Below are 229,385 nucleotides of genomic sequence, written 5' to 3' on the forward strand. Positions count from 1 at the left end.
ATCCGCGGGCGGCGGCCGCGATGATCGCCTACCGGATCAATCGCCTGCCGGCAGCGCGGCAGCGGGCACGTGCGGAGGGCCGTCGCGGCGCCCGGTTCCCGTGGGAATCCGCGGCGGACGGTGGCGATGTCACGCCCCGCGCCGGATACCTCGGCGGCACCGCCGTGCCTATTCGGACCGGTGCGCAGGAAGAGCACATCACCGCCGACATCGCTTGGGCCGTCGATCGTTACGCCGAGTGGACCGGAAACGCGGTGTTCCGCAGCACATCCGGCCGTGCACTGCTCACCGAGACCGCTCGATACTGGGCGTCGAGGGTGCGGCTGGACGCGGGCGGGCGGGCCCACATCGACGATGTCATCGGCCCGGACGAGTACCACGAAGGCGTGGACGACAATGCGTTCACCAATGTCATGGCCCGCTGGAATTTGCGCCTCGCCTCCCGTCTCGCGCCCGAAAACCCGGATGAGACAGTCGAATTCGCGTTATGGCGGAGCTTGGCGGACCGGGTCGTGGACCAGTCGCGCGCCGACGGCCGCTACGAGCAGTTCACCGGATACTTCGACCTCGAGCCGCTGACGGTGGGCGGCATCGCGAGCCCGCCGGTCGCCGCCGATATCCTGCTCGGCCGTGCCCGGGTCGCCGGTTCGCAGTTGATCAAACAGCCCGATGTGCTGATGTTGCACCATCTCGTCCCGGACGAGGTGCTGCCCGGCTCGCTGCCGGTGAACCTGGACTTCTACGGGCCGCGCACCACCCACGGGTCGTCGCTGTCGCCCGCGATCACGGCCGGTCTGCTGGCGCGTGCCGGTCGTCCCGAGGACGCGCTGCGCATGCTCGACATCGCTCTGCGGCTCGATCTCGACGACCGCACGGCCACCACGGCGTCCGGGCTGCACATGGCCACCCTCGGCGGTGTCTGGCAGGCGATCCTCACCGGATTCGCGGGAGTCGTGGTGCGCGACGGAGTGCTGTCGGTGCGTCCCGTCCTGCCCGCCCGGTGGCGCCGGTTGCGGCTGGCGTTCCGGTGCCTGGGCCGGCGAATCCGCCTCGACGTCACCCCCGGCCGCATCGCGGTCGAGGCGGACGGGCCCGTCGTGTGCGCGGTCGACGGCCGGGCGCCGACCGTGATACCGGGCGGTTCCCGCTGGTCCACGACGGAAAGGGGCAGCTCATGAAAGGGATCCTCGTGCGCCCCTCGGAGACGGCGCTCCAGGTGGCGCACGCGATGTCCGCAGTGCTCCGGGCGGAGGTCCGCGCAGTGCCACATAACGTCTCCGACGACGACTTCCTGCGCGCGCTCGCCGGTGCGGACGTCACCGCGGGCGTCGTCGAACTCGACGGGGGCGGCTGGCGAATTCTGCAACGGGCGACAACGCCTGTCGTCCTGGTACCGGCGCGGGTTCGGCCGGGCCCGATCACCAGGGTGCTGGTGCCGCTGGACGGCAGCGACGAGGCGGTCCACGCGGTCGCGGAAACCGTGCGGCTGTTCCGCGCGGCCGGGGTGGTGATCATCGTGCTGCACGTCTTCGACCGCGGCACCGTCCCGGCCTATTGGGACCAGGCCGCCCACGCGCGGGAGGCGTGGGAGGACGAGTTCCTGGCCAGGTATTGCAGCCCGCACTTCCCGGGCCCGGCGCCGGCCGTGACCCTGCGCAGCGGCCACCCGGGCGAGAACGTCGTGGACGTCGCCGCCGAACAAGCAGACCTTATCATTCTGGGCTGGTCGCGGAATCTGTTGCCCGGCCGCGCGGAGACGGTGCGAAGGACGGTCGCCGACGCCACGGTTCCGGTGTTGCTCATACCGGACTGAGGCAAGCAACTCGCACGAATCGCCTACGGCTGTATGCCTTCGGGCACTTCGAGTATCTCGGCGAGGGGCAGCCTCGGCGTGGGCTCCGTTCGGTCGTCGGACGCGCGCGCCGCGCCCACTCGAATCAGGACCTGCGGCAACGTTTTTCGGCCGACGATTCCCGCGACGACGGCGCGGGCCCGGGGTACCTCGGTGAGGTGGGTCAGCGGGCAGGTCGCGTACCCCGCGAGGGTGCACTCGAGCAGGACCGCGGACAGCACCTCGCCGCAGGACAGCAGGCACCCGGCCGAATCGTCGTCGGTGGACAGCAGCAGGATCGTCGACCGGTCGGTCTCCGGCTCGTCCGGGGAGGGCGCGGCGGTGCCGGACGGAAGTCTGCGTGCCACCGGAACCCGGTTACGCCGCTCGGAGGGGACGAGCGCCTCCCGGGGGACCCCGGCTCGCCCGACGACATGTCCTGTCCACCACTGCAATTCGGCGTGATACCCGGAGTCGTAGCGGCGCAGTGCCGCGGTGAGTTCGGAGGCGTGCGCGAGTGCGGGGCGGTAGTCGTCGGAAATCGTATCGAGGGTGGCGTCGGCGGGATCGAACGTGGTGCGCAGGATCGTCTCGAAGGTGTCCCAGCCGGGCGGCGCGGCGAACGGCGCGCGGTCGGTGTGCCGCCGGACGATCGCGTCGGCGCGGTCACGGTCGCCGTCGGTGACGACGCGAGCCCGGGCGAACCGGACGGTGGCAAGGTGTTCGTGGTCGTTCGGGTTCGGAAACCGGTCCACGATCGTGCGCCAGCCCGCGGCGGCCATGGCGGCGCGCAGATGCCCCAGCGCGATACCGCAGCCGAGGATCATCTGGCGCCCCGACGCGTCCGTCACCGTGAGCATGCGCTCGCGGACCGTGTGCAGGTGCAGCTCCGTGCCGTCGAACACCCACCGCCACGGCTGGCTGTTGTGCAGCGACGGTGCTCGTCCGGCGAGCAGGACGGCCTTCTCGATCACGTCGCTGGCAGGGGCGTTGGTCATGGACCCACCGTAGGAACGGCGGGCGCGCGGCGAAGCGGCCGTTGGTCCCGACCTCGAGCGACACAGGGCCACCATCGGGCCCCCGAACGGGGACTTGCGGCACTTGCCGCCGTGGCCACGCGACGGCCACCGTGGTGGGCGTGTACGACGTGGAACCGGCGGGACCGGTGCTGGATTCGCGCCGCTACGACGCGGTCGTCTTCGATATGGACGGGGTGGTGACCGACAGTGCCGCGATCCATGCGGCCGCCTGGACCGAGCTGTTCGACGCCTTCCTGGCCGGCCGCGCGCCGTCCCCCGGAGCGGACCTCGGACCGTTCACCGCGACCGACTACGAACGCTACGTCGACGGCAAGCCGCGGTACGACGGAGTCGCGGACTTCCTTGCCGCACGGGGGATTTCCCTGCCACGAGGGAATCCGTCCGACCCAGAGAGCGCGCCGACCGTCTGCGGGCTGGGCAATCGCAAGGACCACCTCTTCCTGACGCGCCTCGCCCGTGACGGCGTCCCGGCCTTCGCCTCCACCGTGTCGCTGGTGCGGGAGCTGCGCGGGGCGGGTATCGCGAGCGGGATCTTCTCCGCCAGCCGCAATTGCGCCCAGGTACTCGAGGCCGCCGGAATCGGGGATCTGTTCGGTGTCCGGGTCGACGGCCTCGTCGCCGAATCCCTCTCTCTACCAGGTAAACCCGATCCGGCGATGCTGATCGAGACCGCTCGCCGCCTGCGGGCCGACCCGGGCCGCACCGTGGTCGTGGAGGACGCGGAGGCGGGCGTGGCCGCCGGCCGCCGTGGCGGGTTCGGTCTGGTCGTAGGCGTGGACCGGGTGGGTCACGCCGACCGCCTGCGGTCCCGGGGCGCCGACGTCGTGGTCACCGATCTGGCCGAGGTCGGCGTGCGTGCCGGATTCCGGCGCATGTCGGAGCTGCCGGACGCCTCCGGTTCGTGGTCGCGGATCGCGGATCTTCTCGATACCGAGGAGGCCGTCGTTCTCCTGGACTTCGACGGAACGCTCGCCGATATCGTCGCCGATCCGGCGGCGGCGGCGCTGGTCGACGGCGCGGGGGAGACGCTGGCGGCGCTCGCCGGGCAGTGCCCCGTCGCGGTCGTCAGCGGCCGCGATCTCGATGATCTGCACAAGCGGGTAGCGGTCCCCGGCCTCTGGTACGCGGGCAGTCACGGGTTCGAACTCCTCGCCCCCGACGGCAGCCTGCACGTTCACGACGCCGGTGCGGCCGCTGTCGAGGCGTTGGACCACGCCGCCGCCGAGGCCGCGGACCGGCTGCCCGGCGTCGTGGGGGTGCGAGTGGAGCACAAGCGTTTCGCGGTCGCGGTCCACTACCGTGCCGTCGCCGCCGAGTCCGTCCCGCACGTGGTGGCCACTGTCCACGACATCGGCCGCCGACTCGGGTTGCGCGTGACCGACGGCCGGAAGGTCACCGAGCTGAGGCCCGACGTCGACTGGGACAAAGGCCGTGCGCTGGAATGGATTCTGGATCGTCTCGGCGCGCCGGCGCTGCCGATCTACATCGGCGACGACGTGACCGACGAGGACGCCTTCGACGCCGTCGCCGCCGAGGGTATCCCGATCGTCGTGCGCCACACCGAGAACGGTGACCGCCGCACCGCGGCACATTTCGCCCTCGACGCGCCCGTTCGCGTCCGGGAGTTTCTGGCGCGACTCACCGACGTGCTGGCCGGGGAGGACGAGACGGCCGGTTCGGCGGCATGGCTGCTGACCTATGCGGGCTACGACCCGGCGGCGGAGAAACTACGCGAGGCGCTGTGCACGGTCGGCAACGGCTATCTCGCTACTCGCGGCGCCGCACCCGAAGCCGCTGCCGGTGCGCATCATTATCCGGGGACGTACGCCGCCGGAATCTACAACCGGGTGACCGACGAGATCGCCGGCCGCGCGGTCGACAACGAAAGCCTGGTCAACCTGCCGAACTGGCTACCGGTGACGTGGCGGATCGACGACGGCGAATGGTTCGACGTCGACGCCGCCGAATTACTGGACTACCGGCAGGAATTCGACCTGCGCCGCGCGGTGCTCACCCGCAGGCTGCGCGCACGGGATCCGTCCGGGCGCATCACCGCCGTGACCCAGCGGCGGTTCGCGGCCATGCACTCGCCGCACCTGTGCGCGCTGGAGACGACGATCGTCGCGGAGAACTGGACCGGCCGCCTGACCGTCCGCTCCGTCATCGACGCGGCGGTCCGCAATACGCTCGTCGACCGCTACCGGCTGCTGTCCGGCGACCACCTCGACGTGCTGTCGGCGACGGCCGTCGGCGCGGACACCGTGCTGGTCCGCACGCGGACCCGGCAGTCCGGAGTACTGCTGGCGACGGCCACACGGACTGTGGCGTGGAAGGATGACGAGCCTTGCACTGCACTATCATTCGAGTCCACCCCGACTGGATCCGGGCATGATTTCCCGGTAGATATGACTCCGGGTGACAGGCTTACGGTGGTGAAGACTGCGGCCGTGTACACCGGCCGCGATCCGGGCATCTCGGCGCCCGAAGACCAAGCCCTCCGCCTGCTTGCCGACACCGGGTCCTTCGCCGACCTGCTCGCGGAGCACACGGCGGCGTGGGAGCACCTGTGGGCGCGGCTGCGCATCGACGCCGACGGCAGCGCAGACCTGGCGCGGGTGACTCGACTGCATCTGCTGCACCTGACGCAGACCCTGTCCCCGCACACCGCCGACCTCGACGCCGGCGTACCCGCTCGCGGGTTGCACGGCGAGGCCTACCGCGGCCACGTCTTCTGGGACGAACTGTTCGTCCTTCCCGTGCTCACACTGCGTTTCCCGGCCCTCGCCCGCTCCCTGCTGCGCTACCGCTCCCGGCGGCTGCCCGAAGCCCGCCGCGCCGCCCGTGCCCTCGGCCGCCGCGGCGCGTTGTTCCCGTGGCAGTCGGGCAGCGACGGCTGCGAACAGAGCCAGACGCTGCATCTCAATCCGCGATCGGGTCGCTGGACACCCGACGCGAGTCACCGTGCCCACCATGTCGGTTCGGCGATCGCCTACAACATCTGGCACTACTACCAGGCCACCGGCGACCGTGAGTTCCTCACCGATCACGGCGCGGGGCTGCTGGTCGAGATCGCTCGATTCTGGGCGAGCAGCGCCGTCTACGACCCGGCCGACGACCGTTACCACCTGTGCGGGGTGATCGGGCCCGACGAATTCCACTCCGGCTACCGGCACGCTCCCTACGACGGCGTCGACGACAACGCCTATACGAACATCATGGCGGCCTGGACCATTCGGCGCGCGCTGGACGCGCTCGATCTGCTCGCGCCCCGCGACCGCGCCGAACTTCTGGAGACGCTCGGCGTCACCGCCGCCGAGCCCGCGCGCTGGGCCGAGATCGCCACCCGCTTGTTCGTGCCCTTCCACGACGGCATGCTCAGCCAATTCGCCGGTTACCACGACCTGGCCGAACTGGACTGGGAGACCTATCGCCGCCGCTACGGCGACATCCGGCGCTTGGACCGAATACTCGAGTCGGAAGGCGACGACGTCACCCGCTACCGTGCCGCCAAACAGGCCGACGTCCTCATGCTGTTCTACCTACTCTCCGCCGACGAACTCCGAGAACTACTGGCGGACATGGGGTATCGGCTGGAACCCGAGACGATCCCGCTGACGGTCGACTACTACCTCGCCCGCACCACCCACGGCTCCACACTGAGCGCCGTCGTCCACGCCTGGGTTCTGGCCCGCGCCAACCGCGACCGCGCCCTGGACTTCCTGAACGACGTCCTCGAATCCGATATCACCGACATTCAGGGCGGTACCACCGCCGAAGGAATCCACCTCGCCGCCATGGCAGGCAGCATCGACCTTCTCCAGCGGTGCTTCACCGGCCTCGAAATCCGTGACGACCGCCTGATCTTCGAACCGGACTGGCCCCCCGCGCTCGCACCGCTGACCTTCCCGATCCTCTACCGAGGCCACCGCCTGACAATCCACATCGACAGCCGAACCCTCGAAATCCACTCCGACCGAAACGATCTCCCGCCGATCGACATCGAATGCCGCGGCCGTGCGGTCCGGGTCGCCGCTGGAGGAAGCACTCGGCTCTCCACAGAGAGGCAGCGATAGCTGGCGTACTCGCATTCTGCGTGGGATCAGTTGTGACGCCGCAGCTAGGGGTTCCTACCGAGGAGCGAGTCGTCGGCACAGGACGGCCGGGTGGGCGTGCTACAGGTGTCCGGGCGATTTCGTTCTCAGCGACGGCAAGCTGTCGGCGGCATCGGCGACCGCCTCACGTTCGATTGCGATGCGTTCACGCTCATCGTCCACTGCTTCACGGCGGCCGGTGAGGTTGCTGCGCGTTTCCGCGCAGTGCGCAAGGCGCTGCACGCCCTCGGCCAGCGTCTCTCTTCTCCTGTGCCAGCTGCCCGCATGCGTAAACACCGAAACTCGCGCTGCTCCAGGGCCGATCGTCCTGGACGCGACCGCACTCCCGCGTGGGGATGGTACGGGCGGGATCGCGCACCTCCCCTTATCCAGGGCGGCAACGCGGTCGTGGTCCGGCGGAGATGAAGAACAGCAGACCCGCTGCCTGCACCACGCCGCACCGAGAGGTCGGTACGGGACGCCACCTGCTCGGTGGCGGCGGGTCGCGGAGGTGGGCGCGGCGAGCACGGTAGCGACGCTGATCGGGTCAGCAGCGCCGACTTCTGCACGCCGCGATAATTCACCGCCGTCACCGCGACCACCGCGCGGGTGGAGACCTTGGGCGAACATCCACAAGCTAACGGCAGAATCGGCTACGCCACAGCCGATCTGGCGTTCCCTGGCGCGGCGGCAGCGGTCTCGGTGCAGCCCCGCCTCGTCGGCGCCGTGGACGGTGCGCCACTCCTGGATCGCTTGTCCGCCGAGGCTACATCCTGGGCGTGGCCTGCGTGGCCCACAACGGTTTACGGTGCCGACCGTGTACTGCTGCGCGATGGGTGGCAGTGATCAGGCGGTGTGCGCGGCTGCCGGGTCGTCCGGTCTCCGAGTAGGGCTGCGAGCTAGACCGTCGTGGTGGGTATCGCGGACGCGTGAACAAATGGCCCGAGGCAGCTACTGGCATGTTGTCCGCAGCTAACTCCATACCGGTTGACCTGGTAAAAGCGAAATCTAGCTGGCTGTTAGCAGCATATTTGCGGTGACCAGGCCCGCCCTGGTTCCGCAGTCGGCTGCGTTCTGGCCCGCGTTCGCGTGGCTGGACCTCTCGGCGGCCGTGAGTCGACCCCTGTCCTGGCTACCTGGCACGGGGATTCTCGACCGTTCGGCTCTTCGACTAGTCCTAGGTCGAACACTTCTCTTCAAGCCGACAGAGAGCGTAGAGGGGCGGATATCGCTTGGGTGCGCACACCCGAGCTGGTCGGCACCGCGCCGTCCCCGCATCTGCTGATCATGGTCACGCCCACCTGCAGCACGCGCCGCTAGGAGCGGTCGACTTCACCGCGGTCTCCTGCCGCGTGTGGTGGCTGGGATGGGAGGTCCTGCTCGTCGCGGTCCGGGCTGGGCAGACCCGGGAGAGCGTCGGTGGGAATCGCGCGCCTCGACGGTGGCGCCTGGCCGGAGTGTGTGACGGTAGGCCGGGGTGGGCGCGGTGCGGGTGGTCGGGCGGTGTTCGAAGCGTCGGTGTGCGGTGTGAAGGTGCTGGCGATCTCGCGGGCGCGGTGTGCGGCGGCCCGGGCCTTTCTGGCGATTTCTCGAGATTCGTGTGCTTTGGCGGGTCGTTGAACGGCGAGCCGCTCGTGTGTCCGGGCGATTTCGTCCTCAGCGACGGCAAGCCTGTTGGCGGCGTCGGCGAACTGCTGTCGTAGGTCTGTCAGCCGTCCGAGTGCCAGGGCTATGTCGGTATGTCCGGTAGCTGATGTCGAGATTTGGTGTATGGGCTGGGCGGGCGGTGGCGGGGTTGGGTCTGCAGGTTCGTCGGGTGAAGGCCCGGTGTGGTCCGGGTCGTCGGTCGATGGTGTTGACTGGTGGTTCAGTGCTCGCTGGCTGGTGGCGACGGCGCGCTCGATTGCGTGTTGCTGGCGGTGGTTTTGTGCTCTGGTGCGGGTGAGCGCTGCTTCGCTGCGATCCAGTTGTGCTGCGCTCGCTGCCAGTCGGGCGCGGCCTCGGGCGATCGTCTCCTGGGCGCGTTGCACGGTCGATGTCGTGGCCAGGCTGGTGCGGTGGGCGCGTTCGTCCAGTTGCTGTTCCAGCGTGTTGAGCTGTTCCTCGCGGTTGTCGCTGGCTCGCTCTCGGAGATCGGCGTCCTTTTCACGCTCGTCGCTGGCGTGTTCGCGTTGGTCGGCGACTTCCTCGCGCTGGTCGGCGGCGGTTTCGCGGAGGTCGGCTACACGGTCCCGTTCATCGGCGGCCCGTTCCCGGCGGGTGACCGCATCCTCGCGTCGTTGGACCAGATCTTCGCGCTGAATGAGTTGGGCCTTGAACTCCACCTCGTTCCGCTCGGGTTCCGGCAGGCTGTCGTTGGGCTGGTCGTGTTGTCGGGCCGACATACTCCCAGAGTGGCTCCGTGACGGCAGGTCGGCCAGGGACAAATGTCACAGTCCCGGTGTGATTGTCGTTGCCGCGAGACGTATTTCGTCAATGCAACACATTCCGAGCCGACATATCGGGTGAGTCCGGCACGAGTTGAGCCGTCCCGACTACAGACCTACCGTAGGTCGCGGCGGCGACGGAGCTGCCCGGAGCTGCCGGAAGGGCCCGGGACTTCGGATTGATCAACCACCGTTTTTCGTGTCGTCGGTGGCTCGTTGTCGTTCGGTCTCCGCCGCTAGTCTTGCCTGTTCGCGCCTGCTTGCCTCCAGTTCCCTCTTGACTGCGGCCTCTTCGCGAAGGTCGGCTTCCTGCTGGCGTCGGCGTTGTTGTCTCGCTCGTTCCTCGTGGTTGTGGGGGTCGATATCTGGGGGGCTTCTCAGTTCCTGTTCGCGGTTGTCCGCGGCGGTCTCCCGTTCGTCCGCGAACTGCTCCCGTTCATCGGCGAGGGCCTCGCGGTCGTTTGCGATGCGTTCACGCTCATCGGCTACTGTTTCACGGCGATCGGTGAGGTGGCTGCGCATTTCCACGCGGTACGCCAGTCGCTGCAGGCCCTCGGCCAGGGTCTCTCTTTTCTCTGCCAGCCGCTCACGTGTGTGTGCGAGCTGCTCGCGCTCGACTGCGAGGTGTTCGCGCTCGGCCGCGATGCCTTCGCGCTCCTCGGCGATTCGTTCCCGCTCGGCCGCCACGCTCTCGCGTTCCCCGTCCGGGGTAAGGATCGGCTCGAGAACCATCTCAGCCCTCCTTCTTCGTCGCACAGCGATGCCCCACACCGCGCACCTTCAACAGGTAGACACCGAGGCTGGCGCAGTCTAGAGCCGATGGTCCTGAACGCGGACGCACTCCCACGCGCGATGGTGCGGGCGGGGAACGCGCGCCTCCTGATCCGGGGCGGTGATGCGGTCGTATCCGGCGGAGATGAACAACAGCAGATCAGCTGCCTGCACCACGTCGCACCGAGAGGCCGGTGCCGACCGCCAGATGCCCGGCGTCCGACACGGGCTGTCAAGGGCTTTCACCGGGGTGTGCGCGTTGCCGATGCGATTGCGCACCGACCGGATCGGTGTCCTCAACCTGTTCACCGCGCGACCGTACGCGCTCGCCGCCGACGATCTGCACGTCGAGCAGACGCTCGCCGATGTCGCGACCATCGGCATTGTGCATGCCCGGATTCTCGCGGACTCGCTGGCGGTCAACGAGCAGCTTCATCGTGCGCTCGACAGCCGAGTGGTGATCGGGCAGGCCAAAGGAATGCTCGCCGAACGCGGGAAACCTCGATATGGCCGTCGCCTTCCGGACGTTCCACACGTACGCCCGCGACACCAACCACCGGCTGGCCGAACTCGCGAACGCCGTCGTCGAGCGCGCCGTCGACATGGGCACGATCCTCGGCGGCACCGGCGAAGGCAACCCGACCGGCCGCTAACGACCGGTACGACCGGCACCGAGTGCCGATGAGTCGTCTCCGGGGTGAACCCGCGATGGCACGACTTCCGGTGGCGTACGATGTTTTTCACTGCCGCTGCTCTGGACCTTGGTAGTAGTACGAAGGCGTATGAGGTGTAACACCGCCGACTTTGCAGCAGCGTATCGATCTCTCACAATTTCGCCGGTACGGCTGGGCCGTACCGGACGCCTCATGCCGGACGCGTCGGTGCCGTCCGGTGAACGGTTGAGCCGACGCCGTCCGCGGTGGAGCACTCTCACAGCGAGGACACCATGACCGAGACCGCGTTTCACATCGGGTCCGACGGAGTGCGGATCCCGCGGCGAGCCCCGTGCGATTGTGACGAGAGTAGCTGTATAACCGCACGTTTCGTGACGGCCAGTGACCGGCTGGTGCATGACATGCACGGGCTCGGACTGCAACTGACGGTGCTGCGCGCGCTGTTCGACACCGGCGAGGTGGCAGGTCCCGACCCTCGAGGGGTCCGTGCCGCCATCGCCGCCGCACTCGTGGACCTGGACCTGCTGATCCACAGAACCGACACAGCCGTGCTCGCCCTAACCGAGCAGGCGCCGCCATCGACGTGACGGGTGCGCGTGGATCAATATGTTGCGCTCCCGAGCGGTTGTAGGCGGGTGAGTACCAGGTGGGCGTGTCATCCGGGGCGCGGCGCAGAGTGTGCGTGCCGGGCTCGGGGAACGGACGGTCAGTGTCCGGGTCGTGCCGGTCGGAGTCCGGCCGGCGGGTGGAACTGGAGTATGCCGTTGCGGGAGTCGATGTATCCGACGCCGGTGACGATGTCGGGCTCTATCCGCATCAGGTGCCCACGAGGGCCAGGGAGTACCTGGGCGGGCAGCCGGTGGTCGACGAGACCGCCGGGATCGGTGATTCCGGCGGCGGCGCCGGTGACGATGACACACCAGCCGGTGTGGCTGATGTGGTCGATGGTGTCGGCTTCGTAGGCCACGACCTGCCGGTCGCAGGTCAACGTGGGGGCGAGTCCGGTGGCGATGACGATGGTGCCGTCGGTGACGATGTGGTTGACCGGGCGGATGGTGGGCAGCGCGTAGCGTGAGTACACCACCCGCCCGAAGTGGACGGACCCGAGCAGGGCCAGCGCCTCCACGGTGGTGAGGTGTCTTGTCGCGATCGCATCGGTCATATCCGCTCTCCGAAACCTTGTACACGCCAATCGATTCGGCGAGCATCCCAGCGTCGGAAGCTGGGGTATCGCGAAATCGATGCGCTCAACGCTGATCTTCTTCTGGTCCGGCGCGGCCGCACTGCGACGCCGGTGGAACTTCGGGCACTTGCGTGACCCGGCGGATTCCTTATTCTTCATTCTTCTCCCCGCTTCCGCTCCGCGACAGCGTTCGGGGTAGACGATTTCTGTCCAGCGCGGCCGACCAAACCTTCGACTCGCGAACAGCCGGTTCCGGCTGTCCTCGCTGTGCTTGCGGTCGATATTTCCGATCGCAGGGCTGTCGCACGGGCGAAGCGCTGAGACCGCACACCGTGCCGAGTTACGATGTACCGAAACATGTTCCGTTGACAGACGTAGCGTCCCGACGTCTCGGTGTGCGGCGTTCCGATCTCGTTCGCGGTTCGGGCCGCGCTCGCGACAGCGGTGCTGCCCAGCCGTGACGCCGGGGACACGGTGCGCCACATCTGTTCCCGCATGGTCTCCTTGGGCGTGGTGACTTTCGGCCCTGCCAGGCCATGCGGCGTCGTTCCTACACTGAGGCGTAGACGGGTAAAGCCTTTCGTCCGGCGGCGCCTCACGAAATCCGACATCGAGGTGGCCACAATGACGTCACACATCTCCCCGGCCGCCGCGGCGTTCACCGCGTCCACTACCGACCCTTTCGCTGCCACGCAGGACTTCGCGTCGATCGATCCCGTGTTCGCCTCGCTCAGCGATCGTCTGGTGCGCCACCTGTTCGACACCGGACTGCGACTGGACGCCCAACGCCGAGACGGCACAGACTCCGCGACCACGGCGGTACTCGACAGCCTCGACACGCTCATCCGCGACACCAGCCTTGCCATGCTCGACCTCGCACGGCAGACACTGGCGGCCGAACACTCTCCCCGGTCGTCGGCCTACCGCCCCGTGTCATACCTCCCGGCGTAGCAACCAAAGGATGCCCCGTTGCCCGACAAATCTCGGCGTACCACGATGGCCAAAAAGCAAGGGAAATCGATCAAAGAGAAACGAGCCGAGAAGAAGGCCAAATCAGCCGACGCTCAATCCGGCCTTGAAACCTTGGACAACAGGGACAGGAAGCGCAAGTAGGCATACTCCTGTCCGGCACCGGTGTTCAGCCCTCGCGGGGCCCAGTCCCGCGCAGGGCGTGCGGGGGCGATTACTCGAGACAGACAGGCAACCGGCGATCCGGCGGAGGTCCGAGGCGTCTTCGTGAATCCGACGGTACCGATGACGGTTTCCGGCGATCGCCTGGCGGACCGCGCGGCATGGCGCTGTTCGGCTGTCCCGCCTCGGATCGGGTGAAATGCACGTGTTTCTCGATATCGGCGAACCGGAGTTCCGCGGCCACGAGTGTGAGACGCTGTGCAGATCCCACGATATTCCGATTCGCCCGACTCCTGGTCACACCACGCGGCTGTGGTGATGCCCCGTGCCGGCGTTCCGGTCGGGGGGTTCGCCATGTGGTTCCATCCGGGCTGCGGCGCGCGTGGCGGAGTGAACACCGACATCGACCATGTCGCGGCCCTGTCGACCGGCCTCTACGGTGACGGCGAGTCTTACGGTATGACCCTCACCATCGTCGGTCCGGGCTCGGCCCGCGCCTCGGCGAAAATCGTCGACAGATCTTCCCGTTGCCACGACTACAACCTGCTTCTCAGCCCCGCGGTATTCCAATCGCTAGGACTCTCCCTGTCCTGGACCCGCGTCCGCGTGACCTGGACCGTGGTGTAACACCGACCAGGTCGGGACAGCCACCATCCAGCGCACCGAGATTCCTGCCACACTCCTTGCGTCACAATACGATCCGCACACGGCAACCGCTCGAACCACCGGCAAAGGAGGGTGGGCAGATCCGCGCGCACACGGCACGGGTTCGCCGCGATCAGTTCGGATCGCCACAGCGTTCGGGCGAGTCTGGCACTCTGAGAAGCAGCCAATAGCGTTGGTTGTTATCGCGCGGTCGGTTGGCCGAGGAGGCGGCAATGCCAGACCACTGGGTGGTGTGGTTTCAGGACGACGGCCACAGCCACGAAGTGGTCTATCGAGGCTCGGTGATGGAGTGCCTTGCCTACATGGCCGGCGTCGACACCGAAGCACGGCGACACGGCGTCGCCCTCGAACGAGACGGATCGGAAATACGAGCATCCGGCACCGACGGTGCCGCCCTGTCCTGGGTGATCGCACCCGAGCACACCCCGGGAAGCGGCTTGCCGCCCGAGTTCCCGGATCTCACCGACACGCACACGTTCCGGCCCCACCCGCCGAATCCGTAACGAGCCGCCCGCCAACGTCAATCGAGGCCCCCACTCGACATCCACCACCGGACTTGCGACACGATCACCCGGATCTTTCATCGGCTGATCGAGGAGCACGGGATGACCGACGTGTCCTACCGCGGGTCCGCTCCAGTGTGAGTGAACGGCAAGCTCAGATCCGTGCCGAGGCCGGGCGCGGACCGGCGGCCGGTGTTCGTGCCGCAGCTGCACCGGCCCGGGATGGACGCCGAGGTCGACTGCGGTGAGGTGATGGTCCGGCTGCGCCCGCGAGGTGGTGCGCTGCTACCTGTTTGCATTGCGGATGTCGTTCTCCGGCAAGGCTGTTCACCGCATGTCGATGCCGGGCGGTCAGGAGGCGTTCTTCGAGGGCCATGACCCATGCGCTCACGCGAGCGTCGGCCCGCGCGCCGTTTCGGCGGGCGGCGGCGAGCGAACCGACACCAGAAACGGTGCACGGCGTCTCGCCGCCAGGCCCGACACATGGAACTCGACGAACGCGGCGCCGAGCTAGTGTTCCAGGTCCTCGCCGAACGGGAGGAGAAGAACAGCGCCGCGATCGCCTCCAACGACAGTGTCGGCAAAGCGCACATGTTCGAGCGAACCTGAGCGCAGGCGCTGCCGAAATTTCACGTGTTCGATTCGTGTGCCGGCTGAACGTCAGTGCGGCGTCAGTCCGTCCCTGCTTGGTCGGGATCGCTGTCGTCAGCTGCTTCCAGCAGTCGGACAATTTCGTCCGAGCTCAATCCCGTGGCCTCAACGATCTGGCCGTCGTCGCCGAACTTGACCTTCTTGACATTGTTTCGGTCGAAATACGCCTTGAAAATCGCGGCGATGCCCTTTGCCCCGCCGAACGCTCCAAACGCGAGGGCCGCGTCTTGGGCCAGTTCTGGGATCGGCCCTCCCGAACCAGGAAACCCGCCGGCTCCGAATCGCCCTGGCTCCGGCTTGCCGAACAGCCGCTTCACTTCTGGGCTGGCATTCTCGAGAGCCAGGTCCAGTTTCTGGTGTTCCTCGGCTGAAGGGACCTGGCCTTCCAGCAGCTCGACGACCCGGCGAACGTCGAGCTGCAGGTGCCCGGCGAACTTGGTCCAGGTTGTGATCTTCATTGCGTACTTCAGGCGAGAGATACTTTCCTCGTTCCAAGCGGCGTTGCCTGTCATCACTTCTTCCCCTCCGCGTTTCGCCTGGTCACTGCTCGCCCGGCCAGTGACCGTGCTGTTGAGATGGTAATGCCTTGTGGTGTGTGGTTTTGACGGTTGGCCGGGCCGGTAGTCGGCTGGGGTCGACGTGGTCGACGAGGTAGATCATGGTGGCTTCGGGGGTCATGCCGAACGCGGCGGCCACGAGCTTTGGGTCCATGGTGTTGACCAGGTCGATCAGGCGGGTGCTGCGGATCATCCGCGGCCCGAACCCGCAATCGTCGAGGACATGGCTCAGATACGCGACCGACGCGGGTGACCTCCCAGCCTTGGTCCCTTTGGTGACGATGACGTGCGGGTTGGTGGTGCGCCAGGAGGCGCGATGGGCCAGACAGCGCTGCACGATCACCCAGCTGGCCGGATCCATCGGGACCGGATGCGGTCGATCGCCGAGCCGCACGGTCTGCAGTTGCGGGCGATGCTGGCCGGTGCCGCCGAGCCGGTGACCGCGCCGATGCCGGAACTGGATTCGGTGTTCGCGCGGATTGCGCGGGAATCGGTCGGCATCCAGGACCTCGACGCCCGGATGCACCCGGAAATCGGTGAAGCCTGGTGAGCCCGCGAGCCCGCCGTGCGGCGCTTCCTCCGGCCGGTCATGCCCGCCCGGAGTATGTGACCGGCGGCGGAGTCGTGGTGCACCACTACAACCGGCAGGGGCGGGCCCGGGACTACGACTTCGGTGTGTTGCGCCTGGTCGCGTTCGCGCGCTTCGTATCCGACCAGAAGCACCCGCCACGGGACCTGACCGACCTGACCGCCGCACTGGTCCGGCAATGGCGCGACCATACGCTGCGGACCAGCGGGCACAGCTCGGCGGCGGTGGTGATCAGTTTGCTGCGCGACGACCCGCGACTGCGGTCGGGGTCGGTCGCCGACGAATTGTGTCGACGGATGAAGCAACCCGACAGCACGGTGCAGTCCTACACTGCTGCCGAGTTCGACCGGATCATCCGCGAGGCGCGCGGCACGTTCCGGGCTGCGCTGCGCCGGATCGACTGCCACGCAGCGCATTTGCAGCGGTGGCGTGACGGTTCCCTGGCCGAGGGCAGCGTGGAATGGACCGTCGGCGAGGCGCTCGACGCTTAGACGGCCTGGAAATCTCTGTCTAATCCCAGAAAGCTAGAATTATGGCAAAGTGTTTAAGCTAAACATTGCTCAGACAAGGTTCTGAACTGTGTGTTTATGTCATTTGCATGGTGATTGACAGTTTGACTGGTGAATCCGAATCATGCGGCGATCCACAAGGACCGCATATGGATGCCTGAACTTCGAGCTGCCTCTGCCGCAGCTGGTCGACCATGATCTGCGGTTTCGGGGTGTTGCCGAGCGTCGGTTGGGTTTCGTCGGCACCTGTCTCTGGATTGCCGGGCGCCGCAGCGGATCCGCTGACCTCTCCTACACTATTCCGGCAGTATTCCGGGTGGCAGGCGCTGGTCGTGCTAGATCTGTAGTGTCGTGCTGCAGGTCAGGGCGTGGGCGTAGTGGTCCATTCCCCCTCCGGACACAAACACTAGGTCCACGGGTAGTCGAGGTTGGGTTTCAGATCTCCAATTTCTCGCTGGGTTCGGCGCGTTTGAGTACCGTGATCATGCCGCCGAGCGTGTCGACGAGCTGCTGGATCTGGTGGCAGTCCATCCGCTGGTATGTACGGTCGGCCGCTTGTAGCGAGTCGATCCGGGTAGCTACGAGCTCGCGTTCGCGCTGGACCTCGGCCGTCCACTCGGCAATCGGAGTGGGATCGGTTCCGGCTTCGTGCGGCGCCGCTTCGGTGCCGTCGCGGCGGTGGTGTGTTCGTTGGTATGGCGTTCGATGCGTTCGATGTAGGCGCGGCGGCTGTCGGTGTCGATGCCGGTCAGCGCCCGGCGGTCGTCGACGAGTCGGCGGACACGGTTTTCGATGAAGCTGGGCACCAGGGCTTGCACTGCCGACCAGCCCGGTGCCAACCACCCTGGGACCGATACGGTTTCGGGGCGACGCCGGACGCTGTCGACGACGGCGCGGGCGACGTCCTCGGGGTCGACGGTCGGCAGGCCTTTGCCCAGGGTCGCTCCGGAGGACAGTTCGGTGCGCACCGCCGAGGGCAGCACTGCGGTGACGGTGACGCCGGTGCCGGCGTATTCGCGGCGCGCGGCCAGCGACAGACCGAGGGCGGCGAATTTCGAACCGTTGTAGGTCACCATGCCCGGGATCGGGATCATCCCGGCCATGGAGGCGACATTGACGATGTGGCCGCGACGGGCATCGACCATGCCGGGCAGTACCGCGCGCATACCGTTGATCACCCCGCGCACGTTGACATCGAGGATCAGGTCGGTGGTGGCCTCGGTTTCCTCGGTGAAGCTGCCCAGTGGCATGACTCCGGCATTGTTGACCAGGACATCGAGACGTCCTTCGGCACCGATGACCTCGGTGAGGAATTCACGCCACGACTCCGCGCTGGTGACGTCCAAGCGCGCGCGCTTGCGCAGTGCGGGATCGACGCGGCGGTGGCCGTGGCGACATCGGTGTCGACGTCGCCGATCCACACCCGGGCGCCTTCGGCGCTGAACGCTCGGGCGGTCGCGGCACCGATGCCGCGGCCGCCGCCGGTGATCACGACGACAGCGCCGTGCAGGTCGATTCGGGACTTGCCAGACATCATCGTCCTTGCTTCTCGAGTTTCAGAGGGTGATCGTTGCCGCCGCCGCGGTGTTGTCCGCGGTCGAGGTGATCAGGAAGTCGCGGTCGTCGGGTTCGGTGAGCATGCCGGTCATCGTCTTGCGGTCGAACGGCCACAGGTCGATGGTGTTGCGGTCGGTGAAGTACCAGGAGTTGCAGCCGGTGTTCCATACCGTCGGGCCCATCGCCTCGGCGACGGCGTCGTTGAACCGGGCCGTCGCCGCCTCGGTGACTTCGACGGTGTCGAGTTCGCCGGTGGCGAACCGGTGCAGCCAGCGGGTGATGTATCGGGCGGTCAGCTCAGCGGAGTACTGCAGCGAGATCGATCCGGTCGGCGAGTTCGGTCCGAGCACGGTGAACAGGTTCGGGAACCCGGGGACCGCTGTCATCCGGTAGGCGCGTGGGCCTTTCGCCCAGGCCTGGTCGATGGTGACGCCGTCGCGGCCGCGCAGGTTCATCGGCCGCATGTAGTTGTGCGGGTGGAAACCCGTGGCGAAGACGATGACATCGACGGCACGTTCGCGCCCGTCGGCGGTGCGGATGCCGGTCGGGGTGATCTCGGTGATCTTCTCGGTGACCAGCTCGGCGTTGTCGGCCTGGATGGCCCGGTAGTAGGTACCGGAGATCACCTGCCGTTTGCACAGTGGCTCATAGTCCGGCGTCAGCGCCGCCCGCAGGTCCTTGTCGCGAACCTGGGCACGCAGCGACAACCGAGCGAGCCCTTGCAGGGCGCGCCGCCGCCAGGTCGGGCGCAACACCACGTCGGCGAGGATTCCCGACGCCCACAACGACGCCGAGTACACCCGATCATGCAACGCGGGTGATGCCGCGAGCAGCTGTGTCACCAGCCGGGATTGGGCCAAGCCCATCGGCGCCCACAGCACCCATTGCGGAGTGCGAGTGAACTGGAGCAGCGTCGCCGCGCCCGGCTGTAGGGCCGAAACCACCTGCACGCCGGTCGAACCCGAGCCGATCACCGCGATCCGCCTGCCCTCGGTGACGATCGCCTCGTCCCAGCGGGCGGTGTGCACGACAGAGCCTTCGAAACCGTCGAGCCCCGGCAGGTCCGGAGTGTACGGGTGATGCAGGACCCCGGTCGCGGCGATCACGAAGTCGGCCCGCAACTCCGTACCGTCGGCCACGGTGACAGTCCAGCGTCGACCGTCGAAGACCGCGTCGGTGACCTCGCTGTTCAGGCGCAGGTGCTCGCGCAACCCGAAGCGGTCCACGACCTCGGCGTGGTAACGCTGAATCTCCGGGCCGGTCGCCCACACCCGGCTCCAATCCGGTTTGGGGGCGAACCCGAACTGGTAGAGCTGCGAGGGCACATCACAGGTCAACCCCGGGTAGCGGTTCCAGAACCACACCCCGCCGACATCGGCACCCTTCTCCAGGATCACGACATCGTCGAACCCTGCCTTCTTGAAGGTCGCCGCGGCCGAGATCCCAGCCACGCCGGCGCCGATGATGATGATCTTCGGCACGCGAATCGGCTTGCTTGCCATCAGTTTTCGCCTTTCGAACGTCGCCGGTGTTCAGGAACCGGCCATCGCGTGCAGTTTCGCCCGCAGGACCTTGCCGCTGGCGTTGCGTGGAATCTCGTCGAGGACGACGAACCGTTTGGGCACCTTGTAGCGCTCGAGACCTTCGCGCACATGCTGTTTGAGCGCGTCCTGGCTTGGCGCGAGAGCACCCGGTGCCAGCACGACGAACGCGTTGAGGACTTGCCCGAACTCGGTATCGGGGACACCGATCACGACCGCGTCGGTGATATCGGGGTGGGCCGCGAGGCGGTCTTCGACCTCGCCGGGGAAGATATTCTCCCCACCGGAGACGATCATGTCGTCGGCGCGGCCGTCGATGAACAACCTGCGCTCAACGTCGAAATGCCCCATGTCGCCGGTGGAGACATGTCCGTCGATGACCTCCTTGGCGGACATCTTCCCCGCGGGGTCGGGGGTGTAGCCGGTGTATTCCAGACCGCTACGCACGAAGATCTCCCCGGTCTCGCCCGGCGCGGCCTCGGTGCGGTCGGTGCGCAGGATTCGCACCGATACGCCCAGTGAGGTCCGGCCGGCCGTGTCGGGGGCGGCGACGAGATCGGCGGGAGTCGCGATCGTGACCAGACCGGCTTCGGTCGAGCCGTACCCGTTGACCAGGATCGGGCCGAATGCCTCGATCAGCTTCGAGATCGTGGCCGGTGAGATCGGTGCCGCTCCGGTCACGATGACCCGCAGCGCCGAACGTGCCGTGCGGTGGTCGGTCAGTCCGGGCGCGGCGAGCAGTCGTTGCAGCATGACCGGTACCGCCATCACCACGGTGACCTGGTGGCGGGCGATGTCGTCGAGCGCGGTGGCGGCGTCGAAGCGGCGACGGCACACCGCTGTGCCGCCCAAGGCCAGCGGACCCAGCAGCGACAACAGCCCGAAGCCGTGGAACATCGGCGGCGCGACCAACACCCGGTCGGTGGACCGCAGGCGCAGGATCGCCATCGCCGTGAGCGTCAGCAGCACGATCGCGCGCGGCTTGACCGCGCGCGGGACACCTTTGGCCAGGCCGGTGGTGCCCGAGGTCAGCAAAGTCAGTTTGACCGGGTGGCGCACCCGTGGCGGTGCGGGATGGCTGCGTGCGGCCAGATCATCCAACGTCGGCAGGCCGGTGAGCTCGGCAGGCCGATCACACCACGCCAGCACCCGCAGCCCCGTGAAGTTCGCCTCCTCGACGGTCACGGCGTATTCGTCGTCGTAGATCAGCACATCCGGGTTGTGCCGGGCCAGGATCGCCTGCAACTGCGCGGCGGGCAGTTCGGTGTTGATGAAGATCAGCTCCGCGCCCAGCTGTGCCCCCGCGGCCATCGCCTCGGCGAACCCGCGATGGTTGCGGCAGATGATGCCCACCGATCGCGGCGGCGTCGCGCACGCGGCATACAGGGCTGCGGCGATGGCTTCGGCTCGTTGTTGCAAGTGCCGGTAGGTCAGCTCGCCGGAGTCGTCGATGATCGCGACCTTGTCCGGATGGCGAATCGCGGTGGCGGCCAACAGCGTCGCCGGTGTTGGACCGTACCGGTGGAAGCTACGCGCCAACGCGGCGGCCTTGCGTGGGCCGACCGGGGCAAGCATGCCCGACGACAGGACCGCCGGGATCGCCGAACCCCACTGACGCACACTGTGACTCAGGTCAGCCGACATCCGTGCGCACCTGCCCGTTGTTTACCGAGGTGGTGACCGACGCCGGCGGTGCACCGGCCCCGGCCGAGGCCGCCGCAGCGGGCGGGCGCAACCGTGACAGCGAGGCCTCGGTGTCACCGAGGTGGCGGAAAATCCACTCGACGAGCCGCTCCAGCGGCCACCGGAACACCGTGGCGCTGATCGCCGACGGGAACCCATAGGCCGGGGTCATTGTGCGCGGCTTTCGCACCACCGCCTTGGCCAGTATCTTCGCCGCATCATCCGGGGTCTGACCGGGCAAGACGCGCATCCACCGGCTCGGGGCGCTCATCCTGGTGTGCAGCAAACCGCCGTAGAACGTGGTCAAGGTGACCCCGTCGGCCCGGGCCTCCATGGCCACCGCGCGCATCCACCAGTCGAAGGCCAGTTTCGACGACAGGTAGAACCCCCATTTGGGCACACTGGGGAACATGATCCCCACGGTCGACACATTGACGATGTGCCCGCGACCGCGTGCCCGCATCCCCGGCAGCAACGCCAGCGTGAGCCGCATCGGGCCGAGGTAATTCGCGCCGGTGGTGGCGGTGAGGTCCTTGGGACGGTCGTAGGACAGATGGATCGACCGGCGCAACGACTTGCCCGCGTTGTGGATCAACACGTCGACCTCACCCAGGTCGTAACGCACCGACGCCGCGAACTCCGCCACCGACTGCTCGTCGGTGAGGTCGAGACGGTAGGGATAGGCCTGCCCACCCGCGGCCTCGATCTCCTCGGCCACCTCGAGCAGCCGATCCATCGACCGAGCCGCGACCACGACCCGGGCACCGGCGGCGGCGAACCAGCGCGCGGTCGCCGCACCGACGCCGAACGAGGCCCCCGTGATCACGACCACCTTGCCCTCGACCTCACGGCGCAGCGCCGCCTGGCCGCGCAACCCGCGCGGACCGATGACCCACGCGACCGCTCGCGCCAACGGTGTCTCGGCGATCCGTGCGGGACCGGCGGGCAGAACATCAGACATCAGTGATCACTCCGTGGTCTTCGACATGGCGGACAGCGGGCCGAGGAAGGCCGCGATCTGCGGATCCGACAGCGTGGCATCGATCGCCCGCTGGGCCAGCTCGATACTCGGGTCGGAGCGCAGCGCGGCCAGGACCGTGCCGAACAGGTTGCCGACAACCAGCTCTTTGACCTGCTCACGACTGATCTCGCGGGTGCGCATCCAATGCAGCACCAACCCCTCGATGAACGACACGAATCCGCTCAATCCGGCACGCAGCACCGGCGAGGAATCCGCCCCGGTCACCTCCACCATCAGTGCCTCGGTCAGCTGCGCCTTGCGACGGTCCCGGATCTCGCGGACCTCGGCGTCGGCGACATCGGCGAACAGCGCCTCGAACGCGCGTGGCTGATGCTCGGCCTCATCCAGCAGCCGATCGACTCCGCGGTTCAACCGATCCAGTGCCGGCCCGCGCAACGCCAGCAGATCGCCCCAGAACTCCTCGGCGGCGTGTTCGAGAACCGCGAGGTAGAAGCCTCGTTTCCCGCCGAAGTGATAGCTGATCGAGCCTGCCGCCACCCCCAGGGAACGCGCCAGGTCCACGATCGAGACCTCCTCGTAGCGCTGACTGCTGAACGCGGACTTCCCCGCTCTCAGCAGCGCGGCCCGAGACGCGTCGCCACGCCGATTGCCGACCACCACACCCTCCAGGATTTGAATCGAATTCAGTAAGTCGATGCTAGAGGTGCATCGAGCGCGCGGTCAAGATCTTGAATTGCATTCAAGTTATTGCTTTCAGTGGTCGATGTGACCGTTGACACAGTCGTGATCGTCTGTGATTCTGAATCGCATTCAAATTGAATTCGATTCAAATGGGGTGTCGGATGATAGGGAAGTCCAGGTCGCAGCGTCGTCGAGCCGGTATCGAGCGGCTACGGTTGCGGTGGGGTCGCCGTCTACGCGGCGCGCGGCGCGGGACCGTTGCCGTGGTAGCGGTGCTGGTCGCGGCTGCCGCGGTGACCAGCGTGCCGCCGGCCGTCGCCGCACCCGACACGGGGTCGGCGTCCGGCTCCTCTCGGCCACAGGACTTCTACCTTCCGCCCAGCCCGCTGCCCGCGGCCGCGCCGGGCGCCGTCCTGCGCAGTCAGCGCTTCGACCTGGCACTGTCGCTGCCCGGCCAGGACGGTCGTCCGGTTCCCGCCGAAGCGACTCGGATCATGTACCTCAGCGCCGATACCCACGACCAGCCCGCCGCGGTGACCGGCATGTACCTGGAACCGACGCTGCCGTGGAACGGGCCCGGACCGCGACCGCTGGTAGCGGTCGCACCCGGAACCCAGGGGCAGGGCGATCAGTGCGCGCCGTCGAAGGGTTTCGCGGAGCTGATGCACTACAACTTCCCGCTCGACCTGTGGGCCAGCTACGAAATCATCACCGCTTACGCGCTTGTGGCCCGTGGCATGGCCGTGGTGATGACCGACTACTACGGCATGGGCACACCCGCCGTGCACGACTACATCAACCGGGTCTCCGAAGCGCACGCCGTCCTCGATTCCGTGCGTGCGGCACGGTCACTCACCGGGATCGACCGACCGGCGGCGATCTTCGGGTACTCCCAGGGCGGGGGAGCCGCGGCGGCCGCTGCCGAACTGCAGGGTGACTACGCCCCCGAACTCGACATCGTCGGCACCTACACCGGCGCCCCACCCGCCGACCCGCGTGCGACGCTCGGTGGAAGCGAGGTGATCAACGGCATCGTGCCAGGCGTAATCGGCGGCGCCGCACCGGGTTTGGTCGGTTACGTGCTCAACGGCATGGTCGCCGACTATCCGGAGATCAGGCCGGTGGTCGATCGGAACATCAGCCCGGCAGGGCGCACCATGCTGAACGAACTCGCCACTACCTGCGTCGCCGAAGCGGGCTTCCGCACCCTGTTCAGGCCCCTGAGCTGGTACACCGACGGCGGCCGTCCGATCGACCGAATCCTCGACGAGTCGCCGGAGGCGAAAAGGATCGTCGACGAACAACGCATCGGCGGACTGGAACCGACAGCGCCCGTCCTGATCGCCGGCGGCACCAATGACGACACCATCCCGTACCCGCAGGTGCGCCAACTGGCCGTGGACTGGTGCCGGCAGGGTGCCACGGTCCAACTCGACACCACGGCTTGGCTTCCGCCTCTGCTGCCGAGTCTGGCCGTCGGGCACCTCCTCGAGTACCTGCCCGCAGTGGTCGCTGCCCACGACTGGATCACCCAACGCTTCGCCGGCGCCCCAGCACCCAGCAACTGCAACACGCTGCCGTGACCGATACCACGCCGGAGCCTGCTCTGAAGCCATGCGCGACCCGCCGCGGGGACAGTCAGGTCATCGCGGCGGACCTCGCGTCGCTCTGAGCATCCGCGAGTGAGGACCTGACGGTAGACCATGGGCTTCCCAGCCACGGAGCCGAGGGCTCGGCGACGCGCCCGCTTGCGTAGTGCAGAGAAGCAACCGCCAGCAGTCCGATGCGCTGCCGCCGGCCGCCGACGATCGCGGCCCACGCTCCGCTGCCGGTGGCGGCGGCGAGCAGCCCGATCAGTATCCCGGCGCTGCCGCGGCAGCCCACCACGCTCCCGTGAGCCAGCCCGCCGCCGGGCAGCAGGGCACCGATCCCGCCCGGCAACACGATCCCGTCGACGAGCGGAACACCGGTCTCGCCCACGTCGGCCTGCTGGTCGCTGGGCGCCGCCGCGCCCCGGGCGATACCGCGCGACGGGTGTCGCTTTCGCGCGGTCGGCGGCTCGGTGGCCATGGCGGTGGCGGCGCCGACTTTGCCGCCGACTGCGGCGATGGAGTCGCGCAACGCGGTAAGGCGGTCGTGTCTGGAGAGCGCCGCCAACTCCGCGGGATCGAGTCGTAGGGACTTGCTCACAGTCAATGTCTTGCGTCAAGGTCCTGGCAGGATCTGGTTGGTCACGCGGTTATGCCACGGCCTGTCGAAGATCACGTGAGAACGCGCGGTAATGCCGATTATGTGGTGGTTCGCCTGCACGACACGAATCGTCGGCGCGCGCCGATGACAGGGTATTTGTGGCATGTAGCGAACTCGGACTGATCAGCTGCCCGCGGTGAGCCCGGCGCCGAACGTAGATACTGGCCGACGTGGAAGACGTCGAAATCGTTGTCACCCATCACGAACGCGCGACCGTGCGGGTCGGTGAGGTGTTTCTGAAGATCGACGGTGATCCGGCGCGCATCGATGCCGAGGTCGAGGCGATGCTGTCGGCACCGATCCCGACCGCAAAGATCCTGTGGCGCAAGCCGTCCGTGCTTGCCCTCGCCGCACTTCCTGGAACCGCGCTCGGTCGGCTCGGCGAGCCGTCATCCGCATCCGCGACGGCGTGGGCCGCGGCGGGGGCAGCCCTGCGAATGCTGCACGACGCACCGTTGCCACCGCGGCGTGGTCGCACCCCGGAGCGGCTCGCCGCGGAACTCGGTGCCGAATGCGCGTGGCTGGTCACGAACAGCGTCCTCCCTGCTGACATTGTCGCGCGCAACCGCCGGATCGCTGAGGTCGCGCTGCGGCCGTACCCACCGGTGTTCACCCACGGTGACCTCCAGCTCACGCATGTATTCGTCGACGGAGACGAGATCACCGGGGTGCTCGATTGGTCCGAGGCGGCGCGTGGGGACGCCATGTACGACCTCGCCACATTGACCCTCGGGCATCCGGAACGCCTGACTGATGTGGTGTCGGGCTATGGCACAGGTGTGGACCTCGAAGTGATACGGGCTTGGTGGTCGTTACGAAGTCTGCGCGGCGTGCGCTGGCTGATCGGTCACGGCTTCGATCCCACCTCGCCAGGATGCGAAATCGATGTGCTCAGAGCCCAGGTACGGCGAGATCGATCGTGAGGAGCTGTATCCGCTTGTGCCGCATCGCGCGCTGACCGAACCCGCCGCAGCGGCGGGTCTGTGCTGCTGGTGATGGTTGATGGTTTCAGGTCGGCAGGTCGAGGGTGTCGAAGCGGTGTGTGGTCCAGATGCGGCGTGAAGGCCGGTGCGGGTACGGCTGATCGGTGGTCGTGGTGTCGTAGACGCGGGTGGTGCGGGAGCGTGGATCGTGGGCGCCCAGCCCGGTGTGCCGTCGGCTGCGAAGGTTGTCCAGTCGGTGCGCATCCGATGGCCGACGCGGGGTAGTTCGTGGGCCGCGTGGGGATGGGCGTGCGGCGGCTTCGGTGGGGCTGAGGGTGCCGAAGACGAGCAGGAAGTCCAAGCAGTGGGAAGCGCCTTGGCGGGAGTTGAAACTCCACGCCAGTTCGTAGATCCACACGCGTCCACCACCGGCGTGCGCGGCGTCGGCCAGGTGCAGGCTCGGCATCCGGAACAACCAATCGCTGGTGAGTATTTCAAACAGTTGAGTGGGGTCGGCTGCGGGGTGGGCGGCGCGGTAGCACTGTTGGCCGTGGGGCGGTGCGAGATGGTCGAACGCCGTGGCGATCTGCGATGCGGTCGGTTGGTGGCCGGGCTGGCTTGTGTAGAGCCGGAATTCGTCACGGGTGTGGCCGACGAGCAACTCGACGTCGCGGGCAGCGCTGTCGGCGAGCCCGCGCCAGGGCGCGCACGGCAGGATCTCGCCGTCGACGACCGGCGAGAACGGTGTAGGTGTCAGGGCCACCGGACCCCAGACATCGACGAACTCCAGCATCCTCGCGATCACCGCGGCCGTCGCGTCGATCAAGGCCCGTGGTGTCACCCGGACGAGGTCCTCGATGGTGGCCGGGACTCCGAGGGGTTCGGTCATGGCCTGTGTTATCGCGGTGGCCAGGCGCGGGGTGAAGTAGGTGCCGGGCATGCTCTGGCAGATCGCCCGCCGGAACAGGCCTTTCGCTGCTGGCATGACCAGCAGTGCGGCGATGCAGGCACCGCCGGCGGATTGACCGAAGACCGTGACATTGGCCGGGTCGCCCCCGAACGCGGCGACGTTGTCACGGACCCAGCCCAAGGCGGGTGATCTGGTCGAGGATGCCGCGGTTGTCCGGAGCTCCCGCTATACTCGCGAAGCCATCAGCGCCGACGCGATAATTGATGCTGACCGCCACCACACCCGCCGCGGCGAGCAGGGCAGCGTCGTAATGCGGGTTGGCAGTGTGGTTCGCCAGGTAGGTGCCGCCTTGGATCCACACCATCACCGGCAACCCGGCGCGGCCGGGATCCGGGGTCCAGACGTTGAGGGTCAGACAGTCTTCGGACCCGTCGCCGGTGTGACCGGTCAGCGATGACATCACCGAGCCGGTGTGCCCAGGCTGAGGAACGCAAGGACCGAACTGCGACGCGTCACGGATACCGTCCCAGCCACGCACCGGGACCGGCGCCCCGAAGCGCAGAGAGCCGACCGGTGGTTCCGCATAGGGGATCCCCCGAAACACCGCGACAGTGCCGGCCCAACAACCCCGCACCGCCCCAGCCTGGGCACGGACCTCGACCCGTCCCTCCCGCGAAACAGCGCCACCCTCAGACACTTTCGGCATTCGACCATCATCAGCACCAGCGGCGGTCGTGCACCACCGATTTCAAGGCCGCTACGCACGCGCAAAGACACTCACCTGCCGCTGTGCGAGTGCTGCCGCTTCCGGAGCCGTTGAGCAGCAGACGATCTCGCGCGGCATGTGCCCGACTGTCTCTTCGGTGCACCTGCGCTTCATCGGTCCAGTGGATTCGTCGAGGATCGCCTCCGGGTGCCCATTCCGCGATCAGTTCTGCGTCATGGCCCGTGGCCGCCGTAGTGTGCGTCGCATGGTGCGTACCACCCCGCCACGGCAGATCGATGTCGAGGAGCTGTTTCCCGAAGTTGTTCCCTATGGCCGCGTGGCAGTGCGGTTGCATCCCCGTGCCGGGCGCCCCGGCGTCAGTGATAGTTCATTGGGCGGGCCGGTGCTCTGGCCGGTGTGGGAGCCGTGGCCGTATTGTTTCGACCCGCATACGGTTTCGAGGGATATGTTCCGGCCGGGCCGATGGCAGACGTCGAAGGACGGCCTGCCCTTCGTGCCGGTCCTGCAACTGTTCGCAACCGACGTTCCTGAATTGCCGTTCCCGCCGGAGACTGATCTGCTGCAAGTGCTGTGGTGCCCGTTCGACCATGTGAATTGGTGGTGCCCGCGACCACAACTGTACTGGCGCAACAGTTCCCGATGCGGATCTGAACATCCGGAACCTCCCCGACCGGCAGGAGCGCCCGACCACTATCTCCCTCAGCCCTGCGTGTTACATCCCGAACGGATCATCGACTACCCGAGTCGCGACCTCCCCGACGAGGTATGGGACGCGCTGGAACACCGCTTCGACCATCTCGAAGAGGAGACCGGCTGGTCCTACGAGTACGAGTTGTCGGTATCCACCGGGGTCAAGGTCGGAGGCTACCCGACCTGGACCCAGTCACCGGACTGGCCCGATTGCCCGCGGTGCGGCCATCGAATGGAACACCTGCTCACCATCAACAGCATGGAGTTCGACGGCAGCGAACGTGCATGGCTCCCGATCGAAGACCGGCCCGCAACCGGGGCAGTGCGTGACCTCCCGCAGGACGAACTCGCGAAAGTCACGAACCCGCACGGACTCTCGCTGGGTGATGGCGGCGGGCTCTACCTCTTCGACTGCCGACGATGCCCCTACAACCCGTACACATTCCGCTACGACTGCTCGTAGTCAGCAGCCTTGGAGCGCCGTCCAGCGTGCCAGGGGGCTCTGATCGCCTGTCCCGCAGCACATCCGATCACGAACCTGACCGCGCTGTATTGCCGATGACAGACTGTCGGTACCGACTCGTAAGGCGGCCTGACCGAGCCGTAGGGGTGGATATTCGTGGCCAAGACCATTACAGGGTTGACGGAAGTGAGTTATCGCGGCAGGAGGACCGCGCGTTGTACGGCATCGCCTTCGGGCGCAGCCGGGATGTTTTCGACCCTCACGTGCCTGGCAACCGCCATCCGTATCGGAAGCGTGGTGTTGACCGGTCGACGACTTACCGTACGTCCTCGACCGATCAGCGATCCATGTTGCAGTCAGTAGGCCCCAGCAGCGATCCGATACACCGCTGAGGGGTCCTGGCTGGTCCTCCCGGTCAGGTACATATCACCGGAATTGGCAACTGCGACATCGGAAAGTATCAATCCGTTTGTGGGGATCACGGAACCGGTAGTCGAGCCTGCGGAAAACCGCATGAGCGCTGTATCGATGAAGTCGCCGCCTGGACCGTGGCGCGACACGATAGCGAAGAGATCTCCATTGCTTGCTGTCGTGCATTTCTGCGCGATTTCGTTGCTGAACAGCGGGATCACTGTAACGGTGGCTCCGTTGTCGAGTCGCAGAATGCCGTGGTCAGCGATCCCGCCGGTTTCTCCGTCGTAGTTGCCGCCAGCGTAGATGACACCGTCTGGCGACGCCGCGAGGCAGCCCGATCCGGCTGCTACCTCGGTGCGTCCAGGATAGTTCGGCTGCAGAAACGGCAGAACCGTCGATGTGTTCGTCCCTGCCTCGATCTTCTCTACTCGATTGCGAGCGTGACTCTCGGGTGCTGTCGGATCCTTTCCCAGCACGTACGTATTGAATTGACCGTCCACGGCCACGTCGTCGAGGCGCTGCACCTGCGTGTACGGCACTGTGACCGCCGAGGCTGCTCCCGGGCCCAGCTTTTGCACGAGATGTCCGCTGGCGGGCCCACCTGGGGTGTCGGCTACGTACACCGCCCCTGCCGTGTCGGTGGCGATTCCGACGACGTAGTACAGCTGAGCGAAGGGCAGTTCAATGGGAGTCGTCGAACCGGGGGCGTACTTGACGACTTTGGCTCCCTGCGTCTGGCTTCCGAGGTAGAGGTCACCGTTCGGGCCGATCGCGAGCTGGCTCGGGTTTGCGAAACCGGTCAGCGGGACCTGTTCCAACGCACCGGATCCGTCGGTAGAACTCCGGGTGATGGTCAGACGCGCGGGGCCGCTGATCGTGGCAACCAGTCCACGTGCCTGCCCGTCAAATCTGGCGAACAACTCCGTCACGCTGTGCGCGAGCGCCAAGACATTGCTGCCTTTTTCGGTGAGCGCGCCGGTCTGTTCGGCATAGCTCACCAAGCACTGCGTCACGATCTGCGCAGAGGACAACACGTCATCGACATTGCTCGGGTTCTTCCCGGCCAGATCCATGGCTTGGCGCACGCACTCGCCGGCCGGTTTGATCTGGGTGAGAGGCTGTCCCCGTGTCAAGCGATCGGTGACGAGCTTCATAGTGGTGACCAGAATTTGGAAGGTGGTCAGCCCAGCGTTCGGCGTCAAAGTCGCGGAGCTCGGCGGGAGGCTCGCTTCGAACGACGCCGATCCGCCGGTCAAGATTTGGGTCGCGTCTCCGTCCAGTCCGGCACCGATTTCACCTGCCATCCAGTTGAAGACATCATCGACGGTGCCAATCGTGTCGGTGTTGATCACTCCGTCGATAGGTGGGTCGGTGGTTGCGTCCCATACCAAGCTGGTGTTCGAATGCAGTGTCAGGCGGGCTGCACCGGATGATCCACGATCCAGACACGGCCAGACCACATCGTCTGTGCCGGGAACTGCGCCGACACCAGGCGAATTGACTCGTGACAGTGAGTATTTCGTCGCGCCGTCGACGTAGTCGGTGAACGCACACCCGGGCTTAGGATACCGGGTGCCGGTCAGCTCGCCCCACTTCTGTCCGAGCCACGTGCTGGTTTGGTCCCAGTTGATCTCGAATGGAAAAATGGTGCTGAGTTGTCCCAGGCGCGCGGTGAGCACTTTGGTACCCGGATCCCATGTCGCATCGGTCCATGTCGCGGTTTGGTCGCCCTCGTGCTGAGAAAGCAGTTGCGGCACCGAACGGTGCATCGTGCCGCCAAGACGATCCACGGCCAGCCCGGACAGGTTGTACCGCAGGGTAATCGGTGTAGCGGGCTGCATGTTGCCATCGCCGAGCCGGATAGAGACCGGTGTAGCGATCACATCAGCGAGTTCGGCCTGCGACGCGTTGAGCTGGGTGGAAACCATTGCCACAGTGACGGCGGTGCCGACCGGCGCCACACCCGAGTCGCCAGTGACTTCCACAGCACCAACCACGGCAGTGAATCCCCCCGGCCCGACCGTGGTGGTCACCGGCGGCGGTGTCGGGGGCTCATTTCCGCTCCCGGAACTTCCGCTGCCTGTATCGGGCAGTGGAGCCGCTTCTGCGACAGATGCATACATCGGACCGGTTAGGACCGTCACCGTCAATACGGCGACGGCAGTTCGCCACCGCGCCTCGGCGCACGCAGATAGAAACCTACCGACCACTTGTATTCCTTTCCAGCAAAATCGAATTCACAGCTGCGAGTCAGTCGAACAGGGTTATCGAATAGCTGGACTCGACTGAGCGGTTCCGTGCTCGTTGACCGATTTCCGCGTGCAGTTCCGGGCAATTTGGACCCCGAATTCCGACCAGTATTCCCGCGAAAGCAACGACCAGGCTCACGATCTCAGCGCTCACGGCATAGGATTATCCTGTATGCCTGAGCCATCGGTTCCGAAATGACATGTCCCCGTCATGCCGCATTCCGGATGTACACAGGAACGACGGGCTGCGGCCCAACGTACCGCTTCTGCCGAGTTCCGAACGTTCAATGCGAGGGTCGGCGGTTGCAAACGAGGGCTCGGCTGTCCCATCCTCTAACCCGAGGCGAACCGGGAACCCCGGCGGCAGTGCTCAGTGATGACTCGGGGTTACTAGCCAGCTGCACACGATGACCCCGGATCCATCTGGTTGGCTCTGAATATCGCCATCGAGCGTGTGATGGTCCGCCAGTTGCTGGCGATGGTTCCCTCGCGCGCGACCGTTGAGGACGCATCCATTAATCTCGTGATCGAGGAGTCCATACATTGGCGATAGTCGTTGGGGGTGGACCCGTCGGCTGGAGGGAATAGACCGCTGACCGCCTGCATCATTCCCACGGTCGGCGAGCCCGCCCGCGCTCGTGTCAGTATGTGGCCCGGACAGGACGACGCGAGGCGGTGGACGGGCCGGGTGCTGTCGTCGGCGTTTCGGGAGGGATCGGCGCATGTCAATCGAAAGGCCGGTCGAGAGCGCGCGGCCCGGCGGAGGCGGTCGTCGCTTGACGGTGCTGGGCGCCGCGGCGATCGTTCTGATGGCGGGGACGGTCGCCTTCCTGTTCGTCAGCGCGGTCATCGACTGGGTCCGGCTCGCGGACTTCGAGCGCTCTTGGGCACACCCGCGAGGGACGCGCAGGGAATGGCAGTCCGATACGTGGGCCGGGACCGTCGCGTCGTTCTTGCTGCTCGGTGCGGCGGTCGCCGTCGTCGCGTGGTTCTGGTACGCGCGCCGCGGCGCCGAGAGGCGGTGCGCCGCACGGCATCGGCTGCACGCGGGCTGGGTGATCGGTGGCTGGTTCTGCCCGGTGGTCAACCTCTGGTTCCCGTATACGGTGCTCGCGGACGTGGTGCGCGCGAGCGATCCGCGCACGCCGGTGGACGCGCCGGACTTGCGTGGGCGTCCCGCCGGAGTGCTGGTCGTCCTGTGGTGGTTGTCCTTCCTGGGCAGCTGGATGCTGACGCTCTTGGTCGTGCGGTTGAGCGCCCCCGAACCGAGATCGAAAACGACCGATGAGTACCTCATGTACGGCGTCGCCCCGGTCGGCGGCTGGGGGCTGATCGCGGCGGAGCTGGCCCAGGCTGCAGGTCTCGCAATCGCGGCAATCTGCCTGGCGGCCATCATCATTCGAGTCCAGCGCTGGCAGGAGCCCAGCGCTGGACGGCCCGTAACACCGACCGGCGTAGCGGCTGCGCCTACGCCGGTCACCGCCGCGGCCACCCCGTGGGCGGTGCGGGGGAACGCTGGTGCGGTACCGGTCTCGGCGAGTACGGAGGCAGCCGAGTCCGGGACGCCGCTCGTCGTGCCGTCCGTGCGTTCCGGCCCGCACACGCTGCCGATGCGGGACACCGACCCGTCGGCCATCGGCCCGTACACACTCGTGGGCCGGTTCGGTTCGGACGCCCTCGGCGACATCTACCTGGGCCGAGCCACCGACGGCGCCGAGGCCGTCGTCCGCGTCGTGCACGCCCACCGCGCCAGCGACCGCGCCGAACTCGCTCGCCTGTTCGCCGCGGCCCGCACCGTGCACAGCGCTGTCGTACCCGCGGTGCTCGCCGATGATGCCGACGCACCGCGTCCGTGGACAGCGACCGAGTACGTCGACGGGCCCACCTTGCACGAGGTTGTCGCCGAACGCGGGCCGTTGTCACCACCGGCGGCCGCGCAGATCGCCCGGGGTGTCGCGCACGCCCTGTCCGCGCTGCACGACGCCGGCCTGGTGCACGGTGCGCTCACTCCGGCGTCGGTGCTCATCACCGAAACCGGGCCTCGCGTGGTCGGTTTCGGCCTCGCCCGGCAGGCCGAGCCGTCGGCGTTCGCGGCGCCGGAGCCACTCGCCGGCGGACAGGGTGACCGCGCATCGGACGTGTTCGCTCTCGGCGGCGTGCTGAGCTACGCGCTGACCGGACGAGCGCCCTTCGGCGACACGAGCAGTGCAACGCTGTTGCACCGCATGACCACCCAGGCGCCGAACCTCACGGGCGTCCCCGACACCGGGCCGCTGCGCTTCGTCATCACCGGATGCCTTGCGCGGCAACCCGACGCCAGGCTCACCACGGCCCAGATCCTCGTACACCTGGAACCCGCTCCGCCGGGCCCGTCCACACCGCCGCCCGCAGTGCCCGAAAGCCGCAGGCCCGCACCGAACAACGCCGCTGTCTTCGCCACCGGCGTGGTGATCGCGGTGGTGGTGGTCGTGGCGGTGATCGGGATCGGAATCGCGTCGGTGGGCCGCCCTTCCGACGGGTTTGCCGGGTCCGGTGCGCCCGCGACGACATCGACCGCCGCCGTGTCACCCTGGGGCCCGACGCAGTGGGTAGCCGACATGTTCCCGCGGTTGCTCCCCGACAAGCCCATGGCGCATGCCGGCCAAGGAATCCCCGAGGCGGGGCAGGCCGGATACAACCGCCTCACGTGCGAAGCGGATGCCAGCACCGACTCGAGGGTCGAGTGCGCGGGCGATCCGCGGGCCAATCGGAATCCCTTCGTGGGTATCGACTGCTTCCGGGGCTCTCCAGGCAATGGCGTGGTCGAAAGTTATCCACTCGTGGAGATGTGGCCCCGCCGGTCCGGGACCGTCAGTGTCTGGCGCGCGCCTCGCGACGGGCGGGACGCGATCTGGCTCACCTTCGACGATCTGCCCCGCAGCCAATGCTCGATCTATTCGACCTGGAGCGACCACCGTATGGACGAACTGCTGGCGTGGTGGCGCTCAACACCGCTGTGACAGCTCTGAGGGGGTGTCAATGCCGTCGGCCCGTGGTCAACCGGCTGTCGCCGGTTCGGTGATCGTCCAGTGCAGGTCGTGGTCGGACAGGGTGCGCAGGAAGTCGGCCGGGTCGAAAGCCTGTGCGGCGGTGAGCACTCCGGGTGCGGTGTCGTGGGCGGCCAGTCGGGTGGCGGCTTCGGCGGCGATGACGGCGGTGGTGCCGTAGGTGTCTGTGCCCCGGACGATTCCGCGGATGTGGTTGCCGTGGCGATCGAGGGCGTCGTAGAGGTAGGTGAACCGTTGCCCGGCTCGGTCGTGGTCGGTCGGCCCCTCCGGCAGGCTGTCGATCAGTTCGGCGGTGACGGGCATGGCGAGCCGGTCCTTGAGCGCCGCCTCGACGAGACTTTCGACGTGCTCGACTCGGATGTGACGGGGGATGGTGACCACCTCGCACAACGGCAGGGCCGCTACCGCGGCGGCTTCGCCGTCAGGCAGAGTGATCGTGGCGTGGCGTGCGGGTATACCGGTGTGCCAAGTGCCGTCGTCGTAGGTGAGCCCGCCGCGGGTCATCGCGTCGAGGGTGGCGAGCGCGGAGCGCAGCGACCCCCGCGACGGGCCGCCGCCACCGGTGATGAGGTGGGTGACGGTGATTTCGGCCAGGGGGCCGGACCGCTCGGCGATCAGGTGGGCGAGCAGATCTCCGGGCAGGCAGCCGTCGTTGGTCGCGGGGACCACCGTGACCCGGGCTCGTTCGGCTTCCTGGGAGAAGGTGTCGAACACGCGCTGCACATACAGCTGCTCACCGGCGGTGTCGACGTAGCCGGTCCCGGCATCGATGGCGGCGCGCACCACGGCCGCTCCGGACAGGGTGAACGGGCCCGCGCAGTTGATGACGGCGTCGGTACCGGCGAACGCGGCCGTCAAGGCGGCATGGTCGGCCACTTCGGCCACCCGGCGGTCGGCGTCCGTCATGCCCGCGGCCGCGGCGGCGGCGTCGAGTCGTTGCCGGTCGCGGCCGATCAGCCGGACTTCGATTGCGCGGCGCGCCAACTCGTTGAGGACGAGCTTGGCTTGGTAGCCGTTCGCGCCGTAGACGGCGATGACCATGGGGACTCCTGGATCGTTGGGCGAGATATGACCTTTCGAACCTAAAGACGTCTGAATGAGATGATCAATGCGCCAAAGTCCACTATCTATACGAATTCGTCTCGAGAAGATCGAGAGTGATAGTTTCGGAATTGTGGACCCTCTCTCGGACGTGGTGACGGCGATGCGGATCGGCGAACCGCATTCGGCGCGCGTGACGCACCGGCCGCCGTTCGGCTGGCAGCTGCCCGCGGTCGAGGCCGCGGGATTTCACGTGGTCCTGGCGGGGACGTGCTGGCTGCTACCACCGTCCGGAGGCCCGATCGCATTGCGGCCCGGCGACATCGTCTTTCTCCCGAACGGCTGCACCCACGCCCTCGCGGACGATCCGGGCACGCCGCTGCGCCCCGCGCGGACGTCGTTACGCGAGGTGAGCCCCGGGCACACCGAGCCGTCGGTGTCCTCGGCGTCGCGGCCGGAGACCGTGCTGCTCTGTGGCGCCTATCGGCTCGACCGCGGCCGGTCCCACCCGATGCTGACCGGTCTGCCCGACGTCGTCCACCTGCCCGCTCCGGCCACGCGCCACACCCCGGCCGGCGCGGTTGTCGATCTCCTCGACAGTGAACTGGCCGGTCGCCGCCCGGGCAGTGACGCCATGCTGCGAGCACTGCTGGACGCATTGCTGCTGCATATCCTGCGTGCATGGCTCGACCGGCAGGCCGCGACCGGCGCTGCGACCGGATGGTCGGCCGCGCTGCACGATCCGGCTGTCACGGCGGCGCTGTCGGCGATTCACGGCGCACCGGGGCACGGCTGGACGGTAGCCGAACTGGCCGCGTGCGCGGGCTGTCCCGAGCGGGTTTCGCACGCCGGTTCACCGGCCTTGTCGGCCGCCCGCCCATCGAGTACCTCACCTGGTGGCGAATGACGCTGGCGGCACGGCAGCTACGCGACACCGATTCGCCGATGCCCGTCATCGCGCGGCGTTCGGGCTACGCCTCCGAATTCGCTTTCGCCCACGCCTTCAAGAATGAATTCGGTTGCCCGCCAGGGCAATTCCGTAAGCGCTCGGCCCTCGCCGGGCCTCCGCCCGGAAAGCCGGGGTGACCGGCGAGTTCGCGAGCGAGGGCATCGTGACTTACGTCACATCAGCGCCGTGATTTGCTCATTTCGAGATCCCGTTCGAGTCCGTCTATCGGGGGCTTGATGGATCGAGGGATGGAATGATTCTTATTACCGGAGCTACCGGCAACAACGGCATGGCGGTAGTTCATCAGTTCGCTCGACACGGTGTGCCGGTGCGCGCTCTGGTCCGTGACAAGGCTCGGGCCGGCGCTTTGCTCGAACTCTCCGGCGTCGAAGTCGCCGAAGGGGATCTGCTGCGACCGCAGACTGTGGGACCGGCTCTCGAAGGCATCGACCGGGCGCTGATGATCTCCACGGCCGATAGCACGCTTGTCGAGGCTCAGTGCACCTTCATCGATGCGGCGGTCGCGGCCGGCGTGAAACACATCGTCAAGTTCTCGGGTTTCGAGTCGGGTAAGGGATTCGATCAGGGAAAGTTTCGCTACACACGAAATCATCAGCAGATCGAGAGATATCTCGAGGCCAGTGGTGTGGCCTGGACGCATCTGCGTCCGGGCCAGTTCATGCAGGTTTATCTCCGGGAAGCTCGGTCGATCGTCGACCGCGGAATTCTGGCACTCCCGGCCGGTGACATTCGGCTCGCACCGGTAGATATCGAGGATATCGCTGCGGTCACATTCCACATACTCACCACGGAGGGGCATGAAGGCTCTGTATTTCATATGACCGGGCCCGAGGCGTTGACCATGTCCGAAGTCGCCGCCCTGATTTCGGACACGATCGGCAAACCCGTCGAGTACGTAGCGATCACGCCCGAGGAACGACGTGAGCACATGATCACCGCGGGTATCCCGACGGATTTCGTCGAAGCCACTTACCAGCAGGCGCGCGAGCGATTGAACTGCCCGGAACCCGAGGTCCAGCTCGACAGCCATCGCCGTTTCGGTATCCGGCCGACGACGTTCGCGGAGTTCCTGGGACGACACCGGCACGTTTTCGACGAGCCGGCCATCCGTCCGTGAACCCGAGTCGCCCTCGGTGCTCAGCCGGACAACGTTTGTTCGTGGCGGTAGGCACCGGGGGTGACGCCTTGTTCGCGGCGGAATGCGCGCGTGAGGGTGATCGTCGAGCTGTAGCCGGTTACCCGGGCAATCTGCGTGATGGGCCGGTCGGTCTCACGGAGGAGTTTGGCGGCCTCGGCCAGGCGCACGGAGGTGAGGTACGCCAGTGGCGGCTGCCCTATCGCGGTGGTGAAACGGTGGGCGAACGCAGCTCGGGAGAGTCCGGCCACGGCGGCCAATTCGGCTACCGTCCACGGGTATTCGATGTGCGCGTGCATCGATCGCAGCGCGCGGGCGACGACGTCGTCGGTATGGGGCGAGGATGCGTCGTGGGCATGGTGACGGTGCCAAGTGCGCAGGACGTACGTCAATGAGGCCTCGACGAGGGCGGGTGTCAGATCGGGTAGCTGCTCGGAGTCCGCGAGTTCCAGCCGCAGGAACCGCAGCAGACTCTCGAATTCGATGGGGCATGCGCCGCGCACCGGAATGTAGGTGATATTCGCCAGATCCCGGAGTAGGGGATGCGGCTGTCGGCGGTCTTGCAGATATCCGCAATACAGGCTTTCCGCCGTATTGCCCGTCTGATCCGCGAGGCCCGCCGCGGTAAGAGTATGGCCGACGTTCGGTCCGAACAGGGCCATATCACCGGGACCCAGGACGAGTTCCGGGAACGAGTGCTCGGAGCCGGGATCCGGTGTAATCCGGCACGTTCCGCTCAACACGACGCGAAACGAAACGGAGGCAATTCGACGACTTGATCGAGGCGGCAACGGGGCGTCGCCAGACCGCGTGTACTCGGCGAATGGCTCGCCGGCTCGAAGCGCGGCGTATACGTCGGTGATCGTCTCCACTGTGAGAGTTTAGCTCGTTTCTGGAGGACGGCTCGTGAACCGCTTGGCGGATATGTGCTGCCGGTCGAGACGATCGGTTCATTGATCAAGCTTTTCGATCATTACGCGTGCAGGTGACAAGTCCTAGCCTGAATGCCGAACGTGGACGACTGGACAGGAGATATCGATGGAGATTCTGGTGACCGGCGGGACCGGCAAGGCTGGGCGGCGGATGGTGGAGGCGTTGGCGGCCGCGGGGGTCGACGTCAGGGTCGGTAGTCGGCATCCGGGCGCACCGGCCGGGCGCCTGACGCCAGTGTACTTCGATTGGTACGACAAGTCGACGTGGGCGGGTGCGCTCGGGGACGCCGAGGGTTTGGTGGTCAAAGGGCTCGATCTGGATCAGTACGCTGCCGAGTCCGTGAGCATGCTCCTGGCGGCCGCGCCGCGCGTGCGACACGTCGTATTCCTGTCCAATATGGGTGTGGAGTACACACCCGACGATCATCCACGCCGGGCTATCGAATTGGTAGTGGAGAACTCCGGCAAGGCGTGGACAATTCTTCGCGCCAATTGGTACATGCAGAACTTCGACGAGGATGAGGCGGTTTTCGCGGAGGCCATTCGCACGCGAGGTGAGGTGCATGCCCCGGCGGGGGACGCGAAGGTGAGCTTTGTCGATACCCGCGACCTGGCGGCGGCGACGGCTGCGGTCTTCACGACGGCCGGGCACGACGGCCGGGCCTATGCGATCAGTGGGCCGGAGGCGATCTCGTTCGGAGACGTCGCGGCGGCGATCGGGGCAGCGAGCGGTACGACGGTTCGCCATATCGACGGGACACCGGCCGAACATCGTGAATATATGCGGGCCGCGGACCGGCCCGCGGCGTATGTGAATCACATCAACCATCTGTATATCCCCACCAAGGCCGGGGCGTGCGCACAGGTCAGCGGCGATGTGGAATTGCTGACGGGGCGCCCGGCTCGGACGTTCGGGGCATACGTCGAGGAGACCTGGGCGGCATCGGAGTCGGGGCTGCCGCGGCCGGTCGCTCTCCGCGAGCAGATGTATTCGACGTTCCAGTAGCCGTGCGCCTCGGGCCCTCTTGTCCTGCACGCCGTCGTCATCCGGAATACCGCTGCGAATGTGCTGGTTGGTCAACACGTCTGGTTGCGCAGGAAGGGCCCACAGTGACCGCACTCGAGCCGTCTGTCCCCACGCTGGACGCCGAATCCCTGCAGGAGCACCGAACCGAGTTGACGGGGTACTGCTATCGGATGCTGGGCTCGGCATTCGACGCGGAGGACGCGGTACAGGAATCGCTCGAACGCGCCTGGCGGTCGCGTGCACAGTTTCGTGGGGAGTCGTCCGCCAGGAGCTGGCTCTACCGGATAGCGACGAATGTCTGCCTCGACCACCTGCGCGCCCGTGGACGCCGGGCATTGCCGATGGGCATCGGAGGGCCGGCGACCAGCGATGGCGTGCTGGGGGAACCTCTGCCGGAGAGCGTATGGGTTCAGCCGATTCCCGATGCTTGGGTTCTGACCGAAACCATCGATCCGGCGGAACTCGCCGTGCGCGAGGAAACGATCCGGCTCGCATTCGTTTCAGCGCTTCAGCACCTGTCTCCCCGTGAGCGGTCGGTTCTGATTCTCCGGGATGTGCTGGCGTTCCGCGCGACCGAAGTGGCGGATCTGCTCGACGCCACTGTCCCCTCCGTGAACGGGTCCCTCCGCCGTGCCCGCGCCGCACTGGTTGCCGCAAAGCGACTCGACGGCGATCCTTCCCCGACCATCCGTGAATCCGACCAGCAGACGAAAGAGCTGTTGGATCGCTATGTGGAAGCGTTCCAGCGTCAGGATTTCGATAGCCTGATGGACATTCTGCACCAGGAAGCCCGGCTGTCGATGCCACCGTTCACTCTGTGGATCCAGGGGGTCCACCCTGTTCTCAGCTGGTTCGACCGGCACAGCTCCGCATGCGCGGACTCGCGTCTGATTCCCGTGCGCGCCAACGGATCACCGGCCTACGCGCATTACCGGCGAAACGACCACGGTGTGTTCACCGCCTTCGCGATTCAAGTCCTCGACATCACTGACGGCCGCATCATCGCGATCGAGCAATTCCTCGCGCCGAAATTGTTCGATATGTTCGGGCTGCCCGCCAGTATCGGGAACGCCCGATAGTCGTGGCACCGAACGGAGCACCGAAAGTCAGTCGGGGTTGTACCGGGCGGGCAGCCGCTCGCGATGATGCTGGGCCTGGTGGGCCGCGGGGAGGCCGATCCTGGCGACCGCGTCCTCCAGTGCGAGGCCTGTGGGGAGCGCCAGGAGATGGTCGCGCCACCACGCCCGGTCCCGAAGCCACGCGTCCACGTAGGCGATGCAGAACGCCGGGGTGATCTCGGCACTGGTCGCCCGGGCCGCCTCGAGGGCCGCGACGATCTTCGCACGGTCGCCCTCGAGGTCGCGGCGCTCGCGATGGGCGCGCACGAGCTGCCGTAGGGATCGATGTCGTTGTGCGACATGGTCGCGCCAGAGGTCGACGTCGCGCATCGCGGTTCCCGTTGTCGCACAGACGTGCAGGCCCGCCGCGATCACTTCGCCGAATTCCTGCGACGCGGCGGTGTCCGGGCGGTCGAACGGGGACCCCTCGTCGTGTACCGCCCGGCCGGTGAGAGCGAGCGGGGGATAGGAGTCGCCGTCGAGGAGGTACAGCCAGTCGTCGTTGTAGACCTCCGGGAAGAACGAGATCCGGGTTCCGGGAGCGGTCATCAACGCGCCGCCGGCCAGGGAGGTCCCGGGCGTGCCGCCGAGCAGCCGCCAGGCGTGGACGGTGACGGAGGAATCGGGAAATCCGTGCACGGTCAACCCGGTGACGGCGTAGTCGTCGAGCAGGTCCGCCGCGGTGCGGACATCGTCGGGACGCTCGATCAGCACGTCGTCGTCGAGTAAGAATACGCGGTTCCAGCCGGCGTAGCGGGACAGCAGCAGCGCGGTGTTCCGCTTCAGGCTCACCTCGGTCTGTTGCCGGAACGGCGTGTCCTCCAGCAGTTTCGAGGTGGCGAAGGGCTCGTGGCCCGGCGGGCGCGCGGCCCAGCCGACATCCATGGCGATGATGTCGGCACGCGACCGCAACCCGGCTGCGGCGACTGTGGCGGCGGTGATCTCCTGGCTGCAGAGCACCACCAGCGTGCATTCCAGCGACTCGGCCAATCTTATGATGTCGTGGAGTCGTCGGCCGGGGCGCGCGGCCGGAACCACGATCGCGTCGACGCGGGGTGCCATGAGTCCGGCGATCAGGCGCGCTCGACGGTCTCTGCGGCCGTTTTCCCGACGTTCGAATACGTGCGGGCGGGAATCGTGTCTGCCGGAGGCAGGACCGAATACCTCCCGGCCACGATGATCGTTGTGCCCGAGGAGCTTTCGTGCGTTACGGCATCGGCGAGGGTCGGCGAACCCGCTTGCGCGCCCGCCACCACGAGTCCGGCGGCAGCCAGAAGCTTTCGTACCCTTACCATCTCGTCTCTTTCGATCGAGCCGGACTTCGCTGCGTAACGCGCTGTTGCGTTTCACACCACCGGCGGGATGCCGCGGCCAGTATGGCATCGTCCACGCCGGGGCCGCGCCGAAGGCATTCCCAGTCCTGGACGAGCCCGATGCCCTATTTGCGCGCCGTGATCACCAGCGTCTGTTTGGTCAGGCGGAGGTGCGGAATCGCCGCGCACGCCGCCGTCATCTCGGCGTCGGAGACCTTGCCTTCCGCGGTTTCCTCGTACAGCAGTGTCGAACGGTAGTAACGGAGAAATTCCTCCTGGTTGGGGAACGTGACGTAGGAGCCCAGCAGCTCGTCGGAGCATTCCGCGAACAATTCCCGCACCAACGGCAGGAATTCGGTGACGAGGCGTCCGGCGCGCACGGCGGTGCGATCGTCGATGCGCTGCCCGGTCAGTCGCTCGTTGTACACGTAGAGTTCCCGCGCGTTGTCGGCCGTGGGACCGATCAGCAGCAGGTGGCCGCCCGGTGTGAGAACGCGATGCAATTCACGCAGCGTCCTGTCCGCATCGGCGGCGTTGTAGACCGCGAACACCGAGTTGACGAGGTCGAAGGACTCACCGGGGAACGGCAGCGGATCGTCCATCGACCCGGCTACGAGTTCGAGTCCGCGCGCACCGGCATACCGCTGCGCCGCCGCGGCGAGCAAGGCGGAATCGCGATCGAGCCCCACCACCCGGCGGTCATCGCTGTCCGCCGCGGCCGCCAGATAGAGGCCGAGATGATTGCCGTTGCCGCATCCGAGGTCGAGCAGCGCGCGCCAGCGCCGAGCGCTCACGTAACCGCCCAGCCACGCGCTCAGGTCGAAATCCGCGAACAACTTGTTCGCCCGGATCCGGTCCGCGAGCCGATCGTCCTTCTCCTGAAAGCTCAATTCCATACCCAGCCACCAGATTTCGACAGGCATCACCGACCGTGCGCCGTCACCGGCGCCTCGCGAGCGTAGGTGGGGCCGAGTTCGCCGGCATCGGTAATTCGTAGGTGATGGCGTCCGGCGGTCGCCGCGCCACCCTCGAAGTGTCCGACATAGGTGAGGGGTTGGACCGTTGCCTTTTCGGCGGTGCTCCACGAGATCGTCGTATCGGCGCAGAAACCACTCGTCACCAGGGGCGATACCGTCGATCGCCGTCGGGCCGGTGATATCGAGAAGGGAAGTGCCGATTGCCGCACGGGGAGGGCGGACGCAGCGAAGGCCCGGGTGTCTTCGTCGGCCGCGAGCGCGAATTGGACCGTCTCGCAACGTTGTTGGTGAAGTCGGCGCCCTTGATCACCGTGGTGGGCGCGGGCGGGATCGGTAAGACACGGCTGGTCACCGATGCTGTTCGGCGGTACCGGCGGGCGCGGCTTCCGGGACGGTCGTCGACGAGATGGTGCGTTCGATCGTGGACGCCGATCATTCGTTCAGTTTGGCAGCGCTGCGGCAAACGTTGTGTGCCGCAGCACAGTTCAGGTTCCATGCCGACGTTGGGGGAAGCAGCTGCGCGGAGACTCTGGATCTCTTCGTGTTGCGCTGCGGCGGTTTGAGGTTGGCCGGAATCTCGCAGAAAATTTGAGGGCGGCGGTCCTCCCGGCCTTGTCCGCCTCCTGTGCCGGCCTGCGTCTCGGACGGCTCCAACTGTCCTGCGCTCTCGCCTGCCACCGCCAACGCAGGCGGTCGATAGAAGGGCGTCGAGTCTCGAGGCCGGCCGATCATGTCCCTGAGGTGCGCGGGACTAGCGGGTTGTCGTGCGGTCCGCGCCGACCGAGACAGCGACGAGTGTGCAGGGCTCGGTGCCGTAATTGCGCCACACGTGCCGGGTGCCGTTCTGGACGACCACGTCACCTGCCCGCAACACGGCTCGCTCGCCGCCGTCGAGTTCGAGCGTGGCCTCGCCTTGCACGACCATCAGGTAGTCCATCGTGTCGGTGGTGTGCATCCCTGAGCCGTCGGGCTCCATCGAGGCCATCATGCCGGGCATCTGCCGCTCCAACTCGGCAGCAGCCGCGGCTGCGTCCAGGTCCGGCGGTGGGGTCGCTCCCTCCGGGGGATGCGTAATGATCACGAAGCGCGATCCATCCCGCGGCGGGAAGTACGTCTCGACACGGCTGGGCGACCCGTCGTCCGGGAACGCGGGCGGCTCGTCGCGTCCCCACAGCCGGTAAGCGGCGAAGCCGGGCGTCAGCGCAGAGGTGATCGGCTCCACGTTCCGGTCGTCGACCACCCGCGACCTGCCCTCGCTGTCGTGCCCGGTGACGACCCGCCGAACAGTCATGCTGTGCTCTCCTCGAATGCGTTCGAACAAGACCCAGTGATGAGTCGAAGTCTCGTCACCGTACGCGGTGACGAGACCGAGTCGCAACGCACCGCTATAGTGAGGTCATGGCCCGCTGGCAACCGGACGCACAGTCACGGCTGGAGGACGCCGCCCTCGAGCTGTTCGCCGAGCGCGGATTCGAGGCGGTGTCGGCCGCCGAGATCGCCGGCCGTGCCGGACTGAGCAAGGCGACGTTCTTTCGCCACTTCCCCGACAAGCCCGAGGTGCTGTTCTGGGGCCAAGACCTGCTCGCCAACACCTTCCGTCAGGCCATCGCGGACGGTCCGGCAGGTGCCTCGCCGCTCCGGCTCGTGCGTGCCGCGGTCCTCGCCGTCGACCCCGTTTTCGACGCCGACCGGCACCGCCATGCCGCGACGCGGCAACGCCTGATAGCTTCCTCGGCGACCTTGCACGAGCGCGCCGTGCTCAAGCGCGCCGCGCTTGCCGAGGCGATCACCGAAGCGCTGCAGGCTCGGGGCGTCGCCGCCGGGACGGCCGAGCTGGCCGGGCTGGGCGGCACCGCGGCGTTCGGCGCGGCATACGAGCGCTGGGCCGCAAGCCCGACCTATCGCGGGTTCGCCGGCTTCGCCCGCCGCGAACTCGACCGGACCGTCCGCGCCGCAGCCAGCCTAAGTTAGCCGCCGAGTGTGCGAGTTCTCATCGAAGTGGCGTGTGGAGTCAGACGTAGGAGCCTTACCTGATCGAGTACAGCAGCCAATCGATGACCACGTTTTGTGGTGCGCCGAACATGAACTGGGCGATGGCGTTGCTGATCCCGTGGAAGAACTGCATAAGCGACCTTTCGGGCTGAGAAGTGTGTTCTTGTGGCTGTGCGTCGACGATCGGTTTGGTGCAGCGTGCGGCCGCTTCGCCCGCACACAGATTGAACCGCTGTGTTGTTCGCTGTCGTTCGAATAACACTGGTCGCGCTAGATCCGTAGTGTGATGCTGGAGGTCAGAGGGTGGGCGTAGTGGTCCATTTCCCTCCGGACACGACCACTACGCACACGGACGGTTCGGGGGGCAGGTTTTACCCGGACCGTCCGTTTCAGTGGTCGTAGGTCAGCGTGCGTCCGGGCTGTTCATTATGCTGCGGTGTTATTCAGCCAGTTGAGGTAGCGGGAGAAGTGTTCCACGTAGGACGCCGGGGTCGGTGCGGTGGCCATGGCCTTGGCGTGCCGGCGCACCTGCCGATATCGGATGATGCGGTCGGTTCGGTAGCTGTCCAGTGCCGGTGCGGTATCGGCTTGGCTGAGTCGGTCGGCAAGCACATGCGCGCCCTCGATGCCGAGTGAAGCACTGGATCCGATGTGTGGAGACATGGCGTATGCGGCGTCCCCGGCGAGCACGACACGGTTGCTCTTCCAGCGTGGGATCTCCGGTACTACGGCGACCTGGTTGCCGATCACCGAATCTTCGGGGGTGGCCAGGACGACCTCGCGCAGCAAGAATCGGGAAGGCGCTCGCCCTGTCCACGATGCGCTGGCGGGGTCTCTCCTCTCGCTACGTCGAGGAGATCCTCGTCAAGGGCCGGGCCGAGGGGGCGGTCCTGCCGAACATACTCGAGCACAACCAGCACATCTTCTCGGCCGACGCCCAGACCGACCCGCTTTTCGGGTCCGCGACCGATCTCGTCGTCTCCGAAGGCTTCCACAGCTGGATGGGGTATGCCGGTGTCGAGCGGGGACACGCTGCGCGGCACCATCTGCCTGTACTGGGACAGTGTCATCACCTATCGCGAAGATCTGGTCCGCCAAGTCCAGCAACTGGCCGACACGCTCGGCAAGCACCTTCCGCGCTTCTCGCCCAGGTCAGCGGACGCAGCGCCGGCGCCGGCCTGAGCGACAGTCGCCGTCCCTGGCCGACGCGGGATCTGGTCGACGGAATTCCCTTGGAGCAGTTGTCACATCGTGTCGGTGGGTGTGCTGCCTCCACCTGATTCGACGCGACCACGGCAGCGCAGTGGCCAACCAGGTCGCCCGCGCTTCGGCGATGCTCCGGCGTCGAAGTGGCGGTGTGGCGGACCCGCTCTGCCGGTGCCGCCCACTGTGGCCGTGCGTTGGGGGGAGTGGGAACAAGCCCGGCGGTCGGGTATGGATCAGTGCGGAAGGTGGTCCGCATCGCGATGCCATCGCCACTGGGCGGTCTTCGGCGAGGTCTTGCATGTTCGATCAGGCGCTCGTATCGGGACTTTTCTTTCGGTCCGGCCACGCCGTCACCGTTGGGGTCTGGGTCGTCCTGGGGCTGGTGGAGCCGTCGGTATCGGGAGACTGGGCTCTCCGCCGCGCAGAACACGCCCACCTACGAACCCAAATCCTTCATCGCCCCGAGGAGCCCGACCCGGGCGCCTGATCCGGCGGACGTCTCCGGGGTTCACCAAAGATGAGAATGGACGTGCTCGACGGTACCGTCGGCCGCGTGACCGAGTCTTCCGGGCAGATGCCGACCGCGATCGAAGGGCTGCTCGACGACGCGGCGCTGTTGTCGTACGAGCATCAGGAATATCTGCAGACGGTGCTGGGCCTACCCGCCTGGGAAGTCAGCTACGACCCGCCACGATTCGCATTCAGCGGCGAGCGGGATCTGGTGTGCACCCGATTCCATGTACTCGGAACCGCCGCGCCGGGCCCGCAGTCATGGCTGTGGAGTTGGGCGAATCCGGATTGGTATCCGGACGAGGTGACGGAGCTGGCGTTGTCGGTGCGCGAATACGGCCTGCGGCATGGCATTTCATTATTGTCCGAACCGGAGGTACCCTTCGGCGAGTTCCCCGGGTCGCCGACCGAACCGGCGCGCGTCACCTGGCTCGCCGGCGAATTGGCGAAGGCGGTCTCGAGGCGCTGGACCTGGTACAGCGCCCCTGTCGGCGGCGGCACCCGCATGGCGGTCCTGGTCGAGCACCCCGACCTGGAACTCCCCGCCCCGGACGCGATGCGCGTGTCCCGGGTGATGCACGCCGCGGACCGGCTCGGCTTACCTAATCATCGACGGGCGCTGCGCAGTTACGCCGTACGACGCGGACTGCTCGCGGAATTCGACGAGACCGAATCCACCCTGCACGTCGAGGGCCCACGACTCGACGTCGTCGTGGCATTTACCGAACACGGCCTCATCAAGGCCATCTCGGCAGGCACCACCGACAACTCCTGAATCTGTTCCCGGCGCTCTCCTCGGTGAGCGGAGGTACGGCGCGCAGCGCGAGGTGTGGCGGCCATCCTCCTTCGGTAAGGAGTGGTGATCTTGCACAATGGTGGCTGAGAGGCTTTCGGGGCCCAGTGTCCGTGCCTCGGACCGTCACGACCGTCGAGCCGCATCGCGCCCGGGGGCGTGTTCTGCACCCGGAACTCCCACGCGGCCGGCAGGCGTTAGTCGACCACTGCCGTCAGCCGAACCGGTAGGCCAGCGTCACAGTCGCGGTGGCGACGGTCAAGGCCAGGGACACCGAGACCGGACCCAGCGCATAGTCACCGACCCGCAGGTGCGCGACCACGGCACCGATGAAGTACAGCACCAGGCAGATAGCCGCGGCGATACCCAGGGCCGGCACGGCGAATCCGGCGAGCAATCCGAGCGCGCCGGCACCGAGCAGGGTGCCCAGCACGGGAATCCAGGACTGTGGCACCCGGACAACCTTCGCCGCCGCAACGGGAATGGGGTGGCGGGCATAGTTCAGCCAGCATCCGGCGCCGGCGGCCGTTGCGGTCAATAGTGTCAAGGCGACGTACGCAGCGAACATCGGACACTCCTCGAAAATCGAATCTCGTTCATCTGTCACCCCTACGACGGATCCCAGTGAAGAAAGGTGACGCGTGCACCAGCAGGACATCTTGGCGCGGAACTTCGAGTCGCAGCGCGACCGGCTGCGGGCCGTCGCCTTCCGTATTCTCGGCAACAGCGACGACGCCGACGACGCCATCCAGGAGACCTGGTTCCGACTGGCGCGCAACGACTCCGGCGAGATCGACAACCTCACCGCCTGGCTCACCACGGTCGTTTCCCGCATCTGCCTGGACATGCTGCGCACCCGGACCACGCGCCGGGAGGATCCGATCGACCGGCTCGGCGAACTCGGCGACTCCGCATACGACAGCGACCCTGAACACGAGGCCGTCCTCATCGACTCGGTCGGCCGCGCACTGCTTGTCGTCCTGGATACGCTGAACGCCGACCAGCGCGTCGCCTTCGTCCTGCACGACCTGTTCGCGATCCCCTTCGACCGGATCGCCCCGATCCTCGGCCGCACCACGGCCACTACCAAGAAGCTCGCCAGCCGGGCACGCCTGCGCGTCCGTGGCGGCGATGCCCTGCCCACTGCCGAGATCGCCGCGCAGCGCCATGTGGTCGACGCATTCCTCATCGCCGCCCGGCAGGGCGACCTGCGGCGGCTGTTGGAGATTCTGGCACCCGACGTGGAACGCACCGCCGACCCAGCGGCCCTGCCCGCCGGCACGGCCCCGGTCGTGCGCGGCGCGGCGACGGTGGCCAGGGAAACGGTCGTCCTGCGCCGCCGCTCTCGCGTCGCCGCCCTGGCCATGGTCGACGGCACGGTCGGCATCGTGGTCGCACCGCGCGGCCACCTCCTGCTCGCCCTGCGAGTCACGGTCGCAGACGGTCGCGTCGCCGCCTACGAGGTCATCGCCGACCCCGCCCGGCTGCGCCGCCTCGACCTCGCGGTCCTCCCCGGTACGGACTGAGCCACCTCATCGCAATACCTGAAACCGAAGTGGTGACTGTGCTTCCGCACCTCGGCGTTCGCCCTATTCATCGCCGCGCGAACGCATTCGGTGTGGGCACTCGTGTACGGCGCGCTGCGCTGCCAGTTCGTCGTCGCGCTATGGCGCCGCCGCTACCGGCTTCGGCTCGGCGACCAGGCCCTGGGCGATCAGAACGGCGGACTCACGGTTCAGAATGTCGTCTCGATAGTTTATCGAGACATGCACACATCCGCCGGCTTCGATGATATTGACGCCGATGAAGTCGGGCCCCGGTGGCGGCAGGAACATCAGTATGCGCGGCGGGCCTTCCTGCGGGGAGGCCGGCGGGTCGAGCCATTTGCTGCCGTACGACATCATCAAACATACGGCCGCCGATTCGGGGGTACCGAAGTGTCGGGCCGAGCTGGCCTCAGGATGTTCCGTCCGGGAGTACACCGCACGGCAGCATATTAACAGCGGGAGTCCGGATTCGAGCACCTTCGATATTCGCCCGGCCAGTTCTCTCGGGGCATTCGAGGGCGGCGTGGGGATCGATTTCGACCAACTGAAATTTCCGTCGACGGCCATTCCCGCGGGTAGATAGCGACGCATATCGACCATCATCACCATCCACGGGGCGACCACGATGCCCTGCGACCGGCACAAAGCCATTGCACGGACCGAAAGAATCGACATGATCGACGCCGCCGGATAGCGACGATCGCGCTCCGCACGCATCCTGTTCAGAAACCCGGCATTACTGGTAGCCGCCGCGACCTCGAAGCGGTGGCCGTCGCCGCCGGCCGATAACGAAGAGTCACCGACAGTGGCAGGACGCACCGGCCGAGCAAGCTCCCGCTGCATCCGGATGGCTCTCGCGATGCGAAACGGCGAGCGCCCGAACGAGTTCAGCAGCGCGCGCGGCATCGGTGCGGACGCTGACCGATCGCCTGCCGGGAACGGCGCAGGCCCGGAATCGAGGAGGAATCCGATGAAATCCCAGGTCGATACCGCATCCCCGAGCGCGTGTGAATAGCGGATTTCCGCCCAGTCGTGTCCGAGCGTCAATATGAACGGGAGCCCGTCGAGCCGATCGTTCTCTCGACCCGCAAATATCGACGGCGATACGGCCGCCGAAGAGACCACCAGCGCACGAAAGAACTCGTCCGCACGATCGGCGGACGGACGGCCACTGACTGCCCGGTCGACATCGAGCAGCCGCCATCTGATGTCACCCCCGTGCCGGTGCGCGCATTGCTTCAACCGCGTGCGGACCACTTCGACATCCGGTGTCCGAATCGACCTCACCACCTTGATGACCGGCACGTTCCGCCATACACGGTCGCGGCGCCGCAGCGGGCGAATGTCGACCGCGGTCCACCCGGCGATACTTCCTACCCGACCGTCTCGATCCAGCATCGTGAAATCCTGTCCGTCAGATCGTTGTCCACAATGGCCGTGCGGCCTGTCAACCCGGCGTGGGCTCCGTATACTGAACCGCGATAATCGCTATTCTGGATAGGGCTGTAATGCTCTATTCTCGCGCCACATCGGTCAGCTGCGCGGACAGCGGTGTCCGCTCCACCGCGGCTCTCGCCGACCCCTTCGCCGCCAGGCAGGACTGCGCGTCGATCGATCCCTCGACACACCACGCCAGATCGACCAGCGCACAGGCATTCCTGCCGCACTCCTTGCATCACAACACGATCCGCGCCCGGCAACCGCTCGAACAACCGGTGAAGCGGGGTGGGCGGATTCGCTCGGCCCGCCGAATCTGTCACGAGCCGCCGCCGACGTCGATCGCATCGATGACGCGCCGACTCTACGCGCCGCACCGGCGCCGGCGGTGAACCAACTGGCCAGGAGATCGAGGAGGGAGCCGAAGATGAACAGGCACACAGCGATCCAGCGGAGCGGGTACGCAAATCGTTCGCGGTTCATCACCCAGACGATCGATCGGGTTATCGGAACCGGGAGCCGGCACACGACTGCCCAGAGCCAAGCCAGGATCGCCCCGGCGCGGCGGCGCTGATCGGGGTTGGTGGTCAGGTACGCCGGTATCACGAGTGTCATAACCGCGACCGTGACCGTCGCGGTGAGTCCCGGTGGCTCCCATCCTTGTCTGCGTCCGACGAGGATCAGAATGTCCAGGGTCAGGCTCCCGAGGACGAGGGCGCACATCAGGATCACGCCGATTCGCTCGACCCGCCGGTCGACGGATTCGGCGCTACGCCAAGCCCTTCGCTCGCGATCGGACAGTTCGCGGACGAACGCCGTTTCGACTCGGCCCTCGAAGATTTCGCGTCCGTGCGGGCATTCGAACTTGTACATCGGGGCGTCCGTGGGGACGGGAACCGGGATTTCGTCACCGGACAGGAACGGGGGAGCGTGGTATTTGCACACTGCGCAGGTGATTTCGCGGTCGAACGCGTCGAGGATGGAAGGCAGCAGTGACTCGTGCTCCGGGGTGCCGTGTCCTCGCCGGTCGTTCGTAAGGTCTGCCTTCACCCGAGACTCCAGCGAAAGGGCAACGTGGGGCGCGGTTGGCGGTGTTGCATCTTCCTCGACATGGGTTGTCTCGCCTGTCTGGAGCACAGCGCCAGCCCGCCCGGAGGGCCGCCTGCCGAAGCGCTGCACTCCTGATCGAGGTGTCAGGCGGTCTCGCAATGGGATTTGAGAGAGTCTGCCTCCGTATCGACCATGGCTTGGACCTTCCGTCGAGCGAGGAGGGATACGACGGGAGCTGTTGGGCCTGTTATTCCGAATTCCAGGACGACCTCGGTGCCGTCGTGTGACGGGTGGACGGTGTGTTCGGCGTAGAAGCCGAATGCCTTCCCGTGTGTTTCCCAGGTGAATGAGGAGCCGTTCTCGAGCTCGGTGACAACCCAGACCCGGCGCGGCTGGTTCGGCTGGCGGATCTCGGCCTTACTGCCGAGGCGGAGTTCACCCGGCTCGAGCCGCCTGATCTCTGACATGGTCGGTGTCCATTCCGGCCAGTGCTCGACATCTGAAATTACCTTCCATACCTGGTGCGAGGGCGCAGCGATCGATCGGGTGACTCGATATCTCATAAAAGTAGGATGACATTTCGTTGGAGGGCTCACGAGTGCTCTCCAAGTGATCTGACAAAACGCGCAGCTATGGCCGATCGACGTCAGGGCCATTCTCCGGGGCAGTATCGCAGCCGGGTGTCGCAGAGTGCACCGAGGTCGAGGGGTAGCAGCTGCGGCCAGTCGGTCAGGAGACGCAGCGCGTCGGCGGCCGCTGCGGTCGCCCGATCGGTCGGTGTGCTCGATGCCGCCGGTCGGCGAACACTGGCCGAACTCACCGCCTCCTATCGCCAGCAACTCGGCAACGATATCGAGAACCTGGATCGCGAGTACCGGCAGATACTGATTCTGTGCCGCGATGAGCCGCAATCGATCGCGGAAATCGCGTGCTGCGGACTGCTGGTCGCCGCGGCGAAGGTCCTCGCGGGTGATCTGATCACCGGGGGATACGTCACCTTCCGGTCGCCGCATCCGGATGTGGGCCACGACGCGGTTTTTCTGCGGGCGGTCCTGGCGGGATTGCGGAAATTGTGACGGCATTGTGCCGGCGGCGTGCGCGGACCCGACGAGACCGAGTTATCTCCTGGTCGACGGCAACCGGTCCCTCGAATCTCGGTGTGCCGAAGCAAGTGCCGCCGAACGGCTTCCGAGTGCCGTCGGCGTATCCCGGTGGCGGTTCCGTCCGCTCATGTCGGTGCCCGCTGGGATACTTCCGGCATGGGGTATGAGAGTGTACGGGGGACCGGTCGGCGGGATCGACGACCGGGCGGGCATTCGGTCCGTGGGTACGGTCGTGTCACCGACCGCCGTGCGCCCCGGCCGGGGCGTAATCGGTCCCCGTATTTCCACGGCTACCGCAGCACGTCGCCCATGCCCATACTGTGGGTCGGCGCCCTGGTCATCGGTGGCGTGGCCATCCTGCTGGTCGTGCTGACCCTCACCCACATGAAGTCTCCCGACCAGCCCGCCCACGGCAACATCGTGGCGCCGTCGACCGCTGCACCGGCCCCGGCGCGACCGACCCCCGTTGCGCCGCCGTGCTACCCCCTCCAGCCGTGCTGACTCGCTGCGGCAGTCGACGTTCCGCGCTGGCCTGTCATTCGGCACCGAGCGCGAGCAACGCCTGATCGACCTCTGACAGCTCGGCGTCCGCCTCCGCCAGGGTACGTTCGAGAGCGGCCAGTTCTGTTGCCAGACAGTCGATTGCGCGGGCCTGATGCGCCGCACTGGCGGCCGCGCCGACGTAAGAGGCTGGGTGTGCGGGCTCGGCCCGCCCGGTGAGAGCACCAACCGTCGAGACCTGGCGAAGTCGTTCCTGTCGTAAGGGGGGCGAAATACTATGCCAGTCAATGCTGTTGCCGAACTCCCATCCATGCGAACCTTGCCGCTTGGTAGGCTTTCGCCGATTCTGTAGAGAAGGGGGCTCCGGATGGTTCAACCTGGTTGGTACGCAGACCCTTCCGGGAGTGGGGGACACCGATGGTGGGACGGTTATGCGTGGACGCATGCCGTGCAACCGGCAGCGCCGCCACTTCCCATGGCTCCCAGCGGATCCGCACCGGCCGCACCTACACCGGGCAATCCGCCGGGCCGAATCGTTCAGGGCCGATTGCGGAACGGATTCACCAAGCAAGACGTTTACGCCGACGCACACGGCGTCACGTACGGCAACGACAGCATGCGCTGGGCGGACGTGGAGTGGTTCGGATACTCGCTGACTCGCGAGTTTTTCGAGCATCGGCTCTACGGACTGATCAAAGCGCATACCTCCGAGGTAGGAAGTTCCTTCACATTCGTTGTCGGGCGGGGGGCATACCGGAAGGCGCGCGGCGTCCCGAAAGGGCCGGATATCCCCTTCCTCTTCTTCAACGACGACCACCGAGAGGTCGACGAGATGTGGCGCGGCCTGGTCGATTTGGCGCAGCAGCACCTGCAGCCCCGACTTCTCGGGCAGATGCTCGACGCGATCCGCGCCGGACAGCAGGTGACCGTCGCGAACGAATACACCGTGGACGCACGGGGATTGAGCTACCCCCGCCTGAAGCGGGCATACGCGTGGTCCGACATCGAGGTCTCCGTACACGGCGGCTCGGTGTGGCTACAGCCGGTCGGCCGGCCGAAACGGGAAGGACTGGAAATGGTCGCCGGCTTTCCCAACGCAACCTTGATTCCACATCTCTACGCCGAACTGACAACGCGCCGTTGACCGTCAGCGCCACACCTCAGAGCTTGCTGCCGAGTAGTTCCGGTGCGGGCCACTAGGGTCCCGGCGCAACGGCGATGGCGGCTGAACGTATCTTGCGGGCGCGTCTCGGCGGGCGGGGAAAGTACGTTCGTTTCGCGAGGTAGAGGCCTAGCGCGGGGGCGAGGAGGCTCAGCAGGAGGTCGTAGACGACGTCGAATCGGTTCTGGTAGCCGGGATGTCCCCACAGCGGCCCGATCGCGACCTCGACGACGTCGCCGCGGTCCGGGAGTTCGCCGACCCAGGTGGCCGAGGTCTCGCGGCGGGCGCCGCCCCACTCGTAGGTGCCCCGCACCCGGGCGCGATCGGTGGTACACGAGAGGCCGCCGGTGGTGCTGGTGCAGTGGCGGGTGCCACCGGCGGCGGCTTCGGTGACGGTCAGCTGCACGTGCGGAGCCAGACCGGTCAGTGTCGCCGCGGCGTTGACCACGGGCACCACACCGACGGCCAGCAGGGCGACGATGATCAGCGATCGCGCGGTCAGCGACACCGGCGTCACGGGCTGCCGGTCCGCGGCCTCGCGGCGGCGGTTCACCACCGAGCGCACGCCACCGCCGCTCCCGGACCATGCGTCGTAGCTCGTGTCGGAAGCGGCGGCGGCCGTGGCGAATTCGGCGTCGCCGCCCCACACCTCCCAGACGCGGGCGGGGACGGCCGCGGCCAGCATCGCGAGCCGGCGGCCGTTGCCGAACAGGCGGTCCTCCGTGAGCCCGCCCGTGTCGGTCGTCCAGAGCGCGTCGCGGTGAAAAGCGATGTCGTGCACGCGGAACCACAGATCGTTCATGATCAGCTCGCGAACCTCACCGGTCAGCAGCGCGGCGGCGAATTCCGGATCCGACGTGGATACCGAGAAGCGCCGGTCGAATTCCGGGTCGACCGCCACGGTGTCCATAGCCGAATCCGGCCGCAGCCAGCCGAAGGCGTTGCGAGTGATCCGCGCATCCTCCAGCGGAGTGAAGAAATCGGGTTCGAACGCTTTGGTCTTCGGCGAGATGGCTAACGCCGGCACGTCCGGGATACGCAATTCGACGATCGCGTTGACCGAGTCGATCTCGTCGGCCACCGCGCCGAGCGACGCGAACGCCTCGCCCGCGCGCGGCGGCGTGGTCGAGTACTCGATTCCGAGCAGCCGGTGACCCCGATGCTCGATATCGACCGTCGCGCGGCGTGGCCAGGGGTCGGGATGGCCCGGACCCACGGCCACCCCGCGGTGCGGAAGGACTCCGAAGGTCGGCTCCGTCGATGCGGAAAGCCGTGTGATCCAGTTCCGTTGGCGCCGGCCGCGCCACATGATCAGCGCCGTGACGACCAGCGGAACAGCGCACCACAACAGCAGTGGCACGCCGCTGTCGGTGCCGACGGACAACCAGTACAGTGTCGTCCCCGAGACGCTGATCCCGCAGATCGCGTAGCTCGCCGTCGACACGGCCGGACTGCGGGATTCCAGCCACCCGCCGACCCAGAGCGCGACGAATGCGAGCGCGTACCCGCCCACGATGAACCAGGGGCCGAGCAGATCATCCATATCGCAATCTTCTCCCGTTCACCGGGTGCGGCGGCGGCTCGCCCCATCTATCCCGAGCAGGGAGTCTGTCCTTCGCCCCAGCATTCCGGACGATAGCTGCCCGTGTTCGCGACTGCGGAATCGCCGATGAACTGGTGCAAGAACTTCTCCGGAGCCGCCGTGGCGCTGACGGCGGGGTTGCCCTGCGGTTGTTCGGGCTCGCCGGCGAAGGACGGTCCCGCGCAGACGAGGACCACCGCGACTGCGGCCATACCCGAGGTCAGGGCTCGTGCCCCGAATACTTGCATGTCGACCTCCCGATTCCGAAACGACCGGCCGTCCCTCGGCCGGCGGCAGTCAGTATCGCCTCGGCCCGAATCGCCTGCATCGGTACGAGGTACCTAAGACTGGAACCCCCTCGTACGTGACAGCCGTTGGAAGCTCAGGGTGGTTCGGGCTGTCGAGGGCCGGCCAGTGCACGGTCGAGACCGGGTCGGGTGGACTGCCCATCGCCGGGTTCGCCGAGTCGCAACGATGGCGTGGAAGGCTATCGGCCGGTCACGAAGCGGGTTCGGTCGCGTGGCGAGTTGTTGAACGACCGTCCACTACGGCAATTGTTGAGCTACCGTCTGGGTGTGGACGTCGACCTTGCGTCATTGCTGGCTGGGCCGCGTCAGCGGTCCGGCGTGATTCTCGAGATCTCGGCCGTGGGGATCACGGCTCCCGCGATCTTCGGTGTTCCCTACGTCCGTGCCGTCGACGGCACCGTGTACCGGTTACCGGAAGCGTTGAGCCGGTGGGCGATTCGCTTGATCGCCGTGCACAGCTATTACCTGATTACCCGGGAGCTGTCGATCTTTCCCTGCCACATCGGATTCGGAGGCCGGGACGGGGCCGTCTACGCCGAACTGCTGTCCGACGCGGTCACCGCCGGACCCCGGCATGAGCAGGGGTGTTCGTCGCTGGTGCTCTAGCTGCTGTTGGCGTCGCCGCTGGTTCGGTGAGCGTCCCGTCGGCGGTGAGTTGTGTCGACCAGCTCTTACGGCGGTGTGCTGTTCTGCTCATCTTCTCTGCGGTCCTACTCGTCATCGGGGCGGGATCGATCGTGTCGGGGTGGCGGCTGTGAGGTGCCCGTTTCCCGGCCCTTACATCGAGATCAGGTCGAGGGACGCGAGGATCAGGAAGATGGCGAATCCACCGAAGAAGAGGAAGACGAACCCGTAGTTGATGATCCGACCGACCACGGAACCGCCGTTGACTGTCTCGCTCGCCTTCGGATCGTCGGGGTCGTACATGATCTCGACGATGTCGCCGACCTTCGGTTTCGCCAGATGCCCGACCTCGCCGGTGTGCTGAATGTCGGCGGTGTCGCGGTACTCGTAGCGCGCGTGGATGGATGTCTCCGTCGAGGACGTCCCTGTTGCTGAGGACTGATTCTTCTTCTTCCACACGTGGCGGACGGTCGCCTCCGTCCGCGACCAGGCGGCCAAGCGTCGCTGACGGCGCACCAGATGAATCGTCAGCCAAGCCGGGAGGATCAGCATCGCGATGCCGATCAGCAGCGTGACGACAGCACCAGAACTCATGATTACTCCACTTACCCGAGGTCGAGGGCCTCGACCCTAGTCTGCGGTGACCGCGAGGACGACCGGTGGACTCGTCGAGTTCGACCGCCGGCGGGTTGGTGACCGCCGCTACGGCGTCAGGAAATACAGACGCCACAGCTGGGGCTCCCACGGGTCGCTCACGTTGTCGCAGGAGTACTGCACGGCCTGGTGATGCTCGATCTTGTATTCACCGGCTGTGTCGCACTGCGCGTAGGTGCCGAAGTCTGCGGTGTACCAGGTGCCTGCGTGGGCCGGCGCGGCCGCCAGTACACCGCTCATACCGAATGCGGCAGTCGTCGTGGCCGCGACGGCGATAGCTTTGAGGTTCATGCCCGTTGCTCCTTGATCTGGGCCGCACCCGAATGATGCGGACTGGAAGCAGGATTATCGGCGCCCCTTGGCATCGCCTTTCAGAGACCTTAACCGCGGTCTCTTCGCCGAGTCTCCCGCTCGCACGAATACGAACGACCACGCCGGCGCCCGATCCCGTCCACAGGCCCGGAGCGGCTACTCGCCGGGATCCGCCGAGCCGCGCGGACCGCCTTTCGCGTTGGACGTCGTGATCGGATCACGTCAGAATCGGCGGCATGAGCAAGGTGACCTGTGACCTTTCGATCTCTCTCGACGGCTACGCGGCCGGGATCGGCCAGAGCGGGGACCGTCCGTTCGGTGATGACGGTGGCGACGGTTGGGGCAGCGTTCTGCACGCGTGGATGGAGGATGCCGACGAGCGGAAGTGGCAGATGGATCGCCTGGCCGAGACCAAGGCATTCGTCATGGGACGCAATATGTTCGGTCCCATCACCCACGCGAACCACAACCGATGGAGGGCGGTACCACGTTCCACTTCGTCACCGAGGGAATCGCGGCCGCGTTCGACCTCGCCCGTGAGGCAGCCGGCGACGGCAACATCTCGATCCACGGTGGAGCGTGCACGGTCAACCAGTACCTGGCCGCCGGCCTGATCGACGAGCTGCGGCTGCGGATCGTGCCGATCACACTCGGCGCCGGGACCCGACTGTTCGACGGCGTGCCCGGGCTGACACTGCGGCAACTGACGACTCGGACAGGTCCGGCCTTCACGCATGTGACGTACAGGGTCGTGCGCTGACCGCCGGCGAAGCTCAGCAGGGCGGAGGTAGCTGACCCGGGTGCGGCGTCGTGTGGGCGTGTCAGTGGTGACGCGCCGCTTGATCCTTCTACCGGCCGTTGACACCGGCATCGATCGAGGGCGATCCTTGCCGAAGTCGAGTGGTGTCGAGATTCGCGTTCACGAACATCGGAGACCGTTGGGCGGTGTCAGGATTTGTGCTCCGGTGGTGTCGACTTCGGGAATGGTTGGGGTAGTAGAGCTTTCAGCTCGTCGGCGGTGATGGCGCCCGGCTGCCGGCGCTGGCGGGCGAATTGGGCGACGGTGCGTTGCAGCATGGTGTTGACCGGTGTTGGCACACCGTGCAGGCGGCCCAGCAGGACGATCTCGCCGTTGAGGTAGTCGACCTCGGATGTTCCCGACTCGCGGGCAAGGCTCTGCCAGGTCGAGCTGCCGCCGGACACACCCACGATCGGCTGCACCCGCATCCGGTCGCCTTCCACCGCGCGGCGTTCGGTGTCGGTGGTGTAGGCGATCGCGGCGGCGTCGAGCACCGCCCGGCCCTCCGCCTGGCATGCCCGGACCAGCTCGTCGGCGGCGGAGGAACTGGCCTGCTCACCGAGCAGTGCCTGCACCGCGTTGCCGAGATTGACGACGAGCTTGCCGTACTTCCAACGCATCACGTCGGAGACGATCGGAGCATCGAAATCGCTGCGCGACAGGTCCGCAGCGATCCGCTCGGCCACGGTATCGATTCCGTGCGGGTAACGGGAGATGGTCAGTATCCCGCTCAACGGCGCCGCGCGTGAGACCACCACACCGGGTTCGAGATGCAGGGCCGGCAACCAGACACACAGCCCGTACACCCGCTGGAACAGCTGCAGCGCGGTGCGCTCGTTGGTTACGCCGTTCTGCGCGCACACGATCGGCAGTGTCTCGGCGGCGGTGGTGTTCCCCGCGACGGAGGCGCCGGCCCACTGTTCGACCACGGCCGCGGTGTCGTGTGATTTGACCGCGCACACGATCACATCGTCACGCTGCAATTCCCCCAGCGCGGCGGGAGTGTCGACCGCGGGAACCCGCACTGTGCGGGAGCCGCTCGCGGTGACCAGCCGCAGGCCCTCGCGTTGCAGAACTTCTAGATGTCGGCCACGAGCAACCAGGACCACGTCGGCGCCGTGCTGGGCCAGCCGCGCGCCGATCGTGCCTCCGACGGCCCCCGCACCCACCACGATGTACCGCACCCGATCGAGAATAACCGGGCCGTCGGTAAGTGGTGATGCGGTCGATTACCGGGTCCAGCCGTCCGCAGGCGATTTCGCCGGTCTCGATGTCGCTGCCCGCTGGCTAGTTCTGTAGGCCGGCGACGACGACACCTCGTCACGGCTGCGTGACACGATGCAGGCCTACTTGGACACTCGCGGTAGTCTCGGCGACGCCGCAGCGCGGCTGCACGTCCACAAGAACACCGTGCACTATCGCATCCGCAAGGCCGAGGACGTCCTCGGCCACTCGCTGGCCGTCAACCGTGTCGAGACCGAAGTCGCGCTACGGATCTGTGAGCAGCTCGGGCTGGAACGACTGTGACCGCACGTTCGGGCGTGAGCGCGAAAATGAACACTGTCGTGCGTTCGGGGTGCCTATGCGTTGCCGATGGTTCGGCGGTACCTATTCGGTAAGGCTGATCACGAGCTTGTCGGTCTCCCAGGGATATGGGGAGTCGCGTGGGTTCGCAGCAGCAAGTGTCCACATCTCAGGAGGTTGCAGTGTCCGCATCGGTGCTCGACATGTCGATGTCGCTCGACGGGTACATCGCCGATCCCGACGATTTCCTCGGCGGTGAGGACGGCGAGCGGCTGCACCGATGGGCCGGTTCCGGCGGTGAGTCGGGGCCGGTCCGAGAGTTCGAGGACGAATGGAACGCCGCCGGCGCAGTGCTGTCCGGGCGGCGGACGGCCGAACTCATGGATCACTGGGGCGGCTCCCACAACGGGCTGCCGATCTTCGTGCCCAGTCACCGCCCGCCGAGCCCGGCCGCACGGTGGGGCTATCCGTTGGTGACGTACGTGAACGACGGAATCGAGAGCGCGATGGCGCAGGCGAAGGCCGCCGCGGGCGAGCGCGATGTCCAGGTGCGTGGCGCGTACACGGCGCAGCGCGCGATCGAGGCCGGTGTCCTGGACGAGGTGCAGATCCACCTGATCCCGGTGCTCCTCGGTCGCGGCCACAGGATGTTCGACGTGTTGCCGGCGGAGACCGAGTTGGAGATCGTGCGGGTGATCGACACACCGCAGGCAACCCACATCCGCTACCGCGTCCGGCGCTGAGGCGGTCGGCAAGGACCACACCGGAATCTGAACCATCCGGGGAGGTATCGGCTAGAGGCGTCTTGCGGTGCGGACGAGGTCGGCGACGGCTGTGGATCTGCTGTGCGGTGGCCAGGCGATGACGGTGGTGACTGCCGGCGCGTCCGGTACCGGCACGATGGAGTGCTTGTCGCGCAAGTGGGTTCGGACGGACTCGGGCATGACCGCACAGGTCCGGCCGAGCGCGATCAGTTGGGTCAGCTGGGTATGGTCGCGAACCTGCGGGCCGGGGCCGTCCGGATAGCTCCCATCCTGTCGAGGCCAGCGCGGCAAGGGCAGGTCTGTCAAGGCGGAGACCTCGGCCGAAGACATACGGGCCCGGTTGGCGAGGGGGTGGCCCGCGGGCAGGACCAGGACCTGCTGTTCGGTGTACAGGTCCTCGGTGTCGAATCCGGCCGTCGTGTCGAAGGGGCGGTGGAGCAGGGCAACGTCGGCGCGACCGTCACGCAGGAGTCTCTCCTGTTCGCCGGGCCCGCACAGCAGCACCTCGACGGCGACGGCGCCCGGGTCGGCGGCGTAGGCGTCGAGCAGCTTCGACAACAGTTCGCTGGACGCTCCGGCCTTCGTCGCCAGCACTACGCCCGGTCGATCGGCAGCAGCGCGGCGAGTGCGGCGTTCGGCGGCGTCGACCGCGTCGAGGGCGAGCCGGGCCTCCCGCAGCAGCACCGATCCGGCCTCGGTCAAAGTGATTGCGCGAGAGGCGCGGTGCAGCAGAACGACTCCGAGTCGCCGTTCCAGCTGCTGGATCGCCCGCGACAGCGGTGGTTGCGCCATCGTGAGCCGTTGCGCCGCCCGCCCGAAGTGCAACTCCTCGGCGACGGCGACGAAGTATCGCAACTCCCGCGTCTCCACCACGTCATCGTATCCGGCGCTCACCACGACCGATACCCGTGCGGTATCACCGAGCACCCGGTCGGTCTTGGACGCGCTACTCGAGGCGGGGCCAGGATCGACGGTATGAGTGCACAGAAGATCGCGCTGGTGACCGGCGCTAACAAAGGCATCGGATACGAGATCGCGGCCGGCCTCGGCTCCCTCGGCTGGCGAATCGGTGTGGGCGCGCGGGATTCGCAACGCCGCGACACCGCGGTCGAGAAGTTACGCGCGAGCGGAACCGATGCGTTCGGCGTACCGATGGACGTCACCGACGACGCGAGTGTGGCCGCCGCGGCCGATCTCATCGCCGACCGCGCCGGAGGTCTCGACGTCCTCGTCAACAACGCCGCGATCACCGGCGGTATGCCACAGACCCCCACCACGGTCGATCCCGCGATCGTGCGAGCCGCCGTGGAAACCAACGTGATTGGCGTCATCCGCGTCACCAACGCGATGCTGCCCATGCTGCGCGCCTCCGCGTCACCGCGAATTGTGAACATGTCCAGCAGCGTCGGCTCGCTCACCCTGCAGACCACGCCCGGCACCGAGACCGGTCCGATTTCCGCCGCGTACTCGGCGTCGAAGACCTTCCTCAACGCCGTCACCGTCCAATACGCAAAAGAACTGAGCGACACCGACATCCTGATCAACTGCGGCTGCCCCGGTTTCACCGCTACCGACCTCAACGGCTTCCGCGGCCACCGCACCCCCGAACAGGGCGCGGCAATCGCGATTCACCTCGCGACCCTCCCCGACGACGGGCCGACCGGCGGATTCTTCGACGACGCCGGAACGGTGCCCTGGTAAAGGCTCATTGGCAAACGGGCACAGCCTGTTTCGGCAGGAGCGTGCATTCGCGCGCGCGAATTCCGGCCCCACCACACGCGGTGGTGGGGCCGGCCGTCACAGCGCGTCCAGTGCCCGGCGGCCGATACGTGGATCGGCCAAGGGACGCAGGGCGATTCGCAGCAACGCGAGCGCATTGTCGTCTCCGGCAATGCGATTCAGTTTCAATGCCCCGCACTTCAGGCACTGGTGGACCAGTGCCCATTCGCCGCCGTGGCGCACGGTCGAACTGACCGCGAGCATGCGGCCGCGGCATGGGTTCGCGCGGTCACCAGGGATGCGCCCGTCGACGTGGCGGCTGGTCAGACAGTGTGGGCAGTGATTGCGGTGCGAAGTACCCGGTACGGTGGTCGGCACATCCAGACGACAACCGATACACCGGAAACTCGCACCGGATGCCCCACCGGGACCGTGCAATACGGTCTTGCCGCGTTGCGGGGGTGCGGACAGGGTCTTGTTCCTTCGAGGCATCGCGACCGCCTAGAGGTCGCCGAAGACTTCGAGCGGGAACGGCGGCTCCGCCAGCGGGCGTACCGCGAGTCGCATGAGAATCAGCTGGTTGTCGTCCTCGCTGATCGCATGTAGCGCCAACTCGTAGCAGCGCGCGCACCGATGCACGAGGGCCCATTCGCCGCCGCGGCGCACCGCGATCGACAGCGGAGCCATGCGTCCGCGGCACTCGGATACGCCGCCCTCGACGTGGTCGAGGGTGTGACACGAGTGCAGGCAACTCGGGCAGTGATTGCGCCTGCTGTTTCCGGGCGTGAGCGCGGAAACGGTGAGCCCGCAGCGGAGGCAGGTGAAAGTACCGGTCTTCGCGGCCGGACTGGGTTCGTTCTGAGCGGAAATATGGTGGGACAACCCGGATCACTCCTTGGCGGAAAGCTGATGTGCACACAGCAGGAGTAGGCCGAGCGCGCCTCGACGACGCGGAAAGTCGGTTCAGTGCGTGGGGCCGGCGGAGAGGCTGGCCGAGTACGCACCCTGAGGCGCTCTCGGCGCGGGCTGGGGCATAAATCAGTCCTTCCGCCAGTCGAATCGCATGCGCGTCGTCCGCACCCGAGCACCGTAGCAACGGCCGCCCGCACTCCGCCATCGAATTGTCCGGTCCGATGGCCGGACCTGAACCAACCTCGCCCCTGGTCAGCCGAGCCCTTGGGCGAACCCCCCATCGACGATCAATTCGGTGCCTCGGTCAGTTCCGCGACACCCATGCTCGGTGTGAGGATGAAGCCGGGAGCCACCGCATCGACACGGATGTTGCGTGGCAGCATTTCGGCGGCAAGTACTTTCGAGAACGCGCGTACGGCCTCCTTCGCCGCGGAGTAGGCGCTGAGCCTGGGGAAGATCCGATCGTTGGACACCGTCGTGAAGACGATGCTCGCGTCGCCGAGGGTTGTGAACTCGGCGACACCATATGCGCCGCGGCCGGATCCAGTTCCGCGGCCGGCGTGCCGACCCGGGTGATCGCCGAGGACCTACGTACCGGACTCGAACGGATGAACCGCGACATCGCCGAACGAGAGGCCGCTCGCTCGATCTTGCAATCGATCCTCGCGAGCGACCCGCGCTCGCAGGCCGCCCGGTCGAGTGGCATCGTTCCTAGGTCTTGGCGGGAGCCGTCGTGAGCTGCGCTACCAGGGTCTCGGCGAGGGGGCGCGACGATGCGGGGTTTTGGCCGGTGTAGAGGTTGCCGTCCTTGGTGATGTGTTCGGTCCACGGCGTGCCGCTCTGCTCGAAGGCGCCGCCGGCATCGACGAGCCGGTTCTCGAGCAGCCAGGCCGCCTTGTCGGCGAAACCGACCTGTGCTTCTTCGGCGTTGCTGAAACCGGTGACTTTGCGCCCGGTGAACAGCCAGGAGCCGTCGGCGGTGCGGGCCGGTAGCAGCGCTGCCGGTCCGTGGCACACGGCAGCGACGGGTTTGCTCGCGGCGGTGAAGTCGGAAAGCAGGGCACCGAACCGATCCGACACGGCCAGATCTTCCATCGGCCCGTGGCCGCCGGGAACGAAGACCAGGTCGTAGTCCTCGGCACGGACGGTATTCAGGTCGGCCGGGGACGCCAGCGTGTCGGCGATGCTGTCGAGGTAGGCACGGAAGCGCTCGCCTGGTTCGGTTGCGCCGCCGTTCATTTCGGGTGTGAATCCCGCCTCGTCGGCGACCGGACGTACCCCGCCCGGGGTCGCGACAGTGATGTCGAATCCGGCGGCGGTGAAGACCTCGTGCGGTACGGCGAGCTCCTCGGGCCAGTAGCCACACGGATGCTTCGTGCCGTCGGCGAGTGTCCAATGATCCGATCCGGAAACTGCGAAAAGTACGCGTGTCATGTGCTGGCTCTCCGTTGGGTGAATGCCGAAAATGGTGGCGCTCCCCAGGCTAGGTCGGCTGATCGCACTGGTGGAGAGACCGAGTTCGTTTGCGACACAAATCCGTTGGATCGCGATATCGCACACCGAACTGGCGCGGAATGGGCACAGGTTGAGCAGGAACGCGGTACCGCGGGGGTGTCCGGCGCGGTTTGCTGTGATCCGAACAGTAACCGAGGTCACACTGCGATCCCGAGAGTAACCGAGGTCACATTTCCACCCGCAACGCAGCAGGAGGTAGCCGATGACCACAATCGCCTATCTGGTCTCGAGCGCCGGCACGATCACGATGGCTGACGGCTCCACACACCCGACCGGATACTTCGCCGAGGAGGCGCTGAAGCCGTACAAGGCATTCCGTGCCGCCGGCTTCGATGTCACGGTCGTCACCCCGGACGGCAACGCGCCGACTGCGGACCCGTACGGCCTGCAGTGGTTTTTCCATTACCCGGAGGAGGACAAGGACTACCTCAGTTCCGTGGTCCGGACATTTGCCCATGACGTGGACGACATCCGATTCACGTTGCACCACAACACAGAACTCGGTCTCGCCGCGGCCCGGCGAATCGCTCTCCTGCTGGAAGCCGAGGGCTACAGTTTCGCCGACGCGCACGAACTGGTCAGCAAGGCAGCCAAGGTTGCCTGGCGTCAGGACCGCCGGCTCGCCGACGTCATGGTCGAGGACGGAATCGACGGCGGGCTCACGAGCGCCGCGATCCATCAGGCGACAGCCGACCAACGTGCGGCCAGCGAATCCCTCGCGCGTGAACGCAAGTCCGAGCTGGAGGCCATCGAGGGCTTCAACCACCCGGTGGATCTTCGGTCGCTGAGCGAGGACGCCATGGCCACGTTCGACGCCGTGTTTGCGCCGGGAGGACATGGCCCGATGGTGGATCTTGCCGGAAATCCCGATGTCGGACGACTCCTGGTGGCGTTGCACAGCAAGGCCGCACCCATCGCCTCGCTGTGTCACGGCCCAGCGCTGATGCTGTCCGCTCCGGAACGTGCGGACGGCCAGTGGCTGTTCGACGGCTACCGCATGACGTGCTTCACCGACGAGGAAGAGGTCCAAACCGAGCCCGGCAGGCTCGGGCTGCCCTGGTTCGTCGACACCGCGCTCAAGAACGCCGGCGCGGTCTTCGACGACGGCCCGGCCGCATGGGTGAGCCATGTGGTCGTCGACCGCCATGTCATCACCGGGCAGAACCCCGGATCGACCGAAGCCGTCGCGGCCGCGGTTGTCACCGCCTTGCACAAGCGGTCCGTCCGAGAGGCGGCCTGAGCGTTGTGTCGTTGCTACGCCGAAACAGGAGAACACCCGTGATCAACAGCAGCCCACAGGACGTCGTACTCGGCTTCCTCATCGCGTTCGCGGGCAGGGATCCCGACCGCGCTGTCGCGCACGTCGCCGACGGTGCGGCGGTGAATGTGTACGCCCTGGGCGTGCACGATTCGGGCGCGACGGTGATACGCACGGTTGTCGAGGATCTGCTGCGCGCATTTCCCGACTTGATTGTCACCGTCAAGAAGGTTGTCACCACCGGAAACGTCGTGACGGCGGAAATCAAAATTCAGGGCACCCAGGCGAATTCGTACGCCGGTGCCATCAATCAGGAGAAGCACCTCGATCTGGACGAGGTCTGGCGATTCGCTGTCGAGGGTGACCGGATCACACGGATCGACGCGTACTGGTGCCAGCAGCAGCTGTACCGACGCCTCGGCGTCAAGCGGTTCGACCACGTCGCGCTCGTATAAAAGGAGACCGAAGATGACCCGATCATCGACCCTCGGCGCGCCGCGAACCGCGTCTCGGAATGCCGCTGTCGTCGCGGAGTTCTTCGAACGCTACCGCGCACACGATGTCGACGGGATGACCGACCTCTGCTCGGTCAATGCCGACTTCTCGTACCCGCCGTTCGAAATGTGGGGAAAGCAGCGCGTTCTGCGCGGCGACGGCAAGGTCGGCACTGTCGGCAAGGCCATCTGGACGGGACTGATCGCCGCCTTTCCCGACCTGACCAACACCGTCCACACCATCGAGGCCAACGAGGACGGCGACGTCGTGGCGCAAGTGGATATCGGTGGCACGCAACAGTATCCGTGGGGATATGTACTCCCGGCGGGCAAGGCGTACACCGAACCGCACCTGTTCGTGTTCAAGGTCTCGGGCGACGGTCTCATCGACTCCATCACCGGTTACTGGAACAACGCCGGCCTCAGCCGGCAACTCGGCCACATGGAAGTCGACTAAGGAGAAATGTCAATGCTGTTGAAGCGAGAAGAGTGGCAGGGGTTCGTCCGCGATGTCGACTGGACGCTCACCTATGTCGACGACGAGGCCGTCTATCCGGAATGGCATTCCGGCACAGGCAAGGTGCCTCGTGAGGCGTGGTCCGGGTGGGAGGAATCCTACAAGGTCACCTACCCGGAATACGTTGCGACCCAACGCGAGAAGGAAGCGTCGGCGTACGCGGTGAAGGCGGCGCTGCAGCGGTCGAGCACGTTCGAGAATCTGGACGAGGGCTGGAAGTCGGCAACGAAGATGCATTTCGGCGGTGTCGCACTCGTCGAGTACGCCGCGGTGCTCGGCGAGTTGAAGATGGCGCGATTCGGTCTCAACGGCGCGTGGCGGAACATGGCGACGTTCGGACAGCTCGACGAGCTCCGGCACGCGCAGATCACGACGTTCTTCGGGCACGAGTTCATCGCCAAGGACCCCCAGTACGACTGGACTCAGAAAACGTTCCACACCAACGACTGGGTGCCGGTCGCGCTGCGAAACCTGTTCGACGGCATGATCACCGCACCCAATGTGGTCGATCTCGCGATCGAGCTGCCGTTCACCTTCGAAACCGGCTTCACCAACCTGCAGTTCATCGCGCTGTCCGCCGACGCCCTCGAGTCCGGCGACGTGAACTTCGCGAACATGATCTCCTCCATTCAGACCGACGAGGCCCGGCACTCACAGCAGGGCGGGCCGACGATGGAGATCCTCGTCGAACACGATCCGGTGCGCGCGCAATGGGTTATCGACAAGAGCTTCTGGGGCTCCGCCCGCGCCTTCGCCGCCCTGACCGGACCGGCGATGGACTACTACACGCCGCTCGAGCACCGCAAGCAGTCCTATCGAGAGTTCATGGAGGAATGGATCATCGATCAGTTCGTCCACACGATCGAGGACTACGGCCTGAAGAAGCCGTGGTACTGGGACGAATTCATCCGCGGTCTCGACACCTGGCATCACGGACTGCACATGGGCTTGTGGTATTGGCGTCCCACGTTGTGGTGGCGGCCGAAGGCCGGGGTCAGCAAGGACGAACGTGCGTGGCTGGCGGCCAAATACCCCACGTGGGAACTGCTGTACGGCGACAAGTGGGACGTCATGATCGACCAGGTCAACGCCGACAACATCGAGGCGACCCTGCCCGAGACGCTGCCGTGGCTGTGCAGTACCTGCCATCTGCCCTGCTGCAATGCCACGCCGTCGCGTGACGGGAAGTGGCGGGTGCGCAACTGGGAGCTGGACTACGACGGCCGCAAGTACCACTTCTGCACCAACGCGTGCCGGCAGATCTTCTGGAAGGACCGCGACAACGTCAACCACGAAACCCTGATCGACCGGTTCCTGGACGGACAGATCCAGCCGATGGACGTCGGCGGAATCCTGAACTACATGGGACTGACACCCGATGTCATGGGCGACGACCCGGATTACGCCGCCTGGACGCGTGACTACATCGGACGTGCCGCTGCCGGTCTCGCCGGTGCTCCCACGGAGGTGGCAACCAAATGACTCGAGCAACCCCTGTTGCACTCGGTCCCGAGGATCGCGCCCCCGAGCTGGTGCCGTTGAACGCGATCTTCGCCACCGATTTCGTGCAGATCTTGGTGCCCGTCACGACCGCGGCCACCATGGCCGAAGTCGCGGCGGCGGTAGCGCACCACGTCGAGGGCAAGCGCGTTCGGGCGCTGCCCTACCACAAGGTGGTCCTCCACAACGGTCGCGCTCTACCCGACGACATGACCGTCGCGGAGGCGGGAATCGCTCCGCTCGACCACATCGCAGTGGAATACGTTGTCCCGGAGGTCACGTCATGAGCGTCGTCGGTCCCATCCTGCGTATGGGAGATCACGTCGAAGAAGTCATCGCGGCGATCCGCGACGACAATCCCACCCAAGACATCGCGGTCGTGGATCGCGGCTCCTACATTCGCGTGCAGGGACACGATCGGATAAGGCTCACCGAGAACACGCTTCGCGCCTATCTCGGGGCCGACTACGAGATTCGCTCGTTCGGAACGATGATGTCCTCCTTCGTCGGACGCGTCATCACCAACAGCGACGAAATCGTCTGGGAAAGCATCAAGCGCCCCACGTCCGAAGGAGCACTCGCACCATGACCGCCGACGCGCGCAAACCCCGTCCCCGGCGCACATTCAGTGCGTTCGGTGACGTTCGGAAAATGCCGAGTGAGTACGAGATCGTCACGCACGGTCAGAACTGGACGACCCGTCCGAACCGCAATTCCGTCTTCGAGCAGAACCCGTCGTCGGCGCCGAACCTGTGGTTCCAGACCTACCGTGACAACACGGCTTTGCAGGCGGACGACTGGGAGAGGTTTCGCGACCCGGACCAGTACACGTACCGGATGTATGTGAACGCCCAGGCGGAAGCCGAGTCGCGGGTGCACGGCATTCTCGAGCAGTACGCGGCCCTGGGCGCAGATTCCACCTTGGCGCCGGGGTGGGTGGAGACGCTGGCCACGGTCTACACGCCGTCGCGCTACCCGGTGCACGGCTTCCAGCAGATCGAGGCCTACATCGGCTACCTCGCTCCGACGTCGTACGTGACCAACACAGCCGGGCTGTCGACAGCGGACTTCCTGCGCCGCGTCACCACGATCGCTTACCGAACCCGGGGACTACAACAAGCTCAACCGAATTCGGGAATCGGTACCGATCGCGAGCGGCAACTGTGGGAAACCCATACCGACTGGCAGCCCACGCGGAAGGCCGTCGAGACCGCGTTGGCCACCTACGACTGGGGGGAGGCGTTCACCGCGCTGAACCTTGTCCTGCTTCCGACCCTCGACGATGTGCTCACTCGTCAGTTCGGGGAGATCGCCCGCGACAATGGTGACGAACTCGCGTGGCTGCTCCAGGGTTTCCTCGACCATGACAACCAGCGCCGCAACCGCTGGAGCAAGGCCCTGGCGGCTTTCGCGATCGGGCAGCGTCCCGCCACCGCGAAGGCGATCGCGAAATGGGTCGCGAAATGGTCGCCGATCGCGGACGCCGCCGCGCACGGCATCGCGACGATGCTCGCCGCGACCCCCGAGCACCCACGCGATGCCGACGACGTCTCGGCGGCGGCCCGGCGCACTCGCGAGGCGTTCGTCGACGAACTGCTCGAGCCGGCCGAGGGGGCGAGCGTGCCATGACCGAGAACGGCACCGAGACACGGAATTGGCAAGAAACGCAGCACATCGACGATCTGTGGGAAGACGAGATGGTCGGCGTCGAAGTCGACGGCAAGAAGGTCCTCCTGGTCAACGCCGGGGGAGAGGTTCGTGCCTACGAGAACCGATGCCCCCATCAGGCCTGGCCGCTCGACGAGGGCGACCTCGACGGAGGGCAGCTCACCTGCGTGAACCACATGTGGACCTTCGACGCGCTGACCGGTGCCGGCATCAACCCGTGTGATCACGCGTTGAAGGCGTTCCCCTGTCGCGTAGACGTCGACGGGATGATCGAGGTCGATCTCGGATGAGTGCGCGTCACGTGGTAGTCGGCGGCGGCGTGGCGGCGGCGTCGGCCGTCGCCGGCCTGCGCGCGGGCGGCTTCGAGGGAGCGATCGTGCTCGTCAGCGACGACGAGTCGCTGCCGTACGAACGTCCACCGTTGTCGAAGTCCTTTCTCGATGCCGACAGCGAACCGGAACCGACGTTCGTCCACGACGAGGCGTGGTACGCCGAGCAGCAGATCGACGCCCTGCTCGGCGTGCGCGCTCAGCGGATCCACCCACGCGAGCATCGTGTCGACCTTTCCACCGGCGAATCGCTCGACTACGGCGGACTGATCCTGGCCACAGGCGTGCGCCCACGGCCCGGACCGGGCACCGCCGAGCGCGTCGTCCTGCTGCGATCACTCGCACACGGCCGCGAAATACGCGCCCGGCTGGCGAACGCGGAACACGTTGCCGTACTGGGTGGAGGCTTCATCGGCTGCGAGGTCGCCGCGACGGCGACCGCACTGGGGAAACGGGCAACGATCATCGAGCGCGCCGGCGTTCTGATGAAGAACGCGCTCGGGCCCGCACTCGGCGAGGTGTTCACCGACATCCATCGCGCGAAGGGTGTCGAAACCCTGCTCAACCGTGTGGTTCTCGCCGTCGAGGAGCGGCGCGATTCGGTTGTCGTGCGGACCGATCACGGCACCGTCGAAGCCGATCTGGTGGTCGTCGGCGCCGGCTGTGTCCCCAACGTCGAACTGGCCGCGGAGGCAGGTATCACGGCGGCCGACGGAATCGTCACCGACGAGTTCTGCCGGACGAATGTGCCCGACATCTACGCCGCCGGTGACGTCGCCTCGGTGTATCACCCGTTCTACGACCGCCACCTGCGCGTGGAACACCATGACACGGCGATGCACCAGGGCGCAGCCGCGGCACGCAACCTCCTCGGCTACCGCGAACCATTCCTGGATGCCCACTGGTTCTGGTCCGACCAGTACGAACACAAACTGCAGCGGGTCGGGCGCCCCGCGCCGAGCGACGAGGTCGTCATCCGCGGCTCCGTCGACGAACTCGACTTCTCGGCATTCTCGCTGCACGACAACCGCATTCGTAGCGTCACGTCGCTCAACCGCGGCCGCGACGCACTGGCGGTTCGGCGACTCCTGTTCGCCGACCACAGCGCGACCGCCGAGCAACTTCGCGACGAATCGGTCCAACTCAAGCGATTGGCCGCTCGGCCGTCGATTCGAGCATCGCGGCTGGAGGCATCATGACGACGTTCACCGCACTGAAGGTCGAGGAACCACAGGTGCGCGTCCCGCACGCGGACGCGGCGCGAGCCGCTGCCGCCGTCTCCGGCATGACCCTGCCGGACGCGTTGCGGCAGTTGCGGTTCGCTCCGGGTCGCGCCTGCGAGCCGGTTGCCCGAATCGTCGAGAAGGCGATCGCCGACGCTCGAGCATCCGGACTGGAGCCGGGCCACCTCGTCGTCACCGAGGCTGTCGCGAGTCCGGGTGAGGATATCGTCCGCGTTCGGCGCAAGGCGCACGGCAAAGCGGACTGGATCTCGAGCGTCACCAGCGACATCGTCCTGCACCTCGCGCCGCGCGGGCTCGTCGACAGTGAGACGGCCGATCCGCCGCAGTCGTCCGCGCCGGAACCTGACGAAACCGCTTCTCGCCCAGCGAGCGCGGTGACAGCGGACGCGATCGGGGAGGCCGTCCGCGAACGGCTCTACGACGTGATCGACCCCGACCTGGGTGTCAATATCGTCGATCTCGGATTCGTCCGCGCGGTCGAGGTCGACGCCGGGGTTGCGTGTATCACGATGACCTTGACGTCACCGGCCTGCCCGTTGACGGGCGTCATGACCGACCAGATCAGAACAGAACTACTGGGGTCGGGCGAGGCAGCACCGGTCTCGGACTTCCACATCGACTGGGTGTGGGTTCCGCCATGGAAGCCCGCCGACATCTCCGACGACGGCCGCGAACAGCTGCGCGCCATCGGATTCACCTTCTGACGTACACCGTTCATACCCCGAGGGAGCTGCTGTCATGGGACACGTCGTCGTCGCCACGTGGGTTGCCAAACCCGGCGAAGCAGATTACGTCCGAACGATTCTGGAGAAGATGACTCCCGGTAACCGTGCCGAGGAGAAAATGGTCCACTTCCAGGCTCAGGTCAGTACCGAAGATCCGAACGTCTTCATCGTCTACGAGCACTACACCGACGCAAGCGGATACGAGGAGCATCGCGCATCCGAAGCTTTTCAGAATCTCGTTCTCGGCGATGTGATCCACCGACTGGAAAGCCGTGCGGTGCGTACCTACACGACAATCGGTCCTCGAGCGTGATGGATCTCCCGCTCGCCGAACTGGACCCCGATCTGGCGGCCATGATTCACGGCGAAATCCGGCGCCAGCAAACGACATTGGAGATGATCGCCTCGGAGAATTTCGTTCCACGCGCCGTCCTCGAGGCGCAGGGCTCGGTCCTGACCAACAAGTACGCCGAGGGATATCCGGGCCGCCGCTACTACGGGGGCTGCGAATTCGCCGATCAGATCGAACAACTCGCGATCGATCGCGTGCAGGAATTGTTCGGCGCCGAGCACGCCAACGTCCAACCCCATGCCGGGGCGCAAGCGAGCGCGGCCGCATTGAGCGCATTCGCCGAGCCGGGCGACACCATCCTCGGTCTCGACCTGGCACACGGCGGACATCTCACCCACGGAATGTCGCTGAACTTTTCGGGCAAGCTCTATCGCGCGGTGACGTACGGGGTCGACCCCGCGACATCGCTCATCGACATGAATGCCGTGCGCGATATCGCCGTGCGTGAGCGCCCGCGCATTCTCATCGCCGGCTGGTCGGCCTACCCACGTCAACTCGACTTCCCCGCCTTCCGGTCGATCGCCGACGAGGTCGGCGCCTTCCTCTGGGTCGATATGGCGCACTTCGCCGGACTGGTCGCGGCGGGCCTGCACCCGTCGCCCATCCCGTGGGCCGACGTCGTCACCACGACCGTGCACAAAACGCTCGGTGGCCCGCGGTCGGCGGTCATCCTGACTCGCGCGGAACACGCGCGGCTCATCGACCGCGCCGTGTTTCCCGGCCACCAGGGCGGGCCGCTGATGCACGCGATCGCCGCGAAGGCGGCCGCGTTCAAAATCGCAGCGACCGAGGAGTTCCGGCGTCGTCAGCAGCGATCCGTCACAGGCGCGGGCCTGCTGGCCGACCGGCTCGGCAGCGCGGATGTGCGAAACACCGGGGTCGGGGTTCTCACCGGCGGAACCGACGTACATCTGGTGATGGTCGACCTGCGACGTTCGGCTCGGACGGGCCGCGACGCCGAACAGGCCCTGCACGAGGTCGGAATCACGGTCAACCGCAACGCCGTACCGTTCGACACGCGCCCGCCGATGGTCACATCCGGCCTTCGCATCGGAACCTCCGCCCTGGCGACGCGAGGATTCGGCGCCGGCGAATTCGCCGAAGCAGCGGACATCATCGCGGAGAGCTTGACGGGCAGCACTGCCACCGGCCGGCTTCGGGACCGAGCCGCCGCCCTCGCCGACCTCCATCCGCTCTACCCACATCTGGTGCCGGCGACCGACAGGAGCAATCCGTGACCACTGCCACGAGAACCCGCATCGACGCCGTAATCGACACGCTTCCCACCCGATTGTCGATCGGCGGGCACGAGGTCGACTCCGCCGACGGCCGGACATTCGCGGTGCACGACCCCTCCACCGGAGACCGGTTCATCGAGGTAGCCGACGCCGGTCCGGCGGATTGCCTCGCCGCACTCGACGCCGCCACCGCCACGCAACCGGGCTGGGCGCGTACTCCCGCGCGGCGGAGGGCGGAAATACTCTCTCGGGCTTACGATCTCGTCATCGAGCGCGGTGCGGAACTCGCGTTGCTGATGAGCCTCGAAATGGGCAAGGCGATCGGGGAAAGCCGTGCGGAGGTGGCATACGGCGCCGAATTCCTGCGGTGGTTCAGCGAGGAAGCCCCGCGCATCCAGGGCCGGTACACCCACGCACCGGCGGGCGGCGGTCGCATCCTCGTCACCAAGGAGCCGATCGGGCCCGTTCTCGCGATCACTCCCTGGAACTTCCCGCTGGCCATGGGAACTCGCAAGATCGGGCCGGCACTGGCCGCCGGATGCACCATGATCGTCAAACCCGCCGAAGACACGCCGCTGACACTCATGGTTCTCGCGCGCATTTTCGCCGACGCCGGCCTGCCGCCGGGTGTGCTGTCGGTGCTGCCGACCACCCGGGCACCGGAACTCAGCCACACCTTGACCGCGGACCCGCGCCTGCGAAAGATCACCTTCACCGGGTCCACCGCCGTCGGCAAGCGGCTGATCGCGCAGGCTGCCGACCAAGTCCTCGGGACGTCGATGGAACTCGGCGGCAACGCCCCCTTCCTCGTGTTCGACGACGCGAACGTCGACGACGCCGTCGACGGGGCCCTCGCCGCGAAGATGCGCAACGGCGGCGAGGCATGCACGGCGGCCAACCGATTCCTCGTGGCCGACAGCATCCGCGACGAATTCACCGCCGCACTGGCGCAACGAGTCTCGGCTCTGCGGGTCGGCGCCGGATACGACGAGGACACCCAGCTCGGCCCGCTGGTGAACCAACGACAACTCGACCGGGTCCATGGTCTGGTTCGAGACGCCGTCGCCCGCGGCGCGACGACACTCACCGGTGGCCGGCAGCTCGAACAACCGGGCCACTTTTACGCACCCACCGTCCTCACCGACATACCCGCCGACGCCCGGGTGCTCCACGAGGAGATATTCGGGCCCGTCGCCACCGTGACCGGATTCGACGACGAAAGCGACGCGATCGCGGCAGCCAACGCGACCGAGTACGGTCTCGCCGCGTACGTCTACACGAACGACCTGAACAGAGCCCTGAGAGTCGCCGAAGCGCTCGACGCGGGCATGGTCGGCATCAACCGGGGCGCCATATCGGACGCCGCCGCGCCATTCGGTGGAGTCAAACAGTCCGGACTCGGCCGCGAAGGCGGATCGGAAGGAATCGAAGAATATCTCGAAACGAAATACATTGCTATTTAGGGGCCATGTCGAGTATAATTTCGAAAATGTCGGCTATGTCCACCGCGAGCCAGATCGAGCATCATTTGACCTCAGGCGATCTCATCGCCGAGCTGGCTGCGCGTGCGCCGCACATCGGCGCCAACGAGGGTGGGTGGCCCGGTCTCACCATCTACCGGTTCACCGAGCCGACAGAACCGCAGTGGGAGGAAATTCAGTCGCTCTCGCTCGGAATTGTCGCGCAGGGACGCAAGGCAGTGACCGCGGACGGCAAGCGATATGTGTACGACCAGTTCAACTACCTGGTATTGAGCAGCAATCTTCATTTCCAGGCCCAAATTCTGGAAGCGTCACCCCGTAAGCCGTTCTTCTCGTTCGTATTGCAGATCGATCCAGCACTCGTTCGCAAGGTCTCGACCGACATGCTCGGACGGCGTGCGGCGCCCTTCCCGCCGATCCGCGCCGACGACGATTTCGACAAATGCGTCGTCTCCGCGCTCGATCACGAATTGATGAGCAGTGTCCTGCGGTTTCTGCGGTCGCTGGCGGTCGGCGCGGATCGTCGCGTTCTGGCGCCGCTGTATATGCAGGAGATGGTGTACCGGGTGCTGCAGCGCGAGCAGTTCGCGCGGATGCTCCACATCGCCGCACAGCAGGCATCCGGAAATCCCGTAGCCGCCGCACTCGTGTACATCCGCGAGCATCTCGCCGAGCCGCTGGCGGTGCCGGACCTGGCCGAGCAGGTCAGCCTCAGCCCCTCGGCATTCTCACACCTGTTCCGAGAGGTCACCGGACGGTCGCCCTACCAGTTCGTCAAAGAGGTCCGTCTGGATCGCGCTCGTGAACTCCTGGTAGAGGGGCGCCTCTGCGTGGCCGACGTGGCCCGGGCCGTGGGATATTCGAGCGTCTCCCACTTCATCAAGGAATTCCGAGGCCGTTTCGGCACGACGCCCAGAGACTATGCCAACGCGGGGTCGCTCGGCCAAGAACTCCGGACCGCCCGTTCCGACGTCGGCTGACGCGTTAGGCCCATTCCTTGCGGTAACACAAGGGCATTCCCGAGAGGCCGGATGCCGGCGTGCGTACCGCCAGGATCTGGTTCACCCCGATGTAGTTGCGCTCGAATGCCAACGCGGACGCTGCCATATAGAGGCGCCACACCCGCGTGACGCCGGGGGAGGTGTGCCGGACGGCCTCGTCCCAGTTCGATTCCAGGTTGGACACCCAGTTCCGTAACGTGAGCGCGTAGTGCTCTCGGAGGCTCTCCACGTCGCGGACCTCGAAGCCCGCCTCCTCGAGTTGCGTCACGGTCCGGCCGATCGGCGCCAACTCGCCGTGGGGGAACACGTAGCGATCGATGAATATGTCGCTCCGATGGGCGTCCTCGCCCGGCGATGCGCGGCGCGCGATCTGGTGGTTCAGCAGCCGCCCGCCCGTCCGCAGCAGCCGGTGCAGGTTCGTGGCGTAGTCCGCGTATCTGGTCCGTCCGACATGTTCGGCCATCCCGATCGAGGAGATCGCATCGAACGGACCGTCGGAGATCTCCCGGTAGTCCTGGACCCGAATCTCGACCCGGTTCGTCAGTCCGGCCTCGGCCACCCGTTGGCGCGCATACGCCGCCTGTTCACCGGACAGCGTGATGCCGACCGCCGAGACGCCGTACTCCCGCGCGGCGTGCAACGCCATCGATCCCCATCCGCACCCCACGTCCAGCAGTCGCCGGCCCGGCCGCAGCGCCAATTTCCGGCACACCAGGTCGACCTTCGCCCATTGCGCTTGCTCCAAGGTCTCGTTCGGCCGGTGCCAGCAGGCGCACGAGTAGACCATCGACGGGCCCAGCACCAGCTCGTAGAAACGGTTGCCCACGTCGTAGTGATGCCGGACGGCGGTCCGGTCCCGCCGCAGCGTGTGCGGCCCCCAGCGGTGGCGCCGGAACTCCTCCGGCGGAGCCGGTGGCGGTAAGCCGACGCCACTCAGCCTGGCCAATTCGATTGCCGCCGAGCGAATCCGCCGATCACCCACCGACCGCGCCGCCGCGGCAAGCCGCGGCCGCCGGTGTCCCGTCCCGTCGTGCGACACCGACCCGGCCAACAGCGTCAGCCCCTCGTACAGGTCCCCTTGCAGGTCGATGTCGCACGCCGTCCACGCGCGCGCCAGTCCCAGTTCGCCTGGCCGCCACAGCATTCTCCGGAGGGCGCGCCGGTTCCGGATGACGAGTGTCGGCGTCGCCGGTGGTCCGTATTCGCTTCCGTCCCAAGCGCGAATCCGTATCGGGAGTGGACCGCCCAGCACCTGCTCCACCAGCGTGGCGATGCGATGAGCTGTACTGGCCATGTCGCACACCTCCGTGCCGAGAACTCAGTGCGGGCCGGGCGCACCTCTCGGAGTCGGGCGATAGGTGGCCACCACCCCCGTGACGAAATGCCGGCCGAACGCCGTGAGCAGGCGCGCGTCGGCGGTGCGGAAGCCGGCGAGCTGGCGCGCGAAGCCGAACGGGCTGATGCGGAGCCGGCCCGCGCCGACGACGGTGTCGCCGTCGAGGAGCCGGAAGTTCATCGTGGTCAGGTCGGGCCATATCCGATGGAGGGCGCCCGCGCGCATATCCTTCCAGCCGTCGAGCAGCAGTGCACGACCGTCGTCCGCACGAAAAGGCAGCCGGTACCGTATCATTCGACTGCCGTTCGTCGCGTCGCGGGCGAGCAGGTGCAGCGTCCCGTCGGGCACCGGCCGACGGCCCCCGAGGGCCACGCAGTCGAGCCACCCGTGCACCCGAGCGGGCGCGTCGAGAAGGGTTCTCGCGTCGGTGATCGTGACGGTCAGCCGCAGTGTGCAGGGGTGGTCCCCGCTGTGGGCCACGCCCGGGGCCGTCGTGCCGGGCGCGTAATGTCCGGTCATCTGTTCACTGAACGTCAGCGGGTTGCCGACGGCCGGGGCGGGCTTCGCGGGCGGGCACACGGATATGACGGTCGGGCCCTCTTCTAGGAGGCGGGTGCACATCCGGTCGGACATCGCCGCGATCGTGAGCGCGGGATTCACCCCGACCGGACCCGGCATGGCCGCTCCGTCCGCGACATAGAGCCCCGCCGGCCCGAAAACCTGGCCGTACGAATCGCATACGCCTTCCCCGTGATGGTGACCCATGGGAGCACCGCCCAGCGGATGGACGGTGATCGGGACATTGCCGGGGCCCGGGTGGGCGCCCCACAGCCGTGCGCCCATCGCGTCCGCGACGCGGCTCATCACAGCGCGAGTCGCGGTGAAATGTGCTGCGCTGTCGGCCGTCTTCCACTCGACCCGGAGATCGTCCCCGCGCAGGGTCATCACACCCGTGGGACGGTCCTCGCCGAGACCGAGCACACACGACGCATGAGCGGACCGCTCCGACGATCCGATGAGTTCGGCGAGGTCGCGACCGAGGTCACCCGGCGGCCGGTCGACGAATCGACCGGCGACCTGAGCCGCGAGAAACCGTGCGGCACGCGTCATGACGTCACCCAGGGCGTAATGCTCGCCGACCCAGTCGACGAAGCCGGGGTAGCCGCCGTCCTGCAGCACGGCGTTGCGGCCGGGGATCCGCAGCGAGGTGGTGATCACCGGTGCACGACTCGGGTGCAAGGGTTCCCGCGCACGCCAGAGCACTCCGACCATATCTCCGTTGCCGCTGAACCGGGTGCCGAGTGCGCTGCCGAGCCAGGGCATGGCGTGGCGACTGTGCAACAGGAGCCGGGTGGTGCCGAAGGTTCCCGCGGCCAGGACGAGCCGGTCGCAGGTGATGGTGCCGTGGGCGCCGTCCTCGTGACAGACGAAGTCGACCTCGTACCCCGGCCGGATCGCGATGACCTCGTGCAGCGTCCGCAGCTGTGCGCCATGCCGGTGGGCGGCGGACAGATAGGTGTGATCGAGAGTGTTCTTGGCCCCGTCGTTGCACCCGAGATCGCACTCGCCGCACAGCCGGCACGTGCTGCGGGGCATCCCGTGCAGGTTGCCGTACGCCGACTCCGCCACAGGGACTCCGGGGCGCGGCGATTCCCCGGGCTTCGCCGCGAAACTGACTGCCAGCGGCGGTAATTCCCACTCCAAGCCGACCCGGTCCGCGGCACGCCGCATTTCCGTCGCCCGTCCCACGGCGTACCCCGGCTCGGCCAGGGGGTAGGGGGCCGGGGTGAGCATCCGCTCGACAGCGTCGTAGTGCGGTTCGAGATCCGCCCGCGTGACCGGCCAGCACTGAAAGCCGCCGCCCGGCAACGGCTCCCGGACGAACTCGTGCTCGCGACGGGCCAGCACGTTGGCGTAGATCAGCGATCCGCCGCCCAGACCCGCGGCGGTCAAGGCGGTGAAATCGGTGAACTTGCGCACGTCGAACAGCCCGTAGCGATTCGACGGTGGATGCCAGAACGACCGCGCCAGTTCCGCGGGCAGGCGCGGGAACGAGCCGGGTGGGTACCGCGCCCCGCGCTCCAGCACGACCACCTCCAAGCCCGCCTCGGCGAGGCGGTACGCGGCCACCGCTCCGCCGAAACCCGATCCGACGATCACGACGTCGACGTGCTCGTTCATCGCGACATCCGCTTCAGGAAGTCCGCGATGCGCGGATAGACGTCCACGTGTGCGTAACGTCCTGCCAGGCTGTCCATGTGGCCGTAGCCGACGATGGTCTCCAGCTCCTGCAAGCCGGGCCGCAGCTCCTCCAGGCGCCGGAACCAGATCGGGTTGGAGCCGGGAAAGGTTCTGTTGAGTTCGGATTCCAGCATCAGCACCGGGGTCGCGACGGCGGCCGCGCCCGCGAGATAGTCATCCGGCAGTCGCGCGTAGGTGGGATCGTCCGGGTGGTATTTCACGGCGCGGCCGGCCTCGATCATCCGATAGACGTGGCGGAAGTAGCTCAAGCCGGTCGGACCGAAGAGTTCGGTGATCCGGGCATGGGTCGCCGGGTGCAGGTTGGCGTGTTCGTACAGCACCGGGTTACCCGATCCACACAGGAAACTGACCATGTGGCAGGCCGGTTCGTCGCACTCGCGGTGGCCCCACGAGACCAGCCGGGAGAACAGCCGAGCCCGAGATAGCGGGCGCGCCGACGCGTATCGGGGGTCCAGGGTCGTGAAACCCAGCAGTTCTCCCAGCAGGGGAGGTCCGAGCAAGCCTTTGACCCTGGCCCACAACGGAACTCGCGGGGTGAGGCCGACGCTGTTGCAGACCAGACTGGTGACGTCGCGGACCGTTCCGCCGAACACACTCATCGCGAACGACATCGAGCCGAGACAGTGCGCCACCACGTGCACGCGGCGATCGCCGATGTGCCGGCGCAGTTCTCGCATCGCCGCCGGGTGGTCGAACAACGCGATGTCATCGAGGGTGTCGTCGCGGGTCTCGCCGTTGTACGGCAGCCGTTTGCTCATCCGGAAGTCCAGCGCCCACACATCGGTGAAGCCGTTGTCCAGCAGAAACGTCGTCAGGTTGCGGTCCTGCTCCGGCAGGATGAACATGTCGCTCGACATCATGTGGCCGTGCACCAGCAATACGACGTCGTCGCAGTCGGCGCGCCGAAACCTCGTCAGCCGCAACAGAAGTCCGTCGTCGGTCCCGAACTCGTACACCGTACCCGCGAGTGTCATCACGCCCACCACACATCGGTCCAGCTGTGATCTGCCCAGATTCTAGTTCAGCCTTCGCCGGAATCGCGACCCTCCCGGGACTACGATGGTGCCCGTGAGCGGGTATCCGCGCGGGCCGTGGTTGCCCAGGTGGATTCAGACGATGTTGTACGCGCGGTGGCGGGGACCTTTCCTGGGGGCCTTGGAACGGCGGTACGGCGATGTGTTCACGCTACGGTTGGTGCCGCCGTTCGCCGAGCACCTCGTGGTCTTCTCACGGCCGGACCACATCCGCGAGATCTTTGCCGCCGATGCGACGGATCTCCATGCGGGCGAAGGGAACCGGCTCCTGTGTTCGGTGATGGGCGAGCGTTCGATCATGCTGGTCGACGACGCCGATCACGCCCGCATCCGTGGACTGCTCGCGCCGGCGTTCAGCGGTTCCACGGTGCGTGCGTATCGCACGTCCATCGAGGCGATCGTGAAGTCCCACCTCGACCGATGGGTCGCCGGATCGACCGTGCACACGCTGGATCGGATGAACGATCTGACGGCCGACGTGATCACGCAGGTCGTCTTCGGGCTGACGGACGAACGGCGGCGGAATCGGCTGGCGCCCCGGTTGCGCCGCATCGTCACCATCAATCCGATCGTGTTCTTCGGTTGGAAGTGGCCGTGGCTCGAGCGCTTCGGCCCGTGGAAACGGTTCCGCGACAACCTGAGCGAGATCGACGCCCTGATCTATTCCGAGATCGCCAGGCGGCGTGCCGATCCGGAGCGGCAGGGCCGGCCGGATGTGCTGTCTCGTTTGCTCGCGGCCGGTTCCGATGACAACCCGGCCGACGCACCACTGACGGACGTGGAACTGCGCGACCAGCTGGTCACGGTGCTGCTCGCCGGCCACGAAACCAGCGCGTCCGCTCTGGCGTGGGCGTTCCACGAACTCGCTGCCGCGACCGACGTGCAGGCCGAGGCCTGCCGAGCTGCCCGTGCGGGTGACGACAGGTACCTGGAGGCGGTGGTGAAGGAGGCGATGCGACGACGCACGGTGATCGGAGGAGCCTTCCGCAGGCTGGCCAGGGATGCGACGATCTGCGGCATGCGCCTGCCGAAGGGCACCGGCATCACCGCGTCGAGTCTGCTGGCGCATGGACGCCGCGACAGCTTCCCCGACGCCACCCGCTTCCGGCCGGGCCGCTTCCTCGACGGCAGCGTTGCCCCCAACACCTGGGTGCCGTTCGGCGGAGGCGCCCGCCGCTGCCTCGGCGCCGGATTCGCGCTGATGGAGGGAACGGTCGTCCTGCGGGAGGCATTGACCAGGTACACGCTGACCTTGCCACCCGGCGCGACCGCCGAGCGCGGCCGAATCCGCAATGTCACCTGTGTGCCCACCGGCGGGGCGCGAATCGTGCCGATCGCCGTGGCGCCTGCGTCGTCTCCGGCGCCCCACCAGGACACGGAGTACGGGGATGGATCCCTCGGTGAGCGCTGACCAGGGGCCGCAGGGGCAATCGTTGCCGCAGGAACCGGCCGTGGTCCGGATTCTCGTCGGAGTAGCCGGCCGCAGCGTCACGCTGATGGTGGGGATGGCCGTGGGTGCGGTGGAGGGTCTCGCGGCCCGGCGAACCCGGATGGGCGGGCAACCGCTCCCCCCGATGCGACCCGTCGCCGTGGGCGTGAGCGGCGGCGCTATCGCGGCCGCGGCGATAGCGCTGGGCATGGCCCGGGGCGAGGCGCGGCAGCTCGCGATCGACCATCCCGAGGGGAATGTGCTGGGCCCGAGGAGTTTTCGGGCTCTGCTGACACGACGCGTACTGTATCCCGAGGCACGGATCCGTGAACTCGCCTACGCCGTCGTCGGTGATCGCACCTTCGCCGACTTCGGCCTGGACTCGGCATCGCCCGGACAGCAGCCGCACCACCGGCCGTCGTCGCTGCTCATCCCGGTCTACTCGGTCAAATACGGCACCCTGCTGCTACCACGAGACCTGCCGCGGCTCGGACGGTCCGACCTGCCCGTCGTCGATGCGCTGGTCGCGGCCACTCGTATACCGGGGGCACTGCCCGCGGCGCCGGGACTGGAGGACATCTTCGACGGCGGCTGCCAGTATCGCGTTCCCCACCACCTCTTCGCGCCGCATCCTGCCCTGGTCCTGGACCTCTATGGGCCGCAACCGTACGACAGCCGAGGCGGGCTGATCTTCCCCCTCCTGCATCCCTCGATGCCCACCATCCCGAGTCGCCCACGACCGTTTCGCGACCAGACCCTGTGCGAGTCGACCATCTTCGCCCACGAGCCTTACGGCGCGGCGCTCAAACCCCCCGCACGATCATCCGGCGAACTGTTCGACACCGGCTACGACATTGCCACGACCTGGATCCGTTCCCGGACCGACCGGCAACTCCTCACTGTCGTCGACCCCCATATTCTCGGATTGCCGGACACACCCGACGTTCCTCCCGATATCCACTTCCCCCGCGCGGCAACATCTTTCGTCGGGCCGGCCGACGCGCACCACGCCGACCGTGGTCTTCCCCGATTCCGAAGGCCCCACCGAGGCCGTCGCGGTGCTCAGCCGCCCGGGTCATTGTTCTGCGTCGCGGACCAACAGCGCGATCTGTACCCGGTTGTCGACGCCGAGCTTGGTGAACAGATTGCCGGTGTGCGCCTTGACGGTGGCGACGGTGACCTGTAACCGCGCGGCGATCTGCGGGTTGGCCAGCCCGTCCGCGATGGCTCGCGCGGTGTCGCGTTCGCGTTCGGACAGCGCAGCCAGACGTTTCCGCGCGGCGTCGCGGGAGGCGCTGCGGGCTTCGGCGGAACCCGGTCCGGTGGCCGCGGCGATCACCCGCGCCGTGACCGTGGGGGACAGCACGGGGTCGCCGACCGCGACCGCGCGCACCGCGTCGGCGATCCGGGCGGGCGGGGTGTCCTTGAGAACGAAGCCGAGTGCCCCGGCGCGGAGGGCGCCGAGTACCAGCTCGTCGGAGTCGAAGGTGGTCAGCATGAGTACCGCCGGCGCGGCCGGTGCGGTGCGGAGGTAGCGGGTGGTGTCGACGCCGTCGCGGCCGGGCATCCGCACATCCATCAGCACGACGTCCGGCCGCTGTTCCTCCACCACCGTGATCGCGGAGTCCCCGTCGGCGGCCTCCCCGACGACGGTCAGGTCCGGCTCGCCGTCGATGACGAGTCGCAGCGCCACCCGCACGAGGTGGTCGTCGTCGACGATGACGACGCGCACCGGCTCCTGTTCGCTGTGCACTCAGACTCTTTTCTCGTGGTCGTGTTCGGGCCAGGGAAGGTGCGCGGTGAGAACGTACCCGTTGTCGGATGTGGGATGGTGGTCGAGTGTTCCGCCGGCGAGGGTGATCCGTTCGGCCAGGCCGAGGAGACCGAAGCCCGAGGCCGGTGGCCGGGTGACGGCGGTGGCGGCCGCCGAATTGCGGACGCTGACGTGCAGTTCGCTGCCGGGCGTCCCGGCTACGGTGATGTGAACCGCCGCGGCCGGGGCATGTTTCGCGGCGTTGGTCAGCCCTTCCTGCACTACCCGATAGCCGGTCCGTCCCAGGATCTCCGGCGGGGTAGCGGTCACCGTGGTGGCGAGTGTGACGTCCAGGCCCGAGGACCGGGCGTCGGCTACCAGTTCCGAGATCCGGTCCAGGGTGGGTTGCGGTGGTTCGGGGCGGTCGGGGTCGGCGCGAAGGACGCCGAGGACGTCGCGGAGTTCTTCCAGCGCTTGGCGGGAGCCCTCGGCGATCCCGCGGATCAGCGGGCGCTTCTCCTCGGCCGAGAGGTCGTCACGGTGATCCAGGACGCCGGCTTGCATCGCGACCAGCGAGATCCGGTGCGCGAGCACATCGTGCATTTCGCGGGCGATGCGGTTGCGTTCGGTGGCCTGTGCCTGCGCCGCCCGGGCGGCCTGCTCGCGTTCCGCGCTGTCGGCGCGCTCCCGCAGCGACCGCACCTCGGCGCGACGGGCGTCGATGGCCACACCGGTCGCCACCGCGATCCCCGCGCTCGATAACGGCAGCGCGAGTTGCAGCCAGATCGGGGCGGGCAGCGTGCCGATCGGGTAGAGGTCTTCGCTGAACTGTGCCGCGGTCACATACGCGACGACGACCACCGCGATCTCGGCCGGACGGCGGCGAGTGGACAGCGAACACAGTGCCAGCAGCGCGGCACCGGTGGCGAGCGCCGATGCGGCCGAGGCGATCACGACGGTCAGGGCGACGGTGAACGGGAACCGCCGCCGCCACAGCAGCACCGTCAGGCAGCCGAGTGCGATCAGCGGATCACCGGTGACGAACCAGGAACACGTATCGGCCGCGCAGCCCACCGGCAGCGCCGTGGCGACGGAGAACCAGAAGGCTACGCCGAGTGCCGCGGCCGCCGTCAGCCGCCAGGTCTGCTGCCATGCCCCGAGTCGTGCGGCGCCGTCGGTGTCCACCCGGCCATTATCGCGACACCGGCCGGCCGCAAGCAGCAGCCCAGCGGCTGAGGGTGTGCTCGACCCGGGTCGAATCGCCGCCTCGACTTTCGTCGAACACGGTTGCCGCCGCGGGAGCGATGTGCCGGCGGGTCGGGCTCGACAGACTCGTTCGTGTACCAGCCGGACACGAGCGTCAGCGGACGGTTTGCTCGTGTCGGCGTCATTTCGTCGGGGAGTAGCAGCGTATGAATCGTCAACGGAGCCTTAGCTTGCTGGCCGTGCTCGGTCTCACCGGAGCGCTGGTCGGGGCGCCCCTCGTGGCCGCGGAGCCGGCCGAAGGCCCCGCAGTGCGGTGGGGCGCGTGTCCGGAAGGGGTCGAAGACCCCGCGGCCGGGCCCGCCCAGTTGCAGTGCGCCACCGTGCCGGTGCCCTTGAATTACAGCGAGCCCGAGGGCGCGCGGATCGAGATCATGATCTCCCGGCTGGCGAGTAAGAACCCGGACAAGCGTCGCGGAGTGTTGTTGCTCAACCCCGGTGGTCCGGGTGGCGCGGGGCTGGACCAGCCCAAGTTCCTCGCTGCTCACGGGCTGCCCGCCGATGTGCTGGACAGCTATGACGTGATCGGTATGGATACGCGCGGGGTAGGGCATTCGGCGCCGGTGAGTTGCGGGTTCACCGATGATCAGGCGTACTTCGGCAATATCCCGCCGTATGCGGTGGACGATGCGGCGGTCACCGCGCAGGCTACGGTCGCCCGGGGGGTCGCCGAGCAGTGCGCGGCCAACGACCACCAGGGCCGGTTGCGGTACGTGTCGACGGCGAATATGGCCCGTGACCTGGACCGGATCCGGGCGGCGCTGGGTGAGGACAAGGCCAGCTTCCTCGGTTATTCCTACGGCACCGCGCTGGGCGCGGCCTACGCCTCGATGTTCCCGCAGCGGGCCGACCGCATCGTGCTCGACAGCAATATCGGCGACACCTATCTCGACCACGACGGGATGCGCCTGTACGGCCTCGGCATGGAACAGACTTTCTCCGACTTCGCTGAATGGGCCGCCGCTCGCCACGACACCTACGGTCTGGGCCGCACACCGGACGAGGTGCGGCGGACGTACTTCACCCTCGCCGAACGACTCGACACGAATCCGGTGGACGGTATGGACGGCAGCCTCTTCCGGTTCGGCGCCTTCTTCACGCTCTATCGCCCGGCGTTGTACGCGCAGGCGGCCGAAAGCTGGAAATCGCTACTCGACACCGGGCGTCCCGGGCCTGCGGGTGGCCGACCGCCGGGTACCGGCGCGCCTGCGCCGAACGATAACGCCTGGTCGGTCTTTCTGGCCGTGACCTGCAACGATGTCGAATGGCCCGAGGACATCGGGACCTACCACCGTGCCGTCGCCGAGGATCGGGAACGGTACCCGCTCTACGGCGCGGCCGCCGCGAACGTCATGCCCTGCGCCTTCTGGAAGCTCGGGCCGTCCGAGCCGCCGGTGCGGATCGACAACACCGGCCCGGCCGATGTGCTGATCGTGCAGAACCAGCGCGACCCGGTCACCCCGCTGCGCGGTGGCGAGCTGCTCGACGAGAAGTTCGGTCAGCGGTCCCGGTTGGTCACCGTCGACGGGAGTGGGCACGGGGCTTATGTTCTCGGCGCCAACCCCTGCGCGTCTGACGTCGTCACCAGCTACCTGGTGGACGGCGCCATGCCCGAACCCGGCACGACCTGTCGGGCGGGCTCGAAGTAGGAACCGCCGTCCATGGCGTCTGTCGGTAGGTTCGTCCGGCGTTTCTAGGTATTACGTAGCGCCTACCGATGCGGACGGTGTTGGGCGGCAGGCAATATCGGCTGCCGCCGGCCGAAACACCGGTCAGCCGTTTCGAAATCGGGATGCCACTTCGTGCAGCAAGGACGGTCCATGACTCAACAGCGCTGGATTCTGGCCTTCGACGCCTCGTGCGGCACCTGTCGAAATGTGTCCGCCGTGGTGGGCGAGGCCTGCCAGGACAGGATCGAGGTACTGTCGCTCGCCGACGCCGACGTGACTCGATGGCGGGAGCGCGCATTCGGGGCGGACCCCGCATGGGCGCCCGCACTGCTGCGCGTCGACGGCGTGGGCGCGGACGAGCAGGTGCGGGCCTGGACCGGCAGCGCGATCGCCATCCCGCTCTCCCGCCGGCTCGGGCCGGTTGCGACCGTCCGCGTCGTGCACGCGCTGGGCAGTCTGCGCCGCCGCGCCGACGGCGCGGCAAGCGAACTCCCCGGCGCCCCGGGCGGGGCAGCCGCGGTCGGCCGTGCGCAGTTCCTGCGGCTCGCCGGTGGCGCGGGCGTGGCGGCCGGTCTGATCCTCACCGGCAACGTGCCCGCGTTCGCCGCCAGAGAGCACGAATCCGCGCGGTCCTGGGTGAACGCGCACCGCGACAGCCTCCCTCGCGCCTACGAGCAGGTCGTCGAATATCCCCTCTCGTACCGACGGCAGATCTTCGACGCGCACACCCCCGAGGTGCGCAGCACGCTGTGGACCGCTCATATCGATCACTTCCGCAGTCAGCACACCGATCTCACTGCCGCGCAGCGCGAGGTCCTCGACTGCGCCGCAGACCTTTTCGGTAAGGTATCGACCTTCGACGGGCACGACCGCGCCACGGTCGGAGACCAGCTCGGGAACCTGAAGAAGGCCGCGATCGATGCCTTCGGCCCCGCCCGCGCCTACGCCGCCATCGGCATGCTCGGCCCTTCCACACGCACCGAGATGACGGCCAAAGCCGCGGCGGCGACCTGCCCCTGCGCGACCACCGACGGCTGGTGCGGTGACCAGCACTGCTACCCTGCCTCCGACTGCGAGAGCACCCGGAGTGGCTGCGGCACCGCATGGGTCGAACCGTGCGACGGCAGCTGCAGCTGACGGGTCGACCACGCCCGACCGTTGACACCCATCGCCCGGACCGTACTTGTCGGCGGCGATTCCTGATTCTCTACGAGGTGAAGAGTTCGTCGAGATGCTGATCGATTGCGGCGAGGGCCGCCCCGGGGCCGATGACCTCCAGGTCGAGAAGGGGTGTCAGGCCGGTCAACGCGAGGATGCGATCGGTCTCGGTGTTCGCGTCACGATCGCGAGCGATCTCTCCATCGGTGATCGCTTGCGCGATAAGCACTTTGACATCGTCCCGTCCCCGGCATAACCCCTCGCGCGTACGATCGCGAATCGTGTTGTCGTGCAGTGCTTCGAGAACGTAGGCGGCGTTCATGCGGCTCGTCACGCGCGCATCCTCGTGTAGCGGCAGCATTTCGACGAGTGTCAACCGCAGGACGTCTCGAGGGTGCGGCGCCGCGCCGAGCGCCTGCAGACCCCGTGCCACTCGCTGGGCGGTCTGTTCGGCAGCGAAGTCCATCGCGAAGGTAAGCAACTCCTGACGACTCGCGAAGTAGTGCTGGAGCTGGCCGTGTGACATCCCGGCCTCCGCCGCCACCTCCCGCAGACTCAGCCGCAGCACCCCGCGCTGATCCACCACACGCCACAGCGCCCGCGCGATCTCTTCGCGACGCTCCCGATGATCGACCTGTTTCGGCACCACTACCCTCCCACCGTTCCAATGCACATGTAATAATACATGTGGCTGGTCACCGTCGAGGCACGACGCATCGAACACGTGAGATACCAACCTCACCACGAGGCAAGATCGGGTTTGTAGAGGTACCGGAGGGAGATGTGATGTGCGCGGGCTATGCAGCACCCGGCACGTCACCGCCACGGGAATCCCGTACGCGGCAAGCTCTTTCGCGAGCGGGCAGGGCGTCTGGGCGAGGCGATGTGAGACTTCTTCTCGTACGAACGAGCCGCAATTACTGTGTGTCGATGCGCTGTTCGTGTGCCGGCGTATGCGTGCTCAGCGTCCGGTGCCGGTTGACGTGCCGGAGCCGTTGCTGGCTGTGGGGCGCGAGGCTGTGACGAGGTAGCGGCGGCCCGCGACCCGGGCCGGGCGGTAGCGCACGACCGGGTCGGTCACGACGACCCATTCCTGGCGGCTGCCCGCGAGAATTCGGATTGCACTGGAAATCAACATGTCTGTGTCCTATTCACCCAGCGGCACGATCGCGCCGAATTGGTGCTCGTAGTTGCTCATGCTGTCGTTCAGGGTCTGCATGAGGCGGAAGATCATGGACGGCGGGAACTTCACGCGGGTGACCACTTGAACCGGCTGGCGCAGTACCGGTTTGCCGTCCTCGTCGTGACCGGGATCGGCCGGCAGGTGCACGAGAAAATCCAGAGTGAAATCGGTGCGGTTGTACCAGCAGGTGAAGCCATTGGCATAGACGCCGATACTCATCGCCTCGGGCACGAGTACTTCGACGCTCACAGGAGGTGGACTGGTTTCGCTCATCGGCGCACCTGACGGCGATGACGCCGAGTGGGTCGCCCGCGCAGAGTGACCCACTCGGTGACGTCCCCTATCGGGTTTGTTGCATCCGGGTCTGCTGGCGGAGCTGGTGGAGTTGCATCTCCCAGCGGCTGGCGCGGTCCTGGTTGCGGTTGGCCTGGTCGTCGGCCTGCTGGGCCAGCTGGTTGGCCTGGTCGGCCTGGTCCTGCGCGGTCTGGGCGCGTTGCTGGGACTGGTTGGCCTCGCCCTGAGCCTGCTGGGCCTGCTGCTGGGCGCGGTCGGCGTCGTTCTGTGCCTGCTGTGCCTGGTTCTGCGCCTGGACGGCCTGCTGGCGGGCCTGCTGTGCCTGCTGGTTGGCCTGGTTGGCCTCGTTCTGCGCGATATTCGCCTGCTGCTGGACCTGACGGGCCTGCTGCTGGGCCTGCCGGGCCAGGTTCTGGGCCTGCTGGGCCTGCTGGCGCGCGTTCTGAGCCTCGTGCCGAGCGTCGTCGACCTGTCCGCGGAGCTCCTCGATATCCCGAATGGTGAGTTCGCTCCGCTGCTCGCTGGTCTCCTGTGCCATCTCGAAACCTCCTGTGTCGCTGTTTGTTTCAGGCCCCTGCGGCGTTGGAGTGGGTTGTAGGAATTATGTACTCCGGGCAGCGCGCGAAAAACAATGAATACGAAATATCGCGGTAACAAATAGGGGGTTTGTCCAGGACCCTCGACTCCGTGACGGTATGCGGCGTATTTCCGGCGTGGCCGATTCGGGCCGCGTAGACGCGCAAGGCAATATCGAAATGCGCGGACGGCGAACGCGTGGATATCCGCAAGTTGGTCCGCGGCGAACCCTGCCCCCGCGAAGTCTCGGTTCCTCGTGCTACTGGGTGCTCTCAGCACGTGTACCCAGCAACGCTTTCGCTATCAGTCACGGGGGCGGCGCATTCGGCATCCCGGTGCCGCCGCGGCAGTCGTTGTCCGGAGTGTCCGATCCCGAACCGGCGCGCAGTGCGACGTGCCGCCGGATTGTCGAAAAGTGTTGGTGCGTGGCTATCATGACGTGTCGTGTCGTAAGACTGGGGGCGTCGGGCGGTCGAGCGGGATCGCCGTATTCGGCGAGAGCGGTTCGTGGGACGGCGGTTGCCGGCAATCCGAAAACGGAGAGGATTCGAGTAGTGCAGCAAGGGGCAGCAAATCTGGTGGCAACGATCGAGGCCCGATACGGCTCGCTGGACGCGTTCTGCGCGCGCCTCCACGCCAGCGTGGACAATCCGACCGACGAACTGCGCCGCTACACCGGCGACTGGACCAAGACCACGGCGGCAACGGGCGGCGGGCACCGCAGATTACCGTGAGTAGCAGTGCGCAGCCGCGGGGCATGATGCCGTCGCCGTAGATGCGGTGGATTTCGTCGACGGTGGTCTTGTCGAAGTCGGTTGTGGCGTAGCTGTTTTCGAGGCTCGTGGGCTCAGATTTCGAAGTGCTCGGCGATGTGCTTGAGCCGATGGCGGGCCAGCGCCAGGTTGCCGCGGTCACGGTCGAGAACGAGGTACAGGAACAAGCCCTTGCTCTGGGGTCCGTTGGCGGGGCGGAGCAGATGGTGGTGCCGGGTCAGGGTGATGAGCACGTCCTCGATCTCCTGATCGAGCCCGAGGTGCTCCATGGTGCGCATCTTCGCGCGGATCAGCTCGGTGCTGCCTGCCGCGGCGGGCTCGATGTCCATGATCTGGGAATTGCTGCGTATTCCCAGCGGCATGCCGCTGTCGTAGTCGACGACGGCGGCGCCGATCGCGCCGTCCAGCAGCATCATGTCCTTCAACGCAACGTCCATGTGCGCCATGGCATCTCCTCTTCTCGTGGGATGTCTGCCGCCGCAGACGCTACCGGCGCGCCCTGACGATGTCCGGCATATGATGAAGAATTCTGTAAGGTATGCAATTTACAAGTTAAGCAATCAGCGATGCGAGGGGACGGTGCCGCGCGCGTAGGCGATGGCGTCCGGGGTGTGCTCGAATGGGAGCCCGAAGCGCGGGTCTCTACTCCGACCAGCGCGGCAGCAGCGCGAGCGCGTTCACAGGGCCTTCGCCAGCCGCAACTTCAGCGCCGCCAGTTGCTCGCGGAGCTGCCCGGGCAGCCGGTCGCCGCCGAGGGTGGCGTACCAGGCGTCGATTGCCGCGGTCTCCGCGATCCACTCGTCGGTGTCCACCACCAACGCCTGCGCAGCCAGCCCCCGAGTCTTCTCGTCGAGGCCGGTCAGATCCAGCGCGTCGGCGGTGGGCACGTACCCGATCGGGGTCTCGACCGCGTCCGCGGTGCCGTCCAGGCGTTCGAGGGCCCACTTCAGGACGCGGATGTTGTCGCCGAACCCGGGCCACAGGAACGTGCCTTCGGGGCTGCGGCGGAACCAGTTGACCTGGAAGATCTTCGGCAGCCGGGCACCGTCACGCTGCGCCGTCGACAGCCAGTGCGCCAAGTAGTCGCCGACGTGGGTAGCCGAGGAACGGCAGCATCGCCATGGGGTCGCGCCGCACGACGCCGACCTGGCCGGTGGCGGCGGCGGTGGTCTCCGAGGACAGCACCGACGCGGTGAACACCCCGTGTGCCCAATCGAAGGATTCGGCGACGAGGGGGATGGTGGTGGCGCGGCGGCCGCCGAAGAAGATCGCCGAGATCGGCACACCGGCCGGGTCGTTCCATTCCGGCGCCACCGACGGGCATTGCTCGATCGGCGTGCAGTACCGCGAATTCGGATGCGCGGCCGGTGTTTCCGACGCGGGTGTCCAATCCCGGGCGTGCCAGTCGATCAGGTGGGCGGGTGTGTCGTCGGTCAGTCCCTCCCACCAGACATCGCCGTCATCGGTCTGGGCGGTGTTGGTGAAGATCGAATTGCCGGCCGCGAGGGTGGCGATCGCGTTCGGATTCGTTCTCGCGCCGGTTCCGGGTGCGACGCCGAAGAACCCGGCCTCCGGATTCACCGCGTACAACCGCCCGTCGGCGCCGAACCGCATCCAGGCGATGTCGTCGCCGATGGTCTCGGCTCGCCAGCCGGGCAGCGTGGGTTCGAGCATCGCGAGGTTGGTCTTGCCGCACGACGACGGGAACGCCGCCGCCACATAGTGCGTCTTACCGTGCGGGGAGGTGAGTTTCAGGATGAGCATGTGCTCGGCCAGCCAGCCCTCGTCCCTGCCGATCACCGACGCGATCCGCAGCGCGAAGCACTTCTTGCCCAGCAGCGCGTTACCGCCGTACCCGGAGCCGTAGCTCCAGATCTCGCGGCGCTCCGGGAAGTGGGAGATGTACTTGGTCGTGTCGCACGGCCACGGCACGTCCGCCTGACCGCCCGCCAGCGGCGCGCCGACCGAGTGCAGGCACTTCACGAATTCCGTTGTGCCGGTAAGCTTGTCCCACACCGGCGCACCGGAGCGGGTCATGATCCGCATCGACACCGCCACATACGCCGAATCGGTGATCTGCACACCGTATTTCGGATCCTCCGCATCCAGCGGGCCCATGCAGAACGCGATCACATACATCGTCCGCCCCGCCATCGCATTGCGGTAGTGCTCGGTCATCACCGTCCGCATGTCGACCGGATCCACCCAGTTGTTCGTCGGTCCCGCGTCCTCCGGGTCCTCGGAACAGAGGAAGGTGCGGTCCTCCACTCGCGCCACATCATCCGGATCCGAGACACACCAGAAGGAGTTCGGTTTCGCCGTCAGCCGCACGAACGTGCCCCTCGCGACGAGGTCCCCGGTCAGCCGATCCCACTCGGCACGGGAACCGTCGCAGTAGACGACGCGGTCCGGCGCCGTCAGCTCGGCCACCTCGGACACCCAGCTCAGGACCCCCTCGTGGCCGGTGGGAACCTGCACGGTGATGGCGGTATCGGGATGAACGGTCACAGCGAGTTGTCTCCTTAACGAACATGCAAGGTATTCAGTTGAGAAAATATGCAATCAGTGACGGTGCGTGCTCCCGCCGACCTTCGTCGGCGAGACATCAGCACTCTTGATTGCAGAGTTTAGCAAACAGGAAAGAGGTCGTTCGGGGGCCGACGCGGCTCACCTTCTCGTCGCCGACACGCTCGCCGGATCCGGTTACTTCCCGAGTGTGGATCGCGGGGGAGTTGCGGGGTCGATAGACTTTCGCGCGGTATCAACTCGAAGTGCGGGACCGCGTGCTGTGCGGCAGCGTCGACCGGGGAAAGTGAAGTATTCGGAGTGAGTAGAGATCGCCGATCCTCGCGCAGAAGCCGCCGAGGTGGCCTGCTCTTCGGGAATTTGCTGACGGCGGCGGTGGAGTCCGCGGCCGAGGCCGTCGCCGTCCGGTTCAGCCCGACGGGGGACCCGGGCGATGATCGGCAGCTGACCTACCGCGAACTCGACGAACTGTCCTCGCGGCTGGCGCGCGAACTCATCGATCGCGGTGTGGGCGCGGGTGACACGGTGGCGATCGGCATCGCGCGCAGCATCGAATCGGTGCTCGCGGTGTGGGCGGTGGCGAAGACGGGCGCGGCGTATGTGCCGGTCGATCCCGCGTATCCGGCCGAGCGGATCGCGCATATCCTCACCGATTCCGGTGTCGCGCTGGGTCTGACGACCACGGCGCATCGGGAGGCGTTCGGTGCGGGCGTCGACTGGATCGAGCTGGACGAGCCCGCGCAGGCCGAGGGGATCGCGCGGCGGCCGGGGCACCCGATCTCCTACGCCGACCGTGTGCGCCCGGTCGATCCGCGGCACCCCGCGTACGTCATCTACACCTCGGGGTCGACGGGGCGGCCGAAGGGCGTGGTGGTCACCCACGAGGGTCTCGCCGCGATGGCCGCGCTCGGCACGGAGTACGCGGTCTCGGGTGACTCCCGGGTCCTGCATGTCATCTCGCCGAGTTTCGACTTCTCGCTCGAGGAACTGCTCTTCGCGTTCACGGCCGGTGCGACCCTGGTGGTGTCGCCGCCGACGGTCTTCGCCGGTGAGGAACTGCGCGAGCTGTTGCGCCGCGAGCGGATCACGCACCTGATCATCACCCCGGGCGCGCTGGAGACCGTCGATCCGGACGGCCTCGACGATCTGAGCGTCGTGGTGTTCGGGGCCGACCGGCTCGGGCCGGAACTGATCCGCCGCTGGTCGCGGCCGGGCCGTACGGTGTTCAACTCCTACGGTCCCACCGAGGCCACCGTCGTGGTCACCAGCACCGAGACGGCCGTGGACGAACCGGTGACGATCGGCAAGCCGATCCCGGGAATCGGTGCGTTCGTCCTGAATTCGAACCTGAGACCGATACCCGCGGGCGCCGTGGGGGAGCTGTATCTCGCCGGATCGGCGCTGGCCCGGGGCTACCTCGGGAAGCCGGGCCTGACGGCGGAACGGTTCGTGGCCAACCCGTTCGGCGCGGACGGCGGCGCGCCGGGCACGCGGCTCTACCGGACCGGCGACCTGGTGCGGCGTACCGCCGACGGCGCGCTCGAATTCCTGGGCCGCTCCGATTTCCAGGTGAAGATCCGCGGCTTCCGGATCGAGCCGGGGGAGATCGACGCGGCGCTGACCGAACATTCCGGCGTCGACTTCGCCGTAACCCTCGGCAGGACGCTGCCGTCCGGCGCGCAGGCGCTGGTGTCGTACGTGCTGCCGCGCGCCGGCGCGGCCGTGGACACCGAGGAACTCGCGGGCTTCGCGGCGCGGCGGCTGCCGGAGCACATGGTGCCCGCGGCGATCGTGGTACTCGACGAGGTCCCGCTCACGCCCGCGGGCAAGGTGGATCGGGATGCCCTGCCGCACCCCGTCTTCGGTTCGCGCGAATTCCACGCGCCCGTCGGCGCGGACGAGACGACCATCGCCGAGGTGTTCGCGGGGGTGCTCGGTGTCGAGCGGGTCGGACGCGACGAGTCGTTCTTCGCGCTGGGCGGCGATTCGATCCTGTCGATCCAGCTGGTGGCGCGGGCCAAGGCCCGGGGCCTGGCCTTCAGCGCGCAGGACGTGTTCCAGCAGCGCACCGTCGCGGGACTGGCCGAGATCGCCACTCCCGCAGGCGAATCCGAACGTCGGCTGCTGGCGGAGCTGCCGGGCGGCGGAGTCGGTGAGATCCCGCTGACCCCGATCATGGCGGCGACTCTGCGGCGCAGCGCGTCGTATCGGCGGTTCGCGCAGGCGATGTCGCTGCGGCTGCCCGCCGGCATCGACCGGGAGACCCTGGTCGCGACCCTCGCCGGGGTCCTCGACCACCACGACGCGCTGCGAACCCGATTGCGCGGCACCGCGGTCGACGGCTGGACGTTCGAGGCGCTGGAACCCGGAGCGGTCGACGCGGGCACGTTGCTGCATCGGGTCGAACTGGCCGCCGATATCGGCGACGCCGAGCTGTCGCGCCGGGCGAGCGCCGAATACGACGCGGCGCTGGGCCGCCTCGATCCGGCCGCCGCCTCGATGGCGCAGTTCGTGTGGTTCGCGTTCGGCACGGCGGAACCTGATGTCACCGCGGACGCCGCCCCGAGTCGTCGCGACGTGCTGCTGATCGTGGCCCACCACTTCGCGATCGACGGCGTGTCCTGGCGCATCCTGATCCCGGATCTGGCGGTGGCGTGGATGCAGCGGGCGGCGGGGCAGCCGGTGGCGCTTCCCGCCGTCGGAACCTCGGTGCGGCGTTGGGCGCACGCGCTCGCCGAGGAATCCCGGAATCCCGCGCGGATGGCGGAACTGCCGTTCTGGCAAGAGATTTCACGGACCTCGGACCCGCTGATCGCCGACCGCGACCTCGATCCCGCCGTCGACACGTTCGCCACCCTGGACCAGGTGCGGGTGACGGTCCCGGCCGAGGTGACCGAGGCCGTCCTGACCGCGATCCCGGCGAAGTACCGCGGCGGCGTCAACGACGGCCTGCTGTCGGCGCTCGCGCTGGCGGTGAGCCGATGGCGCGGTGACACCGCGGGCGGCGCCGCGCTGGTGACACTCGAGGGACACGGGCGCGAGGAGACCGTCGTCCCCGGCGCGGACCTGTCGCGCACGGTCGGCTGGTTCACCAGCGCCTACCCCCTGCGGCTCGATCTGCTGGGCGCGGATCTGGACGACGCGTTCGACGGTGGCGCGACGCTCGGCGACGTGGTGAAGGCGGTGAAAGAGCAACTGCTCGCCGTGCCGGACAAGGGCATCGGCTACGGCTTGCTGCGCCACCTGAACCCCGAGACCGCCGGGCAGCTGACCGACGCGGGCCGGATCGGCTTCAACTATCTGGGCCGGGTCGCGACCGGCGACGCGGGCGATCTCGCCGAGGCCGACTGGGCGCCGGTCGACGATCTGGGGGCGCTCGAGGCGCAGCTGGATCCGGAGATGCCCGCCCACCACGCGATCGACATCAACGCGATCGTCACCGACGGAGCGGACGGGCCGCGGCTGGGGGCATCGTTCGCATTCCCCACCGGGCTGCTGTCCCGAGATCGGGTGCGGGAACTCGCCGAGCTGTGGGTCGCGGCGCTGACCGCGCTGGCACGGCACGCGCGGCGGCCGGAGGCGGGCGGCCGCACCCCCTCGGACCTGCCGCTGGTGCGGACCACGCAGGCCGATATCGAGGCATGGGAGCGCGACTATCCGGCGCTGTCGGATGTGTGGCCGCTGTCGCCGCTGCAGTCCGGCCTGTTGTTCCACGCGCTGATGACCCAGACGACGGTCGACGTCTACACCACACAGGCCCGTGTGGACCTGGCCGGAACGCTGGACGCGGCTCGTCTGCGGGCCGCGGCGCAGGCCGTCGTCGACCGCTACCCGAATCTGCGGACCGCCTTCGTCACCGACGCCGACGGTCAGGCCGTGCAGGTGGTCGTGGACCGGATCGAGGCGCCGTGGCGCGAGGTGGATCTGACGGATCTGCCGGAGCGGGACGAGGAACTGGAACGGCTGGTGGCGGCCGACCGCACCACCCACTTCGACATGGCCGCGGCGCCGCTGCTGCGGTTCACCCTGTACCGCACCGGAAACGACGGCGCGAGCGCGCGGTGGCAGCTGGTGATCACCACCCATCACATCCTGCTCGACGGCTGGTCCATGCCGCTGCTCATGCGAGACCTGCTGGTGCTGTACGCCACCGGTGGCGACGCGTCGGCGCTGCCGCGGGTCGAGTCGTACCGCACCTTCTTGAACTGGCTGTCGCACCGTGATCGGGACGCGTCGCTGGGCGTGTGGGGACGGGCGCTGGCGGGGGTGGCGGAGCCGACTCTCCTTGCGCCGCAACCTCGGACGGCGGAGGACTACGACAGCGGCAGGCTGGCCGTCGAGATCGACGCCGACCGCACCGCGCGGATCACGGCGCGGGCCGCCGAGCTGGGAATCACCGTCAACACGCTGGTCCAGGCGGCCTGGGGGCTCGTGCTCGGGCGGCTGACCGGGCGCTCCGATGTGGTATTCGGGGCGACCGTGTCCGGGCGGCCGGCGGATCTGCCGGGCGTCGAGTCGATGGTGGGCCTGTTCATCAGTACGCTGCCGGTGCGCGTCGCCATCGACGACCGGGCGACGGCCGGTGAGTTGCTGCGGCGGTTGCAGGCCGAGCAGGTGGAACTGCTCGATCACCACTATGTGGGTCTCACCGATATTCAGCGGATCGCCGGTGCCGGTGCGGTTTTCGACACGCTGCTGGTGTTCGAGTCGTATCCGATCGACAAGGCGGCGATCGGCGCGGCGAGCGCCATCGACGGCGTGACCGTGACCGGTGTCGGCGTGCGGGACGATTCGCACTACCCGCTGACGCTGCTGGCCACCGCGGAGTCGACGATCGAGCTGACGCTGAAGTACCTGCGCAGCCGGTTCGCCGCCGACGAGGTGGAAACCCTTGCCGCCCGGCTGATCCGGGCGATCGAAGCGCTGGCCGGGGACTCCGAATCGCTCGTCGGCGATATCGACATCATGCTGGATGACGCCGAGCGGGATCGAATCCTGTGGGACTGGAACGACACCGGTCACGAGGTGGAGTCCGAACTGCTGCTCGACGGCTACCGGCGTGCGGTGGCGGCGCATCCCGATCGGGTCGCGGTGATCTACGAGGGCGCGGAGCTGACCTACGGGGAACTCGACGAGCGCGTCAACCGCCTTGCCCGCCTGTTGATTTCGCAGGGTGTCGGCGCGGAATCACTGGTCGGCCTGGCGATCCGGCGCTCGCTGGATCTGGTGGTCGGAATGTACGCGGTGCTGACCGCGGGCGGCGCGTACGTGCCCGTGGACCCCGATCACCCGGCCGAACGCGTCGAGCACGTGCTGACCGCCGCGCACCCGGTGTGCGTGCTCACCACGACCGCCGACGTTGTCGCGGCGCCGGACGGAATTCCGGTGCTGCCCATCGACACCGTCGATCTGGACGGATTCGCCGGAACCCCGCTCGCGCCCGCGGACCTGCCGCGTCCGGTGCGCGCGGACAGCCTGGCGTACGTGTTGTTCACCTCCGGTTCGACCGGGCGGCCCAAGGGCGTCGCGGTCTCGCACCGCGCGATCGGCAACCACCTGGCGTGGATGCAGTCCCGGTACCCGCTGCACGCCGACGATGTGTACCTGCAGAAGGCCGCCTTCACCTTCGACGCCTCGATGTGGGGGTATTTCATCCCGCTGCGCGTCGGCGCCACGCTGCTGATGGCCACGCCGGACGGGCATCGGGACGTCGCCTATATCGCGGAAACCATTGCGGCGCAGGGTGTTACGGTCACCGACTTCGTTCCGTCGATGCTCGCGGTCTTCGCCGCGCATACGCCCCCAGGGGCGATACCGACGCTGCGGCACGTCATTGTCGGTGGTGAGTTGCTGCCCGCGGAGACCGTGGCCGCGGTGCGGTCGATCTGCGACGCGTCGGTGCTCAATGTGTACGGGCCGACCGAGACCGCGGTGGCCGTCACTACCTGGTTGGCGACCGGTGACGAGCGGGGTGGCCTGCCGATCGGCTCGCCGGTGTGGAACAGCCGCTTGTATGTGCTGGATTCGCGCCTGCGGCCGGTTCCGGCTGGGGTGACCGGTGAGTTGTATCTCGCCGGTGATCAGCTGGCGCGCAGCTATCTGGGCCGTCCCGATCTGACGTCGGAGCGATTTGTCGCCAATCCGTTCGGCAAGAGCGAGCGGATGTACCGGACCGGTGACCTGGTCGCCTGGAGCGCTCCGGGTGTGCTGAAGTACTTGGGCCGCACCGATTTCCAGGTGAAGTTGCGTGGTCAGCGCATCGAACTGGGGGAGATCGAGGCGGCGCTGCTGGCGCAGCCGTCGGTGAATCAGGCGGCGGTGCTGGTGGTTCCGACGGAACTCGGCGATCAGCTGGTGGCTTATGCGGTGCCCGCCCCCGGCGCGCGGCTCGAGGCGGATCCGCTGCGTGCGGCGGTGGCGAGTGTCGTGCCCGCGTACATGGTTCCCGCCACGATCGTGGAGTTGGCGGAGTTCCCGCTCAACACCGCGGGCAAGCTGGATCGGAAGGCCCTGCCGCGGCCTGCTCTGTCCGCTCGTGAGTTCCGGGCACCGTCGACTCCGGTCGAGGAGATCGTGGCGGGTGTGTTCGCCGAGGTGCTCGGTGTGGAGCGGGTGGGGGCCGACGACGACTTCTTCGATCTCGGCGGTAACTCGCTCGTCGCCACACAATTAGTCGCGCGGCTGACCGCGGCTCTGGATGCGCGCGTGTCGGTGCGGGCACTGTTCGACACTCCTCGGGTCGCGGATCTGGCGGCGGGGATCGTGCCGGGCTCCGGGGATTCCGCACGTGCGCCGTTGGTGCGGGCAGTGCGGCCGGAGATCGTGCCGTTGTCGCTGGCGCAGCAGCGGATGTGGGTGCTCAATCAGATCGACCCCGAATCCGCTTCCTACAACTTGCCGTTCGCGATCCGGCTGACCGGCACGCTGGACGTGCCCGCGTTGCAGCAGGCCGTGCTGGATGTGCTGGAGCGGCACGAGTCGCTGCGTACCCGGTTCCCGACCCAGGGCCCCGACGGTGACCCGTATCAGGAGATCTTGCCGGTGGCCGAGGCGTTGCCGGACGGGTTGGTGGTGGAGGCCGCGACGGTCGAGGATCGCGAGCGGGTTGCCGGGTTGATGTCGGAGGGTTTCGACGTCACTTCGCAGGCGCCGGTGCGGGCGCGGTTGTTCTCGGACGCCGGTGCGGGCGAGCATTTGCTTGTGGTTGTGGTGCACCATATTTCGGCCGATGGCACGTCTTTGGCTCCGCTGGCGCGTGATCTGGTGACGGCGTATGTGGCGCGGCAGGCGGGTGTCGCGCCGGGCTGGGCTCCGTTGGCGGTGCAGTACGCCGATTTCGCGTTGTGGCAGCGGGAGGTGATCGGTGTCGACAGCGACGAGACCTCGGTCGCGGCGCAGCAGTTGGCGTTCTGGCGTGCTCAGTTGGCGGGGATCTCCGGGGCGGCGCGGTTGCCGCTGGATCGGCCGCGTCCTGCGCGTCGGTCCGGGCGTGGCGGGCTGGTGAGTACGGTGTTGCCGGGGGAGGTGCATGCCGGGCTGGCTGCTGTGGCGCGGGAACATAATTCGTCGTTGTTCATGGTGGTGCATGCTGCGTTGGCGGCGTTGCTGGCGCGGCAGTCGGGTGGGTCGGATATCGCGATCGGTACGCCGATCGCGGGCCGGGGCGCGGCGGCGCTGGATGATCTGGTGGGTATGTTCGTGAACACGTTGACCCTGCGGGTGGAGGTCGATCGGGGTGCGTCGTTCGCGGCGCTGGTGGAGCGGGCGCGGGAGACGGATCTGTCGGCGTTCGCGCACGCGGATCTGCCGTTCGAGCGGGTGGTGGAGGCGACCCAGCCGAGTGTGGCGGGTGATGCGTTGTTCCAGGTGGTGCTGGCGTTGCAGAACATGGAGCAGGCGGAGCTGGAGCTGCCGGGGTTGACGGTGGCGGCGCTGGACACCGGTGAGACGGTCGCGAAGTTCGATCTGCTGGTCACCGTCGAGCCGCGTTACGGTGAGGACGGCGCGCCGGGGGAGTTGGTCGCCGGATTCACGTACGCGACGGATGTTTTCGATGCCGCGACGGTGGAGGCGCTGGCGGACGGGTTCGGCCGCTTCCTTGCCGCGGCTGCCGCCGATCCGGGTGCCACGGTCGGCGATATCGATGTGGTCGATGCCGAAGAACGGGATCGAGCGCTGACGGCCCCCGCCCGAGTCGAGCCGGAGCCGGTCGAGCAGGATGAAGTGGTGCTGCTGCCGCAGCTGCTGGCCGATGCCGTGGACGAGAATCCCGATGGTGTCGCGGTGGTCCTGGCGGATGCCTCCGAGCGGCTGGACGAGGTGGAGTATGTCGACCTCGACGAGCGCTCGAATCGGTTGGCGCGGTTGCTGATCGAGCGCGGTATCGGCCCGGACCACCTTGTGGCGGTCGGTATTCCGCGGTCGGTCGAGTCGGTGCTCGCGGTGTGGGCGGTCGCCAAGACCGGCGCGGGATTCGTGCCCGTGGATCCGCGGTATCCGGCCGAGCGGGTGGCCCATATTCTCGCGGATTCGCATGCGGCGCTGGGGCTCACGATTTCCGGCGTCGCCGCCGACCTGCCGGGCGACGTGCCGTGGGTGACCGTCGATGCCGAGGATTTCGACGGCTACTCGGCCGATCCGGTGACCGACTCCGATCGCCTGCGACCATTGCGCCCCACGCACGCCGCGTATGTCATCTACACGCCCGGTGAGCCCAAGGGCGTGGTCGTCACCCAGGCGGGGTTGGCGAGTTTCTGTGCCGAGCAGCGTGAGCGGTATCGGGTGACGAGCAGTTCCCGCGCCCTGCATTTCGCGTCGCCGTCGTTCGACGCCTCGGTCCTGGAGCTGCTGCTGGCGATCGGTGGTGCCGGCACTCTGGTGGTGGCCGCGCCGACCGTCTACGGCGGTGCGGAACTGGCGGCGTTGCTGCGGCGGGAGCGGGTGACGCACGCGTTCATCACCCCGTCCGCGCTGGCGTCGGTGGATCCCGAGGGTTTGGACAAGCTGCGGGTGGTGATCGCCGGTGGCGAGGCGTGCCCGCCGGATCTGGTGCAGCGGTGGGTGATTCCCATCGCCGGGCGTCGTACCCGCGAGCTGTACACCGGGTACGGGCCCACGGGACGCAACGACGTCGAGGAAGAAGCCCGCGACTCTTAGCTCGGATGCGCATGGTGTCGCACGTCTGCGCCTCACGTCGGCGATGCGCTACCTACGCATTACCGATGTTTCGAACAGGGGTCTCCGGCCACACTGCTCGCAGCACTTGTCGGCGGCGTCGGACAGAAGTCGACAATTCTCGTCAATTCCGGTCTCGCACTGGTCAGAACACGAGGGGATAGCGGCGTCCAGGTGGCGACCACAACGGAACACGATCAGGCGACCTTCACGACCAATGGCCGATGGCGACGTCGGCTCGGCCATACCGGTTGGATCATGGGTCTGGCGACCGCGGTGACGCTCGGCCTCGAGCGATTCGGATTCAACCCCACCGACCAAGGCTTCGTGGTCGCTCAGTCGTGGCGTCTGCTGCACGGCGAGATACCGCACCGCGACTTGATTTCGGCTCGGCCGCTGGGGTCGGGGTACCTGCACATCATCGACTTCGCGCTTCCCGCACCGCTATTACTGTCCTCGACCTTCGTGCCGTGCCTGCAGCTGATCATCGCGACGGTCGTGCTGGCGGCGTGGACATCCGGTGTCGGAGTCCTGCGGTGGGGGCCGGTGCGCACCGCGGTTGTGGCGTCGGCCGCTGTGATAAACATCCACCTCTTCGGGATGACCTCGTGGCACACTATCGACGGCATATTCCTGATCGCCGTGGGCTGGTACGCGTTCGACACGGGTGAGCAACGCGATCGGGTATGGCTGGTGCGGGCGGGTCTTTTCGCCATCGGATTCGCGGCGGTCACCAAACAATCGTTCGTCCCGGCGGTCCTCGTCACCCTTGCCGTGCTGCTTGTTCGACGGCGGCACCCCGTGTCGCGGCTGCTCCTCGACCTCACCGCTCTGATCGGTCCGTCCGCCATTTACCTGCTGATCGTCACCGCGGGTGGCGGATTCGGGGCAATGGTCGAACAACTCGGCGGCGGGCGCGCCACTGCCGGTCAGCGCCTGCTGAGTATCGGTGTGATCCCCTGGGCGATACCGATTCTCGTCGTGTACGCCGTCGCGGTGCTCGCATCGACGACAGGGCGACCGCTGCTGCGTGGTATCGCCTCGGCTGCCGCGTGCCTGATTCTCGGAGCGGTCATTGTCGACGGACAGCTCGAGCGGGCGGGCGGCTGGGGGATTGTCCTCTGGTGGGCAGCCACTCTGACCATCGGCATATATGCCGTTGCACGACAAAGTATTCCGTGGCGCGCGGCAGGAATGGTGCTGCTCGGATACATGGCGTCGCTGTCGTGGGGATACGCCTCGCCCACTCTGCTGGGCGGCAGTCTGGCGCTGCTGGCTATCGAACTGATGGTGCGGGACATGCGGATTCCGGCCGGCCGGGTCCGCATCGCCGGTGGCGTCGCCGCGGTTGTCTTGCTGGTAGCGACGCTGGGATGGATGGGTGAACTCCGGCTGCGGGCCCCTTACCGTGATCTGCCGGCCGGTGAGCTGACCGCCGACCTCGGAGAGTCGACACCCGCAATGCGTGGTATCCGGACGAATCCGGCAACGGCGGCCTACGTCGGGCAGATCGTGAACTGCCTCGACCGGTATCCCGCGTCCCGCACCGCCGTGCTGCCCGACAATCCGTTCCTCTATCCGGCGTTGCGTGTCAGAAATCCGTTTCCCCTCGATTGGCCACTGTCGGCAGAACTCGTCGCCGACAGCCGTGCGCGCCTCGACACGGCGGCCGAAAGGCTCGAGCGGGAGGGCGACTACCTGGTCTTGTTCCAGACCGTCACCACCCGTTCCCTCGCGTCGGCAACACCGGTCCCGGCCACCGTGCCGGCCGACGCTCCGGTGGTGGATCCGGCCGGAATAGCGAACGGCATACGCGCGCGGCTCCACGGCCGACCCGTGACCTGCGGCTCCTTCACCGGTGTCTGGCAACCACCGCGGAGTTCCTGAAGGGTCAGTCGAAGACGCGTGCGGTGGCCAGTGTGGTCAGGCGGTTGTCGTTGCCGGTGTCGCGTACCTCCACCCGGGCCACGCCCGAGTGCAGCCGCGCGTCGGCGGATACCGGGCCGACCCGTGCGCCGAGGAGGTAGCGGAGACCCAGGAAGCACAGTGTGGATCCGGGGGTGAGTGAGAGGACCGATTCCTCGGCGGCCAGGGCGATCAGGCCGCCGTTGACGGTGCCGGAGGCGTTGAGCCCCTCCACGGTTCGGGGGAGTAGGACCGATCCCGGGGCGATCCGCGTGCAGGCGGCGCGCTCGGCCAGCGGCGCCGGCAATCGGTCGGCCGTGCGCGGGAGGTCGACGCTGAACTGCCGGGGGAATCGGATATCGGGATCGGGGGCCACCATGAAGGACGCGGCGCTGAACCCGATCGGCTCGTCATCGACGGTGAATTCGCATTCGGCCACGAACACCGAGCGGCCCGCCTTCACCGTCCGCCCGACGGCCTTCACCTCGCCCGCGGCGGGCGCCGGGCGATACAGATGGACGTCGAGTTCGAGCGTGACGGGCACACGCGGACCCATCACCAGCGAGGCGAGCAGTCCGGACACGGTGTCGGCCCAGGTCGCCAGCACCGAGATGCGTAGCGCGGTGGTGCCGGGAACATGCAATTCGGGCGTGATCTCGGCGGAACCGTGCAACTGGTCACCCACCCGCTGCGTGGCGAATCCCAGCTCGCGCAAGATCCGCCCGCGATCCTCCAGGCTGCTCGGTACGGTCGTCACGGTCTTCCCTCCGCAGTCGCACGGATACCGAGCGCACGGCACCCCATATCGAGACTATTCATTCTCTATTCCGAGAATGACACTTTCAAAGGTAGCGCCCTCGGGTCGGCCGCCGGCCTCGCACGCCCGGTGATAACGGCCACAGCGAGCACCGACCCCGCCACGACGCGGCCAGCGGAAATCAACCAACCGGTTAGTTATGATGAAGTCATGGAGCCGGTCGTACACGTCCTCGCCGATCTCACCTGCCGTCCGGAAGACGCCGGCCGGATGAGCGAGGTGATCGAGAGATTCGCGCAGGCCTGCAGGCGCGAGCCGGGATGCCTTTCCTACGACGTCTTTCGGTCGGTCGAGCAACCCGAGCGCTTCCTGAGCGTCGAACAATATGCCGATCGGGAAGCCTTTGCGGCGCACAGGAATTCGGATCACTTCCGCGAGATCGGTCAGGGTGAACTGCTGGCGGTGGCTGTCACGCGCACCGTGCGGACGTTCACCGGCGCGGAGCCGGTCCCGCCGAAGGCGTAACTCACGAGCGAGGTCCGAGTTCACCGATGCGAGCCCAGGTTGGCGCGGTGGTGGAGGGTGAGCAGGATGTGATCGAACGTGGCCACGGTCGCCGCGTCCGGGGACGGGAGGTCGGACAGTTCGGCGAGCAGCTGTTCGGCCAGGGCGCGCAGTTTGGTGTTGGTCTCCTGTGAGCGCCAGGCGAGGACCTTGAAGGCCTGTCCGGCGTTGATCCCGTACATCCCCATGAGGATGCCCTTGGCCTGTTCGATCACCGCGCGGGATTCGATGATTTCGGGCAGCCGCTGCTCGACCACGTCCCGCTCGGCGTCGGCCAGGGTGTCGGACAGGTCGATGTAGAACCCCGCCGTGCCGACCGGGCGATCGTTGTCGTCGAGGATGCGGTCGGCGACGACCATGACCGCGTGTTCCCGGCCGTGGGTGTCGATGAACCGGTGCCTGCTGGAGAACGGTTCGCCCTGGTCCACGGAGCGCGCGATGGCGTCGGCGACGTGGTCGCGGTCGTCGGGATGTTTGTGGGCGAGTAGCAGTTCGGTGGTCGGCTCGACCTCGCCGGGTTGATACCCGTGCATCCGGTAGAGCTCCGTCGACCATTCCCAGCGGCAGCTGGTGAACCAGAACCGGAAGCTTCCGGCCGCGGTCGACGGGTAGGCCGGGTCGGCCGGCGGGTACGGCACCGGACCGGTGGAGGGATCGGCGGAGGTGGTCACCGCCCGAGTATCGACCGGTTCGCCGGTGACATTCGGGACTCGCGGTGAATATCGCCGGATGGACAGCGCCGTTCGCTTTTCGTATATCGGTCGCGCCGAACACGGGGCCGGGATTCGGCGAATCGTGACGGATCGGGCAGAATATCCAGGACGGGTTCAGCCACGTGCCCTCACGGTCGATCGTGCCGCCGCGCACGACGCAGCAGTGAGAGGAGTGCCCGTTCATGGCCGCAGTGGAATTCGACAGCGACAGCTTGGGAGCGACCGAGCAGTTCCTGAACCAGCACTACACGACGATGCGGATCGGGAACGGCGTCGAAACCACACCGGTGCGCAGCCATATCGTCCGCGAGTCCTTCGGCACCGTCGATCTGGACCGGCTGGATCTCGGATTCGACATGGTCTACAACGCCGATCCGCTCGCCAAGATCTGCCTGTGCGGCGTGGAGACCGGGTGGGTCGAGGAACACTACCTCGACGAGGGCACCGACACGTTCGGCCCGGGGGAGATCGGTGTCCTGACGCCGCCGGACCTGCCCTATTCCGGAGTGATCCACCAGTCCCGTTACACCATCACCATGTTCGCGCCCGCCGAACTCGGCCGCATCGCGTCGACGGGCCCGGACGCCGGTGACCTGCCGGTGGAGATCATCGGTCATCGGCCCGTCTCCGCGGCCGCGGGTCGCACGCTGACGGACGCCATCACCCATCTGCGGGAGATGACCGCCGGCTACCCCGACGGCGTGCCGCCGCTGATCGCCGGGGCCGCGACGCAGTACCTCGCGGCCAGTGTCCTGCAGGCGTTCCCGACCACCGCGGTCGTCGACCCCACCGCCGCCGACCGCCGCGACGCCCATCCCGACTGCGTGCGACGCGCCCTGTCCTATATGGAATCCCATGTCCAGGAGGACATCTCGGTCGCCGACATCGCCGCGGCCGCCTACGTCACCGTCCGAGCCCTGCAGCTGGCGTTCCGGCGGCATCTCGACACCACCCCGATGGCGTATCTGAAACGGATGCGGTTGCGCGGTGCGCACGAGCAGCTCGCCGCCGCCACCGTCGACGACCGTGCCACGGTCGCCGGCATCGCCGCCACCTGGGGTTTCGCGCATCCCGGCCGCTTCGCGGCGCTCTACCGCGAACACTACGGCCGGGCCCCGGGCGTCACGCTCGGCGCCGACTCACGGTAATCCCGCCGGGCTCCGGTGGCGGATGATGTGACAACGAAGGAGGGCGCGCATGATGCGCGAATTCGATTCTCCCGGGCCGATTTCCGTCGTGATCGAGGCGTACGTGGGCCACATCCGTGTCGTCGCGGCAGACCGGACGACCGCGGTTGTCGACGTGCGTGCCGACGATCGGAACCGGCGTTTCGACGTGGAGGCCGTCGAGCGGACGCGAGTGGAGTACTCGGAGGGCCGTTTGCGGGTGAGCGCACCGGGTCCGCCGTGGGGCGGGGAGGCGGTCGGCCGCGCCCACGGTTCGATCGAGATCGTGGTCGAAGTGCCGATCGGGTCACAGGTGCGGGCCGACACGGGGATGGGGACGATCCGCACCGAGGGGCGGCTCGGTGATTGCCGACTGACGAGTTCGCTCGGCGACATCTCCGTCGGCGCCGCGGAATCGGCCGTTACCGCCACGACCACGACAGGGTCCATCCACGTCGACCTGATCACCCAGGGGAGGATCCGCTTGGAGACCACCATGGGCGAACTCGACATCGGCGTGCGTCCCGGCACCGCGGCCGTGCTCGACCTGCACACGGATTTCGGCTGGGTACGCAACGATCTCGAGACCGCCGGGGATCCGGGCGCCTCGGGCAGGACCGCCGAGGTGCGGGCGCGCGTCACCACCGGCAACATCGTTGTCCGCCGGGTGGCCTGATCACCGCGGTGCCCACGGAATTGCGGGCTCGCTCCGGGGCGGCGAGTACGACAGTCTCGGTGCGATCCCGGCGTAGCGTCACGGCTGAACGAGGGGGATGCGATCGGCACGGACGTGCCGGAGAAGGAGTGGCGGACTATGAGCTGGACCCGTACTGTCGTCAGCCTGTCGGCGCTGGCGGCGAGTGGCGCCGCCGCGGTGATCGCGGCCTCCGGGCAGGCGGCCGCCGAGCCGCGGGACTGCACGCTCGACCGCACGCCGAGCAGCGCCGCCGCGCAATGCGGCGGCGATGGTAGCTACATCCTGGAAGTGGATTGCTTCGGGCTGAACCTGGCCGGCGGCAGCCCGATATTCGGTCCGTACAACAAGTCGGTGACCGGGTACGGCGGTCCGGGTTCCCATCCGGCACGGGACTGTGTGATGCCCCTGACCCTCGGCCAGATCGGAATAGCGACGGACGCGCGGATCACGCCGTTCCCGACCCGCCCCGGCCTGCCGCCCAACGCCTGGGAGTACGACCCCGGCCGCCGATAGTCATACCGTCGCCGCACCGGGCACGCCGTCTTCCCCCGGGCGGTGAGTCGAGGACCGGGCGAACGTCCGGATCGGACGGTATCGTGCCGCGGTAATACTGTGAACGGGGTGAGGGCAACTGTCCCGCAACGGGTTTGGTTGCGGCGGGGTAGCTCATAACTGGATTCGGGGAGGGCAGGGTTCGTTGAGCGTCGCCGAGGACGCGGGCTTCGCGGGCTATCGCATCGAGCGCACGCTCGGTTCGGGTGGCATGGGTACGGTTTATCTGGCCCAGCATCCACGATTGCCGCGCAAGGACGCCGTGAAGGTGCTGGCCGAGGCACACGCGGACGATGACGGGTTCCGGGCGCGGTTCCTGCGGGAGGCCGAGGTCGCGGCCCGGCTGCAGCACCCGAACCTGGTGGCCATCCACGACCGTGGCGAGCACGCCGGGCGATTGTGGATCGCCATGCAGTACGTCGAGGACGGCGACCTGTCCGCGCTGATCCGCCGCGGCCCCGCGGTGCTGGACGTGCCACGGGTGATACACATTCTGTCCGAGGCGGCGGCGGGCTTGGACGAGATCCACCGGGCCGGTCTGCTGCACCGCGACGTGAAGCCCGCCAATATTCTGATCGCCGAACGGCCCGGCGGCGAGGACCGGGTTCTGGTCACCGACTTCGGAATCGCCCGTCCCGCCGACGATTCGACGACGCTGGCCGGCCCCGGCGGCCTGTCGGCCACACTGGCCTACGCGGCGCCCGAGCAGATCAGCGGAGAGCCGGTGGACCAGCGCGCCGACGTCTACGCGCTGGGTTGCACGCTGTATCAGATGCTGGCCGGCTCGGTGCCGTTCCCGCGCAACAGCGCCGGGGCGGTGATGTACGCGCACCTGCACGAGCCACCGCCGCGCCCGTCGCGGCACAATCCGCGGGTTCCGGCGGCGTTGGACGCCGTCGTCGCGACAGCGATGGCCAAGAAGCCGGGCGAGCGGTTCGCCACCTGCAGCGAACTCGCCGCCGCGGCACGCGCGGCGGTGACCGGGCACGGTTCGGCACGGCGGCGGCCCGTCCGGATCGGCGTCCTCGCCGCGGTGCTGTCGGTCGTTCTGATTCTGGGGGCCGCGGTGGCGTACGGTCTCGTCACGTCCGAATCCGGCGGATCGCCGAGCGCGAGCCGTCGGCCGATCACCGGAACGATCGAACCGACCGCCTGGGGCGCCTATGCATTCGTCCCGCAGACGTTCCCGGATCTGCTTCCACCGATGCCGTTCGGGGTGGGGTATCAGGAATTGACGGGCTGCGTACCACTCGGCGAGAACTGGGAGTCTGCGGACCTGGACGTCGTGCCGCGAGTGGCGCATCTGCTGTGTCTCGGAAATATGTACCCGGCTCTCGAGGTGGATGTGTACTGCAACGCCGATCGGTCGCCGATCGCGCCGAAGGTTTCGTACGTGTCGGTGGAGGGCGACGAGAACTGGACGCGGCCCTCGGGAAGCGGACATCTGTTCTGGGGCACCGACAATTTCAGCGGCGTCCAGGAGGCGCGGCTGAACAAGCCCGCCCTGGGCGTGCTCGACGTGTACTTCAACGAGCCCGACCGAAACTTCTGCCGGTTGCAGGTCACCGGCACCGTGGCGTCCGGCGTCGAATTGCGGCGCTCCTGGTGGACGGAGGCGCCACTGTGAGGGCGATCGACGCCGGCCGCGCCGCCGCCGTGCTCGGCGCGATCGCGCTGCTGCTCGTCGCGGGCTGCTCGACCGAGGGGAACCCGCGGCCGGAGTACCCGGATCCGGGGTCGCTCGACGCCGGCGCCTACGGGGTGGAGCCCCTCGACGCGCCGGCCGACGGTAACGAACGCTACGGTCGCGTGCTGGAGTCGACGCGGATGATCGAAGCGCTGATCGATCCCGTCGAAGCCGATCCGGCGCTGACACATTTCGCGAGCCCGGGCCATGTGATCCCGCTGCCCACGCCGGCCACCGCGGCCGTATTCCTCGCCGAGCCGGTGCGCCCGGTCCTCGAGCGCAACGGGATGCTGGCCGGCGCGGAGGTCGACGGCAGCGATGTCGAGGCTCCGGCCCACGGGCCGGTGATCGGCAGCGCACGGCTGCTGACCACGATCGTGCTGCGATTCCCCGATGCCGCGGCCGCGGAGCGCGCGGCGCGGGACATCGATGCCGTCGACACCGCGGTGAGCCCGGAGAACGTCGCGGTGCCGATCCCGGGTCAGCCTGCGGCGCATGCCCATTGGCGGCCCACCGTGCCCACCCTTGCCGCCACCCTCGCCACGGGCGACTACGTGGTGAGCCTGCTGGCCGGCCATACCGCACCGGACCTGACCGCCCTGACCACCTTGGCGGACAGGGCTTTCGCCGCGCAGCTCCCGCGGTTGCGCGAGTTCGCGGCGACGCCGGCGGATCGGCTGGCCACGCTGCCGCTGGACCCCGACGGCATGATCCGGCGGCTGGTGCCCGACGCTCCGGGACGCTGGTCGTACCCCGCGGTCACCATCACGAGCAAGGACGTGAACGCCGGGTGGAACGCCACCGTCCAGGGGCATGGCGTGGTGTACGGCCCGCGCGCATCGAGACTGGCGGGCGGCGACCGCGAGACCGATCATCCGGTCGAACTCAGGGCCGTGAACGGGCTCAACGTCATGTACCGGTACGCCGACGCCGCGACCGCGCGGCGCGCCTTCGAGGCGTCCTCGGGCCGTTACCGCGCGAACAGTGGCCTGCGACCGGCGTCGCCTCCCGGTGCCGTTCCGGACGCGCGGTGCTGGGAGTCGCTCCAATCGGATGCCTTGCGCTCGACGAGATTCCTCTGCGCGCTGGTGCACGGACGGTACGTCGCGGCGATCCTCACGCGGGAGCTGAAGACGGGGCAGCAGAAGATGGCGGCGCAGTACGGCCTGCTGGTGAACGGCGAGTAGCGGTGACCGATATCTTCGCGCCGGGCGTGGTTTTCGCCGGATACCGGATCGAACGGGTGCTGGGTTCCGGCGGGATGGGGACTGTGTATCTGGCCGCGCATCCGCGACTGCCCCGTTTCGACGCGGTGAAGGTGCTGCCGGAGGCGCTCGGCGCCGACCCGGAGTACCGTGCCCGTTTCGTGCGCGAGGCGGAACTGGCCGCGCGACTGGATCATCCGAATATCGTCGCGGTGCGCGATCGCGGCGTCGAACGCGGTTTCCTGTGGATCGCCATGCAGTTCGTCGACGGGACGGACGCCGCCGGCGCGCTGCGGCGCAGTCCCGGCGGGCTCGACTCGAGGCTGTCGGCCTACATCGTCGGCGAGGCGGCGCGCGGCTTGGACGAGGCACATCGCGCGGGCCTGCTGCACCGCGACGTGAAACCGGCCAACCTGCTGCTGGAATCCCGTGGCGCGAACCACCCGCCCCGGGTGTACGTCTCGGATTTCGGTATCGCCCGCGGCGCCACCGATACCGCCGGGCTGACGGAAACCGGCTCGCTGCTGGCGACCGTGGCCTACGCCGCGCCCGAGCAGATCATGGCCACGGCCATCGACCACCGGGCCGACGTCTACGCCCTGGGCTGCACGCTGTACGAGCTGCTGACCGGAGCGAAACCGTTTCCCCGGCCCACCCCGGCCGCGGTGATGCACGCCCACCTCACCGATCCACCGCCGCGGCCGACCGCACAGGTCCCCGGACTACCGCCCGCGTTCGACGCGATCATCGCACGGGCACTGGCCAAGAATCCGGACGACCGCTACCCCAGCTGCGGTGCGCTGGCGGCCGATGCGGTCGCGGCCGCCGGTAGCCCGGCCGCGCCCGGTCCGCCGATCCCGAAGCCTCCGCCGCTCCGTCCACCCCGCCGGGGTGTTCGCCGGATGGTGGCGGCGGTGGCTGTGACTCTCGTGGTGGTCGCGGGCGTCGTCGCGGTCGTGGCCGCGCGCGACAAACCGGCCGCCCCGCCGCCGGCCGCGGCGAGCGCCACCACCACCCCCGCCGCGCCGGCCTCGACCGCGAGCAGCCCGTTCACCTGGGGCAGATATCAATACGTGGTCGAACCCTTTCCCCGTCTCCTGCCCGCCGAGCCACTGTCGAGTGGTTACAAGGGAATTCGCTGCGTCATGATCGACAGCCGGGATGTGAAGCAGATCGCGCTCGACGCAGGTCCCCGTGCGGGTGTTCCCGAAATGTCGTGCCAGGGCGACCGGAATCCGGTCGACCACCTGTCGGTCCTGTGCAACGCCAATCGCACGCCCAGCACCGTGCCACGGTTCGCGGAGGTCACCATCGTCGGCGACCAGCCGTGGGAGCGTGCGTCGGGCCGGGGCCGACTCGTGTGGGGTGACACCGTCGACGACCGGGGGCCGCGCGGGATCCTGGGAATCCAATTCGACGATCCCGCCCGGAATCACTGCCTGATCACGCTCTTCGGCGGAGCCGACGGGCAAGAACTGGTCGATCGGTGGTGGCACGATGCGCCGTTGTGACCGCGGGAGGGAGACGCATGACCGTCGGTGAGGGCACGGTCCTGGGCGGATACCGGCTCGAACGCAGGCTCGACAACGCCACCGCGACAGCGGTATTCGTCGCGCGGCATCCCACGATGGACCGATCCGACGAGGTGACGGTCCGATCCGGTGGCGGGGACGAGGGCTTCCGGGCGCATTTCCTGCGCACGGCCGAACTCGCCGCGCGGCTGCGGCATCCGAATCTGGCGACGGTCGTGGACGCGGGCGAGCAGGACGGCCGCTTGTGGCTCGCCAGCACGCACGTCGACGGTGTCGATGCGGGGCAGATGGCCGAGCGCGGCGGCGTGGACGCCGCTCGGGCGGTGCGGATCGTGGCCGCGGCGGCGCGCGGACTCGACGAGGTCCATCGCGCCGGCCTGCGCCACGGGGACGTGAAACCCGCCGACATCAGGGTCGCCGAACGGCCCGGCGCGACCGAACACGTCGTCCTCACCGGCTACGGGATCGCCCGCGCCGCAACGGATCCGGTGACGTTCCCCGCACCGGAACAGACGGCCGGTGGCCCGGTCGACCACCGGGCCGACGTATACGCGCTGGGGTGCACGCTCTATCAGATGCTCACCGGTGTGGCGCCCGTTCGCGGTGCGCCCGTCCCGCCGCCGTCGCAATCCAACCCCTGGGTCCCTGCCGCACTGGACGCGGTGGTGGCGCGGGCGACCGCACCGCACCCGCACGACCGCTTTCCCGACTGCGCCGCGCTGGCCGCGGCCGTCGAAGCCACCGGAGGAGCGAGCGCCGCGCCGCCGGTGCGGTCGCGCCGCCGGGCGACAGTCGCCGGCCTCGCGCTGGCGCTGGTGCTGGTGATCGGGGTGGCCGTATCGATCTGGGCGGTGGCCGGTGGTGAGGACCGGCCCGCCCCCGACCCCGCGCCGGCCGCCGGGACCCGCTCGCCGGAACTGCAGGCCGCGCTGTGGGGTTCGTATGCCTATGTCGCGGAGGCGTTTCCGAATCTGCTGCCGGTCTCGGTCGCCGGTATCGGCCATGCCGAGCTGACCCCCTGCACGGCCGTCGACGCGAACCTGCAGGCGGTGTCGCTGGACGTACCCGAACGGATCGGGCGCGTGATGTGCCTCGGGAACGGCGAACCCATCATCAGTGTCGTCGTCGAATGCGCGGCCGACCGGACCCGGACGAGCCCCCAGCAGGCGAGCTGGGTGGTCGGTGGCGGCGAACGGTGGTCGCGGCCGACCGGATCGGGACAGCTGCGCTGGGGCGAGTTCCGGAATACGGCGGGAGCGTCCGTCGGCCGGCTCGAGGTGTTCTTCGACGACGCGCCGCGAAACTTCTGCCGGGTTCAGGTCAACGGCCGGACGTCCGGCGCCGAACTGCGTGCCCGCTGGTGGCCGGGAGCGCCGCTGTGATCGGGACGATCGTGATCCCGGAGAAGGGAGAACCGGTGCGCCGCCGTCGCCCGAGACTGCCCCTGATCGCCGCCGCGCTGGCACTGCTCCTGGTGCCCGGCTGCACCGTCGCGGGCAGTCCCGTCCGGAGCGGGCCGGACCCGGCGGCGGTGGATATCGGTCCGTACCGCGCCGAACTGCTCGCACCGCCGCGGGACGGCACCGACGCGGAAGGGCGGGTGCTGGAGTCGGTCCGGATGGGTGAGGCGGTCATCGATCCGCTGGAGGCCGACCCGGCACTGAAATTCGGACTGGGCGCGGTCGCTTCGGTGCCGGTCCCCACGCCCGCGAAGGCGGCGTTCCTGGCGCGGCCGGTGCAGGCGGTGCTGGAACGGCACGGCATGCTGGCCGGGTTCTCCGTCGGCGGGATGGACACGGAGATCGCGGCCGATCTGGCCGTGGGCCGCGCGCGGTTGCTGACCGTACTGCTGCTGCGGTTCCCCGACCCCGCCGCCGCCCGGTCGGCGGCCGCGGAGATCGACGCCGTCGACGCGGCCGTCAGCCCGGAGAACGTCCCGGCACAGATTCCGGGCCACCCCGGCGCGCACGCGCATTGGCGGCCGAGCACACCGACGCTGGCCGCCACGACAGCCGAGGACTCCTACGTGATCAGCGTGCTCGCCGGTGAACGGACCACGGACCTCGACGGCCTCGGCCGACTGGCCGCCGCGGCGTTCACGGCGCAGACCGCGCGGCTGCGGGATTTCCGGCCCACTCCGCCGGACCGGTTCGGCACGCTACCGCTCGACACCGACGGCATGCTGGCCCGCCTGCTGCCGGAGGCGCCCGGCGTCTGGCCGCGGCCACAGGTGGTCGTCTCGCGCTCGGATGCCAACGCGGGCTGGCAACCCCGGTACGTGGTGACCGGCGTCGTGTACGGTCCGCGGGCCTCGCACCGGTACGGAAGTTGGGAGAAGTCCGCGGAGCCGGGCAACATGGTGATCGCACTCAACGGGCTGAGTACTCTCGTGCGCCTTCCGGACGCGGCCGCCGCGCGCAGGGAGTACGACGAGTCGGTCGGTGAACTGACCGAACCGGGACAGCGTGAGGTGGCGGCGCCCGCCGGAATTCCGGATTCCCGATGCATGGAATCGCTGTCCGGGTTCGTGTCCGTCCCGCGGTTCGCCTGCCGGGTGCTGTACGGCGCGCACGAGGGACTGGCGTTCGCCCGCACCCTGGACGACGCCCACCACAAGATCGCGGCCCAGTATCTGCTGCTGGCCCGGAGCGAATAGGCATGCGGGACAAGCTCCTTCCTGGCACGGTCTTCGCCGGCTACGTGATCGAACGAGTCCTCGGCGCCGGTGGCATGGGCACGGTGTACGTGGCGCGGCACCCGCGCCTGCCGCGCCGCGACGCGCTGAAGGTGCTGTCGGCCGACCACAGCGCCGACGCCGAGTACGGGGCCCGGTTCATCCGGGAAGCCGATCTGGCCGCGCGGCTCAACCACCCGAATATCGTCGCCGTCCACGACCGGGGCGTCGAGGACGGGCGGCTGTGGATCGCCATGCAGTACGTGGACGGCAGCGACGTCGCCCACCTCGTGCGCGACGGTGGCGTGCCCGATCCGCGGCAGGCGGCGTGGATCGTGGAGCAGGCGGCTCGCGGCCTGGACGAGGCGCATCGCGCCGGTCTGGTGCACCGCGACGTCAAACCGGGCAACATCCTGCTCACCGCGGGGCAGCCGGGCCGGGTGTTGGTGACGGACTTCGGAATCGGCCGGTCGGTCGCCGATCCCACGGTGCTCACCGCGGCGGGCACGGTCGTGGCGACCGTCGCCTACGCCGCGCCGGAACAGCTGATGGCACAGCGCGTGGATCACCGGGCGGACATCTACGCGCTCGGCTGCACCCTGTACGAACTGCTCACGGGGCAGAAGCCGTTTCCGCGCGCCACGGCCGCCATGGTGCTGCACGCGCACCTCGAGGATCCGCCGCCGCGACCCACGGCGATCCGGCCGGGCCTGCCGCCGGCGATCGACGCGGTGATCGCCCGCGCGCTGGCGAAACATCCGGACCATCGATATCCCACGTGCGGCGCGCTGGCAGCCGCGGCGTCGGCCGCGTTCGGAATGCGCCCGGTCGCGCCGCCCGCGTCGCGGCCACCGATGCCGGCGGCTCCGCGGCCGCCGCGGTCGCGGCGCCGTCGGATGATCGTGATCGCCGCGCTGCTGTCGGTGTGTGCGGTCGCCGCCGCCGGTATCGTTGCGCTGAGCCGGGATTCGGGGCGGGATGCGTCGCCGGTCGCGCCGCCGACCGCCACGCCGGTCGCTCGCCCGACGAGCACGACCTCGGCGGCGCGAAGCACCTGGGGCAGTTACTCGTATATGGCGAAGACATTCCCCGGCCTGCTGCCCACCGCCCCCGACGTGGCCGGATACCAGGGCATCCGATGTGTGGCGCTGACCGAGGACGGGCATCCGGCCGACCTCACCGTACCCGCCGCCGGAGTCTCCCGGATGAACTGCAACGGCGACAAGGAACCACTGGAACTTCTGGTGGTGCAGTGTAATGCCGACGGTTCGCTGCGAACCGGGATCGACTCCCAGCGCAATGCGACGATCGTGGCCGACGAACGCTGGCAACGACTTTCGGGCACCGGCCGGGTGGTGTGGGGCGACGTCCCCAATCCTCGGAAGGAGCCGGCCGGCATCGTCACCGTCATCTTCGACGGCGTTTCCCGAAACTCCTGCCAGCTGGTGGCATTCGGCGGCCACTCCGGCCGCGACATGCTCGATCGCTGGTGGGCGAACGCGCCGCTCTAACGGGCGGTCGGTGCGTGATGGTGGGGTGGCTCGCTCGGTCGCCACCGGCGAGAGCGACACCGCGCGCGTGATCTCTTCTCGGCACGGGCCCGCGTCAGCCTGCCGCGCTGCCGTTTCGGCCGCCGGGGTGGAAGCCGCGGTTGGCTATGCCGACCGTGACCGTGGTGCCGACTGGCCCGTGTTTGTCGAGGAGGGTGGCCGAACCTGTGGCGATGCCCGCCTGGCTGTAGTGGGTGAGGCCCGCCACGCCGATCGAGGGGCCGTCGGGCAGGCGCGACAGCGTGACGGTGTAGTCCGCGTTGATGAAGTGGAGTCCGGCCGTGCCGTAGTGCACGACGGCGCTGGCGGAGTCGGCGACCATGACCGCGCGCGTCAGCGGCGTCAGTTCCGTCCCGGTGACGAGGGGCACGGTGTAGGTGAGCCAGATGAACTTCTGGCTCCCGGTCTCCCAGGTGCTCAGGTCCGCGCCCGGGGCGCCGGGATCGTCGGCGTTGTAGATCGCGCCGTGGCTGGTGGCTCCGGCGGCCGGAACGGTCGGAATGTCGTGCAGCGGAGGCATATCGACGGGGGTGGTCCACACGTCGTTGGGTGGTTGTTCGCTGGGCCGCAGGAAGACGGCGCGGGCGTGCGCGACCGCCCGGGACCCCTGGGTCATCTCCGCGTCGACGAGTGCGATGCGCGTGCCTTCTCGCAGGACGGTCGTCGTGACGGTCACCGGCTCCAGCGCGGCACGCCCCGACAGGTCGATCGTCACGCGGGCCGGATGCAGCCCGGCGCCGGCGACGCGGCGCTCGATCGCGGTGCTGAGCAGACCACCGACGTACTGGCCGCTGACGAAGTCGCCCCACGGACCGCGCGCGAGGGCGGTGGGGACGTAGGTATCGCCGTCGGCGACGTACACACCGGCCGGAGAGTCCTCGGTGACCTCTCCCGCGGGCGGTTCTGTTCGTAGTGTCATGACTTCGGGGATGCTCCGTGGTAGGTCCGGCCGGTGGTCGGCGAATTCGCTGTTTACCTCCGGCGCTTCTGCTATCTTCCGGACAGCTGTCCGGCTTAGTGTCCATTATTGCCGACCGGCGGTGAATACGCCGCCCGCGAATCCGGCGGATGCGCCGACCACTGTCCGATATACTGTCCGGACAGGTGTGCAAGTACTGTTGTGATCGGTCGGCTGTGGTGCCGCCGAAGGAGTTGTCGCATGGAAATCACCGCCGCGGTGGCGCGAGGTCCGGATGTGCCGTTCACGCTCGAGCGTCTGACGCTGGCGGCGCCGGGTGCGGGTGAGGTGGTCGTGCGGATGGCGGCCTCGGGGATCTGCCATTCGGATCTGACCGCGAAGCGGAACTTTCCGGCGGGGGTGCCGATCGTGCTCGGACACGAGGGCGCCGGTGTCGTCGAGGAAGTCGGGCCGGAGGTCGAGGGCGTCCGCGTCGGCGATCACGTGCTGGTGACCTATGCCAGCTGCGGCGGCTGCACCCGGTGCCGCACCGGCACGCCCGGTTACTGCGATCAGTGGGCGACGCTCAACGCGGGCCGATTCGGTGCGGAGTCGCCGTTGGCGCAGGACGGGCAGCCGGTGGTGGGCGCGTTCTTCGGCCAATCCAGTTTCGCCACGCATATCGTCACCACGCCGCGCAATCTGATCGTCGTCGGCGACGATGTCGACCTCGCCATGACCGCGGCGTTCGGCTGCGGCATCCAGACCGGCGCCGGCGCCGTGGCAAATGTGCTTCGGCCCGAACCGGATTCGTCGGTGGTGATCTTCGGGGTCGGCGGGGTCGGCATGGCGGCGGTGATGGCCGCGCGGGCACTGGGGGTGGGCCGGCTGATCGCCGTCGATCTGTCCGCGGCGCGCCTGGAGGTCGCCGGGGAACTGGGCGCGGACGTGCTGGTCGACGGGGCCGCCGACGAGGTGGCCGCGCAGGTCGTGTCGGCGACCGGCGGCGGGGCGACACATGCCCTGGATACCACCGGGATCGCCGGTGTCGTCGCGAGCGCAGTCGACGCGCTGGCCCCGCTCGGCGTGCTGGCACTGGTCGCGCTGGGCGAGGCCACCCTGCCGATCGAGGTCGCCAAATTGATCGGGCAGGGCAAGACGCTGCGCGGTTCGATCGAGGGCGACGGCGACCCGCAACGGTTCGTCCCCCGCCTCGTCGACTGGTACCGCCGCGGCGAGTTCCCGATGGAGAAGATCGTGATGACCTACCCGTTCGGCGCCATCAACGACGCGGTCGCCGCCGCGCACAGCGGAGCCGTCGTCAAGCCCGTCCTCACCTTCCCGTTCGTCGAATGACCGGCAGCGCTACGGGCGGACTCCGCCTCGGATCGTGGTCGTGGCGCGAGTGGCGCGAATGCCGACCACGACGATGGTGACGAGGGTGGCCAGATAGGGAGCCGCGTCGCCGAATTGCATGGGCAGGCCGACGGTTTGCAGGCGGAAGCCCAGCGCCTGGGTGTAGGCGTAGACGAGCAGCGTGCCCAGCATCGGGCGCAGCCGCCCGCCGGTCAGCAGCAGTATCAGGACGATGATCCAGCCCCGCCCCGCCGACATGTTCTCCGTGAACAGGGCCACCGATCCGAGCGACAGTTCCGCGCCCGCCAGCCCGCCGAGCGCGCCCGAGGCCAGCAGCGCGGCGAACCGGAAGCGGTCCGGCCGGACGCCCAGCGACTGCGCGGCCTCGGCGTGAATGCCGATGCCGCGCAACCGCATTCCGGCGACCGTGTGGTAGAGGAAGATCGCTGTCGCCGGGACCGCCAAGAGCGCGAGCAGCCCCAGCGGGCTCACGGCGGCCAGCGCCGGCCCGATCCAGGGCACGGTGTGCTCGGCGGCGGCGAACCAGTGCGGCAGCCGGGCCAGATCCGGCCGATGATAGGTGCCCCGCACATGGAACAGCGCTTGCAGGGCGAACGGCGTGATCCCGGCGGCCAGGACATTGACAGCGGTGCCGAGTATCAGCGGATTGCCCTGGCGCGCAATGCTTCCGACGGCGAGCAGGAAGGCGGTCGCGGTCGCGGCGACGAGGGCCGTGACCACGCCGACGGTCGCGCTGCCGGACCACGCGCTGCCCGCGACGGCGGCGAAACAGCCGATCAGCAGCAGCCCTTCGAGCGCGACGTTGAACACCCCGGCGCGATGGCAGATCAGGCCGCCCAGGCCGAGCAGCAGCAACGGTATCCCGCTGCGCAGGGTGGCGGCGAGGATGTCGGCGGACAGGAACAGATCGAGCGGGTTCATCGGCGCGCTCCCCAGCGTCGGGCCAGGAAGCGCGGCGTCGGTTTGATGGTGACGAGGAAGACCACCAGCGCCTGCACGACCGTCGACACGTAGGCCGACAGCCCGAATTCGCGTTCGATCTCCTGGCCGCCGACACCCAGTGCGGTGAAGAGGAATCCGATCAGCAGCACCGGTCCCGGGCGGCTGCGGGCCAGCAGCGCGACCAGCAGGGCGGTGATCGGGTAGCCGCTGCCGTCGAGGGCGCCGTCGATGAGCCGGTAGTGCGAGCCGAGGACGACCAGCGCGCCCATGAGTCCGGCGATGGCCCCGCCCGTGGCCATGTTGAGCACGACGGCGCGGGAGGTGCGGACGCCGACGGCCTCGGCGAGGTGCGGATTGAGCCCGAGCAGCTTGGTCTCGTAGCCGATCGGGAGCCGGGTGTTGACGAAGACGCATCCGGCGAAGACCGCGGCGACCACGAGCAGCGACCAGTTCACCCCCGCACCGAGCAGGGTGAGCAGATGGTTGCGGCCGAACCGGTCGTCGAGGATCCGTCCGGCGGGGGAATCGGCCGCGGCGATCGCGGGTATCCGGCGGTCGCGTGGAATCAGCCGGGAGGCGTCTCGTGAGGTCGCCGGGTCCCGCAACACCGCTTTGATCAGATACGAGGTGATCGAGACGACCGGGTAGTTCAGCAACAGCGAGGTCGCGAAAACCGGTGCGGCCAAGCGCGTATACAGCACCGCCGAGGCGCTCGACAGCAGCGCGCCCGCCAGCGCGGCCGCCGCGAGCGCGGCGATCACGGCGAGGAGACCGGGACCGGGCGCCGCCGGCGCGACGACCGCGCCCGCCAGCCCGCCGCCGACGAACTGCCCGGCGCCGCCGAGATTGAACTGTCCCGCCCGGAACGAGAACGACAGCGCCAAGGCCAGCCCGATCACCGGAATCGCCTGCTGCACGGTCGTCACCAGGCCCGCACCGGCGAACGCGCCGCGCAGCATGGTCCGGTAGACCAGCAGTGGGTCGTGGCCGACAGCGGCGAACAGCACCGTCGTCGCCACCGCGGTGAGCGCGACGGCGGCAACGAGATCGGCCACCCGCAGCCGGTCGATGCGGCCGATCCGAAGACGATCCGAGAACCTGCGTGTTTCGGCCGGCGTCGCCGGTCGTGGTTCGCTCATGCGGCGCTCGGCGCCGGTGTGCGCGGGGCGCCGGACATGAGGGCTCCGATCCGTTCGGCATCGGCGTCCGCGCCGGCGAATTCGCCGACCGAGCGCCCGTTCGCCAGGACCAGGATCCGGTCGGCGAGGGTGAGCAGTTCGGTCAGCTCGGTGGAGATCAGCAGGATCGCTCCGCCCTCGGCGCGGTACTCGTCGAGACGCTCGTAGATGAATTCGATCGCGCCCAGATCGACCCCGCGGGTCGGCTGTTCGGCGAGCAGGAACGGTGCTCGGTGCGCGAGTTCGCGTGCGACGACGAGCTTTTGGGTGTTTCCGCCGGACAGTGTCCGCACCGGGGCGGAGATATCCGGCACCCGGATGCCGAAGCGATCGATCAGCCGTCGCGCGTGGTCGCGCATGGCCCGCGGCCGGAGGATGCCGCGCACGGCGAGCGGGCGGGCGCGATGGAATCCGGCGGCGAGGGTGGTGACCGCGTCCGCGTCGGCGGCGACGCCGCGGCGATTGCGGTCCTCCGGGATGTGGGCGAGCCCGCGGGCGCGGCGCTCGGTATGCCCGGCCGCCGTGACATCCGTGCCGGCCAGAGTGATCGTGCCGGTGGCGGCGTGGCGCCCGGCGACCACGGCGGCCAGGGTTTCCTGCCCGTTGCCCGCGATCGCGGCGATGCCGACGATCTCCCCGGCGCGGACGGTCAGCGAGATGTCGCGCAGCGGGCTGTGCCGGTCCCCGGTGCTCACCCGGTCGAGGGTCAGTACCGGGGCGCCCGCGGGCCGGGTGGCCCGGCGGGGCCGCAGGTCGACGTGCCGTCCGGTCAGATGCCGGGCGAGATCGGTGGTCGTGGTGTCCGCGACGGCGGACGCGAAGACGCGCCGCCCGTCGCGCAGGACGACGACCCGGTCGGCGAGCGCGGTCACCTCCTCCAGTTTGTGCGTGATGAGGATGACCGCGTGGCCGTCGTCGGCGAACGCGCGCAGGACGCGGAACAGGTCGCGGGCCTCGCCCGGGGTCAGGACGCCGGTCGGTTCGTCGAGGATGAGCAGTTCGGCGCCGCGATACAGCGCCTTGAGGATCTCGACGCGTTGCAGCACTCCGACCGGCAGATCGGCCACCGTGGCCTCGACCGGCACGTCGAGGCCGTACGCCGCGGCGAGTTCGGTCACCCGCCGGACCGCCGCACGCCGGTCGAGCAGGCCCCAGCGGCGCGGTTCGGCACCGTACACGATGTTCTCGACGGCCGACAGTTGATCGAACAGCTGGAAGTGCTGGAACACCATGCCGAGTCCGTGCGCGATGGCGGCGGCGGGCGAGGCGAATTCGACCGGGCGCCCATCGATCAGGATGCGCCCGGAATCGGGGCCGAGCATGCCGTAGAGGATCGACATCAGTGTGGATTTACCCGCCCCGTTCTCACCGACCAAGGCGAGGATCTCGTTCCGGCGCACGGTCAGCGAGATGGCGTCGTTGGCGATCACGCCGCCGAAACGCTTGGTGATCGCGTCCAGTTCGAGCGTCCGCACCGGCCGGCCCTACTTGTCGGAGTGCGGGATGGTGACGTGCCCGCCGATGATCTGCTCGCGCGCCTCCCGCACGCGCTGCACCACCTCGGGGTGCCGGAGGACGGCGCAGTCGCCGGCGGCCGCGTCGTCGGTCAGGCTGGTCACCGTCGAACCGTCCTGGGCGAGGCCGAATTCGGTGGCCGTCCCGCCCGGCTCGTGCCCTCGCACCCTGGTCAGCAGGTCGAGGATCACCTTGTCGATGCGTTTGACGGCATTGTCGACGATGACCCCGGGTGCTTGCGGGCACTGGTCGACGTCGACGCCGTAGGCGAGCACGTCGCGGTTCTGCGCGGCGGCCTCGAACACACCGCCGTTGCCGCCGCCGGTCACCGCGTAGACCTGGTCGGCCCCGGCGTGCACGGCGGTGAGCGCCAGCTCTTTCGATCGGGCCGGATCGCCCACCGCGTTCTCGCCGCCGACGAACAGTTGCGCATCGGTCACCTGCGGGTTCACGCTGCGCGCACCGAGTGCGAACGCGTCCGACCACCGATGGAAGAAGGGGGAGTCCTTGGCGGCCACGGTGGCGATGCGGCCGGACTTCGTGAGCAGGCCCGCCTCCACGCCGAGCAGATAGGACGCTTCGTACTCCTTGAACGTGCCGCACCGCAGGTTCCGCGGCGGCCGGGGCGGGCAGGAGTCCACGAGGACGAACTGCTGGTCCGGATTGCGTTCGGCCGCTTCGGCCGCCAGGTCGTTGAATTCGTACGTGATCAGCACGATCGCCTCGGGCCGGCGGGCGATCGCGGCCTCCAGATTCGCCCGCCGGGACTGCTCGTCGGTGCTCTCGTAGGTGCGGGCGGTCGCGCCGAGCGCCGCGGCCGCCTGTTCGGTTCCGGTCTTACCGAGTTCCAGGAACTGGTTCTGCCCGATCGGCGCGTTCGTGACGTAGATGATCTCCGCGGCGTCACTCCCGGCGGAAACACCTCCGCCGCAAGCGGTTACGGCGGTCGAGGCGAGCGTCGCGACGATCGCGGCGAGGGTCCGGACCGCGCGCCCGGTGCGGGGGAGAGTGCCGACTGCGGCCATGGATACCTCGCTGGTCGTCCCGTCCGGCCGGTGGGCGCCCACGCCCGGCCCGTGCCGAATTGCTGGCAAAATTAAGCTCGGACAACGCTTTCGGCGGAAGACATTCGCTCACGCTGGTCACAACGGTGGGCCGGGCGGGCGGTCGCCCGCACAATGCCCGGGACCGGATTGCCAACCGACGCGAAGGAGATGACGGCGCCGATGTCCCAGGGACCGATCGAGAGTACGTACGCCGCGGCCGGGGACCGCTACGAGCGGGTGCCGTACCGCCGCAGTGGTCGTTCCGGTCTGGATCTTCCGGCCTTCTCGTTCGGGTTGTGGCAGAAGTTCGGGACCGACTACCCGTTCGCGACGCAGCGGGAGATCATCCTGCACGCCTTCGATCTGGGCATCACGCATTTCGACAACGCCGACCGCTACGGGCCGCCACACCGCGCCGCCCAGCGGAATTTCGGGGCGGTGCTCGGCGGGGACCTCGCCCCCTACCGTGACGAGTTGATCCTGTCCACGAAGGCGGGCAACCCGATCGGTGCGAGTCCCTACCTGCGGGGCGGTTCCCGCAAATCGCTGCTCACCTCGCTCGAGCACAGCCTGCGCGATCTCGGCACCGACTACGTCGACATCTTCTACCACCACAGCCCGGACCTGGACACGCCGCTGGAGGAGTCGGTCGGCGCCCTGGTCAGCGCGGTGCGGCAGGGCAAGGCGCTGTATGTCGGCATCTCCAACTATCTGCCCGATCGCGCGCACGCCGCGGCCGAGCTGCTCCGCCGGGAGGGCGTGCCGCTGCTCGTCCACCAGACTCGCTACTCGATCTACGATCGGAGCCCGGAACGCAACGGGCTGTTCGATCTCGCGCAGCGGGACGGTTTCGGCGCGATCGTGTATTCGCCTCTCGCGCAGGGCCTGCTGACCGACAAGTACCTGGAGTCGGTGCCGGCGGGCGCCCGCGCGGAGAACAGCGCCTTCCTGTCACCGGACGTGATCGACGAGACCTACCGCCGGCGCACCACCGAACTCGGCAAGATCGCCGCCTCCCGGGGCCAGTCGCTGGCCCAGCTGGCGCTGCAATGGGCACTCCGGCGGCCGGCGGTCACCTCGGCCCTGATCGGCGCGAGTTCCACCGCCCAGCTCGACCACAACATCGCCGCCCTGGACTTCCCGCCGCTCACCGACGAGGAACTCGCCCTCGTCGACGAGCACGGGATACACGGCACCGGCCTCGGGCTCTGAAGGTGTCGTCCGGCTCAGGCTCCGAGCGGGGCTGCGGCCGGGCCGAACCGGCTCTCCACCGGGCCGAGTCCGTAGTGCCCGCGCAGGGTGGTGGCGGTGTACTCGGTGCGGAACAGGTTGCGCTCCTGCAGGATCGGCACCACGCGGTCGACGAAATCGGTGAGACCACCCGGCAGGTAGGGCGGCATGATGTTGAATCCGTCGGCGGCGCCGGATTCGAACCAGATCTGAAGTTCGTCGGCGATCTGCTCGGGCGTGCCCGCGAACGTCCGGTGCCCGCGCCCGCCGCCGAGTTTGCCGATGAGCTGGCGCACGGTGAGACGCTCGCGTTCGGCGAGCTCCTTCACCAGGGTGAACCGGCTCTTACCGCCCTCGATGGCGCTCTCCGGCGGCAGCGGCGGCAACGGCGCGTCGAGCGCGTACTCGGTGAGATCGACACCCAGTTGCGACGACAGCTGGCGCAGCGCGTAATCCGGGGAGATGAGGTCGGTGAACTCCTGCTCGAGCGCGACCGCCGCCGCGGTGGTGTCGGCGATGAAGGGCACGAGCCCGGGGAGCACCAGCAGGTCGTCCGCCGAGCGCCCGTACTTCGGCAGCCGCGATTTCAGATCGTGAGCGAACCGCCGCCCCTCCTCGAGCGTGCGCTGCGCGGTGAACACCGCCTCGGCGTAGCGGGCGGCGAATTCCTTTCCGCTCTCCGACGATCCGGCCTGCACCAGCAGCGGCCGGCCCTGCGGGCTGCGCGGCGAATTCAGCGGGCCGCGCACCCGGAACCGTTCCCCGGCATGGTCGATGGTGTGCACCTTGTCCGGGTCGGCGAAGACTCCGGTCGCGGGATCGAGCACGATCGCCGACGGCTCCCAGCTGTCCCACAGCCGCAGCGTGACGTCGACGAATTCCTGTGCCCGTTCGTAGCGGCGGGCGTGGTCGGGAATGGCGTCGTAGCCGAAGTTGAAGGCCTCCTCCTCGTTACCGGAGGTGACGATGTTCCAGCCCGCGCGGCCGCCGCTGATGTGATCCAGCGAGGTGAACTTGCGCGCCAGATTGAACGGTTCGTTGTAGCTGGTGGACGCGGTGGCGATCAGCCCGACATGCGTTGTGGCCGTGGCGATGGCGCTGAGCAGCGTGATCGGTTCGAACACCGCCAGGGCGTTTCGCTGGATCCGCGGCCCGATCGCCAATCCGTCGGCGAAGAACACCGAATCGAGCTTGCCGCGCTCGGCGATTCGCCCCAGCTCCTGGAAATGCCGGACGTCGAGCACCCGGTGCTGTTCGGTGCGCGGATGCCGCCACGCCGCCTCGTGGTGTCCCACACCCATGAGGAACGCGTTGAGATGAAATGTCTTACGAGACATCGGGGATTCCTTCCGGACGATCGTCGTCGATCGGAATGGTGCTGTCGTCTCGGCCGGTGCGGCAACAGTCTTTTCACAGCGTGGAAATAGCCGGAATTCGGTGCACCGTCAAGAAATCGTTCGATGATCGTGTAGGTAATCTTGCCGATCGCAATCGGTGGAAATCCGGATCGTTCTCCGTACCGTGACCGCAGTATCTTCGCGGCGAGGAATCGGGACGGTCACCATGACGACGACGAACGACACGTGGCAGACGGCGACCGATGTGCTGGTGATCGGTGGCGGCCCGGCCGCCTGCTGGGCGGCGATCCACGCCCGGGCGGCGGGCGCCGAGGTGATCCTGGTCGACAAGGGCTACTGCGGGACCAGCGGCGCGACGGCGCCGGCGGGCACCGGAGTCTGGTACGTCGCCCCCGATCCGGCCGCCCGCGCACGGGCGAAGGCGGGCCGGGAGGCGTTGGGCGGGTATCTGGCCGACCACGACTGGATGGACCGGGTCCTCGAGCAGACCTACGTGAATATGCATCGCCTGGCGACCGAGGGACGATATCCGTTCCCGGTCGACCCCGATACCGGGCAGCAGATCCGCACCGGTGTGCAGGGACCGGAGTACATGCGCCGCATGCGTGCGTGGGTGCGCCGGTCGGGCGTGCGGATCCTCGATCACTCGCCCGCGCTGGAGTTGCTGGTCGACGCCGAGGGCGTGGTCCGCGGCGCGGCCGGTTATCAGCGCCGGGACGATCGCGACTACCGGATCGCCGCGGGTGCGGTCGTACTCGCCAGCGGCGGCTGCGCCTTCCTGTCGCGGGCGCTGGGCACCAATGTCGACACCGGCGACGGCGCCCTGATGGCCGCCGAGGTGGGCGCGAACTTCTCGGGCATGGAATTCTCCAACGCGTACGCGATCGTGCCGAAGGGCGCCACCGTGACCAAGACCGCCTACTACGGGTACGCCACCTTCTTCCACGAGGACGGCCGGGTGCTGGAGGGCGCGGGGTCGACGAAGGGACGCTCGGTCATCGCGCGAACCCTGCTGTCGGAGAAGGTGTTCGCCCAGCTGGACCGCGCCGATGCCGCCGTGCGGGCGCAGATGCGGCTGGGGCAGCCGAACTTCTTCCTCCCGTTCGACCGCCGCGGCATCGACCCGTTCACCGACCGGTTCGAGGTCGACCTGCTGGCCGAGGGCACCGTGCGCGGGACCGGCGGCATCGACGTCGTGGACGACGACTGCGCCACCACGGTTCCCGGCCTCTACGCCGCGGGCGACGCGGCGACCCGGGAGCGCATCTGCGGCGGGTTCACCGGTGGGGGCAGCCACAATTCGGCGTGGGCCATGTCGTCGGGGACCTGGGCGGGTGGCGGCGCCGCCCGGTTCGCCCTGCGGTCCGGCCGTCCCGCGCCCCTCGGCCTGCGCGGCGCGGGGCGCGCCGGACTGCGCCCGGCCGCCGCGGCATCGGTACCCGCCGCCGACGTGCTGGCGGCCGCGCGGAGTGAACTGATTCCGTTCGAGAAGAACTATCTGCGTCACGGCGACCGGATCCGGCCGGCGCTCGCCGCGCTGGATACGGTGTGGCGCGAGGCGACCGCGGGTCTGCGCGGTGTGACCGGTGACGAACGGGTGCGCGCGCGGCAGGCGGCGGCGATCACCGCGGTCGGGCGTCTCATGTACCGATCCGCGTTGCGGCGCACCGAAACTCGCGGGATGAACAAGCGGGCCGACTATCCCGGCCTGGACCCGGCGCAGCATCACCACATCCTGTCCGGCGGTCTCGACGACGTGTGGACGGCGACCGCTCCCGTGACGGGCAGCGGCCTGGCGGTGGCGTCGTGATCGAGATCCTGCGCGCCGCCGACTGCATCGCCTGCGACAAGTGCGTCGACGTGTGCCCCACCGACGTCTTCGACCGCGCCCCCGGCGGCATCCCGGTCATCGCACGGCAATCCGATTGCCAGACCTGCTTCATGTGCGAGGCCTACTGTCCCGTGGACGCGCTGTACGTCGCCCCGGACGCGACCCCGCTACCGGACCCGGCCGCCGTTCCGGAGGAACACATCGGCCGCTATCGCGAGAAACTCGGCTGGGGCCGCGGCCGCACACCGGGCAGCCTGACCGCCCTCGGCCCGCCGCTGCCGCACGGCTCGCCCCCGCCCCGTCTGACCGAAGGACGGTAATCGGATCGGTGTGACCGCAACCCTGTTGCCGCACAGCAGGTCCTGCGAACCTGGCAGAAACGGGCGCCGGGATCCTGGCACTGCGGGAAGAAGGCGGAAGGACTGTCGCATGACCGTCGGGCTGTCGGGGGCCGGAGTCTTCGATTCGGTCGCCGAGGCGATCGGCAACACGCCGCTGGTGCGGTTGAACCGGGTGACCGACGGGACCGCCGCGGCCGTCTACGTGAAGCTGGAGTACGTCAATCCGCTGGGGAGCGTGAAGGATCGGGCGGCGCGCACGATGATCGAAGCCGCCGAGGCGGCCGGTGAGCTGGGTCCCGGCGGCACCGTGGTCGAAGCCACCTCCGGCAACACCGGCATCGCGCTGGCGGCGCTGGCGGTCGCGCGCGGCTATCGCACCGTCGTGGTGGTGCCGGACAAGTCGAGCGCGGAGAAGGTCGCCCTGCTGCGCGCCTACGGCGTCGAGGTACACGTGACGCCCGGCGGACGGCCCGCGGAACACCCGGAGTACCCGCGGAACGTGGCCGCGCGGCTGGCCGGGGAGATCCCGGGCGCGTGGTTCGCCGGTCAATACGACAACCCCGCGAATCCGGACGCGCACCGGCGGACGACGGGCCCGGAGGTGTGGGCGCAGACCGGCGGCCGGGTCACGCATTTCGTGGCGGGTATCGGCACCGGCGGAACCATCACGGGCGCCGGCGAATTCCTGAAGCGGGCGTCCGGCGGAGCGGTGCGGATCGTCGGCGCCGACCCGGAGAATTCGGTGTACGGCGGCGGCGACGGGCGGGCCTGGTACGTCGAATCCGTGGGGCACTATCTGCATCCGGAGACCGGTGAGGATCGCTGGCCGCTGTCCTACGACCCCGCGGTGGTGGATCGGATCGAACGGATTCCCGATGTGGAGGCCCTGGTGCTGCTGCGCAGGCTGGCGCGGGAGGAGGGACTGCTGCTCGGCGGGTCGTCGGGCACCGCGATCGCCGCGGCGCTGCGGGTGGCGCGCTCGCTGGGCCCGCGCGATGTCGTGGTCGTCCTCGCGCCGGACTCCGGCCGGTCGTACCTGTCGAAATACTTCGACGACGAGTGGCTGGGGCGCCTGGGCTTCCCGTTGTCCCGCGCCGCCGACGGTCCGACCGTCGGGGAGCTGGTCATCGTGCCGGTCGGCGGCGGGGCGCGGGCGGTGCCGTCCCGCGCGACCGTCGGTCAGGCCCGGCTGCTGCTGGGTGTGTCGCCCGCATTGCCGGTCCGGTTGCAGCGCAACGGGTCCGGTGCGCCCCCGGTCGCCGAGATCCTCGGTTCGGTCACGGCCGCTACGCTCGCGGGCGCCCCCGCCACCGACCCCGTGACCGCCCACCTGGGCCCGCCCCTTCCGGTCGTGGGTACCACGCAGCCCCTCGACGCGGCGGCCGAGCGAATCTCCGGCCACGCGGGCCCGGTACTGGTGGCGCACGAGGGATGCGCGGTCGCGCTGATCGATGCCACCGATGTCGCCGCGGCCCGGAAAGCCGTTGCGGCGCGGTAGCGGCCCGATATCAGGTCCCGGCCTCGAGGCGGCGGAGATTGTCGCGGATCTTGGTCGACAGCGCGATCAGGGTGTCGACCTCCTCGGGAGCGAGGGCATCGAGCAGGGCTTCCCGGATGTGCCGGGCGCGGTGCGTCTGTGCTCGCCGGAAGCAGGCCAGGCCCTCCGCGGTGAGGACGACGACGGTCCCGCGACCGTCCTCGGGGGACGGATTCTGTTCCAGGAGACCGCGTCCGGCCATGCGCCCGGCGTGCTGATGAAGGCGGCTCTTGCTGAAACTGATGCGTCCGGCGAGTTCGAAGGCGCGCAGCGAATGGCCCGGTGTGTTGCCGAGGGCGTCGAGCACCTGCCAGTCGGCCTCCGAGAGGCCGGTGTCGTCGCGCAGGCGGCGGCCGAGCCACTGCCACAGTTCGCCTTCCATCGGGAAGAACGACGTCCACAGCGCCCACTCCCGCGGCGAGGCGAGTGGCGCCCGATCGTCCGGGCCGTCCGGTCGCCTGGTCATGCGGTGATCGGCAGACCGCGGTCGCCGGGCCGCGGGTCCCAGAGCGTGGTGGGAACCTCGGCGCGCAGGACCGGCGCGACCTCGCCGAAGAACCGCTCCAGGTAGCCCTTGGTCGTGGCGAGATCGGTGGTGTAGGTGGAGAAGAACCCCTCGACCCCGATCCCGAAAACCTGATTGCCGAACCGCGCCTGCGTGCGCAGCAGCTTCTCGATGATCTGGTCGGCGGTGCCGACGAGCGCCGAACCGTTCTCGACGAAATCCTCGAGCGAGTCGAACGGGAACCTGCTCCGGTCGGGAAAGTGTTCGCGCACAGACGCTTCGAAGAGGGGGCGCGCAACGGCCAGGGCATCCTGCGACCGGTCGGTGATGATCGGGGAGTGGACGCCGACGGCGACGAGCGCCGCGTCCGCGTCGTGCCCGTGGTGCGCCAGGCGTTCGCGGTAGTGCCGGACCAGATCGACGTAGGCGTCGGTGCGGTCCAGCCCGTTCGCCGAATAGAGCGGATCGCCCCAGCGGGCGGCAAGTTCCGTGGAGCGGCGGCTGGTGGCCGAGCCGTGCCACACTCTGGGCGCCGGCTGCTGGAGGGGGCGCGGCTCGATGGTCGCGCCGGACAGCGGCGGCCGGAACCGCCCCTGCCAGCTGACCCCGTCTTCGCGCCACAGCCGCCGCACCAGCTCGTAGGATTCCTCCAGGCGATCCCACAGTTCGGATTCCGGCACCTGGAAGACGGTGGGCGCGACGCGGTCACCGCCTTTGCCGATGATCAGATCGAGGCGCCCGTCGCTGAGATTGTCCAGCGTCGCGTAGTCCTCCGCCGCGCGCACGGGATCGGTCAGCGACAATACCGCGACCGTGGTCACCAGCCGGATCCGGCGGGTCCGCGCGGCGATGTGAGCCAGGATGACCGCCGGCGAGGACGACAGCAGGGCCGGGTTGTGCCGCTCGCCGACACCGAACGCGTCGTAGCCGACGCCCTCGGCCCAGAGCGCCAGATCCACGAGTTCCCGGAACCGTTCGCGCCTGCTCAGGGCCTCGCGAGCCAGTCCGGTGCTGTGCTTGGGAACCAAGGTGCTCGCAAGGAATTTCATCGCTGTCTCACTCGCCCGCGCAGGATCTGGTAAACATATTTACTACGTTAGAAGCCGCCGGACCGCCCGTCAATGCCGTGTGCGCTCGGTGTCCGTCCGAGTGGTGGCGTCGACGGTCGCGAAAGCCGCCCAGAGCAGGGGCGAGTCGGCGACAGCGCCGGTCTCGCGCCAGGCCGACAGCCGCTCGCGCTGCCAGTTCGCCAGGGCGGCAACCGGATCCGGCTGTTCGTGTGCGGCGTCGACCGCGCAGATGACGTCTTGCAGCGGGGTCGCTTCGGTGGCCCCGGCGAGCCGTTGGAAGGCCAGGTCGGTGGGGAGTGGCCAGCGGGTCACGGTGACGAGTTCGGCGCCGCCGTTGATCGTCGCGGCGATCAGGCCCAGGGCTTCGGTGCAGCGCAGATCGCCGCCGCTCTCGCAGGCGATGAGCGCGACGCGGCTCGGCATCGGCCAGAGCCGCGGGCCCGCAACGGGTTCGGCGTCCAGTGTGTGCGTGCCGAGCAGCAGGTCCTTCGCCGAGAGTGGGCGGTGGGTGCGCACCGGCCGGGCGAAGCCGGTGCTGTCGGCGGTGCACGCCAAGTGCAGTTCGGCGCTCTCGCTGCGGCCGGATTCCGGTGGTTCGGCGGTGACGTGCCCGACGTAGACGAGGCGAGCGGCCCCCTCCCGCAGCGTCGCGCCGAGCCACGCGCGATCGAGGTCGGTGCGGCGGAAGGCGTCCAGGGGGTCGTCGACGCCCGGCCGAAGCCGCTGTCCCGCGGCGTAGGTGGCGACACGTTCGGCCAGCGGCGCGTCGGCGCTCATCCGGCCGAGTACCGAGCCGAGCGCCGAATCGGCCCGGAATCCCGGCACCCGGGGGTCGAGTACCGCCACCACCGGCAGGTCGCGGTCGGTGGCCCAGGTGCGGGCTGCGCGGCCGGGCGCGTGCACGACGCTCGCGGGGGCGAGCAGGCTGACGTCGGCGATATCGATCAGCCGCAGGCTCGGATCCGGGGCGATGATCTCCCAGGGCACCTGCGCGACCCGCGGCGACGGTTGCAGCCGGATGTGCGGGCGGATACCGCGCACGAGGAGTTCGTGCAGCTGGACGGCGAGCCCGTGCGGCAGGAGCGCGCGGCTGAGCGCCTGTGCCACTGCGTATTCCGCGTCACGGTCGGCGAACGGGCCGGTGGTGAGGGCGCGTTCCAGGCCGCCGGGAGTCGCGGGGTCGGGGAGCGCGGCGGTCAGGCGGCGCACGGCCTCGTCGACGTCCGCGCCGGGCAGCATGCTCACCCCGCGGTGGGGGGTGCCGCCCGTCCAGTGCCAGGACATGTACAGGTCGCCCGCGTCGGCCATCCGTACGATCACCGTCGGTTGCCCGGCCGTCGTCTCGCTCATGTCGGCACCACCCGATCCTCGCGCACCGCGCGGCCGTAACGCTGTTCGGCGGCGGTGATGTAGGCGTTCAACGCGATATGACCGTCCGGCGGCACCGAAAGTCGCGGTGGCGGGGCGACCGGCAGCCCGGCGGCCGCCGCCACCTGCGCCAGCGCCGAACCCAGGTGCAGGGGACCCGTTCCGTCCGCGGCATCGGCGGGCGTCGGCACGGGATCGAACGGCAGGGTCGCGGGCGCTGCGGGCGCGATGGCGTCGCGGTCGAGAGTGGTTCCCGCGCAGCGGGTCTCGATCAGGTCCGCGAGCAGCTGCCCGTCTCCGCACCGGGTGGCGAAGTGGAAGGCCAGCCGGAGCGCGGGCGCGGCCATCTCGCGGTTCCACTGCTCGCGCTGGGCGCCGTTCGGGAAGCTGTAGCGCACCGCGTCGATGGCGATGGCGGAGGTGACGGCCAGATCGCGGGCCAGTGCGAGCACCTCCGGCGGCGGCGGGGTGACCGTATCGTTGATCACGACCTCCCACAGCGCCGCGTGCCAGAAATCGACCCGCGCGCACTGCAAGCCGAGGCCGCGCGCGGCGTAGATGTCGTAGGCGGCCGCGAGGTGCGCCTGGCCGTCCTCGATTTCGACCCGCGCGAAATACACGGTGGCCAAACGTATCCGGACGCCCGCCGCCTCCAGGACGGCGCCGGATCCCTCGAAATATTCGAGCGCCCGCCGATAGGTGCGCTCGACGTGGTCGAGGTCGCCGTGCCGTTCGGCGAGAAACCCCATCAGCTGCAACCCGAGACCGGCCCGGTAGCCGAGCCCGGCCTGCTCGAAATGTTCCTGCCCGGCCCGCAGATGTGGTTCGGCCTCGTCGTATCGGCCGAGGCGGGCGTACATCATCGCGAGCGTCTGCCGTGCTTCGGCGGTCCCGTTCACATCGCCCGCCGCCTCGAACGCGGCCGCGGCCTGATGCGCGAAATCGAGGCCGAGTTCGCCGCGGCCCGACTCGAAGTGGGCGGCCGCGAGATTGCTCAACGGGTGCCCCCGCAGCTGTGGCGCGAATCGGTCTGTGACGCTCAGTGATTCGGTGGCCAGCTCGATCGCCCGGGCCCACCGGCCGCGATGCACCGTGACGGCGGTGAGCGAAACCAGGCAGGAGACGTGCAGCGTCGCGAATTCGTGGTGTCCCGCCACCAGTTCGCGCGCCCGTTCCAGGGCGTCCTGCGCGGCGTCGAGTTCGCCGGTGTGCTGCAATGCCTGCGAGTAGTTGATCAGGGTGGATGCCCGCTTCTCCACGGCGTCGTCCGGGATCTCGGTGAGCGCCGCGCGGAATCCGGCGAGCGCGCCGGCGTGGTCGCCGAGTTCGTCGCGCATACTCGCCGCATTGATCAGGGCGCTCACCCGCACGCCGCCGCTGGTGGTGGCGACGGCGTGCTCGAAGAGGCGCAGCGCCTCGGTGGCCTCGCCGCGGCCGTAGGCGGCGGCGCCCTCGTGGAGCAGGTCGAGTCCGGGTGGCGGGGTGTCCTCGGTGGTCATCAGAAGTCGTCGTCCGCTGCGGCGGCGGCGATCTCGGCCAGTAGCGGCGCTCCTGGGGAGTCCGTTCTGTCCCGGGCCGACCGGAGTCGGCTCGTGGCGAAATCTCTGATCCGCTGTCGCGCTTCGGGCCCGTCGCCCGCCGGACTGCCCGACCGTACCGGAGCGGGACCTACTCCGGGAACGTAGACGTCGACGCTCGCGATGCCGTCCGCGGCTATGACGGTGGTGCCGCTCCAGGCGTCACCGGCCAGGGTCAGCGTGAGATCCACCGTGGCGGAGCCGGTGACGACGCGGGCGTGCGGATGGAGATGCGCGGGGACGGCGCGGCCGATTCGCGGGGCGGCCACTGCGCGGACACCGAGGACAGTACGGCCGGAGTCCCTGGTGAGCTGCCAGGACACGGCATGTTCGGAGGCATCGAGTACGCCTGCCGGACAACGACGCCAATCCCACCCGGCCGTCCCTGTCGCGAGGAGTAATCCGGGTGCGCCCGCCGTCGCGGGTCCGGCGGCCAGGGCGTAATCCTGCTGGACCGTCGCCGCGCGTTGCGAAATGCCTTGGGGCGGTATCGCATCGGGACCGTCGACGATCATCTCGCAGGAGTCGGTGAGGGCGGCGATATCCTGATCGAGAAGGTGCGGGTCGAGGGCCGGTATGCCGTCGATGGCCGAGGCGGGCCACCACTGCGCCGCCCAGTGCGCGTAGCCCAGCCGCCACGCGTCGTCGGCCGATCCCGGAAGTGCCGGGGCCACCGGGATTTCACCGGAGACACCGCCGTCGACGGCCAGCGCGACTTGTTCGCCGTAGAGTGCCCAGAGCCAGTCCTGCGCCGGCGCCGGGTCGTGCAGTACCGCGACCGGAATCCGCTCCCCGTCGAGGAGGCTCCACGACAGCTGCCCCCCGACCACCTCGAGGACCGACGTGCCGAGCACCGCCGTCGACTCCCTGACGGCCCGCGCACCGGTAGGGGAGAGGGTGATCACGCCGTCCGTGTCCCTGTGCAGGAATACCGTCCCGGGCATCAGCTGGCCCTCGATTCCGGCGAAGTATCCCTATCGGCAACGGAATTCGCGCTCAACGCCTTCTTCACTCTGGTCCGATGATCGAGGATCACCGACCGGGCCACCCCGTCCAGCAGATCCCAGAGTTCCCGGGCCTCCAGCACCGGCGCCTCGCGGACGTCGCGGCCGTGCAGGCGAACCCACAGCCGTCGCAGGTACGGCCGCCAGGGGCGGCGCAGGTCGGCCACGATCACGGCGAGCGGGCCGGTGCGCTCGCCGGTGTCGTGTACGGCGAGCCGGCGGGCGTGCAGGACGTACGCCTCCCGCCGCCACCTGCCGTTGATCATCCGATGCGCCGTGGTCGTGCCCGCTGAAAGACGCTGCGGCACTGGGGCAGGCATCGTCCCGATACTCGCGACCACCGTGACCGGGGCCGCGGCGGCGGTCGATTCGGTGAGGGGCGCGAGGCCGAGCGCCAGTTCCACCCCCGCGGCCGCCGTGACGCGCAGCGACTCGTGGAGCAGCGCCCACGGCGCGCAACTACGGGCGATTTCGGCGGTGACGAGGTCCGGAATGGTCGGCAGATCCGCCCGCTCGGTCGATGCCTGCAACACCGTGAAGACCCGCTCGTAGATCGTGCGATCGAACGGGAGGCCCATGGTCGCGGTGGAGGCGGAGACGCCGAGCGCGGGCGCGGCGGGCAAGGGATGGACGGTGAGCCCGAGTTCTCGCGCCGAGGTCCCGGAGTCGTTGTGCCACAGATGAATACCCGACCCCGTACCCGCGTGTGCGGCGATCAGCGAGCGTAAGGCACGGGCGGCCACCTCACTCGTCGGCCGCGCGTCGGCGCACCCGTCGAGCAGCGTGGCCAAGGCGGCAGTGTGGTCTGCGTCGGGGCCGCTCGATGGCCGCCGCCGCCACGCCGTCTCGATCAGCGCCGCGAGGCCGGTGCTCGTGGCGTCGTCGGTGAGATGCGCCTGTAGGGCCTGCGTGGTCCGGCCCGCCGCGACGTGGTGGATCTCGCGCAGCGCCGCCGCGGCAACGTCGCCGTCGCGCGCCGGATCGGGGTGTCCCGACACCGTCGCGAGTTCGAAACACCGCTGGAAGTACAGATCCTGCGGATTGCCCTCGGTAATGCGCAGCGCGCGGCGAGCCTGCTTGAGGAGGGTGAACCACGCCGCGGTGGCCCGCAGGACGTCGGCCGCGGCATGCAGGCGGGCCGCGAGCAGGACCGCGCCGTCGGCGGTCACCATCGGGCCGGCGCAGGAGGGGTGCTGGACGGGCCGGATCACCAGCGGATCCAGGATCAGTTTGACGGTGCGGCGCAGGGGCCCGCCCTGGGCGCCGCTGAGGGCCGCCACGCCCTCGATTCCGCGCCACGCCTCGTCGAGCACCATGGCGCGCGGTCGTCGCATTCGGCCAGGTTAGCCGACTGTGACGGCCGGCGGAGAGCCGGAAACCTGGGATCGGTAGGCGGCCCGGCGTTCCTACGTTCTGTTCATCGGCCCGAACGCGGAGCCGGAAACGAGAGAGTGAAGGAACGACAACCATGAGCACCAAGCAGATTCGCGTCACCGCCGCCGTCCTCGCGGCCGGGCTCGCCCTGTTCACCGGCGCGTGCGGTGACGATTCGAGCGGTTCCACGCCGTCGCCGCAGACCTCCGCCGGTGCCCCGGGCCCTGCCGCCTCCGGCACATCCGTGGCGCTGGTCGACGGGAAGGCGTTGGACGGGAAGTTCGACACCACCTGCGCCAAGCAGGGCGGTGTGCTCGCCCTGGCGCTGACCGACCTCGACAACGCCGTCTACGGCCGGCTCAGCGTCAGCGCCACCCTCTCCGACGACAAGACCGTGCAGGCCGTCGGCATCGCGGGAAGTAAGGGCGGGTCGTCGGGCATGCCGTACGCCGTCGGCTACGGCAACGGCCAGCCCGGCGGCTCGGCCACCGTGGTCAAGGACGGCGACACGTACAAGGTCACCGGCGAGGGCGTGGCCGCGCCCGATATGTCGAACCCGACGGCCGCACCGGCCGCCGTGACGTTCGACCTCACCTTCGCCTGCACGACCGTCGTCAACGGCTGACCCGGGAAGGAGCCCAGCATGCGCACCACAGCACGGTTCGGAGCCGTCGCCTTCGCCGTCCTCGCGGTCGGCTTCTACCTCTGGCACGGCCTCACCTACACCGGCGGTCCGTACGAGCCGGGCGTCACCGCCTGGCTGAACGGCTTTCTCGCACTGCCGATCATCGCCCTCACCGGCGTCGCGATGACCTTCGCGTTCAGCGGCAACGGCGTGCTGTCGGCGCTCACCGGCCGCAACAGCGCCGAGTTCCGGGACGGGCTGCTCGGCATCGGGACCGTCACGTCCTTCCGGCAGACCGGGCTCACCGTCAACGATCAGCCGCAGCTGCGTATCGAATTCAGCGTCGAGGGCGCCGAGGGCGAGGTCTTCGACTCCGTCGCGAAGGCGATCATCCCGCTCACCGAACTCGGCCTGCTGCGGCCCGGTGTCGTGCTGCCGGTGCGCTACCTACCCGGACGCACCGACAAGGTGGAACTCGATCTGTCCGGTGACAGTGCGCAGGCCCAGCGGGCGATGAACGAGGCCATGATCCGCAAGGGCTTCACCACCGCGGCCAAGATCGATATCGCCGGGCGCGGCGTCGCGGCGCAGGCGGTGGTGCAGTCGCTGTCGGTCCCCGGGGAGATCCGCGACGGGTACGCGCGAATCGAACTCGGGCTCGCCGTCACCCGGCCCGACGGCAGCACCTTCACCACCCGCGCCGAGAAGTTCCTCCCGCCCTCGAGCGTCGCGAACGTTCAGGTCGGCCGGGTGGTGCAGGTGCACTATCTGCCGGACGACGAGCAGGAGGTGGTGATCGCCATCCCGCTCAACGCGTGAGGCCGGCCGAATCCCCCGGAGCCATTGCGATTCCGGGGGATTCACGGTGCGCGCTCCGGTCCGGGACCTAGGATTCGTCCGATGACGATGTCCAGCAAACGGTCGGCGCACGCTCCGCACGGCTCCCCGATCGATCTCGAAGGCCCGCGAATTCCGTTGTACGCGAAGGAGTTCGCCAAGGACCCGCACAGCGCCTATCGCGCGATGCGGGAACGGTACGGGTCCCTGGTTCCGGTGGAGCTGGTGCCGGGTGTGCCCGCTACGCTGGTGATCGGCTACTACACTGCGGTGCGGATCTTCAACGATCCGGAGCGGTTCCCGGCCGACCCGCGCATCTGGCAGCAGAGCATCCCCGCCGGGTGCCCGGTGCTCCCGCTCATGCAGTGGCGGCCGAACGCCCGGCGCAACGACGGCGCCGCGCACACCCGGTACCGGCAGGCCATCGCCGCCGGCCTCGCGGATGTGAACCCGTACAGCATGCACGACACCGTGGAGCGGGTCGCCGTCCAGCTGATCAACTCGTTCTGCCAGGACGGATCCGCGGATCTGATCCGGCAGTACGCCTTTCCGCTCACCTTCGCCGTGCTGAACACCCTGATGGGGTGCCCGACCGAGATCGCGCAGCGGGCCGCCGCCGGGATGGCGGCGATGTTCGAGGGCGTCGACGCGGAGCGCGGCGCCGCGGCGCTCATCGAATCGCTGATGGAGCTGATCGAGCTGAAGCGAGCCGAGCCCGGCGACGACGTGACGACGCGAATGATGCGGCACCCGGCCGATCTGAGCGAGTCCGAGATCGTGAACCAGGTGGCCACACTCTACGGGGCGGGCATCGAACCGCTGCAGAATCTGATCGTCAACGCGCTGAGCCTCATCCTCACCGACGAACAGTTCGGGGACAGCGTCGTGGGCGGCAGTCTCTCGACTCGTGACGCGCTCGACGAGGTCCTGTTCAACGATCCGCCGATGGCCAACTTCTGTTTCACCTTCCCGAAACAGCCGATGCTCGTCGACGATTTCTGGCTGCCCGCCCACCAGCCCGTCGTCATCAGCCTGGCGGGCTGCAACACCGATCCGGTGATCGGCACCGACCAGCACACCGGCAATCGCGCGCATCTGGCCTTCGGCGGCGGCCCGCATGTGTGCCCGGCCAGTTCGCTGGCCTACCTGATCGCCCAGGACGCCATCGATCAGTTGCTCGACGGTCTGCCCGAGCTACGCCTGGGCGTGCCGGCCGCCGAGCTGACCTGGCGCACAGGCGCGTTCCATCGCGCGCTGACCGCTCTGCCCGTCGTCTTCCCGCCCTCGCCGCCGCTGACTCCGGTGTAACCGGCGCCGCGTCACAGCGGCCTCGGTTCACTCCGGGCGGAACCGGGGTGCAGCGCGGATCGGGCGCTCGTCAGCGCGTCGCGGAAGGCGTCGATCTGGGGGCCGGTGAGGTCGGCGAGCATGCGGCGCTCGATCGCGGTGGCGGCGGCGTCGTAACGGTCGACCAGGTCGCGGCCGGCCGGGGTGAGGTGTATCAGGACCTCGCGGCGGTTGTGCGGGTTGGCGATTCGGTGGACGAGGCCGCGCTGCTGGAGCGGGCGCAGCATGTCCGCCATCGACTGCGGCGTCACGAACGAATCCCGTGCCAGCTGGGCCGCGGAGATGCCGTCGCGGCGGATCAGCACGGTCAGCGCCGTGTACTGCGGTGTCGTCACGCCCGAGCCGCGCAGCATGTCGTCCAGGTGCGCGCGGATCGTCAGCTCGAGTCGTTTGACCAGATACAACAGGGAGGGCGCCCCGGCGGAGCCCGGTGTACTCATCGCATCGGTCCGATCTACGGATTGACAGGAATCCGATGGTATCGGAGGATATTAATCATCAGGAAACCTGTTGGTTAGGCAGGAGTCGTTATGGGACAGGGCGATACCGTCGATGTCGAGTTCGACGAGGGGATCGCGTGGGTGAGCCTGAACCGCCCGGACAAGCGCAATGCCATGAATCCGGCGTTGAACGACGAGATGTGCCGGGTGCTGGATCGTCTCGACGGCGACGACCGGTGCCAGGTGCTGGTGTTGACCGGCGCCGGTGAATCGTTTTCCGCCGGAATGGATTTGAAGGAGTACTTCCGGGAGGTCGAGGCGACCGGCAGCCTCGCTCTGCAACGGCGGGTGCGTCGCGCGAGTGTGAGCTGGCAGTGGAAGCAGTTGGCGTTCTTCCCCAAACCGACCATTGCCATGGTCAATGGGTGGTGTTTCGGCGGCGCGTTCACCCCGCTGGTGGCGTGCGATCTGGCGATCGCCGACGAGCGGGCGCAGTTCGGGCTGTCGGAGGTGAACTGGGGGATTCCGCCGGGCAGCCTGGTGACGAAAGCGCTGGCGGCGACGGTCCCGCAGCGTGATGCGTTGTACTACATCATGACCGGTGAGCCGTTCGACGGTGCCAAGGCCGCGGAGATGCGGTTGGTGAACGAGGCTGTCCCGGCGGCGGATCTGCGTCGGCGTACGCGTGAGCTGGCGGTGCAACTGGCGTCGCTGAATCCCGTGGTGGTCCATGCCGCCAAGGTCGGGTACAAGTACGCCGCCGAACTGACCTGGGCGCAATCCGAGGACTATCTCTACGCGAAGCTCGATCAGGCTCGGCTGCTGGATCCGGAGAACGGGCGCGAGGAGGGCATCAGCCGGTTCATCGATGACAAGGCCTACCGGCCCGGACTCGGCGCGTTCGATCGCACCCGGCCCTGACGGCCCGCCGCGAGAGGAAGTCGAGATCGTGCGGAATCAGGGCCTCGGTTCGTGGCCCGCGCGCCGGGCGCGGAGGACACCGGAGGCGATCGCCGTGACCGGTGCGGGGAGGTCGGTCACCTACGCGGAATGGGATCGGCGGGTCGCTCACACGGCCGCGCGGCTGCGGGAACTCGGCGTGCATCGGGGTGATCGGGTGGCCTACCTGGGCCCGAATCACCCGGCGTATCTGGAGACGCTGTTCGCGTGCGGGGTGCTGGGGGCGATCTTCCTGCCGGTCAACACCCGCTCCACCGGTGCCGAGATCGGTTATCTCCTAGCGGATTCCGGGGCCCGGGTCCTGATTCATATCGGCACACACGACCACGTTCTCGGCGATCTCGATGCCGCCGGCGTCCGGATCGCTCGCCTCGTCGCCGAGGACACCGGATCCGCGCCGCCACGCGTCGACGAGCCCGTCGGCCTGGACGATCCGGCGGTGCTGATGTACACCTCGGGGACGACCGGGCGGCCCAAGGGTGTCGTGCTCACCCACGGCAATCTCACCTGGAACTGCGTCAACGTGCTCATCGAATCCGATGTCGCCACCGATGACGTGGCCTTGGTGGCGGCTCCGCTGTTCCATGCCGCCGCACTCGGCATGCTGTGCCTGCCCACCCTGCTGAAGGGCGGGCGGGTCGTGCTGCACGAGAAGTTCGATCCCGCAGCGGTTTTGGAGGCGATCGAGGCCGAGCGGGTGACGTGGATGTTCGGGGTGCCGACCATGTACGACGCGCTCGCGGCCCATCCCGGGTGGGCGGCGGCGGACCTGTCGAGTCTGCGCAGCCTGAATTGCGGTGGGGGATCGGTGCCGCACAAGACGATTCGCCGATACCTCGACCGCGGCCTGCGATTCGTGCAGGGGTACGGGATGACCGAGGCCGCGCCCGGAGTCCTGCTGCTGGATGGTGAGCATGCCGAGTCCAAGCTCGGTTCCGCCGGTGTGCCGTCGTTCTTCACCGATGTCCGGATCGTGGATGGCGACGGCCGGGAGGTGCCGCCGGAGACTCGCGGGGAGATTCTCGTGAGCGGGCCGAATGTGATGTCCGGGTACTGGGGGCGTCCCGACGACACCGCCGCGGTCCTGCGCGAGGGGTGGTTCCATTCCGGTGATATCGCCACCGTCGACGAGGACGGGTATGTGTCCATCGTGGACCGGATGAAGGACATGATCGTGTCCGGCGGGGAGAACATCTACCCCGCCGAGGTCGAACATGCCCTGCACGCGCACCCGGCCGTGGACCGGTGCGCGGTGATCGGTGTGCCCGACGAACGGTGGGGCGAGGTCGGCAAAGCCGTCGTCGTCGCGACCGGCACGCCGCCTTCCGCCGGGGAACTCCAGGAGTTCCTGCGCGGCAGAATCGCCGCCTACAAGATTCCGAAGCATTTCGTCTACGTCGCCGATCTGCCCCTTTCCGGCACGGGCAAGATCCTCAAACGCCGCCTGCGTGAGCTCCACGGAAACCATTGTGGTGAACAATGAGAGAATTGCCGGACGACCGTCGCCGCCGAGCGGATATTTTCTGTCCGGATATCCGATCGGCGGCGACGCCGGTCGTGTGCGCTACTTGTCGAACGCGTCCTTGATCTTCTCGCCCGCGTCTTTGAGGTTCGACTTCGCCTGATCGGCCTTCCCCTCGTTTTCCTTGTCCGGGTCGTCGGTCGCCTGACCGAACTTCTCCTTGGCCTGACCGGTGAGGTCGTCGAGCTTGTTCTTGGCTTTGTCCGTGGCGCCCATTGCGGTCTCCCTTCGGTAGGAGGCCGGTGGCAGTTGCCGCCGGTCCACCCCCCGCATAGCCCGTGACGCCGCGGTCAAACAATGCCACGTCGTCGATACCCGCCGTTTGACGTCCGAGATCCCGGGTATAGCCGCCTTTGTTCGACAGCATAAGGAGTTCCATGTTAGTTCTCGGAGTAATTCTTCTCGTCCTCGGATTCATCTTCGGAATCCCGATTCTCTGGACCCTCGGCATCATCGCCGTGGTGATCGGTGCAGCCCTCGCCCTACTCGGCGCACTGGGCCGCCCGGTCGCAGGCCGCGCCCACTATTACTAGGCCCGGCACCCGCCGTCGACTGTCCGGTCGGACGACGTGGGGTCCACGGTGCGAAGGTGATTCGCTAGGGTCCCGCACATGGGCAGTGACAGCGATGTTCCCGCTTCCGGTCTCACCGAGGTGCTGGCGCGCCGGCATCTGACGACCGATGCCGCGCGGCCCGAGGAAGTTGCGCGGCGGCATGCGCAGGGGCGGCGGACGGCGCGGGAGAATATCGCCGATCTGGTCGACCCGGGGAGTTTCACCGAGTACGGGCGGTTCGCCACTGCCGCTCAGGAACGCGTGCGTGACCTGGCGGATCTGGTGGTTCGTACGCCCGCCGACGGTCTGGTCGGCGGGACGGCCACCGTCGGCGGGCGCCCGTGCGCGGTGCTCTCCTACGACTACATGGTGATGGCCGGGACGCAGGGCATGCGCGGGCATCGCAAGTCCGACAGGCTGATCGAGGTCGCCGGTCGGATGCGTCTGCCGGTGGTCTTCTTCACCGAGGGCGGCGGCGGGCGGCCCAGCGACACCGACTATCCGGTGGTGTCGTCACTGGATGTCGAGTCCTTCGCGCTGTGGGGCGCGCTGGACACCCCGCGGATCGCGGTCGTCTCCGGGCGGTGCTTCGCGGGCAACGCGGTGCTGGCGGGATGCGCGGATCTGCGGATCGCCACTCCCGACGCCAATCTCGGCATGGCGGGCCCCGCGATGATCGCGGGTGGGGGACTCGGCGACTATCCGCCCGAGGCGGTCGGCCCTGTCACCGAGCAGGCGGCCAACGGTGTGCTCGATATCGTCGTCGCGGACGAGGCCGAGGCCGTCGAGGCGGTGCGCCGTGTCCTGGGCTATTTCGACGGGCCGGGGGCAGCCGGCGTGCCCGGCGCGGATCCGGCCTGGCTGCGGGCCGCGTTACCGGCGCAGGACCGCGCGGCGTTCGACGTCCGCCCGCTGGTCGAAGGGCTCGCCGACGCCGACAGCGTCACCTGGTTGCGGTCGGAATGGGCGCCCGAACTGGTGACCGCGTTCGCCCGGATCGACGGAATTCCGCTGGGCCTCTTGGCCAATCAGTCCACGCACAACGCGGGCGCGCTGACATCCGACGCTTCGATCAAGGCGGCCGATTTCCTCGAGCTGTGCGAGCGCTGGGGTCTGCCGGTCGTGTCGCTCGTCGATACGCCGGGATTCATGGTCGGTCCCGAGGCCGAGCGGACCGGCCTGGTCCGGCACGCCTCGCGCATGGTGACCGCCGGCGCGCGGCTGACGGTGCCGCTGATCGGTGTGGTGCTGCGCCGCGGTTACGGTCTCGGAGCACAGGCCATGCTCGGCGGCAGCACCCACCGCCCCCTGCTGGCCCTGGCCTGGCCCACCGCCCACCTGGGCCCGATGGGTATCGAGGGCGCGGTTCGCCTGGGCCTGGCCAAACAACTCGCGGACATGCCCGAGGCCGACCGCGAACCGGCCGTGGCCCAAGCGACCGCGGCCTACCGCAAGAACCTCGAGGCACTCAACGCCGCCCGCGTCCTCGAGATCGATGACGTGATCGACCCCGCCGAGACCCGCGCCCTCGTCGCCGCCACCCTGCGCGCGGCCGCCCCTCCGGCGCGAGAGCCACACGGACACTGAGCCTTTCGAGATGGAGTAGTGGGGGAGAGGAGATCGGTGGCACCGTGCAGGCCACAGTCGGCTGAGCGTTGAAGTGTGGTGCCGCTCTGTGCCGCAACACTATTGGATCCTGAGGAGTTCCAGCAGCAGCGATTGTCAATACCGATACAGATATATTCGCATTCAAGCATGTAATGCCATCGAGTCGAAAATTCAAACAGAACAGCAAGGAAGGAAGGGCCCTCCGTACGGCGGCGCCCGCCGCGGCCGCGCTCGTGGTGTGGGGCGACGACCTCGACCTCTCCTATGTCGGACATTGTCGCGGGGTGGTCTGGAGGTCGGTTTGCCGGGGCGGGGGTATGAGACTTTGGTGTGTTTCACAAGGCGAACGGTGTTCTGCGGATGGGGTTTCCAAGTCTTTTGGTAGGCCCCTTGACGATCACTACTCTGTTGCCGGGGTTCCTTCGACTCGAGGACACGATCCGTGAAAACGTCTCTGGCAGTTGCTGTTACCGTACTTGTCGCCTCCGCCGCGCTGCTCGCCGGGCAGACCGCAGTCGCGCAACCACCCGGTCCGGCGCCCGCTTTACCCGATATCGTGGGCCCGTCGCCACTTCAGCGGTGGATCGACGAGACCGTACCCGCGCCACAACTCGACCCCGCCCCGCACGACGACCAGCAGACCGCCCTGTGGCGCGCCATCCTGTCCTCCCCGACAGGTGATCCCGCATTCGACGCCTGGCCGGCGGATCTCGACCAGCTCGCACCCGGCGACGTCATCGAGACGCGCGATATCACCGCCGTCGCTGCGACGTTCTTCGACGCGCCTATCGCCCGGGCGACGCTGGTGAAGTACCGGTCCACGTCGGCGTCGGGGGCGCCGTCGTTCGGCACCGCGACGTTCCTCGAGCCCGCCGTTCCATGGCAGGACGCGGGGCCGCGGCCGGTGGAGGTGGACACGTTGCCGATCAACGCGCTCGGACTGCGCTGCACGCCGGGCTACACGATCGCGCACGGCGACCGGAACAACAGCGGTATCAACGTGTTCCTGCCGGGGGTGGCCACGGCGCTGAAGAAGGGTCACGCCATCCTGCTGCCCGACCACGAGGGTCCGCTGGTGGCGTACGCCGAGCCGACCGTCGCCGGGCAGATGACCCTCGACTCGATTCGCGCGATCCGGTCGCTGTCACCGGAGCAGTTCGGCGGCAGCCGGTTCGCGGTCACCGGCTACTCGGGCGGCGCGATCGCCTCGTACGCGACGGCGATGCTGCTGAGCGAGTACGCGCCGGAACTGGCGGACGTCCTGGTGGGTGCGTCGATCGGCGGGGCGGTCACCGATTACGTCGCGGTGGCGCACGTGTTCAACGGGCGCAGCGCGTCCGGAATCCTGCTGTCGGTGTCGCTGGCGATGGCCCGGGAACACCCGGACATGCTGCCGTACATGAACAATCTCGCGCAGTGGGTCGGTACTTCGCCGCTGAAGGACATCTGCGGTGAGGCCGACGGCCCGCTGGGCGCGGTGGGCATCCCGATGGAGGTCGCGACCAATATCGATCATCCGCTGGAGAGCGGGATCGCCGAGGAGATCCAGCGCCGCACGGACCTGACCGACCGCAGATCTGCTGTGCCGCTGTACATCTACCACGGCGCCGGCGATTTCTGGATTCCGATCCAGGGCCCGCAGGAGGTGTACCGGCGGCAGTGCGGCCTCGGCGTCCCGGCGGAGTTCCGGGCGGTGCCGGGCGAGCACGTGTCCGCGATGATGAACGGCGCACCCGGTTCCATCGAGTGGATCGATGCCCGGCTCCGTGGTGAACCGGCGCCGAACGAGTGTGCGTGACAATCTGTTCGGGACGAGTGCGCCACCGGCTGTCCGCAGCCGGTGGCGCACCGGCGTTCAGCAGTCGCTCGGCGCGGGCTCGCCGCGCAACCGCGCGAGGATCCAGTCGTCGAGCCCGGGGGAGCCGGTGACGTACCCGATCAGATGTTCGCCGGGCACGACCCGGAAGACGGCCGGGACACCGCGTCCGCACTGCTGGTGGGCGGTCCGCTGCGCGTCCTCGAGGGGAATCCACGGATCGTGCGCGCCGTGGTAGATGTACAGCGGCACCGCGGAGGTCCGGTCGGCGAGGTCGAGCCGGTCGAACATCGCGTCGGCGAACGGGCCGTTCAGGGAGTCACCGATATTCGCCGCGACGTCCATCGGGAAGCCGACCACGCCGAGCGGGCCGTCGGCGTCGCCGCAGATGTCCTTCACCGGCGACGAGGCCACCCACTGGGCGAGATGGTTCATATGGCCCACCATCTCCGGATGTTCCCGCGCGACGGCCAGCGCCACCGACAGCAGGATCCCGGAGGAGATGTTGCCGTTGAACCGGTGGGCGACATCCCGATTGTCGGTGACCACGCCACCCGCGGCCGCCCCCACGACGACCTCCGCCAATTCGGGCGCGTACTCGCTCAGCAGCATCGCCGTCGCGTACGAGGCGATCGCCCCGCCCGAGTACCCGCTGATCACAAAACGACTGTCGCCGAACGCATTCGAGTTCACGGTCCTGGTCGCGCGGATCGAGTCGAGAATCACGTGCCCGGCGACATTGGGCTCCGCGTACGCCATCAGCGGGCCCTCGTGGTCGGGTACGAGCACCGCGTGGCCCTGGGCGAGAGCCCACCAGATGGACGGCATGAATACGGCGAGATCGGTATTGGGCTTCTCCAGGACGCCGTGTGACATCTGGAAACCCGGGGTGCAGTGGGTGCCGAGGGAATTGATCGGCAGCGCGTTCACCTCCACGGGCTGCGGTCCCGGACCGGTCCACGGGGCGGCCGGCGTGATCAGTGTCGCGGTGCCGAACGACGGCGCCCCCGACGCCGAGGTCGACCGGAACTTCAGCAGCTGCGCGCGGCCGATCGGCGTCGCCATCAGCGTGGCCGTCGTGGCTGTGGTGTCGCGGGTCTCGGTGATGTCGCCGGGTGCGAGCCGGTCGAGGTCCGGTGGCCAGGCGTCGAATGTGGGATCACCTGTCGGGGAGGACAGGACGGCGCGCCACAGGGCGGTCTGCTGGTCGTCGTGCGGGGCGGGGGTGAGCGGTGGCGCGGGTATCGCGTCGTCGATCCACTGCTGGAGTGGTGAGGGCCCCGCTGCGCCGGGTAAGGCGGGTGCCGTTTCGGGGGTGGGTGGCTGTGCGGTGGCGGTCTGCCCGGCGAGCAGTACGGTGGAACTGACGAGCACGGTAACGGCAACTGCCAGAGACGTTTTCACGGATCTTGTCCTCGAGTCGAAGGAACCCCGGCAACAGGGTAGCGATCGTCAAGGGGCCTACCAAAAGACTTGGAAACTCCATTCGGAGAACACTCTTCACCTTGTGAAACACACCAAAGAGTGCCGTAACGGCCGCCGCGTTCGGTCCGGCATCGATGGGGCGAATTACGTGACATGCCCGTCCGGCCGATCGTTCCCGGGTCCGCGCCGACGAGCGCTTCGATTTCGGTCTCGCCGGACTCCTCGCGTAGCCGACCGGCACTCCGCCCGGGTCCGGGCGGGGCCCCTGGGGCCGCAGGGGTGGCGCGTTAGTCTAGCGTCCGGAAGGCTTACCTGATGTCGGGGCATATACGCTGGGTGGTAACGCTGTGAGGAGGTGTAGGTGGCGGAGGACAGGCCGGCGCCGGAGGGGGTCGACCCCACTCGACCGAGTTCCGCTCGGGTGATCGACTACCTGCTGGGCGGTAAGGACAACTACGAGGCGGATCGTCTCGTCGGCGATCGCATGCTCGCGGTCGCGCCCGAGACCCGGACGCAGGCGTGGTTCAGCCGTCAGTTCCTCACCGGCGCAGCGACATTCGCGGCGGAGGCGGGGGTGCGGCAGTTCATCGATATCGGTGCGGGGATTCCCACCTCACCCAGCGTCCACGAGGCGGCGAAGAAGTTCGACACCTCGGCGGTGATCGCGTCGGTCGACTACGATCCGGTCGTGTTCGCGCACGCCAACGCGATGGTGGCGGGCGTGCCCGGGGTGACGCCGATGCTGGCGGATTTCCGCACTCCGGACGAACTCATCGAGCGCCTCCGCGCCGAGGCGTCCATCGACTTCCGCGAGCCGGTCGCGCTCCTGGTCGTGGGCGTGCTGCACTTCATCATGGACGACGAGCGCCCGGCGGAGATTATCGCCCGGTTCCGCGAGGTGATGGCGCCGGGAAGCTATCTGGCGTTCACCCACGGCAGCGTCGAGACCCACGACGATTTCGTGGCCGCGGCGACGGGCACCAACGGCACCATGGCCGAGTGCAGGTGGCGGTCCAAGTCCGAGATCGAGGCGATGATGGCGGGTTTCGAGGTGCTCGACCCCGGCATCGTGCCGATTCAGGAGTGGCTCGGCGACGATCTGCCCGCGACCCGGCTGGTGTTGCTGGGCGGCATCCTCCGCCGCGGCTGACCGAGGCGGCAGCCGCGGGTCATTCCACCGCCGCGAGCCGGTTCGCCCGCGCGACCATGGCGTCGGCCACCGCGCGAGGACGGCGGCCGAGCCCGCAGGGGCTCGCGACGCCGTCGACCGGACGCCCGAGCGCACTCTCGATCATCCGCAGCGTCCCTGCCTGTTCCGCCTCCTCCGGCCCGTCGTGGACGAATCCGGCGTAGAACGCGGTGCCCGCGCCCAGTTCCAGATCGGCCAGGGGCGCATAGAATTCCGGCTGCGACGGCGGTGGCGTGGCGCCCGAGGCGAACGGTGCGTGCACGAATTCCAGCGGCCGATCCGACGGCCAGTGCGCCGCAACGGAATTCGCCATATCGACGAGGGGGCGGGCGGTGCGCAGCGCGGCGCCGCCCTTGTTGCCGCGGCTGCCGAGGCACAGATGGACGCCGAAGCGCGTGCCGGCGGGCGCCGCGGCGGCGAGGGCGGCGAGCCCGCGGCTCGTGCCCACCGCCGTATCGGCCAGGCGGTGTCCGTGCTGTGCCCTCGCCATGAGCACGAGTTCCGCCGGGCCCTCCAGCTGGATCACGACATCGTCTCCCGCCAGTTCGCGGACCCTCTCGATGGCACGCACCGTCGCGTCGGCGAACACCTTGCGATGCGACAGGGCCGCGGGCAGGCCCATGGCCGTGAAGGCCAGGGTGAAGGCGGACGGCATCCCGATCTGCAACGACAACCCGGGCAGGTCGTGGTCGCGGCGCAGGCGCTCGAAGACCGGCAGCGCCTCCGCGGCCTCCGCCGGGTAACCGAGATCCATTGCGGCGGTGTCGGTGTCGCGGCCACGGGAGATGCGGTGGATGGTCGGAAGCGGGGCGGAGACCCACGGCCGGCGCGGTCGCGGCTCCAGCACGCCCTGCGCCACCAGATCCGCGATGATCGGTTCGACGTAGAACTCGTAGCGCCGGGTCTCGCCGGTCGGCAACGACCGCAGCCGCGGGCCGGCGGCGTCGATCATCGCCGACATCGCGTCGTCGGTACTTTCGGCTGGGTAACTGCCGACACAATGCACAGCTCGCTCAGCCATGCCGGGCATCCTAATCGCACCACGCCCCGGACGACGGCACAAACGGCCGTCAGGGGGGCTTCCCGGGGCCGAAATGGGATGGTGGAGTTAGCTGTACCGGTAATCTTGCGTGTTGCCGTGGCGCGTTATAACGTGCGTCACCGACGATCGGTCAGGGTGTCCATCGGGCACCGCCCCTCTCACCCAAGGGAGAGCCTCGCGTGCGAGCCTCGATACGGACAGCGGCGGTAGGCATTGTGGCGGCACTGTTCTCGTTCGCCACGGGGGTGGTGCAGGCCGAGGAAACTCCCGCGCCGGATTCCTGCCGATCCTTCTTCGTCCCGGTTCCGCAGGGACAGTTGGCCGCGACGCTGTGCCTGCCCTCGGACGCGCCGGCGAATACCGTCATGGTGCTGATGTCCGGGTCCAATTACAACGGCACGTACTGGGATTTCTCGTACCAGCCCGAGACCTACAACTTCCGCAAGGCGATGAACCGGGCGGGCTACGCGACGCTGATCGTGGACCGGCTCGGCAACGGCGCCAGCACGCGCCCGCCCGCCCTCTCCCTGACGGCCTCCGCCACCGCCGACGCCCTGCACGGCATCGTGCAGGGGCTGCGGCAGGGCCTGGCGGGCGCGCAGCCGTTCGGGAAGGTCGTCACCGTCGGCCACTCGCTCACGTCGGGCACCTCGGTCATGGAGGCCAGCGCCCACCACGACGTCGACGGCGTTGTGCTGACCGGATATTCGCACGCGCTGAACGTCGGCGAGACTCTCGGCGTCGTCGCGACCTATCAGCCCGCCGGTAATGATCCCGCCTTCGCCGGCCGCGGCTACGACTCGGGATATCTCGTCTCGCGCCCCGGCGCCCGGATGCACGACTTCTACGCACCCGACAATGTCGATCCCGAGGTTCTCGCGCTGGACGAGAAGACCAAGGAAGCGTTCTCCCTCACCGAATATCCGGACGGGCTGCTGTCCACCCTGCCGGGTATGTCCAGCCTCATCAACGCGCCCGTTCTCGTGGTCGACGGCAGTCTGGACAGGCTGTCGTGCGGTATCAATTACACGGTCTGCGCGAATTCCGGCACCCTGCAGGCCGCGGAGGCGCCGTATTTCAGCCCTGCTGCGCGGTTGCGGACATTCGTGCTGCCCGGTAGCGGGCATGCGCTCAATCTCGCCCGCAATACCGTCGAATACCAGTCGGCTGTCATCGATTGGGCGAACTCGACCGTCGGTCGATAGCCGGTAGCGACCCACCGGACGCCGGAAACTGAAACAGGTTATAGTTTGGTCCGACGTTGCGGTTGGGCTGCCTGAAGGGGTTCGCGATGGTGTGGGACGCCACCACGGATGTGCTGGTCGTGGGATTCGGCGCGGCCGGTGCGTGCGCGGGGCTGGAGGCGCGGGCGGCGGGCGCGGAGGTGCTGGCCGTGGATCGCTTCAACGGCGGCGGCGCCACGGAACTCTCGGGTGGGATCGTGTACGCCGGTGGCGGTACCGCCGTGCAGCGCGAGGCAGGTATCGGCGATACGGCCGACGCGATGTTCGCGTACCTGGCCCGCGAGGTCGGTGATGCGGTGCGGCCGGAGACGCTGCGGAGGTTCGTCGACTCGAGCCCCGAGATGATCGACTGGCTGATGGGGCACGGCGTGCCGTTCGAGGCGTCGGTGTGCACGTACAAGACCTCGTATCCCGACAACCGGTACTACCTGTACTACTCCGGCAGCGAATGTTCGGGGGAGTTCCGCGCCGTCACGCCGCCGGTGCAGCGCGGGCATCGGGCGAAGGGGAGGGGAGCGTCGGGCAAGATGATCTACCAGCCGCTCGCCCGCGCCGCGTTCGCGGCCGGTGTGCGATTCCGGCCGCACACCAGGGTGGTCGCGCTGGAGAGCGACGACAGTGGTCGTGTGATCGGTGTCCGGGCTCGGACGATGGCCGATGCGCCGGCGTCGGTCCGCAGGAGCTTCGCGGCGATGGCAGCTGTCGCCGCCAAACCGGGCATCTACTATCCGCCCTTGCGGCGGGTGCTCGAAGGTCGGCTCGAGGCGCTGGAGCGGCGGTATGCGCGCGAGATCCGAATTCGGGCCCGTGGCGGCGTAATCCTCTGTGCCGGAGGGTATATCGCGAATCGAGAGATGCTCGCACGGTACGCTCCCGGGTACACCGGAGGGCTGGCGCTGGGCACCACCGGTGACGACGGGTCCGGTATCGAACTCGGCCTGGCCGCCGGGGGCACGGCCGAGCGGATGGACAATGTGTCGGCGTGGCGGTTCATCGCTCCGCCCAGCGCCTTCTACAGCGGGCTGCTGGTGAACGAGGAGGGCCGCCGCTTCATCGACGAGACCCGCTACGGCGCCGCGGTCGGCAACGCGCTGGTGCGGGAGCAGGGTGGTAAGGGCTGGCTGCTCGTCGACGCCGCCCTGATGGGCGAGGCACGCAAACAGCTTGCGAGCGAAGCGATCTGGTTCCAGCGGTTGCAGGCGGAGTCGATGCTGCGGACCTCCGCGGTCCGTGCCGATACCGTCGAGGAGGTGGCGCGCCGCGCCGGAATCTCGCCGGAGGGCCTGGCCGCGACGATCCGGGCGCACAACGAGGCCATCGCCGGCGACCGGCCCGACCCGCAGGGCAAACCGCGCGAGTTCACCCATCCGATCGAGAAGGGCCCGTTCACACTCCTGGACGTGTCGGTCCGGCCGAAGCTGACCAACCCGTGCCCCATGTTCAGCCTCGGCGGCCTGGTCGTGGACGAGAACACCGGAGCGGCACACTCTTCGACCGGCGACCCGATCCCCGGCCTGTACGTCGCGGGCCGCAGCGCCATCGGCATCTGCTCGGAGTCCTATGTCAGCGGCCTGTCGATCGCGGACTGCGTCTTCTCCGGCCGCCGCGCGGGCCGCTTCGCCTCGGCCGAACTCTCCGAAACCGCCGCCTGACGGTTTCCCTCCAGAAACTCCGTCACACCGGCATCGGGGTGGGGGAGGTGTGGAGTTGCACCGGCTGGCGTAGGTGAGGGGGAGCAGGGCATAGCGCTTGTGCGGCAACAGGATTGATCCCGGGAAAGCTGTCTGTGCTGTGTCCGCGATTCTTAATAATGGTATCTAACTATGCGCACTAACGCATGTCGGCCCAAATTGGCGTGTCCCGATGAGATCCCACAGCACCACTCGAAAAGAAGCTCAGAGGAGGGGCTTGGCTAGACGGCGATACGGGCGTGCGTTTGCCCGGGTGTCGGGATCAGCTCGGGGTCGGGCCGGGGCCCCGAGCTGATCTCCCCTCCATGTGCCCCGGCGGGCCGGTGCTCGTCCGGTGGTCCCTGTGATCGGCCCGGGTTCCGGATGTTCGCACGGTGCCGGGGAGCCGAACGGTTGCTGCCCGGTGCGGTCGTGGGTGGTGGCGGCCGTCGTACAATCGTCGAAAGGGTATGTGTGCGTGGGTGTTCGGGGCGACCGGATGTGCGCAGGCCGTGGCCGGATTCGCGCACGGGGAGGGTTATGTCGTGAGTCGTTCGGACTATCAGCCGTTGCATGCCTCGACCGGCGAGGTGGGAGAGGCGGATCGGATCGACTTCTGGGTGGGGCATGTCTGTGGCAATCACGGCGAGATGGGGTTCGAGTTCGGTGACCGCCGCGGCTTCGCGGGGACCACGCGGGTGCAACGTCTCGGTGATGCGCGGCTGGGGGATTTTCAGCTCGTCGAGTTCTCGTCCACGGATATCCGGTACGCGCGGACGGCGCGGCATATCCGGAGGGACGACGACCGTAGCGCGAGGCTGGTGATCGCGCTGGAGGGCGGGATCGGGTTGTCGCAGTGTGACGATGCGGTGTGGTTGCGGCCGGGGCAGATGGGCATGGTCACGATGGGACTGCCGATGGCTTTGACGCACGGTGATTTCGCGCGCGCGTGGATTCTCACCGTACCGGCGGAGGATCTGCCTGCGTCGTGCCGGGATCGTCCGCCGCTCGCGCTCGATTCGGAGCGCGCGCTGCTGGGCACCGTGGCGGCGATGACGGGGCAGCTCGCGGCGTGCCGGGAGACGATGTCGACGTGGGAGTTCGTCCAGATCAGCTCGCGGCTCGTCGAGTTGCTGGGGATGTCGCTGGATGACGATCGCGCGCCTGCGGAGTCGCGGTACGCCGCGATCGCGCGGGATGCGCGCCTGTATGTCGAGAAATATTCGGACGATGCGAGCGTGACGGTGGATTCGATCGCCGATCACCTGGGTTGTTCGCGCCGGATGCTGGAGGCCGCGCTGCGGTCGGTGCGGATAAGCCCCGCGCGCCTGTTGCGGGAGACCCGGCTGCGGCGGGCGCGGCAGCGGTTGCAGGACCGGTTCCGCGCGGACAGTGTCAGTGCGGTCGCGTTCGCGTCGGGGTTCGGTTCGATATCGGCGTTCAACGAGGCGTTTCTGCGCGAATACGGCGTTCCGCCGGGCCAGTTCCGGCATCATGCGCTGCGGTGTTCGTGAGCGGCTCCGGGGTGCGTGCATAGCGTGCAATGATGCGATCGCTGCAGGTGGTGACGTTGCGGTATGGTGCGCGGGTGACGGAGATCGATGCGCCGCTGGTTCCGTTGTCGGAGCGGACGGCGTTTCTCGTGGCGCAGTTGGGGTTCGAGGTCGGGTTCCGGTTCTCGGATGCGCTGGCGCCGTTCGGGATCGGGCCGCGGCACTACGGGATGTTGCGGCAGCTGGCGGCGCGGGACGGTCAGACACAGCAGCAGCTGGGGGATACGCTGCACATCCATCGCAATGTGATGGTCGGCCTGGTCGACGAGCTGGAGAAGCGCGGCCTGGTGGAGCGGCGGAAGCATCCCTCGGATCGTCGTGCCTACGCGGTGCATCTGCTGCCGGCGGCGCACGAGCTGCTGGCGCGGATCGAGCCGATCGTGCAGCAGATCGACGGCGGCCTGCTGACGCCGCTGGACGAGGGTGAGCGGGCGGCGCTGCGCGGGTTGCTGGACAAGGTGGTGGTCGCGGCCGGTCTCGCGCCGGGGGTGCATCCGGGTCTCGTGCGCGGGACGGGGCCTGGCTGCTAGCGACGTATTCGGGGCTGTGGGGGTCACTTTCGTCGGATGAATCGCGGAGAGTCGGCCACGGCTCGCGGTTGCCATCGCTTAGCCTGAGGTGATCGATACCCCGCGAGGAGGTCCTGTCCTTGGCTGTGCTGGTTCCGCGTGAGCGTCCGAGGCGCTGGAGGCTCGACGACATCGTCGTCACCGATCCGCCCATCATCCGCCGGGCGATCGGCGCGGCGAGCATCGGCAATATCACCGAGTGGTACGACTTCGGCGTCTACGCCTATTTCGAACCGACCATCAAGGACGTGTTCTTCTCCCACCTGGGTGACACCGCGGGCACGATCGCGACGTTCGGCCTGTTCGCGGTGGCGTTCCTGGTCCGCCCGTTCGGCGGTATGTTCTTCGGGCCGCTGGCCGATCGCATCGGGCGCAACAAGGTGCTGGCCACCACGATGATCCTGATGGCGGTGGGTACCTTCGCGATCGGCTGTATCCCGGATCAGAACGCGATCGGTATCTGGGCGCCGATGCTGTTGCTGTGCGCGCGGTTGCTGCAGGGCTTTTCGACCGGCGGTGAGTACGGCAACGCGATGACGTTCATCGCGGAGTACGCGCCGGATCGGCGGCGCGGATTCCTGGGCAGCTGGCTGGAATTCGGGACCTTCACGGGGTATCTGCTCGGTGCGCTGGTCGTGACGCTCGCCGACGCCGTCCTCACTCACGACCAGTTGCTGTCGTGGGGGTGGCGGTTGCCGTTCTTCGTGGCGCTGCCGCTGGGTGTGGTGGGTGTCTACCTGCGTATGCGCTTGGCCGAGACGCCCGCTTTCGCGGCGCTGGAGAAGGAGTCCGAGGAGCGGGAGAAGGCGAACAAGACCGGCGACGAGGCGAAGATTCTGGCGAGGCTGTGGCCGTACGTCCTGGTGTGCATGGGTTTGGTCGTGGTCTGGAATGTCACGAACTACATGCTGACGTCCTATATGCCGACCTACGTCACCGAGACGGTGCCCGATTCGACGGGCGGCGGGGTGTCCTCGTCGACGTCGCAGTGGTTGCAGATCGCGGTGATGGCGATCGCGCTGCTGACGATTCCGGTGATCGGGTTGATCTCCGACCGGGTGGGGCGTAAGCCGATCATCTGGACGGGTATCGGGGCGTTGATCGCGCTGGCGTTCCCGATGGTGCTGCTGGTTCGCACCGACAACGCGTTCGCGGTGTTTCTGGGGCTGCTGATGATGGGGCTGACGCTGATCTGTTTCAGTGCGACGATGCCGTCGACGTTGCCGTCGCTGTTCCCGACGAAGGTGCGGGGTGCGGGTCTGTCGGTGTCGTTCAATGTCGCGGTGTCGCTGTTCGCGGGTACGACATCGGTGGTGGTGGGCGCGCTGGTGGGTGCGACCGGTGATCTGAACTGGCCCGCCTACTACCTGATCATCGCGGGTCTGGTGGGTGCGGTGGCGGTGTATTTCCTGCAGGAGCCCAACGGGCGGCACATGTGGGGTTCGGCGCCGGCGGCGCGGTCGGCGGAGGAGGCCGAGGAACTCGTGGGTGCGCAGGGGTCGCGGCCGTCGGCGTAATCCGTTGCCCCGGCATGTGATTCATTGCCCCGACGCGTGACCGGGGGTGCCTTGGTCAGGGTTCGGCGGGGCGGGCGTCGAGGTCGGGGAATCGGGCGCGGAGTTGGCTCATGCAGCGGCGGACCTCGTCGAGGTCCCGGGACAGCAGGCGGGCCTCGGTCGTCGCGCGGGGTAGTCCGCGCCGGGTGAGCTGGGTGCGCAGGGCGGCGTCGAGGGCGTCGGCTTCCGCCGCGAGCCAGTCGTAGAAGACGCGGGCCTGGGCCGCGTCGGAGGCGTCACGCACGGTGGGCCGGCCCCGGGTCAGGCGATCCGGTCGGATAGCGGCCGGTTCGTTTGTGCTTCGTACATCTCACGGTCACTCATGATTCATGTTTACCCGGCGGTGCCCACCGGTGGGGCGAGTCGCGAGTCCGACGGCCCGCGGGCTCGGGACCTTCGGCCGTCTCGGTGCGGGGCGGTGTGCGGGAGGCTGGATGCCATGAACCGTTCCGTCGCGGGAGGTGCCGGGTGGCGGCGTATCCCTCTGTGACACTGCGTCTCTGGCGCGTGCAGCCGTGGAGCGGTAACCGGTTGATGCGGGTCTCGGACCGGTTGGAGGGGGTGCTGCGGATCGTGGCCGCGATGGTGATGCTGGCGGCGGTGCCGGTGGCGGGGGCGGCGGGGACCGCGCACTACACCGCGGCGGTGGGGGAGGTGCGGGCCGAGAATGCCGCGAAGACGGGGGTGACGGCGATCGTCGTCGAGGATCCGGTGCTGATGCCCGCGGTGAGTGTCAAGGACGAGGGCGGGGAGCGGTTCGAGGCGAGGGTGCGCTGGACGCACGCCGGCACCACCGGTGAGGCCACCCGTGAGGTGAGTGTGAAGGTGCGGCCCGGTGACGGTGTGCCGATGTGGATCGGTCCCGACGGCAGGCCTACCGCGCCGCCGCTGCCGGGGAACGCGGCGGCGGCGCGCGGCATCGGTTTCGGTGTGGGGTTGCTGGTCCAGGTGTGGGCGGGTGCGCTCGCGGTCGTCGCGGTGACCCGGTGTGTGCTCGGGAGCAGGAATCGGGAGCGGTGGGCGCAGGAGTGGCGCACGGTGTCCCGTCCGATCGGTCACGACAAGCCTTGACGTGCGGGCGCCTTATTCGGGGAGGAGTCCGTGTTCCATGGCGAAGACCGCGGCGCCGGCGCGGGTGCGGCGGCCGGTCTTGTCGTAGATGTGGGCCAGGTGGTGGCCGACGGTGCGTTCGGAGAGGATCAGTTCGGCGGCGATCTGGCGGTTGGACAGGCCGCGGGCGGCCAGGCGCAGGACTTCGGCCTCGCGTTCGGTGAGGCCGCACGGGAGATCGGTGCGGGGTGTGCGCAGTCCGGCGGCTTCGAGGACGGCGGCGCAGGCTTCCGGGTCGAGGGCGCCCGACGCGGCGGCGGTGCGCAGTTCGCGGGCTGCGTCGTCGGGTGAGTGGGCGGGGCGGTGCGGGCGTGGTTCGGTGAGGGCGGCGAAGACGTCGGCGGCGGCGAGGATGCGGGCCGGTTTGGTGAGGTCGCGGCCGCGGATGCCGCGGTGGTATCCGCTGCCGTCGAGGCGTTCGTGGTGGCCGGCGGCGACATCGGCGAGGTCGGCGAGGCCGGGGCAGCGCCGCAGGACGAGGTCGGTCCAGTAGGTGTGCAGCCGGACGCGTTCGCGGTCGCCGGGGCCGAGCGGGCCGGGGCGGTCCCAGATCGCGCTGGACACCGCGGCGCGTCCGAGGTCGTGCAGGAGGGCGGCGGCGCGCAGGGCGTCGCGGTCGTCGGCGGGCATTCCGGCGAGGTCGGCGGCGGCCGCGGCGAGGTCGGCGACGTGGCCGGAATGCCCGAGCAGCCAGCGGCCTTTGAGGTCCACGACGATCGCCAGGGCCAGGCACAGCCGGAGTCGTTCGCGGTGGCGGATGTGCAGGGGCACACCGGGTTCGCGGTCGATGACGGTGGCGAGGACGTCGGGGACGTCGAGGCAGTGCCAGACGGCGTCGGCGTCGGTGTCGAACAGGGCCACGAGGTCGGGGTCGAGATGTCCGCCGGCGCGGCGGCGCAGTTCGGTCACCGCGGCGCGGCGGCCGCGGTCGGCGGCGGCGATGACCGCTTGCTCGGCGACGTGGACGATGCGTCCGGTCAGCGAGATCTGTTCGCCGCGTAGGCGTTCGGGGCCGCCGAGGCCGTCCCAGCGTTCCTTCGCCTCGGTCAGTGCGACGACGGCCGCCTCGGGGAGTCCCAGGCGCGGGCCGAGGGCGCGGCTGACCTCGCAGACCGGCCGGACCGCGGTCGGCGGTGTCGTGCGGAAGCGGTCGCGCAGGGCCGGTTGCAGGCCGGGCGCCCAGGCGCCGAAGCGGTCGAGCTGGGCGGCGAAGACGGGTGGGTCGCCGGGGTCGATGACGTGGTAGGCGCGCTGGAAGGCGACGTCGTCGGCGAATTCGGCGGCGTTCTCCGAGGCGCGGCTGGTGCAGCCCACGGCGGCGAGCAGTGCGGCGTGGAAGACGGTGCGGCGGTCGGGTTCGTCGAGGCCGGCGCGCTCGGCCAGGGCGGTGGCGACCAGGCAGGTGGCGAGTCCCTTCTCGAAGGGGGCGCCGGTCGCCAGGTCGGTGGTGAGCGACAGTGCGGCGAGCACCTCGGTGACCCGGATGGAGGCGGGCGGGATCGTCACGCTCCCACGGTAGTTGGCGCTGTCGCCGGGATAGGTCGATCGACCGATGTGGGGTGTGGGGGCGAGCGGACAGGATGGGCTGCGTCGTCTCGAGTCTCACGACCGGAGGTGTGAACAGCCAGTCCCTGCACCGGTTTTCGCGCGGGTCGTCGGCGCGGTCCGGTGTCAACGACCCTGACCGTGGGCCGAAACCTGCCCCGGCGCATATGTATCCGCACGTTTCGAAGGATTTCTCATGTTCCGTTCTTCTCGGCGTGGTCTGCGGGGCCGCGTCGCAGGCCCCTTGGCGGCGGTGGGCGTCGTCGTGTTCGGCGGCACGGTCGGCGGTCTCACGTTGCCGGTCGCGGGCGCGTCCAGCCATCGCGAGGCTCCGCTGATCGCGGCGGATCCGGCGGTGGACAACACCGACGTGTACGCGTTCGTCAGCCCCGACAAGCCCGATACGGTGACGATCGTCGCCAATTGGTTCGGGTTGCAGGAACCTGACGGGGGCCCCAATTTCTATCCGTGGGCCACCGAGGCCGACTACGACATCAATATCGACAGCGACGGTGACGCGAAGCCGAATGTCAGCTATCGCGTCACCTTCACCACCGACGACCGGCGTGGTAACAGCACGTTTCTGTACGACAACGGCCCGGTCACGGGTTTGACCGACGAGAATCTGCTGTATCGCCAGAATTACACGCTGTCGGTGAGTCACGGCGCGAACGACTGGCGGCCGATCGCGCACGGCCAGGCCGCGCCGTCGGATACCGGGCCGGCGTCGATTCCCGATTACGCGTCGCTGCGTGCGCAGGCGACGCAGGGGTTGCCGGGTGGCGGTTCGGTGTATGTGGGGGCGGCGGAGGATCCGTTCTTCCTCGATCTGCGGGTGTTCGATCTGCTGTACGGCGGCGATTTGTCGGAGGTCGGCACGGATACTTTGGCGGGTAAGAACGTGAATACCGTTGTGCTGCAGGTGCCGATGCGGGATCTGGCGTTGCAGAACGATCCGGCGCGTAATCCGGTGATCGGTGTGTGGAGCGATACCGAGCGCCGCACGCTGCAGTTGTCGCCGGGGTCGGCGACGCCGGTGGGTGCGGCGGTGCAGGTGTCGCGGCTGGGTAGTCCGCTGGTGAACGAGGTGGTCGTGCCGGTCGGGTTGAAGGACGCGTTCAACGGGCTGGAGCCGGTCGCGGATGCGGGGGTGCCGGAGGTGGTGGCGCGGGTGACCGATCCGGAGCTGGCGCGTTTGATCGAGTCGATCTACAAGGTGCCGGCGCCCGCCGTCCCGCGCAACGATCTGGTGGAGATCTTCCTGACCGGTATCGCGAAGGGGGCGCCGACGCTGGACGGTAGCGCGCCGCCCATTCGGGCGGATCTGAATTCGCAGGTTCTCAACGCTGATGCGCGGCCGGGGTCGTTCCGGCCGTCGGAGATGTTGCGGTTGAACATGGCGGTGCCGGTGGCGGCGCAGCCGAATCGGCTCGGTGTGCTCGGCGGTGATCTGCAGGGCTTCCCGAACGGGCGGCGGCTGGCCGACGATGTGGTCGATATCGAGTTGCAGGCGATGGAGGGTGCGGCGGCGAGCGGGAAACTGGTCGAGGCGCTCGCGGCGGGGGACCAGGTGGATGCGAACGATGCGGCGTTCGCGCGCACCTTCCCGTATGTCGCGTTGCCGGCGCGTGGCGGCGCGGTGTCGGGGGCGTCGGCGGGTGGTGCGGGTCCGGCGGCGGCGCCCGGTTCGGATGCGGGGACGCCGTGGATGCCGGTCGCGGCCGGTGGGGCGGGTGCGGCGGCGGTGGTCGCGGGCGGGTGGCTGCTGATGCGCCGCCGGGTGCGCGTGACGACGGTGGTCGAACCGCCGAAGGACTGAGCGTCTTTCCGTCTTGTTTGCGAGGTATCGCTATGTACACCAACGTGTTTCGTATCTTCCGCGAACCCGTCCTGGGGCTCGTTCTCCTCGCGCTGCTCGCCGCGGCGGCGGGGCTCGTCGTGATCTGGCCCGACCGGCCGGCGGCCGCCCCGCCCGTCCCCGCCGATCCGGTGGCGCTGCGGATTTCGCAGATCCGGCAGCAGCTGGACCGGGTGCCGGGCAATGCGGCCGGGTGGGCGGATCTGGGCGGCACCTATGTCGAATCGGCGCGGATCACGGGGGATCCGGGCTATTACGGCCGGGCGCAGCAGGCTTTGGACGAGTCGCTGCGGCTGCGGCCGGAGGGCAATGCCGAGGCCGAACTCGGGCTCGGCGCGCTCGCCAATGCCCGGCACGATTTCGCCACCGCGCGCGGGCACGCCGGCCGGGCGCTGGCGGTGCGTCCCGCGAGCGCGGACGGGTACGGCGTGCTGGTCGACGCGCTGACCCAGCTCGGTGATGCCGAGGGCGCGACCGCGGCCGTGCAGCGGATGCTCGAGCTGCGGCCCGGGGTGCCGTCGTTCACTCGCGCGGCCTACGACCTCGAACTACACGGACGCGTCGACGAAGCCCGCGCGGCGCTGGAGCTGGCGCTCACCGCGTCCAGCAGCGCCGACCAGGTCGCGTTCTGCCGCTACCATCTCGGTGAACTCGCCTTCAATGCCGGTGATCTCGACGCCGCCGACGAGCATTATCGCGGTGGGCTGCTGGCGAATCCGGACAATTCGGCGCTGCGGCAGGGCCGGGCGAAGGTGTCTGCGGCGCGCGGTGATCTCGACCGGGCGATCAGGGAATTCACGGAGCTGACCGCGCGGTCGCCGCTGCCGGAGTATCTGATCGAATTCGGTGAACTGCTCGAGGCCGCGGGACGTCCCGAGGCGGCCGCCGAGACGTACCGGTCGGTGGCCGAGCAGTTCCGGCGGCTCGCGGAGCAGGGCGCCACCGAATACGTGGACGCGTCCAAGCTGGCGGCCGATCACGGCGATCCCGCCGAGGCGGTCCGGCTGGCCGAGCTGGAATACGGTCGCCGGCAGAGCGTGATCACCGCCGACACGCTCGCGTGGGCGCTGCACCGGGCCGGCCGCGACGGTGACGCGATCGGTATCGCGGAGCGGGCGAACGCGCTGGGCTGGCGCAATGCCACGCTCGCCTATCACCGCGGCATGATCCTGGCCGGGCTCGGCCGCACCGAGGAGGCGGCCGGGGCGCTGACCGACGCGCTGCGCACGAATCCGTACTTCTCACCCCTGCACGCGCCGCACGCCCGCCAGGCCCTCGACGCGCTCGGGACCCGGTGACTCGTGTTTGCGCGAGGGTTTCATCAGCGCATAACCTCCTGGACATTCGGGTCACGCATGCTTGCGCCCACTCTCCCACTCGGAAGGCAAGGCATCGGCATGGAGCTTCTGGAAGTCGTCGCGAACATCTTCACCACGGCCATGGCGGTCCTCAGCGGCAGCGCCGCCTGACCGCACACCCGCGTGCATCGGGGTCCCTCGCGTTACGGCGAGGGACCCCGATGCGCTGCGGAGCGGGTGCGCGGTCAGTGGCCGGGCTGGGTGCGCCAGCGTGACAGGCGGCGTTCGACGGTGACGAGAATGCCGTTGAACGCCAGGCCGACCAGGGAGATCGCGAGGATTCCGGCGTACATGTTGGGGATCTGGAAGTTCTGCTGCGCCGCGGTGATCAGGTAGCCCAGTCCGGCGCGGGCGCCGACCATCTCGGCGGCGATGAGCACCAGGATCGAGGAGGACGCCGCCATCCGCAGGCCGGTGAAGATCGAGGGCAGGGCGGCGGGCAGGATCACCTTCTGGAACAGTCGCAGCGGCGAGAATCCCAGCGAGACAGCGGATTTGATGAGCAATGGTTCCACGGTGCGGACGCCGGTGATGGTGTTGAGCAGGATGGGGAAGAATCCGGCGTACACGACCAGCGCGACCTTCGAGGTCTCGCCGATGCCGAGGACCAGGATGAACACCGGCAGCAGCGCCAGCGCGGCGGTGTTGCGGAACAGTTCGAGGATCGGGTTCAGGAAGTCCGCGATCGGCTTGTACCAGGCGATGCCGATGCCGACGGGGACGGCCGTGGCGAGGGCGAGGGCGAATCCGGTGAGCGAGCGGGTCAGGCTGGTCGACACGTGCTCCCACATCTGCCCGGTGCGGACCAGTTCGGCGAACGCGTCCAGGACCACCGAGAACGGCGGCAGGAACACCTCGTCCACCAGGCCCAGGCGCGGCGCGGTCTCCCAGACGGCGAGGAACAGCGCGATCACCAGGACCGGTTTGAGTACGCGCCAGCCCAGCGCTCCGGCCGCGCGCACGGCCCGGGCGGGCACGGCGGGCCGTGTAGCCGGTTGCGGCGTGGCGGGGGTCGTGGCCGGACGGTCGACGGGGTGGTCGGCGAGTTGCACGGCGCTAGACATGGGCGGGCCTCCTGTCGGTGTGCGTGGTCAGTGCGGCGCGCTCCAGGCCCTGGGCCCGGCTCACCTCCGAGTGCAGCTGTTCCCAGATGCGGTGGCGGAAGTCGCGGAACCGCTCGCTGGAACGGATGTCGGCGCCGGAGGTCCGGTCGAGGTCGATATCGATGACGGTTTTGATCCGTCCCGGCCGCGAGGTGAGCACCGCGACCCGCTGGCCGAGGTATACCGCCTCGTCGATGCCGTGGGTGATGAACAGGATCGTCTTGCCGGTGGTCTGCCAGATGCGTAACAGCTCGTCCTGCAACGACTCCCGGGTCTGCGCGTCCAGGGCCGCGAACGGTTCGTCCATGAGCAGCACCTGCGGGTCGAAGGCGAGGCTGCGGGCGATGGCCACGCGCTGCTTCATCCCGCCGGACAGTTCGTGGGGATAGCGGTCGGCGAACCCGTCGAGCCCGACCAGGTCCAGATAGTGCGCGGCGCGCTCGCGGCGTTCGCGCCGCCGCAGACCCTTGGCCTCCAAACCGAGTTCGATATTGGCGCGGGCGGTGCGCCAGGGCAGCAGCGCGTACTGCTGGAAGACGATGCCCCGGTCCAGGCCGGGCCCGCGCACCGGTGCGCCGTCGAGCAGGATCTGTCCCGCGCTCGGCGCGCTGAGCCCGCCCAGCAGGTCCAGCAGCGTGGATTTGCCGGAGCCGCTCGGCCCGACCAGTACCAGGAATTCGCCGTCGCGCAGCTCGAGGGTGATGTCGTCGAGTGCGGTGAACGGTTCGGGCGTGCCGCGCACGGTGAACTGTTTGCGCACTCCGGTCAGGGAAAGTTTTGCCGCGCCGGTCATTTCGCCGCCACCGCCTCTCCGGTGGGGCCGCTGGCGGGTGGGTAGGTGCCGTTGGCGTAGGGGTTGTCCTTGTTGGTGTAGAGGTCCTCGGCCTTCAGTTTGCCGTCGGGCAGTTCGCCGCTGCGGACCAGCCAGTCGATCCAGATCTGCAGTTCGCGTTCGTCGACGACGCCGCCGGGCACGGGGATGCTGGAGCTCTTCCAGAACTTCAGCAGGTCGGTGTTCTCGTTGCGCCCGCGCTTGCGGATGATCGCGTCGAACCGGGCGACCACCTCGTCGCGCGGGGTGACCTGCAGCCAGCGGGTGGCGCGGGCGGTGCCCTGGACGAAGTCGCGCACCGCGTCGGGATGGCGGTCGATGAAATCGTCGCGGAATACGTAGGTGCCGTAGTCGAAGGTGCCGAAGATGTCCTTGTCGGTGAACAGCGGATGCAGTCCGCCGCGCTCGATCGCGGTGTCGCGGAAGACGCTGCCCAGCGCCGCCACGTCGATCTGGCCCTTGCGCAGCGCGTCCTCGGTGCTCACCGGCGGCAGGACCACGAACTGGACCTGCTGGATCTCGTGTTCGCTGAGGCCTTGGCGGTGCAGCCATTCCTTGGTGATGAATTCGTGGTGCGCGCCGAGGGTGTTGACGCCGATCTTCTTGCCGATCAGATCGCGTGCCGAGGTGATGCCGGAATCGTCGCGCACGAAATAGCCGGTGAAGGATTTCTCGTCGGCGCCGTAGGAGCCGAGCACCGAGGTGACCGCCGCGCCGCCCGCGATCAGTTTCACGACCGCGCCGTTGAACGCGCTGCCGAATTCGATCTGCCGGGTGGCCGCGGCCTGGATATTCGCCGGGCCGCTGGTGCTGTCGCTTTCCCAGTGCAGCTGGATCTTGTCGAAATAGCCGAGGTCGGCGGCGAGTTCGAAGGCCGTTACCTGCCCGGTCTGCCCCTGGTACCGCAGCACGGTCTTGCCGTCGGCGCCGGTGGTCGGATCGGATTTCCCGCACCCGGCCGCCAGGGTGGCGGCGACGGCGAGGGTGACGGCGGCGGCGAGGACGCGCGTCAGGACATGGGTTCGTCTGGAGGACAGCATCGTTCGGTTCTTTCGCTGAGTGCGCCGGTGACGCCGCGGGCGGAGCTGCCGGGGCGGGCGGGCGCGGAACTACCTGAGGGGATCGGCGCCGGCGGCCGGCGCGCGGGAGGTCAGGTGTGACAGATGCCCTCGGCCGTGCGCACGAAGTCGACCGTGCGCCGGCGGGTGAGGAGGGAGGAGAGGATCATTCCAGAACCTTCGGGAGCTGTTCGAACGGCAATGATCTGCGTCGTTTTCCATGGTGGGGGCGGTTCGCCGCCGCGGCAACGGTCATTTCACAGTGTGGAAATCAGCGTGAGCCGAATTCGGCGGGGACTTCCGCGGCGGCCTGGAACAGCGGGCCGACGCGACGGGCGATGCCGCGCATGGCGGGCACGATGCCGCGCACCAGGTCGTCGTCGAGCCGCGCGGACCGCGCCTGCACGGCGATCGCGCCCCGGACCTGCCGGTCGGGGCCGACGATCGGCACCGCGACGGCGCGCACGGGATCGTCGGTGTCGAGGACCTCCACGGCGAATCCGTTGCGGCGCACGCGATCCAGATCGGAGTACAGCGCAGGACGCGGGGCCGCGGCGCGGGCCTCCAGGACCGTGTGCGCCGGCGAGAAGGCCAGCAGTGCGTGACCGACCGCGCTGGCGCGCAGGGGCCGCCGCGGATCGGGGACCTGATGGGTGCAGAAGTACTCCGGCGGGCGGGCGTGGAAGACCGAGACCGCGTCACGGTCCTCCACCATGCTGACGCTCACCGTGATCCGGATCCCGGCCGCCAGCGCGTACAGGTGCGGGGCGGCGGAATCCAGGCCCAGGCGCGAGAGCGCCGGTCGCGCGAGCGACGCCAGCCCGTGCCCGATCCGGTAGCGGTCGGTGGCCGGATCCTGTTCCAGCAGCCGGCCGCGCACCAGCGCCTGCGCGAGCCGGTGGGTGGTGCTGACCGGCAGTCCGGCCCGCTGCGCCAGCTCGCTCACCGACAGGTGCGGATCGTCGCCGTCGAAGCAGTTGAGCACGTGCACCGCGCGATCGACCGCGCGGGCGCCGGATCGTGGTTCCTCGGTGGCCATCTCGACTCCTGTCCCGCCGTGCGTTCCCGGAACTATGACCGGCGGCGGGGGAGGCGGCAATGATTGCGCGCACGGCGAGCGATAGGGCTGCCGTGGCGGCCGTGGCCGCCGTAGCGTCGCGGGCATGCGGATTCTGAAGACCTACGCGCGGCTGTTCGTCACCGATCTCGACACCGCGCTGCCGGTGTACGAGACGCTCGTGGGCGCCGCAGCGGATCTGCGATTCGGGTTCGAACGGGCCGAACTGGCCGCGGTCGGCGACTTCCTGCTCATCGCCGGGCCGCCCGACGCGGTGGACGGATACCGGACGACCGCCGGTCCGGTCGTGGTCGACGATCTCGCGGAGCTGATCGCGGTCCTCACCGCCGCCGGCGCGGAACTCACCGGCGGCCCGTTGCGCAGTGCCACAGGGGAATTCGCGTATCTGCGCCACCCCGACGGCGCGCACGTCGAATACGTGCAGTGGGCGGACGAGGTGCGCGAGCGGGTACTGGGCTGACCTCGGCTCAGGCCCCGCAGGTGCATGTTGTGCGGGGCGGGGTGCGGTGGCGCAGCCACTGGGTGACCGCGACGACCGCCGATCCGGTGGCGACGGCGGCCGCCGCCATCGACCACGGGGTGAGCGCGGCGGTGGCGTAGGACATCTTCAGGCGGCCCGGCAGCGGGAAGGGGCCGTGGCCGAAATAGGTGTTCAGCAGCAGGCCGATCTGGCCGCCGACATCGTCGCCGAGGCCGACCATGCCCTTCACCTCGGGCGCTTTGCTGTTGAGGTAGACGAGCAGCAGGATCGCCGACACCGCCGTCGCGACCGCCGATATCGCGGTCAGCGCGAACAGTTTCGGCATCCGGACCCGGAGGTTGACCAGGACCACGCAGACCGTGTGGACCGCGACCGCGGCGGTGAGGATGCCCCAGAATCCGGAGACCTTCGCCATCGGCGGCGCGGATTTGGAGAAGGTGTTCAGGAAGTTGGTGGTGGCGGTGATGCGGCCGAACGCGGTCACCGCGACCTTCCCGTCCCAGCCGACCGCGGTCAGCCACGGCTGGAACAGCGCCACCAGCACGAACGCGCTGCCCGCCGCCGCGCAGACGTACCCCCGGTGCCCGCTCAGCACCGCGGGCGCCCGCCACTCCCGCCCTACCCGCCACTCCCGTCGTTTCCCGGCCGCGACCGGGTCCCGGCGGGCGGGGGTCGCGGCGATCCGCCCGGCCTGCCACGGCGTCGGCCGTGTCGCGCCGGTCATGACAGGGGGACCGGTTCCGGGGCGAACCGGCTCCGCGGTCGCGGCAGCCCGAAGTGGTCGCGCAGCGTGGTGCCGGTGTATTCGGTGCGAAACAGCTTGCGGCGGCGCAGGATCGGGACCACGGTCTCGGTGAAGACCTGTAAACCGCCGGGATAGTACGGGGGCATGACGTTGAAGCCGTCGGCGGCGCCGGAGCGGAACCAGTCCTCGATGGTGTCGGCGACCTGCTCGGGAGTGCCCGCGAAGACGCGGTGCCCGCGCGCGCCCGCCAGCCGGTGCAGCAGCCCGCGCAGGGTCGGATGCTCGCGCTCGACGATGCCCGCGACGACCTGGCGGCGGCTGGCGGCGTTGTCGGTGACATCGCCCGCCCCGGCGAACAACGCGGCCGGCACCGGCTCGTCGAGGGGCAGGTGGCGCAGTTTCTCGCCGGTGATGCTCTCCAGCTGGCCCAGGCCGTAGTCGGGGACGGTGAGTTCGTTGAATTCGCGTTCGAGTTTCCGGGCCGCGGCCTCGGTGCCGGCGATGAAGGGGCTGATGCCGGGCAGGATCTTGACGTGGCCGGGGTCGCGGCCGAAGTCGCGGGCGCGGCGCTTGATGTCGGAGTAGAACGCCTGGGCGTCCTCGCGGCGCTGATGCGCGGTGAAGATGGCCTCGGCGTAGCGGGCGGCGAAGGCGCGGCCGTCGTTGGAGGCGCCGGCCTGCACGAGCACCGGATACCCCTGCGGTGTGCGGGCGGCGTTGAACGGTCCCCGCACCCGCAGGTGGTCGCCCGCGAAGTCGATGCGATGGATCTTCGCCGGGTCGGCGTAGCGGCCCGCGGCGCGGTCGAGGAGGATCGCGTCGTCCTCCCAGCTGTCCCACAGCGAGACCACCGCGTCGACGAATTCCCGTGCCCGCGCGTATCTTTCGGCGTGCTCGGGATGTTTGTCGAGTCCGAAGTTGGCGGCGGCCAGATCGGTTCCGGTGGTGACGATGTTCCAGCCGGCGCGGCCACCGGAGATGTGGTCGAGGGAGGAGAACAGGCGCGCCAGGTTGTAGGGCTCGTAATAGGTGGTCGACGCGGTGGCGATCAGGCCCAGATGCGTGGTGGCGGCGGCGATCGCGGTGAGCAGCGTGATCGGCTCCAGCCCCGGCGCGGCGTTGTACTGCACGTTGGTGCGCAGCGCCGGGCCGTCGGCGAAGAAGACCCCGTCGAAGGTGGCGGCCTCGGCGGTGCGGGCGATCTCCTGGTAGTAGGTGATGTCGTAGATGCGGTCCGGGCGGCTGTCGGGGTGCCGCCAGGCCGCCTCGTGGTGCCCGGCCGGGTAGATGAACGCGTTGAGGTGCAGTTGTCGGTCGCTCATGCCGGGATGCCCGCCTCCGTGACAGTCGTGTACTCGTGGGTCTTCTCGTCGGTGGGTCGCGGCGGGACGGTGACGCCGAGATGCGTCAGCAGAGCCTCGCGGTGGCCGGCGAATCCGGTGTCGGTGGGGCGCCGCGGTCGCGGCAGGTCGATGGGGCGGTCCGCGGCGATGCGGCCGTCGTCGAGGATCAGCACCCGGTCGGCGAGCAGGACGGCCTCGTCGACGTCATGGGTGACCAGCAGGACCGCGGGCGTGTGCCGGGCGCACAGGTCTTGCAGCAGCGTGTGCATGCGCAGCCGCGTCAGCGCGTCGAGCGCGCCGAACGGTTCGTCGGCCAGCAGCAGCGCCGGTTCCCGCACCAGTGAGCGTGCCAGCGCGACGCGCTGCTGTTCGCCGCCGGAAAGCTCTTTGGGCCACGACCTTTCGCGCCCCGCCAGGCCGACCTCGGCCAGTGCGGCGCGGCCTCGCTCGCGGGTGTCGCGGCCGCGCAATCCCAGAACGACGTTGTCCAGCACCCGGATCCACGGCAGCAGCCGCGAGTCCTGGAACACTACCGCGCGTTCGGCGGGAACGTCGAGCCGACCGGAACCCGCGACCCCGTCGTCGATCTCGGCGAGCGCCCGCAACAGGGTGCTCTTCCCGGATCCGCTGCGGCCCAGCAACGCCACGAACTCGCCGCGCCGGATCCGGATATCCAAGTCGCGCAACACGATCCGGTCACCGAAGCGGCGGGTCAGGCCGCGGGTCTCCACGATCGTCAATCCGCCAGTGTCTGCCGCCACGACAAAGCCCTCCGTTCCACCTGCCGCACCGCGATGTCGCCGATCAGGCCCAGCAGCCCGTAGATCACCAGGCCGACGACGATGACGTCGATCTGCCCGTAGGTGCGGGCCTGTGTCATCAGGTAGCCGATCCCGCTGGTGGCGTTGACCTGTTCGACGACCACCAGCGCGATCCACGAGATCGAGACCGCCAGCCGCAGCCCGGTGAAGAACCCCGGCAGCGAGCCGGGCAGCGCGACGCGGCGCACGAATTCCCAGCGCGACAACCCCACGGTGCGGGCGAGTTCCACATAGCGGGCGTCCACGCCGCGCAGGTGCGCGTGGGTGTTGATGTAGATCGGGATCAGCACGCTCAGGACGATGACGAGGACCTTCATCTGCTCGCCGATGCCGAACCACACGATGAACAACGGGATCAGCGCCAGCGTGGGGATCGACCGCTTGATCTGGACGGGGCCGTCCACCAGCGCCTCCCCGATCCGGCTCAAACCCGCGATCAGCGCCAGCGCCACCCCGGCCGCCACGCCCAGCACCAGGCCGGTGGCGGCGCGCTGCAGGGAGGTGAGCAGGTTCGACTGCAGGCGGCCGTCGGCGATCAGGTCCCGGGCGGTCTCGGCCACCGTCCACGGCGCGGGCAGCGTCTCGGTGTCCAGCGCGCCGGCCGCCGATCCGATCACCCAGGCGGCGACCAGCAGCAGCGGGCCCAGCGCGATGCCGAACGGAATCGGTGTGCCCGGGCCGAGTTTCGGGCGCCGGGTGGTCGCAACGGCCATCACTTGGGTTCCGTTCCGAACGACGCGCCGATCTCGGTCACGGTCTGGGTGACGACCGCGTCGAAACGCAGATCGAAACCGTCCGCGGCGCGGATCTTCTTCGGCAGCTCACCGGCCGCGTCGATGGCGTCGATGGTCGCCTGCTGGCGATTCACCAGACGCTGATCCAGATGCGGGAACGTGTAGACGCCGTAGGAGTCCACGATGCGTTTCGCGTCGTCGGCGCCGACCTTCTGGCTGCCGACGTAATAGGTGCGGGCCCACTCGTCCTGATGCAGATTCGACCACTGCTGGGCGCGGATGAACGCCGCGACCAGTGCGCGGGTGGCGGCCGCCTTCGCCGGATCGCGCACCGCCTCCCGCCGCGCGTACAGGTAGCCCAGCCCGCCGTAGAGTCCGGCCAGTTCGGAATCCGGGATCACCGACGCGCCGGGCGTGCGCAGCAGCCGGGTCACGTTCGGCTCGATCAGCGGGGCGACGTCGACCTGTCCGGTGCGCACGGCGTCGAGGAAATCGTTGAGCTGCAACCGGACCAGGGTCACGTCCGACGGTGCCAGCCCGGCCTTGGCGAGGGCCCGCAGCACCCCGGCCTGCTGGGCGGTGCCCTCGGCGTAGGCGATCTTGCGGCCCTTCAGATCCGCGAGCCGGGTGATCGAACGGCCCGGCGCCACAGCGAGTTTCAGGGCCAGCGGGTTGCTCTGATAGGCGGCCACGATCGGCACGTCCTGCCCGGCGGCCAGCGCGTGGATCGGCGGCACGTCGCCCACCTGGGCGACATCGGCGGCGCCGGCGCGGAATGCCTCGAGGATGGCCGGACCGCCGACGAAATTGGCGAACTTGATCGTGAACGGCAGCTTGTCCAGCTCGCCGGAGGCCCGCAGCCAGGTCTGGACCCGCTCCTGCTGATCGGCCACCACGAGTTCGGTGCCCGGCGGCACGTCGACCGGCAGCGGACCGTCGGCCGCCCCCGACGTCTCGTCGTGGTTCGCGCAGCCCGTCAGCCCCGGCCCGGCGACGGCCACCACGGCCAGCAGCAGTGCCGCCGTGCGGCGCCGGAGGGACAAGCGGGACGAGCGCGGAATCATGCCGGAATTGAAACAGGACATATCCCGCGCGAAAACAGTTATATACCGGCCTGATTCGAACTCCGGCGGTCCGGCGCGCGCACGATCGTGAGCACCGACCGGTGCCGCAGAGTGAATCCCAGCGTCTCGTACAGGGCGATCGCTGACGTATTGCTCGCCAGCGCGTGCAGGAACGGGACCTCGCCGCGCGCCCGGATACCCGCGCCGACGGCACGCACCAGGCGGGTGGCGAGGCCGCGGCCCCGGAACTCCGGATCGGTGCACACGGCGCTGATCTCGGTCCAGCCGGGCGGATGCATGCGCTCGCCCGCCATCGCCACCAGCCGGCCGTCCACCCGCAGACCCAGATACGCGCCCATCTCGATGGTGCGCGGCAGATACGGTCCGGGGCGGGTGCGGGCGACGAGGTCCAGGATCTCCGGGACTTCCGCGGCGGTGAGGACCTCGAGGTCCGGATCCGGGGCGACGCGCAGCGCCGAACCGTCCATCTGCACCGAGGGCAACTCGTCGAGAACCGTCCACTCCGGCGGCGGCACATGCCCGAACCCGCGCAGCCCGCTGCTGCCGCCGGGACCCAGGACCGTGGCCAGATCGGCCCAGTCCCGCTCGTCGAGCACCGGCGGATGGCCGATGAACCCGGCGACCTGCGGGTCGTAGCGGCCGATGCGCCCCACCCAGCGCGCGAACCGCCGGTGCGCGCCGCGCAGCGACGCCCGCACCGGATCGTCCAGCGGGTGCAGCGAGGTCCCGGCATCGATCGTCGACTCAGTGGTCACCGCATACTCCTCCACGACAGCGTCCGACCCGAGAACGCTAGCCAGCGGCACACGGCCGGCACACGATTGCGCTCACCGGGATTCGAGACGCGGCCCCCTATCCGTGGGCATGGATTCACGGCCGTAGTTCCAGGGCAGGAGGAGATCGGGCAGGTTCACGGCCGCCGTTCCGGGGCAGGGGGACATTGGGCAGGGGAGATTCCTTGCCCCGCCTCGTATTTCCCCGCGCTCGAGCTGATCGGAATCGTTGACACCGAGGGCGGCGGACGGGAGTGTGCCGGGCGAGCGCCGCCGCGCAGTCCGTGACCACGCGGTATCCGGCCGCCCGCGAACGTATCGGGCAGGCGGGCGGCCGGGCGGCGGCGCTCGCCACCCACCGGGACCGTCGCGTTCCGGGCCGATCGGCGTTGCGGTAGACGACATCCGCGCACTGGACAGGAACGGGAGACGATGGCACCGAACCCCCTACATCTCGGCGTCGCGCTGGACGGAGCGGGCTGGCATCCGGCCGCGTGGCGCGAGCCCGGCTCCCGGCCCGCCGACCTGTTCGGCCCCGCGTACTGGACCGATCTGGTCGCCGTCGCCGAACGCGGCCTGCTGGACTTCGTCACGATCGAGGACAGCCTGGCCGTCCCCGGCGCCCGGCACGAAGCCGGCGAGGACCGGGTCGACCGGGTGCGGGCGCGCCTGGACGCCCACCTCATCGCCGCCCGTGTCGCGCCGGTCACCCGGCACATCGGGCTGGTCCCCACCGTCACCACCACCCACACCGAGCCGTTCCACGTCTCCGCGGCGCTGGCCACCCTGGACTACACGTCGCGGGGCCGGGCGGGCTGGCAGGCGCGAGTGTCCGCGACCGCGGCGGAGGCGGCCCATTTCGGGCGCCGGGAGCTGCGGGAACTCACCGCGGCGGAACTGGCGGAGGCGGTCGCGTCGGGCGTCTTCCCCGACACGGTGCGTGACCTGTTCGCCGAGGCCGCCGACTTCACGGAGGTGGTGCGGCGGCTGTGGGACAGCTGGGAGGACGACGCGGAGATCCGCGACGTCGCCACGCGCCGCTTCATCGATCGCGGCAAACTGCACTACATCGACTTCGAGAGCCGGTTCTTCGCCGTCCGCGGACCCTCCATCACCCCGCGCCCGCCCCAGGGCCAGCCCGTGGTGACCGCCCTCGCCCACGCCCCGCTGATCTACGAATTCGCCGCGCGCAGTGCGGATCTGGTGTTCGTCACACCCACCCGCGCGGCCGGTCCGCGGCCGATCCTCGACCAGGTCGCCGCGGCCGCGACGGCGGTGGGCCGGGCGGGGGAGCCGCTGCGGGTGTACGCCGACATCGTCGTCTTCCTCGACACTCCGGCGGCCACCGGCCCGCAGCGGCTGGCCCGCCTGAACGAGGCGGCCGGAGCCGAATTCCGTTCCGACGCCGGTATTTTCGCGGGCAGCGCCGACGAGCTGGCGGACCTGCTCGCCGAATGGAGCGGGCAGGGCGTCGACGGGTTCCGGCTGCGGCCCGGTGTCGCGGTCGACGATCTGACCGCCGTCACCGAACGGCTCGTGCCCGCCCTGCAACGCCGCGGCCTGTTCCGCACCGGCTATCCGGGCGGCTCGCTGCGCGCGCTGCTCGGCCTGCCCGGCACCGTCCCCAACCGTTACGCGACCGCCTGAGCGAGGTTATCGTGAGCACTTCCCGTAAGCAGGTCATCCTGGGCGCCTACCTCGGCGGGGTCAACCATCACACCGCGTGGTGGCATCCGGACGCGGGCAGCCAGATCGACTTCGGCACCTTCGAGCACACCGCGCGCACCGCCGAACGCGGCCGGTTCGACTTCTTCTTCCTCGCCGAGGGCCTCGCCCTGCGCGAGCGCGCCGGTGAGATCTTCGATCAGGACATCATCGGCCGCCCCGACACCTTCACCGTGCTGGCCTCCCTCGCCGCGGTCACCGACCATCTCGGGCTCGCGGGCACCGTCAACGCCACCTTCAACGAGCCCTACGAACTGGCCCGCCGGTTCGCGAGCCTCGATCATCTCTCCGGCGGCCGGGCGGCGTGGAACGTGGTGACCTCCTTCGACGCGTTCACCGGCCGCAATTTCCGGCGCGGCGGCTTCCTCGATCCCGCCGACCGGTACGTGCGCGCCGAGCAGACGCTCAATGCCGTTCGCGCCCTGTGGGATTCGTGGGACGACGAGGACCTGGTCGCCGACCAGGAATCCGGGCGGTTCCTGGGGCGTCCCGACGCCGGCGCGTTCGCGTTCCGGGGCAGCCAGTTCGACATCTCCGGCCGGTTCACCGTGCCCCGCAGCCCGCAGGGCCGCCCGGTGATCCTGCAGGCCGGGGTCTCGCCGCAGGGACGCGACTTCGCCGCCGCCAACGCCGACGCGATCTTCTCCCCGTACGGCACACTGCCCGAGGCCGCGGAGTTCTACCGCGACATCAAGGCGCGGGCGGTGGCGGCCGGGCGCGCGGCCGACGACATCAAGATCCTGCCGTCGGCGAGTTTCGTGCTCGGCGACACCGACTCCGAGGCGATCGAGAAGTATCACGCCCTGCGCGACGAACAGGTCACCGGGCAGACCGCGCTCATCCTGCTCGAGCAGATCTGGAACCGTGACCTGTCCGGTTACGACCCCGACGGGCCTGTGCCCGCCGTCGACCCCGATCCGGACGCGCCGCCGATCATTCAGGGCCGCGCCTTCGTCCACCAGGACCGCTTCGCGACCGCCGCGCGCCTGCGCGAGGTCGCCGAGGCGAAGAAACTCAGCCTGCGCGAGGTGGTGATCGACCAGTTCGAACGCGGGCCCCTCGTCGGCACCCCGGCACGGGTGGCGGAGCTGATCGACGACTTCGTCCGCAACGACGGCTCCGACGGCTTCATCCTCGGCTCCCACCTCGTGCCCTGGGGCCTCGACGAGTTCGTCGACCGGGTCGTCCCCCTCCTGCAGGACCGCGGCGTGCTGCGCGCCGACTACACCGGCACCACCCTGCGCGACAACCTCGCCCTCCCGGCGCCGCAGCCGTCCCGCGCCGTCACCGGCGCCTGAGCAGGCACGACACCGCGCTGGACGGCGTGCGATCCGGCGCGTAGTCGCTGGTGTGAGCGCACCCACAGAGGCGCTCGAGCGGGAGATATCCGGTGGATTTCGGTGGCGGGGTTTTACGGCGGGCTCGTTGGCTACTCGAAGGAGAACGCACAGCCGACAGAGAGAACTCCCACAACCGCGGGAAGGAACCCCGACAATGCTGATGCTCACCCCCACCGCAATCGAGGTCGTCCGGACCATCACATCGGCGGAGGGCACGCCGCAGGACGCCGGCCTGCGCATCTTCACCGACGACGGCGCCGAGACACTGCAGCTGGCGCTGGCCGCCGAACCGGCCGAGACCGACAAGATCATGGACGCCGAGGGTTCGCGTATCTTCCTCGACCAGCAGGCCGCCGCCTACCTCGACGACAAGATCCTCGACGCCGGCGTCGACGGCAACGGCCAGAGCAGCTTCGTCCTGGGCAGCCAGGGCTCCGAACCGTCCGCCGAATAATTCACTCACCCTCGGTAGCCGCCCGGTCGCAGGCCGGGCGGCTACCGCTGTCTTCGCGGTCATGCCGCGGCGGGGCAGTAGCGCGCCACGAACCGGCGCAGGATCGCGCCGGGCACCGTGATGGATTCCGCGTGCCCGAGGGCGATCAGGGAATCGGCCTCCTCGGGATCGAAATAGCCTGCGTGGCGGTAGGTTTCGATCCGCAGGGCGAGTCCGTCGCCGTCCAGTTCGGGATGGAACTGGGTGGCGTACACGTGGCTGCCGACCCGCACCATCTGCACCGGGCACCCCCCGGATCCCGCGAGCAGGACCGCCCCGGGCGGCACCTGCTGGCAGGACTCCTTGTGCCCGACGAACGCCCGGAACGAGCGCGGCAGCCCGCGCAGCAGCGGATCGGCGCGGGCGGCGGGCGTCGTCTCGACGGTGACCGCGCCCGCGCCCTCGGCGTAGCGGTCGCGGCTCACGGTGCCGCCGAGGACATCGGCCAGCACGCTCAGCCCGTAGCAGGCGCCCAGATACGGGATGTCGCGCCGGACGATCTCGGTCACCAGCTTCTTCAGGACCGGTTCGAATCGCCGCTGGTAGCCGGGTTTGCGCTCGTCGGGATCGCTGAGATTGGCGGGCCCGCCGCCGACGACGACCGCGCTGTAGCCGGCGAGGTCGACCTCGGGGACCTCCCGGTCCATCCGGATCCGCACCAGCCCGCCCGGCGCGAAACCGCCGGTGCGCAGGATCGCCTCGTACTCGTCGTCGGCGGCCGCGCGCTCGGGCCGCAGCTGCAGCAGCAGGCACGGTGAGGGCATGCCTCCCAGTATCGGCCCGGCGCGCGTCCTCAGGCGACGGTTTCCGCGCCCGCGGTGATCTTCGGGAACGGATCGGCGGCCTCGAGCTGGTAGGCGAGGTCGAGCAGGTCCCGCTCGCGGCCGCGCGGCGCTGACAGGTGCACCGAACCGGGCAGATTGCCGCTGGTCAGCCCGTGCGGCACCGAGATCGCGGGCCCGCCGCCGACATTGTTGAACGGCGTGAACCCGACATAGTCGATGAGCTTGCCGAACAGTTCGGGAAACGGCTGCCCGGGCGCGTGCTCGCCGATGCGGGGCGCCGGATGCGACAGCACCGGCGTCAGCATCACGTCCAGCTCGGCGAAATGCTCGTCGTAGAGCGCGGTTCCGGCGCGCAGCCGCCGCACGGCCGGCGCCACCGCCCGCGGGCCGCGCAGCACCTTACCCGCGAGGCCCTTGGTGAACGGGTCGAGTTTCCACGGCCGGAACGAGCCGGGGTGGGTCGCGGTGAACGCCGCGGACATGACCACCGCGAACAACGCCCAATAGGTCTTGAAGTCCTCGACGAACCCCGGATCGACCCGCAGCCGGGTCTCGGTGACCTCGTGCCCGGCGGCCGCGAACACGCGCGCGGCGGAATCGAGGACCGCGTCGGTCTCCGGGTGGACGCCGCGGCCGAGGATGTCGTGGCGGATGAGCCCGATGCGCAGCGGCCGCCCGGTGGGTCCCTCGAGCAGGCCGACCGGCGGAAGGTCCCGGTTGGGCCGGAACCGTTCGGCGGCGGCCAGATAGTGGGCGGTGTCGCGCACCGTGCGGGTCAGGACCCCTTCGGCGACCAGATGCACCGGCAGCGCCCGCACGCCCGGCTGGTCCAGCAGCCGGCACCGGGTCGGTTTCAGCCCGACCAGTCCATTGACCGCGGCCGGGATGCGGATCGAGCCGCCGCCGTCGTTGGCGTGCGCGATCGGCACGGCCCCGGACGCGACGAGCACGGCCGAACCGCCCGAGGACGCCCCGGCGGAATGCCCGGTGTTCCACGGGTTGCGGGTCGGCGGCCGGTCGGCGTACTCGGTGCTGGCGGTGAGCCCGAATTCGGGCAGGGTCGACTTGCCCAGCGCCACGAATCCCGCGCTGAGGAACTGCGCGGCCGGATCGCCGTCGCGGCGCGCCGGGCGCGGGACGAACGCCGCCGAGCCGTGACAGGTGGGCAGGCCCGCGACATCGGTGTTGTCCTTGACGAACGCGGGCACCCCCGCGAACGGCCCGTCGCCGGGCGCGGCGGCGCGGGCGCGGTCGAAGCATTCGGCCTGCACGGCGTTGAGCCGGGGATTCACGCGGTTCACCCGGTCGATCGCCGCCGCGATCACCTCGCGGCGGTCCAGGCGTCCCGCGCGGAGTTCGGCGGCCAGGCTCACCGCGTCGTGGTCGCCCAGGGCGTCGTCGGTGAACGCGTGCACGGTATCGGTCATGTCGGCAATGCCCTTTCTCCGGATCCACACCAGGGTAGAAAGTCCTCCGCGCGGTAATCTTTGTGCCCTGTGTGCCCACGTCGGCGATGTCGTTGGCTGTGGGAGGAAGAGGCGGAATCGGTTGCCCGAACGGGAAGTGTGGCGCCATGAGGCATGAGGACGAACGACAATCGGCGACTCCGCCGCCGGGGGTTCCGGCCGCGCCGCGCGAGGGCCCCGCGAAGGCGTCGGATGCCGTAGCCCGGCCGCCCGCGCTGCGCTCCATCGCCCCGGCCGACCGCGCCCGGGTCGCCGAGACGGCACGCCGGGCCGCGGCCGCTCGCGCCAACGCCGAATCCGCGCTGGCCAGGGCGCAGGCCGCCCGCGAATTCGCGGAGGCCGCCTACGACCGGATCAATGCCTGCCGTGAGGCCGTCGAGCGGGCCCGCACCGCACGGGGCGACGGCGACCACGTCGGTCTCACGCCGGCCACGCCCTGACACCGAGCGCGGTCAGCCGGACCGCCCGGCGGACCTCCGGGCGATGTTCGGTTCGTCGAAATGCGAAGCGCCCGGAGGTGTTCCGCCGATCGAGGCGACCAGTTCGGCGGCGATCGCGGCGAGTTTGACGTTGCGCCGGTTCGACGCGGTGCGCAGCAGGCCGAAGGCCGCGTCGCGGTCGCAGCGCCGCTGCCCCATCAGAATGCCGACGGCCTGATCGATCACCGACCGCGAGTCCAGCGCCGCGCGCAACTGCTCGGTCACGGCGGTGCGGCGGGTGGCGTCCATCGCGACCTGCAGCAGCACGCTCAGGTGCGCCGCGATCACGGCGGCGGCCGTACGGGTCGGCTCGTCGAGGGGGCCGGGCCGGTGGCTGTAGACGCTCAGCGTGCCGATCGTCTCCTCGCCCGCCCGCAGCGGCCACACCTCGTGCGCGGCGACCCCGTGCGCGCGCATGCGCCGCGCGTGGTCCGGCCAGCGCGGGTCGTTCCCGGCGTCGGGTATCGAGATCGCCTGTCCCGCTTCGGCCGCGGCCCGGTACGGTCCGGGCCGGGCGTGGTGTGGCTCGTCGGCGGCGATCAGTGCGTGAGCGGCCGCCGAACCGCCGGCCGCGGCCGGGGGTCCGGTGAGTGTCACGCCGACCAGCGGCCGGCCCGGCAGCATTCCCGAGACGATGCCGGCGATGTCGCGGGGACTGTCGAGGATGGCGCGGTCGGCCAGTAGCAGGGCGGTGAGCTGGGTGATTCCCGTGGTGAGATCATCGGTCATCCGTCACCTCCGCGGAGCGTGTCCGTCAGCACAGCCGGTATCCCTCCTCGACGATGAGGCGGGCCAGTTCGCGCAGGGAGATGCCCTCCGCGAACGCCCGCGCGCGCATGAGGACCAGAGCCGTGTCGACCGGTTGGCCCGCGTGGACGGCCACCATACCGACGGCCTGATTGACGGTGGTGAGGTAGTCGGCGTCGTCGAACAGCGCACCGGTCGGCGGCGCTCCGTCGGCGGCGGCGGGCTGCTGCGTCAGCAGTACGTCGTTGACCAGGGCGTCGGCGATGCGGTTGGCGGTGCCGACGGTGCCCTGGGGCAGCAGCGGATGGTCGGAGAACCCGCACAGTGCGCCCATCCGCCCGGCGCCGACGGTGAGCGGCACCGCTACCAGCGACCGGATGCCGAGATCCAGTGCGGCCCTGCCGTATTGGGGCCAGCGGGCCGCCAGTTCGGTGGCGTCCGCGCAGACGGCGTCCAGGCCGTTGACGACGTCGCGCGCCGGGCCCTGCCCGATCGTGGCCTCGATGTCGTGGGCGGCCCGGGACCGGGTGTCGGAGGAGGAGGTGAGCAACTCCTGCTGCCGGTCGTCGAACAGTGTCAGCGCGGCGCCGGCCAGGCCCAGATTCTCGGCCACCGCGGCCATGAACACCGGCCGGACCATGTCGGTCCCGCTGGTACGCCACAGCTGCAACCGCAGGGCGTGCAGTTCGTAGAGGCGGGCGCAGGCGAGATGACGCTCCGCGATGCGCCGGTGCAGGATCGCCATGCGTTCACGGAACGGCTGCATCGACTCCGGGGGTGCGCCGACCTGACGCTCGTAGGCGGCGGCCGTGGCCGCGGCACGTTCGGCACGCCCCAGCTCGAGACGATACCGGCGCCACTGTGCTCGCACGTCGTCGTAGGCGCTCGCGGAGGACGACACGGGATAAGACTAGCGCTTCACCGTACGGAATGCGACAACTGTGCGAATCGTTAATTGCGTTGCGCCGCAGAAGGTACCGATCCTTCTTCCATCAACAGGACCACGCCGTCGCGGATACCGTCCATCGGCGTACACGTCACCGCGCACACGATCGAGCGACCGATTCGGTTGACGGCCGGGATGTCCACCGGTCCGCTGCGGCGCCGCGACTTCAGGCACTGCTGAATGTTCTCGTTCAGCGATTCGGTCGGCAGGCCGAAATCCAGTGCGGCGAAGTACTGCTGGTGCACCTCGTCGGAGCGCAGCCCCCACAGTTCCTCGGCGCCGCGGTTCCAGCTGCGCACCCGCAGATCGCCGTCGAGGACCACCACCCCGGCCGCGACGCTGGACAGTATGCCCTCGAGAAATCCGCGGGCCTCGTCCAATTCGCCGCTGCGGATGCGCAGCTCCTCGTTCATGGTCTCGAGTTCCTCGTTGCCCGATTGCAGCTCTTCGTTGGTGGTTTCGAGTTCCTCGTTGGTGGATTGCAGTTCCTCGTTGGTGGTTTCGAGTTCCTCGATGCTGGACTGCAGTTCCTCGTTGGTGGTTTCGAGTTCCTCGTTGGTGGACTGCAGTTCCTCGTAGGCGGTCTCCAGTTCCTCGCGCTTGACCTTCACCTCGAGCGACAGGCGGGTGGAGACGGTGGTGTCGACGAAATTGATCACGACACCCACATGCGGCCCCTCGCCACTCCACAGCGGCTGCACGTGCACGTCGAAGAACTGGGTCTCGTCCGGGCCGAGGCGGCGCTCCACGGAATTGACGCGGATGACGCGGTGCTCGGCGACGGCCTGTTCGATCAGCGACCGCAACTCGATCGGCCGGTAGGAGATCTCGAGTTCGCTGAGCGGGCGGCCGATGTCGTGGGGGGAGAGCCCGAACTGGCCGCGCATCTGGCCGTTGAGGACGGTCACCTTGCCCTCGATATCGACCCCGAGCATCGCGACGGGCGTGGTCTCCAGCGCGAGTTCGCCCAGCACCCGCCGTTTCACGAAGCCCTGCACCTCCTGCCCGAGACCGATATCCAGCCGGGGCGGGACGGGCGTGTGCATCGTCCCGGCCTCGCCCGCGCGGCGGCGGAAGATGCGCTGCCGCATATTGGCGACCTCGAACCGTTCCCCGTCCGACAGCAGCATTTCCGCTTTGCCGAGGAACAGGAATCCGCTGTCGCCGAGCGCGAAATGAAAGCGGTCGAGTATCTGCGACTGGGCCTCCACATTGAAATACATCAGGGTGTTGCGGCAGATCAGCAGATCCAGGCGCGAGATCGGGGCGTCACGGGTGATGTCGTGGCGGCCGAAGATGACCCGGCGCCGCAGATCGGTGCGGAAGACGAATTTGTCGCCGTTGGGCTCGAAATAGCGGTCGCGCAGGTCGGCCGTCAACGGTTCGAGGGCCTTGGCGCTGTACATGCCGGAGCGGGCGTCGCGCAGCGCCTCCTCGTCCACGTCGGTGCCGTAGATCTTGACGCGTTTGACCGCCTCGTCGATGCCCAGCACCTCGGCGAACGCGATCGCCAGCGAATACGCCTCCTCGCCGCTCGAGCAGCCGGCGCTCCAGATCCGGATCTCGCGGTTGGGGTCGATGGTGGTGAGCAGTTCCGGCAGGATCTCCCGCTGCAGGTACTGCCAGGCGTCGATATCGCGGAAGAAGCTGGTGACGTTGATGAGGATGGTGTTGAACAGCGACCGGAACTCGTCGGCGTTGGTCTCGAGGTAGTCGCGATAGTCCGCGTAGTCGGCGATCCGCACCTCGTGCATGCGTTTCTGGATGCGCCGCGCCAGCGAGGAGCGCTTGTAGCCGGTGAAATCGAAACCGCGCGAATCGCGGATGAAGATCAGCAGCTCCTCCAGCGCGCTGTCGGCCGCGGTGGCGGGATCGGCTTCGGAGGTGAGGTCATCGGTCTCGTCGGTCACGCCGTCCTCCGCTCCACCAGGCCGGACAGGACGCCGGCGACTTCACCCAGGGGCAGCACGAAGTCGACCGCGCCCGTGCGGATGGCCGCCTCGGGCATCCCCGTGAACTCGGCCTCCTCCGGGTCCTGCACGATCACGGTCCCGCCGCGGGACTTGACGGCGCTCACTCCCATGGCGCCGTCGCTGCCGGACCCGGTGAGCACGCACGCGATCGCGCGCGGCCCGTACGCGCCGGCGACGGATTCGAACAGCAGGTCGGCGGACGGCCGGACGAAGTGCACGAGCTCACTACTCGACAATGCGAGCACTCCTTGCTTACCTACCAGCAGATGGTAGTTCGGGGGCGCGATGTAGACGACGCCGGGTTCGATCCGATCGTCGGCGGCCGCGAGGCGCACGGGGAGCCGGGTGCGCCGGGCGAGCACGTCGGCGATGACCGTCTCGTGCCGCGGATCGAGATGCTGGACCACGAGAACGGGCACGGGGAAGGCCTCGGACAGTCCGCCCAGCACTCGGCTCAGCGCCGTGACCCCGCCCGCGGACGAGGCGATCGCGACGACACGGAAATCCCCGGCCGCGGCGGGGTCCGGGCCGCCGGGGTCGCCGGTCATGTCCGCGGCACGCCGGGGTGGACGGCGCGATGATGGAGGGGCAGAGACCTGAGCACGCGCTCAGCCTATCGCGGTCGCGCGCGTCGGACGGGTCAGGTGTCGGATGCGGCGCGGCGTCGTGGCGTCCGGCTGCGCGCGCGGCGATCCGCAGGGCGAGAACGGGTCTCGACATCCGTGGGTATCGCGCGCCGCATCAACGGGTATTGCCCGCCGCGGCGGCCGGTGACGGTACCGCCCCGGGCCGCGCCGGCGCCGATCGTGGCCCCGAAATCCGCTGCGTACCAGGATATCCGGTGTCCGCACCCGGACGCGGGCCCCTCCGGAGCACGCGGAGGCGGCCGTGCGGGGCGGCGCCGGGGACCCTCGCGCGGCGTAGAATCGGGCATCGAACGTGTTCCTACCGTTCTCCGAGTCCAGAAGCGCGGCGTCGGACCGTCGCTCTCGTGCTCGGGAGAACCTCATGGACGATGCCGTGCTTCCGTCCCCGGACGGCCCCGACGGGCGGGCGACCGCGCCCGCGTTCGAGGAGACGTTCGACGCCGACCACTTCGCCGACGCCGGCGACCGGCTGGTGCGCCATCTGTTCGACGTGGGGCTGCGGCTGCACACGGTGCGCGACGCGCTGGACCGGCCGCTGGGTGAGACGGACGGCGCGTCCGCCGCTGTCGGCGCGGTGCTCGACGACCTCGACGTCGTCATCCGCGACGCCGGGCTGGTCATGCTGGCGCTCAACGGCAACCGGCTCGCGGCGACGACCGCCGACCCCGGCGACCGCCGCACCCGCCACCACTGACCGGCGCGGGCTCGCACAGCGAGTCTTCGCCGACGCGTGATTCGTTGTGCGGCAATAACACTCGCCGATGGTGGATGATCACAGCCGGCGGGTGCGGAGGCTTGTGTGGTAACCGAGTATTCCGCGCGCGCTGTGCGCAGCGCGCGCCCGCGGACCTACCATCGTGGCGATCACGGAACGAAAACGCTTCCGCCACAAACTTCTTCGACCTCGCGCAGATTCCGGCCACGCCACGGCGGCGGCATTTCGCGTGGCCCCCCGAATATCGGAAGGGATGCCATGCCGGAGACCGCGACAACCGTCCGGACCGAGGTCCGCGAGCGATTGTCACCCCGAGAAGACCTCGCACCGTTCGCCTGGCGGCCGGTCGGCGCCGTCGCGGCCATCGCGGCGGTGCTGTTCACCGCCCGCCTCGGCCGCTACGCCGTCGGCGGCGACGAACTGTACTTCATCGCGGCGGGCCGTCATCCGGCGCCGGGATACGCCGACCAGGGGCCGGTCGTGCCGCTGTGGGCGGCCGCCGCCGATCTGCTCGCACCCGGATCGACGCTGCTGCTGCGGGGCCCGGTCGTCGCGCTGACGATCGTGGCGATCCTGCTCAGCGCGGCGCTGGCCCGCGAATTCGGCGGCGGCCCATGGGCGCAGACGCTGGCCGCGGCGGCCTATGCGAGCGCGCCGATGGCGGTGATGCAGTCGGCGATGCTGAGCACGTTCGCGGTCGACGTCACCCTCACCGCGGTGGTGTCGTGGCTGCTGATCCGCTGGGTGCGCGAGCGCCGCGACGTGCTGCTCCTGGCGGCGGGCGCGGTGGCGGCCCTGGACTTCCAGGTGAAATGGCTGATCCCGCTGGTGTGGGCGGGGCTGGTGGCGGGGGTGGTCGTGTTCGGCCCGCGCGCGATGCTGCGGCGCCCGGCGTGGTGGGCGGGTTCGGCGCTGTTCGCGGCCTCGGCGCTGCCGATGCTGTGGTGGCAGCACCGCCACGGCTGGCCGCAGCTGGCGATGGGCGCGGTGGTCCGCGACGAGCAGCTCGCCACCAGCGGACTGCCGGGCATGCCGTGGCAGATCGTGCAGGTGACCGGGCCGCTGGGGCTGCTGCTGGTGGCCGGCATGTGGGCGGGTCTGCGCTGGGAACGGTTGCGGCCCTACCGTTTCGTGATCCCGATGATCGCGATCGGGCTGATCGGGGTGGTGGCGGGCGGGCTGCGGCCGTATTTCGTGGCCGGCGCTTTCCCCGGGCTGTTCGCCGCGGGCGCGGTGTACCTGGAGAGCCGCGAACCGGGCCGCGGGCTGCGCGCGGCGGTGCTCGCGCTGATCGCGGCCGCCACCGCGATCGCCGTCGCGGTGGTCGTGCTGCTGCCGCTGCCGGCGTCCCGGCTGCACGACACCACCGACGAGTACTCGCAGCTGGACCGGCGCAGCAAGCTGTTCGGGCCCAGTGGATGGGATCACCTGATAGCGGCGGTCGAGGACGCCTACCGGCAGGTGCCGGCGGCGCAGCGGGCCGACCTCGCGATCGTCACGGAGAACTACTGGCAGGCCGCGGCGATCGACCGGTTCGGATCCGCCGCGCTGCCCGGCGCCTACAGCCCCAACCGCGGCTACGGATTCTTCGGCGCGCCCCCGGATACGGCGACGACGGTGCTGTACGTGGGGGTCGGCGGCCCGCGCGAGGCGCTGCGCACCGATTTCGCGGAGGCGACAGTGGTGGCGCGGGTGGACGAGCGGCTGGGCTTCCCGGGCGTCGACCGTGGCGTCGGCGTGTGGCGGTGCCGTTTCCCGAGCCGGCCGTGGTCGGTGGTGTGGCCGCAGGCCCGGGCGCTGCCGCTGGTCGACGGGACGGCCCGCTGACCCTCAGCCCCTCAGCGGTCGAGCGCGGCGGCGAGGACGGGCCAGGAGTTGTGCAGGTCCTGTTCCCAGTAGCCCCAGGAGTGGGTGCCGTTGTCGCGCAGGTCGACGGTTGCGGGAATGTCCAACTCCCGCAACCGGTCCCGCAGTTGCACGGTGCAGCGGCCGGCGATCGCGTCCAGGATGCCGCCGATGACGAGCTGATCGACCAGTTTCGCCGGATTGGCGTGGATTCCGGGCCCGTCGAGGGTGTCCAGCGGGCCCGGCGCGCCGTTGCCGGAGGCGACGTACACGGCGGTGCCGCGCAGTTCGGCGGCGTGCAGGTACGGGTCGTTGGCCGCCCACGCGGGATCCGACGGCGGCCCCCACATGTTCAGCGTGTTGCCCATCCGGCCGGTGACGATGGCGTCGACCATGAGCTGCCCCATCGGATCGCTGGTGCGCACGCAGCCGCTGTAGGCGCCGATGCCGCGGAACAGCCCCGGCGCCGCGAGCGCCAGCTGGAATACCGACGTGCTGGCCATCGACAGCCCGGCGAGGACGTTGGCGCCGGTGCCGTGGAAGGCCGAATCGACGACGGGCGGCAGTTCGCGAGTGAGGAAGGTGGTCCAGCGCTGCCGGCCGTGCACCGGATCGTCGGCGCGCCAGTCGGTGAAGAAACTGCCGCCGCCGCCGATCGGGATCACGACGTTCACCTGCTTGTCGGCGAAGAAGTCCGCGACGTCGGTCTTGGTGAGCCAGTTGCTGCCGTCGCGCCAGTCGCCGGTGTCGGTGCCGCCGTCGACGCCGTTGAGCAGATACAGCGTCGGCGCGGGGCCCGCGGGATCGGCCGCGGGCAGTACCGCGACGGTCATCGGCCGGTTCATCGCCGCGGAGTGCACGGTCAGGTTCAAGACGCGGCCGGGGCCCGGTGCGGCGGCCAGCAGGCGGGAGCCGTCTTCGGCGGGCCGCGCCGCGGCGAGCGCGCCGGCGGCCAGCGGCGTGTCGGGCGCGGGTTCGGCGACGGCCGGACCGGTCGCGCACGCGAGCGCGGCGGCGCAGGCGAGGACGGTGGCGCGCGGAATGTGGCGGTGAAAGCGTTGCCCGGCACGGACATTCATGCGATGCCTCCCAGCTCGAACCCCGATGGCGCCGACGCTAGGACGCCGCCGGGCGGGCAGGCAAGCACCGGCCGCCAGGTTTGGGGCCGGGGCCGACAGCGGCCCGCGCGCACTGGGGGACCTCACAAGGTCGCGGGGGCCGGGCAACCTTCCCCGTCCGTGCTCGGGCAGCACGGGAGCGGGGGCGGATCACCGGCGTGCGCTGCGAGTCACCGGATGCGCGGCATCGGCCGGGCCGCCGTGAATCGCGTCGTGCCGGGGACTGCGCGGCACGGGGGCGATCGTCGTGAAGCGGAGCGCTCCCGGGCCTGCCGCTGATGGTGCCGGGACCGGGTGGGACGGCTGCGGGATTTGCGCGCACGCTGCGGGCAACACGTGGTGCGGGGCGGGAGCGATGGTAGGAAGGGGGCGTGTCTGCAGCTGGCGAGAAATCCGGAGCCGAACCCGAATCCCGCGCCGTATCGGAGGTGGTGGACCTGGTCAGCACGCTGATCCGGTTCGACACCTCCAATACCGGCGAGCTGGAAACCACCCAGGGCGAACGCGAATGCGCCGAGTGGGTGGCCGATCAGCTGCAGCAGGCCGGGTACACCACCGAATACGTCGAGTCCGGCGCGCCCGGCCGCGGCAACGTCTTCGCGCGGCTGCCCGGCGCGGACCCGAGCCGCGGCGCGCTGATGATCCACGGGCATCTGGACGTGGTGCCGGCCGAGGCCTCCGACTGGAGCGTGCACCCGTTCTCCGGCGCGGTGCGCGACGGCTACGTGTGGGGCCGCGGCGCGATCGATATGAAGGATATGGTCGGCATGACGCTGGCCGTGGCGCGGCAGTTCAAAATCGAGGGGACGGTGCCGCCGCGGGATCTGGTGTTCGCGTTCCTGGCCGACGAGGAGAACGGCGGCCGCTGGGGATCGCAGTGGCTGGCCGACAACCGCCCGGACCTGTTCGACGGCGTCACCGAGGCGGTCGGCGAGGTGGGCGGGTTCTCGCTGACCGTGCCGCGCCGCGACGGCAGCGAGCGGCGGCTGTATCTGGTGGAGACCGCGGAGAAGGGCCTGGGCTGGATGCGGTTGCGCGCCAAGGCCCGCGCCGGGCACGGCTCGTTCCTGCACGAGGACAACGCGGTGACCATCCTGGCGCAGGCGGTGGCGCGGCTGGGCACCCACACCTTCCCGCTGGTGCTGTCGGATTCGGTGGCGGAGTTCCTGGCGGCGGTGAGCGAGGAGACCGGGATCGAGTTCGACCCCGGCAGCCCCGATATCGAGGGTCAGCTGGCGAAGCTGGGCACGATCTCCCGCATCATCGGCGCGACCCTGCGCGACACCGCGAATCCGACCATGCTGCACGCCGGGTACAAGGCCAACGTGATCCCCCAGACCGCGGAGGCCGTCGTGGACTGCCGTGTCGTGCCCGGGCGGCGGGCGGCGTTCGAGCGCGAGGTGGACGAGCTGATCGGCCCGGACGTGGAGCGGGAGTGGATCACCGCGCTGGACTCCTACGAGACGACGTTCGACGGGCATCTGGTGGACGCGATGAACGACGCGATCCTCGCGCACGACCCGGCCGGGCGCACCGTGCCCTATATGCTCTCCGGCGGCACGGACGCGAAGGCGTTCGCCCGCTTGGGGATTCGCTGCTTCGGTTTCGCGCCGCTGCGGCTGCCGCCGGAGCTGGACTTCTCGGCGCTGTTCCACGGCGTCGACGAGCGGGTGCCGGTGGACGCCCTGGAATTCGGCACCCGGGTCATGGAACATTTCCTCCTGCACAGCTGACGATCTCGAAAGGACGGTCTCGTGCCCGACTACTCCTACAATCCCTACGCGGCGCTGCCGCAGCTACCGTCGTTCACCGTGACCTCGGAGGATGTGACCGACGGTCAGCCCTTCGGCAACGATCAGGTCAGCGGCGTGTTCGGCGCCGGCGGCAAGGACGTCTCCCCGCAGCTGTCGTGGTCCGGATTCCCGGAGCAGACGCGGAGTTTCGCGGTCACCGTGTACGACCCCGACGCCCCGACCGCGTCCGGATTCTGGCACTGGGCGGTCGCCGACATCCCGGTCTCCACGACCTCGCTGGCGCGCGGCGCGGGCAGCGAGGGCGGCACACTGCCGCCCGGCGCCATCCAATTGCGCAACGACGGCGGATTCCCCGGATTCGTCGGCGCCGGCCCGCCGCCCGGACACGGCTACCACCGGTACTTCATCACCGTGCACGCCGTGGATGTGGCGTCGCTGGGTTTCGACGCGAGCGCCACCCCGGCCTACCTGGGGTTCAACCTGTTCTCCCACGCCATCGGCCGCGCGCAGATCATCGCCACCTACGAGCAGAAGTAGTCCCGGCCCCACGTTTTTCCGGCGTGCTTTTGGCCGGAATCCCGCGAGTTTCCGGCCAAAAGCACGCCGGAAAACGGTGGTCGGTACGAGTGTGGCCCGGGCGAAAGTGCCCGGGCCACAACTGTTTTGCGGCGAGTGCAGACCTGCACAGCGTGCAATCGCGGGAGAATTCTCAGCGCAGGTCGATCACGTCCGCGGGTACCGGGTCGCCGTAGAGTTCGGTGATCTCGGTGGCGTACTTGGCGGCGATGGGGCTGCGCTTGAGTTTCAGGGTGGGGGTGATCTCCTCGCCGCCGGGCTCCCATGCCACCGGCAGGATGCGGAAGCGCTTGATCTGCTCGACGCGCGAGAGCCGGGTGTTGCCGGCGGCGATCGCGGCGCGGATCTCGTCGACGATCTCGGCGCGGGTGGCGAGCGCGGCCAGCTCGGCGTCGGGGGTGCCGAGGGTCTTGGCGCGCACCACGGCGGTATCGGGGTCGAGCACGACCAGCGCGGTGATGTAGGGGCGGGCGTCGCCGATCGCGACCACCTGACCGACCAGCGAGGAGGCCGCCTTGACGGCGTTCTCGATATTGGTGGGGGAGATGTTCTTCCCGGCCTCGGTGATGATCAGTTCCTTCTTGCGGTCCACGATCGTCACGTAGCCGTCGCCGTCGATGGTGGCGACGTCGCCGGTGTGCAGCCAGCCGTCCTCGTCGATGGCCTCGGCGGTCTTGTCGGGCATGCCGCGGTAGCCGCGGGTGACGATCGCCCCCTTCACCAGCAGTTCGCCGTCGCTGTCCAGGCGCAGCTCCACGCCGTCGAGGGCGCGGCCGACCGAGCCGGGGCGCGGGCTGTCGAGTTCGGTGAAGGTGCCGACGCCGCTGGTCTCCGACATGCCCCACACCTCGGTCACCGTGAAGCCCAGTCCCAGCAGGTATTCCAGGGTCTCGGGCGGGATCGCGGCGGCCCCGGAGGCGGCGACCTGCAACTCCTCCAGCCCGAGCGCGGTGCGCAGTTTCGACAGCACCAGCGCGTCGGCCAGCCGGTGCTGGGCGGCGAGCAGCGGGCTCACCCCGCCGCCGGCCAGGCGGGCGCGGGCGGCGGCGATGCCGACGCCGATCGCCCACCCGGCGAGCGCCTTCTTCACGGGGCTGGCCTCGGTGGCGAGTTTCGCGTCGATGCCGGCCTTGATCTTCTGCCACACCCGCGGGACGCCGAAGAACGCGGTGGGCCGCGCGTCGGGCAGGGCGGCGGCGATCTCCCGCGGATCGGGCACGCAGGTGATGGTGACGCCGGTGAACAGGTTCGCGCAGTGCCCGGAGATGCGGTCGGCGACGTGCGCGGCCGGCAGGTAGGACACCGCCCGGTCGTCGATGCCCACGGTCAGTGGCCCGTCGTTGGTCAGCCCGGCGATCTGGGCGGCCACGTTGGCGTGGGTGATCTCCACGCCCTTGGACGGGCCGGTGGTGCCGGAGGTGTAGATGAGGGTCGCGAGGTCCTCGGGCCGCACCGCCCGCCAGGCGGCGTCGAAGTCGAAGTCCGCGGCGGGATCGGCCTCGACGTCGGCGAGGGAGATCGTGCCCTCCGGCGCGCCGCCCGCGGCCGCGTCGACCACCACGACATGCTCGAAGGCGATGCCCGATTCCTGGACCGCGGAGAGGAACGCCCGCTCGGTCAGCACGATCGCGTTGCCGGCGTTGCCGAACACGTGCGCGAGCTGGCCGGGGGAGCTGGTGTTGTACACCGAGAACGGCGCCGCTCCCAGATGCAGCGCCGCGGTGTCGACGAGGTTGAACTCGGGCCGGTTGGTCAGCATGATGCCGACCGTGTCGCCGTGGGCGACACCGAGTTTCGCGAGCCCGGCGGCGATGTCGCGCACGCGGCGGTCGTAGTCGGCCCAGGTGATCTGCTGGGTGCCGCCGACCGTGCGCAGCGCGACCTGGTGCGGGCGCAGCGTGCGGGTCTGCTGGAAGGCCTCGGGCACGGTGCGGACCGTGGCGCCGGACTGATGCGTGTAGCCGATATCTGTCGTCATATCCCTTGTTCCCGATCGTGATCGAACCGAGCCTCGGGAACGCTCCGCCAGAGGCACTGCCCGAACTCGTCGGGGCGGAGATCGGAAACGCGCGGCCGGCGTCGCGTCACCGAGTGACGCGGCTCACCCATCCTATCCGCGCGTTCCGCGGGATGTGCCGTGTCTTACCTGCTGTCGGCCGCCGACGCGCACAGCGCGCCCGGATCGGCGGGCGCGGGGTATGGGCGCGGCGGTTCGGGCTCCTGGACCGGCGGCACCTGGAACTCCGGGGTCCAGTGGCCGCGGCGGTCGCGCTTGGCTTCCAGATAGGCGCGGGCGCGGGCGCTGCGCGGCGCGGTGATCAGCGGGATCGGCGTGACGTCGATACCGGCCCGGTGCAGGGCCGGCACCTTCTCCGGGTTGTTGGTCAGCAGCCGGACCGAGGTGAGCCCGAGGTCGGCGAGCGCCGCGGCGGCCGGTTCGTAGGAGCGGCAGTCGGCCGGGTAGCCCAGATCGCCGTAGCTGGTGAAGGTGTCGCGGCCGGTGCGTTCGCTGTGGGCGAGGCCGCGCGCCTTGGCGACCAGGCCCGAGCCGCGGCCCTCCTGCTCGAGGTAGACGAGCACGCCGGCGCCCTCGGCCTGGATCATGTCCATGGCGTGATCGAGTTCGGGACCGCAGTCGCAGTCGTCGCTGCGCAGGACGTCTCCGTAGAGGCAGCGGGAGTGGATGCGGACCAGACAACCGTCGGCAACCGCGCCGAACAGCAGTATCGTCCCGCCGTCGCGCGCATCGTGCAGCTCCCGCACGCGCACCGCCATCTCGCGGCCTTTGCGGCGCAGGAGATGTTCGGTGTCGTCGGTGCGGAATACGGCAGGGACACCGTCGTATTCGGTGTCGTCCAGCTGGGCTGTCAAGAGCTCCTCCGAAGGATCGCAGGTGATATCGAGGACGGCCGGCGGCGCGGCGGACCGCGCTCCGGCGACAGAGGGTCGAGCACGAACGGCCGCGACTGTAGACCCTCGCCGACGGGGGCCGGCGGGTGGGTGGCAAACACTCGGCGTCACTGTGCCTCCGTGACCACCACGGCCGCGTCCCCGGCCAGGTCGACCATGCGGTCGACATCCCCGATCGTCGGCATGGCGTCGGACACCTCGCCGGTCGACTGGGTCGCGGCCATGGCCGCGGTGGCCCACAGGAAGTCGTCCGGTCCGGCGCGGTGGTCCGCGGCGGTGACGATGCGCTGAGCCAGGGCGGCGACGAAGGCGGCGGGCGCGCCGGGGGAGTCGCGCAGCGCGACCGGGAACCGCGCGATGTCGAGGTGCAGGTCGTCGGAGCGGACGCTGGCGGCGAATCCCTCGGCGATGCAGACGGTGCGGGCGCCGAGAACCCGCAGCCGGCGGGCGAGTTCGGCGTCGGCGGTGGCGCCGTCGGGTGCGCCGACCGGGGCGAGGGCGGCCAGTTCGCTGCGGGTCCCGATCAGATAATCGACGCCGCCGAGGTACCGGTAGAACCGCTGCGGCCCGGCGGAGGACGGGACGGGCTGCACCAGCAGCCGTGGCCGCTGCTCGCGCGCGGCCAGGTCCAGGGCCTCCTCGATCACCGTGGGCGGCGGTTCGAAGGTGAGCAGGACGGCGTCGGAGGCGGCCAGCGCGTGCCGGGCGGCCGGGGTGTGCAGGTCCTCGGGGGTGAGCCGGACGCGTTCGTCGGGGCAGGCGACCGTGTGCTGCTGCCCGGTGCTGGTCACGAGGACGACCGCGACCGGGGTGGTGGTGTTGGGGACGACGCGCACCAGATCGGTGTCGACGCCCTCGGCGCGCAGGTGGTCGAGGATGCGGCGGCCGCGGTCGTCGTCGCCGACCGCCGCGATCAGGCGCACGCGCAGGCCGAGCCGGGCCGCGCCGACCGCCCGGTTGAGGCCCTTGCCGCCGGGGCGTTCGAGGAAGGTGCCGGTGGCCGGGCTGTCGGGGGTGGGCAGGTCGCCGTCGATACTGCAGATCGTGTCCAGCACGGCGTCGCCGATCACGGTCACGGTGCCGGCGCGCTCGCCGATCGGGGTCGCGGTCTGCGGGGCGGGGACCGCGGCGTAGCCGGAGGCGGCGGTGAGCCGCTGGGCCAGCAGGGTGAACGCGTCGTATTCGAGCCGGCCGCGCAATTGCCGGGTGGTGGGCGCGGCCGCGGGGGCCTCGCCGCCGGCGGCGCGCAGCAGCTCCGCCCAGTGGGCGCTGAGGTAGTCGCGGCGCTGCCCGAGATCCGGGGCGTAGAGCTGCCCGAGGTCGACGCCGTCGGGCGGGTCGTCGCGCAGCAGGCCCAAGGCCAGGCCGACGTCGGCGATGAGCCGGTGCGCGGGCGGCAGGTGCCGGGCGACCTCGCGCACCACCGGCGGCACGGCCTCGGCGGCGTCGATCCCGGCGAGATGCGCGTGCTGGCGCACCGCGTACAGCTCCAGCACCGGCCGTACGTCGATTTCGGTGCTGCGCAACCGTTTCGGGCTCAGGCCCGCGCGTTTGCACAGCCGGGCGAGCACGGTGCGTACCGCGGCGACCGTCGCGTCCTGTCCCGCCATCGGGGCAGCCACCTCCGTCTCGATGCGCAGTGATCGTCGGGGAGACGATAAGCGAAGCCGGCGGAGATTGCCGGGTTTATCGACCGGCCGTTCCGGCTATCAATAACGTATCGCGGCATTTGCCTGAATGGAACCGGCAACTGACGCAGCGGTCCCGGTGTTATGCCGGGGCATTCAGGAGGTTGTGATGGTGGGAGCGATTCTCCTCGAGCGACGGAGCCGTCATCGGCGTCGGATCCGCGGGTTCGGCGGGTGCGATGCCGGCACGGCAGCGACCCGGTCCCGCTAGGCGCCGGACCGGCCGCGCGCGCCCCGGCCCACCAGCCGGACCGCGCCCCCGATCCAGTGCGAACCCGACTGCGCGGACGAACCCGGAATCGTCCGCAATTCTTCGGCTGTCGATGCCGATGGTATGGGTGCCCACCCGGGCCGCCGTGGCGATACTGCGACCGAGGGTGGCGACTCGAGAGGAGAGAGCCGTGACGATCGAGACGACCGACTGGGCGATGATGAGCGACCGGACCCCCGAACACGCCTTTCGCGTCGACGGATTCGGGGCGGCGGTGTGGCGGCTGAGCTGGCTACCCGAGCACCGGCTGACCCACGAGCAGGCCTGGGCCGGTATGGAACTCGACGAACTGCTCAGCGATCCGGCCGCCGTCCACGACGAGTCCGCGCAGCGGCGGGTGTCCGACCACGCCGCGGCCCTGGGTGTGCGCTACGAGCAGGCGGTGATCCTGCTGTCGCGCCGGATGATCGACCGGTTGCGGCGGCACTCCGGCGTGCGGACCCGCCGCGAGGCCGAACCGGTGCTGGCGCTGTCCGCGATGCGCCGCCCGCCGGCGCAGTTCGCCGACTAGCCGCGGATCGGGGTGGTGGCACGGCGTGCGCGATTGCGGCGGATGCACCGCGGCGCGGATCAGGCGCGGGTCTTGTGCGCCGCGCCGACGGCCTCGGTGAGGCTGCGGTAACCCTGTGCGCGCAGCCGCTGCGCCAGCCCGCGGTGGATGCGGCGGGTCCAGAACGCGCCGCCGTAGATGAATCCGGTGTAGCCCTGCAGCAGGGTGGCGCCGGCGAGGACGCGTTCGAAGGCCTGATCGGCGTTCTCGATACCGCCGGCCGAGATCAGCACCAGCTTGTCGCCGACGCGCGCGTAGAGCCGGCGCAGCACCTCGAGGGAGCGTTCGGCGACCGGCGGGCCGGACAGGCCGCCCGCGCCCATCGCGGCGACCTCGGCGGCGGGGGTGGCCAGCCCGTCGCGGCGGATGGTGGTGTTGGTGGCGACGATGCCGGCCAGGCCGAGTTCGACGGCGAGGTCGGCGGCGGCGTCGACGTCCTCGTCGGACAGGTCGGGGGCGATCTTCACCAGCACCGGCACCTGCACGCAGTCCAGGACCGCCCGCAGCAGCGGGCGCAGTGATTCCACGGCCTGCAGATCGCGCAGGCCGGGCGTGTTGGGGGAGCTGACGTTGACGACCACGAAGTCGGCCAGCGGGCCCAGCAGGGTGGCGCTGGTGGCGTAGTCGGCGGCGGCGTGCTCGGCGGGGGTGACCTTCGTCTTGCCGATATTGGCGCCGATGGGCACCCCGCCGGGCCGCCGCGCCCGCAGCCGCTCGGCCGCCGCGGCGGCGCCGTCGTTGTTGAACCCCATGCGGTTGATCAGCGCCCGGTCGGCGGGCAGCCGGAACAGCCGGGGCGCCGGATTGCCCGGCTGCGCCTGTGCGGTGACGGTGCCGATCTCGGCGTACCCGAAACCCAGTGGGCCCCAGGCGTTCACGCCGGTCGCGTCCTTGTCGAACCCGGCCGCCAGGCCCAGCGGCGCGGGGAACTCCACGCCGAAGGCGGTGGTGCGCAGGATCGGGTCGTCGACCACGGTCGCCTTGGCCACCAGCGCGCGCACCAGCGGCAGGCCGGTGACGAACCGCATCGCCGCGAAGGCGAGGCGGTGGATCCGCTCGGGCGGCAGCAGGAACATCAGCCGCAGCAGGAGGGCGTACATACCGGTCACATCCCGGTTTCCGCGACGGGGAAGGTCGTGCGGCGCCGCCGCAGCAGCACGCGCCGGCTGCCGTCGGTGTAGGCGCGCACCCGCGACAGCTCCCAGCCGCCGAATTCGGCCTGGATGGCCAGCCGCATCGAGGCGGTCACGCGCGTGACCTCGGGTGGTAGTCGTAACGGGACGTATTCGTACTCCCCGTCGTCGGCGGCCTCCTCCCACTCGACGGGGATCGACCTGCGCTGGGAACGGTGCGCCGAGGCCCGAGTCATCGTTGCCCTCTCTTCCTCTCGTCCGCGCCGATCCGCTGCAGACCGTCGCCGGTCGCGGATCCCACGAACATGTCGCCGGTGCGTTCGTCGATGGTCACCGAGTTCGGCTGGCGCACCGTCGCGAAGCGACCCACTTCCTCCGGTATACCCGTCGACAGGTCGAAACCGGCCACTTCGTTGCTCGCGGTCAGCGTCACCCACACGGTCTCGGACCGCTGATCGTAGGCGAGCGCGTAGGGCGAAGAGCCTACCGGGAACCGCTGACGCAGGACGAGCGGATCGGCCGTGTACACCAGCAGCGCGCCGCCGGCGGTGTCGGTGACCAGCAGCCGCCCGACGTGGTCGGCGACGAGGTTCGTGGCGCCGGTGCCCGCCCGCAGCGCCAGTCCGGGCTTGTCGCGGCCCAGATCGAGCTGGGTGAGGCTGGTCTGCGCGAGATCCAGCGCGGCGACCGCGTCGCCGGTGGCGGCGAGCGCGTCGACCGCGGACAGGCCGGAGACCGTGGCGCGGGTCTGCCCGTCGGGCGCGAGGATCCGCACCCGGCCGCCGTCCAGCCCGACCGCGACCGTCCCGTCCGGACGCCGGGCGACCGCGCGCGCATCGCCGTCGACCGGGGTGACGCGCAACGCGCCGGTGACGGCGTCGACGGCGATCAGCTGCCGGCCCGCGGCGGCGAGGATCTGCCCGGGCGCGCCCGCGGCGACGGCGGCCGCGGGCGCGGGCAGGGTGACCGTGGTGGCGGGTTGCCCGCCGGGGCCGAGCAGCTGCAACCGCGTCCGGTCGGCGTCGAGCAGCGCGACCGCGCCGCTGTCCGGTGCGGTCACCAGCGCGGCGACGGGACCGGCGGGGGTGACGGTTCCGGCGGGGGCCGTGACCGGGGCGGGCGCGACGGCGGCGGAGGCGGGCGCGGCGGCCGGCGGCGCGCCGGTGTCGCCGTCGCCGGACGACGAGCAGCCCGCGGCCAAGGCCACGGTGGCGGCGAGCGCCACCGGCCACACCCGCCACAGTCCACCGGCCGACCGGTTCCCGCGACCGCCCATGCCCCGAACTCCTCACTGCCCCGACTGCCGTCTGCTACTCACGCGTTGCGCTTCATCTGACCATGATCGCGGACTGGGCCGGCGCACCGGGGTCTTTCCTGCGCTTCGCGATTCGATGACACGACATCGGCGAGCGCGCCGAGGTGTCGGGCCGGAGAGTTACGGTGGACGGTGAACAGCCGCCGACTCAGGGAGACCGGGTTGAAAACAGGCAATCCGTCCGGATTCGTCGTCGAGGACATTACCGTCGGTCCGTTCGCGCACGGATTCGGCGCCACCGGCGACGGGCGCTCGTTCGCCTTCCGCACCGTGGGCGCCACCCTCACCCTCGAGATCTACCGCGCCGACCTCGACACCGCGGTGCCCGGACCGGAGGACGTGGTCGCGCTCGCCGAGGCCCGCGTCACCGATATCGACCCCGGCGACGAGCGCAGCGTCACCGCCCTGGTGCGCGACCTGATCGCCGCCGCGGCGCCGGTCCCCGCCGCCGCCGACCGCGACGCCACCACCGTGCGCGCCCTGCTCGGCCGGCTCGGCGCGGTCATCGACGGCCGGTAAACCGCTGGGCGCCAACCACTTCCGGCGACACGTCCTGGATATGCGGTGATCAGCGCGGCGCATGACAGACTGTAGGAGAACTACCGGTAACTTCGACGACGGGTGAGGATGCAGATGGCACTGCGACGAACGGCCGCGATGGCGCTGCCGCTGGTGGCGCTGGCCGTGCTGGCGAGCGCGTGCGGCGGGAGCCCGGACGAGGATTCGGTCGCCGCGGCGCGCTCCTCGGCGTACGCCGCGCTCAGCTCCTCCTCGCAGGCCGCCGCGACCAGCCGCGCCAACCGGCCGCCGCTGCCCACCGCCGCCGAACTCGACGCGCAGATCAAGCGCGCCCTGGATCCGTCGCTGCCCGACAGCGACCGCACCGCCCTGATCGAGGACGGTGCGGCGTTCAAGGACGCGATCCCGGACATGTACCGGGCCATGCAGGACAATCCGCACGCCGTCTACGGGGTCACCGACCCGGTGTTCGACAACCGCGACGGCACCCTGACCGCCACCATGCGCCTGGACAAGGACGGGTCGGGCACCAACGTGCGCACCACCATCGTGCATTTCGTCGACAAGGACGGCATGTGGAAGATCTCCCGCACCGATCTGTGCGGGATCCTGCGCTCGGCCGATTACAAGTCCGCCGCCTGCGGCTGAATTCTCGTATGGTGGAACAGTTTTCGCTGCGGTGGGGCCGGTTCGTCCACCGCCACCGGTATGTCGTGCTGGTCGTGTTCCTGGCGCTGGTGGCCCTGTCGGGGTTCTTCGGCCGCGATCTCGGTGACCGGCTGACGCAGGGCGGCTGGTTCGACGAGAGCAGCGAGTCGGTCGTCGCGTCCAAACTGGCCGATCAGACGTTCGGGCGCGACCGCGACGCCGACGTCATCGTCCTCTACACCGCGCCCGCCGGTCACACGGTCGACGACCCCGCGGTGCGCGAACCGGTGACCACGGCGCTGGCGGCACTGCGGGCGAAATATCCCGAGCAGGTCCAGAAGATCGACAGCTATTTCGACGGCCCGATGATGGGCCAGTTCGCCGACGCCTCCCGCACCCACGCCTTCGCCAGCATCGGATTGCGCGGCGAGGACACCGAATCGGTGACGAACTACCTCGCGGTGAAGGACGACCTGGGCGCGGGCCGCCCCGGCGGCGGGCCGGGCGGCACGACCGTGGAACTGGCCGGGCTGCAACCGGTGGTCGAGGGCATCAACATCGGGATGCAGCACGATATCCACCGCGCCGAGCTGATCGCGCTGCCGATCGTGGCGGTGCTGCTGTTCTTCGTGTTCGGCGGCGTGGTGGGGGCGCTGCTGCCGGTGCTGATCGGCGGGATGACGGTGCTGGGCAGCCAGGGCATGATGCGGCTGCTCACCGACCACATCGAGGTCAACGTCTTCGCCAGCGCCGTGGTGACGCTGGTCAGCCTCGGCCTGGCGATCGACTACGGACTGTTCGCGGTGACCCGGTTCCGGGAGGAACTGGCCGCCGGCCGCAGCGTGGAGGACGCCACCGCGCGCACGGTCGCCACCGCGGGCCGCACGGTACTGTTCTCGGCGGCGATCATCGCGGTGAGTATCGGGGCGCTGTTCATCTATCCGAACGGGGTGCTGCGCTCGGTGCCCTACGGCGGCATCAGCTCGGTGCTGCTGGCCGCGCTGCTGTCGGTGACCGCGCTGCCCGCGGCGCTGAGCATCGTGGGACGGCGCATCGACCTGTTCAGCTGGCGGCAGATCGCCGGCCACGACGCGCACGACGCGCTGTCGGAGGCGGAACGCGCGGCGCGGGTCGAGGAGGGGCAGCGGTTCTTCTCGCGGCTGGCGCTGTTCGCGATGCGCCGCCCGGTGCGGGTGATCGTGCCGGTGGTGCTGGGCCTGCTGATACTGCTGATCCCGTTCCGCGACATCGCCTTCGGCGGGCTGAGCGAACGCTACCTGGCCGCCGACGCCCCCGCGCGGGTGGCGCAGGAACGGTTCGACGCCCTGTTCCCCGGCTTCCGCACCGAACCGCTGAAACTGGTCGTGGTCGGCGCCGACCCGCAGCAGCTGTCCGACATCCGGTTCCAGGCCAATTTCGCGCCGGGCCTGACCGGGCCGTTCGAGGCGTCGGCGCCGACGACCGGCGGGATCAACGTGCTGTCCACCGGGCTGGTCGACGAGGACGACGCGGACGCCGCCATCGCGACCCTGCGCGCGATCGACCACCCGCCCGGCGTGCGGGTCATGGTGGCGGGCGTGCCGGCGCTGGAACGCGACGCCATCACCGGGCTGATCCGCGGGCTGCCGCTGCTGGCCGCGATCCTGGTGCTCGCCGCGCTCGCGCTGATGTACGTGGCGTTCCGGTCGCTGGTGCTGGCGGTGAAGGCGGTGGTGATGAGCGCTTTGAGTCTCGGCGCCACCCTCGGGGTGCTGACCTGGATCTTCGTCGAGGGTCACGGGGCGGGGCTGTTCCATTTCACGCCGGGGCCGCTGATGTTCGCGGTGCTGGTGCTGATCGTGACGGTGCTGTTCGGGCTGTCCACCGACTACGAGGTGTTCCTGCAGTCCCGGATGGCCGAGGCGCGGGCGAACGGCGCGCCGCCGGTGGAGGCGATCCGCTACGGCATCGCCCACACCGGCGGGGTGATCACCTCGGCGGCCGCGATCCTCATCGTCGTCACGGGCGCGTTCGGATTCTCGGATCTGGTGCTGATGAAGTACATCGCCTACGGCATGATCGCGGCACTGATCCTGGACGCCACCGTGATTCGCCTGCTGCTGACCCCCGCGGTGCTGAAACTGGTGTGGCGGTGAGGTTGTGCGTGGCGCTTGCAACCGGAGCATGGGGCTCCGTTAACCTGGGGGACGTGACCAACGACGGGGATACGCAGCAGACGACGAGCCACGGCAAACATGCGGCACCAGAGGGCGCCGGCGTACATCCGCTGATCGATCTGAACCGGGATCCCAACCCCGGTGTCCCAGATCATGCCCGCCCTGACGAGGACGACGAGGACCAGACGGGTCGATAGTCCCTCGAAAAACGCCGTCAGACACCCTTTTTCAGTATCGATACCGCGCCGGGCGGGGCAGTCGCTGCCCCGCCCGCCGTGCTGTCCGGGTGTGTCCAGCTACCGTTCAGCCGCGGATCGGCAGGACGAGCTGGGCGCCGGTGCGGGGGTGGTCGAAGACCTCGACCGGGTGGCGGTAGACGCGCGAGAGCAGGTCGGTGGTGAGGATGTCGCGGGGTGGCCCGGCGGCGGCGAGCCGGCCGGATTCCAGGACGGCGACGCGGTCGGCGTAGGCGGCGGCGATACCGAGGTCGTGCAGCACGACCACCACGGCCGCGCCGTCGCGCGCGCGGTCGCGGGCCAGGCGCAGCACCTCCTCCTGGTGGCCGAGGTCCAGGGCCGCGGTGGGTTCGTCCAGCAGCAGCGTCGCGGTGTCCTGGGCCAGGACGCGGGCGAGGGCGACGCGCGCGCGTTCACCGCCGGACAGGGCCGGAAAGGTCCGTGCCGCAAGGTGTTCGGTGTCGGTGACGGCCAGGGCGGCGGCGATCGCGGCGGCGTCACCGTCCTCGCGGCCGGTGCGCGCCCACGGGGTGCGGCCCATGGCGACGACCTCGCGGGCGGTGAACGGGAAGCCGACGGTGTGAGTCTGCGGCAGCACGGCCCGGCGGCGCGCCATGTCCACCGGCGCCCAGTGCGTGATCGGCCGCCCGTCGAGTTCGACGGTCCCGGTGGCGAGGTCGAGTTCCCCCGACAGCGCCCCCAGCAGCGTCGACTTCCCGGCCCCGTTGGGTCCCACGAGCGCCAGGATCTCCCCGGCGACGACGTCGAGGTCGACGTGATCGAGGACCCGGCGTCCGGTCCCGCGGTCCACGCTCACCCGCCGGGCCCGCAGGGTGACGTCCCCGGCCTCCGGGGGCCGCGGAATCCCGTGGGAGCGCGCGAGAACCCGCGTCAGCCCGTGCACGACCCGGCTCATCGCATCCCCTCCTCACTCGCTGCGCGGCCCGCCGACGCCGCCCGCCCGGCGCGGCCGGACGTCGTGTGGCACGTCGCGATACCGTGCGCCCGGGTGTTCATGCCCAGCCTCCCGCGCGGGCGCGGGTGCGGCGCAGCAGCCAGAAGAAGAACGGTCCGCCGACCAGGGAGGTGAGCATGCCCAGCGGCAGGTCGGCATTCGTGACCAGGGTGCGGGCCCCCACATCGGCGGCGAGCAGCACGACCGCGCCGACGATCGCCGACAGCGGGATGAGCACCCGGTGGGCGGGCCCGACGAGCATGCGCACCAGATGCGGCACGATCAGGCCGACGAACAGGATGATGCCGGTGAACGCGACCCCGGCGGTGGCGAGGATCGCGACGACCACGATCACGTTGCGCCGCAGCCGTTCCACGTCCACGCCCAGGTGCCGGGCCGCGGCCTCGCCGAGCGCCAGCAGATCCAGCCGCGCCGCCATCACCACCGCGGCGGCGAGCCCGAGCGCGGTCAGCGGCGCGACCACCGCCACCGCCTGCCAGGTCGCGCCGTTGAGGCTGCCCAGCTGCCAGAACACGATCTGATCGCGCGCGGCGGGGCTCGCGGTGAACAGCAGAAACGCCATCAGCCCACCCGCGAACGCGTTGACCGCGACACCGGTGAGCACCAGCGTGACCGTCTCGGTGCGCCCGCCCGAGCGCGACAGCAGATACACCAGCAGCGTCGTCGCGAGCCCGGCCACGAACGCGCCCCCGGCCACCGACCACGCCGCGGCGAACGCCCCGCCGACGACGATGACGACTCCCGCCCCGACCGCGGCCCCGGCCGAGACGCCGATGACGCCCGGTTCGGCGAGCGGATTGGCGAACACGCCCTGCAACAACGCACCCGCTGTCGCGAGCGCCGCGCCGACCAGAATCGCGAGCACGACGCGCGGGAACCGCACCTGCCACAGCGTCACGTCCCCGGCGGGATGTTTCGGCATCGGCCCCCAGTCCAGCCCGATCCGGTGCAGCACGCTGCCGAGCACCTCCATCGGCGTCGTCGGCACCTGCCCCACCGCCGCGGAGTACAGCGCCAGCACCACCAGCAGCACGACCGCCGCCACGAAGACGATCGAGATCTTCGACCACCGCCGCGAGCCCGCCTGCTGCGCCGCCGCCGCGCCGCCGCCCGAATTCCCGCCGGGGGTCGTGTCCGAGTCCTGTTCCTGCACAGCAGGTTCCGCGGGGTCGGGTGGTGAATCCGCGTGCGGGGGGTGCGGGTCGGTCATGCGGTGGGGCCGTAGATGGCCCGGGTGAGGGCGGCGAGGACGCGGCCGGTGTTGGGGCCGAAGCTGAGGATGGCGGCGTCGGACATGTCGATGACGCGTTTGTTGCGGCCGGCGGGGGTCTGGGCGATGCCGGGGACCTTCTCGAGGCCCTCGATGCCGCCGATGGATTTCAGGCCGTCGGTCATCACGAGGAAGACGTCCGGCGAGGCGCTGATCATGCCCTCGCTGGTGATGGGGGTGAACTGTTCCTTCAGCCCGGCGGCCGTGCCCGCGTCGGTGCCGCCGAGCGCGCCGATCAGCGCGTCGGCGCCGGAGCCGGGCCCGGCCATCATGGTGATGGCGGTGCTGCGCAGGTACAGGAACGCCATCTTCTGCTTGGGGTCCTGCGGGGGCACCGCGGCGGTGGCGGCGGCGATCTCGTCGGTGGTGCGCTGCGCGAGTTTCTTCCCCTGCTCGGGCACGCCGAGTGCGGCGGCGACCGCCTCGATCTGCGGCCCGGTGCCCTCGAGGCTGCGCTGCGGATCGAAGTAGACGACCGTGATACCGAGCGCCTTCAGCTGGTCGCGCATGGCGGGGGTGGCGCTGACGGTGTCGGTGAGGAAGACCGTGGGCCGTTGCGCCGCAACGGCTTCCACATTGATGCTGCCGTTGCCGCCGGCGACGTTGGGCACCTGCTGCACGGCGGGGAACGCCGCGGAGGTGGAGCGCCCGACCAGATTCCCGCCGAGCCCGAGCGCCCACACGATCTGCGTGAGGGTGCCCGTGCGGTCGACCGCGATGATCCGGCTCGCGTCGGAGACGGTGACGTCGGCGCCGTCGAAGGACCGCACGGTCGCCGGCAGCGCGGGCGCGGGCGGGGGACCGATCGGCGCGGGGTCGAGATCGGTGAGGGTCGCCGTCGCCGGTCCCTGCCCGGCGCCGCCGGCCCCGGTGGTGGACGGCCCGCAGGCGGTGACGCCGGCGACCAGTGCCGCCGCGAGCACGGCCAGCAGGATCCGGGCCGCCGGCCGGCGGGACGCGGTGCGGGCCGATCGGACACGGTCGAGGCTGCTCATGTAGGCAAGCCTAAGAGGTGCCGGCGCCCGGAGGCGATCGGGCCGCCGCTCACCCGCCGCTCACGTCGTCGAGGGCGGCGGCGATGGCGCGCGGCAGTTCCAGGGTCTCGGCGGCGAGAATGCCGGTGAGCTGCCCGATATCGCGGGCCCCGGCGATCATGCTGGCGACGCCGGGCCGGTCGCGGATCCAGGCCAGCGCCACGGCCAGCGGCGAGGTGCCCAGCCCGTCGGCGGCGGTCAGCAGCGCGTCCACGACCCGGGCGGCGTGATCGTCGAGGCGGTCGCGGATCTCCTCGGCGGTCCGCTCGTCGGCGCCGCGGGAATCGGCCGGGACGCCGTCGCGGTACTTGCCGGTGAGGATGCCCCCGGCCAGCGGCGACGCCGCGATCAACCCGACACCGTGATGTGCGGCGGCGGGCACGACGTCCCGTTCCACGCCGCGGCCCAGCAGCGAGTAGGAGCCCTGGGCGGCGGTGATGGGCGCCGCGGAGGCGAGCGTGGCGAGCTGCCAGGCGTTGTGCCCGCGCACGCCCGCGTACCGGACGCGGCCCGAGCGCACCGCGTATTCGACGGTGGCGGCGATCTCGTCGAGCGGGGTGCGCGGATCCCACGCCGCGACGCTCCACAGGTCCAGGTAGTCGGTGCCGAGATCGGCGAGGGTGCGGTCGAGCTGGCGCATGAGGGTGCGCCGGGAGGCGTCGACGCTCCAGTGGATCTCGGCCGCGGGCGCACCGTCCGGATCGGTCACCCCCGGCACGGCCGACAGTCCCGCGCACCCGGAGATCACCAGGTCGTCGCGCGGGACGAGTTCGCCGATCAGCGTGCCGAGGACCCGTTGCGCGGAGCCGCCGTGATAGGCGGGCGAGGTGTCGACCAGCGTGCCGCCGGCCTCCACGAACGCCACCAGCTGCACACCGGCCTCGTCGTCGTCGGTCTCCTTGCCCCAGGTGTGGGTGGCCAGTCCCATCCGGGAGACCCGTAAGCCGCTGCGCCCCACCGCCCGCTGTTCCATCACCGTGCCCGTACTTCCGTCACAGGCAAAGAGCCTAGGGCCCCAATCGCTTCGAGTCCGGCAGCGACCCGTCCCACCTCCGGAACGCCGCGAGCTGCGCAGGTCGGCGGCCCGTGCGCGGTGCGGGGGCCGCCGGGTGGGCCCTCTGGCCCGGTGGCGGGTAGGGTCGCTGCCGGACTCGGCCGGGCCCGATCACGCCCGGCCACAGCGGATTCGGCAATTGTGGAGGTGGCGTGGGCGCGTCGATGACGTGGGTACAGGCGCTGATACTCGGCGCGGTGCAGGGACTGACGGAGTTCCTGCCGATCTCGTCGTCGGCGCATCTGCGGATCGTGTCGGGGGTGTTCTTCGGCGACGACGCGGGCGCGTCGTTCACCGCGGTGACCCAGCTGGGCACCGAGGCGGCGGTGCTGGTCTATTTCGCCAAGGACATCTGGCGCATCCTGGTCGCCTGGTTCACCACCGTGTACCTGCGGCTGGCGTCGCGGTCGGCGCCGCGGGTGCCGGTCAGCGAGCAGGTCACCACCCAGCTGCCGGTGTACACCGGCGACGGGCCGCCGCCGCTGGACCCGGAGTCCCAGCGCGAGCTGGACTACCGCATCGGCTGGTACGTGATCATCGCCACCATCCCGATCGGGGTGCTGGGGCTGGTGTTCAAGGACGCGATCCGCACCGGCGCCCGCAACCTGTGGCTGATCTCGACGATGCTGATCGTGTTCGCGCTGGTGATCGCCGCGGCGGAGTACTACGGCCGCAAACTCCGCCCGATCGAGCAGCTGACCACCCGCGACGGCCTGATCATGGGTTTCGCGCAGTGCCTGGCGCTGATCCCGGGCGTGTCGCGGTCGGGGGCGACGTCGTCGGCGGGCCTGTTCATCGGGCTGACGCGCGAGGCGGCGGTGCGGTTCTCGTTCCTGCTGGCGATTCCGGCGGTGCTGGCGTCGGGCCTGTTCAGCCTGCCCGACGCGTTCGAACCGGCCGGCGAGGGACTCAACGCGTCGGGACCGCAGCTGCTGGTGGCGACGATCCTGTCGTTCGTCCTCGGCTACGCGTCGGTGGCGTGGCTGCTGCAGTTCGTGACCCGGCACTCGCTGAACTGGTTCGTCGGCTACCGCATCGTGCTGGGACTGGTGATGCTGGGCCTGCTCGCCGGGGGCGTGGTGTCGGCGACATGAAGCGTCCCTCCCTCCCACCACTAGGCTGATTACATGACGGTGATCCTGCTGCGGCACGGGGTGTCCACCTCGAATATCGCGGCGACTCTGGCGGGCCGCAGTCCGGGTGTCGATCTGACCGACCGCGGCCGCGAGCAGGCCCTGGGCGTGGCGCAACGGCTGGCGGCCCTGCCGATCGAGCACATCGTGCATTCGCCGCTGGAGCGGTGCGCGCGCACGGTGGCGCCGCTGGCGGAGAAACTGGGCGTGACCCCGGTGCCCGAACCGCGGCTGCTCGAGGTCGACTACGGCGAGTGGACGGGCCGCAAACTCGCCGAACTGGTGCACGAGCCGCTGTGGAAGGTGGTGCAGCGGCACGCCTCCGGCGCGGTGTTCCCCGGCGGGGAGGGCCTGGCGCAGGTGCAGTATCGTGCCGTGGCCGCCGTTCGCGAGCACGACCGCGCCTTCGCCGAGCAACACGGGCGCGACGTGCTGTGGGTGGCGTGCACGCACGGCGATGTGATCAAGGCCCTGCTGGCCGACGCGTTCGGGATCCACCTGGACGGCTTCCAGCGCATCGTGGCCGAGCCCGCATCGATCGGCGTGGTGCGGTACACGCCGGCCGGCCCGTCGGTGTGGCGGGTAAACGACACCGGCACCGATCTGTCGGCGCTGGCGGCAATCGTTGAGCAACGATCGGGTGAGCGGGCGGGACCGGTACCCGGCGGCGAGGTCGGTCCTGTCGGCGCGACAGGCACGGCCGCGGCGAGTACGGATAATGGGAATGCGGGACACCCCGATTCTCGTAGTGAGTAATGCAGTCGGTTTCAGGAGGTGCTGATGGCCCGAGCAATCCATGTGTTTCGCACCCCCGATCGTTTCGTGGCCGGGACCGTCGGGGAGCCAGGTGATCGCTCCTTCTATCTGCAGGCCGTGGAGGAGCCCCGGGTGGTGAGCGTGCTGCTGGAGAAGCAGCAGGTGAAGGTGCTCGCCGATCGGATGGGGCTGCTGCTGGACGAGGTGGCGCGCAGATTCGGCGCGGAGGTCCCGCCGCAGGCGGACGAGGTCAGCGACGTCGACCCGCTGCAGATGCCGCTGGACGCGGAGTTCCGGGTCGGGACAATGGGTTTGGGCTGGGACGCCGACGCCGGTGCGGTGGTGGTCGAGTTGCTGGCGATCACCGAGACCGAGGTCGACGAGTCGGTGGTGCTCGACGACACCGAGGAGGGCCCGGACGCGGTCCGCGTCTTCCTCACGCCGTCCCAGGCGCGGGAATTCGCGTTGCGGTCGACGAAGGTGATCGCCGCGGGCCGCCCGCCGTGCCCGCTGTGCGGTGAGCCGTTGTCGACCAAGGGCCACATGTGCGTGCGCACCAACGGGTACAAGCGCGGCGACATCTTCGGCGCGGCCGACCTGGAGGAATGACCCGGATGGCGACCGACGGCGGCTCCGGCGATCCGTTCCACACCGGTGAACTGTCGGTGCTGGGCAGGGTGAGTATCGCCAGCAACCTCACCCTGGTCTGCGAGATCGGCGCCGACGGGCAGGTCCGCACCGACGGCCGGACCGCGGCCGAGCAGTTCACGGCAGTCGACGCATCGTTGCGCGTGGTGTACAAACCGGTGCGCGGGGAGCGGCCGCTGTGGGATTTCCCCGACGGCACCCTCGCCGGGCGCGAGGTAGCGTCCTACCGGGTGTCGCAGTCGCTGGGCTGGGGGGTGATCCCGGAGACGATTCTGCGGGAGGGCCCGCTCGGGCCGGGGATGGTGCAGCGGTGGGTGGAGTCGGTGGATTCCGCCGCCACGGGCTCGCAGCGGCTGGATCTGGTGGATCTGGTGCCGATCGGCGCGGTGCCCGACGGGTTCCGGGAGGTGCTGCGCGCGGTCGACGGCACCGGCTCGGAGGTGTCGCTGGTGCACGCCGACGATCCGCGGCTGCGGCGCATGGCGGTGCTGGACGTGCTGCTGAACAACGCCGACCGCAAGGGCGGGCATGCGCTCGAGGGCGTCGACGGCGCGGTGTACGGCGTCGATCACGGTATCTGCCTGCACGCCGAGCCGAAGTTGCGCACGGTGCTGTGGGGGTGGGCGGGGGAGCCGATCGAGGACGAGCTGCTGGCCGATATCGGCGCGTTCGTCAAGGCGCTGCCCGGCGCGCTGGGCGACGAGCTGGCCGATCATCTGACCGACGCGGAGATCGAGGCGCTGGGCGCGCGCGGCCGGCGGTTGCTGGATCATCCGGTGATGCCGCTGCCCGAGGGCGCGCGGCCGATCCCGTGGCCCGCGTTCTGAGCGGCGACGCGCCGATTCCGCGCTGCGTCATTGCAACCGTTGACTTTCGGCAGTGGCTGCGTCGACGCAGGTCGTGCCGGGTCGGCGGGGGTGTCGCAGACCACGGGTGAGCGGGGGCGGCGGCCGGTGGCGGCGCTGCGGGCTCTACTCTCGAATCATGCAGTCCTGGTCCGATATCGCCGTTCCCGCCGTCCCCGGATCCGGACCGCCGTTGCGGTTGTTCGACACCGCCGACCGGGCAGTGCGCCCGGTCACGCCGGGCGCGACGGCCACCATGTACGTCTGCGGGATCACGCCCTACGACGCCACCCACCTCGGGCACGCCGCCACCTATCTGACGTTCGATCTGGTCAACCGGGTGCTGCGCGATAGCGGGCATCGGGTGCACTACGTGCAGAACGTGACCGATGTGGACGATCCGCTGTTCGAGCGCGCCGACCGCGACGGCGTGGACTGGCGGGATCTGGGCAGCCGCGAGATCGAGCTGTTCCGGGAGGATATGGCGGCGTTGCGGGTGGTGCCGCCGCGCGACTACATCGGCGCGGTGGAATCCATCGGCGAGGTGGTCGAGCTGGTGGACAAGCTGCTGGCCTCCGGCGCGGCGTACGTGGTCGACGACGCGGAGTATCCCGACATCTACTTCCGGCACGACGCGACCGATCAGTTCGGCTACGAGTCGGGGTACGACCGCGAGACGATGGATCGGCTGTTCGCCGAGCGCGGCGGCGATCCGCAGCGTCCGGGCAAGCGTGATCCGATCGACGCACTGCTGTGGCGGATGGCGCGGCCGGGTGAGCCGTCGTGGCCGGCGCCGTTCGGGGCGGGCCGTCCGGGCTGGCACATCGAGTGCGCGGCGATCGCGCTGAACCGCATCGGCCCGGAGTTCGACATCCAGGGCGGCGGCAGCGATCTGATGTACCCGCATCACGAATACTCCGCGGCCCATGCCGAGGCCCTGGTGGCGGGGCGGCGTTTCGCGCGGCACTACGTGCACGCCGGGCTGATCGCGCTGGACGGGGAGAAGATGTCCAAGTCGCGCGGCAATCTCGTGTTCGTCTCGAAGCTGCGCCGCTCGGGCGTGGATCCGGCGGCGATCCGCCTGGGCCTGTTCGCGGGCCACTACCGCCAGGACCGGGAGTGGAACGACGAGGTCTTCGCGGAGGCCCTCGCCCGCCTGGAGCTGTGGCGCGCGGCCGCGGCCCTCCCGTCCGGCCCGGCCGCGCAGGACACCGTCGCCCGCCTGCGCCAGCATGTGGCCGACGACCTCGACACCCCGAAAGCCCTCGCCGCCGTCGACAACTGGGCCCGCCAGGCCCGCGACTATGGCGGCCCCGACCCCGCGGCCCCCGGCCTCGTCGCCGACGCGGTCGACGCCCTCCTGGGGATCCGCCTCTGATCCGGTCGTATCGCGGCACGCTCTCGGCACGCCGACGTACTACAGGCCATTCCGGCATACGCACGTCGGCTTTCCCGGCATGCTTTCGCACTTCGGCTTTTCCCGGCATGCTTTTGGCCGGGATCCTCGAGCCGCCACACCCCCACACTTTGACTCGGCGAGATAATTGGTCATTAATGGTCTCAGGCTCGACGAGGAGGTTGGACGGTGGCACCTGTGCCTGGGCGCGATCGGATTCGTGCGGTACGCAAGCAGATCCGGGCCGGTGGCGCCCTGCTCGGCGCGGTGCGCCGGGATCCGCGCATCGCCCGGGACCTGATCGCGGGACTGTCCGGCCGCGCGACCGCCGCCCCGGCCGCGCCCGCTCCGGACGAGGACCGGCTGGCCCCGGCCGGGCTGTCCGAATTCACCCGGACCGCCCACGCGAGCCAGGACATCCCCGCGTCACGCGAGACGGTGATCGCGTACCTGTCGGATCTGGACCGGCTCGGTGAATGGTTCAACCTGCACACCGGGTGGCGCGGCGGCGCGCCCGGGCCGATCCGCGAGGGCCTGACGTTCACCCAGCAGGCGCTGGTGATGGGGTTGCCCGCCGATATCCGGTGGACGGTCGCCGCGGCCGGCCCCGCCGGGTTCGAGCTGCGCGGCGAGGCGCCGCAGCACGTGCGGATCGGGTACTGGATCACCGTCGCGGGCACCGGCTCCCGCGCCACCGTCCATTTCGACGCGGGCGTGGCGGGCCCGCCGATCGAGGGACCGCTGGGCGCGTCGGTGGCCCGCAGCCTCGGCGAGGCGATGGACGAATCCCTGGCCCGGCTGCCCGGCGCGGTCGCCGCGGCCGGTCCCGTGCGGGCGCGTGTGGCCCGGGAACCGGTGCGCCACACCGCCTCCGGCGTCGACCTGGACCCGAACACACCCGTGCTGGTGGGTGTCGGGCAGGTCGTGCAGCGCACCCCGGATCCCGCCTACGGCGATCCGGCGGGCCTGGCGGTGGACGCGCTGCGCCGCGCCGCGGCCGATACCGGCGCCGGGGAGTCGCTGCTGCGCGACGCGGGCGCGGTGTTCGCGGTGGCGTGCGCGTCGTGGCAGTACCGCGATCTCGGCGCGGTGGTGGCCGAGCGGGTGGGCGCGGCGGGCGTGGATACGGTGCAGTCCAGCACGTTCGGCGGTGACGGCGGGCAGCTGGTGATCAACGAGGCGGCCGCCGCGGTGGCCGCGGGCGACTACGAGATCGTGCTGGTCACCGGCGCGGAGGCCGGGGCGACGCAGGCCGCGGCGCAGCGGGCCGGGGCCGAGTTGTCGTGGCCGGTGCAGGGTTCCGGCGTCGCGCCCACCCGCACGGTCGGCATCGACAAGGCCGCCAACAACGACGCCGAGACCACCGCGGGCCTGATCGCGCCGATCAACATGTACGCGCTGCTGGAGTCCGCGAACCGCCACCGCCTCGGCCGCACCCCCGCCGCGCACGCGAAGGCCGTCGCCGAACTCTGGTCGCGCCTGTCGGCCGTCGCGGCGGGCAACGAATACGCGTGGCAGCCACAGGAATTCGGGGCCGACGAGATCGCGACCGCGTCCGCGGACAACCGGATGGTGTCCACGCCCTACACCAAACTCGAATGCGCGAACCTGACCGTGGACATGGCCAGCGGCATCATCGTGTGCTCCGCCGCCGCGGCGCAGGCGGCGGGCATCCCGCAGGACAAGTGGGTGTTCATCCACGCGGGCGCCTCCGGGCACGACGAATGGTTCACCAGCGAGCGCGCGGAACTGGCGGCGTCGCCGGCGATCCGGGCGCTGGGCGCGGCGGCCCTGGACCACGCCGGGATCGGCATCGACGCGGTCACGCACGCGGATCTGTACGCGTGCTTCCCGGTGGCGGTGCAGATCGCCGCCCGCGAGCTGGGCCTGCCGCTCGACGATCCGGCGCGCACCCCGTCGGTGACCGGCGGGCTCACCTTCGGCGGCGGCCCCGGCAACAACTACGGCGGGCACGCGGTGGCGTCGCTGGTCACCAGGCTGCGCGCGGAGCCGGAGTCCTACGGCCTGTCGACCTCGCTGGGCTGGTACGTGACCAAACACGCGCTGGGCGTGTACTCGGCGCGCCCGCCGCGCACCGCCTACCGGCACCTGCGCCCGATCATCGACAGCCCGCCCGCCCGGCCCGCCCGCAGCGGCCACGAGGGTCCCGCGGTGATCGAGGCCTACACCGTGCCGTTCACCCGCGACGGGCAGCGGGAGCCCGCGGTGGTGAGCCTGATCGCGCCCGACGGCGGCCGGGTCCTGCTGCGCACCGACCAGGCCGATCTCGTCGAGGAACTGCTCGACGGCGATCTGCTGGGCCTGCCGGTGACGGTCACCGGCGGCCGGATCCACCTCGAGGGCCGCGACCGGACCGAGCTACCGCCGCCGCCCGCCCCGCCGGTGCTGGTGGAGCGCCGCGGCCCGGTCACGATCATCACCGTGAACCGCCCCGAGGTGCGCAACGCCATCAACCTCGCGGCCGCCCTCGGTATCGAACGCGCCCTGGACGCCTTCGACGCCGATCCCGCCGCGCAGGTCGCGATCCTCACCGGCGCGGGCGGATACTTCAGCGCCGGAATGGATCTCAAGGCCGCCGCCCGCGGCGAGCTGCCGATGACCGAGCACCGCGGACCGCTCGGCATCACGGCGACACCGCCCCGCAAACCGCTCATCGCCGCGGTGGAGGGCCCGGCGCTGGCGGGCGGCTGCGAGCTGGCGCTGTCGGCGGATCTGGTGGTCGCCGCGACGGATTCGACGTTCGGCATCCCGGAGGTCAAACGCGGGCTGGTCGCGGTCGGCGGCGGCGTGCTGCGGCTGGCGCAGCGCCTGCCCCGCGCGATCGCCCTGGAGCTGGCGCTGACCGGCGACCCGATCACCGCGGCCCGCGCCGCGGAACTGGGCCTGGTCAACCGGCTCGCCGACCCCGGTCAGGCCCTCGCGGGAGCGCTGGAGCTGGCGCAGCGCGTCGCGGTGAACGCGCCGCTGAGTATCGCGGCGAGTAAACGCATCGTCGACGAGTCGCCGGAGTGGCCGGCGGAGACGGCGTTCGCGCGCCAAGGCGAGGTGGCCGGTGCGGCGCTGTCGTCGGAGGACGCCGCCGAGGGTGTGCTGGCGTTCGCCCAGAAACGCCCGCCGGTGTGGAAGGGCCGCTGACCCGCGCGCCCGTCCCCGGTCACGCCGCTTCGGTAGGGTGAGGGCATGGTTTCCCCGGTGTCGCCCAACGGTTTCCGCTCCGCGCTCGTGCTGGGCGGCGGCGGGCCGGTCGGCATCTCGTGGATGGCGGGGCTAGCGGTCGGGCTGCGCGAACAGGGCGTCGATCTGGGCCGCGCGGACCGGTTCGTCGGCACCTCGGCGGGCGCGGTGGTGGGCGCGGTCCTCGCCGGTGACGGCGATATCGCCCGCCTGCTGAACCCGCCACGCCGCGGCGCGGCGCCGGTGCGCGCGGATCTGGGGCGGGTGTCGGAGATCTTCGGGATCCTCGCCGCCCAGGGCCCCGACCCGCGCCCGGCGCGCCGGCGGGTGGGGGAGCTGGCGCTGGCCGCGGGGGCCGGTGATCCGGCCGACCACGTGGAGCGGATGCTCGCGCTGGTGGGCCAGTCGCAGTGGCCGCCCGGCGATCTGCTGATCACCTCGATCGATATCGGCACGGGCGACCTGCGAGTGTGGACGCGTACGGGCGCGGCGTCGCTGCCGCAGGCCTTGGCGGCGAGCACCGCGGTGCCGGGCGTGTTCCCGCCGATCCCGATCGACGGCGGCACCTACATCGACGGCGGCATCCGCTCGGCGATCAACGCCGATCTGGCGTCGGGCGCGGACCTGGTGGTGATCGTCGAACCGCTGGCCCACATGTTCCCCCGCACCGCCACCGACGGCGAACTGGGCGCGGCCACCGTCGTCTCCCTCGCCCCCGACGCCGAGGCCGTCGCCGCCTTCGGCCCGGACGTCTTCGACCCCGCCGTCCTCGTCCCCGCCTACCAGGCCGGCGTCCGCCAATCCGTCACCGCCGCAACGGTTTTGACCGACGTCTGGCCCGCCTGACCGAACACACCCGCTGCCTGACGGGCGGCCCTCGTGACAGGCGGCTGAGCGGTACCGCGGTCGTGCCGGGTCAGTCCCCGTTCCGCAGCGGCGCGGCGTAGGCCCAATGCTCGACGAGCAGGCCGTCGACGACGCGGACCATGTCGATGCCGCCGGTCACGAAGGGCTTGCCGGTAGGCGCGGCGCCGAAGATGTCGCCGGTATGGGTACCCCGGATGGTGTACCGGTGGGCGACCCATTCGCCGTTCTCCACGCTGTGCTCGGTGATCACCTCCATGTCGGGGCACGCCGCGCGCGTCTGTTCCCATTTACGCCGCCAGTCCTCGCGGGTGACCCGCTCGCCCTGGTCCAGCGACTCCGGGGCGATGAGCCGCAAGCTGGTCTCGATGTCTGCGTTGCGGCCGGCGATCAGGGCTTGCACCACGGCTGCCGGCGATTCGGTGTCGGTCACGGTCGTCCTCTCCTGAAACGGGGAGTGTTCCCCGTTTGATGTGCCGACGATACGGGGAGCAATCCCCGGTTGGCAAGTACTCTGTGCCCCATGACTTCTCCTCCGCTCCGCCGGGCCGACGCGCAGCGCAATCGCGAGCGTCTGCTGTCCGCCGCCGCGGCCGTCCTCGACGAACGAGGCGTGCACGCGTCGCTGGACGACATCGCCAAGGCCGCCGGGGTCGGCAACGCCACGCTGTACCGCCACTTCTCGTCGCGGGAGAAGCTCGTCGAGGCCGTCTACGACCAGCGGATCCGGACGCTGTGCGACAGCGCGGGCCACCTGGGGGCCGCGCGAGAGCCCGGTGCGGCGCTGGTCGCCTGGCTACGGGAGATGGTCGTCCACATCACCGAGAGCCGGGTCCTGGGCGAGGCGGTCACGGCCGGCTACGAGGGGGATATCGAGCCGCCGCAGGTCGCCGCCTGGCACCGCGCGATCTACCAGGCCGCGGCGCCGCTGGTCGCCGCGGCACAGGAAGCCGGCACGATCCGCCGCGACCTCGGCACGATGGAGTTGCTGGCCCTCACCACGGCCGTGGCCCGAGCCGGCGACCCGTCGCAGGCCGTCCACTTCTTCGAGGTGTTACTGGACGGCGTCGTACCCCGCGAATAACCGGCCCTGGCCCCGGCGCGTCATTCGGCGGGAGCGGGCGCAGGTTCGCGGCGGCGATGGTGCAGGCGGGTGGCCGCGCGGTCGGCGGCGACGACGAGCGCGGCGAGGACGACGAATTCGACTGTGAGATCGGCGATTCCGGCGAGCACGCGGTCGTAGCCGCCGGTGGGGTCGAGGAAGGGGTAGGGGTAGCGGTGGGGGAAATCGGGGAACAGCGCCCCGCGCGCCAGCACCACGGCCGCGTAGCAGACGGGGAAGGACAGCCACAGCGGGATGTCGCGCCAGCGGGAGGCGTTGCGCGGGCCGAGCGTCAGCCAGTCGGCGATCACCAGCAGCGGTGTGAGGTAGTGCAGCAGGAACTTCGACCAGTCGTTGAGCAGGCCGGGACCGGAGACCAGGCCCGGGAGCGGGTTGGCGCCGTGTTCGAGCACGAGATGCGCGACCAGTCCGGTGATCGTCATGTACAGCACGATCGCGCCCCGTAGCCGGGGCGCGGGCGCGTCGGTGGTGGCGCGCCGCGACATCCAGTACACCGCGCCGAGGTAGTAGGCGAGTGCGGCGACGTTGCTCTGGACGGTGAAGTACACCAGCGAACTGTCCCCGGTGACCAGTCCCGACCATGCCGACAGCGCGATCAGCCCGCGCCACGCGAGCGCGGCCCGGATCCGCACCTGCATCACACCTCCGTCACCGGTCGACCCTCGTACAACGCTAGGCGATCGGCGCGGGCGCCGGTGTCAGCGGGTGGGGCCCTCGATGGAGGCGCGGGCGGCGGAACCGAGGACGGTGGCCAGGGCGAACCCCGCGACGAGATTGATGGCGGCGGTGGCGAACTGGGCGGCGTGGTCGGCGGTGAGGGTGAACGGCAGCAGCACCGCCACGGCCGTGCACAGGGAGACGATCCAGGTGAACAGGGTCAGCGGATTCGGCATGAACAGCAGCAGCACGGTCAGCAGCGCGGTGGCCAGCAACGCCACCAGCGCCCCGCCGAGCGCGTAGCCGGTGGTGCTCGCGTTGCCGTAGGTGCCGTCGCCCTCGGGCGCCAGCAGTCCGTAGCCGAGCACCCCGCGCACCAGCAGCACCCCGACGACGATCACCAGCGCCACCACGATCGCGGCGCCGACACCGCCGGCCCAGAGTCTGGCGAAGCTGACCCGCGGCCCGCGGGGGACCTGCTGCCCGTAGTGCGGATCGGGTCGCTGCGAGGAGTAGTAGTCGCGACCCTGCTGGTTGTAGTCGCTCATAGTCCGACGGTACTCCAGCCGTGCCCGCCGGTGGCGGAGGTCAGCTGTCGACGTGGACGTGCGGGCGCTGATGGGGGTCGGGCACGGCGCGTCGCAGGATCTCCCGGGTCACCGGCGCGACCTCGCCCTCGCCGACGAACAGGAACTTGAGCAGGTTGACCAGCGGATTGCCTTCGGTCCATTCGAAATACACGTGCGGGTTGAGGCCGGTGCGGTCGCGGATGGCGAGCAGGATCGCCGCGATCGAGTTGGGGACGGCGGCCGCCTCCACCTTCAGCACCTGGTAGCAGTCCACCTCGAATCCGGTGACGTGCAGGTCGGTGGAGAATTCGGAGGCGTCCTTGACGATCACCTCGAGGAACAGGACCGGGTCCTTGGCGGGGATGTGGCTCTCGAGCCGCTGCTGCGCCTCCTTCTCCCGGTACTCGTCGGGTTGTTCGTCCTCCGCTCGGTCGACGGCGTGGGTGACGATGCGGAGGGTGCCGGTGGCGGCGATCTTGTCGATCAGCCAGGCCGCGCGGTCGTCGAAGTCGACCTCGATGGCCCGCAGTTCGAATGCCCGCCGCGCCCGCGACACGAACGACACCACGATGATCGCCAGGATGAACAGCGACGCCAGCTGCACGCCCTCGGGCCGCTCGACGATGTTGGTGATCGTCGTGTACACGAAGACCGCGGCGACCGCGCCGAACCCGATCGTCTTGTGCCGCTGGCGTTTCCGCGCCGCGGACAGTGTCACCGCGACCGCGGCCGAGGTGATCAGCACCAGGACGCCGGTCGCGTACGCGCCGCCCTGGGCGTCGACGTCGGCACGGAAGTAGACGGTGATGCCGACGGCGATGACGGCGAACACCAGCACCAGCGGCCGGGTCGCGCGCGCCCATTCCGGCGCCATCCCGTAGCGGGGCAGGTAGCGCGGGACCAGGTTCAGCAGTCCCGCCATCGCGGAGGCGCCGGCGAACCAGAGGATCGCGATGGTCGACAGGTCGTAGACGGTGCCGAACCCGTTGCCCAGATACCGGTGGGCGAGGAATGCCAGGGCGCGCCCGTTCGCGGCGCCACCGGACCGGAATTCCTGCTCCGGGATCAGCACGACGGTGATGAGACTGGACACGAGCAGGAAGGCGCTCATGATGAGCGCGGCGGTGGTGAGCAGCTTGCGGGCGCCGAGAATACGGGTGCGCGGATCGTCCTCGGTCTCCCCGGGCGCGCCCTTGATCTGCGGCATCACCGCCACCCCGGTCTCGAATCCGGACAGTCCCAGCGCCAGTTTCGGGAACACCAGCAGCGAGATCCCCACCATGGCGGCCACGCTGCCGTGTTCGGTCCGCAGCGCGTGCGTCCAGTCCACGATCAGGCCCGTCGCGGTGAACACGTGGTACAGCCCCGCGACCGCGACCACGAGATTCAGCGCGAGGTAGCTGCCGACGAGTACCACCGCGATGCCGATGGCCTCGGCGAATCCCTTGAGGAACACCGCCGCCAGCGCCGCGAGCAGCACCAGCGTGATCGCGATCGCGTGCCCGTGCAGGGCGTGGGGCACGTACGGGTTCTCGACGATGTGCGCGGCGCCGTCGGCCGCCGAGAGGGTCATGGTGATCACGAAGTCGGTGGCGGCGAATCCGAGCAGCACCAGCACGAACAGTTTTCCGGTCCAGCGCGGCAGGATCTGGGCGAACATCGCCAGCGAGCCGCCGCCGTGCGGGCTCTCCCGCGCCACCCGCCGGTACACCGGCAGCGCCCCGAACAGGGTGAGCGCCACCAGCACCAGCGTCGCCATGGGCGAGAGCACCCCGGCGGCCAGCGCCGCGATCCCCGGCTGATAGCCGAGCGTGGAGAAGTAGTCGACACCGGTCAGGCACATGACCCGCCACCACGACCGCTGATGGTGTTCGGCGGCCTGCTTCACCATCGGCCCGGGGTGGCTCGAGTATCGATCCTCGTCGGCGCCCTGCAGCAGCCAGCTCCGTAACCCGGAGAGGGTGGTGGTCACGTCGAAGTCCCCCTCGGGAGGCGTGCGGCCGGAACATCCCGACCCTCGGCAACGTCGGGGTCAATCTACGCGGTGCGGGTGACGATTTCCCGGACAGGTCAGGTGACGGGCACGGGTTCGGGCGGTTCGTGCACCGCGGTGCCCGGCTCCCGGGCGTAGAGCCGCTCGATCTCGCCGGCGTATTTCGCGGCGATCGGCCTGCGCCGCAACTTCATCGTGAGGGTCACCTCGTCGCCGCCGGGCTCCCAGAACACCGGCAGCACGGTGAATCGCCGGACCTGCTCCACCCGCGACAGGACGGCGTTACCGGCAGCCACACCGGCCGCGATGGCCGCGATCACCTCCGGGTCGGCGGCCAGCGCCGCGGCGGAGGCGTCGGCGAGACCGCGCTGGGCGGCATACGGTTGCGCGGAATCGGCGTCGAGCACGATCAGCGCGGTGACGTAGGGGCGGTTGTCGCCGATGACGGCCAGCGTCCCGATCAACGGTGTGGCGGCCTTGACCGCGTTCTCGATGTTGGCGGGGGACATGTTCTTTCCCGCGCTGTTGATGATCAGTTCCTTCTTGCGGTCGACCACGCGCAGGTAGCCGTCGGCGTCGCGGGTGAGGACGTCGCCGGTGTGCAGCCACCCGTCGGCATCGATCGCCTCGGCGGTCTTGCCCGGCTCGCCCCGGTATCCGCGCATGACCAGCGTGCCGCGCACGAGATATTCGCCGTCCTCGGCGATGCGGCCCTCCAGTCCCGGCAGCAGCCGCCCCACGGTGCCCAGCCGCGCCTGCTCGGGCGGGCTGACGCTCGCGACGCAGGTCAGCTCCGACATCCCCCACACCTCCGAGATGGGGATGCCGAGGCCGAAGAAGAAGCCGAGCGTCGCCGGCGGGATCGGCGCCGCACCCGACAACGCCCACTTCAGCTGGTCCAGGCCGATTTTCGCGCGCAGCGCCGACAGCACCCGGGCGTCGGCGAGCGCCCACTCGGCCTCGAGGTCCGCGCCGAGCGGCCGCCCGGCCAGCCGCGCCTCGGCCTTGCGCCGCGCGACGCCCAGCGCCCATTCCAGCGCGCCGCGCCGGTCCGGATCGGGTTCGGCGGCGACGGAGAATTCGATGGCCGCCTGCAGTTTCTCCCACACCCGCGGCACCCCGCCCCAGATGGTCGGGTGCACGTCGGCCAGCGCCGCGGGCAGCTGCGCGCGGTCGGGCACGGCGGTGATCTGGCTGCCGAAGTACTCGTGCAGGTACAGCGCGGTCACCCGGTCGGCCATGTGCGCGCTGGGCAGATACGAGGTCTGGCGGTCGCCGAACGCCACCGGCATCACCGACGCGTACCCGTACACCTCGGCGGCGAGGTTGGCGTGGGTGAGTTCGACGCCCTTGGGGTCGCCGGTGGTGCCGGAGGTGTAGCAGAGGGTGACGATGTCGTCGGCGCGCACCGACCGCCAAGTCGCGTCGAAGTCGAAGTCGCCGCGCCCCAGCGCCGTCAGCTGCGCCACGCCGAGCGTGCCCGGCAGCGGCCGGTCCAGGCACACGATGGTCTCCATCGGCACCCCGGCCGCGCGCACGGTGTCCACGTACTGCGGTTCGCAGATCACCATCCGGTTCCCGGCATTGGTGAACACGTAGCGCAGCTGCGCGGGCGACAGCGTGTTGTACACCGAGAACGACGTCGCGCCCGAGTGCTGCACCCCGACCTCGAGGGGATAGAACTCGACCCGGTTGGCCATCATCAGCGCGACGGTGTCGCCGCGCCCGATCCCCAGCGCCGCCAGCCCGGCCGCGACCGCGCGCACCTGCTCGGCGTACTCGCGCCAGGTCAGTTCCGGGGTCCCGCCGATCGCGCGGACCGCCACCGCGCCCGGATCGATCGCGGCCACGCGCTGGAACGCCGCACAGGATGTGATCGGTTCGCTCATCGCGGGTCTCGCTTCACTGCCGTCGTACTTTCCCAGACGGTAGATCGCCGACGGTCGCGACGGGACGGATCGGCCGATTTCGTTGCGCCGCAGCGCCCGTCGCGCCGGTTCCGGCAACCTCCGCGGCCGTCGCGCCGGTGCGTGACACGCGTCACTACCTCCGGGGATTCGCGCTGGTCACACGGTCGACATGGGCGGGTAACCTACCCGCCGCATGTCACACAGGCAAACTTCCGTCACACCGGAAACAGTGTGACGCAGATCACGATTGACTATGTCGGCGCACGTCACGCCGCCGCCCACCGCAGATCAGCCGCCCCCGCCCGGTTTGCCGCAACCCTCGATCGGGTACCCACCGGCTTCGTGCCGGGTGTCACTTGTCGACCCTCGGCGCGGCAACAACCGTACATAGGGGAGAGGAGCGCGCGTGACCAGCGCCGACCCGATACCACAGCAACGACGATCCGTTGCCGCCGCCGCGATGGGAAATGCCACGGAGTGGTACGACTACGGAGCGTATGCCGCGACTGCCACCTACCTCACCGACGCGTTCTTCCCCGGCACACTAGGGACCTTGGGAACCCTTCTCGGCTTCGCCATCTCGTTCGTGCTGCGCCCGCTCGGCGGCATGGTGTGGGGCCCGCTCGGTGACAAGATCGGCCGCAAAGCCGTCCTGGCGACCACCATCCTGCTGATGGCCGGCGCCACCGGCATCATCGGCCTGCTACCCAGCCACTCCAGCATCGGTGTCGCCGCCCCGATCCTGCTGATCACCCTGCGCGTCATCCAGGGCTTCTCCACCGGCGGCGAATACGGCGGCGCGGCAACCTACCTCGCCGAATGCGTCGACGACCGCCGCCGCGGCTTCTTCGGCAGCTTCCTCGAATTCGGCACCCTGTGCGGATTCGCCGGCGGCTCCGCGGTCGTCCTGCTCATGCAGGTGCTGCTCAACGACGACCAGATGGCCAGCTTCGGCTGGCGCATCCCGTTCCTGCTCGCCGTCCCGCTCGGCCTCATCGGCTGGTACCTGCGCAACAGGCTCGACGAATCCCCGGTCTTCACCGAGGTCTCCGAGAAGCAACAACCCAAAACCGGCCTGCTGCAACTGATGAAGGGCTACAAGCGCGAACTGCTCACCATGGCGGGACTCGTCATCGCGCTCAACGTCGTCAACTACACGCTGCTGGCGTACATGCCCACCTACCTGGACAAGACCATCGGGCTGGAAGAATCCCAGACCACCGCGATGGTGCTGATCGGGCAGTTGGTGATGGCGCTGGTCCTGCCGATCTGCGGCGGCCTGTCCGACTACTTCGGACGAAGGCCCATGTGGCTGTTCTCGCTACTCGCGCTCATCGTCTTCTCCGTCCCGCTGTACTGGCTCATGGGGCAGGGATTGGGCTGGGCCATCCTCGGATTCGTGATCCTCGGCCTGCTCTACGTCCCGCAGCTGTCGACCATATCCGCCACGTTCCCGGCGATCTTCCCCACCCACGTCCGCTACGCCGGATTCGCCCTGGGCTACAACGTGTCCACCGCGGCCTTCGGCGGCACCGCGCCGCTGATCAACGAATGGGTCATCGACCGCACCGAATGGCATCTGTTCCCCGCCTTCTACATGGTCGGAGCCTGCCTCATCGGCCTCGTCGCCTGGTTCTTCCTGCGCGAGACCGTCGGCGCCTCCCTGCGCGGCACCGAAGTACCCACCACCGACGAGATCCCGAAGGTCGCACCAGCGTCCTAAGCGACTGTTAGAAAACGGCCCGGACACTGTCGCACGGCATGTGACTACCGACACAGTGATCTTCGAACGATGCGACGAAGCGTCGAAAAGGAGATCTTGTGACAACGACACAGCCGACCGCCGACGGCAGTGTGCCGGGCCGTTTCGGTGAACGCCGAGTCGTCGCCAACGTACTGCGCGGCTCCATCGGCAACCTGGTCGAATGGTACGACTGGTACGTCTACGCCGCGTTCAGCGTCTACTTCGCCAAAACCTTCTTCCCCAAAGGCGACTCCACCGCGCAGCTGCTGTCCACCGCCGCCGTCTTCGCCGTCGGATTCCTGATGCGCCCCATCGGCGGCTGGGCACTGGGCCGCTACGCCGACCGCTTCGGCCGCCGCTCCGCACTCACCCTCTCGGTCACCGTGATGGCCGCCGGATCACTGCTCATCGCAGTCACCCCCGGCCACCAGACCATCGGCCTGGCCGCACCCGCCATCCTGCTCCTCGCCCGGCTCCTGCAAGGACTCTCGGTCGGCGGCGAATACGCCACCAGCGCGACCTACCTGTCCGAAGTCGCCACCCAGGGCAAACGCGGCTTCTACTCCAGCTTCCAGTACGTCACCCTCGTCGGCGGGCAACTCGTCGCCCTCGCCGTCCAGATCGTGCTCCAGCAATTCCTCACCACCGCACAACTCGACAACTGGGGCTGGCGCATCCCGTTCGCCATCGGCGCCGCCGGCGCCATCATCGTCATGCTGCTGCGCCGCGGCATGGACGAATCCGCCGCCTTCCGCGCCGAAGCCGAACAGACCCCGCACACCGGCGGCGGCGAATCCACCTCCCGCGGCTCCCTGCGCGTCCTGCTGCAGTACCCCCGCGAGTGCCTGCTCGTGGTCGGCCTCACCCTCGGCGGCACCATCGCGTTCTACACCTACACCACCTACATGCAGAAATACATGATCAACACCTCGGGCATCTCCAAATCCACCGTCGCCTGGATCAACTTCCTCGCCCTGCTGGTGTTCGTCGTCCTGCAACCCCTCGCCGGCGCCCTGTCCGACCGCATCGGCCGCCGCAAACTCCTCGTCTTCTTCGGCGTCGCCGGCACCCTCGGCACCGTCCCCCTCATGACCGTCCTCGGCCACACCACCAACCCCGTCGCCGCCTGGGCACTCATGATGACCGCCCTGCTCGTCATCACCGGCTACACCTCCATCAACGCCATCGTCAAAGCCGAACTCTTCCCCACCAAGGTCCGCGCCCTCGGCGTCGGCCTGCCCTACGCGCTGACCGCCGCCCTCTTCGGCGGCACCGCCGAATCACTCGCCTTGTGGCTCAAGAAGATCGGCCACGAATCGATCTTCTTCTGGTACGTCTCCGCCACCATCCTCATCTCCCTGCTCACCTACTGGTTCATGCGCGAAACCTCCGCCGACTCACCCCTCGACGCCGACGACCACGCCGCCTCCGAACAACCTGTCCACCCCTGAACAGCGGAAGCTCCCGGAGTACTGGAGAATCACAGGGTGCGGTTGGCAGTAGTCGAGGACGACGACGGCGTCGGTGACGCCCTGGTGGAAGCGCTGTCCGCGCGCGGGCACACCGCCCGCCGCATGCGCCGCGGCGCCGACCTGCTCACCTCCCACCGCGGCTACGACGCCGTCATCCTCGACCTCGGCCTGCCCGACGCCGACGGACTCCACGTCCTGCGCCGCCTCCGCGAAGTCAGCACCGTCCCGGTCGTCATCCTCACCGCCCGCAGCGACGAACGCTCCATCGTCCGCGGTCTACGCGGCGGCGCCGACGATTACGTCGTCAAACCACCCCGCATCGCCGAACTCCTCGCCCGCATCGACAACGTCTCCCGCCGCGCCGCCGCGGCCACCGAACCACCCGCACAGATCGTCACCACCGGCGACGTCCGCGTCGACCTCGCCGCCCGCCGCATCGAAGTCGGCGGCACACCGATCGCCCTGACCGCCAAGGAATTCGAACTCGTCGAAGCCCTCGTCGAACGCCCCGGCGCCGCCGTCAGCCGCCAGCAACTCATGGACCGCATCTGGGGCGACGCCTTCGTCGCCGTCTCCCGCAGCCTCGACGTCCACATGACCGGACTCCGCCAGAAACTCGACCGCCCCGGACTGATCACCACCATCCGCGGCTACGGCTACCGCTGGGGCGAGTGACACCGTGCGGCGACGCCTGCTCGCGGTCCTCACCGCGTTCGCCACCCTCGCGGTCCTGGCGTTCGCCGTCCCGCTCTGCCTCACCGCCGCCACCAGCCGCACCCAGCAACTCGTCCTCGGCCGCACCGGCGACGCCGACTGGTTCGCCACCCTCGCCGGCGCCGCCACCGGCACCGGCGACAACCGCGTCCTCGCCCTCGAAGTCGGCCGCTACCACCAGGTCTACGCAGAAAACGTCCTCGTCGTCGACGCCCGCGGCAGCACCCTCGCCAACGCCGGCGTCGACGCCACCAGCCCCGCCGTCGTCGCCGCCCTCTCCGCCGCCCGCCGCAACCAGCGCCCCGCCCCCGTCGCCCAACTCATGCCCTGGAGCCCCGCCACCGTCCTCATCGCCCGCCCCATCGGCACCGGCGTCCAAGTCAACGGCGCCGTCCTCATCCAAGCCTCCACCACCCGCGCCCGCGCCGACATCACCCGCACCTGGGCCCTCGCCGCCGGCGGCGCCCTCGCCGCCCTCGCCGTCTTCATGACCCTCGCCGTCGGCCTGTCCCGCTGGGTCCTGCGCCCCCTCGCCGAACTGTCCACCGCCGTCGCCACCCTCACCGCCAGCCTCCCCAAACCCCGCCCCGAAACCGCCGAACACGCCACCATCACCCACCGCCACGGCGGACCACCCGAAATCCGCGCCGTCGCCGAATCCTTCGACGCCATGGCCCACGCCGTCGCCGACGCCACCGAAGCACAACGCATGCTCATCGCCGACACCGCCCACGCCATGCGAAACCCCCTCGCCGCCTTGACCATCCGCCTCGATTCCCTCGAACCCGCCATCCCCGAACACGCCGCCGCCACCTTCCACGGCGCCACCGCCGAACTCGAACGCCTCACCGGACTCCTCGACAGCCTGCTCACCCTCGCCGTCGCCGAAGGCAGCACCGACTTCGACCCCACCCGCGCCGACACCGAATCCTCCTGCGACGCCGTCCAAGTCGCCCAGGACCGCGTCGACGCCTGGCGCAGCGCCTTCGAACACGCCGGCATCACCCTCACCACCGACACCACCCACCCCCACCTCGACACCGCCGCCGACCCCGACACCCTCGCCCAGATCCTCGACGTCGCCCTCAGCAATTCGAGCCGCTACGCCGGCCCCGGCGCCCACACCCGGCTCCTCGCCACCACCGACGGCGACACCGTCACCCTCACCGTCACCGACAACGGCACCGGCGTCCCCGACACCGAACTCGACCGCCTCACCACCCGCTTCTACCGCGGCTCCACCGCCTCGGCCACCGGCTCCGGACTCGGCCTCCCCATCGCCGCCGCCCTCGTCAAAGCCCGCCACGGCACCCTCACCATCCACCCCGTCCACCCGCACGGCCTATCGGTCGTCATCCGCCTCCCCGCCGCGACACCACGATGAACCGCCGCCGATTCCTCTGCGCCACAAGCGCACTCGCCGCCGCCACCCTCACCGGCTGCGGCGGCGACGGCCCGCCCACCGTCCGCGTCGCCGCCGGCGAGATCGGCGGCTTCTACCACGCCTTCACCACACTCCTCGCCGCCGCCGACCCCGGCACCGTCCACATCCAGCCCGTCACCACCACCGGCTCGCTGGCCAACCTCGAACTACTCGGCCGCGGCGACGCCGACGCCGCCCTCGCCCTCGCCGACTCCGTCGACGTCAACCCCGGCCACCTCGTCGCCCTCGGCCGCGTCTACGAGAACTACCTGCAATTCGTCGTCGCCGCACACAGCCCCCTGCGCACCCTCGCCGACCTGCGCGGCGCCCGCATCAGCCTCGGCGCACCCGGCTCCGGCGCCACCCTCACCGGCGAACGACTGCTGCGCGCCGCCGGACTCGACCCCGCCACCGACGTCACCGTCACCCACCTCGGCCTGCGGGACGCGGTCACCACCCTGCACGACGGCGGCATCGACGCCCTGCTCTGGGCGGGCGGCGTCCCCACCGGCGTCCTCGACATACCCCGCGCCCTGCGCCTGCTCGACCTCGGCGACCTCGCCCAGCCGATGCGCGACCGCTTCGGCTACCTCTACGACCGCGTCGTCATCCCCGCCGACGCCTACCCGGGCTCACCCGCCGTCCGCACCATCGGCGTCGCCAACCTCCTCGTCACCACCCCGGAACTGCCCGACGAAGCCGCCGCCGCCGTCACCGAACTCCTCATCACCCGCGCCGAACGACTCGTCCCCACCGAAGCCGCCGGCACCCAGTTCCTCGACGCGCGCTCACTGATCGGCACCAACGGCGTGGCGCTGCACCCGGGCGCGGTGCCGGTCTACCGCCGCTATCACGGCTGACCGCGCACCCGGGGGAGCGGTACACCGTTCGGAGTCACCATGATTCGCGCAGTTGGCGCGATACAGCCCCCGCCCAAGAAATGTCACTGTGACGAATTGTGGGTGCGGGTCAGGGGGAGGAGGGGGAGCGGACCCGACCCGAATCCGGAGTTGCGCAAGCACACCGCCCTCGTGTGGGATCAGGAGCACGCCGCGCACCGCGCCGACGGACCCGGGGAAGGACCGAACCACACATGCTCCCACTGGGACCCGATGATCCGACAACCATCGGGCAGTACCGCCTGCTCGGCGTCCTCGGCGTCGGCGGCATGGGACGGGTCTACCTCGGACGCACCAGCGGCGGCCGCACCGTCGCCGTCAAAGTCGTCCGCCCCGACCTCGCCGGCGACACCGAATTCCGCACCCGATTCCGCCGCGAAGTCGCCGCCGCCCGCCGCGTCGCCGGCCCCTACACCGTCCCCGTCCTCGACGCCGACGTCGACGCCCACCGCCCCTGGCTCGCCACCGGATTCGTCTCCGGACTCGCCCTCAGCGACGCCGTCGACAACCACGGACCCCTGCCCGAACCCTCCCTCCTCACCCTCGCCGCCGGACTCGCCCGCGCCCTCACCGACGTCCACGCCACCGGCCTCGTCCACCGCGACCTCAAACCCTCCAACGTCCTGCTCGCCATCGACGGCCCCCGCGTCATCGACTTCGGCATCGCCCGCGCCGCCGAGGACACCGCCCTCACCACCACCGGCAAGATCATCGGATCCCCGGGATACATGTGCCCCGAACAGATCACCGGCACCGCACCCGTCGGCCCGCCCGCCGACGTCTTCGCCCTCGGCGGCCTGCTCGTCTACGCCGCCACCGGCACCGGCCCCTTCGGCACCGGCGACACCGTCCCCATGCTGTGGCGAGTCGTCCAGGAGGAACCACGCCTCGACGGCGTCCCCGACACACTGCGCCCCCTCGTCGCCGCCTGCCTCGCCAAGGACCCCGCCGCCCGGCCCACCCCCGCACAACTCGTCCAGCACCTCGCCGCCACCGACCGCCCCGACACCCGAGGCTGGCTCCCCGGCCCCATCCTCGAAGACATCAGCCGCCGCACCGTCGCCCTCCTGGACCTCGAAACCGCCGCCCTGCCCGAAGGCCAACCCCAGACCGCGAACACCCTCCTCAGCCCGCCAC

The 229,385-nt window shown here is 69.2% G+C and carries 212 protein-coding genes and 5 pseudogenes (2 of these 217 only partly in view); 115 read left to right on the forward strand and 102 right to left on the reverse strand.

The window, feature by feature from the left end:
• Positions 1-1,178, forward strand: partial view of a glycosyl hydrolase family 65 domain-containing protein gene (locus ON41_RS39555; RefSeq protein ID WP_157185789.1) — the 3' portion only. Its footprint begins 814 nt before the window's first position; 1,178 of the gene's 1,992 nt are visible here — the last part of the coding sequence; the start codon falls outside the window, past its left edge; it ends in the stop codon at positions 1,176-1,178.
• Positions 1,175-1,813, forward strand: coding sequence for a universal stress protein (locus ON41_RS37575; RefSeq protein WP_040754144.1), 639 nt, complete (start codon positions 1,175-1,177; stop codon positions 1,811-1,813). Before ON41_RS39555 ends, ON41_RS37575 begins: the two co-directional genes overlap by 4 nt.
• Before the next feature lie 23 nt (positions 1,814-1,836).
• Here ON41_RS37575 and ON41_RS37580 read toward each other — a convergent pair whose 3' ends face one another.
• Positions 1,837-2,829 (reverse strand): Acg family FMN-binding oxidoreductase, encoded by a 993-nt coding sequence (locus tag ON41_RS37580; protein ID WP_040754146.1) that lies wholly within the window; start codon positions 2,827-2,829, stop codon positions 1,837-1,839.
• 140 nt (positions 2,830-2,969) lie between these two features.
• On the opposite strand from ON41_RS37580, the gene otsB reads away from it, so the two are divergent.
• Positions 2,970-6,944, forward strand: a complete 3,975-nt coding sequence (gene otsB, locus ON41_RS37585; protein ID WP_040754421.1) for a trehalose-phosphatase — start codon at positions 2,970-2,972, stop codon at positions 6,942-6,944.
• Between the two features lie 99 nt (positions 6,945-7,043).
• On the opposite strand, the gene ON41_RS42130 is transcribed toward otsB, so the two are convergent.
• From ON41_RS42130 to ON41_RS37600, 5 genes are all read right to left on the reverse strand, one after another.
• Positions 7,044-7,259 carry a hypothetical protein gene (locus tag ON41_RS42130; protein WP_157185790.1) on the reverse strand — a complete coding sequence of 72 codons (216 nt, stop codon included), beginning with the start codon at positions 7,257-7,259 and terminating at the stop codon, positions 7,044-7,046.
• A 1,019-nt stretch (positions 7,260-8,278) separates the two neighbouring features.
• On the reverse strand, positions 8,279-9,346 hold the full coding sequence (locus tag ON41_RS42135) for a coiled-coil domain-containing protein (protein ID WP_157185791.1): 1,068 nt from the start codon (positions 9,344-9,346) through the stop codon (positions 8,279-8,281).
• A gap of 225 nt (positions 9,347-9,571) precedes the next feature.
• Entirely contained in the window at positions 9,572-10,120 is a 549-nt protein-coding gene (locus ON41_RS39560; protein ID WP_051163434.1) for a hypothetical protein, read from the reverse strand.
• A gap of 78 nt (positions 10,121-10,198) precedes the next feature.
• Complete coding sequence (locus ON41_RS42140; RefSeq protein ID WP_157185792.1) at positions 10,199-10,336, reverse strand: hypothetical protein; 138 nt, start codon at positions 10,334-10,336, stop codon at positions 10,199-10,201.
• Positions 10,337-10,391: 55 nt separating this feature from the next.
• Positions 10,392-10,595 carry a hypothetical protein gene (locus ON41_RS37600; protein WP_040754150.1) on the reverse strand — a complete coding sequence of 68 codons (204 nt, stop codon included), beginning with the start codon at positions 10,593-10,595 and terminating at the stop codon, positions 10,392-10,394.
• Positions 10,596-10,665: 70 nt separating this feature from the next.
• Between ON41_RS37600 and ON41_RS42145 the strand changes: the two genes are divergently transcribed.
• The gene (locus tag ON41_RS42145; protein WP_157185793.1) at positions 10,666-10,812 is read left to right on the forward strand and encodes a hypothetical protein; all 147 of its coding nucleotides are present in this window, start codon (positions 10,666-10,668) and stop codon (positions 10,810-10,812) included.
• Positions 10,813-11,204: 392 nt separating this feature from the next.
• Positions 11,205-11,420 carry a hypothetical protein gene (locus ON41_RS37605; RefSeq protein WP_169336549.1) on the forward strand — a complete coding sequence of 72 codons (216 nt, stop codon included), beginning with the start codon at positions 11,205-11,207 and terminating at the stop codon, positions 11,418-11,420.
• A 119-nt stretch (positions 11,421-11,539) separates the two neighbouring features.
• Here ON41_RS37605 and ON41_RS37610 read toward each other — a convergent pair whose 3' ends face one another.
• Positions 11,540-11,995, reverse strand: a complete 456-nt coding sequence (locus tag ON41_RS37610; protein ID WP_063710019.1) for a pyridoxamine 5'-phosphate oxidase family protein — start codon at positions 11,993-11,995, stop codon at positions 11,540-11,542.
• A gap of 645 nt (positions 11,996-12,640) precedes the next feature.
• Here ON41_RS37610 and ON41_RS37615 point away from each other — a divergent pair.
• From ON41_RS37615 to ON41_RS42150, 4 genes and pseudogenes are all read left to right on the forward strand, one after another.
• Complete coding sequence (locus tag ON41_RS37615) at positions 12,641-12,967, forward strand: hypothetical protein (RefSeq protein WP_040754154.1); 327 nt, start codon at positions 12,641-12,643, stop codon at positions 12,965-12,967.
• A gap of 570 nt (positions 12,968-13,537) precedes the next feature.
• On the forward strand, positions 13,538-13,774 hold the full coding sequence (locus tag ON41_RS37620) for an RlpA-like double-psi beta-barrel domain-containing protein (protein WP_157185795.1): 237 nt from the start codon (positions 13,538-13,540) through the stop codon (positions 13,772-13,774).
• Positions 13,775-14,007: 233 nt separating this feature from the next.
• Positions 14,008-14,316 carry a hypothetical protein gene (locus ON41_RS37625; protein ID WP_157185796.1) on the forward strand — a complete coding sequence of 103 codons (309 nt, stop codon included), beginning with the start codon at positions 14,008-14,010 and terminating at the stop codon, positions 14,314-14,316.
• A gap of 480 nt (positions 14,317-14,796) precedes the next feature.
• A pseudogene (locus ON41_RS42150) lies at positions 14,797-14,892 on the forward strand (IS21-like element helper ATPase IstB); the annotation flags it as partial.
• 95 nt (positions 14,893-14,987) lie between these two features.
• Here the strand turns inward: ON41_RS42150 and ON41_RS37630 are convergent.
• A complete protein-coding gene (locus ON41_RS37630; RefSeq protein ID WP_157185797.1) occupies positions 14,988-15,479 on the reverse strand; it encodes a hypothetical protein in 492 nt (163 codons plus the stop codon).
• Between the two features lie 28 nt (positions 15,480-15,507).
• Positions 15,508-15,885: a hypothetical protein gene (locus ON41_RS37635; RefSeq protein ID WP_063710020.1), complete on the reverse strand. Its 378-nt coding sequence runs from the start codon at positions 15,883-15,885 to the stop codon at positions 15,508-15,510.
• A 9-nt stretch (positions 15,886-15,894) separates the two neighbouring features.
• Here ON41_RS37635 and ON41_RS37640 point away from each other — a divergent pair, with 9 nt between their 5' ends.
• Positions 15,895-16,074 carry a hypothetical protein gene (locus tag ON41_RS37640; RefSeq protein ID WP_040754162.1) on the forward strand — a complete coding sequence of 60 codons (180 nt, stop codon included), beginning with the start codon at positions 15,895-15,897 and terminating at the stop codon, positions 16,072-16,074.
• A complete protein-coding gene (locus ON41_RS37645) occupies positions 16,071-16,604 on the forward strand; it encodes a VHS/ENTH/ANTH domain-containing protein (protein WP_157185798.1) in 534 nt (177 codons plus the stop codon). The genes ON41_RS37640 and ON41_RS37645 overlap by 4 nt, the downstream gene beginning before the upstream one ends.
• 596 nt (positions 16,605-17,200) lie before the next feature.
• Here ON41_RS37645 and ON41_RS37650 read toward each other — a convergent pair.
• The 5 genes and pseudogenes from ON41_RS37650 to ON41_RS37670 all read right to left on the reverse strand — a co-directional run bounded on the left by ON41_RS37650 (position 17,201) and on the right by ON41_RS37670 (position 23,045).
• A pseudogene (locus ON41_RS37650) lies at positions 17,201-18,156 on the reverse strand (SDR family oxidoreductase).
• 22 nt (positions 18,157-18,178) lie between these two features.
• Positions 18,179-19,681 carry a flavin-containing monooxygenase gene (locus tag ON41_RS37655; RefSeq protein ID WP_040754167.1) on the reverse strand — a complete coding sequence of 501 codons (1,503 nt, stop codon included), beginning with the start codon at positions 19,679-19,681 and terminating at the stop codon, positions 18,179-18,181.
• 30 nt (positions 19,682-19,711) lie between these two features.
• Positions 19,712-21,364 carry an AMP-binding protein gene (locus ON41_RS37660; RefSeq protein ID WP_040754170.1) on the reverse strand — a complete coding sequence of 551 codons (1,653 nt, stop codon included), beginning with the start codon at positions 21,362-21,364 and terminating at the stop codon, positions 19,712-19,714.
• Positions 21,354-22,364, reverse strand: a complete 1,011-nt coding sequence (locus tag ON41_RS37665; protein ID WP_083905920.1) for an SDR family NAD(P)-dependent oxidoreductase — start codon at positions 22,362-22,364, stop codon at positions 21,354-21,356. Before ON41_RS37665 ends, ON41_RS37660 begins: the two co-directional genes overlap by 11 nt.
• Positions 22,365-22,370: 6 nt before the next feature.
• Entirely contained in the window at positions 22,371-23,045 is a 675-nt protein-coding gene (locus ON41_RS37670; RefSeq protein WP_085995924.1) for a TetR/AcrR family transcriptional regulator, read from the reverse strand.
• A 182-nt stretch (positions 23,046-23,227) separates the two neighbouring features.
• Here ON41_RS37670 and ON41_RS37675 point away from each other — a divergent pair, with 182 nt between their 5' ends.
• A complete protein-coding gene (locus tag ON41_RS37675) occupies positions 23,228-24,649 on the forward strand; it encodes a lipase family protein (protein ID WP_083905921.1) in 1,422 nt (473 codons plus the stop codon).
• A gap of 55 nt (positions 24,650-24,704) precedes the next feature.
• Here the strand turns inward: ON41_RS37675 and ON41_RS39565 are convergent, their stop codons facing one another.
• Positions 24,705-25,256 carry an ImuA'/RecA-like NTPase gene (locus ON41_RS39565; protein ID WP_157185799.1) on the reverse strand — a complete coding sequence of 184 codons (552 nt, stop codon included), beginning with the start codon at positions 25,254-25,256 and terminating at the stop codon, positions 24,705-24,707.
• Between the two features lie 230 nt (positions 25,257-25,486).
• On the opposite strand from ON41_RS39565, the gene ON41_RS37685 reads away from it, so the two are divergent.
• Entirely contained in the window at positions 25,487-26,239 is a 753-nt protein-coding gene (locus ON41_RS37685) for a phosphotransferase family protein (protein ID WP_040754174.1), read from the forward strand.
• 85 nt (positions 26,240-26,324) lie between these two features.
• Here the strand turns inward: ON41_RS37685 and ON41_RS37690 are convergent, their stop codons facing one another.
• Both ON41_RS37690 and ON41_RS43575 read right to left on the reverse strand, forming a co-directional pair.
• Entirely contained in the window at positions 26,325-27,329 is a 1,005-nt protein-coding gene (locus tag ON41_RS37690; RefSeq protein WP_218003615.1) for a carboxylesterase family protein, read from the reverse strand.
• Complete coding sequence (locus tag ON41_RS43575; protein WP_218003616.1) at positions 27,313-27,855, reverse strand: carboxylesterase family protein; 543 nt, start codon at positions 27,853-27,855, stop codon at positions 27,313-27,315. Before ON41_RS43575 ends, ON41_RS37690 begins: the two co-directional genes overlap by 17 nt.
• 265 nt (positions 27,856-28,120) lie before the next feature.
• On the opposite strand from ON41_RS43575, the gene ON41_RS37695 reads away from it, so the two are divergent.
• Positions 28,121-29,029: a hypothetical protein gene (locus tag ON41_RS37695; RefSeq protein ID WP_051163438.1), complete on the forward strand. Its 909-nt coding sequence runs from the start codon at positions 28,121-28,123 to the stop codon at positions 29,027-29,029.
• A gap of 356 nt (positions 29,030-29,385) precedes the next feature.
• Here the strand turns inward: ON41_RS37695 and ON41_RS37700 are convergent, their stop codons facing one another.
• Positions 29,386-31,476: an NHL repeat-containing protein gene (locus ON41_RS37700; protein ID WP_157185800.1), complete on the reverse strand. Its 2,091-nt coding sequence runs from the start codon at positions 31,474-31,476 to the stop codon at positions 29,386-29,388.
• A 938-nt stretch (positions 31,477-32,414) separates the two neighbouring features.
• On the opposite strand from ON41_RS37700, the gene ON41_RS39570 reads away from it, so the two are divergent.
• The gene (locus tag ON41_RS39570; protein WP_083905922.1) at positions 32,415-34,691 is read left to right on the forward strand and encodes a DUF4328 domain-containing protein; all 2,277 of its coding nucleotides are present in this window, start codon (positions 32,415-32,417) and stop codon (positions 34,689-34,691) included.
• Positions 34,692-34,727: 36 nt separating this feature from the next.
• On the opposite strand, the gene ON41_RS37710 is transcribed toward ON41_RS39570, so the two are convergent.
• Positions 34,728-35,780, reverse strand: a complete 1,053-nt coding sequence (locus tag ON41_RS37710) for a saccharopine dehydrogenase family protein (protein ID WP_040754178.1) — start codon at positions 35,778-35,780, stop codon at positions 34,728-34,730.
• Positions 35,781-35,913: 133 nt separating this feature from the next.
• Here ON41_RS37710 and ON41_RS37715 point away from each other — a divergent pair, with 133 nt between their 5' ends.
• From ON41_RS37715 to ON41_RS37720, 3 genes are all read left to right on the forward strand, one after another.
• Positions 35,914-36,687 carry a cupin domain-containing protein gene (locus ON41_RS37715; RefSeq protein WP_246829680.1) on the forward strand — a complete coding sequence of 258 codons (774 nt, stop codon included), beginning with the start codon at positions 35,914-35,916 and terminating at the stop codon, positions 36,685-36,687.
• The gene (locus ON41_RS43315) at positions 36,597-36,866 is read left to right on the forward strand and encodes a helix-turn-helix transcriptional regulator (RefSeq protein ID WP_246829681.1); all 270 of its coding nucleotides are present in this window, start codon (positions 36,597-36,599) and stop codon (positions 36,864-36,866) included. Before ON41_RS37715 ends, ON41_RS43315 begins: the two co-directional genes overlap by 91 nt.
• A gap of 116 nt (positions 36,867-36,982) precedes the next feature.
• Positions 36,983-37,867: an SDR family oxidoreductase gene (locus tag ON41_RS37720; protein WP_040754179.1), complete on the forward strand. Its 885-nt coding sequence runs from the start codon at positions 36,983-36,985 to the stop codon at positions 37,865-37,867.
• Positions 37,868-37,887: 20 nt separating this feature from the next.
• On the opposite strand, the gene ON41_RS37725 is transcribed toward ON41_RS37720, so the two are convergent.
• Positions 37,888-38,757 carry an AraC family transcriptional regulator gene (locus ON41_RS37725; protein WP_083905923.1) on the reverse strand — a complete coding sequence of 290 codons (870 nt, stop codon included), beginning with the start codon at positions 38,755-38,757 and terminating at the stop codon, positions 37,888-37,890.
• A 166-nt stretch (positions 38,758-38,923) separates the two neighbouring features.
• On the opposite strand from ON41_RS37725, the gene ON41_RS37730 reads away from it, so the two are divergent.
• Positions 38,924-39,823: an NmrA family NAD(P)-binding protein gene (locus ON41_RS37730; RefSeq protein ID WP_051163444.1), complete on the forward strand. Its 900-nt coding sequence runs from the start codon at positions 38,924-38,926 to the stop codon at positions 39,821-39,823.
• Positions 39,824-39,927: 104 nt separating this feature from the next.
• The gene (locus tag ON41_RS37735) at positions 39,928-40,923 is read left to right on the forward strand and encodes a sigma-70 family RNA polymerase sigma factor (protein ID WP_083905924.1); all 996 of its coding nucleotides are present in this window, start codon (positions 39,928-39,930) and stop codon (positions 40,921-40,923) included.
• Between the two features lie 27 nt (positions 40,924-40,950).
• Here ON41_RS37735 and ON41_RS37740 read toward each other — a convergent pair whose 3' ends face one another.
• From ON41_RS37740 to ON41_RS37755, 3 genes are all read right to left on the reverse strand, one after another.
• The gene (locus ON41_RS37740; RefSeq protein WP_157185801.1) at positions 40,951-42,024 is read right to left on the reverse strand and encodes a hypothetical protein; all 1,074 of its coding nucleotides are present in this window, start codon (positions 42,022-42,024) and stop codon (positions 40,951-40,953) included.
• 376 nt (positions 42,025-42,400) lie between these two features.
• Positions 42,401-43,198, reverse strand: coding sequence for a class I SAM-dependent methyltransferase (locus ON41_RS39575; RefSeq protein WP_051163446.1), 798 nt, complete (start codon positions 43,196-43,198; stop codon positions 42,401-42,403).
• Complete coding sequence (locus tag ON41_RS37755) at positions 43,198-43,395, reverse strand: hypothetical protein (protein WP_040754182.1); 198 nt, start codon at positions 43,393-43,395, stop codon at positions 43,198-43,200. Before ON41_RS37755 ends, ON41_RS39575 begins: the two co-directional genes overlap by 1 nt.
• Positions 43,396-43,452: 57 nt before the next feature.
• Here ON41_RS37755 and ON41_RS43920 point away from each other — a divergent pair, with 57 nt between their 5' ends.
• Positions 43,453-43,815: an AAA family ATPase gene (locus ON41_RS43920; RefSeq protein ID WP_083905925.1), complete on the forward strand. Its 363-nt coding sequence runs from the start codon at positions 43,453-43,455 to the stop codon at positions 43,813-43,815.
• Positions 43,816-44,003: 188 nt separating this feature from the next.
• Here the strand turns inward: ON41_RS43920 and ON41_RS37765 are convergent, their stop codons facing one another.
• Complete coding sequence (locus tag ON41_RS37765) at positions 44,004-44,543, reverse strand: cupin domain-containing protein (protein WP_040754184.1); 540 nt, start codon at positions 44,541-44,543, stop codon at positions 44,004-44,006.
• A 107-nt stretch (positions 44,544-44,650) separates the two neighbouring features.
• Here ON41_RS37765 and ON41_RS37770 point away from each other — a divergent pair, with 107 nt between their 5' ends.
• The gene (locus ON41_RS37770) at positions 44,651-45,223 is read left to right on the forward strand and encodes a TetR family transcriptional regulator (RefSeq protein WP_040754185.1); all 573 of its coding nucleotides are present in this window, start codon (positions 44,651-44,653) and stop codon (positions 45,221-45,223) included.
• A 447-nt stretch (positions 45,224-45,670) separates the two neighbouring features.
• Here ON41_RS37770 and ON41_RS37775 read toward each other — a convergent pair whose 3' ends face one another.
• Positions 45,671-46,033: an FAD-dependent monooxygenase gene (locus ON41_RS37775; RefSeq protein ID WP_051163448.1), complete on the reverse strand. Its 363-nt coding sequence runs from the start codon at positions 46,031-46,033 to the stop codon at positions 45,671-45,673.
• A gap of 219 nt (positions 46,034-46,252) precedes the next feature.
• Between ON41_RS37775 and ON41_RS42155 the strand changes: the two genes are divergently transcribed.
• On the forward strand, positions 46,253-46,426 hold the full coding sequence (locus tag ON41_RS42155; protein WP_157185802.1) for a hypothetical protein: 174 nt from the start codon (positions 46,253-46,255) through the stop codon (positions 46,424-46,426).
• Positions 46,427-47,003: 577 nt separating this feature from the next.
• Positions 47,004-47,735, forward strand: coding sequence for a DUF6882 domain-containing protein (locus tag ON41_RS37780; protein ID WP_157185803.1), 732 nt, complete (start codon positions 47,004-47,006; stop codon positions 47,733-47,735).
• Positions 47,736-47,967: 232 nt separating this feature from the next.
• Here the strand turns inward: ON41_RS37780 and ON41_RS37785 are convergent, their stop codons facing one another.
• Positions 47,968-48,321: a DoxX family protein gene (locus ON41_RS37785; RefSeq protein WP_040754186.1), complete on the reverse strand. Its 354-nt coding sequence runs from the start codon at positions 48,319-48,321 to the stop codon at positions 47,968-47,970.
• Positions 48,322-48,394: 73 nt separating this feature from the next.
• On the opposite strand from ON41_RS37785, the gene ON41_RS37790 reads away from it, so the two are divergent.
• The gene (locus tag ON41_RS37790) at positions 48,395-49,279 is read left to right on the forward strand and encodes a sigma-70 family RNA polymerase sigma factor (protein WP_040754187.1); all 885 of its coding nucleotides are present in this window, start codon (positions 48,395-48,397) and stop codon (positions 49,277-49,279) included.
• 138 nt (positions 49,280-49,417) lie between these two features.
• On the opposite strand, the gene ON41_RS37795 is transcribed toward ON41_RS37790, so the two are convergent.
• From ON41_RS37795 to ON41_RS37810, 3 genes are all read right to left on the reverse strand, one after another.
• Positions 49,418-50,698, reverse strand: coding sequence for a hypothetical protein (locus ON41_RS37795; RefSeq protein WP_040754188.1), 1,281 nt, complete (start codon positions 50,696-50,698; stop codon positions 49,418-49,420).
• Between the two features lie 135 nt (positions 50,699-50,833).
• A complete protein-coding gene (locus ON41_RS42160) occupies positions 50,834-51,787 on the reverse strand; it encodes a hypothetical protein (RefSeq protein WP_157185804.1) in 954 nt (317 codons plus the stop codon).
• A gap of 143 nt (positions 51,788-51,930) precedes the next feature.
• Positions 51,931-52,443, reverse strand: a complete 513-nt coding sequence (locus tag ON41_RS37810; protein WP_083905943.1) for an SRPBCC family protein — start codon at positions 52,441-52,443, stop codon at positions 51,931-51,933.
• A gap of 123 nt (positions 52,444-52,566) precedes the next feature.
• On the opposite strand from ON41_RS37810, the gene ON41_RS42165 reads away from it, so the two are divergent.
• The 4 genes and pseudogenes from ON41_RS42165 (at position 52,567) to ON41_RS37820 (ending at position 54,535) form a co-directional block, all read left to right on the forward strand.
• Positions 52,567-52,863, forward strand: a complete 297-nt coding sequence (locus ON41_RS42165; protein WP_051163454.1) for a DUF742 domain-containing protein — start codon at positions 52,567-52,569, stop codon at positions 52,861-52,863.
• A gap of 336 nt (positions 52,864-53,199) precedes the next feature.
• A complete protein-coding gene (locus ON41_RS42170) occupies positions 53,200-53,391 on the forward strand; it encodes a hypothetical protein (RefSeq protein ID WP_157185806.1) in 192 nt (63 codons plus the stop codon).
• Between the two features lie 367 nt (positions 53,392-53,758).
• Positions 53,759-53,848 (forward strand): annotated as a pseudogene (locus ON41_RS43925) (DUF2510 domain-containing protein); the annotation flags it as partial.
• Between the two features lie 90 nt (positions 53,849-53,938).
• Positions 53,939-54,535 carry a hypothetical protein gene (locus ON41_RS37820; protein WP_051163456.1) on the forward strand — a complete coding sequence of 199 codons (597 nt, stop codon included), beginning with the start codon at positions 53,939-53,941 and terminating at the stop codon, positions 54,533-54,535.
• Between the two features lie 52 nt (positions 54,536-54,587).
• Here the strand turns inward: ON41_RS37820 and ON41_RS37825 are convergent, their stop codons facing one another.
• Together ON41_RS37825 and ON41_RS37830 are read right to left on the reverse strand one after the other, a co-directional pair.
• Positions 54,588-56,096 carry a hypothetical protein gene (locus tag ON41_RS37825; RefSeq protein ID WP_051163458.1) on the reverse strand — a complete coding sequence of 503 codons (1,509 nt, stop codon included), beginning with the start codon at positions 56,094-56,096 and terminating at the stop codon, positions 54,588-54,590.
• Positions 56,097-56,143: 47 nt separating this feature from the next.
• Positions 56,144-56,383, reverse strand: a complete 240-nt coding sequence (locus ON41_RS37830) for a hypothetical protein (RefSeq protein ID WP_157185807.1) — start codon at positions 56,381-56,383, stop codon at positions 56,144-56,146.
• A gap of 327 nt (positions 56,384-56,710) precedes the next feature.
• On the opposite strand from ON41_RS37830, the gene ON41_RS37835 reads away from it, so the two are divergent.
• Complete coding sequence (locus tag ON41_RS37835) at positions 56,711-57,049, forward strand: hypothetical protein (protein ID WP_157185808.1); 339 nt, start codon at positions 56,711-56,713, stop codon at positions 57,047-57,049.
• A gap of 171 nt (positions 57,050-57,220) precedes the next feature.
• Here the strand turns inward: ON41_RS37835 and ON41_RS37840 are convergent, their stop codons facing one another.
• Positions 57,221-57,661, reverse strand: coding sequence for a DUF3592 domain-containing protein (locus ON41_RS37840; RefSeq protein WP_040754196.1), 441 nt, complete (start codon positions 57,659-57,661; stop codon positions 57,221-57,223).
• A gap of 108 nt (positions 57,662-57,769) precedes the next feature.
• Positions 57,770-58,012 (reverse strand): hypothetical protein, encoded by a 243-nt coding sequence (locus ON41_RS37845; RefSeq protein ID WP_040754197.1) that lies wholly within the window; start codon positions 58,010-58,012, stop codon positions 57,770-57,772.
• A gap of 493 nt (positions 58,013-58,505) precedes the next feature.
• Between ON41_RS37845 and ON41_RS43930 the strand changes: the two genes are divergently transcribed.
• Complete coding sequence (locus ON41_RS43930; RefSeq protein WP_218003617.1) at positions 58,506-58,793, forward strand: dihydrofolate reductase family protein; 288 nt, start codon at positions 58,506-58,508, stop codon at positions 58,791-58,793.
• Positions 58,794-58,981: 188 nt separating this feature from the next.
• Here the strand turns inward: ON41_RS43930 and ON41_RS37855 are convergent, their stop codons facing one another.
• Positions 58,982-60,016 carry a ketopantoate reductase family protein gene (locus ON41_RS37855; RefSeq protein WP_051163460.1) on the reverse strand — a complete coding sequence of 345 codons (1,035 nt, stop codon included), beginning with the start codon at positions 60,014-60,016 and terminating at the stop codon, positions 58,982-58,984.
• A 154-nt stretch (positions 60,017-60,170) separates the two neighbouring features.
• Here ON41_RS37855 and ON41_RS37860 point away from each other — a divergent pair, with 154 nt between their 5' ends.
• Positions 60,171-60,359, forward strand: a complete 189-nt coding sequence (locus ON41_RS37860) for a helix-turn-helix domain-containing protein (protein WP_040754199.1) — start codon at positions 60,171-60,173, stop codon at positions 60,357-60,359.
• A gap of 179 nt (positions 60,360-60,538) precedes the next feature.
• On the forward strand, positions 60,539-61,099 hold the full coding sequence (locus ON41_RS37865) for a dihydrofolate reductase family protein (RefSeq protein ID WP_040754200.1): 561 nt from the start codon (positions 60,539-60,541) through the stop codon (positions 61,097-61,099).
• A gap of 51 nt (positions 61,100-61,150) precedes the next feature.
• Here ON41_RS37865 and ON41_RS37870 read toward each other — a convergent pair whose 3' ends face one another.
• Complete coding sequence (locus tag ON41_RS37870; protein ID WP_040754452.1) at positions 61,151-61,990, reverse strand: LysR family transcriptional regulator; 840 nt, start codon at positions 61,988-61,990, stop codon at positions 61,151-61,153.
• 105 nt (positions 61,991-62,095) lie between these two features.
• Between ON41_RS37870 and ON41_RS37875 the strand changes: the two genes are divergently transcribed.
• The gene (locus ON41_RS37875; protein ID WP_040754202.1) at positions 62,096-62,821 is read left to right on the forward strand and encodes an SDR family NAD(P)-dependent oxidoreductase; all 726 of its coding nucleotides are present in this window, start codon (positions 62,096-62,098) and stop codon (positions 62,819-62,821) included.
• Positions 62,822-62,917: 96 nt separating this feature from the next.
• Here the strand turns inward: ON41_RS37875 and ON41_RS37880 are convergent, their stop codons facing one another.
• The 4 genes from ON41_RS37880 to ON41_RS37895 all read right to left on the reverse strand — a co-directional run bounded on the left by ON41_RS37880 (position 62,918) and on the right by ON41_RS37895 (position 65,185).
• Positions 62,918-63,331, reverse strand: coding sequence for an RNHCP domain-containing protein (locus tag ON41_RS37880; protein ID WP_040754204.1), 414 nt, complete (start codon positions 63,329-63,331; stop codon positions 62,918-62,920).
• 9 nt (positions 63,332-63,340) lie between these two features.
• Entirely contained in the window at positions 63,341-63,721 is a 381-nt protein-coding gene (locus tag ON41_RS37885; RefSeq protein ID WP_051163462.1) for an RNHCP domain-containing protein, read from the reverse strand.
• Positions 63,722-64,038: 317 nt separating this feature from the next.
• Positions 64,039-64,239, reverse strand: coding sequence for an SDR family oxidoreductase (locus ON41_RS37890; RefSeq protein WP_276325771.1), 201 nt, complete (start codon positions 64,237-64,239; stop codon positions 64,039-64,041).
• 223 nt (positions 64,240-64,462) lie between these two features.
• Positions 64,463-65,185 (reverse strand): type 1 glutamine amidotransferase domain-containing protein, encoded by a 723-nt coding sequence (locus ON41_RS37895; protein WP_040754208.1) that lies wholly within the window; start codon positions 65,183-65,185, stop codon positions 64,463-64,465.
• Positions 65,186-65,468: 283 nt separating this feature from the next.
• On the opposite strand from ON41_RS37895, the gene ON41_RS43325 reads away from it, so the two are divergent.
• The 14 genes from ON41_RS43325 (at position 65,469) to ON41_RS37965 (ending at position 77,052) form a co-directional block, all read left to right on the forward strand.
• Entirely contained in the window at positions 65,469-66,506 is a 1,038-nt protein-coding gene (locus tag ON41_RS43325; RefSeq protein WP_040754210.1) for a type 1 glutamine amidotransferase domain-containing protein, read from the forward strand.
• 38 nt (positions 66,507-66,544) lie between these two features.
• Positions 66,545-66,979, forward strand: coding sequence for a nuclear transport factor 2 family protein (locus ON41_RS37905; protein WP_169336548.1), 435 nt, complete (start codon positions 66,545-66,547; stop codon positions 66,977-66,979).
• Between the two features lie 13 nt (positions 66,980-66,992).
• Positions 66,993-67,475 carry a nuclear transport factor 2 family protein gene (locus ON41_RS37910; protein WP_040754212.1) on the forward strand — a complete coding sequence of 161 codons (483 nt, stop codon included), beginning with the start codon at positions 66,993-66,995 and terminating at the stop codon, positions 67,473-67,475.
• A gap of 12 nt (positions 67,476-67,487) precedes the next feature.
• On the forward strand, positions 67,488-69,017 hold the full coding sequence (locus ON41_RS37915) for a ferritin family protein (RefSeq protein ID WP_040754213.1): 1,530 nt from the start codon (positions 67,488-67,490) through the stop codon (positions 69,015-69,017).
• On the forward strand, positions 69,014-69,322 hold the full coding sequence (locus tag ON41_RS37920; protein ID WP_040754216.1) for a toluene-4-monooxygenase system B family protein: 309 nt from the start codon (positions 69,014-69,016) through the stop codon (positions 69,320-69,322). The genes ON41_RS37915 and ON41_RS37920 overlap by 4 nt, the downstream gene beginning before the upstream one ends.
• A complete protein-coding gene (locus ON41_RS37925) occupies positions 69,319-69,624 on the forward strand; it encodes an MmoB/DmpM family protein (RefSeq protein WP_040754217.1) in 306 nt (101 codons plus the stop codon). Before ON41_RS37920 ends, ON41_RS37925 begins: the two co-directional genes overlap by 4 nt.
• A gap of 62 nt (positions 69,625-69,686) precedes the next feature.
• On the forward strand, positions 69,687-70,664 hold the full coding sequence (locus ON41_RS37930) for a ferritin family protein (RefSeq protein WP_246461638.1): 978 nt from the start codon (positions 69,687-69,689) through the stop codon (positions 70,662-70,664).
• A complete protein-coding gene (locus tag ON41_RS37935) occupies positions 70,661-70,993 on the forward strand; it encodes a Rieske (2Fe-2S) protein (protein WP_040754218.1) in 333 nt (110 codons plus the stop codon). Before ON41_RS37930 ends, ON41_RS37935 begins: the two co-directional genes overlap by 4 nt.
• On the forward strand, positions 70,990-72,231 hold the full coding sequence (locus tag ON41_RS37940) for an NAD(P)/FAD-dependent oxidoreductase (protein ID WP_040754219.1): 1,242 nt from the start codon (positions 70,990-70,992) through the stop codon (positions 72,229-72,231). Before ON41_RS37935 ends, ON41_RS37940 begins: the two co-directional genes overlap by 4 nt.
• Positions 72,228-72,980: an uL22 family ribosomal protein gene (locus ON41_RS40980; protein ID WP_083905928.1), complete on the forward strand. Its 753-nt coding sequence runs from the start codon at positions 72,228-72,230 to the stop codon at positions 72,978-72,980. Before ON41_RS37940 ends, ON41_RS40980 begins: the two co-directional genes overlap by 4 nt.
• Positions 72,981-73,014: 34 nt before the next feature.
• Positions 73,015-73,314: a putative quinol monooxygenase gene (locus ON41_RS37950; RefSeq protein ID WP_040754220.1), complete on the forward strand. Its 300-nt coding sequence runs from the start codon at positions 73,015-73,017 to the stop codon at positions 73,312-73,314.
• A complete protein-coding gene (glyA, locus tag ON41_RS37955) occupies positions 73,314-74,591 on the forward strand; it encodes a serine hydroxymethyltransferase (RefSeq protein ID WP_040754221.1) in 1,278 nt (425 codons plus the stop codon). The genes ON41_RS37950 and glyA overlap by 1 nt, the downstream gene beginning before the upstream one ends.
• A 20-nt stretch (positions 74,592-74,611) precedes the next feature.
• Positions 74,612-76,054: an NAD-dependent succinate-semialdehyde dehydrogenase gene (locus ON41_RS37960; RefSeq protein WP_040754463.1), complete on the forward strand. Its 1,443-nt coding sequence runs from the start codon at positions 74,612-74,614 to the stop codon at positions 76,052-76,054.
• A gap of 35 nt (positions 76,055-76,089) precedes the next feature.
• Positions 76,090-77,052 (forward strand): AraC family transcriptional regulator, encoded by a 963-nt coding sequence (locus ON41_RS37965; RefSeq protein ID WP_040754222.1) that lies wholly within the window; start codon positions 76,090-76,092, stop codon positions 77,050-77,052.
• 4 nt (positions 77,053-77,056) lie between these two features.
• Here ON41_RS37965 and ON41_RS37970 read toward each other — a convergent pair whose 3' ends face one another.
• Genes ON41_RS37970 through ON41_RS37980 form a run of 3 tightly spaced genes read right to left on the reverse strand, consistent with a single transcriptional unit; the run spans position 77,057 to position 81,645 of the window.
• Positions 77,057-78,367, reverse strand: a complete 1,311-nt coding sequence (locus ON41_RS37970; protein ID WP_051163470.1) for a class I SAM-dependent methyltransferase — start codon at positions 78,365-78,367, stop codon at positions 77,057-77,059.
• 24 nt (positions 78,368-78,391) lie between these two features.
• The gene (locus tag ON41_RS37975; RefSeq protein WP_051163473.1) at positions 78,392-80,590 is read right to left on the reverse strand and encodes an FAD-dependent oxidoreductase; all 2,199 of its coding nucleotides are present in this window, start codon (positions 80,588-80,590) and stop codon (positions 78,392-78,394) included.
• Positions 80,587-81,645 (reverse strand): alpha/beta fold hydrolase, encoded by a 1,059-nt coding sequence (locus ON41_RS37980; protein WP_051163548.1) that lies wholly within the window; start codon positions 81,643-81,645, stop codon positions 80,587-80,589. Before ON41_RS37980 ends, ON41_RS37975 begins: the two co-directional genes overlap by 4 nt.
• Positions 81,646-81,739: 94 nt before the next feature.
• Between ON41_RS37980 and ON41_RS37985 the strand changes: the two genes are divergently transcribed.
• Both ON41_RS37985 and ON41_RS37990 read left to right on the forward strand, forming a co-directional pair.
• Entirely contained in the window at positions 81,740-83,116 is a 1,377-nt protein-coding gene (locus ON41_RS37985) for a cytochrome P450 (protein WP_276325770.1), read from the forward strand.
• Positions 83,106-84,320 carry a patatin-like phospholipase family protein gene (locus ON41_RS37990; RefSeq protein ID WP_157185809.1) on the forward strand — a complete coding sequence of 405 codons (1,215 nt, stop codon included), beginning with the start codon at positions 83,106-83,108 and terminating at the stop codon, positions 84,318-84,320. Before ON41_RS37985 ends, ON41_RS37990 begins: the two co-directional genes overlap by 11 nt.
• Here the strand turns inward: ON41_RS37990 and ON41_RS37995 are convergent.
• Both ON41_RS37995 and ON41_RS38000 read right to left on the reverse strand, forming a co-directional pair.
• Positions 84,210-84,887 carry a response regulator gene (locus ON41_RS37995; protein ID WP_040754234.1) on the reverse strand — a complete coding sequence of 226 codons (678 nt, stop codon included), beginning with the start codon at positions 84,885-84,887 and terminating at the stop codon, positions 84,210-84,212. The two genes, ON41_RS37990 and ON41_RS37995, sit on opposite strands and share 111 nt — an antisense overlap.
• Positions 84,888-86,072, reverse strand: a complete 1,185-nt coding sequence (locus tag ON41_RS38000; RefSeq protein ID WP_040754236.1) for a sensor histidine kinase — start codon at positions 86,070-86,072, stop codon at positions 84,888-84,890. It lies immediately after the preceding gene.
• 260 nt (positions 86,073-86,332) lie between these two features.
• Between ON41_RS38000 and ON41_RS38005 the strand changes: the two genes are divergently transcribed.
• Entirely contained in the window at positions 86,333-87,799 is a 1,467-nt protein-coding gene (locus ON41_RS38005; RefSeq protein ID WP_246829685.1) for an alpha/beta hydrolase, read from the forward strand.
• A gap of 171 nt (positions 87,800-87,970) precedes the next feature.
• Positions 87,971-88,957: a bacteriocin fulvocin C-related protein gene (locus tag ON41_RS38010; RefSeq protein WP_040754238.1), complete on the forward strand. Its 987-nt coding sequence runs from the start codon at positions 87,971-87,973 to the stop codon at positions 88,955-88,957.
• A gap of 70 nt (positions 88,958-89,027) precedes the next feature.
• Here ON41_RS38010 and ON41_RS38015 read toward each other — a convergent pair whose 3' ends face one another.
• The 4 genes from ON41_RS38015 to ON41_RS39580 all read right to left on the reverse strand — a co-directional run bounded on the left by ON41_RS38015 (position 89,028) and on the right by ON41_RS39580 (position 90,993).
• A complete protein-coding gene (locus tag ON41_RS38015) occupies positions 89,028-89,624 on the reverse strand; it encodes a TetR/AcrR family transcriptional regulator (protein ID WP_040754468.1) in 597 nt (198 codons plus the stop codon).
• A 315-nt stretch (positions 89,625-89,939) separates the two neighbouring features.
• Positions 89,940-90,116 (reverse strand): hypothetical protein, encoded by a 177-nt coding sequence (locus tag ON41_RS42175; protein WP_157185810.1) that lies wholly within the window; start codon positions 90,114-90,116, stop codon positions 89,940-89,942.
• A gap of 9 nt (positions 90,117-90,125) precedes the next feature.
• Entirely contained in the window at positions 90,126-90,434 is a 309-nt protein-coding gene (locus ON41_RS38020) for a DUF3467 domain-containing protein (RefSeq protein ID WP_083905930.1), read from the reverse strand.
• A 67-nt stretch (positions 90,435-90,501) separates the two neighbouring features.
• Entirely contained in the window at positions 90,502-90,993 is a 492-nt protein-coding gene (locus ON41_RS39580) for an alanine-zipper protein (protein WP_051163477.1), read from the reverse strand.
• A 616-nt stretch (positions 90,994-91,609) separates the two neighbouring features.
• Between ON41_RS39580 and ON41_RS42180 the strand changes: the two genes are divergently transcribed.
• On the forward strand, positions 91,610-91,765 hold the full coding sequence (locus ON41_RS42180) for a hypothetical protein (RefSeq protein ID WP_157185811.1): 156 nt from the start codon (positions 91,610-91,612) through the stop codon (positions 91,763-91,765).
• Positions 91,766-91,878: 113 nt separating this feature from the next.
• Here ON41_RS42180 and ON41_RS38030 read toward each other — a convergent pair whose 3' ends face one another.
• Both ON41_RS38030 and ON41_RS38035 read right to left on the reverse strand, forming a co-directional pair.
• Complete coding sequence (locus ON41_RS38030; RefSeq protein ID WP_040754241.1) at positions 91,879-92,250, reverse strand: roadblock/LC7 domain-containing protein; 372 nt, start codon at positions 92,248-92,250, stop codon at positions 91,879-91,881.
• Positions 92,251-92,481: 231 nt separating this feature from the next.
• Positions 92,482-94,312, reverse strand: a pseudogene (locus ON41_RS38035) (phosphoenolpyruvate carboxykinase (GTP)).
• 378 nt (positions 94,313-94,690) lie between these two features.
• On the opposite strand from ON41_RS38035, the pseudogene ON41_RS38040 reads away from it, so the two are divergent.
• Positions 94,691-103,486 (forward strand): annotated as a pseudogene (locus ON41_RS38040) (amino acid adenylation domain-containing protein); the annotation flags it as partial.
• 276 nt (positions 103,487-103,762) lie between these two features.
• Positions 103,763-105,391 (forward strand): hypothetical protein, encoded by a 1,629-nt coding sequence (locus ON41_RS38045; protein ID WP_040754243.1) that lies wholly within the window; start codon positions 103,763-103,765, stop codon positions 105,389-105,391.
• Between the two features lie 4 nt (positions 105,392-105,395).
• Here ON41_RS38045 and ON41_RS38050 read toward each other — a convergent pair whose 3' ends face one another.
• Positions 105,396-106,166: a PaaI family thioesterase gene (locus ON41_RS38050; protein WP_051163481.1), complete on the reverse strand. Its 771-nt coding sequence runs from the start codon at positions 106,164-106,166 to the stop codon at positions 105,396-105,398.
• Between the two features lie 210 nt (positions 106,167-106,376).
• On the opposite strand from ON41_RS38050, the gene ON41_RS42185 reads away from it, so the two are divergent.
• A complete protein-coding gene (locus ON41_RS42185; protein ID WP_051163483.1) occupies positions 106,377-106,691 on the forward strand; it encodes a putative quinol monooxygenase in 315 nt (104 codons plus the stop codon).
• 20 nt (positions 106,692-106,711) lie between these two features.
• Here ON41_RS42185 and ON41_RS38060 read toward each other — a convergent pair whose 3' ends face one another.
• Entirely contained in the window at positions 106,712-107,401 is a 690-nt protein-coding gene (locus ON41_RS38060; protein ID WP_051163486.1) for a PAS and ANTAR domain-containing protein, read from the reverse strand.
• 224 nt (positions 107,402-107,625) lie between these two features.
• On the opposite strand from ON41_RS38060, the gene ON41_RS38065 reads away from it, so the two are divergent.
• From ON41_RS38065 to ON41_RS38105, 9 genes are all read left to right on the forward strand, one after another.
• A complete protein-coding gene (locus tag ON41_RS38065) occupies positions 107,626-108,591 on the forward strand; it encodes a helix-turn-helix transcriptional regulator (protein ID WP_040754245.1) in 966 nt (321 codons plus the stop codon).
• A gap of 49 nt (positions 108,592-108,640) precedes the next feature.
• Positions 108,641-109,285, forward strand: coding sequence for a DUF4097 family beta strand repeat-containing protein (locus tag ON41_RS38070; RefSeq protein ID WP_040754248.1), 645 nt, complete (start codon positions 108,641-108,643; stop codon positions 109,283-109,285).
• 138 nt (positions 109,286-109,423) lie between these two features.
• The gene (locus ON41_RS38075) at positions 109,424-109,819 is read left to right on the forward strand and encodes a hypothetical protein (RefSeq protein WP_040754250.1); all 396 of its coding nucleotides are present in this window, start codon (positions 109,424-109,426) and stop codon (positions 109,817-109,819) included.
• 184 nt (positions 109,820-110,003) lie between these two features.
• The gene (locus ON41_RS38080; protein ID WP_040754252.1) at positions 110,004-111,485 is read left to right on the forward strand and encodes a serine/threonine-protein kinase; all 1,482 of its coding nucleotides are present in this window, start codon (positions 110,004-110,006) and stop codon (positions 111,483-111,485) included.
• Positions 111,482-112,732, forward strand: a complete 1,251-nt coding sequence (locus ON41_RS38085) for a DUF7373 family lipoprotein (RefSeq protein ID WP_040754254.1) — start codon at positions 111,482-111,484, stop codon at positions 112,730-112,732. The genes ON41_RS38080 and ON41_RS38085 overlap by 4 nt, the downstream gene beginning before the upstream one ends.
• A gap of 2 nt (positions 112,733-112,734) precedes the next feature.
• A complete protein-coding gene (locus ON41_RS38090; protein WP_040754256.1) occupies positions 112,735-114,261 on the forward strand; it encodes a serine/threonine-protein kinase in 1,527 nt (508 codons plus the stop codon).
• 17 nt (positions 114,262-114,278) lie between these two features.
• Entirely contained in the window at positions 114,279-115,664 is a 1,386-nt protein-coding gene (locus ON41_RS39585) for a serine/threonine-protein kinase (RefSeq protein WP_051163488.1), read from the forward strand.
• Positions 115,661-116,938 (forward strand): DUF7373 family lipoprotein, encoded by a 1,278-nt coding sequence (locus ON41_RS38100; protein ID WP_157185812.1) that lies wholly within the window; start codon positions 115,661-115,663, stop codon positions 116,936-116,938. Before ON41_RS39585 ends, ON41_RS38100 begins: the two co-directional genes overlap by 4 nt.
• Positions 116,939-116,940: 2 nt before the next feature.
• Positions 116,941-118,467 carry a serine/threonine-protein kinase gene (locus ON41_RS38105; protein ID WP_040754260.1) on the forward strand — a complete coding sequence of 509 codons (1,527 nt, stop codon included), beginning with the start codon at positions 116,941-116,943 and terminating at the stop codon, positions 118,465-118,467.
• A 94-nt stretch (positions 118,468-118,561) separates the two neighbouring features.
• Here ON41_RS38105 and ON41_RS38110 read toward each other — a convergent pair whose 3' ends face one another.
• The gene (locus ON41_RS38110; protein ID WP_051163489.1) at positions 118,562-119,425 is read right to left on the reverse strand and encodes an acyl-CoA thioesterase domain-containing protein; all 864 of its coding nucleotides are present in this window, start codon (positions 119,423-119,425) and stop codon (positions 118,562-118,564) included.
• Between the two features lie 240 nt (positions 119,426-119,665).
• Here ON41_RS38110 and ON41_RS38115 point away from each other — a divergent pair, with 240 nt between their 5' ends.
• Positions 119,666-120,760, forward strand: coding sequence for an NAD(P)-dependent alcohol dehydrogenase (locus ON41_RS38115; protein WP_040754264.1), 1,095 nt, complete (start codon positions 119,666-119,668; stop codon positions 120,758-120,760).
• A gap of 9 nt (positions 120,761-120,769) precedes the next feature.
• Here ON41_RS38115 and ON41_RS38120 read toward each other — a convergent pair whose 3' ends face one another.
• From ON41_RS38120 to ON41_RS38135, 4 genes are read right to left on the reverse strand one after another with little or no spacing between them, the layout of a single operon-like run.
• Positions 120,770-121,702 (reverse strand): ABC transporter permease, encoded by a 933-nt coding sequence (locus ON41_RS38120; RefSeq protein WP_051163491.1) that lies wholly within the window; start codon positions 121,700-121,702, stop codon positions 120,770-120,772.
• Positions 121,699-122,862 carry an ABC transporter permease gene (locus ON41_RS38125; RefSeq protein ID WP_040754265.1) on the reverse strand — a complete coding sequence of 388 codons (1,164 nt, stop codon included), beginning with the start codon at positions 122,860-122,862 and terminating at the stop codon, positions 121,699-121,701. Before ON41_RS38125 ends, ON41_RS38120 begins: the two co-directional genes overlap by 4 nt.
• Positions 122,859-124,376, reverse strand: coding sequence for an ABC transporter ATP-binding protein (locus ON41_RS38130; protein ID WP_040754266.1), 1,518 nt, complete (start codon positions 124,374-124,376; stop codon positions 122,859-122,861). Before ON41_RS38130 ends, ON41_RS38125 begins: the two co-directional genes overlap by 4 nt.
• 9 nt (positions 124,377-124,385) lie before the next feature.
• On the reverse strand, positions 124,386-125,441 hold the full coding sequence (locus ON41_RS38135; protein ID WP_063710031.1) for a BMP family ABC transporter substrate-binding protein: 1,056 nt from the start codon (positions 125,439-125,441) through the stop codon (positions 124,386-124,388).
• Between the two features lie 201 nt (positions 125,442-125,642).
• Between ON41_RS38135 and ON41_RS38140 the strand changes: the two genes are divergently transcribed.
• A complete protein-coding gene (locus tag ON41_RS38140; protein WP_040754477.1) occupies positions 125,643-126,674 on the forward strand; it encodes an aldo/keto reductase in 1,032 nt (343 codons plus the stop codon).
• A gap of 14 nt (positions 126,675-126,688) precedes the next feature.
• Here the strand turns inward: ON41_RS38140 and ON41_RS38145 are convergent, their stop codons facing one another.
• Positions 126,689-128,029: an LLM class flavin-dependent oxidoreductase gene (locus ON41_RS38145; protein ID WP_040754267.1), complete on the reverse strand. Its 1,341-nt coding sequence runs from the start codon at positions 128,027-128,029 to the stop codon at positions 126,689-126,691.
• Positions 128,030-128,255: 226 nt separating this feature from the next.
• Here ON41_RS38145 and ON41_RS38150 point away from each other — a divergent pair, with 226 nt between their 5' ends.
• The 3 genes from ON41_RS38150 to ON41_RS38160 all read left to right on the forward strand — a co-directional run bounded on the left by ON41_RS38150 (position 128,256) and on the right by ON41_RS38160 (position 131,720).
• Positions 128,256-129,860 carry an FAD-dependent oxidoreductase gene (locus ON41_RS38150; RefSeq protein WP_040754478.1) on the forward strand — a complete coding sequence of 535 codons (1,605 nt, stop codon included), beginning with the start codon at positions 128,256-128,258 and terminating at the stop codon, positions 129,858-129,860.
• Positions 129,857-130,201 (forward strand): 4Fe-4S dicluster domain-containing protein, encoded by a 345-nt coding sequence (locus ON41_RS38155; RefSeq protein WP_040754480.1) that lies wholly within the window; start codon positions 129,857-129,859, stop codon positions 130,199-130,201. The genes ON41_RS38150 and ON41_RS38155 overlap by 4 nt, the downstream gene beginning before the upstream one ends.
• 109 nt (positions 130,202-130,310) lie before the next feature.
• Complete coding sequence (locus tag ON41_RS38160) at positions 130,311-131,720, forward strand: PLP-dependent cysteine synthase family protein (RefSeq protein ID WP_040754268.1); 1,410 nt, start codon at positions 130,311-130,313, stop codon at positions 131,718-131,720.
• 10 nt (positions 131,721-131,730) lie between these two features.
• Here ON41_RS38160 and ON41_RS38165 read toward each other — a convergent pair whose 3' ends face one another.
• The 6 genes from ON41_RS38165 to ON41_RS38190 form a co-directional block, all read right to left on the reverse strand.
• On the reverse strand, positions 131,731-132,225 hold the full coding sequence (locus ON41_RS38165) for a MarR family winged helix-turn-helix transcriptional regulator (protein WP_051163497.1): 495 nt from the start codon (positions 132,223-132,225) through the stop codon (positions 131,731-131,733).
• A complete protein-coding gene (locus ON41_RS38170) occupies positions 132,222-133,313 on the reverse strand; it encodes an LLM class flavin-dependent oxidoreductase (RefSeq protein WP_040754269.1) in 1,092 nt (363 codons plus the stop codon). Before ON41_RS38170 ends, ON41_RS38165 begins: the two co-directional genes overlap by 4 nt.
• A gap of 69 nt (positions 133,314-133,382) precedes the next feature.
• The gene (locus ON41_RS38175) at positions 133,383-134,684 is read right to left on the reverse strand and encodes a CHAT domain-containing protein (protein ID WP_051163499.1); all 1,302 of its coding nucleotides are present in this window, start codon (positions 134,682-134,684) and stop codon (positions 133,383-133,385) included.
• On the reverse strand, positions 134,681-136,201 hold the full coding sequence (locus ON41_RS38180; RefSeq protein ID WP_040754270.1) for a tetratricopeptide repeat protein: 1,521 nt from the start codon (positions 136,199-136,201) through the stop codon (positions 134,681-134,683). The genes ON41_RS38175 and ON41_RS38180 overlap by 4 nt, the downstream gene beginning before the upstream one ends.
• Positions 136,201-137,223 carry a hypothetical protein gene (locus ON41_RS38185; RefSeq protein ID WP_051163505.1) on the reverse strand — a complete coding sequence of 341 codons (1,023 nt, stop codon included), beginning with the start codon at positions 137,221-137,223 and terminating at the stop codon, positions 136,201-136,203. The genes ON41_RS38180 and ON41_RS38185 overlap by 1 nt, the downstream gene beginning before the upstream one ends.
• Complete coding sequence (locus tag ON41_RS38190; RefSeq protein ID WP_040754272.1) at positions 137,223-138,599, reverse strand: hypothetical protein; 1,377 nt, start codon at positions 138,597-138,599, stop codon at positions 137,223-137,225. The genes ON41_RS38185 and ON41_RS38190 overlap by 1 nt, the downstream gene beginning before the upstream one ends.
• Positions 138,600-138,751: 152 nt before the next feature.
• Here ON41_RS38190 and ON41_RS38195 point away from each other — a divergent pair, with 152 nt between their 5' ends.
• The 3 genes from ON41_RS38195 to ON41_RS38205 all read left to right on the forward strand — a co-directional run bounded on the left by ON41_RS38195 (position 138,752) and on the right by ON41_RS38205 (position 141,427).
• A complete protein-coding gene (locus ON41_RS38195) occupies positions 138,752-139,282 on the forward strand; it encodes a lipoprotein LpqH (protein ID WP_040754273.1) in 531 nt (176 codons plus the stop codon).
• 18 nt (positions 139,283-139,300) lie between these two features.
• Positions 139,301-140,101, forward strand: a complete 801-nt coding sequence (locus ON41_RS38200) for a hypothetical protein (RefSeq protein WP_040754274.1) — start codon at positions 139,301-139,303, stop codon at positions 140,099-140,101.
• An 87-nt stretch (positions 140,102-140,188) separates the two neighbouring features.
• Positions 140,189-141,427 (forward strand): cytochrome P450 family protein, encoded by a 1,239-nt coding sequence (locus ON41_RS38205; protein ID WP_373281384.1) that lies wholly within the window; start codon positions 140,189-140,191, stop codon positions 141,425-141,427.
• 11 nt (positions 141,428-141,438) lie between these two features.
• Here the strand turns inward: ON41_RS38205 and ON41_RS38210 are convergent, their stop codons facing one another.
• On the reverse strand, positions 141,439-141,906 hold the full coding sequence (locus ON41_RS38210; RefSeq protein WP_051163507.1) for a MarR family winged helix-turn-helix transcriptional regulator: 468 nt from the start codon (positions 141,904-141,906) through the stop codon (positions 141,439-141,441).
• Between the two features lie 90 nt (positions 141,907-141,996).
• Between ON41_RS38210 and ON41_RS38215 the strand changes: the two genes are divergently transcribed.
• Entirely contained in the window at positions 141,997-142,827 is an 831-nt protein-coding gene (locus ON41_RS38215; protein WP_040754276.1) for a p-hydroxycinnamoyl CoA hydratase/lyase, read from the forward strand.
• Positions 142,828-142,855: 28 nt separating this feature from the next.
• Positions 142,856-144,349 (forward strand): acyl-CoA synthetase, encoded by a 1,494-nt coding sequence (locus ON41_RS38220; RefSeq protein WP_040754277.1) that lies wholly within the window; start codon positions 142,856-142,858, stop codon positions 144,347-144,349.
• 81 nt (positions 144,350-144,430) lie between these two features.
• Here ON41_RS38220 and ON41_RS38225 read toward each other — a convergent pair whose 3' ends face one another.
• Positions 144,431-144,604 (reverse strand): CsbD family protein, encoded by a 174-nt coding sequence (locus ON41_RS38225; RefSeq protein WP_040754278.1) that lies wholly within the window; start codon positions 144,602-144,604, stop codon positions 144,431-144,433.
• A gap of 161 nt (positions 144,605-144,765) precedes the next feature.
• Here ON41_RS38225 and ON41_RS42435 point away from each other — a divergent pair, with 161 nt between their 5' ends.
• The 3 genes from ON41_RS42435 to ON41_RS38235 all read left to right on the forward strand — a co-directional run bounded on the left by ON41_RS42435 (position 144,766) and on the right by ON41_RS38235 (position 148,348).
• Positions 144,766-144,921 carry a hypothetical protein gene (locus ON41_RS42435; protein ID WP_085995926.1) on the forward strand — a complete coding sequence of 52 codons (156 nt, stop codon included), beginning with the start codon at positions 144,766-144,768 and terminating at the stop codon, positions 144,919-144,921.
• 78 nt (positions 144,922-144,999) lie between these two features.
• Positions 145,000-146,529 (forward strand): acyl-CoA carboxylase subunit beta, encoded by a 1,530-nt coding sequence (locus tag ON41_RS38230; protein WP_063710024.1) that lies wholly within the window; start codon positions 145,000-145,002, stop codon positions 146,527-146,529.
• Positions 146,530-146,992: 463 nt separating this feature from the next.
• Positions 146,993-148,348 (forward strand): lipase family protein, encoded by a 1,356-nt coding sequence (locus ON41_RS38235; protein WP_040754280.1) that lies wholly within the window; start codon positions 146,993-146,995, stop codon positions 148,346-148,348.
• 57 nt (positions 148,349-148,405) lie between these two features.
• Here the strand turns inward: ON41_RS38235 and ON41_RS38240 are convergent, their stop codons facing one another.
• On the reverse strand, positions 148,406-149,770 hold the full coding sequence (locus ON41_RS38240) for a lipase family protein (protein WP_040754283.1): 1,365 nt from the start codon (positions 149,768-149,770) through the stop codon (positions 148,406-148,408).
• A 382-nt stretch (positions 149,771-150,152) separates the two neighbouring features.
• On the opposite strand from ON41_RS38240, the gene ON41_RS38245 reads away from it, so the two are divergent.
• Positions 150,153-150,941, forward strand: coding sequence for an SAM-dependent methyltransferase (locus ON41_RS38245; RefSeq protein WP_040754285.1), 789 nt, complete (start codon positions 150,153-150,155; stop codon positions 150,939-150,941).
• 19 nt (positions 150,942-150,960) lie between these two features.
• On the opposite strand, the gene ON41_RS38250 is transcribed toward ON41_RS38245, so the two are convergent.
• Positions 150,961-152,001, reverse strand: a complete 1,041-nt coding sequence (locus tag ON41_RS38250) for a hypothetical protein (RefSeq protein ID WP_040754490.1) — start codon at positions 151,999-152,001, stop codon at positions 150,961-150,963.
• A 236-nt stretch (positions 152,002-152,237) separates the two neighbouring features.
• On the opposite strand from ON41_RS38250, the gene ON41_RS38255 reads away from it, so the two are divergent.
• The 5 genes from ON41_RS38255 (at position 152,238) to ON41_RS38275 (ending at position 158,575) form a co-directional block, all read left to right on the forward strand.
• Entirely contained in the window at positions 152,238-153,227 is a 990-nt protein-coding gene (locus tag ON41_RS38255; protein ID WP_246829683.1) for an alpha/beta hydrolase, read from the forward strand.
• Between the two features lie 86 nt (positions 153,228-153,313).
• Positions 153,314-154,918, forward strand: coding sequence for an FAD-binding protein (locus tag ON41_RS38260; RefSeq protein ID WP_040754492.1), 1,605 nt, complete (start codon positions 153,314-153,316; stop codon positions 154,916-154,918).
• Positions 154,919-155,481: 563 nt separating this feature from the next.
• On the forward strand, positions 155,482-156,450 hold the full coding sequence (locus ON41_RS38265; RefSeq protein WP_063710033.1) for a helix-turn-helix domain-containing protein: 969 nt from the start codon (positions 155,482-155,484) through the stop codon (positions 156,448-156,450).
• Positions 156,451-156,482: 32 nt separating this feature from the next.
• Positions 156,483-157,019, forward strand: a complete 537-nt coding sequence (locus tag ON41_RS43580; protein WP_083905948.1) for a MarR family winged helix-turn-helix transcriptional regulator — start codon at positions 156,483-156,485, stop codon at positions 157,017-157,019.
• Between the two features lie 125 nt (positions 157,020-157,144).
• Positions 157,145-158,575, forward strand: coding sequence for an MFS transporter (locus ON41_RS38275; RefSeq protein WP_246829686.1), 1,431 nt, complete (start codon positions 157,145-157,147; stop codon positions 158,573-158,575).
• 55 nt (positions 158,576-158,630) lie between these two features.
• Here ON41_RS38275 and ON41_RS38280 read toward each other — a convergent pair whose 3' ends face one another.
• Entirely contained in the window at positions 158,631-158,858 is a 228-nt protein-coding gene (locus tag ON41_RS38280; RefSeq protein WP_040754294.1) for a hypothetical protein, read from the reverse strand.
• Positions 158,859-159,100: 242 nt separating this feature from the next.
• Here ON41_RS38280 and ON41_RS39590 point away from each other — a divergent pair, with 242 nt between their 5' ends.
• Positions 159,101-159,685 carry an Rv1733c family protein gene (locus tag ON41_RS39590; protein ID WP_157185813.1) on the forward strand — a complete coding sequence of 195 codons (585 nt, stop codon included), beginning with the start codon at positions 159,101-159,103 and terminating at the stop codon, positions 159,683-159,685.
• A gap of 12 nt (positions 159,686-159,697) precedes the next feature.
• Here ON41_RS39590 and ON41_RS38290 read toward each other — a convergent pair whose 3' ends face one another.
• Complete coding sequence (locus ON41_RS38290) at positions 159,698-161,230, reverse strand: HD domain-containing phosphohydrolase (RefSeq protein ID WP_040754296.1); 1,533 nt, start codon at positions 161,228-161,230, stop codon at positions 159,698-159,700.
• Positions 161,231-161,465: 235 nt separating this feature from the next.
• Between ON41_RS38290 and ON41_RS38295 the strand changes: the two genes are divergently transcribed.
• Complete coding sequence (locus ON41_RS38295) at positions 161,466-163,088, forward strand: DUF4331 domain-containing protein (RefSeq protein ID WP_083905933.1); 1,623 nt, start codon at positions 161,466-161,468, stop codon at positions 163,086-163,088.
• Positions 163,089-163,120: 32 nt separating this feature from the next.
• The gene (locus ON41_RS38300; protein ID WP_051163517.1) at positions 163,121-164,425 is read left to right on the forward strand and encodes a tetratricopeptide repeat protein; all 1,305 of its coding nucleotides are present in this window, start codon (positions 163,121-163,123) and stop codon (positions 164,423-164,425) included.
• A 245-nt stretch (positions 164,426-164,670) separates the two neighbouring features.
• On the opposite strand, the gene ON41_RS38305 is transcribed toward ON41_RS38300, so the two are convergent.
• The 4 genes from ON41_RS38305 to ON41_RS38320 all read right to left on the reverse strand — a co-directional run bounded on the left by ON41_RS38305 (position 164,671) and on the right by ON41_RS38320 (position 168,517).
• Entirely contained in the window at positions 164,671-165,549 is an 879-nt protein-coding gene (locus tag ON41_RS38305) for an ABC transporter permease (protein WP_040754298.1), read from the reverse strand.
• Entirely contained in the window at positions 165,542-166,381 is an 840-nt protein-coding gene (locus ON41_RS38310) for an ABC transporter ATP-binding protein (RefSeq protein WP_040754300.1), read from the reverse strand. Before ON41_RS38310 ends, ON41_RS38305 begins: the two co-directional genes overlap by 8 nt.
• Positions 166,378-167,460, reverse strand: a complete 1,083-nt coding sequence (locus tag ON41_RS38315; protein WP_040754302.1) for an ABC transporter substrate-binding protein — start codon at positions 167,458-167,460, stop codon at positions 166,378-166,380. Before ON41_RS38315 ends, ON41_RS38310 begins: the two co-directional genes overlap by 4 nt.
• 289 nt (positions 167,461-167,749) lie before the next feature.
• Positions 167,750-168,517, reverse strand: coding sequence for an IclR family transcriptional regulator (locus ON41_RS38320; RefSeq protein ID WP_040754303.1), 768 nt, complete (start codon positions 168,515-168,517; stop codon positions 167,750-167,752).
• Positions 168,518-168,641: 124 nt separating this feature from the next.
• Here ON41_RS38320 and ON41_RS38325 point away from each other — a divergent pair, with 124 nt between their 5' ends.
• Entirely contained in the window at positions 168,642-169,016 is a 375-nt protein-coding gene (locus ON41_RS38325; protein ID WP_040754305.1) for a VOC family protein, read from the forward strand.
• 7 nt (positions 169,017-169,023) lie between these two features.
• Here the strand turns inward: ON41_RS38325 and ON41_RS38330 are convergent, their stop codons facing one another.
• The 6 genes from ON41_RS38330 to ON41_RS38355 are packed head-to-tail and all read right to left on the reverse strand — an operon-like array spanning position 169,024 to position 174,520.
• Complete coding sequence (locus tag ON41_RS38330; RefSeq protein ID WP_040754306.1) at positions 169,024-169,761, reverse strand: hypothetical protein; 738 nt, start codon at positions 169,759-169,761, stop codon at positions 169,024-169,026.
• A complete protein-coding gene (locus ON41_RS38335) occupies positions 169,758-171,104 on the reverse strand; it encodes an LLM class flavin-dependent oxidoreductase (protein WP_040754308.1) in 1,347 nt (448 codons plus the stop codon). The genes ON41_RS38330 and ON41_RS38335 overlap by 4 nt, the downstream gene beginning before the upstream one ends.
• Entirely contained in the window at positions 171,101-171,886 is a 786-nt protein-coding gene (locus ON41_RS38340; RefSeq protein ID WP_174411401.1) for an ABC transporter ATP-binding protein, read from the reverse strand. The genes ON41_RS38335 and ON41_RS38340 overlap by 4 nt, the downstream gene beginning before the upstream one ends.
• Complete coding sequence (locus ON41_RS38345; RefSeq protein WP_051163519.1) at positions 171,862-172,659, reverse strand: ABC transporter permease; 798 nt, start codon at positions 172,657-172,659, stop codon at positions 171,862-171,864. The genes ON41_RS38340 and ON41_RS38345 overlap by 25 nt, the downstream gene beginning before the upstream one ends.
• Positions 172,659-173,744, reverse strand: coding sequence for an ABC transporter substrate-binding protein (locus tag ON41_RS38350; RefSeq protein WP_083905949.1), 1,086 nt, complete (start codon positions 173,742-173,744; stop codon positions 172,659-172,661). The genes ON41_RS38345 and ON41_RS38350 overlap by 1 nt, the downstream gene beginning before the upstream one ends.
• A gap of 38 nt (positions 173,745-173,782) precedes the next feature.
• The gene (locus ON41_RS38355; RefSeq protein ID WP_040754509.1) at positions 173,783-174,520 is read right to left on the reverse strand and encodes a GNAT family N-acetyltransferase; all 738 of its coding nucleotides are present in this window, start codon (positions 174,518-174,520) and stop codon (positions 173,783-173,785) included.
• Positions 174,521-174,970: 450 nt separating this feature from the next.
• Between ON41_RS38355 and ON41_RS38360 the strand changes: the two genes are divergently transcribed.
• The 3 genes from ON41_RS38360 (at position 174,971) to ON41_RS38370 (ending at position 178,057) form a co-directional block, all read left to right on the forward strand.
• On the forward strand, positions 174,971-176,185 hold the full coding sequence (locus ON41_RS38360) for an LLM class flavin-dependent oxidoreductase (RefSeq protein WP_040754310.1): 1,215 nt from the start codon (positions 174,971-174,973) through the stop codon (positions 176,183-176,185).
• An 8-nt stretch (positions 176,186-176,193) separates the two neighbouring features.
• Positions 176,194-177,561, forward strand: a complete 1,368-nt coding sequence (locus tag ON41_RS38365; RefSeq protein ID WP_040754511.1) for an NtaA/DmoA family FMN-dependent monooxygenase — start codon at positions 176,194-176,196, stop codon at positions 177,559-177,561.
• A gap of 196 nt (positions 177,562-177,757) precedes the next feature.
• Positions 177,758-178,057 (forward strand): hypothetical protein, encoded by a 300-nt coding sequence (locus tag ON41_RS38370; protein WP_040754312.1) that lies wholly within the window; start codon positions 177,758-177,760, stop codon positions 178,055-178,057.
• A 59-nt stretch (positions 178,058-178,116) separates the two neighbouring features.
• On the opposite strand, the gene ON41_RS38375 is transcribed toward ON41_RS38370, so the two are convergent.
• Both ON41_RS38375 and ON41_RS38380 read right to left on the reverse strand, forming a co-directional pair.
• Positions 178,117-178,860: a glutamine amidotransferase gene (locus ON41_RS38375; RefSeq protein WP_040754314.1), complete on the reverse strand. Its 744-nt coding sequence runs from the start codon at positions 178,858-178,860 to the stop codon at positions 178,117-178,119.
• Positions 178,861-178,889: 29 nt separating this feature from the next.
• A complete protein-coding gene (locus ON41_RS38380; protein ID WP_040754316.1) occupies positions 178,890-180,308 on the reverse strand; it encodes an amidase in 1,419 nt (472 codons plus the stop codon).
• Positions 180,309-180,454: 146 nt separating this feature from the next.
• Here ON41_RS38380 and ON41_RS38385 point away from each other — a divergent pair, with 146 nt between their 5' ends.
• Complete coding sequence (locus tag ON41_RS38385) at positions 180,455-180,787, forward strand: hypothetical protein (protein ID WP_040754318.1); 333 nt, start codon at positions 180,455-180,457, stop codon at positions 180,785-180,787.
• Between the two features lie 12 nt (positions 180,788-180,799).
• Here ON41_RS38385 and ON41_RS38390 read toward each other — a convergent pair whose 3' ends face one another.
• Genes ON41_RS38390 through ON41_RS38405 form a run of 4 tightly spaced genes read right to left on the reverse strand, consistent with a single transcriptional unit; the run spans position 180,800 to position 185,040 of the window.
• On the reverse strand, positions 180,800-181,555 hold the full coding sequence (locus ON41_RS38390; protein ID WP_040754321.1) for a GAF and ANTAR domain-containing protein: 756 nt from the start codon (positions 181,553-181,555) through the stop codon (positions 180,800-180,802).
• A gap of 25 nt (positions 181,556-181,580) precedes the next feature.
• On the reverse strand, positions 181,581-182,474 hold the full coding sequence (locus ON41_RS38395; protein WP_051163521.1) for an ANTAR domain-containing protein: 894 nt from the start codon (positions 182,472-182,474) through the stop codon (positions 181,581-181,583).
• A 50-nt stretch (positions 182,475-182,524) separates the two neighbouring features.
• A complete protein-coding gene (locus tag ON41_RS38400; protein ID WP_040754322.1) occupies positions 182,525-184,429 on the reverse strand; it encodes a CheR family methyltransferase in 1,905 nt (634 codons plus the stop codon).
• The gene (locus ON41_RS38405; RefSeq protein ID WP_040754323.1) at positions 184,426-185,040 is read right to left on the reverse strand and encodes a chemotaxis protein CheB; all 615 of its coding nucleotides are present in this window, start codon (positions 185,038-185,040) and stop codon (positions 184,426-184,428) included. The genes ON41_RS38400 and ON41_RS38405 overlap by 4 nt, the downstream gene beginning before the upstream one ends.
• A gap of 460 nt (positions 185,041-185,500) precedes the next feature.
• Between ON41_RS38405 and ON41_RS38410 the strand changes: the two genes are divergently transcribed.
• Entirely contained in the window at positions 185,501-185,833 is a 333-nt protein-coding gene (locus ON41_RS38410) for a hypothetical protein (protein ID WP_040754324.1), read from the forward strand.
• A gap of 279 nt (positions 185,834-186,112) precedes the next feature.
• Positions 186,113-187,681 (forward strand): glycosyltransferase family 39 protein, encoded by a 1,569-nt coding sequence (locus ON41_RS38415; protein ID WP_040754325.1) that lies wholly within the window; start codon positions 186,113-186,115, stop codon positions 187,679-187,681.
• 11 nt (positions 187,682-187,692) lie between these two features.
• Here the strand turns inward: ON41_RS38415 and ON41_RS38420 are convergent, their stop codons facing one another.
• Positions 187,693-188,778, reverse strand: coding sequence for an alpha/beta hydrolase (locus tag ON41_RS38420; RefSeq protein ID WP_051163523.1), 1,086 nt, complete (start codon positions 188,776-188,778; stop codon positions 187,693-187,695).
• A gap of 410 nt (positions 188,779-189,188) precedes the next feature.
• Here ON41_RS38420 and ON41_RS38425 point away from each other — a divergent pair, with 410 nt between their 5' ends.
• Entirely contained in the window at positions 189,189-190,550 is a 1,362-nt protein-coding gene (locus tag ON41_RS38425) for a M20/M25/M40 family metallo-hydrolase (RefSeq protein ID WP_083905934.1), read from the forward strand.
• Positions 190,551-190,571: 21 nt separating this feature from the next.
• Positions 190,572-191,108 (forward strand): YbhB/YbcL family Raf kinase inhibitor-like protein, encoded by a 537-nt coding sequence (locus ON41_RS38430; RefSeq protein ID WP_040754326.1) that lies wholly within the window; start codon positions 190,572-190,574, stop codon positions 191,106-191,108.
• 172 nt (positions 191,109-191,280) lie between these two features.
• Here the strand turns inward: ON41_RS38430 and ON41_RS38435 are convergent, their stop codons facing one another.
• The 3 genes from ON41_RS38435 to ON41_RS38445 all read right to left on the reverse strand — a co-directional run bounded on the left by ON41_RS38435 (position 191,281) and on the right by ON41_RS38445 (position 195,667).
• A complete protein-coding gene (locus ON41_RS38435) occupies positions 191,281-193,125 on the reverse strand; it encodes an AMP-dependent synthetase/ligase (protein WP_040754327.1) in 1,845 nt (614 codons plus the stop codon).
• Positions 193,126-193,289: 164 nt separating this feature from the next.
• The gene (gene ribA / locus ON41_RS38440; protein WP_246461632.1) at positions 193,290-194,018 is read right to left on the reverse strand and encodes a GTP cyclohydrolase II RibA; all 729 of its coding nucleotides are present in this window, start codon (positions 194,016-194,018) and stop codon (positions 193,290-193,292) included.
• Between the two features lie 146 nt (positions 194,019-194,164).
• Positions 194,165-195,667: a PfkB family carbohydrate kinase gene (locus ON41_RS38445; RefSeq protein WP_040754328.1), complete on the reverse strand. Its 1,503-nt coding sequence runs from the start codon at positions 195,665-195,667 to the stop codon at positions 194,165-194,167.
• Between the two features lie 479 nt (positions 195,668-196,146).
• On the opposite strand from ON41_RS38445, the gene ON41_RS38450 reads away from it, so the two are divergent.
• The gene (locus ON41_RS38450; RefSeq protein WP_063710026.1) at positions 196,147-196,527 is read left to right on the forward strand and encodes a hypothetical protein; all 381 of its coding nucleotides are present in this window, start codon (positions 196,147-196,149) and stop codon (positions 196,525-196,527) included.
• Positions 196,528-196,586: 59 nt separating this feature from the next.
• On the opposite strand, the gene ON41_RS38455 is transcribed toward ON41_RS38450, so the two are convergent.
• The 3 genes from ON41_RS38455 to ON41_RS38465 are packed head-to-tail and all read right to left on the reverse strand — an operon-like array spanning position 196,587 to position 198,975.
• Positions 196,587-197,666 carry a quinone-dependent dihydroorotate dehydrogenase gene (locus tag ON41_RS38455; RefSeq protein ID WP_040754329.1) on the reverse strand — a complete coding sequence of 360 codons (1,080 nt, stop codon included), beginning with the start codon at positions 197,664-197,666 and terminating at the stop codon, positions 196,587-196,589.
• A gap of 5 nt (positions 197,667-197,671) precedes the next feature.
• Entirely contained in the window at positions 197,672-197,935 is a 264-nt protein-coding gene (locus ON41_RS38460) for a DUF5703 family protein (protein WP_040754330.1), read from the reverse strand.
• The gene (locus tag ON41_RS38465; protein ID WP_051163525.1) at positions 197,932-198,975 is read right to left on the reverse strand and encodes a YncE family protein; all 1,044 of its coding nucleotides are present in this window, start codon (positions 198,973-198,975) and stop codon (positions 197,932-197,934) included. The genes ON41_RS38460 and ON41_RS38465 overlap by 4 nt, the downstream gene beginning before the upstream one ends.
• 201 nt (positions 198,976-199,176) lie before the next feature.
• Between ON41_RS38465 and ON41_RS38470 the strand changes: the two genes are divergently transcribed.
• The 4 genes from ON41_RS38470 (at position 199,177) to ON41_RS42440 (ending at position 202,534) form a co-directional block, all read left to right on the forward strand.
• On the forward strand, positions 199,177-199,533 hold the full coding sequence (locus ON41_RS38470; protein WP_040754331.1) for a hypothetical protein: 357 nt from the start codon (positions 199,177-199,179) through the stop codon (positions 199,531-199,533).
• A gap of 114 nt (positions 199,534-199,647) precedes the next feature.
• Positions 199,648-200,181 carry a WKL family lipoprotein gene (locus ON41_RS38475; protein ID WP_040754519.1) on the forward strand — a complete coding sequence of 178 codons (534 nt, stop codon included), beginning with the start codon at positions 199,648-199,650 and terminating at the stop codon, positions 200,179-200,181.
• Between the two features lie 8 nt (positions 200,182-200,189).
• A complete protein-coding gene (locus tag ON41_RS38480; RefSeq protein WP_040754332.1) occupies positions 200,190-202,316 on the forward strand; it encodes an MMPL family transporter in 2,127 nt (708 codons plus the stop codon).
• 53 nt (positions 202,317-202,369) lie between these two features.
• Positions 202,370-202,534: a hypothetical protein gene (locus ON41_RS42440; protein ID WP_085995927.1), complete on the forward strand. Its 165-nt coding sequence runs from the start codon at positions 202,370-202,372 to the stop codon at positions 202,532-202,534.
• A gap of 106 nt (positions 202,535-202,640) precedes the next feature.
• On the opposite strand, the gene ON41_RS38485 is transcribed toward ON41_RS42440, so the two are convergent.
• From ON41_RS38485 to ON41_RS38500, 4 genes are all read right to left on the reverse strand, one after another.
• Complete coding sequence (locus ON41_RS38485) at positions 202,641-203,489, reverse strand: heme ABC transporter ATP-binding protein (RefSeq protein ID WP_040754334.1); 849 nt, start codon at positions 203,487-203,489, stop codon at positions 202,641-202,643.
• A 97-nt stretch (positions 203,490-203,586) separates the two neighbouring features.
• Entirely contained in the window at positions 203,587-204,759 is a 1,173-nt protein-coding gene (locus ON41_RS38490; RefSeq protein ID WP_083905935.1) for a FecCD family ABC transporter permease, read from the reverse strand.
• The gene (locus ON41_RS38495; RefSeq protein WP_051163527.1) at positions 204,756-205,814 is read right to left on the reverse strand and encodes a heme/hemin ABC transporter substrate-binding protein; all 1,059 of its coding nucleotides are present in this window, start codon (positions 205,812-205,814) and stop codon (positions 204,756-204,758) included. The genes ON41_RS38490 and ON41_RS38495 overlap by 4 nt, the downstream gene beginning before the upstream one ends.
• Positions 205,815-205,863: 49 nt before the next feature.
• Entirely contained in the window at positions 205,864-206,826 is a 963-nt protein-coding gene (locus ON41_RS38500) for an aldo/keto reductase (RefSeq protein ID WP_040754335.1), read from the reverse strand.
• A gap of 233 nt (positions 206,827-207,059) precedes the next feature.
• Here ON41_RS38500 and ON41_RS38505 point away from each other — a divergent pair, with 233 nt between their 5' ends.
• From ON41_RS38505 to ON41_RS38535, 7 genes are all read left to right on the forward strand, one after another.
• Positions 207,060-208,001: an undecaprenyl-diphosphate phosphatase gene (locus ON41_RS38505; protein WP_174411403.1), complete on the forward strand. Its 942-nt coding sequence runs from the start codon at positions 207,060-207,062 to the stop codon at positions 207,999-208,001.
• Positions 208,002-208,034: 33 nt separating this feature from the next.
• Positions 208,035-208,796, forward strand: a complete 762-nt coding sequence (locus ON41_RS38510; protein WP_040754336.1) for a histidine phosphatase family protein — start codon at positions 208,035-208,037, stop codon at positions 208,794-208,796.
• Between the two features lie 24 nt (positions 208,797-208,820).
• Positions 208,821-209,405: a DUF3090 domain-containing protein gene (locus tag ON41_RS38515; RefSeq protein ID WP_040754523.1), complete on the forward strand. Its 585-nt coding sequence runs from the start codon at positions 208,821-208,823 to the stop codon at positions 209,403-209,405.
• 5 nt (positions 209,406-209,410) lie between these two features.
• On the forward strand, positions 209,411-210,271 hold the full coding sequence (locus ON41_RS38520) for an SCO1664 family protein (RefSeq protein WP_085995936.1): 861 nt from the start codon (positions 209,411-209,413) through the stop codon (positions 210,269-210,271).
• Between the two features lie 157 nt (positions 210,272-210,428).
• Positions 210,429-211,667: a cysteine--1-D-myo-inosityl 2-amino-2-deoxy-alpha-D-glucopyranoside ligase gene (mshC, locus tag ON41_RS38525; protein ID WP_040754338.1), complete on the forward strand. Its 1,239-nt coding sequence runs from the start codon at positions 210,429-210,431 to the stop codon at positions 211,665-211,667.
• A 207-nt stretch (positions 211,668-211,874) separates the two neighbouring features.
• Positions 211,875-214,841, forward strand: a complete 2,967-nt coding sequence (locus ON41_RS38530) for a crotonase/enoyl-CoA hydratase family protein (RefSeq protein ID WP_246829684.1) — start codon at positions 211,875-211,877, stop codon at positions 214,839-214,841.
• Positions 214,842-214,886: 45 nt separating this feature from the next.
• Positions 214,887-215,726 carry a patatin-like phospholipase family protein gene (locus tag ON41_RS38535; protein ID WP_051163529.1) on the forward strand — a complete coding sequence of 280 codons (840 nt, stop codon included), beginning with the start codon at positions 214,887-214,889 and terminating at the stop codon, positions 215,724-215,726.
• A gap of 70 nt (positions 215,727-215,796) precedes the next feature.
• Here the strand turns inward: ON41_RS38535 and ON41_RS42190 are convergent, their stop codons facing one another.
• Positions 215,797-216,177, reverse strand: a complete 381-nt coding sequence (locus tag ON41_RS42190; protein ID WP_051163531.1) for an ester cyclase — start codon at positions 216,175-216,177, stop codon at positions 215,797-215,799.
• Positions 216,178-216,267: 90 nt separating this feature from the next.
• On the opposite strand from ON41_RS42190, the gene ON41_RS38545 reads away from it, so the two are divergent.
• On the forward strand, positions 216,268-216,828 hold the full coding sequence (locus ON41_RS38545; RefSeq protein ID WP_040754341.1) for a TetR/AcrR family transcriptional regulator: 561 nt from the start codon (positions 216,268-216,270) through the stop codon (positions 216,826-216,828).
• A 20-nt stretch (positions 216,829-216,848) separates the two neighbouring features.
• Here the strand turns inward: ON41_RS38545 and ON41_RS38550 are convergent, their stop codons facing one another.
• The 4 genes from ON41_RS38550 to fadD11 form a co-directional block, all read right to left on the reverse strand.
• Positions 216,849-217,505 carry a Pr6Pr family membrane protein gene (locus ON41_RS38550; protein ID WP_040754342.1) on the reverse strand — a complete coding sequence of 219 codons (657 nt, stop codon included), beginning with the start codon at positions 217,503-217,505 and terminating at the stop codon, positions 216,849-216,851.
• 60 nt (positions 217,506-217,565) lie between these two features.
• Positions 217,566-218,072 (reverse strand): DUF6069 family protein, encoded by a 507-nt coding sequence (locus ON41_RS38555; protein ID WP_085995928.1) that lies wholly within the window; start codon positions 218,070-218,072, stop codon positions 217,566-217,568.
• Between the two features lie 40 nt (positions 218,073-218,112).
• Positions 218,113-219,984, reverse strand: coding sequence for an APC family permease (locus tag ON41_RS38560; RefSeq protein ID WP_246461867.1), 1,872 nt, complete (start codon positions 219,982-219,984; stop codon positions 218,113-218,115).
• 179 nt (positions 219,985-220,163) lie between these two features.
• Positions 220,164-221,975: a fatty acid--CoA ligase FadD11 gene (fadD11, locus tag ON41_RS38565; protein WP_040754344.1), complete on the reverse strand. Its 1,812-nt coding sequence runs from the start codon at positions 221,973-221,975 to the stop codon at positions 220,164-220,166.
• A gap of 481 nt (positions 221,976-222,456) precedes the next feature.
• Here fadD11 and ON41_RS38570 point away from each other — a divergent pair, with 481 nt between their 5' ends.
• The 6 genes from ON41_RS38570 to ON41_RS38595 form a co-directional block, all read left to right on the forward strand.
• On the forward strand, positions 222,457-223,719 hold the full coding sequence (locus ON41_RS38570; protein WP_040754345.1) for an MFS transporter: 1,263 nt from the start codon (positions 222,457-222,459) through the stop codon (positions 223,717-223,719).
• A gap of 98 nt (positions 223,720-223,817) precedes the next feature.
• The gene (locus tag ON41_RS38575) at positions 223,818-225,191 is read left to right on the forward strand and encodes an MFS transporter (RefSeq protein ID WP_174411404.1); all 1,374 of its coding nucleotides are present in this window, start codon (positions 223,818-223,820) and stop codon (positions 225,189-225,191) included.
• Between the two features lie 36 nt (positions 225,192-225,227).
• Complete coding sequence (locus tag ON41_RS38580; protein WP_040754346.1) at positions 225,228-225,887, forward strand: response regulator transcription factor; 660 nt, start codon at positions 225,228-225,230, stop codon at positions 225,885-225,887.
• Between the two features lie 4 nt (positions 225,888-225,891).
• The gene (locus ON41_RS43585; RefSeq protein ID WP_040754347.1) at positions 225,892-227,310 is read left to right on the forward strand and encodes a sensor histidine kinase; all 1,419 of its coding nucleotides are present in this window, start codon (positions 225,892-225,894) and stop codon (positions 227,308-227,310) included.
• Positions 227,307-228,209 (forward strand): TAXI family TRAP transporter solute-binding subunit, encoded by a 903-nt coding sequence (locus ON41_RS38590; RefSeq protein WP_040754348.1) that lies wholly within the window; start codon positions 227,307-227,309, stop codon positions 228,207-228,209. Before ON41_RS43585 ends, ON41_RS38590 begins: the two co-directional genes overlap by 4 nt.
• Before the next feature lie 233 nt (positions 228,210-228,442).
• Positions 228,443-229,385, forward strand: the 5' portion of a protein-coding gene (locus ON41_RS38595) for a serine/threonine-protein kinase (RefSeq protein WP_040754349.1). Its footprint extends 662 nt past the window's final position; the window shows 943 of its 1,605 coding nt (coding positions 1-943); its start codon is at positions 228,443-228,445; its stop codon lies off the right edge, out of view.

The sequence above is a fragment of the Nocardia transvalensis NBRC 15921 genome, from assembly GCF_000308875.1.
GTDB lineage: Bacteria > Actinomycetota > Actinomycetes > Mycobacteriales > Mycobacteriaceae > Nocardia > Nocardia transvalensis.

What these genes read in the sequence shown, in the direction of transcription:
- ON41_RS37575 (WP_040754144.1), top strand. Translation starts at nt 1,175, where the DNA reads ATGAAAGGGATCCTCGTGCGCCCCTCGGAGACGGCGCTCCAGGTGGCG.
- ON41_RS37580 (WP_040754146.1), bottom strand. Translation starts at nt 2,829, where the DNA reads ATGACCAACGCCCCTGCCAGCGACGTGATCGAGAAGGCCGTCCTGCTC.
- ON41_RS42135 (WP_157185791.1), bottom strand. Translation starts at nt 9,346, where the DNA reads ATGTCGGCCCGACAACACGACCAGCCCAACGACAGCCTGCCGGAACCC.
- ON41_RS39560 (WP_051163434.1), bottom strand. Translation starts at nt 10,120, where the DNA reads ATGGTTCTCGAGCCGATCCTTACCCCGGACGGGGAACGCGAGAGCGTG.
- ON41_RS37600 (WP_040754150.1), bottom strand. Translation starts at nt 10,595, where the DNA reads ATGAAGCTGCTCGTTGACCGCCAGCGAGTCCGCGAGAATCCGGGCATG.
- ON41_RS42145 (WP_157185793.1), top strand. Translation starts at nt 10,666, where the DNA reads ATGGCCGTCGCCTTCCGGACGTTCCACACGTACGCCCGCGACACCAAC.
- ON41_RS37610 (WP_063710019.1), bottom strand. Translation starts at nt 11,995, where the DNA reads ATGACCGATGCGATCGCGACAAGACACCTCACCACCGTGGAGGCGCTG.
- ON41_RS37615 (WP_040754154.1), top strand. Translation starts at nt 12,641, where the DNA reads ATGACGTCACACATCTCCCCGGCCGCCGCGGCGTTCACCGCGTCCACT.
- ON41_RS37630 (WP_157185797.1), bottom strand. Translation starts at nt 15,479, where the DNA reads ATGACAGGCAACGCCGCTTGGAACGAGGAAAGTATCTCTCGCCTGAAG.
- ON41_RS37635 (WP_063710020.1), bottom strand. Translation starts at nt 15,885, where the DNA reads ATGGATCCGGCCAGCTGGGTGATCGTGCAGCGCTGTCTGGCCCATCGC.
- ON41_RS37640 (WP_040754162.1), top strand. Translation starts at nt 15,895, where the DNA reads ATGCGGTCGATCGCCGAGCCGCACGGTCTGCAGTTGCGGGCGATGCTG.
- ON41_RS37655 (WP_040754167.1), bottom strand. Translation starts at nt 19,681, where the DNA reads ATGGCAAGCAAGCCGATTCGCGTGCCGAAGATCATCATCATCGGCGCC.
- ON41_RS37660 (WP_040754170.1), bottom strand. Translation starts at nt 21,364, where the DNA reads ATGTCGGCTGACCTGAGTCACAGTGTGCGTCAGTGGGGTTCGGCGATC.
- ON41_RS37665 (WP_083905920.1), bottom strand. Translation starts at nt 22,364, where the DNA reads ATGTCTGATGTTCTGCCCGCCGGTCCCGCACGGATCGCCGAGACACCG.
- ON41_RS37675 (WP_083905921.1), top strand. Translation starts at nt 23,228, where the DNA reads ATGATAGGGAAGTCCAGGTCGCAGCGTCGTCGAGCCGGTATCGAGCGG.
- ON41_RS43575 (WP_218003616.1), bottom strand. Translation starts at nt 27,855, where the DNA reads ATGCCGAAAGTGTCTGAGGGTGGCGCTGTTTCGCGGGAGGGACGGGTC.
- ON41_RS37695 (WP_051163438.1), top strand. Translation starts at nt 28,121, where the DNA reads ATGGTGCGTACCACCCCGCCACGGCAGATCGATGTCGAGGAGCTGTTT.
- ON41_RS39570 (WP_083905922.1), top strand. Translation starts at nt 32,415, where the DNA reads ATGTCAATCGAAAGGCCGGTCGAGAGCGCGCGGCCCGGCGGAGGCGGT.
- ON41_RS37710 (WP_040754178.1), bottom strand. Translation starts at nt 35,780, where the DNA reads ATGGTCATCGCCGTCTACGGCGCGAACGGCTACCAAGCCAAGCTCGTC.
- ON41_RS37720 (WP_040754179.1), top strand. Translation starts at nt 36,983, where the DNA reads ATGATTCTTATTACCGGAGCTACCGGCAACAACGGCATGGCGGTAGTT.
- ON41_RS37730 (WP_051163444.1), top strand. Translation starts at nt 38,924, where the DNA reads ATGGAGATTCTGGTGACCGGCGGGACCGGCAAGGCTGGGCGGCGGATG.
- ON41_RS37740 (WP_157185801.1), bottom strand. Translation starts at nt 42,024, where the DNA reads ATGGCACCCCGCGTCGACGCGATCGTGGTTCCGGCCGCGCGCCCCGGC.
- ON41_RS39575 (WP_051163446.1), bottom strand. Translation starts at nt 43,198, where the DNA reads ATGCCTGTCGAAATCTGGTGGCTGGGTATGGAATTGAGCTTTCAGGAG.
- ON41_RS37765 (WP_040754184.1), bottom strand. Translation starts at nt 44,543, where the DNA reads ATGACTGTTCGGCGGGTCGTCACCGGGCACGACAGCGAGGGCAGGTCG.
- ON41_RS37770 (WP_040754185.1), top strand. Translation starts at nt 44,651, where the DNA reads ATGGCCCGCTGGCAACCGGACGCACAGTCACGGCTGGAGGACGCCGCC.
- ON41_RS42155 (WP_157185802.1), top strand. Translation starts at nt 46,253, where the DNA reads ATGCCGGTGTCGAGCGGGGACACGCTGCGCGGCACCATCTGCCTGTAC.
- ON41_RS37785 (WP_040754186.1), bottom strand. Translation starts at nt 48,321, where the DNA reads ATGTTCGCTGCGTACGTCGCCTTGACACTATTGACCGCAACGGCCGCC.
- ON41_RS37795 (WP_040754188.1), bottom strand. Translation starts at nt 50,698, where the DNA reads ATGCTGGATCGAGACGGTCGGGTAGGAAGTATCGCCGGGTGGACCGCG.
- ON41_RS37810 (WP_083905943.1), bottom strand. Translation starts at nt 52,443, where the DNA reads ATGGCCCTGACGTCGATCGGCCATAGCTGCGCGTTTTGTCAGATCACT.
- ON41_RS42170 (WP_157185806.1), top strand. Translation starts at nt 53,200, where the DNA reads ATGCCCATACTGTGGGTCGGCGCCCTGGTCATCGGTGGCGTGGCCATC.
- ON41_RS37825 (WP_051163458.1), bottom strand. Translation starts at nt 56,096, where the DNA reads ATGGATGATCTGCTCGGCCCCTGGTTCATCGTGGGCGGGTACGCGCTC.
- ON41_RS37830 (WP_157185807.1), bottom strand. Translation starts at nt 56,383, where the DNA reads ATGCAAGTATTCGGGGCACGAGCCCTGACCTCGGGTATGGCCGCAGTC.
- ON41_RS37840 (WP_040754196.1), bottom strand. Translation starts at nt 57,661, where the DNA reads ATGAGTTCTGGTGCTGTCGTCACGCTGCTGATCGGCATCGCGATGCTG.
- ON41_RS37845 (WP_040754197.1), bottom strand. Translation starts at nt 58,012, where the DNA reads ATGAACCTCAAAGCTATCGCCGTCGCGGCCACGACGACTGCCGCATTC.
- ON41_RS43930 (WP_218003617.1), top strand. Translation starts at nt 58,506, where the DNA reads ATGGAGGGCGGTACCACGTTCCACTTCGTCACCGAGGGAATCGCGGCC.
- ON41_RS37860 (WP_040754199.1), top strand. Translation starts at nt 60,171, where the DNA reads ATGCAGGCCTACTTGGACACTCGCGGTAGTCTCGGCGACGCCGCAGCG.
- ON41_RS37875 (WP_040754202.1), top strand. Translation starts at nt 62,096, where the DNA reads ATGAGTGCACAGAAGATCGCGCTGGTGACCGGCGCTAACAAAGGCATC.
- ON41_RS37880 (WP_040754204.1), bottom strand. Translation starts at nt 63,331, where the DNA reads ATGCCTCGAAGGAACAAGACCCTGTCCGCACCCCCGCAACGCGGCAAG.
- ON41_RS37895 (WP_040754208.1), bottom strand. Translation starts at nt 65,185, where the DNA reads ATGACACGCGTACTTTTCGCAGTTTCCGGATCGGATCATTGGACACTC.
- ON41_RS43325 (WP_040754210.1), top strand. Translation starts at nt 65,469, where the DNA reads ATGACCACAATCGCCTATCTGGTCTCGAGCGCCGGCACGATCACGATG.
- ON41_RS37910 (WP_040754212.1), top strand. Translation starts at nt 66,993, where the DNA reads ATGACCCGATCATCGACCCTCGGCGCGCCGCGAACCGCGTCTCGGAAT.
- ON41_RS37915 (WP_040754213.1), top strand. Translation starts at nt 67,488, where the DNA reads ATGCTGTTGAAGCGAGAAGAGTGGCAGGGGTTCGTCCGCGATGTCGAC.
- ON41_RS37920 (WP_040754216.1), top strand. Translation starts at nt 69,014, where the DNA reads ATGACTCGAGCAACCCCTGTTGCACTCGGTCCCGAGGATCGCGCCCCC.
- ON41_RS37925 (WP_040754217.1), top strand. Translation starts at nt 69,319, where the DNA reads ATGAGCGTCGTCGGTCCCATCCTGCGTATGGGAGATCACGTCGAAGAA.
- ON41_RS37930 (WP_246461638.1), top strand. Translation starts at nt 69,687, where the DNA reads ATGCCGAGTGAGTACGAGATCGTCACGCACGGTCAGAACTGGACGACC.
- ON41_RS37935 (WP_040754218.1), top strand. Translation starts at nt 70,661, where the DNA reads ATGACCGAGAACGGCACCGAGACACGGAATTGGCAAGAAACGCAGCAC.
- ON41_RS37940 (WP_040754219.1), top strand. Translation starts at nt 70,990, where the DNA reads ATGAGTGCGCGTCACGTGGTAGTCGGCGGCGGCGTGGCGGCGGCGTCG.
- ON41_RS40980 (WP_083905928.1), top strand. Translation starts at nt 72,228, where the DNA reads ATGACGACGTTCACCGCACTGAAGGTCGAGGAACCACAGGTGCGCGTC.
- ON41_RS37950 (WP_040754220.1), top strand. Translation starts at nt 73,015, where the DNA reads ATGGGACACGTCGTCGTCGCCACGTGGGTTGCCAAACCCGGCGAAGCA.
- glyA (WP_040754221.1), top strand. Translation starts at nt 73,314, where the DNA reads ATGGATCTCCCGCTCGCCGAACTGGACCCCGATCTGGCGGCCATGATT.
- ON41_RS37965 (WP_040754222.1), top strand. Translation starts at nt 76,090, where the DNA reads ATGTCCACCGCGAGCCAGATCGAGCATCATTTGACCTCAGGCGATCTC.
- ON41_RS37970 (WP_051163470.1), bottom strand. Translation starts at nt 78,367, where the DNA reads ATGGCCAGTACAGCTCATCGCATCGCCACGCTGGTGGAGCAGGTGCTG.
- ON41_RS37975 (WP_051163473.1), bottom strand. Translation starts at nt 80,590, where the DNA reads ATGAACGAGCACGTCGACGTCGTGATCGTCGGATCGGGTTTCGGCGGA.
- ON41_RS37980 (WP_051163548.1), bottom strand. Translation starts at nt 81,645, where the DNA reads ATGACACTCGCGGGTACGGTGTACGAGTTCGGGACCGACGACGGACTT.
- ON41_RS38010 (WP_040754238.1), top strand. Translation starts at nt 87,971, where the DNA reads ATGACTCAACAGCGCTGGATTCTGGCCTTCGACGCCTCGTGCGGCACC.
- ON41_RS42175 (WP_157185810.1), bottom strand. Translation starts at nt 90,116, where the DNA reads ATGTTGATTTCCAGTGCAATCCGAATTCTCGCGGGCAGCCGCCAGGAA.
- ON41_RS38020 (WP_083905930.1), bottom strand. Translation starts at nt 90,434, where the DNA reads ATGAGCGAAACCAGTCCACCTCCTGTGAGCGTCGAAGTACTCGTGCCC.
- ON41_RS39580 (WP_051163477.1), bottom strand. Translation starts at nt 90,993, where the DNA reads ATGGCACAGGAGACCAGCGAGCAGCGGAGCGAACTCACCATTCGGGAT.
- ON41_RS38030 (WP_040754241.1), bottom strand. Translation starts at nt 92,250, where the DNA reads ATGGCGCACATGGACGTTGCGTTGAAGGACATGATGCTGCTGGACGGC.
- ON41_RS38045 (WP_040754243.1), top strand. Translation starts at nt 103,763, where the DNA reads ATGGGTCTGGCGACCGCGGTGACGCTCGGCCTCGAGCGATTCGGATTC.
- ON41_RS42185 (WP_051163483.1), top strand. Translation starts at nt 106,377, where the DNA reads ATGGAGCCGGTCGTACACGTCCTCGCCGATCTCACCTGCCGTCCGGAA.
- ON41_RS38065 (WP_040754245.1), top strand. Translation starts at nt 107,626, where the DNA reads ATGGCCGCAGTGGAATTCGACAGCGACAGCTTGGGAGCGACCGAGCAG.
- ON41_RS38070 (WP_040754248.1), top strand. Translation starts at nt 108,641, where the DNA reads ATGATGCGCGAATTCGATTCTCCCGGGCCGATTTCCGTCGTGATCGAG.
- ON41_RS38075 (WP_040754250.1), top strand. Translation starts at nt 109,424, where the DNA reads ATGAGCTGGACCCGTACTGTCGTCAGCCTGTCGGCGCTGGCGGCGAGT.
- ON41_RS39585 (WP_051163488.1), top strand. Translation starts at nt 114,279, where the DNA reads ATGACCGTCGGTGAGGGCACGGTCCTGGGCGGATACCGGCTCGAACGC.
- ON41_RS38105 (WP_040754260.1), top strand. Translation starts at nt 116,941, where the DNA reads ATGCGGGACAAGCTCCTTCCTGGCACGGTCTTCGCCGGCTACGTGATC.
- ON41_RS38110 (WP_051163489.1), bottom strand. Translation starts at nt 119,425, where the DNA reads ATGACACTACGAACAGAACCGCCCGCGGGAGAGGTCACCGAGGACTCT.
- ON41_RS38115 (WP_040754264.1), top strand. Translation starts at nt 119,666, where the DNA reads ATGGAAATCACCGCCGCGGTGGCGCGAGGTCCGGATGTGCCGTTCACG.
- ON41_RS38120 (WP_051163491.1), bottom strand. Translation starts at nt 121,702, where the DNA reads ATGAACCCGCTCGATCTGTTCCTGTCCGCCGACATCCTCGCCGCCACC.
- ON41_RS38125 (WP_040754265.1), bottom strand. Translation starts at nt 122,862, where the DNA reads ATGAGCGAACCACGACCGGCGACGCCGGCCGAAACACGCAGGTTCTCG.
- ON41_RS38135 (WP_063710031.1), bottom strand. Translation starts at nt 125,441, where the DNA reads ATGGCCGCAGTCGGCACTCTCCCCCGCACCGGGCGCGCGGTCCGGACC.
- ON41_RS38140 (WP_040754477.1), top strand. Translation starts at nt 125,643, where the DNA reads ATGTCCCAGGGACCGATCGAGAGTACGTACGCCGCGGCCGGGGACCGC.
- ON41_RS38145 (WP_040754267.1), bottom strand. Translation starts at nt 128,029, where the DNA reads ATGTCTCGTAAGACATTTCATCTCAACGCGTTCCTCATGGGTGTGGGA.
- ON41_RS38150 (WP_040754478.1), top strand. Translation starts at nt 128,256, where the DNA reads ATGACGACGACGAACGACACGTGGCAGACGGCGACCGATGTGCTGGTG.
- ON41_RS38160 (WP_040754268.1), top strand. Translation starts at nt 130,311, where the DNA reads ATGACCGTCGGGCTGTCGGGGGCCGGAGTCTTCGATTCGGTCGCCGAG.
- ON41_RS38165 (WP_051163497.1), bottom strand. Translation starts at nt 132,225, where the DNA reads ATGACCAGGCGACCGGACGGCCCGGACGATCGGGCGCCACTCGCCTCG.
- ON41_RS38170 (WP_040754269.1), bottom strand. Translation starts at nt 133,313, where the DNA reads ATGAAATTCCTTGCGAGCACCTTGGTTCCCAAGCACAGCACCGGACTG.
- ON41_RS38175 (WP_051163499.1), bottom strand. Translation starts at nt 134,684, where the DNA reads ATGAGCGAGACGACGGCCGGGCAACCGACGGTGATCGTACGGATGGCC.
- ON41_RS38180 (WP_040754270.1), bottom strand. Translation starts at nt 136,201, where the DNA reads ATGACCACCGAGGACACCCCGCCACCCGGACTCGACCTGCTCCACGAG.
- ON41_RS38185 (WP_051163505.1), bottom strand. Translation starts at nt 137,223, where the DNA reads ATGCCCGGGACGGTATTCCTGCACAGGGACACGGACGGCGTGATCACC.
- ON41_RS38190 (WP_040754272.1), bottom strand. Translation starts at nt 138,599, where the DNA reads ATGGTGCTCGACGAGGCGTGGCGCGGAATCGAGGGCGTGGCGGCCCTC.
- ON41_RS38195 (WP_040754273.1), top strand. Translation starts at nt 138,752, where the DNA reads ATGAGCACCAAGCAGATTCGCGTCACCGCCGCCGTCCTCGCGGCCGGG.
- ON41_RS38200 (WP_040754274.1), top strand. Translation starts at nt 139,301, where the DNA reads ATGCGCACCACAGCACGGTTCGGAGCCGTCGCCTTCGCCGTCCTCGCG.
- ON41_RS38205 (WP_373281384.1), top strand. Translation starts at nt 140,189, where the DNA reads ATGTCCAGCAAACGGTCGGCGCACGCTCCGCACGGCTCCCCGATCGAT.
- ON41_RS38210 (WP_051163507.1), bottom strand. Translation starts at nt 141,906, where the DNA reads ATGAGTACACCGGGCTCCGCCGGGGCGCCCTCCCTGTTGTATCTGGTC.
- ON41_RS38215 (WP_040754276.1), top strand. Translation starts at nt 141,997, where the DNA reads ATGGGACAGGGCGATACCGTCGATGTCGAGTTCGACGAGGGGATCGCG.
- ON41_RS38225 (WP_040754278.1), bottom strand. Translation starts at nt 144,604, where the DNA reads ATGGGCGCCACGGACAAAGCCAAGAACAAGCTCGACGACCTCACCGGT.
- ON41_RS42435 (WP_085995926.1), top strand. Translation starts at nt 144,766, where the DNA reads ATGTTAGTTCTCGGAGTAATTCTTCTCGTCCTCGGATTCATCTTCGGA.
- ON41_RS38230 (WP_063710024.1), top strand. Translation starts at nt 145,000, where the DNA reads ATGGGCAGTGACAGCGATGTTCCCGCTTCCGGTCTCACCGAGGTGCTG.
- ON41_RS38250 (WP_040754490.1), bottom strand. Translation starts at nt 152,001, where the DNA reads ATGGCTGAGCGAGCTGTGCATTGTGTCGGCAGTTACCCAGCCGAAAGT.
- ON41_RS38260 (WP_040754492.1), top strand. Translation starts at nt 153,314, where the DNA reads ATGGTGTGGGACGCCACCACGGATGTGCTGGTCGTGGGATTCGGCGCG.
- ON41_RS43580 (WP_083905948.1), top strand. Translation starts at nt 156,483, where the DNA reads ATGCGATCGCTGCAGGTGGTGACGTTGCGGTATGGTGCGCGGGTGACG.
- ON41_RS38295 (WP_083905933.1), top strand. Translation starts at nt 161,466, where the DNA reads ATGTTCCGTTCTTCTCGGCGTGGTCTGCGGGGCCGCGTCGCAGGCCCC.
- ON41_RS38300 (WP_051163517.1), top strand. Translation starts at nt 163,121, where the DNA reads ATGTACACCAACGTGTTTCGTATCTTCCGCGAACCCGTCCTGGGGCTC.
- ON41_RS38305 (WP_040754298.1), bottom strand. Translation starts at nt 165,549, where the DNA reads ATGTCTAGCGCCGTGCAACTCGCCGACCACCCCGTCGACCGTCCGGCC.
- ON41_RS38310 (WP_040754300.1), bottom strand. Translation starts at nt 166,381, where the DNA reads ATGACCGGCGCGGCAAAACTTTCCCTGACCGGAGTGCGCAAACAGTTC.
- ON41_RS38315 (WP_040754302.1), bottom strand. Translation starts at nt 167,460, where the DNA reads ATGCTGTCCTCCAGACGAACCCATGTCCTGACGCGCGTCCTCGCCGCC.
- ON41_RS38320 (WP_040754303.1), bottom strand. Translation starts at nt 168,517, where the DNA reads ATGGCCACCGAGGAACCACGATCCGGCGCCCGCGCGGTCGATCGCGCG.
- ON41_RS38325 (WP_040754305.1), top strand. Translation starts at nt 168,642, where the DNA reads ATGCGGATTCTGAAGACCTACGCGCGGCTGTTCGTCACCGATCTCGAC.
- ON41_RS38330 (WP_040754306.1), bottom strand. Translation starts at nt 169,761, where the DNA reads ATGACCGGCGCGACACGGCCGACGCCGTGGCAGGCCGGGCGGATCGCC.
- ON41_RS38335 (WP_040754308.1), bottom strand. Translation starts at nt 171,104, where the DNA reads ATGAGCGACCGACAACTGCACCTCAACGCGTTCATCTACCCGGCCGGG.
- ON41_RS38345 (WP_051163519.1), bottom strand. Translation starts at nt 172,659, where the DNA reads ATGGCCGTTGCGACCACCCGGCGCCCGAAACTCGGCCCGGGCACACCG.
- ON41_RS38350 (WP_083905949.1), bottom strand. Translation starts at nt 173,744, where the DNA reads ATGATTCCGCGCTCGTCCCGCTTGTCCCTCCGGCGCCGCACGGCGGCA.
- ON41_RS38360 (WP_040754310.1), top strand. Translation starts at nt 174,971, where the DNA reads ATGGCACCGAACCCCCTACATCTCGGCGTCGCGCTGGACGGAGCGGGC.
- ON41_RS38370 (WP_040754312.1), top strand. Translation starts at nt 177,758, where the DNA reads ATGCTGATGCTCACCCCCACCGCAATCGAGGTCGTCCGGACCATCACA.
- ON41_RS38375 (WP_040754314.1), bottom strand. Translation starts at nt 178,860, where the DNA reads ATGCCCTCACCGTGCCTGCTGCTGCAGCTGCGGCCCGAGCGCGCGGCC.
- ON41_RS38380 (WP_040754316.1), bottom strand. Translation starts at nt 180,308, where the DNA reads ATGACCGATACCGTGCACGCGTTCACCGACGACGCCCTGGGCGACCAC.
- ON41_RS38385 (WP_040754318.1), top strand. Translation starts at nt 180,455, where the DNA reads ATGAGGCATGAGGACGAACGACAATCGGCGACTCCGCCGCCGGGGGTT.
- ON41_RS38390 (WP_040754321.1), bottom strand. Translation starts at nt 181,555, where the DNA reads ATGACCGATGATCTCACCACGGGAATCACCCAGCTCACCGCCCTGCTA.
- ON41_RS38405 (WP_040754323.1), bottom strand. Translation starts at nt 185,040, where the DNA reads ATGACCGGCGACCCCGGCGGCCCGGACCCCGCCGCGGCCGGGGATTTC.
- ON41_RS38410 (WP_040754324.1), top strand. Translation starts at nt 185,501, where the DNA reads ATGGACGATGCCGTGCTTCCGTCCCCGGACGGCCCCGACGGGCGGGCG.
- ON41_RS38415 (WP_040754325.1), top strand. Translation starts at nt 186,113, where the DNA reads ATGCCGGAGACCGCGACAACCGTCCGGACCGAGGTCCGCGAGCGATTG.
- ON41_RS38420 (WP_051163523.1), bottom strand. Translation starts at nt 188,778, where the DNA reads ATGAATGTCCGTGCCGGGCAACGCTTTCACCGCCACATTCCGCGCGCC.
- ON41_RS38435 (WP_040754327.1), bottom strand. Translation starts at nt 193,125, where the DNA reads ATGACGACAGATATCGGCTACACGCATCAGTCCGGCGCCACGGTCCGC.
- ON41_RS38445 (WP_040754328.1), bottom strand. Translation starts at nt 195,667, where the DNA reads ATGGCGGGACAGGACGCGACGGTCGCCGCGGTACGCACCGTGCTCGCC.
- ON41_RS38455 (WP_040754329.1), bottom strand. Translation starts at nt 197,666, where the DNA reads ATGTACGCCCTCCTGCTGCGGCTGATGTTCCTGCTGCCGCCCGAGCGG.
- ON41_RS38460 (WP_040754330.1), bottom strand. Translation starts at nt 197,935, where the DNA reads ATGACTCGGGCCTCGGCGCACCGTTCCCAGCGCAGGTCGATCCCCGTC.
- ON41_RS38465 (WP_051163525.1), bottom strand. Translation starts at nt 198,975, where the DNA reads ATGGGCGGTCGCGGGAACCGGTCGGCCGGTGGACTGTGGCGGGTGTGG.
- ON41_RS38475 (WP_040754519.1), top strand. Translation starts at nt 199,648, where the DNA reads ATGGCACTGCGACGAACGGCCGCGATGGCGCTGCCGCTGGTGGCGCTG.
- ON41_RS38480 (WP_040754332.1), top strand. Translation starts at nt 200,190, where the DNA reads ATGGTGGAACAGTTTTCGCTGCGGTGGGGCCGGTTCGTCCACCGCCAC.
- ON41_RS38485 (WP_040754334.1), bottom strand. Translation starts at nt 203,489, where the DNA reads ATGAGCCGGGTCGTGCACGGGCTGACGCGGGTTCTCGCGCGCTCCCAC.
- ON41_RS38490 (WP_083905935.1), bottom strand. Translation starts at nt 204,759, where the DNA reads ATGACCGACCCGCACCCCCCGCACGCGGATTCACCACCCGACCCCGCG.
- ON41_RS38495 (WP_051163527.1), bottom strand. Translation starts at nt 205,814, where the DNA reads ATGAGCAGCCTCGACCGTGTCCGATCGGCCCGCACCGCGTCCCGCCGG.
- ON41_RS38500 (WP_040754335.1), bottom strand. Translation starts at nt 206,826, where the DNA reads ATGGAACAGCGGGCGGTGGGGCGCAGCGGCTTACGGGTCTCCCGGATG.
- ON41_RS38510 (WP_040754336.1), top strand. Translation starts at nt 208,035, where the DNA reads ATGACGGTGATCCTGCTGCGGCACGGGGTGTCCACCTCGAATATCGCG.
- ON41_RS38515 (WP_040754523.1), top strand. Translation starts at nt 208,821, where the DNA reads ATGGCCCGAGCAATCCATGTGTTTCGCACCCCCGATCGTTTCGTGGCC.
- ON41_RS38520 (WP_085995936.1), top strand. Translation starts at nt 209,411, where the DNA reads ATGGCGACCGACGGCGGCTCCGGCGATCCGTTCCACACCGGTGAACTG.
- mshC (WP_040754338.1), top strand. Translation starts at nt 210,429, where the DNA reads ATGCAGTCCTGGTCCGATATCGCCGTTCCCGCCGTCCCCGGATCCGGA.
- ON41_RS38535 (WP_051163529.1), top strand. Translation starts at nt 214,887, where the DNA reads ATGGTTTCCCCGGTGTCGCCCAACGGTTTCCGCTCCGCGCTCGTGCTG.
- ON41_RS38545 (WP_040754341.1), top strand. Translation starts at nt 216,268, where the DNA reads ATGACTTCTCCTCCGCTCCGCCGGGCCGACGCGCAGCGCAATCGCGAG.
- ON41_RS38550 (WP_040754342.1), bottom strand. Translation starts at nt 217,505, where the DNA reads ATGCAGGTGCGGATCCGGGCCGCGCTCGCGTGGCGCGGGCTGATCGCG.
- ON41_RS38555 (WP_085995928.1), bottom strand. Translation starts at nt 218,072, where the DNA reads ATGAGCGACTACAACCAGCAGGGTCGCGACTACTACTCCTCGCAGCGA.
- ON41_RS38560 (WP_246461867.1), bottom strand. Translation starts at nt 219,984, where the DNA reads ATGGTGAAGCAGGCCGCCGAACACCATCAGCGGTCGTGGTGGCGGGTC.
- fadD11 (WP_040754344.1), bottom strand. Translation starts at nt 221,975, where the DNA reads ATGAGCGAACCGATCACATCCTGTGCGGCGTTCCAGCGCGTGGCCGCG.
- ON41_RS38570 (WP_040754345.1), top strand. Translation starts at nt 222,457, where the DNA reads ATGGGAAATGCCACGGAGTGGTACGACTACGGAGCGTATGCCGCGACT.
- ON41_RS38590 (WP_040754348.1), top strand. Translation starts at nt 227,307, where the DNA reads ATGAACCGCCGCCGATTCCTCTGCGCCACAAGCGCACTCGCCGCCGCC.